This is a genomic window from Mycolicibacterium llatzerense (assembly GCF_025331195.1).
GTDB lineage: Bacteria > Actinomycetota > Actinomycetes > Mycobacteriales > Mycobacteriaceae > Mycobacterium > Mycobacterium llatzerense.
In genome coordinates, this window is record NZ_LXOV01000016.1 from 432,466 (window position 1) to 594,911 (window position 162,446).

The following is a 162,446-nucleotide window of genomic DNA, read 5'->3' on the forward strand; positions in this document are numbered from 1 at the left end:
AACTCAGTTTCAATGCCGCGGCGCAGGGGCGCGGTCGTACCGTGGCGTCGTACATTCGGGGTGCATACGCGCGCGGCTCCGACACAGACACTCGTGAGTTGCGGTCGCGCTACCTAAGGGAAGGCGCAACCTGGAGCGCCGTTGGCCTGACGATGGCCACCGCTGATCCCGACGGGGACACCGTCACGACATTGGTCGCACTGTTCCACCTCAAGCGCGGCAGCAACGACCTCGGTGAATCGGGCCGCGCGTTCTTGTTGTTCGACCACCACCTGGACATCACCGAACTCCGACACGTGGTGGCTGACGGCATTGACGTCCGTGGATTGAAGAAACGCTGGCCCGAGGTGCTCTACAACAAGAGCTACCCCCAATTCGGTCAGCGGCTCCGTGCCCGGTTGGGTATCGCCGACGAGAATGCACAGCTGTTGCTACACCGCGCGATGTCCGCCAAGGGCCTCGACAGCCTCGACCGGCTGTTCCGCGACTACATGCTCGACGAACCGGACACATTCGCCGAAGCGCGTCGAGCAGTCGAATTCTTCGCCGACCTCGACGAGGCGCATCGTCGGGTCGTACAGACGCGCGAGCAGATTGCTGCACTGACACCGCTGGAGGACTGGACCGAAACCCGGGACCGAGAGGCGCAACGGACGCAGGAACTCGGGGAGGAGCAGACAGCGCTCGATGGTCTCGCTGCACGTTTCGAGCTGCATCTGGCGCAGGGTTGGCACACCGACGCAGAGGCCGCGCTCGCTGACGCCGTCGCGCGCGACGAACACGCGAGCGCTTCCCGGCGTCGTGCTGCCACCGCGCTGAAGGATGCCGAACGTGCTCGCGACGGAAATCAGTCCCTGCGTGAGCTCACCGATGCCCTGGACAGCGCCGACGAACAGGTCCGTCGGGTGGTTACGCAGCGCGCCCGATTGGACGTGGCTTTGCGGCCCTGGGACACGACTGTTCCGGATACCGCCGAAGGCTTCGCCACCATGTGCTCTCAGATCGCAAGGGAGGCAGCTGAACTAGAGGCTGGAACCGGTGCACACGATGCCGCCCACAGCGCCGTGATCCTCGCTGCCGCCCGCGCCGACGAACAGGTGACCGACCTCAAACAGCAGATATATTCGCTCGCCGGGCAGAAGTCGAACCTGGACCACAAGCTGCTGGCGGCTCGTCAGCTGGTCATGCGCGCGACCGGGCTGCCTGCACGATCGTTGCCGTTCGCCGGCGAGCTGATCGACGTCATCGATGCGGATTGGGCGGGTGCCGCCGAGCGTGTGCTCGGCGGGCTGGGCCGAACGATGCTGGTCGCTGACGAGCACGCCGACGATGTAGCCGCTGCCGTCGATGCCGCTCACCTGGGCACGCGGCTGGTGTGGCGGCGCGTGGATGTGCATCGCACACACCGGATCTCGGCCGTGGATGCACAGTCGATCGTGAACGTGCTCCAGATCGCTGACACTCCGTGGCAGCATTGGCTGCATTTCGAACTCGTCTCCAGCTTCGACTACCGCCGTGTCGCCGATGCGCGGGAACTGGGCCGGCACCACCGTGCCGTGACCCGCGCCGGACAGACCCGCAACGGCGACCGGCACATCAAGGATGATCGGTCTGCGATCGGCGACCGACGGCACTATGTGCTCGGCACCAACAATGACAGCAAGCTCCAGGTCCTGCGCGATGCGCTGCGCCAGGCTGAATCCGATGCTGGCTCCGCACACCGTCGCGCGCGTGCCGCCCGCACCGAATCCGACAAGTTCCGGGACCGGGTCCAGTCAGCTCCAGGGATCGTCGCTGTCGAATGGGAGGAACTCGACTTGTTGGCCGCGGAAGCTCACCGTCTCGATGTGGGTGAACGTCTTGCGGCGCTGCGGGGCGACGCTGAGATAGACCGCCTGGAAGCTGCCGTGGTGGCGGCACGAGGCGAGGCGACTCGAGCTGAAAAGGCATACGACGACGCGCACGAGGCGCTGTACTCAGCGCGTCAGCACGCACAAAATGTCGCATCCCGCATCGACGACCTGAAACGCACAGCGACGGCGAGCGACGAGCCGTCTCTCGAATTAACCGAACGTTACCGAGTCCGATTCGATGACGGCAAGCGTGCGGCGCTGCGTCTCAATGGCTTTCCCGCCGCCGAAAGGGCGGTGGCGACCCAGATTCGGGCCGAGCATGCGGCGGCCGAGAAAAAACTGATGCAGGCGCAGCACGCGATCGAAACGGTGCTGCAGCAATATCTCAACCGATGGCCGCATCCCGAACTCGCCGCCGAGTCCGGCTACGCCGATGATGCCGTGGCATTCCTGCGCCGGCTGCGCGCCGATGACCTACCCAGCGTCGAAAACCGGTTCTTCGATCTCAACGACCGGCAGTCGAACCAGAACCTCGGCACGCTCGCACTGCGCATCCGGCGTGCCCCCGGCGAGATCCGTCGCCGGATCGATGAGGTCAATTCGTCTTTGGCGCATTCGGAATTCGACCGCGGCCGGTTCTTGAAGATCGACGTCCGCGACTCCATGCATCCAGACGTAACCGAATTTCTGGCGGCTATCGCACGCGTGCAGGAGGGGTCGCTGCTCGCTGATGATCGCCAGGCCCAGGAGCAACGATTCGAGCGGATGCGGGAACTGCTGGGGCGGCTCGGTTCATCCGATCCGGGCGATGTGGCGTGGCGCAATCGCTGTTTGGACACGCGCAGGCACGTGACGTTCGTCGGCATCGAGATGGACGCTGACGGCACTGCGGTCAACCACCATGATTCCTCGGATGCGCTGTCCGGTGGTCAGGCACAGAAGTTGGTGTTCTTCTGTCTGGCCGCGGCTCTTCGGTACCAACTCGTCGGGTCTGATGCCGACGTGCCCAAGTACGGCACGGTGATCCTGGATGAGGCATTCGACCGATCCGATCCCGAGTACACCCGCCGTGCCGCAGATGTGTTCGACCAGTTCGGTTTTCATCTCGTTCTCGCCACTCCGCTGAAGATGATCAAGACATTGCAGGACTACGTCGGTGGGGTGGCCACCGTGTCGATCCGCGATTCGAAGGCGTCCCGGTTGGGGGTCGCATCCATCAGCGAGGAAGCTGATGGCTGAACCACCAAAACTCGTGCTACCCAAGGTCGTAGCGGCAAAGGCGCGACGGACGGTGGATCGTAATCTGAAGGTGTGGCTCTTCGGCGCGACCGTTGATGCGCTGACCATGAGACTCGGCAGCCCCAGTGAAGCTGCCGTCGCCGCCCATCGCGCGGTTGTGGAGAACTGGGTCCACGCCTGGCAAGTCTCACGCCTCGATGTCCGTTGGGAGGAACGGCGGTGGCCCAGCCTGGGCAGGCAGCTGCTACCGGTCGCGGTCACCATCGAGGGGGCCGACGCTATTGTCGCCGCTGCGGGTGAGACTCGGCGCTGGCTTGCGCTCCAACAGCGCCGCGCTCAGTTGCAGGCGCTCGATGACGGGCCGCAGTGGCCGGCGGTCCTGTCCGATACGTTCCGGTATTGGAATGCCTTGACCGACAATGACTTCGACCGGCTGGTGGCCGTGGTTTGTTGGCTGCACCAGAATCCAGATTCCGGCCTGCTGATCCGGCAGCTCCCGATTCCCGGTGTCGATACCAAATGGCTTGGCGCCCACCGCGCCGCGGTGACCGCGCTGGTGGTGCCGCTCGGCGTGCCTGAGCATCTGGGGCTGCGGGAGCGTGAACTGCTGCGGGCCGTCGTCATCGCTGATCCTGCACTGCGGCAAGGCCTTCCGCGCATTTTCGCCGCACCGGACCGCGAGTCAGCGGGCCTTGATCTTGCGGCATCGCAGGTCTTGGTTGTCGAGAACTTACAGACCCTGGAAGCGCTGCCTGACGTACCAGGCACAGTTGCCGTATTCGGGTGGGGTGACCATTCAATCGCGGTGGCCAAATTTCCGTGGGTTCAAAATGCACCGCGCGTCATCTACTGGGGCGATCTGGATCCGGACGGGTTCGACATCCTGGCTCGTTTCCGTGCGGAATGCCCTTGCGAGAGCTTGCTGATGGATCACGCCGCGTTGGAGCGGTGGCGTGATCTCGCCGTGCCACACGCTGCGAATGGGTCAGTTGATGTCGCCTGGTTGACCGCAGGGGAGCGCGCAGCGCTGGACGTGTTGCGTCGCGATGGCTTACGCCTGGAGCAGGAGCGGATCCCGATTGGCGCCGCGGTGGAGTTGTTGATGGCGGACGGACCAAGGCCTGACAATCCTGGGCTGCCCGATGTTGCAGGCGGGTAGCGCGTCACTGCCGTCGTGAACGCCGCGGTCCCATGGGTTATCCCTCTCCTTTGGCATCGGACGTGTTGCTCATCGGCGCTACATGGGTTCAACGGCGCGCGTGCGCCAACGTCCATCGGACGTTCCCGCCGACCACGTGCCCGCAACGCCGAGCAGGCCAGCCAATCGGCGCACCGCGTCGAATGCATCAGGCGTTTCCAGCGTTTCGACCGTTACTTTGATCGCGTCTGGCGGGTATTTTTCCGGATGTATTCCGTGCGCCGTGCGATGAGCGTGAATATCGAATGGAATATCCGTTGTCTCAGCGAAGGGATGAACCAGCTGCCGAGTCCGCAGCAGCGTCAGGTGCGAGACGACGAATTCGGTTGTTGCCGTGTCAACGTCAGCTGGGATCGCTTCGATTCGTTGAGAGCCGAACGTTGCGTCGGCTTGGGTGAGGTAGCCTGCCCGCGCAAGGATCAGATCGACAATCAGCAGACCGACGAATACCCGCAGTGGCTCACTCAGGTCCTTCTCCAGTGCACCCCCAACGATGGCGTCGTGTGCGACGGCCCACTCCAGACGATCGTCCCCGATCCGAGACAGGACATCCTGGATCACCGGCAAATGGTCGTGGAACAAAACATTGTTGGCGCCGAGGGGCTCAGCCGTCACCTCCGGTTCGGCGCGCACAACCCATCCGGTAAACGCGCCTACTCCAGATCGGGGCTCCCACCCCGGATTGAGGTCCGCCGGTTCATAGTCGATGTAGAACGACAGCCTCGACTCCCGCAATAGGCGATTGTCGGCATTGAGCACGAAGTCGGCTTCCCACTCATCGATAGTCCATCCGATGAGGTCGTCCAGACTGATTGGCGTGTACCGGTTGAGATGTGGTGGCATGCAGTCCAGCCCGGTCACATGCCACACGACATCGTGGGCATCAGTCGCCACCCAGCCGTCGTCGTTGATCGCGCTGATCAGAGTTCCAGCGGGCTGCGGGTTTGATCGGTGCAGCCAGAGTGCCGAAATATCGTCGTAGTGCAGGTAGTCACTCGCCCAGGTGAGATTTCGGACGTAGTCCGCGGGCAGGTTCGGTTGCAACGTCGTGTCGCTGAACCACCCGATATCTGCTCGCTGGTAGCGAACTCCCATTCGCGGCCCCACGAACACCGGCACTCCCGACTCGGCGTCGGCAATCAGACGGGGATCTGCCCGAGTGGCACCTGCGAGCAGTAGCCGCTGGCTGTTGGAGATGTCAGTACGCAGCTGCGATTCGTCGTACTGCACTGGCGGGAGGTTACGGACTTTCGCTTCACGAGCAACGCTCGCCGCAATGTACTCGCGATATCGATCGAATTCCTCCTCGGTCTTTGCCGCTACATCGGCGGCGTGTCGTAGCCGGTCGGTGAGGGCAGCAGTCCACTGGTGGGTATCGAGCCCGCTGGCGAGCCCGTGAACGGTGAGCCTCGCGTCCCAGTGTCCGGTGCCGGCTGTCGGATCAACAGCGACCAACGGTTCCGATACCCCCGATTCGGTCAGCCAGCGACGCGTCTCCGTCTCGGCTGCAAGGAGATCGCGGGCGGCGACATAGATGCTGAGCTGTGTCATCGCCAGCCGACGCACGAATTGAAGTCCATGAGCAAAGGGTAAAGGGGTGGTCTGACACTCCCGTTCGAGAGCTGAGGCGTCCTCGATCCGATCGGCCGGAGTTGTCGGAGGCATCTGCTAACCATTGAACATGGGACTCGGTGTTTATTACCGGCACGCATACGACGACGTTGTGTTCATTGCATCGAAGGACGTTGACGCACATTTGTGGCGGCTAGAAGTGGAACCCGTTGAATCAGAAGAAGTATGGCACCCGGTTGATGCCGTGATCAGGGATTCGCGTCTGAACTGGAGCACGCCCGACTTGGCGCAGTGGGGTCGGTTGCGGATCGGGGATCCAGCAGTGATTGCTGAGACATTCCCTGATGCGAGCCAGGTAATTCCCGCGGGTGTGCCGTTCGCTGTGATGTGGGACCTGTCCAGTTGGTACGACTGTGCGAATCCAGAGACCGGGAAACCGTACCGATTTCGATTCATTGATCCGGCCAACGATCGCGCATTCGAATTTACGTACTGGGGTCTATACGACGCTGATCCAAAGGATAAGGATGGGCCCTATCTCGAGGCGCTGCAGTGATAGAGGCTGAACAGCGGCGACCGTACAATGACTCACGGCTCGCTGGCAACTGAGATCGCCGACGATGTCGACCAATCGTCAGCTTTCCTCAAACCCCAACTGGTCGAACTTCAGCGTTTTGGCGTTCTCGGCGACCGTGCGAATCTTGTTCTCGTCGAACCCGTTTGAGTCGACAGCTTCGATCTCGATTCGCACCACGAGTTCGATCCCTTGGTCGCGCAGATTGGCAATGACCTCATCCGCGATGTTCTTGAAATCGAGCGCGATCTTGTCCGAGCTGAGGGTCTTTACGCCGTAGAAGCGGGTCTTGGCCGGCGGGAATCCAACATCAACGCCGGGACCCTTGGGTGGCTGAGGTTTCGTTGGCGACGGACTGGGGTCAGCTGGAGCGGGAGCAGGCTCCTCTTCGGCGCGCTGCTTGGTGGCCACATCGGGACGCACCAGTAACAGCGAGTCTGTCGCGGCCGGTGCGGAATTGGCATCGCCAGGAATCCACAGGCCTACGTACCGGCCGTCTTCGTAGTCGGTTGCCAGCGCGAACGCATCGGTCTCCCAGATCAGGGGTAGGTCAAGGACACCTTGCTGCAGCACCTTTCGATCACGCAGGCGCGGCATGTACGGGTACTGGCAGTACAACTCCCACAGCCCGCCGAGCCCGACGTGCCCGTCCTTCCAGATCTGCGGAACCTTGTTGATGGCGAGCCGAACAGTCACAGCAGCCTGCTGGACTGACAGATCGCCGTCGCTGCCAAGCCGCCGGGACACCCGTTCAGCCAGTGATTCCGACTGTCCTTCCACCTTGGTCTCGCGGATAATGAACGGTGCGCCGGCATCGGGCTGTGACGGAATGAGTGCCCACGTAAATGTCTGCAGCAGACGCGATTTGACCGTCTGGTCGGCTGTCGCCTGCCGCTGAGTGGCCTGGTCCTTCTGATTCTTGGTGAGATCCAGGTCGGCCTCGTTGGCGAGGACGTGGGTCCAGCCGAGGTAGTCGCGCACGGCGTTGTCGAGCTCCTCAAGCCGTGCTTCGTCGGCAGCCAGATACACCAGCATGTTGCGGTTTGAGCGGTTGGCGGTACCGCGCTGCTCGGTTGCCTTGTGCGCAAAGGTCTTTGCCGCCGACTCGGTGCCACGCTTGTGGGCGACCTTGGGATGCAGGATCACCAGGCGGGCTTCGTCGGTATCGGGGATGTCGGCATTTGATTCAGGGCACACGTGTACACCGGCGAAGTCACCGCGGGTGCGTGCTTGGGCTTGAAGCCGCAGTGCGATTTCCGCCCACACGTCTTCCTTGTGCAGGCGCTCGGCCTGATCCTTCGCGGTGCGGGTGATGTTGGCCTGCAAGTCGTACCAATACTTGCCGGAACCCGAGTAGAAGTAGGTTGCCCGATCCCCGAGCTGGGTCAGGGCGGCATGGAAGTTTCCGGGGACATCGCCGGGCACCGCTGTTCCCAAGAACACACGTTGAGCTTCGAGTCCCTTGTGCGCTGAGCCGATGGTCGGCACGGCACCGAAGAACACAGTTCGCGCCAGACGCTTGGTCAGCGACCGTTGCCCGAACAGCGGCTTCGCCACGTCGATGCGAGCCGGCTCGGAGTTTGGGCCGTCGACGTCGGCGTCGATCACTGCCTTCCACGAATCTTGAAGGTAGCTGGTCAATTCCGAGTTCACCCGACCGACCGAGAGTGGAATGGAGCCCGGCATGATCAGTGGCGAGGAGTCGTCACCAGTCCACAGCGCGTGGATCACGGTGCTCATCAGTCGCAGAACTCCGCGGGTGCGCTGGAACCGCTCGAGCGATGACCATTCCTCATAGAGGCGATCGAAGAGTTCGGGGTGAATGGGATAGGTCCGTTTGATGCGGTCCTCGTAGGCAGTCTCGCGGGATTCTCGGGGGAAGTCGTCGCTGTACTTGCGGTAGAGGTCGACATAGGCGCGTGCGGTGGCCCCGATCGATGCCAGGGCAGCGGCATCGGGCTGTTGGAACAGTCGTTGCCGGACAATTTGGTAAGCCTCAAGCGACGAGGCGGGACGCCACTGGTCGGCGAGGCGGCCGACGACGCGCTGCAGTCGTTGAAGAGCTTCGAGTCCGTTCGAACCGCCGACTTCCTCGGCGCTGCCGGCGATCACCTGCTCAGAACCGTCGATGGAATTGGAAGCTGGAATTGAGATGACCAGCAGTACGCCGGACGTTCCCTTGGCGGCCTCGGTGAGCGATTGCGCGAAGGTGAACTGGTCATCAAACGTGCCGCCCGCGAGGTCATCGCGGCCGACAAGTGAGCGCGCGTAGGCGACCCATTCGTCGATGAGGATGACGGCGGGGGAGTACTTGGCCAGCAGTTCGTGGAGTGCAGTGCCTGGCGGGGTGCGATTGGCGTCAGACTCCGCGACAAGCGCGTAGCCTTCGGCGCCGCCCAGTTGCCAGGCCAACTCGCCCCAGAGTGTGTTGACGTGCGGGCCGTCCGCCTTGGGTTCCCCGGCGGGGCTGAAGTGGTTGCCGACGATCGCGACGCGGTTCACCGTGCCGGCCTGGTAACCGTTGGCGGTCAGCAAGTCGGCGGTTTCCTGCGGGAAATCACCCACAGGCAGCGCGGCCGCGACATGCCACAGGGCGAGCATCGAGTGCGTCTTGCCGCCACCAAAGTTGGTCTGCAGGTTGATCACTGGCGGTGCATTGTCATCACCGGCCAAACGTCTGACGGCGCGGCTGACGAGGTCCGTGAGACCTTCGGTCAGATAGGTACGTCGGAAGAACGTCACGGGATCGGCGTAGTCCGAATCCTGTTCTCCACCAAAGGCAACTTTGTGTAGGTCGGCCGCGAACTCAGAGGACGCAAAGTTGCCCGTCGCGACATCGTCGTGGGGTGGCAGTACTTCGCGCCATGGCTTGAGTCCGGTGGCCTCGGGGTTGTCGACGGCGGCCTTGAGTACCTTTTTGTCGTCCTTGTCGGCAGTGACTCGACGCAGGTTGCGCTTGATGGTTTGTACTTCGTCGGCTTCGGTACTACTGCCGATCAACCGCAGCAGACGCTCTGCGGTATCCAGCGTGCGATAGGCATCGTCGTCGCTGAATGAACCATTGTGTGCCCAAGCATTTCGCGCCTCACGAAGCTCGATGGCGAAGGACTCACCGGCCTTCCCGAGCGATTCGTTGAACGGATACCAGCCCTTTCTGAACCCGCCGGTGATGTTGCTTTCGGTGAGCATCCGCAACTGCACCTGCGGGTCGAGCGGTTCATATGACTTGGTCGACGGGACACCGTTTTTCGCGTCCTTGCTATGGACGAGTTTGGGCCAGGCCGCGCCAACCGCAGGGTCACCCTGCCCGATCACCGAGGAGATGAAGTCGTCCAAGGCCGGTGCGATGACCTCGAACATGCGGTTGATGCGGTCGCGATTGCTCAGCGCCATGTCAGTCACTCTCCGTGTTGTCGTCGCGCAGTTCGTCAGCTTCGAATTGGGCGGAATCCTCTTCGGCATTGCCCTGGTCGATGTCGCGCTGGACCGTCTTGCCGATGGCGTTCTCGACCAGCCTGCACAGTGCTTCTCGGCGGGCGGCGAAATAGGCGGCGAAATCATCGGCACGCAGATGCGCCGAGGGAATGAGGTGCGTTGTTACTAGCTCGTTGAGCTGGTCCGAAGTGATCTGTGCCCTGGATTCAATAACGGCAAGGTATGACGACGGCGCCGCGCCGCCGATGACACGATTGGTCCGCGCGCTGATTGTTGTCTTGTTGACGATGCTCTCGCGATGCTCGTCGTCAATACCGTTGTCGTTGCACCACTTCTGCGGGAACGCATGGTGTATGTCGACGGCTAGGTCAACGTACTGAACCTTATCGAGGGCTTTGTCCTCCATCCAGTCGCGTGCACCACCAGCGAGGATGAGTGCGGCGATTCCCTTGTATGCGGCCGCATTGCGGGTGCGCAACGAATGAAGGCGGGACTCAACGAAACTGGCGTCCTGGACGGTCCTGGGAATGGCGTTCGACTCGTCCTTTGCCCATGTCGGCACCATCTCGATATCGCGGGCAAACCGCGACTCGATCGCCGAGCCGTAGAGCTCGCCGAGCACACCACTCCAGAACCACCGGGCGAGGCGTTCACTGACACCAATCAAGTCAGCGTCCTTACCGAGCACGACTTTGATTGCTGCGAGCGGAACCAGCTGCTTGGGGTAGGGGACATCGCGCTGCGTGAAGATGTGCCGGTCGGCGAGGAAGGTCGCAGCCCAAATGAACGCCTCTCGCAGCGGGTCGCGCCACTTCAAGTAGTCGGCCAACGTCAGCTTCAGCACGTCCTCACGCTTGGCCGAAATTGCCGGTGGTCGCTCGGATGTGTCCGCACGGTGTCGCTGCAGCGTGGTGAGCATCGTGACGGACTGCAGGAAGTCTGTGTTTTCGACGGCCGCCAGCACCGGGTAGTGCGACCATTTGAGCTGAGTCTCTTTCCAGTCGTCGTTCAGGCGGAAATCTTCGCCGGCCTTTTCGTAGTAGCCTGCATCGCCTGCAAAGACCGCTGTGAGCAACTCGAAGACGTTGAGTGGCAATCCACCGATATTGACTTTCTCGAACACTGTCGCAACCGCGGCCTTGTCGGTGTTCTCGTCGAGGACGATCGCCGGAATGTCATAGTGGCGTGTTCCCGCTGAATGAGTCCAACCCGTTTTAGAGTCCTGTGGCCCGATGTCGGGCCAGAAGGGACGATGAACACATGGCTGGTCGGAAGCGGAATTCCGCGGAGGACATCGTGCGCAAACTGCGCCGGGCAGATGAGCTGGCTGCCGAGGGCAAGACTGGCGAGGAGATCGCCGCCGAGCTGCAGGTCTCGCCGGCCACGCTGTACAACTGGCGGCGCACCTACGGCGGCATGGACACCGATGCCGCCAAAGAGCTCAAAGAGCTGCGCGAGCAGAACGGGCGCCTCAAGCGGCTGCTGGCCGAAGCCGAATTGGAGAAGGACGCGTTGCGGGAGGTCGCGAAGGGAAAATTCTGAGCCCAGCTGCCAAGCGCCGCGCCGTGGACATGCTCAAGGAGACGTTGAGTATGTCGGAGCGGCTGGCGTGCAAGGCCGTTGGGCTGGCCCGCTCCACCTACCGCCGCCTGCCGTTGGCGCAGACCCCGACCGATCCGGACGCCGAGATGAGGGCCTGGCTGCGCGCCTACGCCACCAAACATCCCTGCCACGGGTTCCGGCGCGCCTGGGCGACACTGCGCTACGACGAGCGCCGTGAGGTCAACAAGAAGAAGATCCACCGGCTGTGGCGCGAAGAAGGCCTGCAGGTCCGTGTGCACAGTCCGCGGAAGCGGGCGGGCATCTCCTCGGTGCCGCCGATCATCGCCGATGCGCCGAAGGTGGTGTGGGCGATCGACTTCCAGTTCGACTCCACCATCGACGGTAAGGCCATCAAGATCGCCTCGATGATCGACGAGCACACCCGCGAGTCGCTGCTGAACCTGGTGGAGCGTTCGATCACCGGCGAGCGCCTGGTCGAGGAATTGAAGAAGGTGTTTGCCGCTAATGGTGGCCCGCCGAAGGTGCTGCGCCTGGATAACGGACCGGAGATGGTTTCTCAAGCGCTGCAACGGTTCTGCGAGAACAGGACCGGAATGGTGTACATACCGCCGGGCTGCCCGTGGGACAACGGCTACATCGAATCGTTCAACAACCGGCTACGCAAGGAGTGCCTCAACCGTAATTACTGGAACACCCTGTTCGAGGCCCGCGTGGTCATCGGCGACTTCAAGCACGAGCACAATCACCGACACCGCCACTCGGCACTGGGCTACCGCACGCCAGCCGAGTACGCTGCTGCCTGCCGGTGCACCCACACCCCGGTGGCCTGCAGCATCACCTGAGAACGGATAAAACCAACCCGACTCTATGACCGGGTGGACTCAGTAACGGGGACTCGCCAATAGGTCGCAGCGGGTTTGATGAATCGTTCATATAGCTGCCTACCGAGTCCGCGGTCCTCCAGTTCCAGAATCCAGCTCATGTGGTCGCCGTACAGCAAGTTCAGTGGGAAGTAGCCTTGATTTCGCTGCTTGTCGTGGTCGCTTAGGTCGCGGTCGATATCCTTGCCGAAGTTGGACCGAATGACCCCGTCGGCGGGGATCGAGATGACTGCTTCATCCACCCTGTTCGGATCGCTCAGTGCGGTGTCCATGTGGACCAGATATCTCCGGTTCAGCAGCTTTCCGCGGCTGTCCTTGGTCGCAACGACTCCGTCGCCGCTGAGTGCTTGCGTCAGCGAGGTGAGTCGTTGCTGGCCGTCGAGGAGCAGAAACTTTGCTTCCGTGCTCGGCGAGAGGTCGACTCCCTCGATTGCCCTTGGCTTGAACCGCACTTGGGAGTTTCCGGTCTTGAGCAGCATGACTGCGCCGAGTGGGTGCCCGCGCAAGACCGTCACCAAGAGCTGACGGATTCGCTCGTCTTCCCACTTGTAGCCGCGCTGAAAGTCGGGCAACTGGAGCTCGCCGGAGCGGGTCCACGACAAGTACTCGCCCAGCTCGTGCATCGGTGTCAGAAAACCCATGTCAGCTATCCGCTTCCTCGTCGAAGTCGAATGAACTTTGCAGAGCGGAGTCATCGGGTGCACTGCTTGCCACATCAAGGATTTCGGGCCAGCTGGTGACCAGACTGTTAAAGCTCAGCGCGTCCTTGGTCCAGCCGTTGCCTTCGGCGATCCGGAAGAGCAGGTGCGCCAGCTCTTTCACCAGATCGGCGTCGATTGCACCATCGGGACGGTTCAACGCGGCCCGCAGGAACTCGCCGGCCGGGGTGATCCCTTCGGCTTCGAGGGTCTTGATGAGATGGTGCAGTACTTCCCAGTTGCTGATGTGGAGATCGGTGGCGACGTCGTATTCCGCGCTCAAGTCAGACGGTTTGGTCAGCTGGACATTCCCTGCTCTTGAGGTCAGGATCCCGTCGCGGTCCATTACGTCAACACTGGTGTTGCGAGCACGGGCAATATTGTCGGCGTCTCCGAATGATCCTAGGTCGTAGCCGTATTGGCGGTACCAAGCAATGGCGAATCGGCTTGTTGAGTCGAAATCTCCTTCCTGCTCGTTGAGTACCTGATCCAGGATTTCGTTGATACGCGCCAACGCTGCGCGGACGGTCATACCGGTGCCGTCTGGGTCGAGCACAGTGTGGTATCTACTAAACACCGCCATCCCAGGGCCTATTGCGGCTTGCGGCAAGTCAACCGGGGCTATCTGACCCTGCTGGAGCTTTCGAAGCGCATCGGGAAGTTCAGCCTCCAATGCTGTGATGAAGCCCCGACGATCTGTTGTTGGGGCCCCTGCGGCCCGAGGTCGGAGGCTAAGCACGATCGAGGAAGCCAATGCGTTCGTGCCCACGCTCACCATCCGCCCGCCTCGTTCGCTTCGCATCGGCCAAGTCGATGTAATTTCCCAGCCCGACTGAATCATCGCATCAAGCAACGTCTCCCAACCGGACGACGCGTTACCGTCGGAATCAGTCTCGGACTGTTTATATGCGTAATACACCGTGATTGGATAGTCGCTCAAAGCGTCTTTGCGAAACTTGGAGAACACCTGCCGAAAGCTGCTCTCGAAGAACTGCTTCGCTCCATCCTTGCCATCGTGCCGGTATTGATTGGCAACTAGCTCTTCTGCCTTCGGCACCAGTACGGTCGATAGCAGCTCGGGATAGACGTCGCGCAACGCCCGACGCAGCCACACATAGAAGAAATCGGACAGGTCGCTGTATCCGATGTTGTTGTAGTAAGGCGGGTCAGTTGATATCAGCAGATTGGTCGCTGATGTACATGCCGCATCAGCTTGTTCCGCAATTGCGATACCAGATGCAGGCACACCCTCCAGTGATTCGCTAACAATCTTGACAGAGCGCGACCAACCTCCACCAATATTCGACAACGGATTCAGCTCGGCGTAGTCCCACATCATCGGAATCGCCTGGCTAGTAAAGAGGTGGGTTGGACGATCCTCCTGTGGATACCAAGCAGACTGGGGTTCCCCTGAAAAAGTGGACACGGTTAGCTTGATTGCTGATTGATCCGTGCGGTGATCTCGAAGTCGATAGGTGAGATCATTCCCAGTGAACTATGCCGCCTGTCATGGTTGTAGTAGCGAAGGTAATTGTCAAGTCCCGCAGCAAGATTCGCATACGTTGTGAAGGCATGCCGCTTGTAGTACTCGTGCTTGACCGTCGACCACAGTGATTCGGACCCGGCGTTGTCCCAACATATGCCGGTGGCCCCCATAGAGCGGCGCAGGCCGTGATCGGAGCAGACTGTGGCCAAGTCGTGACTGGTGTATTGACTGCCCCGGTCCGAGTGCAAGATGGTGCCGGCCACCGACCCGCCGCGGGTGAACACCGCCGCGTCCACCGCCTGCTCGACGAGCTCAGTGCGCATGTGGTCAGCCACCGACCAGCCCAGCACCCGTCGCGAGTGCTCGTCGCGGATCGCGCACAGGTAGGCATCGCCTTCACCGCAGGTCAGATAGGTGATGTCGGAGGTCCATACCGCATCGAGGCGGCCTTGATCGAAGACCCGGCCCACCCGGTCGGGTGGGAAAGACGCCGCCGGGTCGACGACTGTGGTTTTGACCTTGAAGGTGCGCGGGCTGATGCCTTCGATGCCCATCTCGGCCATGATCGCCGCGACGGTGTTGACCGACACCGAGACCCCAGCGGCGTGCAGGTCGGCGGTGATCCGTGGTGAACCGTAAGTGCGTCGGGATTCTTGCCAGTGGGCCAGGATCTTGACCTCGAGATCGCGGCGCCACTGCTGCCGCGGCGTGGGTTCGGTGCGTCGCTGCCGTGCTTCCCAGGCGTAATAGCCCGAGCGTGAGACGTCGAGGAGCTCGGTCAGTGTGGCGATGTCGTGGTCGGCGCACTCCGCGGCGATGAGCTCAAACCGACTCACCGATGTTGCTGTGCCGCAAAGTACGCCGATACTTTTTTCAAGAAGGCGATATCTCGGTCCTTCTCGGCCAGTTCCGCACGCAGCCGCACCAATTCGGCGCGTTCACGGGCCGTCAGATCGCCTTCTGGCGGCCCATGGCGGGCATCGCTGGCCACCCCGTCGCGGACCCTCTCCTGACGCACCCACTTGCCCAGCAGACTCTCGTGCAGGTTCAGTTCGCGGGCCACCTCCGAGACCGGCCGGCCCCTGTCAATCACCCGACGAGCAGCCTCCACCTTGAACTCCGGTGTGAACGACCGACGCGTCCGCGACATATCGACATCCTTCCAGCAGGACACCGTCCCGCTATCTCAGGTGTCCACTGAAACTGGGGAACCTCCGACAACGAATTGACATAGTCTGTGATCTTGCTGACTGCGAACGCCAAGTATGTTGCGATGGCGTCTGCGTACTCGCGCGTGCCGCCATCGTCTAGGACTCGGAGGCGCGCCTCACCGACTAGGTCGCTGAAAGTTGTTAGCGCGATCAGCTGGCGGTTTGTGAAAAGATCTGACCACGCGGTCATACCGTACGCTTGCACGCGAAATCCCAACGCTTGCAATGGTAATTCCTGACCAGGCCCTTCATCCGTGCGAGGAACAGCTGCGGCTGCGAGCTGCGCGGGATCGGGTTTCACATACTCCCGCAAGCGGGCGCCGGGCACGACGACTGCTACCTGTTGGTGACTCATTCGACCCTGGGTGCCCTCGCCTCGAACGTAATTGAGGTCCACGACTGCTTGACACGCGACACATCGCGCACCAGTTCTTCCGACCGTGCCTTGGTCACCCTTTGTCGGGGCTGCGGCTTCATTTGCATTGTGAATCTCGTAGTCAACCCGGCGACCCGACGGATGAGAGGGATCGCTGACAATCCGTGGCGTCACGAAAGTTTGCCGACCCTTCCTTCGGCTGAGCCACCACTTTGTCGTCAGTGGCATTTCGATCCCGCAAGCAGGGTTTGGACACACAATCGTACGCATCCATATCCATGCGATTGGTTCGACGCCCCTTGAGGTCGGATAAAGGTGTCCGATGCGATTCGCGGCTTCCTCGCGAATCCACTCGCCGTAGGCTCGGACATCCGCAGCTAGGCCTTCAGCGCCGTGCCAGTCGCGGATCTGAGCTTCCGCTACGCCAGGGAATAATGGTGGCTTGTCGCTGAACTTGGGGGGAAGTTCAACGAGCGCCTTACTGATCAATACGGCTACCGGGTTCAGGTCACTCGCATGGGCCTCGAGCCCGAGTCTCTGCGCTTCCAGCGGGATGGTTCCTCCGCCAGCGAATGGATCAAGAAGGGCGGGGGGATCGCCAACAGCAGATTTCATGATCTCCGCGCGGGCTGCCGCAAGCAGGCGTTCATCGCCGATGTTCTCCCAGACTACGAGCTCCTCGATTAGGTGATGTAAGCGCTCACGTTCCTTACGCTGCTCAGCTTCAGTTGGAAACTCCTCGGGATGTGAGGAAGGATCGTCAACGAGTTGCGCGAAGAGGACGGCTCGCGCTGTGGCGAACGGCTTTTGGGACCACCACTTGTGAATCGCAGACGGGTTTCCACGGTAGATGTAGTTTTCTCTCGTTGACTGTCGGTTAATCGCCTCCAGTGGCAGCGCCACCTCGATCAGCTTGCGCTTCGGCGTGTTGGTATCAGTCATCAAAGTGGCTCGGTTCCCTTGTCCCACATCTTTTTCCAATCGCCTCGCACCCCGGTCGCATCGAATCCGCCAAGATCCGTTGAGGCGAAGGGGTTGTCGAGGTAGCGCACTTCGTCGTACTCGGCGCCGCGCGGATCAACCCGTACCAGCGCCAGGCGGTATCGCGGCGCGGCATTCTTGCCGAGGATCACCTCGTTGTGGGTGACGAAGAAGTCGGTGGCACCGTCGATGCGGGCTTTCACCTCGATGCGATAGGTGTCGCCGTCGGAGTCCGAGGACAAGATGTCAAAGCCCTTGTTGTTGAAGGCTTGTTCGACAGGATCACGTCCCAGCGCTCGCTCGATGGCAAGCACCAGATCGACGCCGCGACGCTCGACTTCTTTCGTCTCCTTGGCATGCATCGGCACCGTGGGCGGTAGTTCGCCGTCGACCATGCTCACAGGAAGCACCAGGGCCGCGGTGGCGATGCGCGGCGGCTTGATCGACATCAAGGCTTGCCGGTCCAGCAACTCCAGTCGTTTACGCAGCCGGGCATCGAGTTCGACCGCCTTGCGGTTGAGGCTCTCCGCGGATTCCTTTGGCTTGGCCCCGGTCTGCTCTTTCTCCGATGCGACGGCGGCATCGAGAATCAGCCGGTCACGCTCTCCCTCAAGGCGTTTGGTGACCAGCTCACGGGTCTTGGCGAGTTCGGCAGCGCGGCGAGGCTGGATTTCCGCCAGGTACTCAGGCAGTCGGGTGGTGATGATCCAACTGGTGGCGCGGTCTTCTGCGTCGGCGAGCCAGGCCAGCTGGCGTGCTGTGGCGACCGTCGGGGTCTCAGGCGCAGCCACACAATCCAGATAGGGAGCCGGGCCCGCCGGGCTGACGGTGCCCTGGCTGTCCACGTACGCATAGCCGAACCGCCTGGATACTGAAGCGCCGGTAGCGTCGGTCACCTCCTCGGTAACGCCGACAAGAAGCTGTGGCTCGTCCAGCGTCGCGGACACCAACACCGTTCCGTTGGTGAGAGTCTCATTGAAACGACGGATGGCTTCGTGCATCACCGCGTCGTGGAGTGGGTGGCCTGGGGCGAGCAGATCGGCGCGGGCCAGTTCGTCGGAATGTACGTGTTCCAGGTCGAAGTCCACGCGGTCGTACTTGGTGGGGATAGGCCCGAACTTGCTGTCGCGCAATGGTGCTGGGACGTTGGTTATTTCGTATCGGCCGCGCTCACGTTTGGCTATGCGCCCACCCAGGCGGGTGAACGCCGCCTTGAAGGCCATCTCGATGTAATGGGGCTGCAGGCGGCGCGCCCTTGCTTCGTCCATGGCTGCGCGCAGCTTTTCCAACTCGGCCTCGGCGAGATGGTCTGAGGCCAGGGCTCGTTCTTCGAGTAGCTCCTTGAGTCCGTCGGCGACGTTGTGATCGATGACCTGCTGCATCTTGGCCCGCGTCTCGGGCAGCTCGCCGTAGCGGATTGCCTCCAGCAGCAGGTCACGCAGCGGGGTCTCGTTGAACGCCTCGCCGAGAACGTCGAAAACCTTGCCGCCGTAGGCCTCTCGCTGTTCTTCAATCTTTTCGAGCAGCCGGACAAAGACGTCGCCCTCGCGGGTATTGCTTGCCACGATGTTCCACAGTCGGCAGACTTCTTCCTGCCCGATTCGGTGGATGCGACCGAAACGTTGCTCAATCCTGTTGGGATTCCAGGGCAAATCGTAATTGACCATCAGGTGCGCGGCCTGCAGATTGAGCCCCTCGCCGGCGGCATCGGTGGCCAGCAGAATCTGGCAGTCGCGATTCTTGGTGAACTCCTCCGTGATCTGGCGTCGCTCCCGGCGTCGCACCCCACCGTGAATGGCTTGCACAGCACTGGGTTTCCCGAGCAACGAACGAATCCTGCCGGCCAGGTAATCGAGGGTGTCGCGATGTTCGGTGAAGATGATGAGCTTTCGCGGCCATCCATTGGGATCTGTTGTCAGTGCCTCGTCGTGAAGGATGTTGCTCAGCTCGGTCCACTTGCGATCGGTGCCCGAATCGCGCACTTCTTTGGCGGCACGGGTGAGTTCTGCCAACTCCAGCAACTCGGCGTCGAGTTCCTCCACGGTCTGCGCAGCGGTGGCGGCGTCGAGCAGTTCTTCTTCGAGCGCTTCGATTTCTTCGGAGTTGTAGTCGTCGGCGTCGAGGGCGTCCACGTCAACAGTGGGTTCGCTTTCGACATAGGTACCGTTGACGATTTCCTGCTTCTTCCGCTCGAGTCGCTCGGTTCGGCGGACCAGGCTCTTGTAGATCGCCTCGGGGCTGGACGCGAGCCGCCGCTGAAGCACGGTGAGTGCAAATCCGACGGTGTTCTTGCGCTTGCCGCCCACCCGGTCGGCGCGGTTCATGCCCTCGCGGACATAAGCGGTGACCTGCTCGTAGAGCGAATGTTCAAGGGCGGTCAGCTCATAGGGCACCGTTTCGGCCCGGCGCTCCGGGAAGAGCTTCTTGCCATCGAAGGTAAGGAGGTCCTCCTTGACCATGCGGCGCATGATGTCGGCTGTGTCTGCGGTCTTGGTGTTCTTGCCTTCGAACCGGTCGCGGTCCAGCAGAGTCAGGAAGAGATTGAAGTCCTCGTTCTTGCCCGAGTGTGGCGTAGCCGTCATCAGGAGGAGATGGCGTGTGATCCGCCCGAGAAGCTCGCCGAGCTGAAAACGCTTGGTCTTCTCCAGCTTTCCGCCGAAGTAGTGGGCACCCATGCGATGCGCTTCGTCGACGATCACCAGATCCCACTCGGTCTCCTTGAGCTGGGCCTGCAGTTCCTCGTTGCGGGACAGCTGGTCCATCCGGGCGATGAGCAGAGGATTGGTCTCGAAGACGTTGAGGTTGACGTTGGCATCGATGAGTTGGTTGGTCAGCAGGTTGAATCTGAGCCCGAACTTGAAGAACAGTTCGTCCTGCCACTGCTCCACCAGACCACCGGGGGCGACGATCAGGCATTGGCGGACGTCGTCGCGCAGTAGGAGTTCCTTGATATAGAGGCCGGCCATGATCGTCTTGCCGGCGCCGGGGTCGTCAGCAAGAAGGAACCGCAGCGGCGTGCGGGGGAGGAGCTGCCCGTAGACGGCGCGAATCTGATGCGGTAGTGGACGAACATCGCTCGTGGCCACTGCCAGCATAGGGTCGAAAAGTCCAGCAAGACTGATTCTTTGGGCCTCTGCGACCAGCTTGTAGTCGGATGCGGTGGAGTTGAACGGCCGGCTGCCGGCCGCGGCAGCGCGCAGCTGGTCTTCGTCCTGTCGGAAGACCACCTGCTGGCCGAGCGCACCACTATTGGTTCGGTACGTCAGCTCGATGGCCTCAGTGCCGTGCTGTTGGGCGGCGAGCACGGTGACGACTTCGGCGGGGATCAGCCCTTCGATTCGAAGACCTGTCTTTAGTTCTTCTAGTAGCACCAGGCCTCCCTGCTTGATAGCTGGGAGACCTTCTTCTGAGGATTGGTGGCGGAAGCGAGCGCGTACAAGGCAGGCGCATGCCAACCGTCAGACATGTCGACTGGCCACCCCGGCGCTCCCTCCGCTCGTCGGGCAAGCCATGTATAGATGGTGCAGCCGACAGATCGGCATATTACGCCATCTATAGATGGTCGACGCCGGAATGGCGCGTCGGCAGATTGCAGGGGTGCCGCAGTCCGAGATCGAGCGAGAACTCGCTAACGCTCTCGGTCGGCGCTTAGCCGGACTCCGCGAGGAGCGTGGACTCACCCAGGAAGCCCTGGCGGATGCCACCGGGATCAGCAGGAATCACTATCAACTGCTGGAGAACGGCATCAGCAATCGCCGAACAAAGAAGCCTGCCAATCCACGCCTGTCCACGTTGGTGGCGCTCAGTGCGGCCTTCGGCATGTCGCCGGCGGAGTTGGTCGGCGAAGTTCTGGCAGAACGCGACTGATTTCATCAATGGTCGTATGGTGCGCGAATCGGGCGGCTGACTCTTGGGGTGACAGGCCCCGCTGACGGGGCTCATCTGTTGCGATTATCGCAAAACTGCAGGTAGTCTGGTCGTATGAGCCACGGCGACATTGGCCGCCGCGTTGCTGAGAGCATCCCGGCAGGCATCACACAGGGGCAGTTAGCGAGCCAGATTGGCCTGTCTGGTGAGAAGTTGTCCAAATCGTTGAGTGGTAAGCGTGCCTTTTCGTCGGTGGAGCTGGCGTTGCTGGCGGACGTTCTAGATGCCGATTTGCATTGGCTCATCACGGGAAAGGCCGATCCGCACCGCATCACTGTGGTAGCTCGCCACGATTTCGACCGTGAGACTGGCGCCCGTGATGTTCCCGGCCGCGGCCGTGACCAGTCAGCGATCGACGGGGTCGAACTTGCCTATCGGCAGGCGATGGCCGCCTGGGCGCCAGCTGATTCAGCGCTGCCCACTACGGTGGCACTGGTTTGCGATGCACTCGGACCGGATTTTATCCGGCCGTTGGCCTCTCGGATTGAGTCGGCATTGGATGTCGACGTAGTCCGACTGCCTGGGCTTTCGACGGCCTATTCCTTCAGAATCGGCTCACAGAATGTCATCGTGGTGCCGGCGACTGGCAACTGGTTCCGCGAAAACTGGGACCTGGCACATGAACTCGGCCATTTGGTGTCGCGGCATCACGCCGAGGGCAACACTCTGATGCATTGGGGCCACTGCGAGGCTGCAGCGAATTCCTTCGCTGCCGATCTGCTATTGCCGGAATCGCGCATGCGCGAGATCGACTGGGATGCCCTTACAGAAGCTCAACTGGCTGAATTGATTTGGGACTGGGGTGTTTCCACTGCAGCGCTCGGGACTCGTCTCACGAGCTTGAACATCACCGTTCCGGAGAAGCTCCGTGCGGTGCTCGTCATGTCCACTCAGAAGCTGCTGCGGTGGCATTGGGCCGGGTTGCAGGAAGACGGCCGCGACGCGATCACAGAGCGGATGGACGAAGCGGCAATGCGGCGCTTTCCGCTCAGACTTCAGGAAGCGCATACCGATCTGATCGCTGAAGGCTCACTGGGCAAGGGCACACTGGCGTGGATGCTGGGCATCGATGCTGAGACGCTGGAGGTCGACGAACCGCCTCTGCCCGAACCGGTGGACGCTGACCAGCTCGCAGCCGAACTGGGGTTGTAGGTGCCGAAGGTTCTGGTCCCAGACAACACCGTTCTAGTCAATTTCGCAATCATTCAGCGGATGGACCTGCTCGCAGACCTTGTCAACGGGCACGGGCAGTGGTGTCTGACCATTGCGCGCGAATGCACGAGGTCGCAGGTCCATTACTCAGACTTGGTCCACGCGAACGGCATCTTCGGCTCGCCACTAACGCCGAGCCCTGCTGAACTCATTCAGACTCAGATATTGAGGACGGGTATGGCGAGCCCGGGCGAACCCAGCACGCAACACCTCGGCGAGGCTGAGTCGATCGCGATCATCCTCTATCGGACGATTGATGCAATATTTCTCACCGATGACCTTGGGGCGAAGACGCTCGCCGCGCGGCACGACATCAAGGTAGTCACCACCTGGGATCTGCTCCGGATGGCCTGCCGTGTAGGCAAACTCGCCGCAGATGTGCTCGCCGGTTATTTGCGCACGCTTGCAGCCAACAACCGGGGACATCCTCCTGGCGTGGTTCCGGCCGATCCCGCCAGCATCACCGCCTGGTTGCAGTAATCCATTTTCGACTGGTCGCTGACGCGTCCACGACGAGTATTGCCGTGCAGCACTGAGCGACGTCGAGGAGATCGACATGGCCCGCCGTCTCGGCATCGCCATCGGGCGTGTTCTGCTGGCTGCGACCGGATGTGGTCGCTCGATCGACGGTGCGCCGCATCCGTCGTTGGAAACTGATCTCCGCAACAACGGGGCGCAATGGCAAGCACGGATTTGTCCTACGACCTTCCGACAGCTGGACGTTCTGACCAGCGGCTGCCGGCCTACGCCGAGCGTGGGGGCTGCTAAGGTCGCCATCGGCGTGGCGTCTCGTCAGGCCCCACCCTCGGCGTGACGGCTGAGTGATATCACTCGCGATACCGAACTCCGGATGTGTCTGCGGGCAGACCGGCCGGGGCTGGGGTGATTGCTGGGACTAGCGCTGGCCGTGGCGCAGCAATGGGCCGTCGGCGACAATCTACGCTGATCGTCATGGCCAAGTCTGCCCGCGGCAAGCAACCCAGGCGTCAACTTCGGTCTGTGCCGCCGCTACCCTCGGTCAGGCCTGACGACCAGCCGCTGTTCCAGGCGTTGCGGGACGCGTTGCGCTCTGACCATCCGCTGGCACTGCTCGAACTCGTGAGCGGGCTGATCGCAGTCGCCGACCCGGCGTATAGCAACCCCATGGCTGGCAAAGGGGATGGTCCCGGCCTCGACGAGCTGGTCGAGTCGCTAATCGGTACTTCATTCGCGCAGACGACGGCCGCGTTGGCCGTCATCCGCGCGTTGGTCTCCGATCAGGTGATGGCCTCTCGTATCGACCGTGAATTGGCCACCCGTCGCCAACCGTTGCCGGATTGGCTTGGCGCCCTGGGGAACACCCGCGCCGACCCGGATGTGTGGTTCCTGACGCATGTGCTCGGGGACGGTGACGACTACTTCTTCGGCGCGACGCTGCCCGGCGGGTACCAGCTGACGGCGCTGGTTTATGTGGACCACAACATGGGCACGGTGGCCAAAGACGGGTTCGTCATTCCGGCGCCGATCACGACGGTGGTGGAGCGGATACAACAGTCGACAAAAAGCGGGCAGACCCTCACGCCGTTCGACCCAGCCGATGCGCGGGCAATGGTCGACAAGGCGATAGATCACGGATCCCGAATATTCCCGCCGTTGGAATCGGACTCCTGGCCCATGTGCCGGCCACTGGTCGAGTGGCTGGTGCGGATGCAACCGGCCGGTGGTGTGGTGCCGGAGCGCAAAGAATGGACCGAGAAGCAGACCGCGGCCATCGCGGCCGACTTCTTCGCCTCACGCTTCGGCGTCGGAGTGGACACCGTCGATACCCGTGACCTGCTGGACTCGGTCCTGTGGTTCGCGACCAGCTGGGGACCCGGTGATCCCTACCGCTGGAGCCCCGTCAACGTCGAAATCCTCCTCGTCGACTGGGCTCCGCGAAAGATTATGGCGGACAAGGGGTTTCTCGCACAGCTACCCAACCTATTGCGCGCATTCATCGCCTACTGCCATAACCGTCAAGGCATCAGTGCCCCCCTTACTGCTGAAACTTTGACATCCGTCGACAGGTGGCAAGGCGAGTTTCAGCGGATGATCCGGACCGATCGACCGCAGGGTGCGGCCGCGCTCGCAGCCCAATTGCTGGGCGCGAGCTTGGAGATCGACGATGACGACCTCAGTCTCGAAGAGGCGATGCTGGACCACTTGGACGCGACGGTCGGCGGCCGCTTTCAGCTGCAGAATCTGACTGACGAGCCATTGGGGGATGAACCGTTTGACTGGGCGGGCATTGCCGACGACATCCGACCCACCGTCGAGAAGATGGTGGCCCTGTGCGATGGCTGCGCGGACGAACTCTTCGATGTCGAGCACCGGACCGCGATGCGCCGCTTCCTTGGGCGCGCTGCGATCGCCGACCCAGCGATCTTCCGTCGTAAGGCATCGCTGGAACGCGGAGCGGCAGCAGTGGCTTGGGTGATCTGCCGAGCCAACCACTCCATCGGTCAGTACGGCATGCCGCAGGTGACTGAACTGCTCGGATGGTTTGGGATCAAAGGCGGCGTATCGCAACGCGCGGAACCACTGCTACGCGCCAACGGGGTTGATCCACATCGCCTTTACGGTGAGGTCGCGCTTGGCGCCGCAGACTTGCTGACGGCGGCGCGGCGCCATTCGATCATCCAGGTGAGAGACCGCTACCAGGCGACGGCATACTGATATCACCCGTGATACCGCATCGCAGATGCGTATCCAGGTCGACAGACCGGGGCTGAAGTGACGGCTGTGACCAGCGGTAAACCGCGCAGCGATTGACTGTGCGTCAGCGCTGAAGACTTGCGAGTGTCGTACAACGCAGGCGCACGATCAACGCGGTACGGGGTCGGGAACAGTGTTGGCACGCAACGGATCTGCGGCCACCGGAACCAGGGGCACGGCCAGCAGCGGGAACAGCGCGCACACCGCGAAGGCGGCCGGAAAACCGAAGACTCCGATCAGCGCCCCGAACGCCGGCGGCACGATGCCGGTGGTCAACAACTGCGAAGTGTTCTGCACACCCAGTGCGCGTCCGCTCCAGAACGGCCCAGCGATTTCGGCAATCGCGGTGAAGGACAACCCGTTATCGGTCACTGTGACCACCGACGCCACCACCATCACGAAAACCGCCACCGGCCAGTGCAAGTAGTCGGTCAAGGCCAGTAGGCCCATCGAAACTCCGGCAAAGACGGCAATGATCCGCACCGGACCCAGCCGTGATCCGGCCACGTCCGACCAACGGCCCGCAGCGATTCGCCCTGCGGCCCCGCATAATTGGGCCACGGTCACCATAACGCCGGCGGCACCAGCTGACCAGCCGTGCGCTGTCATCAACCACACCAGTGAGAAGGTCCAGACCAGACACTGGGGAACAACCAGCAGGACCGACACCGCGTGGATGCGGGCCAGCGCCGACGATCCGCGGTACGGGTTGGCCAGATCGGTTGCGGGGGCCGAGGATCGGGGCGGCCGCGGCGGATCGATGACGCCCACGGCCGTCACCACGGCCGCGACCAGACACGCGATGGCCGGGAACAACAGCGCGGCGGACACGCCTGACGACTCGGCCAGTCGAGGAATCACCAAGGCGCCCAACCCAACTCCCAGTGGTTGCGCAGTCTGTCGGATGCCCATCACCAGGCCGCGCTGCTCCGGTGGGAACCAACCGACGACCAATCGACCGCTGGCGGAGTTGGAGCTGGCGGCCGCCATGCCACCCAGTAACAGGAACGCGCCGACCGCCACCAACGAGTCGGCCCAGGCCGCCGCGAACGCGGCCAACGAGGTCAACAGCGCGCCGACCGTGAGCACGAACCGCTCGCCGACCCGGTCGACGACCCAGCCCCACGCGATCAACGTCAGCACCATGCCGAAGCTCGGCATGGCAGACACCAGTCCGGCGCCTGACAGGTCCAGTCCGCGTTCGCCGTGCAGCGTCGGGATCAGGAACGCGGCGCCGTTGATGAAGACGTTGGCGCACATCGTCGAGCCGAGCGCGATCACCAGCATCGACCAGCGGCGGGCGGCTGAGACGTTGGTGGCCATGGCTTCATGGTGCCACCGCGCTTCTCAAAATATGAATCATTATCTCAAAATATGAGACCGACTAGGGTCTGGACATGGCTCTGCGAGCGAACCTTTCACGATTGATGGCGGTCATGGCGGCCGCGGTGGTACTCATCGCGGCACCGATGCCCACCGCGTCGGCGGCCCCGCCACGTTGGTCAGGTTTGGACGCCCGAGCGTTCGCGGCTCCGGTGCCGCCGCCGGGCGCGCTCATCCAGAGCGTGCCGCTCGATCCCGAGCTGTCGGTCGCCGGTGCGGCACGCGCCTACCGAATCCTGTATTCGACCACCGATCAACACAATTCGCCGGCAGTCAGTACCGGAGCGGTATTTGTCCCGAAAGGCCAAGCGCCGCAGGGCGGGTGGCCCGTCATCGCCTGGGCGCATGGCACCGTCGGCCTCGGCGACGACTGCACGCCCTCGGCGCAACCCCGGAGTGCACGCGACAACGAGTACCTGTCCCATTGGCTGGACCAGGGGTACGTCGTCGTCGGTTCCGACTACACGGGCCTCGGCACCCCGGGCCTGATGAGCTACCTCAACAGTGTGGCCACGGCGCACGCCATCATCGACTCCGTGATCGCGGCGCATCACCTGAACCTCCCGCTGTCCCCGAAGTGGGCGCTGGTCGGCCAGTCGCAGGGCGGCGCGGCGGCGGTGGCGAGCGCGCGGTGGGCCACCGAGTTCAGCAAGGGGACGGGCCTGGACTACCGGGGCGTCGTGGCCACGGGCACGCCGGCGAACATCGATGACGTCGTCATCACGGCCGGTCCCGACATGGTGCTGCCGCCCGGGCTGGGGCCCATCGCGTCGGCCTACACCGCGTACATCCTGGCGGCATTCCGCGAGCTCCGCCCGGACGTCAACAGCGTGCTCACCCCGGCTGGTCTGACCGCCGCCGACCAGGCCGAAACACTGTGCACCGCACCATTGAGTGCGGCCCTGACCGGCTCCACTCCGCCACAGTTCTTCTCCGCGCCGCTGGCCTCGCTACCTGGCATGCGCGGGGCACTGGCCGACTTCATGGGCACGCCGGTCGCCGGCTACGACCGGCCGATCTTCCTCGGGGTGGGCCTCAAGGACCGTGACGTGCCGCCGTCGTCGACGCTGAAGTTCGCTGATCAGCTCAAGGCCAACGGCCAGGACGTGACGCTCGAGATCTACCCGGAGGACGACCACTCCAGCACCGTGCTGACCTCGATGGCGGACTCCACGCCGTTCCTGCAAGCCCAGTTCGCGGGCTGACCAGCGGGCCTCATTAGGCTGGGCGGATGCGCCTAGGTCGAATTGCCAGTCCAGACGGCGTCGCTTTTGTGGTGATCGAGGGCGACCCGAACTCCGATGCGGTCTGCAAAGAAATCGCTGAGCAGTACCTGTCCCGCAACCCCACCTTCACCGGGCGGTCGTGGCCGTTGGCCGACGTCCGGCTGCTGGCGCCGATCCTGGCCAGCAAGGTGGTCTGCATGGGCAAGAACTACGCGGCACACGCCCGCGAGATGGGCAGCGAGCCGCCCGAGGATCCGGTGATCTTCCTCAAGCCCAACACCGCGATCATCGGGCCGAACATCCCGATCCAGCTGCCCGCCGACGCCAACCCGGTGCACCACGAGGGTGAGCTGGCGGTCGTCATCGAGCGCCCCTGCAAGGACGTCCCGGCCGCCAAGGCGAAGGACTTCATCCTCGGCTACACCATCGCCAACGACGTCTCGGCGCGCGACCAGCAGCAGAAGGACGGCCAGTGGATGCGGGCCAAGGGGCACGACACGTTCTGCCCGATCGGCCCGTGGATCGAGACGGCCGTCGACCCGGCGGATCTCGACATCCGGACCGAGGTGAACGGGCAGAAGCGTCAGGACAGCAACACCGCGCTGCTGCTGCACGACGTCGGCGCCATCATCGAATGGGTCTCGGCCGTCATGACGCTGCTGCCCGGCGACATCATCCTGACCGGAACCCCCGAGGGCGTCGGCCCGATCGAGGACGGCGACACCGTCAGCATCACCGTCGACGGCATCGGCACGCTCTCCAATCCTGTTGTACGTAAAGGGAAATAACGTGACTACACCTGTTAGGGTCCGCTTCTGCCCGTCGCCGACCGGCACCCCGCACGTCGGCCTGGTCCGCACCGCGCTCTTCAACTGGGCGTACGCGCGACACACCGGCGGCGACTTCGTGTTCCGGATCGAGGACACCGACGCCGCGCGCGACAGCGAGGAGAGCTACAACGCGATCCTCGACGCGCTGCGCTGGCTCGGGCTGAACTGGGATGAGGGTCCCGAGGTCGGCGGCCCGTACGAGCCGTACCGGCAGTCGCAGCGCAGCGACCTCTACCGGGATGTGATCGCGAAACTGCTTGCCGCAGGTGAGGTTTACGAGGCCTACTCGACGCCCGAGGAGGTCGAGGCCCGGCACCTCGCGGCCGGCCGCAACCCCAAGCTGGGCTACGACAACTACGACCGCGACCTGACCGCCGAGCAGAAGGCCGCTTTCGAGGCGGACGGCCGAAAGCCGGTGCTGCGCCTCAAGATGCCCGACGAGGACATCACCTGGACCGACCTGGTGCGTGGTGAGACGACCTTCGCCGCCGGTGTGGTCCCGGACTTCGCGATCACCCGCGCGAGCGGAGATCCGTTGTACACCTTGGTCAATCCGGTCGACGACGCGCTGATGAAGATCACCCACGTGCTGCGCGGCGAGGATTTGCTGCCGTCGACGCCGCGGCAGATCGCGCTGTACCAGGCGCTGATCCGGATCGGCGTCGCTGATGCGGTGCCCCAATTCGCCCATCTGCCAAGCGTTCTCGGTGACGGCAATAAGAAGCTGTCCAAGCGCGACCCGCAGTCCAACCTGTTCCTGCACCGCGATCGTGGCTTCATTCCCGAGGGCCTACTGAACTACCTGGCGCTGTTGGGCTGGGGCATCGCCGACGACAACGACATCTTCAGCCTCGACGAGATGGTGGCCGCCTTCGATGTGGCCAACGTCAACTCGAACCCGGCGCGATTCGACCAGAAGAAGGCCGACGCCATCAATGCCGAGCACATCCGCCGGCTGGCCCCGGAGGACTTCGGCGCGCGGCTCAAGGCGTACCTCGACGCGCATGGTCACGACACCACGTTGGACGACAAGGGTTTCGCCGCGGCGGCCGAGTTGATCCAGACCCGCATCGTCGTGCTCGGCGACGCATGGGACCTCGTGAAGTTCTTCAACGACGACGCCTACGCGATCGACGAGAAGTCGGCGGCCAAGGAACTCAAGCCCGAGGCTGCGGAGGTCCTGGACGCCACGCTGAGCGCCTTGGACGCCGTCACCGAATGGAACACCGCCAACATCGAAGCCGCGCTCAAGACCGCGCTGCTCGACGGCCTGGAACTCAAGCCGCGCAAGGCGTTCGGTCCCATCCGCGTGGCGGTCACCGGCGCGGCCATCAGCCCACCACTGTTCGAGTCGATGGAACTGCTGGGCCGTGACCGCAGTCTGGCGCGGCTGCAAGCGGCCCGGAACGGGCTGTGAGCGGGCGATTTAATTCAGCGCCAACTATTTGGTAGTCTGCTCGTCGGCCCGGAAAGCAAAAGCGGCGAACATCCGCTCGGCGATTCGGTCCGAAGATGCCTGTGACCTGCGGTGATAGGCATCAAATGGGGTATGGTGTAATTGGCAACACTAGGGATTCTGATTCCCTCATTCTAGGTTCGAGTCCTGGTACCCCAGCTGCCGGAGCGATTAGGTCAGCAAGCTCACTTAGGCTAAGCTGACGCTCCGGAAGTTCTAGCCCCCGTCGTCTAGCGGCCTAGGACGCCGCCCTCTCACGGCGGTAGCGTGGGTTCGAATCCCATCGGGGGTACGTACGAACGCCGGACCTGACAACAGGTCCGGCGTTTTGTCTTGTCCGGGGTATTACCTACCGCCGGTCAGGAATCCGACGTCCCGCCGTCCGCGGCCGACCGACGGCTCCGGGTCCGCGCCGAGGGTGCGGGACAGCAGTTCGTGATAAACGTCACGGAAGTCGACGGTCGTCTTGAGGTCGCCGTCGGTCAGGTCGGTCAGGCTCGGCTCGTCGCCGTAGAACCCGCCCGTGACGGGAGTGCCCGCGATGAACACCGGCCCCGAAGTGCCGTGGTCGGTGCCCTGTGAGGCATTGGCGGCGACCCGCCGCCCGAATTCTGAGTACATCAACACCACGACGTTGCGGCCGTAGGGCGTGCCCTGGAGCTTGTGGAAGAAGGGCGTCAGGGCGTCGTCGAGAGTCTTGAGCAACGCCTGCTGAGGGGCGCGTTCGTCGGCATGCGTATCGAAACCCAGCAGCTGCGTCATGTACACCTGCGTGGGCACGCCGGCCCGGATGCAGCGGGCCACCAGTTCGAGGTCGTTGGCCAACTGGTTGTCGGCCTGGCCGATGGTCTGCAGGCGGCCGTTGATCACGGGTGCGAAGCGGGTGTTGGTGGAGTGGTTGGCCCGATAGGACTCGCACACCTGGCTCATGGCGGTGGTGTCGTTCGGGTCGTCGGTGCTCAGCGCGGCCAAGGTCCGCGCGACGTCGGGCGGGATGGCCGGGACGAAGTCGGAAAGCGATGCCGCGACGTGCTTTTGGCCGACGGCCAGCGGCGGTAGGACGGTGCCGATGTTGACGGCCCGGATCGGATCGTCACCGCTGGTGTCCAGCCAGCGGCCGATCCAGCCGCTGGTGACCGCGTCGACGGGATTGGCGGTCTGCCAGATGTCCATGGAGCGGAAATGGCTGCGGTCCGGCTTCGGGTAGCCGACACCGCGCACGATCGCGAGCTTGTTGGACTGCCACAGCTTCGACATCCCGGTGAGCGCGGGGTTGAGCCCGAACGCCGGGTCGAGCCGGAGCACTTCCTCCGGCTTGTAGGCGAGCTCGGGGCGGGCATCGTGATAGGCGTTGTCCGCGTATGGGATAACCGTGTTGAGGCCGTCATTGCCGCCGTACAGCGTGACGATCACCAGGATGCCCTGGTTGGCCTGCAGCGGGCGGTCTTGGGCTTCGTGGAGCAGATCGGGCAGGGTCACCGCGGCGACTCCGCCGAGCAGACCGGCCGCGCCGACCCCGGCGCTGGCGATCAAGAATTTGCGGCGATTGAACTCGGGCATCGGATCTCTTTAGGACGTCACGTATTCGGGGGTGATGACGGCCGCTGCCACCAGCCGGTGTGGATCGGAGACCAATGGTTTGAGGGCGGCCGCCGAGCGATCCGACCAGGCGCCGATGCCGAACAGGTACCCCACGCCGTCGATCCGTTCACTGGATGCCATCTTCTCGACCGCGCTGATGTCGCTGAGGGCCAGGAGCCGGTTCGCGGCCCAGACCCGTGCTGCCGCACTGTTCGTCGACAACCAGAGCTGTCCGCGCGGCCAGCCGCCGACGTCCGGCGGATAGAAGGGGCGCTGACCCATCACCCGGAGCACCTGGTCGAGGTCGGCGAGGACGTGGTCGTCGTCGAGCGGAACCGCCAGCGACCGCACGATGCCCATCAACCATTCCACTGGAGTGCTGACGACAGTGCCCGCGGCCTTGGTGAATTCGGGATCGAGCACCACGGCCTTGGTGAGTGCCTTGAGATCTCGGTTCGGGCCGTAGGCGGCGACCAGGCGGGTCACGGTGTCGGGGGAGGCCGGCTGGTCCGAAGCCAGTAGGCGCCACAGGGTTCCGGCGACGAAAGCGGCGGAGGCGGGCTGACGCAGCACGATGTTGCAGAAGTCGGTATCGGTGAGGTCGCCGGTGACACCGAGCACGGTCTTGACCGACTCGTCGTGATGTTCGGCGTAAACGGCGGTGCTGCCGTCGGGCCGCAGGTGCCGTCCGGTGAGGGCCTTGGCGCCCTCTTTCACGTCGATCTCGGTGTAGCCGTTGGCATGTCCCATGGTGAAGAGCTCCATGAACTCCCGGGACAGGTTCTCGTTGGGGGCCGCCGCGGTGTTGACGTCACCGTCCAGCCAGTGCAGCATCGCACCGTCCGTCAGCATGGCCCAGGCGAGGCTGCCGAAGTCGCCGAGTTTGAGGGTCCGCAGCTTCTCGTTCTGCTCGCCCATCAGCTGCGCGGCGTTGACCTTCTCTGCAGAGGTGGCAAAGTGGTTGTGCCACAACAGCGTCAGCTTCTCGTGGATGGGCTGCTGCACCGCGGCCATGCGGCGCAGCCACCAGCCGGACAGCACCTGCATGCGCGCCACGAGCTCTTGGCCGAAGGCGGCGATCTCGGTGGCCGATGCGCCTGACGGCGGGTACTGCGGGATGGGCGATTTCGGCATCGGGGTCGCCACGGCGCCCGGGTCGGCGTTCGGATCGAGGCTCAGCACCCAGTCGAGGTAGCCCGACCAGTCCTGTTTGACCACAGCGTCGACCTGGGCTCCGGTGGTTCCGAAGCCCGTGCGGCGCAGCATCCGTGCGGTTGCCAGCCACTGTGGTGGCTGCGACACGATGAAACCTACTTTCCAACAGCGGTACGTCCCAGCCCTGCCGGGTCCATTAAGGAACTTAGGTGATCAGGACCGTAGTCGTCGCCGTATGCAGCGGATTCAAAGGTTTGCTGGTTTGCGTCAGAGCCGGCGGGTGAGCGCTTCGGCCGCGGCCAGCAGATCGCTGGCCCAGCGGACGCCGGGGCGGCGGCCCATCCGGTCGATCGGCCCGGACACCGACACTGCCGCGATCACCGCACCGCGGCTGTCCCGTACGGGTGCCGAGACGCTGGCCACGCCGGGTTCGCGTTCGGCGGCGCTCTGTGCCCAGCCGCGCCGGCGGACTTCGGCCAGCACCCGATCGGTGAATTTCGCGGTCGGCAGCACCGCCTGCTGGGTTGCGGGATCGCTGTATGCCAGCAGCACTTTGGCGCCGGAGCCGGCGGTCATCGGTAGCCGACTGCCGACGGGCACGGTGTCGCGCAGGCCGGACGGCGGTTCGAGGGCCATGACGCACACCCGGGCCAGGCCTTCCCGGCGATAGAGCTGCACGCTCTCGCCGGTGATCTCGCGCAGCCGGGGGAGCACCGCGCCCGCCGCGCTGAGCAGCGGGTCGTTGACCTGCCCTGCCAGCTCGGTCAGTGCCGGGCCGAGCCGCCACCGTCCTTCGTTGTCGCGGGCCAGAAGTCGGTGGACCTCGAGGCCCGCGGCCAGCCGGTGGGCCGTCGCCCGGGGCAGCCCGGTGCGGGTGCACAGTTCGGCCAGTCCACACGGTGACTCAGCCACTGAATGCAGCACACCCACCGCTTTGTCGAGGACGCCGATGCCGCTATCCTGTCTCACAGGGAGATACTAGCGTCCCGCATCGTGAGACGGTAGGTCAGCCTCCCCGGGTATCGCGGAAGGAACTGCACAGTCATGACGAACAAGCCACGCACCATGGCGGAGAAGGTCTGGGCGGACCATGTGGTGGTCGAGGGTAAAGGTGTTGACGCCGCCCGCGAGCCCGATCTCATCTATATAGATCTGCATCTTGTGCATGAGGTCACCAGCCCGCAGGCGTTCGACGGTCTGCGCCTCGCCGGCCGGCCTGTGCATCGTCCGGATCTCACGATCGCGACCGAGGATCACAATGTCCCGACCATCGACATCGACAAGCCGATCGCGGATCCCGTGTCACGCACTCAGGTTGAGACGCTGCGGCGCAACTGCGCGGAATTCGGCATCCGCCTGCACTCGATGGGTGACGCGCAGCAGGGCATCGTGCACATCATCGGCCCGCAGCTGGGTCTGACCCAGCCCGGCATGACGGTGGTGTGTGGTGACAGCCATACTTCGACGCACGGCGCCTTCGGTGCCATCGCGATGGGCATCGGCACGTCCGAGGTCGAGCATGTGCTGGCCACGCAGACGCTGGCGCTCAAGCCGTTCAAGACCATGGCGGTCAACGTCGACGGCGAGTTGCCGCCGGGTGTCAGCGCCAAGGACATCATTCTCGCGGTGATCGCCAAGATCGGCACCGGTGGTGGTCAGGGCCACGTCATCGAATACCGCGGCAGCGCCATCGAATCGCTGTCGATGGAAGGCCGGATGACGATCTGCAACATGAGCATCGAAGCCGGCGCCCGCGCCGGCATGGTGGCTCCCGACGAGACGACGTTCGAGTTCCTCAAAGGCCGTCCGCACGCGCCGACGGGTGCGGACTGGGACGCGGCTGTTGCGGCGTGGACAGCGTTACGTACTGACGAGGGTGCCGAATTCGACACCGAGGTGCACCTCGACGCGGCCGCCTTGAGCCCGTTCGTCACATGGGGCACCAACCCCGGACAGGGCGTGCCGCTGTCGGCGAATGTTCCTGACCCAGAACAAATGTTCGATGAAGGCGAGCGGCAGGCCGCGGAAAAAGCGTTGGCCTACATGGACCTTCAGGCCAACATGCCGATGCGGGACATCGCCGTGGACACCGTGTTCGTCGGTTCCTGCACCAACGGCCGGATCGAAGATCTGCGCGTGGTGGCCGACGTACTGCGTGGCCGCAAGGTCGCCGACGGGGTGCGGATGCTGGTGGTGCCCGGGTCGATGGCAGTGCGTGCGCAGGCCGAAACCGAGGGTTTGGGAGAGGTTTTCACCGCCGCTGGTGCCGAATGGCGGCAGGCGGGCTGCTCGATGTGTCTGGGCATGAACCCCGATCAGCTGGCTCCGGGTGAGCGCAGCGCGTCGACTTCCAACCGGAATTTCGAAGGCCGCCAAGGCAAGGGCGGCCGCACCCACCTGGTGTCACCCGCCGTCGCCGCCGCCACCGCGGTGCGCGGAACCCTGTCCTCACCCGCCGATCTGAGCTAGGAGCGCACTGTAATGGAGGCTTTCCACACCCACACCGGAATCGGCGTTCCGCTGCGCCGGTCGAATGTCGACACCGACCAGATCATCCCCGCGGTGTACCTGAAGCGGGTCACCCGAACGGGTTTCGAGGATGGACTGTTCGCCGGGTGGCGTACCGATCCGTCGTTCATCCTCAACCTGCCGCCGTTCGACCGAGGCTCAGTTCTGGTCGCCGGCCCCGACTTCGGCACCGGCTCGTCGCGCGAACATGCGGTGTGGGCGTTGATGGATTACGGATTCCGGGTCGTCATCTCGTCGCGCTTCGCAGATATTTTTCGCGGCAATTCCGGCAAGGCCGGATTGCTCGCCGCGGAGGTCGCGCAGGACGATGTCGAACTGCTCTGGAAGCTCATCGAGCAGAATCCGGGGCTGGAAATCACTGTGAATCTTCAAGATCGGAATTTGACCGCGGGAACGGTCGTGCTGCCCTTCAAGATTGACGATTACACCGCGTGGCGGCTGCTCGAAGGTCTCGACGATATAGGCCTTACGCTGCGGAAACTCTCGGAGATTGAAGCATTCGAGGCGAGCCGGCCGAGCTACAAACCCCGGACTCTGCCGGCCTGACCGAGTCGCTCCGCGGGTCCTGTCCGAGGGCCTGCGGAGCCATTTCGGCACTCGGGCGCAGCTCGAATCCCTGCCCCCGCAACCAGGTTCAAAAAACCCGCCAACACCTCCCAAGTGGGCCAACCAGATTGCCGAATTCCGCCACAGCTACGCCCGAAATTGGGCGTGGCTCTTGGAAATCGGCGGGTACTGGGTTTACCGTGTCCAGTAGTCGGTCCAGCCAGGGCCACTGAATCGGAGGTTTTGGATGAACAAAGCAGAACTCATCGATGCCCTGACAGAAAAGTTGGGCACCGATCGTCGTCAGGCCACCGCGGCCGTCGAGCACATCGTGGACACCATCGTGCGCGCCGTGCACAAGGGTGAGAGCGTCACCATCACCGGCTTCGGCGTCTTCGAGCAGCGTCGCCGCGCCGCACGCGTCGCGCGCAACCCGCGCACCGGCGAAACCGTCAAGGTGAAGCCGACGTCGGTTCCGGCATTCCGCCCGGGCGCGCAGTTCAAGGCCGTTGTCGCTGGCGCACAGCGTCTTTCGGCTGACGGCCCCGCCGTGAAGCGCGGTGCCACCGCCGCTCCGGCCAAGCGTGGCGCCGCCAAGAAGGCTGCCCCCGCGAAGAAGGCCGCTCCGGCCAAGAAGGCTGCCGCCACCAAGGCTCCGGCCAAGAAGGCTGCTCCCGCCAAGAAGGGCCGCCGCTAAGCCCTATCCGATAGGTCCGACTCGGACACGCCGTGGATCAACTGATCCACGGCGTGTCTGTGTGTGGACTGAACGGACGGAACGGGCCGCGCTAGCGCTTGGTCGGCAGCGGACTGCCGATGTGGTCCGCGGCGACCAGCGCGTCGCCGTGCAGAGTCAACACCCACATGCTGCCCTTGCGATTACGCGATTTGTCGGGCCGGATTCCGCTGCGCTCGCACCACCACGAAATCAGGTCCGGGATCACCTTGCCCTGTGTGCAGATGACGGGCACCGTCTCGCCATCGCTTTTCGCGGCGATCTTCAGCACCCGCTTGCGCGCCGCGTCGGCGTCGGCCGCGTATGCCTCTTCGGTGAGCGTCGGCTCGTCCCGCACCCGGACACCGAGCTCCTGCGCCAGCGGTTCGACGGTCTGGTGGCACCGGGTCCGTGACGCCGCAAAGACGTCGCTGGCACCGAAAGCGAGCAGTTGGCCGACAAGCGATTCCGCTTGTCCCCGGCCTTTCTTGTCGAGCGGCCGGAGTCGATCGTCGCCCTTGTACCGGGCCTTGCGCCCCGCGGTGGCGTGCCGGACGATCAGCACGGTGCGGGTGTCGGCCGGGCGACGGGTGAACCGTCGCAGCACCTTTCGATCATGGGGGTACTGCAGCCGGAGCATGGCGTCGGCCACTGGCAGCCAGTCGAGCTTGTCCACCTCCGAGTTGGGGCTGAACCCGCCGCCGGTGCTGCGGGCCGCCCAGTAGCGGACCTGCTTGGTGCCGCGATCCAGGGGATAGCTGACGGAGGCCAGCCGCCGGCCCAGCACCGACTCGTACCCGGTCTCTTCCAGGATTTCGCGCACGGCGGTAACTGGTTCGGTCTCACCGGGATCCACCTTGCCCTTGGGCAGTGACCAGTCGTCGTAGCGCGGTCGGTGGACGACGGCGATCAACGGCTCTCCGGACTCGCCGGGGCGCCACAACACCGCCCCGGCGGCCAACACCGGCGTCGCCGGGGTGTCGTGCGCCGTCTTGTTCGGCACCTGTGCTCCTGGATGTGGTTGTCGGGGTCAGGTTTTCGCGCTACGTGAGGTGCCGACCGAAAACTACGGTGTGCGGTGCCGCTCCATGATCGACACCTGGTGATCCCGAACCTTCTCGCCTTCCCGGGGCAACGCCGTCCAGTGCCCGTCCGGGCCCAGCTCCCAGCAACGGGTGGCCGGGTCCATGCTCGAGTCGAACATCCCGCCCAGTTCCTCCGTCAGTCTTGGGTCCTTCACCTGTGCCATCACCTCGACGCGACGGTCGAGATTACGATGCATCATGTCGGCGCTGCCGATCCAGAATTCATTGATGGCGTTGAAGTGAATAATCCGTGAATGTTCAAGGAAGCGGCCGAGAATCGAGCGCACCACGATGTTCTCGGAGAATCCCGCGACACCCGGGCGCAACGCGCAGATACCGCGAACCACCACCTCGACGCGGACCCCGGCCTGCGACGCCCGGTACAGCGCGTCGATGACCTGCTCGTCGACCAACGCGTTCATCTTCAACCGGATGCGGCCGTCGCCGCCGGCCTGCTTGGCCTCGATCTCGCGCTCGATGCGCTCGATGATGCCGCGCCGCACACTGTGCGGGGCCACCAGCAAGTTGCGGTAGGACACCTTGCGCGAGTACCCGGTGAGCGAGTTGAAGAGGTCGGTCAGGTCGGCGCCGATGTCGGGTGACGCGGTCAGCAGGCCCACATCTTCGTACAGGCGTGCGGTTTTCGGGTTGTAGTTGCCGGTACCGATGTGGCAGTACCGACGGATGGTCGACCCTTCGCGCCGCACCACCAGGCACGTCTTGCAGTGGGTCTTGAGCCCGATCAGTCCGTACACCACATGCACGCCCGCCTGCTCCAGCTTGCGGGCCCACTTGATGTTGGCCTGCTCGTCGAAGCGGGCCTTGATCTCGACCAGCGCCACCACCTGCTTGCCGGCTTCGGCGGCGTCGATCAGCGCGTTGACGATCGGCGAGTCACCCGAGGTCCGGTACAGGGTCTGCTTGATGGCCAACACATTCGGATCGGCGGCGGCCTGCTCGATGAAACGCTGGACGGTGGTGGAGAAGGAGTCGTAGGGATGGTGCACCAGGACGTCGCCGTCCCGCAGCGTCGAGAAGATGCTCTTCGGGGTTTCCCGTTCGCCGAAAGCCGGGGGAGTGGCCGGCACGAACGGGCGGTCCTTGAGGTCGGGCCGGTCCACGCCGTAGACCTGCCACAGTGACGAAAGGTCCAGCAGCCCAGGCACTTCGATGACATCGCCGGGATGCACGTCCAACTCACGAAGGAGTAGGTCGAGCATGTTCTCGGTCATGTCGGTCGCGACCTCGAGCCGCACCGGCGAGCCGAACCGGCGGCGCGCCAGCTCACGTTCCAGCGCCTGCAGCAGATCCTCGTCGCGGTCCTCTTCGACTTCGAAGTCCGCATTGCGGGTGATCCGGAACGCGTGATGTTCGACGATCTCCAGCCCGGGGAACAGCACCGGCAGGAACGCCGAGATCAGTGCCTCCATCGGCAGGAACCGCACCCGGGGTTTGGCGCCCTCAGCCGTGTCACCCGACTCATGCAGCTCCACGAACCTGTCGACGTTGTCCGGCACCTTGATTCGGGCGAAGTGCTGCGTGCCGTCGTCGGGATTGCGCACCGTGATGGCCAGGTTGATGCTCAGGCCGCTGACGAACGGGAACGGGTGCGCCGGGTCGACCGCCAGCGGCGTCAACACCGGGAACACCTGCTCGTGGAAATAGGTGGACAGCTTGGACTGCTCGTGCTCGTCGAGCTCGCTCCAGTTGACGATGGTGATGCCCTGCTCGGCCAGCGCGGGCCGCACCACATCACCGAACACGGCGGCCTGCCGGCTGGAAATCTGCTGGGTGCGTTCACCGATGCGGCGCAGCTGTTCGCGCGGCGACAGGCCGTCCGCCGACCGCACCGACAGGCCGGTCTCGTCGCGGCGCTTCAGCCCGGCCACCCGAACCATGTAGAACTCGTCGAGATTCGATGCGAAGATCGCCAGGAACTTGGCCTGCTCCAACAGCGGCAGTGACGTATCGGCGGCCAGAGCCAACACCCTGGCATTGAAGTCCAGCCAGCTCAGCTCCCGGTTGAGGTACCGGTCATCGGGGAGCGCGCTGTCCGTCGGATCCGCGGTGGCCGCAGGCAGCGGTTCCGGGTCGGAGTCGGCAGCCGCCCGCGCAGGCGGGCCGCCGACTGAGGCCCGCTCGGTCTGTATTGATCTGGTGTCGGCTTCGGTCACCCCGACGATCATTCCCTATCGACAGGGCGCAGGCCACACGGTTGGTGAACCCGGATCGCCAGACACCGGCGCCGGGACCTCACCGCTACGCGCCGACGATCAGGGTCGTCGCGGGGCCGACGCCAAGTCTGCGCGCCGCCGCCAGATCATCCGGCGTATCGATGTCGCAGCGCAGTCCCGGCCACTCGCCCGACAGCTCCACCGCGCCCGAATCGGCATGGCGCCGTGCGGAATCGACACCGAACTCGGGGCCGAGCGGCGCGGCGAAGGCGAACAGTGCCGCAGTGCCGGTGCGGTGCCGGTCTGCGATGAAACTGCGGGCATGCTGACGCGCACCGGCGATGGCCTCGGCCAGTTCCGCGGTGCGGAGCGCGGGCAGGTCGCCTTGCAACACCGCGATGTTCGTCACCCGGCCCCGCAGGGCCTGCTCCGTGGCGGCGAGTGCGTGATTCAACGGATCGGGGTGTCCGGCCGGAGTGGGGTCCAGCAGTACGTCGGCACCGAGCTCGCGCACCGCGGCGGCGGCGTCCGCGTCCGGGGTGACGACAGTCACGGAGCCGACGGCCGGCACTGCCAGGGCGGCATTGATGGTGTCGAGGAGCATCGCCAACACCACCTGCTCGCGCAGGTCGCCGGCGAAAACCGGGGCCAGTCGGGTCTTGGCCGCGGCCAGCCGTTTCACCGCGATGATCAACCCGACACCGGCGGCATCGCCGACCGTCTCCACACTCGGGTCGCTGCTCATGACCGCCATACTGCCAAAGCCTGGGCGGGACTAGTCTTGACGCCGTGGTGGAGGCAGCGGTGATGGGTGCCGGCGCGTGGGGGACGGCACTGGCGAAAGTCCTGGCGGACGCGGGCAGCAACGTGACGTTGTGGGCGCGCAGTGCGGAGGTGGCGCGCGAGATCAACGAGACCCACCGGAACTCGAAATATCTCGGTGACCGGGCGCTTCCGGCGGCCATCAAGGCAACCGCGGACCCCGCCGAGGCGCTGACCGGCGCCTGCACCGTGTTGTTGGCGGTGCCGTCCCAGACGCTGCGCACCAACCTGACCGACTGGACCGGACATCTCGGTGCCGACGCCACGTTGGTCAGCGTGGCCAAGGGCATCGAACTCGACAGCCTGTTGCGCATGAGCCAGGTCATCGTCCAGGTGACGGGTGCCGATCCGAGCCGGGTTGCCGTGCTCAGTGGGCCCAACCTGGCCAGCGAAGTGGTCGACGAGCAGCCGGCCGCCACCCTGATCGCGTGCACCGATTCCGGACGTGCGGTCGCGCTGCAGCGCGCATTCGCGACCGGCTACTTCCGGCCGTACACCAACGCCGACGTGATCGGCGCCGAGGTCGGCGGGGCGTGCAAGAACGTCATCGCCTTGGCCTGCGGGATGGCGGCGGGTGCCGGGTTCGGCGAGAACACCGCCGCCGCGATCATCACCCGCGGCCTGGCAGAGATCATGCGATTGGGAATCGCGCTCGGCGCCAAGGGCGTAACGCTGGCCGGGCTGGCCGGCGTCGGCGATCTGGTTGCCACCTGCACCTCGCCGCAGTCCCGCAATCGCAGTTTCGGCGAGCGCCTGGCGCGCGGCGGCACCATGGAATCGGCGCTGGCCGCGGCCAGCGGCAAGGTCGCCGAGGGCGTCACGTCCTGCCAGTCGGTGCTGGCGCTGGCCGAGAGCTACGACGTCGAGATGCCGCTGACCGACGCGGTGAACCGGGTGTGCCACAAGGGTTTATCGGTGGACCAGGCATTCGCGCTGTTGCTCGGCCGCAGCACCAAGCCGGAGTGAGCCATGGACGGCCAGCTCGGCGATTCCACTCGTAGCGTCAAAGCGACTGCATCACAACGGGTTCCGGGGCAGCCGGTGGCGCCGCCCCCGGTCCCGGTGGCCGCCTATCACCTGTCCGACGACGAATCGGACGGTCTGGACTTCTACGGCCGCAACTCCAATCCGGCCTGGCGCCAACTGGAATCGGCTCTGGCGGAACTGGAAGGTGCCATCTCGGCGCTGACGTTCTCGTCGGGTATGGCCGCAATTTCCTCGGCACTGCGGGTGCTGGCGACTCCGGGTACCACCCTGGTGGTCCCGGCCGACGGCTACTACCAGGTACGCCGGTACGCGGCCGAGCATCTCGCGGCCCGCGGTGTCACCGTCATCGAGGCGAGCGCCGCGGAAATCTGCGGCGCGGCCGAGCATCTCTCCCATGCCGACGTGGTGGTCGCCGAATCGCCGGTCAACCCGACGCTGGACGTCGTCGACCTGCACCGGTTGTCCACGATCTGCCGGTCCCGCGGCGCGACCCTGGTGGTGGACAACACCGCTGCCACCCCGCTCGGCCAGCAGCCGCTGTCGCTCGGCGCCGACCTGGTGGTGGCCAGCGCGACCAAGGGGCTGTCCGGGCACAGCGATCTGCTGGCCGGCTACGTCGCCGGGTGTCACCGGGAACTGATGGCCGCCATCGAGCGCGAGCGGGTGCTGGCCGGCGCGATCCTCGGGCACTTCGAGGCCTGGCTGGCGCTGCGCAGCCTGGGCACCGCCGGTCTGCGGTTCGAACGGCAGTGCGGCAACGCCCTCGCGCTCGCCATGACGCTCGACGCCCATCCGGCCGTGCGGGCCGTGCGCTATCCCGGGCTGCCGACCGACCGCGCGCATCCCGTGGCGCGGGACCAGATGCGGCGTTTCGGTGGCCTCGTCGCGATCGAACTGGCGGACGCCGCCGCCGTGCACGACCTGGTCAACCGCAGTCAGCTGTTGGTCGCGGCGACCAGTTTCGGTGGCATCCACACCTCGGTCGACCGACGTGCACGCTGGGGCGATGCGGTGTCGCCGGGCTTCGCGCGGATTTCACTCGGCATCGAGGACGCCGACGACCTACTGGCCGACATCACGGGTGCGCTCGGGTAGCCGGGTAGCCTCTCTAGGTTGTGACTGCCCCTCAATCCTCAGCAGCCGCCGGTCGTACCCGGGTCGCCGTCGTTTACGGCGGACGCAGCTCCGAGCACGCCATCTCCTGTGTTTCGGCCGGGAGCATCCTGCGCAACCTGGACCCGGCCCGCTACGAGGTCGTCGCCGTCGGTATCACCCCGGAGGGTTCCTGGGTGCTCGGTGACGGCCGTCCGGAGACCCTGGCCATCACCGACGGGCAACTGCCCGGCGTCACCGCCGCATCCGGCACCGCGCTGACGCTGGCCGCCGACCCGAACCGCCGCGGTGAACTGCTGTCGTTGCAGGACGATGTCGCACAGGTGCTGACGGCCGTCGACGTCGTCTTCCCGGTGCTGCACGGCCCGTACGGCGAGGACGGCACCATCCAGGGCCTGCTGGAACTCGCCGGCGTGCCGTATGTCGGTGCGGGTGTGCTGGCCAGCGCGGCGGGGATGGACAAGGAATTCACCAAGAAGCTGCTGGCCGCCGACGGGCTGCCGATCGGCGATCAGGTGGTACTGCGGCCGCGCGACGTGACGCTGAGCCTCGATGACCGCGAGCGCCTGGGCCTGCCGGTGTTCGTCAAGCCGGCCCGCGGTGGCTCGTCCATCGGCGTGAGCCGGGTCGCTTCGTGGGACGAGCTGGATCAGGCCATCGCCTATGCGCGCCAACATGATCCGAAGGTGATCGTCGAAGCCGCGATGCCCGGCCGCGAAGTGGAATGCGGTGTGCTGGAGTACCCGGACGGCCGCATCGCGGCCAGCGAGCTGGGCGAGATTCGCGTCGGTGGCGGGTTCTACGACTTCGCCACCAAGTATCTCGAGGACGCGGCCGAGCTCGACGTGCCGGCCAAGGTCGATGACGAAATCGCCGATGAGATCAGGCAATTGGCCATCCGCGCGTTCAAGGCGCTGGACTGCCAGGGCCTGGCCCGCGTCGACTTCTTCCTGACCGAGAACGGGCCGGTGATCAATGAGATCAACACCATGCCCGGCTTCACGACCATCTCGATGTACCCGCAGATGTGGGCTGCCAGCGGAGTCGACTACGCCACCCTGCTGAGCGTCATGGTGGACACCGCGCTCGGCAGAGGCACTGGTTTGCGCTGACGCGCAGGGGAAGACCGGCCTGCGCTAGCGGGCCGGCGCCGGGTCCAGCGGACGGGCCGGCATCACCTTTTCGATGAGCTCGGAGATGGTCTGGATCGGTGTGGGGCCGGAACCCTGCGGCAGCGTCAGCGCCACGTAGGTGGTCCCTTTGCCGTCGCCGACCACACCGTGATCGACGGCGTACCAGGTGCTGGCGCTCGGGCCGCTGGCCTCGAACCACGACACCGCGTTGACCATCTGCAGCGGTGCTCCGACGACGAAACCGTCGGGTCGCTCGACGCCGCAGCGCAGCACCACCGCGTCGATACCGGTCGGTCCCAGCCAGGCAGCGGCACCCGCAGGGGCGGGGTCGGCGAGCGTCGCCCGACGGAAGTCGCCCATGGTGTCGGGCAGTGCGGCGAGCAGCGCGCGGCACTGCTCACTGTCGGCCTGTGGCGCCGGGGCGCTCGCCAGCGGGATTGCGACCGGTTTGTCCTCAGGCGCTTGGCGCAGCGCCGCATATGCGAGCAGGCCGACGATCGCCGCGACCGCCACCACGATGGCCGCGATGATGGCGCCGCGGGGTGGGCCATCTGGATCACCCGTCAGATCGCGATGGTCACCGGGTTCGGTCATGACGGCAACTCTAGAGCGCCGCTCGCCCCGGGAGGCCGAGAGCGGTCACCCTGCATCATCGACTTGCCGCATTCCTCAACGCGGCTCGTGCCTCGCCGCTTGATCGTCGTGCGCCCTAGACTCCACCACCATGACCAGCGCTGAATCCGGGGAGACCCTGGCGGGGCTCGGCGAGTTCGCGGTGATCGGGCGGTTGACCGCCCGCCGCCGGCAGCCCGCCGAGGTCGTCGTCGGCCCGGGTGACGATGCCGCACTCCTGACGGCCGCCGATGGCCGGGTCGTGGTGTCCACCGACATGCTGGTCGAGGGGCGTCATTTCCGGCTGGACTGGTCCACGCCGCATGACGTGGGGCGCAAGGCAATTGCGCAGAACGCCGCGGACATCGAGGCGATGGGGGCGCGGGCGTATGCGTTCGTCGTCGGCTTCGGCGCGCCGTCCGACACCGCGGCCGCGGATGCACAGCGACTGTCCGACGGAATGTGGTCGGAGGCAACGAAATTCGGAGCCGGAATTGTCGGCGGCGACCTGGTGGCCGCGCCGCAGTGGGTGATCTCGGTGACCGTACTGGGCGACCTCGGTGGCCGTCCACCCGTGCTGTTGTCCGGTGCGCAACCGGGGGACACCGTCGCGGTGGTTGGTGACCTGGGCTGGTCCGCTGCTGGATATTCCTTGTGGCGCGGCGGTATCCACGAGTTCGACGAGCTGCGGAGGCGGCACCTGGTGCCGCGGGTCCACTACGGGCAGGGGGCGGCTGCCGCGGCAGCCGGTGCGACGGCCATGACCGACGTGTCCGACGGATTGGTGGCCGACCTCGGCCACATTGCGGAGGCCTCCGGCGTGGCCGTCGACCTGTCGACGATGGCGCTCGAGGCCGACGTGGCCACGCTGACACCGGCGGCCGCGATGATCGGCGGCGACGCCCGCGACTGGGTGCTCGGTGGCGGCGAGGACCACGTGCTGGTCGGCACCTTCGGCGGCGCGCTGCCGGCCGGCTGGCGGGCCATCGGGACCGTGCTGTCCGGAGCGCCGCGCGTCACCGTCGACGGCGCGTCGTGGCATGGAGCCGGCGGCTGGGAATCGTTCGGTCAGTAAGGTACTGGCGTGACTGCCCGACCCCTGCAAGACCTGATCGACCCCGGCTGGGCCCTGGCCCTGGAACCGGTCGCCTCCGAGATCGCTGCGATGGGCGAATTCCTGCGCGCCGAGAACGCGGCCGGCCATGGCTATCTGCCGGCCGGGGAGAATGTGTTGCGCGCCTTCACCTTCCCCTTCGACGAGGTGCGGGTGCTGATCGTCGGCCAGGACCCGTATCCGACCCCGGGGCATGCCGTCGGCCTGAGTTTCTCGGTGGCGCCCGACGTGCGACCGCTGCCGCGCAGCCTCTCCAACATCTTCACCGAGTACACCGCAGACCTGGGGTACGAGCAGCCGGGCTGCGGCGATCTGGGCCCGTGGTCGAAGCAGGGCGTCATGATGCTGAACAGGGTGCTGACGGTCCGGCCGGGCAATCCCGCCTCGCATCGCGGGAAGGGCTGGGAGGCCGTCACCGAATGCGCCATCAAGGCGCTCATCGCCCGGCCACAGCCCTTGGTGGCGGTGCTGTGGGGCCGAGACGCGCAGACCCTCAAGCCCATGCTCACCGGCGAGCGGTGCGTGAGCATCGAATCGGTGCATCCGTCACCACTGTCGGCGTCCCGCGGATTCTTCGGGTCCCGGCCGTTCAGCCGGGCCAACGAGCTGCTGACCCGCCTCGGTGCGGACCCCATCGACTGGCGCCTGCCTTAATCCCGCGAGGGGGCCGTGTCCGTACGGCGGCACGCCCGTTTTGGTGTGCCTTGTGCGGCCGCTCGCCGCTGGTGAGCGGCCGCAGCCACTACCTGAAGACACACGAAAGCGCTGCGCGGGTTTCGCGCAGCGCTTTCGAGTAAGACTTCAGTTGTAGGCGGAATCAATCCGCCCGAGAGCCGGAACTAACGGCTGACTTTGCCGGCCTTGATGCAGGAGGTGCAGGCGTTGATCCGCTTGCGGTTGCCACCCGGACGGTCGACCGCACGCACGGTCTGAATGTTCGGATCCCAGCGGCGGTTGGTCCGACGGTGGGAGTGCGAGACGGACATACCGAAGCCCGGTCCCTTTCCGCAGATGTCGCACACGGCGGCCATGAAGAACTCCTCGAAATCAGTACTTGGGGTCTGAGTCCGACGGCCACAGCCTTGTGCGGCGCGAACAGACAACCTGACCAGGATACCGGGCGGCCCGACGATCACCAAAATGGGTCTGGTGGCTGGTGTTCCATGGGAGTTGGTCAGGAGATTTGTCGGGGCCACTGGCTAGGCTGGCGGGGCACCGAGGGGTTACCGGGCGGGCGACTGGAGAATCGGGGAGAACCCGGGCGAACGCGATGGAGGTCACATGTCAGCTGGCGTGGGTCGCATCCCCCGTCCGCTGGATGGGATCGCCTTACGTGACTGGGCTCACACCGCGGTCCTGCATCTGATCGCCCATACCGACGAGATCAATCGGCTGAACGTCTATCCCGTCGCCGACTCCGACACCGGCACCAACATGCTGTTCACCATGCGTGCTGCCGCGGCACAGGCCGACGAGGCCGTGAAGGCGGCGGGCAACGACGTGGTGGCGGTGTCGGCCGCATTGTCGGCCGGGGCGTTGCACGGCGCCCGGGGCAACTCGGGCGTCATCCTGTCGCAGATCCTGCGGGGTGTGGCCGACGTCGTCGCCGAGGCCGCGTCGCAACGCGGTGAGGACAGAGAGTGCGGTGAGATCACCGCGCCGGAGTTCACCGCGGCCCTGCATCACGCCCAGGTGCTCGCGGTCGCGTCCGTCGGGCAGACCGTGCCCGGAACCATCGTGTCGGTGCTGCAGGCAGCAGCGCTGGAAGCCGAGAATCAGAACGGGTTGACCGATCTCGCGATCATGGCGGCCGCTGTCTCGGACGCCGCTGCAGTGGCGCTCGAGCGCACCCCCGATCAGCTCGACGTGCTCGCAGAGGCGGGCGTCGTCGACGCCGGCGGGCGCGGTCTGCTGGTCCTGCTCGACGCACTGACCGCGACGCTGTCCGGCGGTTCGGCCCCCCGGCCCCTGTACCAGCCCGGCACCGGGCACCCCCGGGCCGACCATGACCACGACCACGACCACAACAACCACGAAATTGGCGGTACGCCGCCACAATTCGAGGTGATGTACCTGCTCGGCGATTGCCACGCCGACAACGTCGAGGTGTTGCGCGCCCGGCTGCTGCGGCTCGGTGAATCGGTGGCGATCGCCGCGGCGATCGCCGGCGGTCAGTACAGCGTGCACGTGCACGCCGACGATGCCGGCGCCGCGATCGAGGCGGCCCTCGATCTCGGCACGGTCAGCAGGATTCAGGTCACCGCGCTGATCGGGGCTGCCGGCGCCCGGCCGTCCGGCGGCTGGAGCCGGGACCGCGCCGTGCTGGCGATCGTCGACGGTGACGGTGCGGGGGAGTTGTTCGGCAGCGAAGGCGCGCACGTGCTGCGGCCTGACGACGGACCGATCAGCGCGCAGCAGTTCCTGGCCGGGCTCGTCGGCACCGGTGCCGCGCAGATCATGGTGCTGCCCAACGGTTTTCTGGCCGCGGAGGAATTGGTGGCCGGCTGCGCCACGGCAATCAGCTGGGGCATGGACGTGGTGCCGGTACCGGCCGGATCCATGGTGCAGGGGTTGGCGGCGCTGGCCGTGCATGATGCCACCCGCCAGGCCGTCGACGACGGCTACACCATGGCCCGCGCCGCGGCAGGCGCCCGGCACGGATCGGTGCGGATCGCCACCGAGGCGGCGTTGACCTGGGCCGGTAGGTGCCGTCCGGGCGACGGTTTGGGCATCGCCGGTGACGAGGTGCTGATCGTCGGCCACGATCTGGTCAGTGCCGCCAGCGGGTTGATCGACCTGCTGCTGTCGTCGGGCGGTGAACTGGTGACGGTGTTGACCGGCGCGGGCGTCGACGCCGAGGTGGGTGTCGCGCTGGCCGAACATGTGCGCCAGGAGCATCTGGCGGCCGAGTTGGTGACCTATCACACCGGCCACCGTGGGGACGCACTACTGATCGGGGTGGAGTAGCGGTGGTCGCGCTGACCGACTCGCTGGTGCACGTACTGGGCGCGAAATCCGCTGCACCACTGGAAGAGTTCTTTGGCATCCGCACCGTCAACGATCTGTTGCGGCACTATCCCCGCAAGTACAGCCAGGGTATGACGGTGCTGGGGGAAGACACCGAGCTGCCGGAAGAAGGCGACCACGTGACGTTCGTGGACGTCATCACCAAGGCGGAGACGCGGTGGACCAATCGGGCGCCCAAACGCGAATACCTGGTGGTCACGCTCGGCAACCGCAATCCGAAGGTCACCGCAACCTTCTTCAACGCCAAGTTCCTCAAGAAGTCCCTCGTCGAGGGGACTCGCGTGATGCTGTCGGGCGTTGTCGGATTCTATGGGCGCACAATGCAATTGACGCATCCCGCGCACCTGGTCCTCGATTCCGGTGCGGGCCGCACGTTCGGGTCCCCGGCGCTGAAGAAGATCGCCGACGCCTCCGAGAAGATGCACGGCGAACTGCAGATGTCGGCGTTCGAGCGGGAGTTCTTCCCGATCTACTCGGCGTGCGCCAAGGTGCAGAGCTGGGACATCTACGCGTGCATCCTGCAGGTGCTCGCCGTGCTGGACCCGATATCCGACCTGCTGCCGGAATCGATTCTGGCGCAGCGTGGTCTGATCTCCGAGGATCAGGCGCTGCGTGACATCCACCTCGGTGAGCGTGAAGCGGATCGCGAACAGGCCAGGGAGCGCCTGACTTTCGATGAGGCCGCGGGGCTGCAATGGGCGCTGGCCGCCCGTCGGCACGGCGCGCAGTCGCAATCCGGTCCGCCGGCGCCGCCGATCGACGACGGTCTGGCCGCCGCGCTGCGGGACCGGTTGCCGTTCGAATTGACTGCGGGCCAACGTGATGTGCTCGAGGTGCTGTCGGCTGAGCTGTCCGAGCCTCGGCCGATGAACCGGATGCTGCAGGGCGAGGTCGGCTCGGGCAAGACCATCGTCTCGGTGCTGGCCATGCTGCAGATGGTCGACGCCGGCTATCAGTGCGCGCTGCTTGCACCGACGGAAGTGCTTGCCGTGCAACATGCGCGGTCCGTTCGCGACGTGCTGGGGCCGCTGGCCATGGCGGGCCAGCTCGGTGCGCCCGACGATGCGACCGCGGTTGCGTTGCTGACGGGATCCATGACCGCGCAACAGAAACGGCAGGTGCGCGAGGAAGTGTCGAGCGGGCGGGCCGGCATCGTCATCGGCACCCATGCCCTGCTGCAGGACGCCGTGGAGTTCGATCGGCTCGGCATGGTGGTGGTCGACGAACAGCAGCGGTTCGGGGTGGAGCAGCGAGACCGGTTGCGCGCCAAGGCCCCTGACGGACTGACGCCGCATCTGCTGGTGATGACGGCCACGCCGATCCCGCGCACCGTCGCGCTGACCGTGTACGGCGATCTGGAGACCTCGACCATGCGGGAGCTGCCGCGCGGCCGGCAGCCCATCGACACCAAGACCATCTTCGTCAGCCAGAAACCGGCCTGGCTCGACCGCGCCTGGGCCCGTATCCGCGAAGAGGTCCAAGCCGGACGGCAGGCCTATGTGGTGGCCTCCCGGATCGACGAGAACGACAAGCAGATCGAGAACAAAGAGGCCGGTCCGCCGCCGGTGACGGTCGTCGAGCTGTACGACAAGCTGCGCGCCGGGCCGCTGACGAACCTGCGCCTCGGGCTCATGCACGGCCGGCTGCCCGGCGATGAGAAGGACGCCATCATGTCGGCCTTCCGGGCTGGGCAGATCGATGTGCTGGTGTGCACCACCGTCATCGAGGTCGGTGTCGACGTGCCCAACTCGACGGTCATGGTGGTGATGGATGCGGACCGCTTCGGGATCAGCCAGCTGCACCAGCTGCGGGGCCGCATCGGCCGTGGCTCGCACGCCAGCCTCTGCCTGCTCGCGACCAAGCTGCCGGAAGGGTCGAAGGCCGGTGCCCGGCTGCAGGCCGTGGCCGGCACCCTCGACGGTTTCGAACTGGCCGATCTGGATCTGCAGGAGCGCCGCGAGGGCGATGTGCTGGGGCTCAACCAGTCTGGGCGGGCCGGGTATCTGCGGTTCCTGTCGCTGGCCGACCATCAGGAAGTCATCGAGTCGGCCCGCGCGTTCTGTCAGGCGGCCTACGCGCAGAATCCGGACGATCCGGGGATGTCCGCGCTGGCCGCCCAGTTCGTCGACACCGATCGCGTCGAGTACCTGGACAAGGCGTGAAGCGCCTGCTGTGGCTCGTCGCAGCTGTGGTGCTGGCGGTGGTGGTCGCCATCCAGGTCGGGACGGCCGATGAACCCGCAGCGGTCGCCGATGGCGCCGACGGCGCTGTCGTACCGACGGTCGCGCCCGGTACCGACATCCTCGCCGGGGTCGCCGTCATTCCGCGGCGGGTGCGTGACCCCAACTACCGGCGCGCGGCGTACGGCGAATCCTGGACCGACGACAACTCCGCGCCCGACGGCCACAACGGCTGCGACACCCGCAACGACATCCTGAACCGAGACCTGACCGACAAGACCATCGTGTCGCTCAAACGCTGCCCGCAGGCGGTGAAGACCGGGGTGCTGCGCGACCCGTACTCGGGCGACACCATCGCGTTCACCCGCGGCAACCAGATCGGTGCGGCGGTGCAGATCGACCACATCGTGCCATTGGCGCTGGCCTGGGACCTCGGGGCGAAGGATTGGAATGACGAGCTGCGGCTCCGGTTCGCCAACGATCCGGCGAATCTGCTTGCGGTGTCCGGGAAGGCCAACCAGGACAAGGGGGACAAGCAGCCCTCGGACTGGATGCCGCCAAACCATGGCTTCTGGTGCCAGTACGCGGTGCAGTACATCGCGGTGCTGCGGGGTTATGGGCTTCCCGTCGACGAGCCGTCGGTGCCGGTACTCCGCGATGCGGCGGCCACCTGTCAGAGGGGCTAGGAGCCGGACGGGGCGAGCTCCGCGACGCAGTCGACGGCGACCTTGATCCTCAGTACAGAACCGAATCTCGGCGGTTTTGTTGCCCTTATCGATAATGCCGCATGACAACTGGTGCTGGATTGTTTGCTGGGATGCCTCGCATTGGTGACACCGCTAATTTTGGGCGCGATGTGCGCAAATTGCGCAAATATTGGTTGCCGAGCTATCGCAACTCGGCAACCAATATCTGTTCATCCCATTCGGCGACCACGGCGAAATAACCGATAGCGGGGCGACTGAATTAGATGCCGGAATGCCGTCGATTCAGTGAACTGTCGATATTTCGCCGCAGCCTGATGCCAAATTCGCTCCTGCCCGTCGTGGGGTCCGTTCAGCGGCGTCCGAAAATGCCGCCGATGGTCTTCAAGGTGCCGTGGAGGTCGGCGGCGAGCGTCTTGGTGGTGCCGTTGAGCGCGCCGGCGGCCGTCTTGGTGGTGTTGTGCAGTCCGCCGGCGACGGTCTTGGTGGTGCCGTCGAGGTCGGCGGCGACGGTCTTGGTGGTGCCGTTGAGCGCACCGGCCACGGTCTTGGTGGTGTTGTGGAGGCCGCCGGCCACCGTTTTCACCGTGCCGTCGAGCGCGCCCGCGATGCCGCCCACCGGGCTGCTCGAGGTGGGCGCGTTGGCGTGGCTGGTGACCCCGGAAGTGGACGTGTCGGCCTGCGCGGTGCCCGCTCCGAATGTGAATAGCAATGCACCCAGTCCAATTGTTGCCGCGCCCAATAGCAAGCGCTGGGAGAGGCGACCAATTGTCGGCATCGTTAATTGTGAACTGCTTCCGAATGGATGAACCATTTCTCGAACCCCCTGCTCGATGATGTCTGGTTGCGTCGGAATAAAAGGACGCAATACCAAATTAACGCACCAGAGGTAATAGTGGGATAGTTAACACGAATCAATTGCTGCGAGTTGGTCGACAATCGGCACACGTGACCCACTGGACACATCTGTGGCAAGGGGGGTCGCCGCCTACCCGAAATCGTTCGCGCCAAACACAAATGGCCGTCCTCCCTGACGGGAGAACGGCCATTTGGGCCTGTATCAGTTGAAGCGCAGCCGGCCTCAGATGCCCGTGTAGGTGGCGGGGTCCGGGCGGTAGCGGGTTCCGTCGTCGAGGCCGCCGAGGGCGTCCATGTGCTCAGCGGCCAACTCGAAGCCGAACACGTCGAGGTTCTCGGCGATGCGCTCGGGCGAGGATGAGCGGGGGATGACCGAGTTGCCGAGCTGCAGGCTCCACCGGATCAGCACCTGCGCCGGGGTCTTGCCGTACTCGGCGGCGATCGACGCCACGGTCGGGTTGCTCAGCAGGGCGCCGATACCGAGCGGGCTGTAGGCCTGCGTGACGATGCCGCGCTCGGCGTGCACCGCCCGCAGCGCCGACTGGTTGAGCAGCGGATGGAGCTCGACCTGGTTGACCACGGGGCTGACATAGCTCAGGTCGATGATGGTCGACAGGTCTTCGTCGGAGAAGTTGCAGACGCCGATCGACTTGGCGGTGCCGTCGTTGTGCACCTTGATCAGGGCACCCCAGCTGTCCACGTACTTGCTGATGTCGCCGGCCGGCCAGTGGATCAGGTAGAGGTCGACGTACTCCATGCCGAGTTTGTCCAGGCTCACCTTGAGGGCGTCCTGGCCGCCCTGGAAGCCCTGGTCGGCATTGGCCAGCTTGGTGGTGACGAAGATCTCGGCGCGCGGGATGCCCGAGGCGGCGATGGCCCGGCCGACTGCTTCCTCGTTGCCATAGACGGCTGCGGTGTCGATCAGCCGGATGCCCATCTCGAGCGCGGCCGAGACGGCCCGCTCGGTGTCGGCGTCCGACAGTTCCCCGACACCGAGGCCGAGCGCCGGAATCGTGTTGTCGTCGTGGAGCGCCAGATTGGGAATCTCTGCGGAGGCCATGTCACCTACCCTGTGAAGTTGAACGTTCGTGGATCGGGGCCCAGGCGGGTGCCGTTGTCGAGGGTCGCGATGGACGCGATGTCCGCTTCGCTCAGCTCGAAATCAAACACGTGGAAATTGCTCGCAATCCGGTCTGGGTTCACCGATTTCGGGATGACGATATTACCCAGCTGGATATGCCACCTAATCAGCACCTGCGCTGGCGTTTTTCCGTGTCGCTCCGCGATCGCGGTGATGATCGGGTCCTGCAGCATGGAACCCTGTCCCAGCGGACTCCACGCCTCGGTGGCGATGCCGTACCTGGCATGGGTCTCGCGCAGCTCAGCCTGCGGCAGGCGCGGATGGAGCTCGATCTGGTTCACCGCGGGCACGATCCCGGTGGCGTCGATGAGCAATTTGAGATGCACGGGCTCGAAGTTGCTGACCCCGATAGCGCGGATGCGGCCCTGATCGCGCAGGTGGGCGAACGCCTTGAAGGTGTCGACGAACAGGTTCTGCGCAGGTGTCGGCCAATGGATCAGATACAGATCCAGATAGTCGAGCCCCAGCTGCGCGATGCTCGCGTCGAACGCGGCGAGGGTCTTCTCATAGCCCTGTTCGGAGTTCCACAACTTCGTGACGACGTAGATGTCTTCACGCGGGATGCCGGAGGCGGCCACAGCCCGCCCGACACCGGCTTCGTTGCCGTAAGCCGCGGCAGTGTCGATATGGCGATATCCGGCGTGCAATGCTGCAGTGACGGCGCGTTCGGTGTCCTCGGCCGGTGTCTGCCACACCCCGAGCCCGACCACGGGGATGGACGTACCGTCGTTGAGCGTCAGTGTTGGATTCGGAGCACCTGAAGGATCAGCCATGACCATGAGCATGCCAGGCGATGCTGTCCAGTCCGCGGCGACGAGTGACACCGAGCTGGTCGTCCGACCGGAGCATCCGGTTGCGGGACGGCCCAGCCGGCTGCGCTTGACGGTCCTGACCAAGATCGGCGGCGTCGCCCTCCGAGTGCTGCCCAAGATTCCCGACCGGGTGAAGCGGGTGCTGCTCGGCGGACGCCGAGTGACCATCGACGGCAACACCTTGGACACCACCCTTCAGCTGATGCTGAAGGCGCAGAACGCCAGTGGCGCCGGCGGCCTGATCGTCAGCAGTGACATCGACGTCGCGCGGGCTCAACTCAACGCGCTGTCGCAGTACCTCGACCCGGCAATCGCTGTGGCGACGACAGACTTCACCGTCCCCGGTCCGGCCGAACCGCTGCGTGCCCGGCACTATCAGCCGGACGTCACAGGCCCGACCCCGATGCTGGTCTTCTTCCACGGCGGCGGATTCGTCGTCGGCGGTATCGAGTCGCATGACGGGTTGTGCCGATTGATCTGCCGCGACGCCGGAGTGCAGGTGGTGTCCGTCGAGTACCGCCTGGCTCCCGAACATCCGGCTCCGGCTGCTGCGGACGACTGCTACGCCACCTACCTCTGGTGTGTGGACAACGCCGGCCGCCTGGGCGCGGACCCGACGAAGATCGCGGTCGGCGGCGACAGCGCCGGCGGCAACCTGGCGGCTGTCGTGTCGCAGCGGGCCCGCGACAACCACGCGCCACTGCCGGCCCTGCAGCTGCTGCTCTATCCCGTGACCAACTTCGCCGGGGACACGCGGTCGAAGGTGCTGTTCGCCGAGGGCTACTTCCTGAGCAAGATCGACATGGACTGGTTCCGGGCGAACTACCTGGCCGAATCGGCACTCGACCCGTCGGACCCGCGGGTGTCGCCACTGTTGGCCGACGATCTGTCGGGGCTGCCGCCTGCGCTCGTGCTCACCGGTGGTTTCGATCCGCTGCGCGACGAGGGGCAGGCCTACGCCGTCGCACTGGCCGCCGCCGGGGTCCCGGTCGATCACCGCCGATATGGGTCTCTGGTTCACGCCTTCGCGAATTTCTTCCCGCTCGGCGGCGACAGCGCCACGGCCACGGCGGACTTCGTATCGGCATTTCGGGCCCACCTCACACGCTGAGGCACGGGTCCGGCCGATTGCGCCGTCGGCGTCGGTACCCTTGACGCCGTGCCGTCGAAATCGTCGAAGTCATCGAAGAACGCCAGCTATGACCTGAAGGCTGCGGACCGCAAGCGCGACTGGGTGGTCAAGGGCGGGCTGACCGCGCTTGTCATCGTTTTCGCGGTGGTGCTGGTGGCGTACATCGTCATGAACGGCAAGCCGAAGGCCGACCCGCACAAGGTGCAGGCGGTGCAGATCGCGGCGAGCAACGTCGTCACCAATCCCGGCACCAAGGATCCGAAGGTCACCCTGACGATCTACGAGGACTTTCTCTGCCCGGTCTGCGGCGTCTTCGAGAAGACCTACGGCCCGACCATCGCCAAGCTGATCGACAACGGCGACATCGCCGTCGACTACAACATCGTCTCGATCATCGGCCGGGGCGACCCGAAGTCGTACTCGACGCGCGCCGGCGCCATCGCGTACTGCGTCGCCGACGAGGACAAGGCCGCGTTCCGGCGCTTCCACGAGGCGCTGTACAAGAACCAGCCCGAGGAAACCGCGGCCAGCTTCCCGGACAACGCCAAGCTGCTCGAGTACGCGCGCCAGTCCGGCGTTGCCGTCGGTCCGAACGACCCGCTCAGCAAGTGCGTCGAGAACGGCGTCTACACCGAGATGGTCAACAACATGGCCCGCAACTCGGAGATCCAGGGCACCCCGACCATCAAGATCAACGGCACCGAGACCAGCCTGGTCCCGAACGGCGATCCGAACAGCCTGATCGAGAAGATCAAGGCCATCGCGCCCGATCTGCCGAACCTGCCCGCGGCCCCGGCGGCCCCCGCCGCTCCCGCTCCGGGCGCCCCGGCACCGCAGCCCGCTCCGGCGCCGCACCAGTGACCGACGTCGAGACATCCGAGCGGCCGGCAGGGGTGGCGGTCAGCCGCCCCGCCGCCGTCTGGATTCTGCTCGCCGGCGTCATCGGCGAGGTCGCCGCGTTCGTGTTGGCCGTCGAGAAGATCCGGCAGTTGCAGAACCCGTCGTACGTCCCGTCGTGCAGCATCAACCCGGTGCTGTCGTGCGGGTCGGTGATGCTGACCAAACAGGCCTCACTGTTCGGATTTCCGAACCCGCTCGTGGGCATCGCCGCCTTCAGCGTGGTGATCGTGACGGGTGTGCTGGCAGTGGCCGGAGTTCGGCTGCCGCGGTGGTACTGGGCCGGCCTGGCGGGTGGCACGCTGCTGGGCGCGGTGTTCGTGCACTGGCTGATCTACGAGAGCCTGTACGAGATCGGCGCGCTGTGCCCGTACTGCATGGTGGTCTGGGTCGTCACCATGGCGCTGCTGATCGTGGTGTCGTCAATTGCCTTGCAGCCCTTGGCCGGCGGCAGCAAAGTGGTGTACGCCCTGTACCAGTGGCGATGGCCGTTGTACGCCGTCTGGATCACTGCGATCGCACTGCTGATCCTTGATCGATTCTGGAGTTATTGGTCCACGCTGATCTAGCGCGACATCTAGCCGCACCCGCTAGGGTCACTGGGTGATTTCCAAACTCCTGGTGGCCAATCGCGGCGAGATCGCGATCCGGGCCTTTCGAGCGGCCAACGAACTCGGTATCGCCACCGTGGCGGTGTACCCGTTCGAGGATCGCAATTCGCTGCATCGGCTCAAGGCTGACGAGTCGTATCAGATCGGCGAGAAGGGCCATCCGGTCCGGGCGTACCTGAACATCGACGACATCGTCGCCACTGCCGTGGCGTGCGGCGCCGACGCGATCTACCCCGGCTATGGCTTCCTGTCGGAGAACCCCGAACTGGCGGCGGCGTGTGCCGCCGCGGGCATCACATTCGTCGGACCCAGCTCCGACATTCTCGAACTGACCGGCAACAAGGCGCGGGCCATCGAGTCGGCACGCGCCGCGGGGCTGCCCGTGTTGGCCTCGTCGGAACCGTCGTCGTCGGTCCCGGATCTGCTGGCGGCAGCTGAGCAGATGCACTTCCCGATTTTCGTCAAGGCTGTCGCCGGTGGTGGTGGTCGCGGTATGCGCCGCGTCGCCGACCCGGCCGACCTGCGTGAGGCCATCGAAGCCGCGTCCCGCGAAGCCGATTCGGCCTTCGGTGACCCGACGGTGTTCCTGGAGCAGGCCGTCGTCAATCCGCGGCACATCGAGGTGCAGATCCTCGCCGATACCCACGGCAACGTCATGCACCTGTTCGAGCGCGACTGCAGCGTCCAGCGCCGGCACCAGAAGGTCATCGAGCTGGCCCCCGCGCCGAACTTGGATCCCGCACTGCGCGAGCGGATGTGCGCCGACGCCGTGGCCTTCGCCCGGCAGATCGGCTACACGTGCGCCGGCACCGTCGAGTTCCTCGTCGATGAGCGCGGCCAGCACGTGTTCATCGAGATGAACCCGCGCATCCAGGTGGAGCACACGGTGACCGAGGAGATCACCGCCGTCGACCTGGTCGCCTCACAGTTGTGTATCGCCTCCGGCTGGTCGCTCGAGCAGCTGGGACTGAGTCAGGAGACCATGCAGGCGCGCGGCGCGGCGCTGCAGTGCCGCATCACCACCGAGGACCCGGCCAACGGTTTCCGTCCGGACACCGGCCGGATCACCGCGTACCGCACCCCGGGTGGCGCCGGCATCCGCCTGGACGGCGGCACCAACCTGGGTGCCGAGGTATCGGCGCACTTCGACTCCATGCTGGTCAAATTGACCTGTCGCGGAAGGGATTTGACCACTGCGGTGGCTCGCGCCAAGCGGGCCCTGGCCGAGTTCCGAATCCGCGGCGTCTCGACGAACATCCCGTTCCTGCAGGCGGTGCTGGACGACCCCGACTTCGTCGCCGGCAAGGTGACCACGTCGTTCATCGACGAGCGTCCGCAGCTGCTGACCGCGCGCAGCAGTGCCGACCGCGGCACCAAGATCCTCAACTACCTGGCCGACGTGACGGTCAACCAGCCGCACGGGCCGCGTCCGTCGGCGGTGTACCCGCGCGACAAGCTGCCCGCCGTCGACCTCAAGGCGGCGCCGCCGGCCGGGTCGAAGCAGCGGCTGGTCGAGTTGGGACCGGAAGGCTTCGCGCGCTGGCTGCGCGACACCCCGGCCGTCGGGGTCACCGACACCACCTTCCGCGATGCACACCAGTCGCTGCTGGCCACCCGCGTGCGGTCCACCGGCCTGCTGGAGATCGCCCCGTACATCGCCCGGTCGACCCCGCAGCTGCTCTCGGTCGAGTGCTGGGGCGGCGCCACTTACGATGTGGGCCTTCGCTTTTTGAAGGAAGACCCGTGGGAGCGCCTGGCCGCACTGCGCGAGGCGCTGCCCAACATCTGTCTGCAGATGCTGCTGCGCGGCCGCAACACCGTCGGCTACACGCCGTACCCGGAACTGGTGACGACGGCGTTCGTCGAAGAGGCCACGGCGACCGGTATCGACATCTTCCGCATCTTCGACGCGCTGAACAATGTGTCCTCGATGCGCCCCGCGATCCAGGCGGTGCGTGAAACCGGTTCTGCGGTAGCTGAAGTCGCGATGTCCTACACCGGCGACCTGACCAACCCGGGCGAGAAGATCTACACGCTGGACTACTGGCTCAAGCTCGCCGACGAGATCGTCGACGCCGGCGCGCATGTGCTGGCCATCAAGGACATGGCCGGCCTGCTCCGGCCGCCCGCGGCGGCAAAACTGGTGTCGGCGTTGAAGTCTCGCTTCGATCTGCCGGTGCACGTGCACACCCACGACACCCCGGGTGGGCAGCTGGCGACCTACATGGCCGCCTGGTACGCCGGCGCGGACGCGGTCGACGGCGCCTCGGCGCCGATGGCCGGCACCACCAGCCAGCCCGCGCTCTCGTCCATCGTCGCGGCGGCGGCACACACCCAGTACGACACCGGGCTCTCGCTCGAGGCGGTCTGCGACCTGGAGCCGTACTGGGAGGCGCTGCGCCGGGTGTACGCGCCGTTCGAGTCCGGCCTGCCGTCGCCGACCGGCCGCGTCTACACCCACGAAATCCCGGGTGGTCAGCTCAGCAACCTGCGCACCCAGGCGATCGCGCTGGGCCTGGGCGACCGGTTCGAGGAGATCGAGGACGCCTACGCCGGTGCCGACCGCATCCTGGGGCGCCTGGTGAAGGTGACGCCGTCCAGCAAGGTGGTCGGCGACCTGGCCCTGTCGCTCGTCGGCGCCCACGTCACCGCCGACGACTTCGCGGCCGACCCGGCCCGCTACGACATCCCGGACAGCGTCATCGGATTCTTCCGCGGCGAACTGGGTGACCCGCCCGGCGGCTGGCCGGAGCCGTTGCGCACCAAGGCATTGGAGGGCCGTGGCCCGGCCCGGCCGGAGCAGCAGTTGACCGAGGAGGACGAGGCCCAGCTGGCGCAGCCCGGTGTAGTGCGCCAGGGTGCGCTGAACCGGCTGCTGTTCCCCGGCCCGACGAAGGAGTTCCTGGCCCACCGCGAGGAGTACGGAGACACGTCGCGGCTCAGCGCGAACCAGTTCTTCTACGGCCTGCGGCGTGGGGAAGAGCACCGCGTGCACCTGGAGAAGGGCGTCGAGCTACTCATCGGACTCGAAGCGATCTCCGAGCCCGACGAGCGCGGTATGCGTACCGTGCTGTGCCTGATCAACGGGCAGCTGCGCCCAGTGCTGGTGCGCGACCGCGCCATCGCCGCGGACGTGCCGGCCGCCGAGAAGGCTGATCGCAACAACCCGGACCATGTTGCCGCCCCGTTCGCGGGCGTGGTCACCGTCGGCGTCGCGGTCGGTGACGAGGTCGACGCGGGCCAGACCATCGCGACCATCGAGGCCATGAAGATGGAGGCGGCCATCACCGCACCCAAGGCCGGTACCGTCGCGCGGATCGCCGTCACGCCCACCGCGGGTGTGGAAGGTGGCGATCTGCTCGTGGTGATCAGCTGACCCGGATCATTGGCGGCCGCCACGGCGGCCGCCGGATCTCGGTGCCCGCCAAAGGGACTCGGCCGACCACCGATCGGGTGCGCGAATCGCTGTTCAACGTGCTGGAAGCGCGGCTGGACTTCGACGGGGCGCGGGTGCTCGACCTGTACGCCGGATCGGGTGCGCTCGGGCTGGAGGCGCTGTCCCGGGGTGCGGCGTCGGCCCTGTTCGTCGAGGCCGATCGGCGCGCCGCGGCGGTGATCTCACGGAACATCGCCGAGCTCGGGGTCGACGGTGCCACGGTGCGGTGCGGCACGGCGTCCAGCGTGGCGGGGACGCCGGCGCCCCGGCCGGTGGACCTGGTGTTCGCGGACCCGCCCTACGACGTGCCGGCCACTGACGTGGAAGCCATTGTCGGGCAGCTCGTTTCGGGCGGCTGGTTGGCCGACGGCGCGATCGCGGTGATCGAGCGTCCGACGTCCGGCCCCGCACTGGTCTGGCCCGACGGCTGGACCGTGCTGCGGGAGCGGCGGTACGGCGACACTCGGCTGGAGATGGCGGAGTGGACAGGTTGAACGGGCTCCGCTGACCTGTCGGGTCCGAATCGGCCGCGCCTTGTACCGTCTTTGGCTATGAGTGGTGCGGTCTGCCCGGGATCCTTCGATCCGATAACCCTTGGTCACCTCGACGTCTTCGAGCGGGCGGCGGCCCAGTTCGACGAGGTCGTGGTGGCGGTCCTGGTGAACCCCAACAAGAAGGGGATGTTCACCGCCGAGGAGCGCATCGCGATGATCACCGAGGCGACGTCGCACCTGCCGAACCTACGGGTCGAGGCCGGGTCCGGTCTCGTCGTCGACTTCGCCCGGTCCCGTGGGCTGACGGCCATCGTCAAGGGCCTGCGCACCGGCACCGACTTCGAGTACGAGCTGCAGATGGCGCAGATGAACCGGCACGTCGCCGGCGTCGACACCTTCTTCGTGGCGACCAAGCCGCAGTTCTCGTTCGTGTCGTCGTCGTTGGCCAAGGAGGTGGCGGCCCTCGGTGGCGACGTCACCGACCTACTCCCGGCGGTGGTGAACAAGAGGCTGCAGGCAAAGCTCGCCGGATAGTTCTGCGCGACACACCGACCGGCAAAGCGGAGTCACACGAGTAACAACAGGCACACTGGTAACAACAACTACGCCTGGAGGGTGTTGCCGTGTACCGAGTATTTGAGGCGCTGGACGAGCTCGGCGCGATCGTGGAAGAGGCACGCGGAGTGCCGATGACCGCAGGCTGCATGGTGCCGCGGGGCGATGTCCTGGAACTTCTCGACGACATCAAGGACGCGATTCCAGGCGAACTGGACGATGCCCAGGACGTCTTGGACGCCCGCGACGGGATGCTGCGCGAGGCCAAGCAGCACGCCGACTCGATGGTGTCGTCGGCCACGGCCGAGGCGGATTCGCTGGTCAACCACGCCCGTTCCGAGGCGGACCGGCTGCTGGCCGATGCCAAGGCGCAGGCCGATCGCATGGTCGCCGAGGCGCGTGCGCACAGCGAGCGCATGGTCGGTGAGGCACGCGAAGAGGCCAACCGGATCGCCAGCACCGCCAAGCGTGAGTACGAGGCCAGCACCAACCGGGCAAAAGCCGAGGTCGACCGGCTCCTGGAAAGCGGCAACATCTCCTACGAGAAGGCCGTGCAGGAGGGCATCAAGGAGCAGCAGCGCCTGGTGTCGGAGACCGAGGTGGTCCAGACCGCCCACGCCGAGGCCACCCGCATGGTCGATTCCGCGCACGCCGAGGCCGACCGCCTGCGGGGCGAATGCGACATCTACGTCGACAACAAGCTCGCCGAGTTCGAGGAGCACCTCCAGGGCACCCTGCGTTCGGTCAGCCGGGGCCGGCACCAGCTGCGTACCGCGGCCGGCACCCACGACTACGCCCAGCGCTGAATCGGCTTGCCGGAAGGGCGTCCGGTCGGTGACCGGCGCCGACGTAGGATTGACGAATGTCTCGTCCCGGTCCGCTGATCATTGACATTGCGCGATTGGGCCGTCGGCCCGGGTCGATGATCACGCATGTCGAAACTGTGCCCAGCCCCGCGCGCATCGGCCTGGATCTGATGGCGATCGCGCCCGGCGCGCCGATCGACCTCGACCTGCTACTGCAGTCGGTGTCCGAAGGTGTGCTGGTGACGGGGTCGGTGTCCGCGCCGACCACCGGCGAGTGCTCGCGGTGCCTCAACCCGTTGACCGGGGACGTCACCGTCGACCTCACCGAGCTGTTCGCCTATCCCGACAGCACGACCGAGGCCACCACCGAGGATGACGAGGTCGGCCACGTCATCGACGACACCGTCGACATCGAGCAGTCGATCATCGACGAGGTCGGGCTGACGTTGCCGTTCGCGCCGCTGTGCACCCCGGACTGTCCGGGGCTGTGCCCGGACTGTGGGGTGCGCCTGCTCGATGCCGAGCCGGATCATCATCACGACAAGATCGATCCGCGGTGGGCGAAGTTGTCGGCGATGCTGTCCGACAACCCGGGGGCCGACGGCATCGCGCCGGAGGAACATACGTGACGGTAGATCGTGCGCCGCTCCTGGCAGCGCTGGGCGTGCCATTGCCCGACGATCTGCTGACTGTGGCGTTGACCCATCGCAGCTACGCGTACGAAGCCGGTGGTTTGCCGACCAACGAACGGTTGGAGTTCCTGGGCGACGCCGTGCTCGGCTTGGTGATCACCGCCGAGATCTTCCGTCGCTACCCGGACCGTAGCGAAGGCGAGTTGGCCAAGCTCAAATCGGCGGTCGTCAACACTCAGGCGTTGGCGGAGATCGCGCGCAGTCTGCCGCCCGACGGGCTGGGCAGCTACCTGCTGCTGGGCCGCGGCGAGATGGCCAGTGGCGGCGCGCAGAAGGCCAACCTGCTGGCCGACGGGCTCGAATCACTGCTCGGCGCAACGTATGTCGAGCACGGGCACGAGGTGGCCCAAACCGTGGTGATGGGACTGTTCAGCGCCGCTCTCGATACCGCGGCCAGCCTGGGCGCGGGTCTGGACTGGAAAACCAGTCTGCAGGAACTGTCTGCGGCCCGCCGAATCGGTGTCCCGTCGTACCTGGTGACGTCCACCGGCCCGGAGCACGACAAAGAGTTCACCGCGCGCGCGGTGGTCAACGGCGTCGACTACGGCGAAGGCGTTGGGCGCACCAAGAAGGAAGCCGAACAGCATGCTGCTGCGGCGGCGTACCAGGCGCTGGAGGCCAGTCCCGCAGTCGACCCTGACGCTGACGCCGTCAGCAATGCCTGAGCTCCCCGAAGTCGAGGTCGTCCGCCGCGGCCTCGAATCGCATGTGGTGACAAAGGGTTTCACCACCGTACGGGTGCTGCATCCGCGGGCGGTGCGGCGACACGACAACGGTCCCGCGGACCTGGCCGGCCGGTTGGCCGGTCGCCGGATCACCGGCACGGGCCGCCGCGGAAAGTACCTGTGGCTGACCCTCGACGGTGACGAGGCACTGGTGGTGCACCTGGGCATGAGCGGCCAGATGCTGATCGGGCCACCCGCTCGGCCGTCGCACCTGCGCATCGCGGCAGTGCTCGATGACGGCACCGAACTGAGTTTCGTCGACCAACGGACTTTCGGCGGTTGGCAGGTCTGCGACCTGGTCGAGGTGGACGGCAGCGTCGTACCTGTGCCGGTGGCGCATATCGCCCGCGATCCGCTCGATCCCGAATTCGATCCGGAGTCCGTGGTGAAGATATTGCGGCGCAAGGATTCTGAGATCAAGCGCCAGCTGCTGGATCAAACGGTGGTGTCCGGCGTCGGCAATATCTACGCCGACGAATCGCTGTGGCGGGCGCAGGTCAACGGCTTCCGGCTGGCATCGGCGTTGCCCAGGCGTCAGCTCGGGGAACTCCTTGCGCACGCCGCCGACGTGATGAATTCCGCTCTGGCGCAAGGCGGCACGTCATTCGACTCGCTGTACGTCAATGTCAACGGCGAGTCCGGATACTTCGACCGTTCACTGGACGCCTACGGCCAGGAGGGGGAGCCGTGCGGCCGGTGCGGCACGGCGATCCGGCGGGAGAAGTTCATGAACCGCTCGTCGTACTACTGCCCGAAATGCCAACCGCGGCCACGCATTCCGCGTCGGGTCTGACCACCCGGGGCTACTTCAGCCCGGGTATGCCCTTGAACTTCGGCGAATCGGTCATGCAGAACCTCCACTCGCCGCCTTCTTTGCGGAGCGGAACGCTCGTGACCCCGGAGGCCGAGTTGACGCTCACCGTCGCCCGATCTCCGTTGACGCTGATATCGGTGATCTCGGCGCGTTTGGTCGAACCGGGGCCGGCGTCGGTGCTGCTGCCCTTGCCGAACTTGCCCGCGATCGAGGGCACCTTGTCGTACAGCTTCACGTCATTGGCGCAGGAGTGCGCTTTGAAATCGTCGAAGGTCTCGATCTGCGCCGTCATGAGGTCGCGAATCTGTTCCTCGTCCGACGCCGGTCCGGCGATCGTCACCCCGCCACCGCTGGACGCCGAGTCGGAGCCGGAGCCCGAGCGCGACGTCACCATGGCGAAGACGACCCCGATCACGAGGACGATGGCGAATATCCCCGCACCGATGAGCGCGAACTTGCGGGTGTTGTTGGGCGGAGTCGGCGGCGGGAATCCGGGCTGGCCCGCGAAACCGGGCCCCATCGGGTAACCCGGTGCCTGCCCGTAGGCGGGCTGCCCGTAGGTCGGCTGCCCATAAACCGGCTGCCCGTACTCAGGCTGGCCGTAAGCCGGCTGGCCGTACGCCGGCTGGCCGTACGTGGGCTGCCCGTACTCAGGCTGGCCGTAGGTGGGTTGGCCGTAAGCCGGCTGCCCGTAAGCGGGTTGGCCGTAGGCGGGCTGACCGTACGCAGGCTGGCCATATCCCTCGGGCGGCTGCTGCTGCGGCTGCCAGGGCTGAGCGCCCGGATCAGAGCCGGACGGGGGATAGGTCATGTCTGCGCGCTCCCTGTGAACTGTGCTTGGTGTCCAACGTAACACCGGCGCGACTGCCCGAAATGCCAACCGCGGGCGGGCAAGTCACAGGTCGATCACTTCATGCCGGGCAGGTTCTGTAGCTGCTTCAGTTGCGGTGAGTCGGTGAAGCAGATCTTCCAGTCGCCGCTTTCTTTACGGAAGTACAGCGTGCCGGAACGCTCCAGGCCGGTGCTCGACGTCGCGGTGACTTCTGCGGTGGCGGTATCGCCGGTCACATTGACACTGTCGACAGTGGCTTTGCCCTTGGCTCCCGTCGGATTGGTGCCCGTGCTGTCGGCGATGCCGGGGAACTTGCTGAAGAACTTCTGGTCGTTGGCGCAGGCCCGTTCTTTGATCGACGACGGTCCCGAGCTCATCAGGCTGCGAATCTGGTCCTCGTCGGAGTTGCCGCCCAGGGCGCTGAGTCCACCGCCGGAGTTCGAGACCAGCACCACGGCCACCACGATGCCGACGACGATGATGGCCGCCAGGCCACCGATCAGCGCCCATTTCGGGCCGTTGGATTTGGGTTGCGGCGCGCCGGGGAAACCGGGTCCCGTCGGATATCCCGGCGGCTGGCCGTACCCGGGCTGGCCGTACCCGGGCTGCCCGTAGGCCGGTTGGCCGTACGTGGGTTGTCCGTAGGCGGGCTGGCCGTACGTGGGTTGTCCGTAGGCGGGCTGGGGTTGGCCGTATCCCGGTTGGCCGTAGCCGCTCGGCGGGAACCCGGGTGCAGGCTGCTGCGGCTGCTGCCACGGCTGACCGCCTGGCTGCGGCCCGAGCGGGGGATAGGTCATGTCTGGTCGCTCCCTGTGAACTGTGCTTGCAATCCAAGTTAACACCGTTGGGCCGCCTACCACCGGAAACGCCGGTCAGCCTCGGGCGTTACTTCATCCCGGGCAGATTCTTGAACACCGGGTTGTCGGTGGAGCAGAACTTCCACTCGCCGCCTTCTTTGCGCAGCCAGATCGCAACCTGCGACGACGACGGGGGTTTCACCGTGGCCCGGTCGCCGGTGACGGTGATGTCGAGACCGTTGAGGCTCTGCGGGTCGCCTGCGACCTTCGGTACCGGCATGGTGCCGAATGCGTTGCCGCCCGCCTGCCCGAAGAACTTGCGGTCGTTGGCGCACGAGATCGAGGCCATGTCGCCCCCACCGAAAGTGGCCAGAAACTGGCGAATCTCATCCTCGTCGGAACCGGCGTCACTCGATGCCCCAGGCTTTTCGACCTCGTCGGTCGAACCCGTGCTACCCGCTCCGCCCTTGCGCTTACTTCCGGGCTCACTGCTCGCGGAGGTCGATTTGTCTTCATCCGAGGAAGTGCCCAACGCGTAGAGCCCCACGACGCCGAGGACCAGTACCAGCACCACCGCGCCGACGATGAGAATCCACTTGCCCGGGCCGCCGGAGCTCGGCGGTGTGGCACCGGGATACCCGTAAGGCATCGGCTGACCGGGTACCGGACCGTATCCAGGCGGGCCGTATCCGGGATAGCCAGGAACAACCGGTTGGCCGGCGCCGTACGGACCCTGCTGTGGGTACCCGGGCGGGCCTGGGTATGGACCTTGAGGTGGGTACGTCATCTGAGCTCTCCCCCCGAGAGTCGTGCGTGAATGCCGAGTTTACCTGGGGCCCAGCAGGGTTCCCGCAGAACATTGCGCGTCGGCGCGGTACAAATGAGCCATGACGGAACTGTGGGTCGAACGGACCGGGGTGCGCCGCTACAGCGGACACAGCTCGCGAGGAGCAGAGGTCCTCGTCGGATCCGAGGATGTCGACGGCGTCTTCACTCCCGGTGAACTGCTCAAGATCGCGTTGGCGGCCTGCAGTGGGATGAGCAGCGATGCGCCGTTGCGGACCCGACTCGGCGACGACTACCAGACCACCATCCGGGTGTCGGGACCGCCGGACCGGGAGAACGAGGTCTACCCGCTGCTGCAGGAGTCCATGGAACTAGATCTCTCCAGCCTGTCCGAGGACGAGATCAAGCGACTCAAGATCGTCGTCGAACGGGCCATCGACAAGGTCTGCACCGTGGGCCGCACGCTCAAGGCGGGGACCGAGGTCACGTTCGAGTTCGCCGACAAGTGACCGAAGCAGTCCGGCTGTCGGCCTGGGTGCACGGCCAGGTGCAGGGCGTCGGGTTCCGGTGGTGGACCCGGGCCCGGGCTCTGGAGCTGGGTCTCACCGGCTACGCCAGTAACAAGCCGGACGGCCGCGTGCACGTCGTGGCGCAGGGTTCACGCGCCGACTGCGAACAGCTGCTGGCCCTCCTGCGCGGTGGCACCACCCCGGGCACGGTGACGACCGTCGTCGACGATTGGGCCGCGGTTGGTGACCCGATCGATGGTTTTTCCGAGAGATAGAAGCCCAGGGGTCCCCCGCATTTAACCGGCTCGACGGTAGGGTTTCACCCCATGCATCTGAAGAGTCTGACGCTGAAGGGCTTCAAGTCCTTCGCGTCGCCGACGACTCTTCGCTTCGAACCCGGCATCACCTGTGTGGTGGGGCCGAACGGTTCGGGCAAGTCGAACGTCGTCGACGCCCTGACCTGGGTGATGGGCGAGCAGGGGGCCAAAACCCTGCGCGGCGGCAAGATGGAAGACGTCATCTTTGCCGGCACCTCGACGCGGGCCCCGCTGGGCCGGGCCGAAGTGACCCTGACCATCGACAACTCGGACAACGCGCTGCCGATCGAATACGCCGAGGTGTCGATCACCCGCCGCGTGTTCCGCGACGGTGCCAGTGAGTACGAGATCAACGGCAGCAGTTGCCGGCTCATGGACGTGCAGGAACTGCTGTCCGACTCCGGCATCGGCCGCGAAATGCACGTCATCGTCGGCCAGGGCAAGCTCTCGGAGATTCTGGAATCGCGTCCCGAGGATCGTCGCGCATTCATCGAGGAAGCCGCCGGCGTGCTCAAGCACCGCCGCCGCAAGGAAAAAGCGGTCCGCAAGCTCGACGCCATGCAGGCCAACCTGGCCCGCCTCACCGACCTGACCACCGAACTGCGTCGTCAGCTCAAACCGTTGGGCCGGCAAGCCGAGATGGCCCGCCGTGCGCAGACCATCCAGGCCGATCTGCGTGACGCCCGGCTGCGGCTGGCCGCCGACGACCTGGTGACCCGGCAGGCCGAGTTCGACGACACCAACCAGACCGAGACCGCGCTACGTCGCGAGCACGGCGAGGTGACCGAGCGTCTGGAAGCGGCCGCCGCGGAACTGGCCGGACACGAAGCCGCGGTGTCGGGTTTGTCCGGTCGGGCCGAGGCTGCCCAGCAGACCTGGTTCCGGTTGTCCGCGCTGGCCGAACGGGTCAGCGCCACAGTGCGTATCGCCACCGAGCGGACCAATCTGCTGGACTCGGATCTGGAGGTGTCGACCGGGCCGGACCCGGACGCGCTGGACGCCGAGGCCGAAGCCGTCGCCGAGCACGAAGAACAACTGCTCGCCGAACTTGCCGAATCGCGGACCCGGCTGGAGGCCGCGCGTGGCGCGCTGGCCGAATGTGAACGCGCCGCGGCCGATGCGGAGCGGGCCCAGATGGCCGCGGCCCGCGCCGAGGCGGACCGTCGTGAAGGACTGGCCCGGCTTTCCGGTCAGGTCGACAACATGCGCACCCGGATCGAATCGATCGACGAGGGCGCGGCCCGGCTGACCGGCAGCATCGAGGAGGCGGCCGCCCGCGCGCAACAGACGTGGGCCGAGTTCGAAACCGTGCAGGGGCAGGTCGGTGAGCTGGACGCCGGGGAAGTCGGTCTGGACGAGCATCACCACCGCACCACGACCGCGCTGCGTCAGGCCGACGAACGGGTCGACGAACTGCAGGCCGCCGAGCGGGCCGCAGAACGGCAAGTGGCCTCGCTGCGGGCCCGGATAGAGGCGCTGTCTGTCACGCTGGATCTCAAAGACGGATCGGCATGGCTGCAGGAAAACCATGATGGCGCAGGGCTTTTCGGTTCGATTGCGGAACTGCTGCGGGTGCGGTCGGGGCATGAGACGGCAATCGCCGCGGTGTTGGGCGCCGCCGCCGACGCGCTGGCGGCCGAGAGTTTCGACGCGGCCCGGTCCGCGGTCGACGCGCTGAAGAAGGGCGACGGCGGCCGGGCGGCCATCGTGCTGGGCGACTGGCCCGGCGAAACCGCTTCGCCGCGTGGAGAATTGCCGTCCGGCGCGCAGTGGGCGCTGGATTTGGTCGAGGTACCGAAGCGGCTGACGGGCGCGATGACCGCCATGCTGGCCCGGGTCGTTGTGGTCGGTGAATTGCAGGCCGCACTCGACCTGGTGGCGGCTCGTCCGGAGTTACAGGCGGTCACCGCCGACGGCGACCTCGTGGGTGCCGGCTGGATCAGCGGCGGATCCGATCGCAAACCCAGCGCGCTGGAGATCACCGCGGAGATCGACAAGGCCCAGACCGCGTTGATCGACGCGGAGCGCCAGACCGTCGAATACGCTGCCGCGCTGTCGGGCGCCCTCGCCGAACAGTCGTCCCGGCGGGATTCGGTCGAACACGCGCTGGCGGCGTTGCACGAATCCGACGCCGCCATCTCGGCGATCTACGAACAGCTGGGTCGGCTCGGGCATGTGGCTCGGACCGCTGACACTGAATGGCAGCAGCTGACGCGGCAGCGCGACGACCTGGAGGCCGGGCGCAGCCGCACGCTGGCCGAGCTGGCCGAGCTGGAAGACCGCTTCCACAATGCCCAGCAGGAGCCGATGTTCGACGTCGAGCACGTCGACCGGAGCGAGACGACGGCGGCCGCCGAAGAGGCGCGAGCAGTCGAGGTCGAGGCCCGCCTGACGGTGCGTACCGCCGAGGAACGGGCGAACGCCGTTCGCGGACGGGCGGATTCGTTGCGCCGGGCCGCGGCCGCCGAGCGGGAGGCCCGGGTGCGGGCGGCTCGAGCCCGCGAAGCTCGGGAGAATGCGGCGAAGGTCGCGGCCGCGGTCGCCGAATCCGGCCGGCTGGTGGCCGAAAAGCTAGCTGCCACAGTGACTCTCGCGGCCCGTAAGCGCGACGAACTGGCCACTGAACGGGCTCAGCGCTCGGAAGGACTGACGCGGGTCCGGGCAGAAGTGTCCGAACTCAGCGCCCGGGCCGGTGCCCTGACTGAGTCGCTGCATCGCGACGAGGTCGCGAAAGCGCAAGCGGCCCTTCGTATCGAGCAACTCGAGCAACAGGCGCTGGAACAGTTCGGTATGGCGGTGGCCGATCTGGTCGCCGAGTACGGACCGGACGTGCCGCTGCCGCCGACCGAACTCGAGATGGCCGAATACGAGCAGGCCAAGGAACGCGGCGAGCAGGTCACCGCGCCCGCCCCGATGGCGTTCGACCGGCCCACCCAGGAGCGGCGCGCGAAGAAGGCCGAGAAGGAACTTGCCGAGCTGGGCCGGGTGAATCCCTTGGCGCTGGAGGAGTTCGCGGCGCTCGAGGAGCGCTACAACTTCCTGTCCACCCAGCTGGAGGACGTCAAGGGCGCCCGCAAGGACCTGATGGACGTCATCGCCGACGTCGACGAGCGCATCCTGCGGGTGTTCACGGAGGCCTACGCCGATGTGGAGGCGGAGTTCTCCCAGGTGTTCTCCACGCTCTTCCCCGGCGGCGAGGGCCGGCTACTGCTGACCAACCCCGGTGACATGCTCACCACGGGCATCGAGGTCGAGGCCCGGCCGCCGGGCAAGAAGGTCAAGCGGTTGTCACTGCTGTCCGGTGGCGAGAAGTCGCTGACCGCGGTGGCGATGCTGGTGGCGATCTTCCGCGCTCGTCCGTCGCCCTTCTATGTCATGGACGAGGTCGAGGCCGCGCTGGACGACGTGAACCTGCGCCGGCTGATCAGCCTGTTCGAACAGCTGCGGGAGAAGTCGCAGCTGATCGTCATCACGCACCAGAAGCCGACCATGGAGGTCGCCGACGCGCTGTACGGCGTCACCATGCAGGGCGACGGCATCACGCAGGTGATCTCGCAGCGCATGCGCGGCCAGGAGCTGGTCTCAAGCACCTGACACAATGTTCGCGTGTCGGAAGGTCTCTGGATCGCGATAGCGGTCGTCGCAGTTCTCGTTGTCACCGCCCTCGTCGTCGGATTCGTCCGCTACCGGCGCAGCCGCATCTCGCTGTCCGCGCCGGAGGAGACCCCCAAGCTGGATCGCTCCGGCGGCTACACGGCGTCGTCGGGCATCACGTTCAGCAGTTCAGACACCGCGGAGAAGCTACCGACCGTCGGCGACGACGCTGAGATCCCGCGTGACTCGCGCAAACGCACCATCGCCGATGTCCAGCTGCCCGAGCCCGAAGTCGTGGCCGAGCCGGAACCCGACGTCGTGGTGGCACCTGAGCCGACCGCGGCGCCGGAACCTGAGGTAGCGCCGGAGCCGGCGCCCGAGGCAGCGCCCGAGCCGGAGCCGGCACCCGAGGCCGCCCCGCGCGACGAGATCGCCCCCACCGCAGGCCGGTTGGAGCGGCTGCGCGGCCGCCTGGCCAAGTCGCAGACCACCTTGGGCCGCAGCATGCTGGGCCTGCTGGGCGGCGGTGACCTGGATGAGGACGCCTGGGAGTCCATCGAAGACACCCTGCTGATCGCCGATCTGGGTCCGGTCACCACCGCGTCGGTCGTCACCGCGCTGCGCAGCCGGATGGCCGAGGCCAACGTGCGCACCGAGGCCGATGTCCGAGCGGTACTGCGTGAGGTGTTGATCAACGAACTGCGGACCGACCTGGACCGGTCGATCAAGGCGCTGCCGCACGCCGACAAGCCGTCGGTGCTGCTGGTGGTCGGGGTCAACGGAGCGGGCAAGACCACGACCGTCGGCAAGCTGGCCCGCGTGCTGGTCGCCGACGGCCGCCGCGTCGTGCTGGGCGCGGCCGACACCTTCCGCGCCGCGGCCGCCGATCAGTTGCAGAGCTGGGGCTCCCGCGTCGGTGCCGACACCGTGCGCGGACCCGAAGGCGCGGACCCGGCCTCCGTGGCGTTCGACGCCGTCGACAAGGGCGTCGCAGCGGGTGCTGACGTCGTCGTGGTCGACACGGCGGGCCGGCTGCACACCAAGACCGGCCTGATGGACGAGCTGGGCAAGGTCAAGCGCGTCGTCGAGAAGCGCGCCAAGGTCGACGAGGTGCTGCTGGTGCTCGACGCCACCATCGGCCAGAACAGCCTGCCGCAGGCCCGCGTCTTCGCCGAGGTGGTCGACATCACCGGCGTGGTGCTCACCAAGCTCGATGGCACCGCCAAGGGTGGCATCGTGTTCCGGGTGCAGCAGGAGCTCGGGGTGCCGGTCAAACTCGTCGGGCTCGGCGAGGGGCCGGACGACTTGGCGCCCTTCGAGCCGGCCGCCTTCGTCGACGCCCTCCTGGGGTAACCGACCTTCCGCGAGAGGACGCAAATGTCCCCGACACCTCGGCGTGTCGGGGACATTTTCATCTCCTCACAAGGTAGGCGAGGCCTGACGAAGAGGGCATTAACCGCACCGAAACGTAACTGGTCGATCCGTTCACACATGCGAAACGCCCGCGCGCCGTCGGCGAAACAACCGATGCGCAAAGTTCTGGCCTAGGTCATTGGCATCTGCCCGTGACATGGGTTAAGGAGGAAGCGGCCAGTGGATGGATTCCCGATCTTGGGCACGCCGGACACCGGTGACACAGCATGGATGCTGGTGAGCTCAGCGCTAGTGCTGCTGATGACACCGGGTCTGGCGTTCTTCTACGGCGGCATGGTGCGCCGTAAGGGCGTGCTCAACATGATCATGATGAGCGTCAGTGCCATGGGTGTCGTCACCGTGTTGTGGGTGCTGTTCGGCTACTCGATGGCATTCGGCAATGACAAATGGAGCATCGTCGGTGATCCCTCGCAGTACTGGGGACTCAAGGGCCTGATCGGCGGCAACTCGCTGGTTTCGCACCTGCCCGCGGGAACCACTGCGGCAGTGCAGATTCCGCTCGCCGGGACCATCCCGCAGCTGGTGTTCGTGGCGTTCCAGTTGATGTTCGCCATCATCACCGTCGCACTGATCTCGGGTGCCGTCGCTGACCGCCTCAAGTTCGGCGGCTGGCTGCTGTTCGCGGGGCTGTGGGCGACGTTCGTCTACTTCCCGGTCGCGCACTGGGTGTTCGCCTTCGACGGCATCACCGCCACGCACGGTGGCTGGATCGCCAACCACCTCAAGGCAATCGACTTCGCCGGTGGTACCGCGGTGCACATCAACTCCGGTACCGCGGGCCTGGTTCTGGCCATCATCCTCGGCAAGCGCGCCGGGTGGCCCACCGCTCCGATGCGGCCGCACAACCTGCCGTTCGTCATGCTCGGCGCCGGCCTGCTGTGGTTCGGCTGGTACGGCTTCAACGCCGGTTCGGCACTGACCTCTGACGGCGTCGCCGCGTCGACGTTCATCACCACCACCGTGGCGACCGCAGCCGCGATGCTGTTCTGGCTGCTGACGGAAAAGATTCGCGACGGTCACGCCACCTCCCTGGGTGCGGCGTCGGGCATCGTGGCCGGCCTGGTGGCCATCACCCCGTCCTGCTCGTCGGTCAACGTCGTCGGTGCGCTGGCGATCGGTGCGGGCGCCGGTGTGGTTTGTGCGCTGGCGGTCGGCCTGAAGTTCAAGTTCGGCTTCGACGACGCGCTCGACGTTGTGGGCGTGCACCTCGTCGGTGGTCTGTTCGGCACCCTGATGGTCGGCCTGGTGGCCACCAAGGAGGCTCCGGCGGCTGTTGCGGGTCTGTTCTACGGCGGCGGGTTCGACCAGCTTTGGCGCCAGGCTGTCGGTGCGTTCGCGGTGCTTGGCTACTCGGCGATCGTTACCGCTATCTTGGCCTTGATCGTCAAGTACACCATCGGCCTGCGCCTCGACCGCGAGGACGAGGCCACGGGTATCGACGAGGCCGAACACGCGGAAACCGCTTATGAATTCGCGTGATCGGGAAGGATTTACGGTGACATCCACGGGTTTCGCGGTTATTTGGAAGGAATTGATCAAATGAAGTTGATCACGGCGATCGTCAAGCCGTTCACGCTCGAAGACGTCAAGACCGGCTTGGAGCAGATGGGCATCCTCGGGATGACCGTCAGCGAGGTGCAGGGCTACGGGCGGCAGAAGGGCCACACCGAGGTCTACCGCGGCGCTGAGTACTCAGTGGACTTCGTGCCCAAGGTGCGGGTCGAGGTCATCGTCGACGACTCATCGGTGGACAAGGTCGTGGATGTCATCGTGCAGGCCGCGCGGACCGGCAAGATCGGTGACGGCAAGGTGTGGGTCACCTCCGTCGAAACCGTCGTGCGAGTCCGTACGGGTGAACGGGGCAGCGACGCCATCTGACGGCGGCTGACCACCAGATGACCATGCAGACACCAGATTCCGCTGCCGGGGCCGACGATACTTCGGTTTCGCAGGCTTCGGCAGCGGGATCACCCCGTCCGGCGAGCGACCTGAGCGCTGCCGTCGAGCAATTGCTGGCCGGCGGCGCGCGCCGTCTCGATTCGGCAGCGCTGCGCGAGGCACTGGTTGATCTGTACGAATTCTGGCTTGCCGCAAAGGCAACCGAGATCGGCATCACCGAGACCAGTGGATTCGCCATCGTGGCGACCGGTGGTCTCGGCCGGCGGGAAATGCTGCCGTACTCAGACCTGGATTTGATGCTCTTGCACGACGATCTACCGCAGGCCCTCGTGACCGAGGTCGCCGAGGCGCTGTGGTACCCGCTGTGGGACGCCAACATTCACCTCGACCACAGCGTCCGGACCGTGCCGCAGGCACTCAAGACCGCGGCCGGTGACGTCTCTGCGGGACTGGCCATGCTTGATGCGCGGCACATCGCCGGTGATTCCGATCTGGCGTCCCTGTTGGTCGGCGGTGCCCGGCGGCAGTGGCGGACCGGGATCGCATCCCGTTTCACCGAATTGATCGAGCATGCGGCGGCGCGGTGGGAACGTTCCGGTCAGATCGCACACCGCGCCGAACCGGATCTGAAGAACGGCCGTGGCGGCCTGCGTGATGTGCAGCTGCTCAACGCGCTGGCCATGGCGCAATTGGCCGATGTCTACCCGAGTCCTTCGGTGGCCTCACCGATCGGCACCTTGGGTGACGCCCACCTCGCACTGCTCAACGTCCGCACCGAGCTCCATCGCGTCTCTCACAAGGGCCGCGAGATGGTGCTCGCCCAGTACGCCGACGAGGTCGGCGCCGCGCTGGGCATCGGTGACCGCTTCGATCTGGCGCGGATGATCAGCGACGCCGCACGCACCATCAGCTTCTACGTGGACGCCGGCGTGCGTACCGCGGGGAATGCCCTGCCGCGCAGGGGCTTTGCCGCACTCAAGCGACCGGTACGGCGACCGCTGGACGAAGGCGTGCTGGAGTTCGGCGGCGAGGTCATCCTGGCCCGGGACGCCAAGCCGCAGCGTGACCCGGGCCTGATTCTGCGAGTGGCCGCGGCTGCCGCCACCAACGGACTGCCCATCGCGGCGTCGACGCTGGCGCGGCTGGTCGAATCGGCACCCGAGCTGCGGGCACCGTGGCCGAAAGAAGCGCTCAACGACCTGCTCGTGATGCTGGCGGCCGGGCCGGGTGCGGTGGCCACCGTGGAGGCACTCGACCGGACCGGGTTGTGGGGCCGGCTGTTCCCCGAGTGGGGCGCGATCCGTGACCTCCCGCCGCGTGACGTCGTGCACATCTGGACCGTCGATCGCCACTTGATCGAAACCGTCTCCCGGGCAAGTGCTTTCACCACCCGGGTGGACAGGCCCGATCTGCTGGTGCTGGGTGCGCTGCTGCACGACATCGGCAAGGGGCGGGGCGGCGATCACAGTGTGATCGGCGCTGAACTGGCCAACCAGATCGGCATCCGGCTGGGCCTGTGGCCCGGCGATATCGAGGTGCTGGTCAAGATGGTGCGCTATCACCTGCTGCTGCCGGAGACCGCAACGCGTCGAGACCTGCAGGACCCCAACACCATTGCCGCGGTGGTCGACGCGCTCGGCGGCGATCCGCTGCTACTGGAACTGCTGCACGCGCTGGCCGAGGCGGATTCACTGGCCACCGGCCCCGGCGTGTGGGGCGACTGGAAGGCTTCCTTGATCGGCGATCTGGTCCGGCGGTGCCGGTTGGTGCTGGCGGGGGAGGACCTGCCGCATCCCGATCCCATTGATCCGCAACTGCTTTCGCGTGCCGACCCGAGCGGTGTCCACGTGGAGCTCACGGCGGCGGACAGTGCGCACCTGTTCAACGTCACGATGCTCGCTCCGGACCGGCGCGGCCTGCTGTCCAAGGCGGCCGGAGTGCTGGCCCTGCATTCACTGCGGGTCCATTCGGCGTCGGTCAACAGCCACGAGGGGCTGGCGATCAACACCTTCGTGGTGTCGCCGCATTTCGGCTCGCCGCCGGCTGCCGAACTACTGCGTCAGCAGTTCATCCTGGCGCTCGACGGTGAACTGGACGTGATCGCCGCGCTGGAGCAGCGCGACGCGGAAACACCGGCGCCGACCCGGCGGGCCGGTGAGATTCCGGCAGCCGTGCCGGGTTATCACACGATCGCGCCACCCCGCGTGCGGTGGTTCGCCGGATCATCGGCCGGCGAACTGGTCGTACAGATTCGCAGCGCCGACCGGCCCGGCCTGCTCGCCCGCCTGGCCGCTGTGGTCGAGCGCAAGGGCGTGGACGTCTCCTGGGCCAAGGTGACGACGCTGGGCGCGACCGTCGTCGACGCCTTCGGGCTGCTGGTTCCCGAGGCCTTCACGGCCGCCGAGGCCAGGACTGCGTTCGAACAGGATCTGTACGCAGTGCTGCCTGCCCCGCCACCGGTCAAGCCCGCAACAGCCGCCAGCTGACACCAGGTCAGCCCGCGCTGACCGTCACCCAGGTGTTGTTGACGGCCGCCGTCCCGGTGAATGGGTCCACCAACGCCGGATCGTGCAGGTCGTTCACGTTGGCACCGGGCAGGGTATTGGCATGGTGCCAGCCGGTGTCGGTGTGTCCCCAGCCGTGCGGCACCGCCACGGTGCCCGGCCGGATATCGTCGCTGATGTCGAGCGGCACTTCGATCTGTCCTGTCTCCGAGGTGACCCGGACGAGGTCACCTTGAGCGAGCCGGCGCGCATCAGCGTCGGAGGGATGCATCAGCACCGTGCACTTGTTGGAGCCACCGGTCATCGACGGCAGATTGTGCAGCCAGGAGTTGTTGCTGCGCAGTTGGCGCCGTCCGATGAGCTGCAGATCGTGGCCGGAGTTCTCGGTATTGTCCGGCGCCTTGTCGAGTAGTTGGACGGCGGCGGCGACGAACTCCGCGGGCGCCAGGGCGACCTTGCGGTCGCGGGTGGCGATCACCGTGCGGAGCCGCGGTTGCAGTGGGCCGAGGTCCAGGCCGCCGGCGCTGGAGCGTAGATCGCCGATGGTTTTTCCCTTGCGGCCCTTGCGGATTCGGCCGTAAGGGCCGGTTGCCAGCGCTACCGCGGCCATTCGCATGGGGTTGGCGAACTCGATCAGCGGGGTGCGCAGCGGCGCGGTGAGCTGCCGCAGTGGAGCCGGGAGCAGTTCCATGGTCAGGCGACTGAGGATTTCCCAGTCCTCCAGGGCGCCGGCGGGCGGGTCGAAGGTCCGGTGTTGATAGCGAATGTTGTTGCGCACGCTGAAGATCGTGGTCAGCAACCCGACGTCTTCGCGCTCGAGCGGTGACACCGGCGGCAGGATGAAGTCCGCGTGCCGGGTGGTCTCGGTGACGTACATGTCCACTGCCACATACAGATCCAGCGATGCCAGGGCCTCGCCTAGCCGGCCCTTCTGCGGGACGGAGGACGCCGGGTTGCCGGCATAGGTGATCATCGCGCGAATCTGGCCGTCGCCAGGGGTGAGGATTTCGTCGGCCATCACGACGGCGGGCAACTCGGCGCGGAAGGACTGGTAGCGGCCGGACCGGTCGGTCCACGCCCCGTGTCCCACCGGGACGTACTTGGCCAGCCGTGGCAGGTCCGCGATCGGCGTGGAGAACATGGTGCCGCCCGCGCGGTCCAGGTTGCCGGTGATCGTGTTGAGCACCATTACCAGCCAGCTCACCAGGGTTCCGGTCTGCTGCTGGCAGATCCCGATCCGGGCGTAGATGGCTGCCGATTCCGCGGCCGCATGCTCGCGGGCCAGGGTGCGGATCACCTCCGCGTCCACCCCGGCACGCTGTGCGACGGCCTCCGGGCCGGCATCGGCGACCAATGCCTTCAGCTCGTGCCATCCCGTCGCAATCTCATCGAGAGCCGCTGTATCGCAGAGGTTTTCATTGATCAGTACGTGCAGCATGCCCAGCAGCAGGTACGCGTCGCCGCCGGGGCGTACCGACACATGCTGGTCGGCCATCTGGGCGGTCTCGGTCCGGCGGGGGTCGATGACGACGACCTTGCCTCCGCGCTCGCGGATCGCTTTGATGCGGCGTTTGGCGCCCGGCATGATCGACAGCGAACCGTTCGACACCGCGGGGTTGGCGCCGAGGATCACCAGGCGCTGGGTTCGGTCGATATCGGTGATCGGGACCAGGACGTTGGAGCCGAAGACCCGCCACGCGGCATATTCGTGGGGCATCTGGTCGAGGGTGGACGCCGAGAAGAAGTTCGGGGTCAGCAGGGCCGCCCGCAACATCAGCCCGTAGAACGCGCCCGAACTGTGCGCTGCCGGGTTGCCCAGGTACATCCCCACCGATCGGGCCCCGTGTTCCTTGCGGATGCGGCGCAGTCGGTCCCCGATCTCGGTGAACGCCTCGTCCCAACTGACCGGCTCGAAGCTGTCGCCGACCCGCCGCATCGGGGTGCGCAGCCGGTCGGGGTCGTGATGCAGGGCGCCCATGGCGGTGGCCTTGGGGCAGATGTAGCCCTTCGAGAAGACGTCGTCGGGGTTGCCCTCGATGCGGCTGACCTTGCCATCGGTCACCGTGACGTGGATTCCGCAGTGCGCCTCACACAGCGTGCACTGGCTGATGTGCTTCGTACCGGCCATGCCGTCCGTAGAGCTGCGCACTTCGGGCAGGGGAACGTCGATCGCAGTCATGCGGCCTCCAGGCGATATCTGGCTACGTGCGTGACCAGATTAGCGCCGACGGTCACTCCAGGCCAGAGCTGGCCGACCGCTAGGCTTAGCCACGTGTTTGAATCCCTGTCCGACCGGTTGACCGGTGCGCTGTCGGGTCTGCGCGGCAAGGGCCGGCTGACCGACGCCGATATCGACGCCACCGCCCGCGAAATCCGTCTGGCCCTGCTCGAGGCCGACGTGTCGCTGGCGGTCACGCGCGAATTCATCGGCCGGATCAAGGAACGCGCCAAGGGCGCTGAAGTCTCCGGTGCGCTGAACCCGGCTCAGCAGGTCGTCAAGATCGTCAACGAGGAGCTCGTCGGCATCCTCGGTGGTGAGACGCGTCAGCTGGCATTCGCCAAGACCCCGCCGACCGTCATCATGCTGGCCGGTCTGCAGGGTTCCGGTAAGACCACCCTCGCCGGCAAGCTGTCGAAATGGCTTGCCGAGCAAGGGCATACCCCGCTGCTGGTGGCCTGCGACCTGCAACGCCCCGGCGCGGTCAACCAGCTGCAGATCGTCGGTGAGCGGGCGGGCGTCAGCGTCTTCGCCCCGCACCCGGGCGTCTCGCCCGACGGGGTGAGCATCGACCAGATGACCACCGGCGACCCGGTGTCGGTTGCCGCCGCGGGTCTGGCCGAGGCCAAGGCCAAGCACTTCGACGTCGTGATCGTCGACACCGCCGGCCGCCTCGGTATCGACGAGGAACTGATGGCCCAGGCCGCCGCGATCCGCGACGCCGTCAAGCCTGACGAGACCCTGTTCGTCCTCGACGCGATGATCGGTCAGGACGCCGTCACCACCGCCAACGCCTTCCGCGAAGGCGTCGGCTTCACCGGTGTCGTGCTGACCAAGCTGGACGGCGACGCCCGTGGTGGTGCCGCGCTGTCGGTGCGTGAGGTCACCGGCGCGCCGATCCTGTTCGCCTCCGCCGGCGAGAAACTCGAAGACTTCGACGTCTTCCACCCCGACCGCATGGCGTCGCGCATCCTCGGCATGGGTGACGTGCTCACCCTCATCGAGCAGGCCGAGCAGGTCTTCGACCAGAAGAAGGCCGAAGAAGCCGCCGCCAAGATCGGTTCGGGCGAGCTCACGCTGGAGGACTTCCTCGAGCAGATGCTGATGATCCGCAAGATGGGTCCCATCGGAAACCTGCTGGGCATGCTGCCCGGTGCCGGCCAGATGAAGGAAGCCCTGGCAGCTGTCGACGACAGCCACCTGGACCGGATTCAGGCCATCATCCGCGGTATGACCCCCGGCGAGCGGTCCGACCCGAAGATCATCAACGCCTCACGGCGACTGCGCATCGCGAACGGCTCCGGCGTCACCGTGGCCGAGGTCAACCAGCTGGTCGACCGCTTCTTCGAGGCCCGCAAGATGATGTCGCAGATGGCCGGCCAGATGGGAATGCCGTTCGGCCGCAAGAACACTCGTAAGGTCGCCAAGGGCAAGAACAAGCAGGCGGGCAAGGGCAAGAAGGGCGGTCGCGGGCCGACGGCGCCGAAGGCGGCGGCCAACCCGTTCGGCCTGGACCCGAGCGCACTGCCCGGTGGTTTCCCGGATCTGTCGAACATGCCGCAGGGGCTGAACGAGTTGCCGCCGGGGCTTGCCGATTTCGATCTGTCGCAGCTGAAGTTCCCGAAGAAGTAGTCCGGTGAACCTGCACATTCGCGGTCGGGGCCTGCCCGGCGGCGAAGAGGTGCAGTGGTGGATACACGACGGAGTGCTGTCGGCTGAACCGGTAGCCGGTGCCGAGACGATCTTCGACGGTGGCTGGATCATCCCCGGTCTGGTCGACGCGCACTGCCACGTCGGCCTCGGGCCGGGTGGCGCCGTCGAACTCGACGAGGCCGAGCGCCAGGCCCAGACCGAGCGCCAGGCCGGTGCGCTGCTCCTGCGCGACGCCGGCTCGCCGGTGGACACCCGAGGCTTCGACGATCGCGACGACCTGCCCCGGATCATCCGGGCGGGCCGGCACCTGGCCCGGCCCAAGCGTTATATGCCGGGGCTCCCGATCGACATCGAGGACGAGTCGCAGCTGCCGCAGTACGTCGCCGAGCAAGCCCGCCGCGGGGACGGCTGGGTCAAGCTCGTCGGGGACTGGATCGACCGGGGAGTGGGCGACCTGGCGCCGCTGTGGTCCGACGACGTCCTCAAAGACGCCATCGACGCCGCCCACGCCAACGGCGCCCGGGTCACAGCGCACGTGTTCGGGGAGGAGGCGCTGCCGGGGCTCATCAACGCCGGCATCGACTGCATCGAGCACGGCACCGGCATCACCGACGACATCATCGAGCTGATGCTGGCCCACGGCACAGCGCTGGTGCCGACCCTGATCAACATCGAGAACTTCCCCGGCATCGCGGAGAAGGCAACCAAGTTTCCGGCGTACGCCAAGCACATGCGCGATCTGTATGCGACGTGCCCGCAGCGGGTCGGTGCCGCGCACGAGGCCGGGGTGCCCATCTATGCGGGCACCGACGCCGGCGGCATGATCGCCCACGGCCGGATCGCCGACGAGGTCGCGGCCCTGCGCCGCGTGGGTCTGAGCCCGACGGAAGCCCTGGGGGCGGCCAGCTGGGATGCCCGAAAATGGTTGGGGCGTCCGGCACTGGAGCACGGCGCCTCGGCCGATCTGGTCTGCTACGCCGACGATCCGCGGTTGCCGGGCGTGCTCGACCACCCCGCGCTGGTGATCCTGCGCGGCCGGGTCTACTGACTCAGGTGTATTGGCTGAATCCCCAGTCCAGCAGCTGCCGTGCCTGGGGGTAGAGATCGCCGGTGCCGAACATCTGCACCACGACCAGCCGGTGGTTCCCCCGTTGCGCAGCGCCGACGTACGTCTTGCGGGCCCGGTCCGTGTAGCCCGTCTTGCCGGCGAAATCGCCGGGGTATCCGGTCAACAGCTCGTTCTGGCTGGTGAGAGTCCGGCCAGGGAACTGCGCCGACGGCTGCCGGAAGATCTCGGCGATCACCGGATAGGTCAGCGCCGCCCGGTAGATCACCCCGAGGTCGCGCGGTGTGGTGATCGATTCCCAGCCGGGTCCGTCGAGACCGGACGGCGAGCCCGCACGGGTGCTGCGGGCACCGAGTGCGGCGGCCTTGCGGTTCATGGCCGCCACCGTGACGCGTTGCCCGCCCAGCATGTCCGCCAGCATGTTCGCGGCGTCATTGCCCGACACCATGAGCAGGGCGTCCAGCAGCTGCCGCGCGGAGTACACCTGGCCGGGCTTGAGCCCGACGCACGAGCACTCCACCTTGGTGTGTGACTCGTTGGCCCGTCCCAGCGCATCGGGTCGCAGGTTGTCCAGTACGACCATGGCCAGCAGTGGCTTGATGGTGCTGGCCGGTGCGTACGAGCCGCCCGGGTCCTGCGAGGCCAGCACCTGACCGGTATCGAGGTCGGCGACCAACCAGGCCTTGGCCGGACCGTTCGCCAATGCCTGTGCGCCCGTGGGCTGCCCGGTGGGTTCGGCCCGCGCGATGGGAGTTGCGATCGGCGCCGCTAGTAACGCGCTGAGGGCCAGCGCGGTCGCCGTGAACAGTCTGCGCACGAGCGCCGACGCTACGGACGCCAGGCTGCGATCAGCTCGCGCCGAGATTCCGGTCGGGTATCGGTTACCCGTGTATTTCCCGTCGCTCCGCTCGCCTACAGCGAACCGACGCTGACCGAGCGGTCCTGCGCGAAGCCCCAGTCCAGTAGTGCGGAGGCTTGATCCCAATAGGTCGGTCCGCCTTCGTGGACCATGCCGTACATCATCGCGATGACCAGTCGGTGGCCACCGCGGTCGGCGGCGGCGACGTAGGTCTTCTTGGCGGCGTCGGTGAATCCGGTCTTGCCGCCGATGGTGCCCGGGTAGCGCTGCAGCAGCTGGTTTTCGTTGACGATCTGCTCGTTGCCGTTCTTGCCCGGGAATGTCGCGGCGGGCTGCGCGGTGATCTGCGCGAAGTAGGGGTTGGCCATGGCGGCGCGGAAGATGATGGCCAGGTCGCGCGGTGTGGTCCAGCCCGACCCACCGGCACCGTCCAGACCGGACGGAGTGGCGGCATGGGTGTCGACGGCACCGATGGAGGCGGCCTTCGCGTTCATCTTGGCGACCGCGGCGTCGTAGCCGCCGATCATGTCCGCCAGGGCGTTGGCGGCGTCGTTGCCCGAGGCCAGCAGCACCGCGTCCAGCAGTTGGCGGGCGGTGTAGACGTGCCCGGGGACGATGCCGACGCAGTTGCACTCGACCTGCGTGTCGGCGACGGTGCCGACGACGGTCGCGTCGAGGCTCGGCAACTCACCGAGCGCGGTCAGCGCCAGCAGCGTCTTGATGGTGCTGGCGGGCGGATGCCGCAGGTCCATGTCGCGGCCGGCGAGAATCTGGCCCGAATCCATGTCGGCGACGATCCAGGCCGGGGCCGGTCCCGCCGGAATCGGCATGGTGCCGGCCGACTGGATGTCGGGGTCAGCGGCCGCGATCGGCGGCGCGACGAGGAACACGAGCGTCAGGGCCGCCATGACGGCGGTTACGAACCTTCCCATGGGGCCAGCAGCCTACTGGCCGAACCTGGACGGTGCCGCCCGGACAGTTGTCCGGTGGTGTTCAATCGGAGCATGCTGAGCCTCGAGGAGATCTCGGACCGTCTGGAAATCCAACAACTGCTGGTCGCGTACTCGACGGCCATCGACACCCGCCGATTCGATGATCTGGCCCAGGTTTTCACGCCCGACGCCTACATCGACTACCGCGCGATGGGCGGCATCGACGGGCATTTCCCCGAGGTCAAGGACTGGTTGTCCCAGGTGCTGCCGAATTTCCCGGCATATGCGCACATGCTCGGCAACTTCGACGTCACCATCACCGGCGACACCGCCAAATCGCGCACCATCTGTTTCAACCCGATGGTGCTGCCTGCTGCGAATGCGGACACGCAGAGCCAGGTGCTGTTCTGCGGCCTCTGGTACGAAGACGAGTTCCTCCGCACGGCCGAGGGCTGGCGCATGACGCGCCGCGTCGAGACCAAGTGCTTCGACCGCGTCGTCTGACGCCGAGCGGCCAGTTGTGACACAGAATCCTCGCGAAACCGTGTGATGAGTGGCCAGCCGGCGGGGGTGGGGCAGGATTTGGGCCGGTCGCGGCTGCTCTGGCAGAATGATCGGCTGTCTGTCCGCGACTCGTTCAATGCGCCGCGCGGCAGTCACACACGTGAGGCAAGACCGGACCGGGCAATCCGCCTGCGTCGCTGAATTGCAGCGTGGCAATCATCAGGAGAAGTGCAGAACATGGCTGTCAAGATCAAGCTCACCCGGCTTGGCAAGATCCGCAACCCCCAGTACCGCATCATCGTCGCCGACGCGCGCACCCGCCGCGACGGCCGCGCCATCGAGGTCATCGGCCGGTACCACCCGAAGGAAGAGCCGAGCCTGATCGAGATCGATTCGGAGCGCGCGCAGTACTGGCTGGGCGTCGGCGCACAGCCGACCGAGCCGGTCGCCGCCCTGCTGAAGATCACGGGTGACTGGCAGAAGTTCAAGGGCCTGCCGGGCGCCGAGGGCACCCTGAAGGTCAAGGAGCCCAAGCCCTCCAAGCTGGACCTGTTCAACGCCGCGCTGGCCAACGCCGACGCCGCCCACGGTGGCGAGGCCGTGACGCTGAAGAAGCGCAAGGACAAGAAGGAAGAGGCAGCTGAGGCTGCCGCCGAGACCGAGGCTGCTGAGGCCACCGAGGCCGAGGCCGAAGCGCCCGCCGAATGAGCAGCGTCGTCGTCGACGCCGTAGAGCACCTCGTCCGCGGAATCGTCGACAACCCTGACGATGTCCGGGTCGACATGGTGACCAGCCGCCGTGGTCGCACCGTCGAGGTGCACGTGCACCCCGACGACCTGGGCAAGGTCATCGGGCGCGGCGGCCGTACGGCCACTGCGCTGCGGACTCTGGTCGCCGGTATCGGTGGCCGGGGTATCCGCGTCGACGTGGTGGACACCGACCAATAAATATGGACCTCGTGGTCGGCCGCGTCGTCAAGGCGCACGGCATCAGCGGCGAGGTAGTCGTCGAAGTACGTACCGATGATCCCGGCGAGCGTTTCTCGCCGGGATCATCGCTGCGTGGCAAGCCGGGAGCCCGGAATCCCGGTCCCGAACGCACCTTCGTCGTCGAAACGGCGCGCGAGCACGGTGGCCGAATGTTGGTGCGCCTGCAAGGCGTGGCCGACCGCAACGCGGCAGATGCGTTGCGCGGCACCCTGTTTCTGGTGGACTCCGCCAGCCTGCCGCCCATCGACGAGCCCGACGAGTTCTACGATCACCAACTCGAGGGCCTCAAGGTCCGTACCGTCGACGGCGTCGATATCGGTGTGGTGACCGAGGTGCTGCATACCCCGGGTGGCGAATTGCTTTCCATCCGAACGGAATCCGGTGCCGAGGTGCTGGTGCCGTTCGTCACCCACATGGTGCCGACGGTGTCGCTGGCCGACGGTCTGGTGGAGATCGATCCGCCCGACGGTCTGCTCGAGTTGGACTGACACTCATGCGGATTGACGTCGTCACCATTTTCCCGGCGTATCTCGATGCGTTGCAGCAGTCGTTGCCGGGCAAGGCGATCGCCAATGGCACAGTGCAACTCGGTGTCCACGACCTGCGGAACTGGACGCACGACGTGCACAAGTCGGTGGATGATTCCCCGTACGGCGGCGGGCCCGGCATGGTGATGAAAGCGCCGATCTGGGGCGCCGCCCTCGATGAAATCTGTACGCCGGAAACGGTTTTGGTGGTCCCGACGCCGGCAGGCCGGTTGTTCACCCAGGAGCACGCGCACCGCTGGACGGGCGAGCAGCATTTGGTGTTCGCCTGCGGCCGCTACGAGGGCATCGACCAGCGGGTCGCCGACGATGCGGCCAAACGGATGCGGGTCGAAGAGGTGTCGATCGGTGATTACGTGCTGCCCGGTGGTGAATCCGCTGCGCTCGTGATGATCGAAGCTGTGGTGCGGTTACTGCCCGACGTGCTGGGCAATCCGGTGTCGCACCAAGATGATTCGCATTCCGCGCACGTCGGGGGAGTGCTGGAGGGGCCGAGCTACACCCGGCCGCCGGTCTGGCGTGACCTCGAGGTGCCTCCGGTGCTGCTGTCGGGGGACCATGCCAGGGTGGCTGCCTGGCGCCGCGAGCAGGGGCTGCAGCGGACGCGGGAGCGCCGCCCGGACCTGCTGTCCGACTAACTGATCTAGCTGATCCGCCCGCTCGGGAACATCGTCTTGACGGCATTGGTGATCGTGGTGCGTGCCGTGGCGTCATCGGTGGGTTGCAACGAGCCGATTGCCATGACGTAGCGGCGGTCGGCGCCGACCACGCCGGTGGACATGTGCATCCAGTTGTTGCCGTTCCACTCCGGCATCCAGCCCTGCTTCACCGCAACCGGTTCGCCGTACAGGCCGTCGGGAATGCCGAAGCGCTGCGGGTAGCCGTCGGCGCCCGACGGCGTGGACGCGGCCAGGTTCGCCAGGATGATGCTGGCCCGCTCCGGGGGCAATCCGCCGGTGCCGTTCAGCAACTGGTCGTAGTAGTGCACCAGGTCGGTGGTGGTGCTCATGGTGTTCCACCACTTGCCGTCGTAGGGCACCGACGTCCCGGTCAGCCCGTAGCGGGCCGCGACGCGGCTGACGACGCTGTTGCCGCCGCTGCGGTTCCAGAAGACCTCGGCCGCGGAATCGTCGGACGACCGCAGCATGGTGTCGAGCGACTGGCGGTCGGCGGCGGTGAGCTCGATCTGGCCCTTGGCCTCCTGCAGTAGCAGGTCGTCGGCGATGAACAGCTTGGCGACCGACGCGATGGGCATGGCGGACTTGTTGCCGGTGGCGATCAGCTGGCCGGTGTCTCGATCGAGCACCGCGGCGCTGATGGACGCGCCGGCTGCCGCGGCATCGGTGGTGGCACTACGTTCGCGGGCGTCGAGTCCCGCCAGGGCCGCGGCGGGTTCGACGGCCGGGGCCTCCGGCATCTCCAGCGCGGTGACGACCGGCACGACGGTCAGCGCGATCCGGTTCGGCGGCGCAGCCCCGTAGACCTTCGCCTCGCAACCGGCTGTGAGCATCACCGTTGCCGTGGCAGCGGTGATGGTCAGCAGCTTCAACTGCTGCGGGCGCATGGGTCTCCTAGCATCACGATGGATAAAATTCTGGTTGTTCAGCCTAACGGGTAAAGCTGTGTTGGGTGTGACGTCTGTGACCGTGCCGCCTGTGATGTCTGCTGCATCGGCCCCGATGGGGTCACGATTTCGTCACCCGGCGGCCGTCTGGCACAATTGAGCAGTTGTCCGCGCTGGGCGCGGGGTCGGCGTCTGTTTCGGATGTGTCCCCGCCCGCTGCGGCATACGCCCAAGTACGTCCGTAAAGAGAATGGCTTTTCCGCCGCGCCGCATGGCGTCCGGCGGATGTGGCCCGCGAGTTAGCAAGGAAGTGTCACCGATGAAAACGCTGGACTTCGTCGACCAGGCGTCGCTGCGCGACGACATCCCGGCCTTCAACGCCGGCGACACCCTCAACGTCCACGTCAAGGTCATCGAGGGCAACAAGCACCGCATCCAGGTGTTCAAGGGTGTCGTGCTCCGTCGTCAGGGTGGCGGCATCGGCGAGACCTTCACCGTCCGCAAGGAGAGCTACGGCGTCGGCGTCGAGCGGACCTTCCCGGTGCACTCGCCCAACATCGACCACATCGACGTCGTCACCCGCGGTGACGTCCGTCGCGCCAAGCTGTACTACCTGCGCGAACTCCGTGGCAAGAAGGCCAAGATCAAGGAAAAGCGCTGAGTCTGTCCGGCGATTCTTCCGCCGAACTGACTAGCCTGGTGCCGTGACCGGCCCAAGCGAAGACAGCAGCACCCCGGACAGTCCGACGACGGACGACGCCGACACGACAGCGACCGCCGACGCGGCTGGCACGGCCGATGAGGCCGACGAAAAGCCGAAGTCGAAGCTGGCCGCGCTGCGCGAAGGCGTCGTCCTCGTCGTCACCGCGGTGCTGCTGTACTACCTCGTGCTGACGTTCGTCGCGCGGCCGTACCTGATTCCGTCGGAGTCCATGGAGCCCACGCTGCATGGCTGCAGCGGCTGCGTGGGTGACCGGATCATGGTCGACAAGCTGACCTACCGGTTCGGCACGCCCGAGCCCGGCGACGTCGTGGTCTTCAAGGGCCCGCCGAACTGGAACATCAGCTACAAGTCGATCCGTTCGGACAACCCGACCATGCGCTGGATCCAGAACGCGCTCTCGGTGGTCGGCTTCGTGCCGCCCGATGAGAACGATCTGGTGAAGCGCGTCATCGCGGTCGGTGGTCAAACGGTGCAGTGCCGGAACTCGACCGGTTTGACGGTCGACGGCAAGAAGCTCACCGAGCCGTACCTGGACCCGGCGACCATGATGGTCGACCCGGCGACCGACCCCTGCCTCGGCAACGAGTTCGGCCCGGTGAAGGTGCCGGACGGACGGCTCTGGGTGATGGGGGACAATCGCACTCACTCGGCCGATTCGCGCGCCCACTGCACGAACACGCCGGCCGACGCCATCAACGCGCTGATGTGCACCGGAGACCCGACCGCGGGCACGGTGCCGGTTGCCAATGTCATCGGGAAGGCCCGGTTCATCGCGTGGCCGCCGTCGCGCTGGGGCGGTGTGATCACGGTCAATCCGCAGACCGGTCAATAGGTTCTTCGGTGCCTGTTTGGCCACCTCGCACGGTGATCCGCAAGTCCGCGGGCCTGCGCACCCTGGAGTCCGCGCTGTACCGCGGCGGGCTGGGGCCGGTGGCCGGGGTCGACGAGGTCGGCCGCGGGGCCTGTGCCGGTCCGCTCGTCGTCGCGGCCTGTGTGTTGGGGCCGAATAGGCTGGAAAGCCTGGCGGCCCTTGATGATTCGAAGAAGCTGAACGAAGCCGAACGGGAACGTCTGTTCCCGTTGATCCGGCGCTACGCGCTGGCGTACCACGTGGTGTTCATCCCGTCGGTCGAGGTGGACCGGCGTGGGGTGCACATCGCGAACATCGAAGGCATGCGCCGCGCCGTCGCGGGCCTGCCCACGCGGCCGGGCTATGTGCTCTCCGACGGGTTCCGGGTGCCGGGCCTGCCGGTGCCGTCGCTGCCGGTGGTCAGCGGGGACGCCGCAGCCGCGTGCATCGCCGCGGCCAGCGTGCTGGCCAAGGTCAGCCGCGACCGCCTGATGGTGGAGATGGACGCCGTACATCCCGGCTACGGGTTCGCGGTCCACAAGGGGTACAGCACTGCCGCGCACACCGCGGCGCTGGCCGAGCTGGGCCCGTGCCCCGAGCACCGGTTCTCGTTCGCCAATGTGCGCAAGCTGGCTGCCAACCCGGCGATAGGGCAGCGCTGCCGATCCGGGTAGGGAAAAATGGGAACTAGTCGCCAATCCGAACAAGACATGGCTCTGCAAAACCAAGTAAACAGAAGGACCGCTGACCTGATGAGTCTGTGCCGATGAGTGCCGAGGATCTCGAGAAGTATGAAACCGAGATGGAGCTCTCGCTGTACCGCGAGTACAAGGACATCGTCGGGCAGTTCAGCTACGTCGTGGAGACCGAACGCCGCTTCTACCTGGCCAACAGCGTCGAGCTGATCCCGCGCAACGCCGACGGCGAGGTCTACTTCGAGCTGCGCCTGGCGGACGCCTGGGTCTGGGACATGTACCGGCCGGCGCGGTTCGTCAAGCAGGTCCGGGTCATCACCTTCAAAGATGTCAACATCGAAGAGGTCGAGAAGCCCGAACTGCGCCTGCCCGAATAACCCGTGTCGACCATCGGCGAGCTGTTCGCCGTCATCGACCTGGCCGGCGTCCTGACCAACGCGATCCTGGGCGGCATCGTCGCCCGCGACGAGCGCATGGACCCGATCGGCTTCCTGACCCTGGCACTGCTGTCCGGGCTCGGCGGCGGCATCATCCGCGACACCCTGCTGCAACACGGACCGCCGGTGGCGCTCACCGACTTTCGCTATGCGCTGTGCGCGGTGATCGGTGCGGTGATCGCCTTCCTGATGCCGATCGGCGGCCGCGGCTGGCAAGCGGTGTTTCCGTACGTGGACGCGTTGGCGCTCGGTTGTTGGGCGACCGCCGGCGCACAGAAGACACTGGCGCTGGGCCTCGGCTGGGTGCCTGCGCTGCTGCTTGGCACCATCACCGCGGTCGGTGGTGGCGCGCTGCGCGACATCACGACGCATCGGGTGCCGCAGATTTTCGGCGGCACCACGCTCTATGCGACGAGCGCGCTGGCGGCCAGCGCGGTGGTCACCGGGTTCTGGTACGTCGGGCTTGCGGAGCCCGGCGTCCTCGTGGGCACCGCGGTCGGCGCGGGGTTGTGCCTCATCTCCCGTCGCCGTGGCTGGCAGCTCTGGGGTGGGCTGTCCTGGGAATACCGCTTCGCCCGTAAACCGGGGCAGCGGGTGCCGCACATCTCGGTGCGGATGTTGCGCGACGATGCCGGCGGCACCGTCGATGAGGGTCAGCGGTAGCGCAGCTCCAGGCGCCGGTGCCGGCGCACCATGAGGCTGGGCACCCATTCGGCGTCGGCCAGCTCGAACCAGTTGGTGGCCTCGAGCAGTGTGGTGATCCCGATGCGGGCTTCCGTGCGGGCCAGTGCCGCACCGACGCAGAAGTGCAGGCCTTTCCCGAACGCCAGGTGATTGCGTAGGTTCGGCCGGTCCAGCTGCAGCTGGTCGGGGTCGTCGAACGCGGCCGGGTCGCGGTTGGCCGAGCCCCAGAGCAGCAGCAGGTGACCGTCTTTGGGCAACGGCACACCGGCCAGCGTGGTGTCGGTCCGGATGTGCCGGTGATGGTTGCGGAACGGCGACTCCAGCCGCAGTGTCTCCTCCAGCAGAGCGGGCACCAGTTGCGGGTCGTTTCGCACCTGTTCCTGGACGTCGGGCTGGGTCGCGAGCAGTCGGGCTGCGTTGCCCATCAACCCGGCCGTGGATTCGCCGCCGGCACCGACCAGCTGAATGAGCATCAGCACTGCCACCTCGGTTGCGATGGCGCCGTCGGCGACCGCGCGGGCGAGGTCGCCGAGCAGGTCGTCGCCGGGGTCCGCCTGGGCTTCGGCGAACTTGGTGTACAGATAGCCGGCGAGTTGCGTCGACGTCTCGACCGCGGTGCCGATGTGCTCGAGATCGAAGACGCCGCTGAGCAGTTCGGTGCTGCCGTAGCCCCACTGCACCAGCTGCGGCACGTCGTCGTCGGGCAGGCCGATGAGCCTGGCCACCAACGTCATCGGCAGTCGGTCGCCGATTGCGGACATCCACTCGATGCGGCCGTCCACTGCCGCGTCGAGCCAGAGTTGACGGGCGATGTCGGCGATCGCCGGCTCGAGGGCCCGGATCCGTTTGGCCACCAGGGCCGGCAGCACCAGTTTGCGTTCGTGCGCGTGGCGCGGGTCGTCGCCGGTGGCGAGGACATGTCCCGCGGTGTCGACGCCGCCCATGTCGAAGGTCGACGCTTGGGTCCCCTGAGTCACCAGTGTGGCGGTCAGGTTTGAGGAGAAGTCCTCCGGGCGGCTGACGGCCTCCTGCACGGCATCCCACGTGGTGGCCAGGTAGAAATCTGTGCCGGCCACCCGGTGCACCGGACCGGCGACCCGCAGTTGCGCATAACAGGCATACGGATCGTCCAGCGTGGACAGGCTGAGCAGATCTGAAACTAGTTGCACGCCTTGAGTTTTGGTTGCCGGAAACCGCATGTCAAGGGCGATTTCGCGCTGTCTCACGCACGGCCTCGGAGCTGCGGCGATGCGGACGGTTTTGGAAAAAACGTCTCGCTGTGAGACACATTTCCGGTTTAGTATCACAGGTATGGACTGGTTGATCGGCGCCGATCGCCGCGACGCGGGAGTCGAACGCATCTATGCCGCCGCGGCGGCCAGCGCTGCCGCCCACGGCCTGGACCGGTTGAACATCGAGGAGGTCGCCGCGAGCGTGGGCTGTTCGCGCGCCACGGTGTACCGGCACGTCGGCGGCAAGCAGGCGCTGCGCGACGGGGTGTTGGCCCGCGCGATCATGCGGGTCGGGCAGGAGATCGCCCAGGCGGTGTCCGGGCAAACCGGGCCGGAGCGGGTCGCGGCCGCCGTGCTGTCGGCTGTCCGGGTGGTCCGGGCGGACCCACTGGCCTCTGGTTTGGTGCGTGCGGGAGCCCTGGTCGACTTCGATTCGCCGCGCCTGGCGCAGGCGGCGGGCGAGCTGTCCGGGGTCGCGGATCCGCTTCTCGCGGACTGGATTGTGCGGGTTGTGCTGTCGTTGCTGTGCTGGCCTTTGGCCGACGAAAAGGCCGAAGAGCTGGTGGTACGTCGGTATGTGGCCGCGGTAGCCGGGCCGGTGGGCCGCAAGTGACTATCCCGACAGGCGGTCATGACTAGGGCCTTTGCGGCAATAGATTGTTAGGCTAAGCAGATGGCAAGCAAGCCGCCGAGCAAACCGTCGCTGGCAGCGACGAGTTGGACGCTGCTCGGCATGTTGTCGTACGAAGAGGAAATCACCGGCTACGACATCAAGAAGTGGATCGACTGGAGCGTCGGTTTCTACTACTGGAGCCCGTCCTACAGCCAGATCTACACCGAGCTGAAAAAGCTTGAGGGACTTGGCTATCTCGAGTCCCGCGTCGAACAGGACGAGGGCCTGCGCACGCGTCGCCTGTACAGGATCACCGAGGCCGGCATGGCCGCCGTGACCGACTGGACCAACAACGCACCCGTCGACCCTCCGGTACTCAAACACAGTGTGCTGCTGCGGGTTACGTTCGGCCACCTGAGCAACCCGACCAGGCTGCGCGAGCTGCTGGAGCAGCATGTCGCCTATTGCGAGGCCATGGAGCGGCAGGCCGCCGAGGACTCCGACGGTGCCAAGGCCCAGCCGGTGTGGGCCTATTCGGTGATCGCACTGCGCTGGGCGGCCAAGTACTACGCCGCCGAGCGGGAGCTGGCACTCGAGCTGATGAAGGACATCGACGAGGCCGACGCGGTGCTGCAGACCGCGGCGAAAGGCGTTGCGGGCATGCCGCGTTCGATGCCGGGCCTATGGCGCGAGGTCGAACGCGAGGTTCAGGGGCGGCACGGCAGCTAGCCGGGCGTTCCCGTGCGGTGGCCGGGTACGACTGCCGCTCTAGAGGATTTCGACGATGTCGTTCTTCATGGCCTCGGCGTCGGTGCCGAAAACCGCTTGGACACTGTTGCCGACCTCGATGACACCCGCGGCACCCAGCCTTTTCAGGCGGTCTTGATCCACCTTGCCCTTGTCGGCGACTTCGATGCGCAGGCGGGTGATGCATGCGTCGACGTTGACGAGGTTCTCCCGGCCGCCGAACGCCGCGATCACTTGCTCTGCCCTGCTCGCGGTCACCGTGGCCGCCGGCGCGGTCAGTGTCGCGGTCGCGGCGCCGCCGACGACCACCGCGGTGGCGGAGTCCGTACCCTCGCCGAGGTTCGCCTGCTCCTGCGCCTCGAAGTCGGTTTCCGGTTCCCGTCCCGGCGTCCGCAAGTCCCACTTGGTGATGGCGAACCGGAACAGCACGTAGTAGACGACGAAGAAGACAACGCCCATGCCGAGCAGCAGCGGGATGTTCTTCGCGGCCGGGGCCGTGCCGTAGAGGAGAAGGTCGGCCAGTCCGGCGGAGAACGAGAAGCCCAGGTGGATGTCGAGCAGATACGCGATCGCCAGTGACAGCCCCGTAAGCACCGCATGGATGACGTAGAGCGGGAACGCCACGAACATGAACGCGAATTCGAGTGGCTCGGTGACGCCGGTCAGCAGCGCCGTCAGCGCCGCCGCCGACAGGATGCCGACGGCGACCTTCCGCTGCTTCTTGTTCGCCACATGGATCATCGCCAGGGCTGCGGCAGGCAGCCCGAACATCAGAACCGGGTAGAAGCCCGACGTGAAGATGCCTGCTGTCGGGTCGCCCGCGGCGAAGCGTGTGAGTTCGCCGGTGACGACGTGGCCGTCGGGAGTCTGATAGTCGCCGTAGAGGAACCACACGTACGAATTCGGGATGTGATGGAGTCCGAGCGGAATCAGCATGCGGTTGGCGAACCCGTACACGAAGGCGCCAAGGGCGCCCGAGCCCCCGATGAACTTGCCGAGGCCGGTCAGGCCCGCGTCGAAGAACGGGTAGAGGTAGCTCATCGCGAACGCGAGGAACAGACAGGTGACTGACACCACGATCGGGACGAACCGCCTGCCCCCGAAAAATCCTAGGTAGGAGGGCAATTGGATGGTGTGATAGCGGTCGAAGAGCCACGCGGTGAGCAAGCCGACCACGATTCCCGCGAACACGCTGTAGTTGATCTGGGCCTGGGCGCCGGCCTTGTCGACCTCGCCGGCGAGCACGACGGGCGACATGGTCTTGAACACCGCCTGCACCACGAGGTATCCGACGACGGCGGCCAGTGCTGTCGAACCGTCTGCCTTCCTGGCGAATCCGATGGCGACACCGACGGCGAACAACAGCGGGAGGTTGCTGAATATCGCGTCACCGGCAGCGCTCATCGCGTGGAAGAACGGCCCGATGACGGGAGCCTTGATCTTGCCCAATAGATCGTCTTGACCCAGCCGGAGCAGGATTCCTGCCGCGGGCAGCACCGCGATCGGCAGCATGAGGCTCTTGCCGAGCCGCTGCAACTGTGCGAAGCCGGGAACGCGCACGCCCGACTTCTCCTGCGCACCTGTAATTTTCGGTGTGCTGCTCATGTGCGGGACCCTCTTCTGCCGCAGAAACGCCGCCGGGCGCGGAAGTTGTGCGGAAGCTTAGACGAGAACGTGTGGCCGTGAGATCGCGTTCGCCGGCGCTCGTATTGTTGGAGCCCACGAGCAGAGGAGATACGGCAGTGAGTCAGACGTCAGTTCTCGCCCCGGTCGCTGGGCGTGCGGTTCTGCTCGAGGACGTCCCGGACCCCGTCTTCTCGGCGGGCATGGTCGGCTACGGCGCCGCGATCGACCCGCCGCGCAGGGTGATCGACGCGGTCGCCCCGGTCAGCGGCAAGCTCTTGAAGTTGATGCCACACGCCTACGTGGTCCTGACCCCGGACAACGTGGGCGTTCTTGTGCACCTCGGCTTGGACACCGTCGCGCTCAAGGGCGCAGGTTTCACGGCTCATGTCAGTCAGGGTGACGATGTCGCGGCGGGTCAGGTCGTCATCAGTTACGACGTCCCCGCGGTCGAGTCGGGCGGGCTCAATCCGATTGTCGCCGTGGTCGTCATGGACGAACGCGTGCCGGAGAACGTGGTGCTGTCCGACGCGGTTACCTTGGGTGCGGACATCGATTCCGGGGCACACTTTTTCACGGCGAACAAGACTTCGCGATGACCGGTGCGCCGTGCCGGGGATCGTGGGACATTGTGCCCGGGGGCACGGAAGGATTGACCGATGGCTGATCGCAATGTGCTCGGTGCTCCGCTGGAGCCGTGCGGCACCGAGCCGCTGACCGGCTTCTACCGCGACGGCTGCTGCTCGACCGGGCCTGAGGACGCCGGCCTGCACACGATCTGTGCGGTCGTCTCCGCCGAGTTCCTGACGCACCAGCGCTCGATCGGTAACGACCTCTCCACGCCGATGCCGGAATATCGGTTTCCGGGGCTGTCGCCGGGGGACCGCTGGTGCGTGACCGCGGTGAACTGGCTTCGGGCGCACCGCGACGGGTGCGCGGCACCGGTGGTGCTGGCCTCCACCCACGAGCGGACGCTGGAGGTCGTGCCGCTCGAGGTGCTCAGGGAGTACGCCGTCGATGTGCCCGACGATCTCGGCAGCCTCTGAGGTCTACAGCTTTCCGGCCGCATCCCGTCCGGCGATGTAGCCGTACACCAGGCCCTGTGCGATGGTCGCGCCCGCACCCGGGTACACCGCGCCGAAGGCGTTGGCCGCGGTGTTCCCCAGCGCGTACAACCCTTCGATGACGCCGCCGTCCTCGCGGTGCACGCGTCCGCGTTCGTCGGCCACCACGCCACCGCAGGTGCCGAGGTCGCTCAGCGTCATCTTCACCGCGTAGAACGGACCCTTGACCAGCGGGCGCAGGTTCGGGTTGGGCGTCACCGTCGGGTCGCCGTAGTAGCGGTCGTACGCGCTGAGGCCGCGGTCGAAATCAGGATCGATGCCGGCGGCCGCGCTTTCGTTGAACCGCGTCATGCTCTGCTCGAAATCGGCGACCGGGACGCCCATCTGCGCCGCCAGGTCGGCGAAGTTTGTGGCCTTGGCGGCGATACCGGCCTGGTACCAGGACTTGGGCAGCGGCATCCGCGGGAACGAGCCGGCGGCGAAGACGTAGCTGTTGCGGTACTTCTGGTCGAAGACGATCCACATCGACTCGACAGGGGTGCCGGCCCGCTCGAGTTCGAGCACTCGCTGGCCGAACGACATGTAGTCGGTCGACTCGTTGGCGAAGCGCTTGCCGTCCTGATCGACGATGAGCGAGCCGGGCAGTGAGCGCTCGGCCAGCAGCACGGCCGGCGGGCGGCCGTTCGCCGACGCCACCGCCGGGAACCACCAGGCCTGGTCCATCAGCGCCGTGGCGGCACCCAGATCGGTGGCGGCCCGGATGGCCTCACCGGTGTTGGAATCGGCGCCGAGGCTCTCGTGGTCGCCGAGCGAATCGGACTGGTATTTGTGGCGCATCGCCATGTCATGGTCGAAGCCGCCGGCCGCCAGCACGACACCGCGCGTGGCGGTGACGGTGACCTCGCGGCCCGCGTGCGACAGCACGGCGCCGGTGACCCGCCGGCCGTCGCCGGTCAGCCGGACCAGCGAGGTGTCGGTCCAGATCGGAATGCCGGCCTGCAGCACACCGGCGAACAGCCCGGCCGCGAGCGCCTGGCCACCGGCGATGTACTCGCGGCCCAGCAGCTTGCCGCCGACGCCCTGCGCGAGCCGTTTTGCGATGAGCGGCAGGCCTTTTCGCGGCACCCGCGTCATCAGGTTCATCCACTTGTAGTCCGCGCCGGTGGTCGGCATCGGAACCTTGACCTCCATGACGCCGCCGCGCAGCCGGTCCCGGTACTTGCCGAGCACGCGGGCGTTGAGCGGGCGGCATTCGCAGGTGCGCCCGGTGGCCCGGCCGCCGGGCCGCTCAGGGTGGTAGTCCGAGTACTCGCGGGCCCAGAACAACCGCATCGGGGTGGTCCGCCCCAGCATGTCGACGGTCGCGTTGACGTGCTTCAGGAAGCTGGTGGAGCGGGCGGCCGGTGCGGTCCCGTTCACCACGGCGTCGAGGTAGGTCGCGGCGCGATCAGCGGTGTCGGCGGTGCCCTTGTCGGTCAACAGGGGAGTGGTGGGCAGCCAGAGCGCGCCACCCGAGCGTGCCGTGGAGCCGCCGACGTCCGAAGACTTCTCGACGACGAGGACGTTCAGCCCGGATTCCTGACCGCTCAGTGCGGCGGCCAGGCCGGTGCCGGAACCGATCACCAGCAGATCGACGGTGGTGTCAGCGATGTCGAGGCCGGCCGGAATCGTGGCCGCGGCAGATGTCGTCACGGCCGCTAAGCGTATTGCGGCAGACGGTTTTCCGGCCTCGGGCATCCCTGCCAGCGGGATAACACGTGCATTCGCCACCCCGTTGCTGTTAGACCTGAATCATCAAACTGCAGCCCAGTTTTCAATGTAAGGATGGTCCATCAGATGTCGCTGGATGATGTCGATGTTCGCCAGATCGAAGCCGGTGAAGCGCCGACCCGGTTCGCCCGTGGTTGGCACTGCCTTGGCCTGACCAAGGATCTCGGTGACGGCAAGCCGCACTCGGTCCACGCCTTCGGGCACAAGCTCGTCGTGTTCCGTGGGGAAGACGGCCAGCTCAACGTGCTGGACAGCTACTGCCGGCACATGGGCGGCGACCTGAGCCAGGGCACCGTCAAGGGCAACGCGATCGCCTGCCCGTTCCACGATTGGCGCTGGGGCGGCGACGGCAAGTGCAAGTTGGTGCCCTACGCCAAGCGCACGCCGCGGCTCGCGCGCACCGCCAAGTGGGCGACCCTCGAGCAGGACGGGATGTTGTTCATCTGGAACGACCCCGAGGGCAGTGCACCGCCGGAGGACGTCTACATCCCGCGCATCGAGCAGGCGGGCAGCGACGAGTGGACCGATTGGCATTGGTACACAACGGTTGTCAACGTCAACTGCCGCGAGATCATCGACAACGTGGTCGACATGGCGCACTTCTTCTACATCCACGGTGCGGTGCCGTCGCACTTCAAGAACATCTTCGAAGGCCAGGTCGCGACGCAGTACATGAACGGTGGCGGCCGGGAGGACATGCAGGGCACCGAGGGCGCGAAGATGCTCGGGTCGACATCGGTGGCGTCGTACTACGGGCCGTCTTTCATGATCGACGACCTGACGTACCACTACCCGGACGCCGATCACAAGACGATCCTGATCAACTGCCACTACCCGATCGACTCGAATTCCTTTGTGCTGCAGTACGGAATCATCGTCAAGAAGGTCGAGGGTCTGCCCGAGGAGGTGGCCGTCGCAACGGCGCACGCGCTCGGCGACTGGGTGAAGCAGGGCTTCGAGCAGGACGTGCAGATCTGGAAGAACAAGGCCCGCATCGACAACCCGCTGTTGGTCGAAGAGGACGGTCCCGTCTACCAGCTGCGCCGGTGGTACGAGCAGTTCTACGTCGACGCCGCCGAGGTGGTGCCGGAGATGACCGACCGCTTCGAATACGAGTTGGACACCACCGTCCCGCGCGAGGCGTGGACGAGGGAGATGGAAGCCAACATCGCAGCGCGGGCCGCGGAGTCGGTCTGATGACCGCGCGGCCCGACATCCGGCTGGCCGACATGCCGATGGTGCCGGTGGCCTGCCGTGCCTGTGGCGCCGAGGTTTTGGCGCGCAAGGGCAGCTGGCAGCAGACCAGCGTGCAGTGGACCTCCGAGTCGGCCGCGAAGTGCGAGGAACGCCAGCGGGCAGAGTGCCTGCCGGGCCGGATCTTCCTGGCCTGTGGCCAGCTGAAGGAGTCCATCGCCGCGGCGGTGGCGGCCGGTGTCGTGCACGTCGTCCAGGACGAACTGGGCGTGGCACCATAGCCGCATGAGCTCAGACAAGCGGGTCGCGGTCGTCACCGGCGCCAGCAGGGGCGCCGGCAAGGGCATTGCCGCGGCGTTGGTGGCCGATGGCTGGACGGTTTATCTCACCGGCCGCACCGTCACCGACCCTGGCGACGGCGGCATCGCCGTTGCGGTGGACCATCGCGACGACGATGCGGTGGCCGCGTTGTTCGCCCGCGTGGCGGACGAGGCCGGGCGGCTCGATCTGCTGGTCAACAACGCCGCCGTGGTGCACGACAACCTCGTCGACCCGAAGCCGTTCTGGGAGAAGCCGATCGGCCTGGGTGACGTGCTCGACGTCGGCCTGCGGTCGGCCTATGTCGCGTCGTGGCACGCCGCGCCGCTGCTGCTGGCGCAAGAGCGGGGCCTGATCGCATTCACGTCATCGCCGGGGGCGGTGTGTTACATGCACGGCCCGGCCTACGGTGCGCAGAAGGCCGGTGTGGACAAGATGGCGGCCGACATGGCCGTCGACTTCCATGGCACCGGGGTATCGACGTTGTCGGTCTGGATGGGCATTCTGCTCACCGACAAGTTCAAGCAGGCGTTCGACGCCGACACGCTGGCCAAGGCCGCGGGCAACTTCGAAACGCCGGAATTCGTCGGGCATGTGATCAATGCGCTGTACCAGGACCCGGACCTGGATGGCATCAGCGGGCAGACCGTGATCGCCGCCGAAGAGGCCCAGCGCTACGGCATCACCGACGTGGACGGCCGGACGCCGCCTTCGCATCGGGCGATGCTTGGTGATCCGCGGGTGCCCAGCGACGTCATCGTCCGCTGAGCGGACAAATCAGACTCGGTCCGCTGAGCGGACAAATCAGACTCGGTCAGCTGAGCACCCGCGGAAGTTCTGGCCCCGCAGGGATCTAGCAGTGCGCGCCGCCGTCGATCCGGATCTCGGTGCCGGTGAGGAACGCGCCGTCATCGGAAGCCGCCATGGCGACCACCGCGGCAACCGCGCTGGGGTCACCCAGGTTCGATTCGTTGCCGGTGTTGAGCATGGGTACCTGCTTGGTCCACAGGCCGTAATCGGTGCCCTCGGGCATCTTGGAGAACGTGCCGTTGGCCAGCGGGGTGGAGACACCACCGGGCTGGATGTTCACCGCGCGCAGTCCCTGCTTGGCGTATTCGAGGGCCAGCGAGTGGGTGAAGCTCAGGATGCCGCCCTTGCTGGCGGAGTAGGCCGCCATGTACGGGTGGGCGTAGCTCGCCGAGGTCGAGGTGAAGTTGATGATCACGCCGCGCCCCGAGGCCAGCAGGGCCGGCAGGGCCTGGCGGGTCATCAGGAAGGTGCCGGTCAGGTTGACCGAGATGATGCGGTTCCAGTCGGCCAGCGTGGTTTCGTGGGTGTGCGAGCAGGTCTCGATCGCGGCCACGTTGACCAGTACGTCCAGGCCGCCCATGTCGGCGATCGCGGCGTCGACGCCCTTGGTGACGGCTTCTTCGGACGAGATGTCGAGCACCGTGGTGGTGAGACGCGCTGCGGTACCGGCCTTTTCGGCGGCTTCCTTGGTGCGGGCCAGTCCGTCGGCGGAGATGTCGCACGCGACGACGGTGCCGCCCTCATCGAGCAGGCGGGCCACGGTGGCCTGGCCGATGCCCGAGCCGGCACCGGTCACGATGACCCGGCGGTCGCTGAATCTATCCATGCTGCAAGTCCTTTCGTTGCCGAAGGATTCTTGCGGTACTGGTGTTCCCGTGAACAGCCGTTGCCCGGTCACCGGGATGCCTTCTCAACCGGCAGTTGGCGTGAGTTTGTGGATGGTGCCGCCGAGATCGGTGCTGTACAAGGCGTGGGGGTCCCAACCGGGGCCCGCGCCGAAGCGCACCGAAGTGCTGCCGAACATTCCCGAGGCCAGAATGCATGCGGCGTGCTGGTCGGGATCGATGCGGACGATGTCGCCGCCGTCCATGGCCAGGTAGATCAGGCCGTCCGGGCCGACCGTGAGGTCGTCGGGGAATCCGAATAGCCCGAACAGTCCCAGATTGACGGTGCGGATGTGGACCGGGTTGTCCAGATCCACGACGGCCAGGGTGCTGACGGGATGCAGATCCATCGATGCGATCACGGCGTTGTGGGCAGGGTCGTAGGTCAGGCCGTTGGCCATGGTCACCGATGGGGCGAAGCGTGTTTCGTGGGCACCGTCCGCGGTGATCCTGGTGAGTCCGGTGGTCCAACCCAGGTTGCGCGAAACGATGAACGAACCGTCGGGCAACCGGGCCATGCCGTTGGGCATGGTGAGTTTGGCGGCGATCGTCGTCAGTGCTCCGGTGCCGAGATCCACTCGGTCGATGGTGCCGTCTTTGCTGCCGAATATTCCGGACAGGAAACTGTTGCCAGTGGTGAAATAGGCAGCGCCGCCGGCGACGGTAATGCTGCCTGGCGCAGCGACATTCGGTACGAATGTGCTGCCCCTGCCATCGGGCGTGAGGCGGTAGAGCTGCCCGGAATTGCCGACCGTGCGCGACACCAGCATGGTGCCCGAACCGTCGAACCCGAGGTTCTCCAATGAACCCAGGCCGCTCGCGACGGTGGAGGCGCGCCACGGGCATCGGGAGATCGCCACAGCAGAGGCCGGAGTCGCCGGACCGCCGAGAACGGCCAGCAGCGCCAGTAGTGCGCTCAGCGCCGGCCAAGCGACGGGGCCACGCTGCCGGTGTCGCACATCTCGCATCGTCATGTCCCTTCCGCAGGCCTGAGTACGTTGTCGTACTCGCACGTCAGGGCACAGTACGATAACGTACTGGCATGCGCAACAAGGAGGTCGGCAGCGACGTCGAAGGTGGTGAATCGCCGGACGTGGCCCGGCAGCGATTCATCGACGCACTCGCTGCCCTGATTGCCGAGCGCGGCTATGCCGCGACGTCCGTGGTCGACATCGTGCGGGTGGCACAGGCCTCCAAGACGACTTTCTACCTGCACTTCGCGAACAAGCAGGAGTGCTACCTGGCGTTGCTGGCTTCGGTGACCGACGACCTGGTTGCCGACATTCGGCAGGCTGTCGATTCAGATGCGCACTGGCACAAGCAAATTCGTCAGATGTTCACCGCATATATCGCGCATCTCACTGCGCGCCCGGCGATTTCGCTGAGCTGGATACGCGATCTCCCGGCGTTGGGGGCGGCCGCCCGTCCGATTCAGCGGCGCAATTTCGCGGAACTCGCGGCGCTGCTCGAAGAACTCGCCACCAACCCGGGGTTTCAGCGCGCGCAACTTCCTGCCATCACCAGGCCCAAGGCCGTGATGCTGCTGGCCGGCGTGCGCGAGCTGGCCGCCCAAACCGCCGAAGACGACCGGGAGATCGAAAGCGTCATCGGCCCGGCCACCGACATCGCGATCAGCATCCTCGCGGCGGGGCAGTGACTTCGGTTCAGGTGTCGAGCGCGTCGACGGGCACCCGGCCTTCGTCAGTGACCGAGGCTGGGGCGGCGGGCTCCGTCGCATCTGGGCGGCGCCGCCGGACCACCTCGAAGGAGCTCAGGATGACCAGCAGGGTCACGCCGCTCATCAGGAACTGTGATCGCGTGCCGGGTAGGAACGCCATCGCCAGGATGACGGCCGCCATGAGTGCGATGGTGGCGTAGCTCAGCCAGGGGAACAGCCACATCTTCAGTTTCAAGCTGCCCGGTGCGCTCCGTTCGACGCGGCGGCGCAGCACGACCTGGGAGATGGCGATGATCAGGTAGACGAACAGCGCGACGGCACCGTACGAGTTGATCAGGAAGTTGAACACCACGTCGCCCCACACGTAGGTCGCCGCGACCGACGCGTAGCCGACGGCGGTGCCCAGCAGAATCGCCCGGCGCGGGACCCCGCTGGCGGACAGCTTGGTGAAGAACCGCGGGGCGTCGCCAGAGGTGGTGAGCGCGAACAGCATTCGCGAGGTGGTGTACAGCGCCGAGTTGAGGCAGGACAGCACCGCGGTCAGCACGATGAAGTTCATGATCGTCGCGACGCCGGGGATGCCCAGAACCGTGAGCACCGACGCGTAGGGGCTGATGCCCACGCTCTTGGTGTTCCACGGCTGGATGGCCACCACGACGAGGATCGATCCGACGTAGAACCCGATGATGCGGAAGACGATCGACTTCATCGCCCGCGACACGGCGCGCTCGGGCTCGTCGGATTCGGCGGCGGCGATGGTGACGATCTCGGCGCCGGTGTAGAACGCGACGCAGGGGACCACGGCGGCCAGCACCGCGCCCCAGCCGAGCGGCGCGAAGCCGCCGTGATCGATCAGGTTGGCCAGACCGGGTGTGGAGTGCGGCCATAGGCCGGTGATCCACAGTGCGCCCATGGCCAGGAACACCACAATGGCAATGACTTTCACCGACGAGAACCAGTACTCGAATTCCCCGAACGAGCGCGCCGAGACCAGGTTGCTCGCGGTGAGGGCGAGCATGAGGCCGAGGCTCAACAGCCACAGCGGCACCGCGGGGAGCCATAGATGCAGGATGCGTCCGCCGGCGACGGCTTCGACCGCGACGACGATGACGAAGAAGTACCAGTACATCCAGCCGGTGACGAAGCCACCGCGGCGCCCGAGGGCCTGCCGGGCGTACACGTAGAACGAGCCGACCACGGGTTGCGCCACCGCCATCTCGGCGAGCATCCGCATGATCAGCAGCGTGATGATGCCGGCGACCAGGAACGACACGATGGCCGCGGGTCCGGCGCTGCCGATCACGACGCCGCTACCGACGAACAGCCCGGCGCCGATCACCCCACCGAGTGCGATCAGGTTCAAATGCCTGCGCCGCAGCCCTTTCGCCAGCTGCGCGTCGCTGGCTTTGATCTCTGAACTCACCACCGACGCGACGATGCCGCAATTGTGCGCACCGCTCCATGGTTGTGTTCACCATGCGTTAATCGGACCTAGCTGCGCGCCGCTAATACCAGGGCCCAGGCCAGTACGCCGGCGGCTGCGGTGTTGGCCAGGCCGCGGATCACGTTCCAGTGCACCCAGGTCGACTCGAACTGCGCCCGGAGCGTCGCGAGGTCGGCGGGCGCGGTCGAGGTGGCCGCGGTGGCGAGCTTGTTGTTCAGCGGCACGTTGATCGTGGACGTGATGACGAGGCTGATGATGTTGAGCGCCAAGCCGATTCCGACCCAGATCAGCACCGGGCGGGCATCGGGCTTGAGGCAGAACGCCCCTGCCAGTGCGGTGAAGCCGACCGACCCCAGGAAGGTCAGCATGAACGGCGGGTTGACGATCACCACGTTGATCTTGTTCATCACGTCGATGAAGGTCCGGTCGTCGAACGCGCCGAGTGCGGGCATCACGGACACCGCGTAGGAGTAGTAGAGACCGGCCAGGAGTCCGGAGGCCAGCAGGGCAACGATGAGCGCGATCATGCCGAGGGATTGGGGCAGCTTGCTGAAGGTCATGGTCCGACCGTATTCAGCGAGTGCTGGACGATCCATCGTCAAAAGGCTCATTTACATACGCGAGCGTCTACTCTTGCGTATGTGGACGCCCTGGCGGGATTGCTGGAAGGGCCACGCGCCCGTGGCGCGTTTCTGATGCGGTCGTTGCTCGACCCGCCGTGGTCGTTGCGGGTGGAAGACCAGGCTCCGCTGACCATCGTCGTGGTGGCCCGCGGATCGGCGACCGTGTTGCCGGACGGCGCGGCGGGCCGGGACCTCGAGGCCGGCGACATCGCGATATTCCGTGGGCCCGACGGTTACACCGTTGCCGATGACGCCGCCACCGCGCCTCAGGTTGTCGTGCACCCGGGCCAGTTCACCACGACCGTGGACGGTGAACCACTGTGTGAGGCACTGAGTCTCGGAGTCCGGAGCTGGGGCACCCGCCCGGATGCCGACACGCTGCTGATCACCGGTGCCTACGAGGAGGTGGGCGCCGTGTGTCGCCGGCTGCTGAGCGCGCTGCCACCGCTGGTGGTGGTGCGGCGGGGTGAGGTCAACGGCATGCTGGTGGACCTGCTGCTCGACGAGATGTCGTGTGACGAACCGGCGCAGGGCGCCGTACTCGACCGGATGCTGGATCTGCTGACCATCGCGGCGCTGCGCAGTTGGTTGGCCCGCGAGGATGCCCCGGCCTGGTATCGCGCCTATCGAGATCCGCAGGTGGGTACGGCTCTTCGGTTGATCGAGAACAACCCGGCACACCCGTGGACGGTAGGCTCGCTGGCTGCCGAGGTCGGGCTGTCACGGGCGGCGCTGGCCCGGCGGTTCACCCAACTCGTCGGCGAACCGCCGATGGCACTGCTGACCGAGATTCGTCTGGCGCTGGCCACGGACCTGCTCCGCGGATCCGACGCCACCATCGAAACCGTGGCGCGCCGGGTCGGCTATAGCACGGCCTTCGCGCTCAGTACCGCGATCAAGCGCCGGTATGGGATGAGCCCCAAGGCAATCCGCGCCGAGTTCGCCTAGCGGGTCTTGGCGAACCGGCGGTGCCGCCACACGTACTGCGGGATGCCGCGCACGGGGACGCCCTTTGGCCAGCTGTCGGGCCGGAAGTAGGCGTCGGTGCCGCCGTCGACGAAAATGACGCTGCCGCACAGGAAGTCGGCCGAGTCCGACAGCATGAAGGTGATCCAGTTGGCGAGGTGCACGGGATCACCGAAGTTGCCGGTCGGGATGGGGAAGGCGCGTACGGCCTTGCCCTCGCGCGGCGAATCGAGCTGAGCCTGCAGCAGCGGCGTCATGATGGCCCCGGGCGCCAGCACGTTGAGTCGGATGCCGCGGCCGGCCCAGTCGGCCGTCACCGCGGTCTGCCGGACCCAGCGGGCCACGGCGATCTTGGAGGCGGCGTACATGAGCGCGGAGGCGCCGCCGCCGAAGAAGCGCACGGCCCGGGCTGCGCGGTCGGCGTCGCCGGCCAGCAGCGCGCGGATCGCGCGGCGGGGGACCGCGGGCACCGTCGTGCTGGAGTTACTGCCCAGCGCAACGACTTTCGCGTTGCCGGCGGCCGCGAGCGCCGGGCGCCACGCGGTCAGCAGGTCGACTGTGCCGAGGTAGTTGATCTGGGCGATCAGGCGGGCGCGGTCCTTGCCGTCACCGGGGCCGATCCCGGCGGCCAGCACAGCGCCGTCGAGCTTGCCCTCGGACAGTTCCAGCACGCGGGTGGCGGCGGTACGCCGGCCGTCCGCGGTGGACAGGTCGGCGATGACATCGGCGTCCTTGAGGTCGACCCCGATGACCGTATGACCCTGAGTGCGTAACTGTCCCGCTGCTTGGTATCCCATGCCGGATGCCGAACCGGTCACAGCGTAGGTGCCGATGATGAACTCCTCGATAGGTGGGGAATCGCCGTCTAGTTGGCGAGCAACTTGGTCACTGCGTCGGCCACGTCACGACGGGCACGGTGTGCGATGTCGAGCACGGGCATGGTCAGGAAGCCGTGAATGGCACCGTAATACAACTCGGTGACCGGCACGCCCGCGTCGCGCAACGCCTCGGCGTAGGCCAGGGCCTCGTCCCGCATCGGGTCGTAACCCGTAACCACGAGCACCGCCGGCGCCACTCCGGCGACGGATGCGGACAACGGTGCCGCGTAAGGGTTTTCGCGGTCGGTGGTGTTGGGTACGTACTGGTCCCAGTACCACTGCATGGCGGCGGTGGTGTTGTAGTAGCCGGTGCGGAACTCGTGGTACGAGCCGTAGGTGAAATCGGCGGTCAGCACCGGGTAGAGCAATACCTGCGCGGCCAGCGGCGCACCGCCGCGGTCCCGGGTCATCAACGCGGTGACCGCGGAGAGGTTGCCTCCGGCGCTGTCGCCACCGACCACGAGCTTCGCCGGGTCGCCGCCGAGTTCGGCGGCATGGGCGGCGGCCCATTGGGTGACGGTGTAGACGTCTTCTGCGGCAGCCGGCCACTGATGTTCGGGCGCCAGCCGGTAGTCGACCGAAACCACCACGGCAGGAATCGAATTCGCGAAGCTGCGGCACAGTCCGTCGTGCGAGTCCAGATCGCAGAAGACGAACCCGCCGCCGTGGGCGAACACGAAGATCGGCAGCGGCCCGCCCGGCTCATCGATGGTGGGTCGGTAGATCCTGACTCGGATGCCGTCGACCTCGGTATCGGTGACCGAGCCGACAGGTTCTGGTTCGGCAGGTGGGACGTACCGTCCGCGGATGGCGGCGCGCGCTTGCGCGCCGGTCATGTTGGGCAGGTCGGGGAAGCCGCCGTTGAGTGCGTCGAGCAGGCCGGCAATCTGCCGATCCAGGCTCATGCGCGATCCGCTCGCGCTACTCGCTGGTGACTCACGCGTACTGGAGCGCCGGACCCATGCGCAGCGGGCGCATCGGCTGCAGCGTCGGTGCCACGCGGGAATCCTCGGCGTTGCGCCAGATGCCCATGGCGGTCATGCGCACGGGCGCGGTCAGCTGTTCGAAGGCCATGCGGTTCATTGGACCACACACGGAGACGGCGGCGACGGCCTCACCCTGGCGGCCGATCGGCGCAGCGACACAACCGAATCCGGGCACCGACTCTTCGCGCTCGAAGGCGACGCCGTGGGCGCGGACCTTGGCCAGTTCGGTGGCGAGCTGGGCACGGTTGGCGATCGAGTACTTGGTCTTGCGGCTCATGAGGTCGACCTCGGCGTCCTGGTTGTAGGCCAGGATCGCCTTGCCGACGGCGGTACAGTGCGCCGGCTGGCGGCCACCCACCCGCGACGGCAGCACGGTCATCATGCCGTTGCCGACCTTCTCCAGGTAGACGACGTCACCGCCGTCGAGCACGGCGAGGTGGACGACCAGGCCGGTGGCGCGGTGCAGTTCGTGCAGCAGCGGGCCGGCGGCACGGTGCAGGCGATCCTGGTGCACGGCCAGCGAGCCGAGCTCCACCAGACGCATCCCCAGTTCGTAGTCGCGGCCGTTGCGGCGCAGCCAGCGCAGCTGGACCAGGCGCTCCAGCATCCGATGGGCGGAGGAACGGGGCAGACCCGTGCGACGCACGATCTGCGCCAGGGTCAGGCGGCCCGGGCCGTCGAACGCGTCGAGGACCAGCGATACCCGGTCGATGACCGCGCTGGGGGTGGTGGATTCGACTGCTGCTGTCATGTCGGCCTCCGAGCTCCGTTGCTTCGTGTACATATTCCTATTAGGAATATGACTGTTTGTATCACACGTCGGTGGGGCTTGTCACACATTTCGCAGGAACGCGGCAGAATATATGCACGACGAAGTGCCCCCAAGCCGGCTGGCAGGGGGCACTTCGTTTGTCGATCTTGCAGCTCATGGCCCAAATTTGGGACACGATCCCGTGGTTACCGTGGTGGCGACACGCGTAGTGACGACACGCCGGACCTGCGGTTTCAGCTCTGCGCCGCGGACCTCCCGGCCCGGCGCCCGTAGAAGCTGCCGTCGCCCAGGGACACGCCACTGGCATAACCCCAGGCAGACAGGCCCGCCGCGCTGCGCCCGGCGGCGAAGAGGCCGGGAATCGGCTCGCCGCTGACATGCAGCACCCGGCCGTCCAGCGTGGTCAACAGGCCACCGAGGGTGAACCCGCCGGTGCTGTTACGCAGGTCGATCGCACCGACCGGTGATCCGATGGGACGCAGCCACTGCGGCTTCTTGTGCAGCAGCGGGTCCTCGCCGCGCGCGGCGTGCTCGTTGTAGTAGGCCACGGTGTGCTGCAGGACGCCGTCCGGCAGCCCGATCTCGGCTTCGAGTTCGGCCACCGTCTCGCAGACCCAGGTGGCAGGCCGGCGCAGGAACGGTGTCGCAGACGTTGCGGCCATCGCCTCCTCCTGAGCATCGCCGTCGATGATCAGATAGGCGGCGTTGTCCTGGTAGTACAGCGTCTGCTGGCCGATGCGCCCGGGATAGGTGTCCTCGGCGATATAGCGCTGGCCGAAACCGTTCACCAGGATGCCGCGGACCAACTGCTGCGGATCGCAGAAGAACGCCACCTCGGTGGCATCCATGTGCGCCAGGTCCGCGCCCAGAACCTGGGCCATCCGGATGGCCCGGCCGTCGTGTTGCTCGATGCTCGCCGCGGGACGGCCAGCGATGCGGGGTGCGTACTGCGCGACCATCTCGTCGCTGTAGGCGAAGCTGCCCGAGGCCAGCACCACGCCGCGGCGGGCTTTGATGGCCACGGTGTCGCTGTACTGGCGCGCGACGATGCCGACCACCCGGCCGTCCGCCTCGGTGATCAACGACTGCACCTCGGTGTCGTACACCGACCGGACGCCCTGCGCGGTCGCGGTCTCCACCAGCGGCTTCATCAGCATGTAGCCGCCGCTGCGTTCGCCCGTCACCTTGCCGACCATCTGCGGCACGTGGCCGCGCGGTGCCGGTGAGGCAATGGTGTTGTACGGGAAGGCATTTTCGCCACCCGTGAACATCAGGCCCTCGTCACCTGGCGGCTCCCAGCCCGGTTCACCCCAGAACACCGGCTTGAACGGCACGCCACAGCTCACCAGCCAGTCGTAATGGGCCACACTGCCGGCGCAGTAGTCGTCGATCCGTTCGGCATCCGCGCCCGGGCCCATGGCCACCTTCAGGAAGGCGGCCATGTTCTCGACGGAATCCTCAAAGCCACAAGCCTTTTGGAGCGCCGTGCCGCCGCCGAGATAGATGAACCCACCGGCCATGGCGGCGGCGCCACCCCAGCCGCCGGTGCGCTCGACGACCAGCACGTCGGCGCCGCCGGCAGAGGCTTCCACCGCGGCGGCCGCGCCGGCGATGCCGTAGCCGACGACGACGACGTCAGCTTCGTCGTCCCATGCGGTGATGGACGACGCCGGGACCGGGAACAGGTCAGTGCTCATGGCAGCATGGCCCGCGGCGGAACGCCCATCCACTCATGGCCCCAGTAGCTGTCGGCGGTGATTTCCTCTGCGGTGTAATGCCGTTCGTCGACCGACATGCCCTCGGTGCCGAACTCGATGTCCCAGTCGCCGGGCGAACGCACGTAGAACGAGACCATCTTGTCGTTGGTGTGCCGGCCCAGCGTGGAGGACAACTGGAAGCCGTCCCGGTTCACGCGGTCGAGCGCCTGCCCGACGGCATCGAGGGTGTCCACCTCGACCATGAGGTGGATCAGCTTCGGGTCGCGCAGCGTCGCGGCCGGGCAGATCGCCAGGCTATGGTGCCGCTCGTTGATGCCCAGGAACTGCACCCGCAGCGGGCCGAACTCCGGGGGAGCGGGCACGCGGAAGGCGCCGCGGGGCAGGAAGCCCAGCACGTCGGTGTAGAAGTCGAACAGTCCCTTGGCGTCCTGGGCCGGCAACACCACGTGGCCGAGGCCGAGGCCATCGGTGACGAAGCGGGCACCGAACGGCGTGACGACGGGGCTGTGGTCCAGCACCGCACCGTGGAACACCTCGACGTCGTTGCCGGCCGGGTCGACGAAGGCGATGACCTCGTCGACGCGGCGGGCGTCGGCCTCTTCCAGGGACAGCTGCTTCCACGGCACGCCGGCGCCGTCCAGGGCGGTCTGCACCCGGCGCAGCGCGGCGCCGTCGCGGACCTCCCAGCCCACGGTGACGATGCGGTCGGCATCGCCCGGCACCACGATGATGCGCGCCGTGCGCTCGTCCATCCGCAGGTACAGCGCGTCGGGGTCGGGACCGCTACCGGTCGCGAAACCCAGTACCTCGAAAGCGAATTGGCGCCAGCGCTCGATATCGGCGGTCTGGACCTTCACATAGCCCAAGCTCTTCAGATCGGTCACGTCAGATCATGCCTCGCAGCGGGCCCTGGGGATCGACGCCCAAGCTGCTCAGCGCCGACGCGTGGAACGTGGTGCCCGGGACGTGGATGGCATGCGCCTGGCCAACGTGTGCGTCACGCCAGTAGCGCTGCAGCGGCTTGTCCATGCGGGTGGCGTTGCCGCCGCAGCGGGCGAAGATTTCGTCGACCGCGGACACCGCGCGCCACACCGACCGGATCTGGGTGCGCCGGCCGGCGGCGCGGTCCTCGAAGGACACCTCCTTGCCGGCGTCGACCATGTCGTAGATGCGGTCGGCGTTGGCCAGCAGTTCCTGGCGGGCGGCGTTGATGTCGGCGGCGGCCTCACCGATGGCGTACATGACGTAGGGGTCGTCCTTGATGGCCACACCACTGGAGTTGACTCGTTCGCGCTGGTAGTCGAGTGCGGCGCCCAGGGCGCCCTCGGCGATACCGATGACGGCGGACGAGATGCCCAGCGGGAACATCGTCGACCACGGCATCAGGTACAGCGTCGAGGTCATGCCGGCCTCGCGCTGGGCGCGGCCGTCCATCACCTTGGTGGCGTCCATGGTGCGGTAGGTGGGGACGAAGGCGTCCTTGACGATGACGTCCTTGGAGCCGGTGCCGCGCAGGCCCACGACGTTCCAGGAGTCCTCGACGATTTCGTAGTCGCTGCGGGGCAGGATCATGTGCAGCATCTGCGGCGGCATGAGGGGCTTGCCCTCGGCGTCACCGAGCATGGCGCCCAGGAAGATCCACTCACAGTGGTCGGTGCCCGAGCTGAACTGCCAGCGGCCGTTGAAGATGTAGCCGCCGTCGACCGGCCGGGCCACGCCCTGCGGGGCGTACGGGGAAGCCACCCAGGTGTCGGTGTCGGATGCCCAGATCTCGGCGGCGACCTTCGGGTCGGCGTAGGCCAACTGGTAGGGGTGGACGCCGACCACACCGTTGATCCAGCCCGCGGCGGGATCCAGGGCTGCGGTCGCCATCACGGTCTCCGCGAACTCGCGCGGGTGCACCTCCAGGCCGTCGTATTCCTTGGGCTGCAGCAGCTTGATATTGCCGGCGGCCTTCATCATCTTGACGGTCTCGTCGGGCAGCTGGCCCAACTTCTCTGCTTCCCAGGCTTGTTCGCGAAGCTGGTCGGCGATGTCACCGATCTTGTCGATAACCCGCTGGGTCATGGTCGTTTTCCTAACTCCTGTGATGGGCTAACTAATGGTTTACCGCACCCGCTGCGCACCGGGAGGCTGTTCCCGGTCAGCGGGCGAAATTCCGTTACCCGAAGTCGATTCGGGCGTTGTCGGTGACCGGACCTGCCTGGCACGCCAGGATCAACCCGTCGAGGTCCACCTCGACGGTGGCACTCACATTGCTTTCCGTCATACCGCCCGAGTGTTGACGGCGGTGACGCATCCTGGTTACCGGCAAGTCCGATGGCCGGGACGCGTTCTGGTGGGTCGTCCGTTCACTGGGACGCCTCGTACTGGGTTATTCGGAGGAGGGCTAACTTCGCACTATGAGCAGCGCAACACAGGTTGACATCGTCGTTGTCGGTGCCGGGTTCGCCGGTCTTTACGCACTGCACAAGCTGCGGTCGGAGGGCCATTCGGTCGTGGTGTTCGAGGCGGCCTCCGATGTGGGCGGCACCTGGTTCTACAACCGGTATCCGGGCGCCCGTTGCGACGTGGAGAGCATCGACTACTGCTACTCGTTCGACAAGGACCTGCAGCAGGAGTGGACCTGGACCGAGAAGTACGCCACCCAGGCCGAAATCCTCACGTACATCAACCATGTCGCCGACCGGTTCGACCTGCGCCGCGACATTCGCCTCAGCACCCGCGTCACGTCGGCGACCCTCGACGAGGAGACGCTGCGCTGGACGGTGACCACCGATACCGGCGAAACCGTGGACGCACAGTTCTGCATCATGGCCACCGGTGCGCTGTCGGATCCGCTGCTGCCGAACATTCCGGGGGTCGAGACCTTCGCCGGCGAGACCTACCACACGGCGAACTGGCCGCACGAGGGCGTCGACTTCACCGGCAAGCGCGTCGGCCTCATCGGCACCGGGTCGTCGGGCATCCAGACCACCCCGATCGTGGCGGCCCAGGCCGCCGAACTCGTTGTCTTCCAACGCACCCCGAACTTCTCCGTGCCGGCCGGCAACGAGCCGCTGACGGCCGAGCGCGAAGCCGACGTCAAGGCCAACTACGACGAGCGGCGTGAGCTGTCGTGGCGCAGTGGTGGCGGCTCGCCCCACCTGGCGCACCCGAAGCTCACCATGGAACTGTCCGACGAGGAGCGCCGCGCCGAGTTCGAAAAGCGTTGGCAGCTGGGCGGTGTGCTGTTCAGCAAGACCTTCCTGGACCAGATGGTGGACCCGGTGGCCAACGCCGAGGCCAAGAAGTTCTACGACGAGAAGGTGCGCGCGGTCATCGACGATCCCGCGGTCGCCGACATGCTGATCCCGAACGATCACCCGATCGGCGCCAAGCGAATCTGCACCGACACCAACTACTTCCAGACGTTCAACCAGCCGCACGTGAAGCTGGTCAGCGTGAAGCAGACCCCGATCGAGCAGGTCGACGCCACCGGCATCACCACCACCGAGGCCCGGTTCGACCTGGACGCCATCATCTTCGCCACCGGGTTCGACGCTCTGACCGGTGCGCTGGGGCGCATCGACATCACCGGCCGCGGTGGCCAGAAGCTCAAGGAGAACTGGGTCGACGGGCCGCGCAGCTACCTGGGTCTCGGCGTCGACGGCTTCCCGAACATGTTCCTGGTCAACGGGCCCGGTGCGCCGGCAGTGCTGGCCAACATGGTGCTGCACGCCGAAGCTCACGTGAACTGGATCGCCGACGCGATCGAGTACGTCGGGCAGCACGGCTATGCGGCCATCGAGGCCACCACCGATTCGGTCGACGGCTGGAACGCCGAACTGGTCCGCCGCGCCGATCAGACACTGTTCCCGAAGGCGAACTCCTGGTACATGGGCGCGAATGTGCCCGGCAAGCCACGGGTTTTCATGTTGTTCATCGGTGGCTTCGCCGCCTACAACGACATCTGCGCCGAGGTTGCGGCCGCCGGGTACAAGGGATTTGAACTGACCAAGGCCGGTTGATGTCAGGGCTGTTGAACAAGGTTGTCCTCGTCACCGGTGCCGCCCGCGGCACCGGCCGGGCGCACTGCGAGCGGTTCGCCGACGAGGGCGCCGACATCATCGCGCTCGACGTCGAGAGTGCCGCAGCCGATTTGGCCGATCTTGCCGACGCGGTGAAGCTGCGCGGCCAGCGCTGCTACACCGGCGTGGCCGACGTGTCGTCGTTCGACGAGGTGCAGGCCGCGGTCGACGAAGGGGTCTGGGAATTCGGCCGGCTGGACGTGGTCGTCGCCAACGCCGGCATCCATTCGGCGGCGGCGCCCGCCTGGGAGGTGAGCGCCGAAGACTGGCAGCGCGTCATCGGGGTCAACCTCACCGGCGTGTGGCACACGGTCAAGGCCGGCGTCCCGCACTTCGGGCCGGCCGGCGGGTCTGTGGTGATCATCAGCTCCACCAACGGACTTCGCGGCACCGCGAACACCGCGGCATACACGTCCACCAAGCACGCGGTGGTCGGTCTCGCCCGCACCCTGGCGAATGAGCTGGGGCCCAAGCGGATTCGGGTCAACACCGTGCATCCCGGCGCCGTCGGCACCCCGATGGTGCTGAATCCGGAAACGTTCAAACGCATCCGGCCCGACCTGGAGAACCCGACCGCCGACGACGTCGCCGAAGCCCTTTCCGCCCGCAACCTCTTGCCGGTGCCGTGGGTCGAGCCCGAGGACATCAGCAACGCGGTGGTGTTCCTGGCGTCCGACGAAGCCCGGTACATCACCGGCACCCAGCTGGTCGTCGACGCCGGGCTGACGCAGAAGGCGTAAGAGGAATCAGCGGCTCGCGGCCGGCCGTCCTGCTGCTTGGAAGTACTTTTCGGTGTCGGTGAACAGGGACTGTGCCACCCGTTTGACGATCGGGTGAAGCAGGCGGGCGCCGGGCTGGGCCTGCGCGACGATCGTCCACGTGAGATCGCATCCGGTCGGGGTAGGCCGTACCTCGTAGCGCTCGCCGAAGCGGCGCAGACCCGGCAGGCTGGAGTGCGAGACCCGGAAGGCGTGGGTGCGATTCGCGTCGTCCCAGCTGATGAACTGCTCTTGCAACCGTAGGGCGCCGCCGATGGTGCCCATCCGGCGGATGGTTCCGACACCGTGGGGCACCGGGGTCAGGTATCTGCCGCCGCGCAGTAGCCGGCACCAGTGCAACGGACGGTCGCCGGTGAGTTCATTCCAGACGGTGTCGGCGTCGGCGGGCAGCGCCATCGTGCGCGTGGCGACGACCGGCGCTTCATCGAAGAAGCGCGTGCCGAAGGTTTCCAGGGTATGCCAGGCCATGGGGCGGAGGCCCTTTCGTTCGAATCGGGTGGTCGTGGTCAGTGCGAGGTCTGCGGGGCGGGCATGCCGGCCCGGACGGCGTAGTGGGTGACGTCGAATGCGTTTGTGCGCCGCCGATATTCGGCGATGGTGCCGGGCCAGTTGGAGACCACCCGGCCCGACTCGGCGCGATACCAACTGTCGCAGCCGGCCCACACGCTGCGGCCGAGCCGCAGTTGTAGCTCGCGGTCGTAGGTGGCCTCGACCCCGGGATAGACGTCGAAGGCCGCGCCGGACTGCAGATGTTGGACCGCCTCGGTCAGGTAATGCGCCTGACATTCGAGCATCGCGACGATCGAGCCCGACCCGAGGTTGGTGTTCGGTCCGTAGACGATGAACATGTTGGGGAAACCGGGAACGGTCATCCCCAGGTAGGCTCGGGCGCCGTCGCGCCAGGCCTCGGTGAGATCGGTGCCGTCGACTCCGGTGATGGTCAGCGGCGCAAGGAATTCGGTGGCAGCGAAGCCGGTGCCGTAGACGATGACGTCGACCTTGTGGTGGCGGCCTGTGGCGGTGACGATGCCGTCGGCGACGATCTCGGTGATCGGGTCGGTCTCCAATGTGGTGTTGGCGGCCTTCAGTGCGGGAATGTAGTTGTTCGAGAACAGGATTCGCTTGCACCCGATGGGGTGGTCCGGCCACAGCTTGTCGAACAATGCGCGGTCGGCTCCGGCTTGCACGCGCATGTAGGCGAACAGCATCGCTTGTAGCGCTCTGGTCGCTGCCGGTGAGTAGTGCAGTGCGGCGGTCAGCGCCTCGGTGGCGATCTTCCAGAAGCCGCGCCGTGGCCGATCGGTCAGCGGTATCCGGTGCAGCCATTGGTGCACCGCACCGAAACCCCGGTCGGGGCGGGGTGCGATGTGGGTGGGGGAGCGCTGAAAGACGGTCAGTGCGGCCACGGTCGGCTGAATCTGTGGGACGACCTGGATGGCGCTGGCGCCGGTCCCCACCACTGCGACGTTCTTCCCGGCGAGATCGACGGTGGGGTCCCAGTGTGCGGTGTGGAATGCCGGACCGCGGAACGTCTCGATACCGGGGATGGTCGGCAGGGTCGGTTGCGAAAGTTGCCCGACGGCCGGTACCAGAACGTCGAATCGCCTTGTGCCTTTGTCGGTTTCGAGCACCCACTCGTTGCTTTCGGAGTCGAAGGTCGCTGCGGTGACGGCGGTGTTGAACTCGATACGGTCGCGGACGCCGTAGAGATCGGCGACGCGGCGCAGGTAATCCAGAATCGATGACTGCGGTGCGTAGCGGCGCGGCCAGTACGGATTGGGTGCGAACGAGAAGCTGTAGTACGGCGACGGCACGTCGCAGGCGGCGCCCGGATAGGCGTTCTCCCGCCAGACTCCGCCGACGTCAGTGCTGCGTTCGAAGACGGTGATGTCGGTGATCCCATTGTGCAGCAAGGTGATTGCTGCGGCCAGGCCACCGAAACCGGACCCGATGATTGCGATAGAGGGCATAGGAACTCCCATTGATTGGACGCGGCCCGAACCCCCGGCCGCTATATAACCAGGCGGTAACTTACCACGCGTTCATATGGACGGGGAAGGCCTCCGTAGTCAGATGTTTCAGTGGTTTTGGTAAATTACCCATTCATCGAAATTGGTCAATTTTCGGAGCGTGCGGGTGCGATGAGTGCGGGGACGAAGGGTGTTCCGCGATCTGTGCGCGAGGTTCAGCTTCTCGACGTAGCGAGTGAGCAGATCGCTCTTGCCGGCTACGCCGGCTTGTCGCCGGCGCGGGTTGCGGCTGCTGCCGGAGTGTCAAAACCCATGGTGTATCTGTACTTTGGCAGCAAAGATGGTCTCTACGCGGCGTGCGTCGAGCGGGCCGCGGCGACGGTGTGCGACGCGATCGACTCGGTGGTGTACGAACCGGCACGGCTGGAGATCATGGGGGAGACGCTGCAGGCGATCTTCGGGGCACTGGGCGAGCGGCGCTTCGACTGGAACGTGCTGTTCGACACCACACACCCCGCCGCGGGGCCGGTCGCCGAGATCGCTGTACAGGCCCGAACCCGCCTCGCTGCCCAGGCCGCGCGAGGTACCGAGGCGGTGTTGGGTGTGCGGGGTGTCGTCGATCCCGTTGATCTGTCTGCGTTCACCGAGGTATGGATGGCAACTGTTGCGGCCCTGGTCAATTGGTGGTTTCGGCATCCCGACGAGAGTGCTGAGGCCATGACCGCACGCGCCCGCCGGCTCATCGGCGAACTGCTCGGGGTGGGCAGCCAGTGACCGCGCAGGGCCGGCGGGGCGGTTCCAAGGGGGTGCCCCGACATGATCGCGAGGCGCAGATCCTCGACGCGGCGGCCATCGAGTTCGGTGAGCGGGGATATGCGGCAGCCACGACAGCCGCCGTCGCCGAACGTGCCGGCGTGTCGAAATCCCTTGTGCACGGCTACTTCCAGTCGAAGGAAGGGCTCTACTGTGCCTGTGTTCGACGGGCCGGCGAGGAGGTGACCGGTCGCGTCGGTGAGGCGATGCTGCTGCCGGGCCGCAGTGGCCTCGAACGCGCAACCGATGTGCTGGCGGCGATATTCACCGCGCTCGAAGCGCGGCCGCACGACTGGCGGGTGCTGCACGACCCTGGTTTGGCGCCAGGCAGCGAGGCTGACCAGACCGCGCGCCGCTACCGTCAGATCCTTCTCGAGCAATCGGCCAGTGGCGTCACCGGCTCGTATGCCGCCACGCTGCGGGATCCAGGTGACCTTTCGGTGTTGATCCAGGTGTGGAGAAATACCGTGACGGCGTTGGTGTCCTGGTGGCTGCGGCATCCCGAACAATCGGCCACCGACATGATCGCCCGGGCCGGACGCCTGCTGGTGGCCTTGGAAGGCCCTCGCTGAGCCGAATCCCTCAGAGTGAGCCTGTCCAGTAGATGCCGGCCACGGTGGCGAAGACCAACGTGACCCACGTGCCGCACAGTGCTTGCAGCCACCGCGGGGCGCGGCTGATCTCCATGTACGAACCGATGATCACCACAACCTTGACGGCCGTGAGCGCCAGGACCGCCAGCGTCAACCACCGCGACGGGTGCCCTTCCTCGCTGCCGGTCCACGACACCAGGGTGCAGCCGACCAGAACCAGCCAGGCGATCCTCACCTGCCGATCCGCAGGCGTCCGAATCGATGAAATGTCCACGGGTATCTCGCAATCGGGCTAGATCAGGTAGATGAGCGCAAAGAGCACGACCCACAGCACGTCCACCATGTGCCAGTAGACGCCGATGCCTTCGAGCGTCGCGACACTCAGTCGCTTGGGGGAGCGCATCGACCGGGCGGCGATGCTCAAACCGAGTAGCCCGACCAGCACGTGCAGCAGGTGGATGCCGGTGAACACGAAGTAGTACATGTAGAACCCGCCGCCGGCCGGGCTGTCCCCGGCCGCGAGATGGGCACTGTATTCGACCGCCTTGAGCACCACGAATACGGCGCCGCAGGCGATCGCCATGAGATACCCGCGGGCGGCCGCCGGCCAGCGGGCGGCTCGGGCGTGGTTCAGGGCGAGCGCGACGGCCGCGGAACTCGTTATGAGAGCGAGTGTTTCGCCGAGGCCGATCGATTGGATCATGGACGCCCGCCCGAGTTCGAACGCCTGCGGGCTGTGGGTGTGACCCCACGCCCAGACGCCGAAGAACACCCCGAACACGGTGAGGTCGCCCATGATGAACAACCAGAACTCGGGTTCGCCCGGCACGTGTCGACCGGGTGGCGCCCCGTGGGTCGGGGCTCGCGGTGTCGCCTCGACGCTCATGCGGTGGCCCCGACCGGCACGGTGTCCGTGTGTCCGGATTCGGGAAAGAGCTTGCGCACCAACGGAACCATGATCACCGGAGTGGCGGCGAAGTAGACGATGAACAGGATCGCTGGAATCCAGAAGCCGACGATGCCGTTCCAGGCGAACGGACCCGAGTGGAAGAAGAACACCAGCAGCTCGGGCAGGTACAGGATCGCGATCCACAGATTGAGGTAACCGAACCACCGCGGGACGATCGGGTTCTCGCGGGGGTTGAGCACCAGGATGGCGTAGGCGCTCAGAACCCAGACCATCAGGAACATCGGGATGCCGCCCATGAACTGAAGGAAGCCGTAATCGCTTGCATACTGGACGATTTCGGCATCGCGGTCAGGCCGGAACGCGGCCATCGCGAACGAGAACGGGGTGTAGAAATTGAACACGAGATACGTGGCGACGGTGAGCGCCATCATCACCGTGACCATGCCGATCTGGCGTTCGACGGCCCGCGCGATCAGTATCAGCAGTGCCGAAACCGGAAACAGCACGAACGTCGAGCACATCATGAGCACCGCGGCGAGCATCAGCATGCCGTGGTGCTGCTGGAACTGCGCCGCGACCTGCCCGGGATTGGCGGACGGCGGGATCGGTGGAAAGAACCGTGCGACGAACACCCAACCGGTCCCGAAAACCAGTAGATAGACCAGGCCACACCATGCGCTCGCGCGCTCCAACCAGCGGCTTTGCATACTCCGACTCCCTCCGACTGCGCCCGTGATGGGCAATTCGTGGACTGCCGTCACCCGCCTCACCTGGGCGCGGCACCTCAATCCAGGTATCTGTAACTGTCGATAACAGTCAGAATTGACCTACGGGTAATATAGGACGGGCGAGCGAGAGCCGTCAATACCCCTCGGACACTTTGGTATTGACGGCAAGGGATTGCCGGCGGCGGTGTCGACCACTAAAAACGTCAACGCCACCGGTGTGGCCGGTGGCGTTGACGGAGTGGGGCCGAGATGGTTCCCGGTGCTAGCTGCGTCCCTTCGGGGCCTGCTTGCGGGCAGGTGCGGCCGGGGGCTCGACGAGGCCGGCTGCGATCTCGAGTTCCACGAGCGCGGGTTCGATGGCGTCGGCCATGGCGTCGATGTCGTTGGCCATCTCGGGAGTGGTGACGAAGCCGAAATCGATCCGGTCGCGGTAGCTGAAGCAGGTGATGTTCAGCCCCACGTCCATCACCAGGGGGCCCATCGGCATCATCTGCTCCAGGACTGCGCCGTCCATGTACAGCGGCACGGGCGGTCCCGGCACGTTGGAGACGACGAGGTTCATCGGCTTCAGCGTCCCGCCGAGCTTGCTCGCGGTGTAGGCCCGAGCGGCCAGGGCAACCAGACCGGGCGGCGTGGTGTCGGTCAACCCCATGATCTGGTGTGCCGTCAGCGCTTTCGCCATTTCTTTCGCGCTCTGCGAACTGGTGTAGATGGCTTTGATCCGCTCGGCAGGGTCGACGATGTCGGACGCCAGCGAGACCGACATCGCGCTGACCTGATTGCCCACCTGATCGCTGGAGCTCTCGGTGCGGGTCGACACCGGAACCTGGGCGATGAGTGACTTGTCGGGGAGCTCGCCGCGGTCCTCCAGATACTTGCGCATGGCGCTCGAGACCAGCGCCAGCACGACGTCGTTCAACTTCACTCCGAACGCTTCCTTGACCGCTTTCACGCGCTCCAGGGACACGCCGGAATTGCTGACCCGGCGGTGCGGTGAGATGGGGCCGTTGAACCGCGTGGGTGGCGCGTCGAAGTAGCCGGGCGGCTTGTTGGCGACGCTGAGCGCCGCGATCTGCTGGCGCACGGTCTGCTCCAGGAAGCGCACGACCCGGTAGGGCGTCTTGATGCCGATGTTGATCAGCCCGCCCAGCGCCTGCAACTCGATCCCGGGCGCTTTGACGCCGACCAGCGACCCGCTCGGCTCAGCGGCCGGCGGCCGCGGGGTGGGAGTGAAATCCAGCAGAATCTCTCCGAGTCCCGCCCCGGATACGCCGTCGATGATGGCGTGGTGCATCTTCATCAGCACTGCGACCCGGCCGCCTTCGACGCCTTCGATGAACCAGAGTTCCCACAGCGGCCTGGAGCGGTCCAGCTTGTAGGACATCAGCCGTCCCACCAACTGGTCCAGCTCGCGGCGTCCGCCGGGCGCCGGGACCGCGATGTGGCGCACGTGGAAGTCGAGATCGAGTTCCTCGTCCTCGACGAACCACGGCCGATCGAGGCCGAGCGGGGCGCCGGTGACCCGCCAGCGCAACTGCGGCATTTCCGGCAGTCGCGCCGCGACAAGTGCTTTCACCGACTCGAAGGTGAAATCCGGTGCGTCGGTAGGGTCGTAGATCGACGACGCGGCGACATGCATGTGCCAGCTGTTGGTTTCCGCGAACCAGAAGGTGGCGTCGGCACCGGACAAGCGATTCATGGGGCTGATCCTAAGGCGCTGGTGGAGGTGCTGGCTCGAAATCGGCCGTTTGGTACGAACTTCGGGGTGTGATCGTTGTCTCCGCGAGTCGGGAACCTGCAATCGTGTTGGCGCACAACGCAGCCCGGCATCTCCATCACCGGGATGCATGTTCCGCCCTGGTCAATTGGTAAGCCCGACAATATATTCCGCAGATTCGCAGTCGCCGCGATCGTGATGAGGTAGGGCGCAGCGGATCCGCACTACCAACGCAAGCGGCCGCGTACCGCACACCATCGCATCGGTGTGCGGACGCGGCCGCTCGCGGCAGAAGGTCAGCGCTGCAGGAAGCCCAGCACCGTGCTCTCAAATGCCTCCTTGGCCTCGATCATGGCCCAGTGCCCACAGTTCGGGAACACGTGCAGCTCGGCGTTGGAGATGGTGCGCATCGGGATCAGCGCCATGTCCAACGGGCTGACGCGATCGTCGCGGCCCCAGGTGAGCAGCGTCGGCGCCTTCACCTTGTGCATCTGCGCCCACGGCTGCGGCGGCGCGTCGGCCGACCGCATGAACTTCATCATCATCTTGAAGGCGGCCTTGCCGTACATCCGGCGAGCCGATTCCAGCGTCTCGGGATCGGAGGCCAGCTTCATGCGCTCTTCGATCAGCTCCTCGGTGACGATCTTCTCGTCGTAGACCATCGAGTTGAGCCAGTCGACCAGACGCTGCCGGGTGGGGTCCTCGGTGAACTCCTGCAGCAGCCGGATGCCCTCCGACGGACCGGGGCTGAAGATGTTGGTGCCGATACCGCCGATGGTGACCAGCTTGCCGATCCGGTCGGGGTTGTTGATGGCGAAGTTGATGCCGACGCCGCCGCCCATCGAGTTGCCGACGATGTCCACCTTCTCGACGCCGAGCGCGTCGAGGAAGGGCACCACCGCGGACTGCGCATCGATCATCGGGTGGCCGCCGAAGTCGTCGCTGACGCCGAAGCCGGGGAACTCCAGGATCAGGCAGCGGAAGTGCGCCGCGAAGGTCGGCAGGATGCCGCGGAAGTTCCGCCAGCCCGTGACGCCCGGTCCGGACCCATGCAGAAACAGCACTACAGGGCCGGTGCCCTCGTCGTAATAACGCAGCGTGCCGCGCTCGGTCTGGACTTCCTTCAGCTCAGTCATACGTTCCAAATTACGGTGCGGATGTCACGCGGCGACGACCACCTCCCGTCCGGCGGAACGCGAGCCGCCCGGGGCCGCCGGATTGTGCTGCGTAGGGCCTCTATGGTGTCCAAATGACCGTGCCGGAGTCTGCGCGTCCGCTGGCGGGTGTGCGCATCGTCGAGATTTCCAGTTTCGTCGCAGTGCCCCTGGCGGGGATGACGCTGACGCAGCTCGGCGCCGAGGTCATCAGGGTCGATCCGGTCGGCGGCGCCGCGGACTATCACCGCTGGCCGGTCACCGACGACGGCGACAGCATCTACTGGGCCGGCTTGAACAAGGGCAAGCGGTCGGTCGCGGTGGACCTGCGCTCGCCGGAAGGCCAGGACCTGGTTACCCGGCTGATCGTCGACGCCGGCGTCTTCATCACCAATGTGGCGGGCCGGCAATGGCATTCGTACGAGACGCTCTCCGCGCTGCGGCCCGACCTGATCCACGCCGAAGTGTCGGGGCGGGCCGACGGCGGCACGGCGGTGGACTACACCGTCAACGCGGGGCTGGGCTTCCCGTTGGTCACCGGCCCGTCCGAACTCCAGACGCCGGTGAACCACGTCCTGGCGGCCTGGGATGTGTCCTGCGGCCTCTACCTGGCACTGGCGGTGACGGCGGCGCTCCGGCACCGCGACACCACCGGCGAGGGCCAGCGGGTCAGCATCCCCTTGGAGAACGTGGCCCTGGCGACCGCAGGCAATCTCAGCTTCCTGACCGAGGTGATGGTCAACGGGGTGAGCCGTGAACGCATCGGCAACTCGATCTTCGGCCAGTACGGGCAGCAGTTCGTCAGCGCCGACGGCGCCGCGTTCATGATCGTCGCGCTGACCGGGCGCCATTTCCGGGACCTGGTCGAGATTACCGGTACCGCGAAAGCTGTTGCTGCACTGTCGGAATCGCTCGGCGCGGACTTCGGCGACGAAGGTGAGCGCTACCGCCATCGGGATGCCCTCACCGGTCTGTTCACCGTCTGGTTCTGTGCGCACACCGCTGAGGAGATCGCCGCGGCGCTGGGTGCCACGTCGATCCTGTGGGAGCGTTACCGCGACTTCTCCGAGGTGGCCGTGAGCCCGAAGGTGACCGACAATCCGCTGTTCACCGAACTCGACCAGCCCCGCATCGGCCGGTATCTGGCACCGGGACTGCCGCTGCGGATCGACGGTGAGTACCCGCCTGCCCGCCCGGCACCGGCGCTCGGCGACGACACCACCGCGGTGCTGACGGGCCGGCTCGGGTTGAGCGCCGACGACGTCGTGCGGCTCACGGAAGCGGGGACCGTGGCGTGACCGTGCTGCCTGGATTGCTGGTGGTGTCGCCCGGTGACGGGGCCGATGCCTGGGTGGGCGAGGCCGGGGGACCGGAGGGCAAGCGGGCCTTCGGCGGTCTGCTGATGGCGCAGAGCCTGTCCGCCGCGTGCCAGACCGCCAACCCGGACATGCGCCCCACCGCCATGCACCTGCAGTACCTGCGTGGTGGCGAGGCCGGCGCGGCCACCGACTACACGGTGGCCCGGGTGTACGACGGGCGGACCGCGGCGTCGCGGCGGATCGAGGCCTCCCAAGCCGGGCGGCTGCTGACCGTTGCGACCGTATCCTTCTCCGTGGATTTGGCGGGCCCCGAGCACGATGAATCAGGCACGCTCCCAGACGATCCCGAGCTGCTGCCGGTGACCGGCCCGCCGGGACCGGCGCCCGCGGTGCCGCTGGACGAACTCGACATCCGGATCGTCGACGACCGGTCGTCGGGTGAGTTCGTGCGCCGCATGTGGTGGCGGGCGACGGTGCCCATGCCACCGGAACAGTTGTCGCACATGATGATTGCCTGCTACGTCACGGACCTGTACGGGATCGACCCGGCGCTGCAGGTGCACGGCCACTCCATGCAGGCACGCACCCACCGCAGTGGCACCACCGATTTCTCGATCTGGTTCCACCACCCGATCCGGGCCGACCGCTGGAATCTGTTCGAATCGCGCTCGCCTGCCACCGGCCGGGGCCGGGGAGTCATCACCGGGACCCTGGTCGGCGCGGACGGCACCCGCGTGGCGACATTGGTGCAGGAAGGCCTGATCGCGGACCGGTAGTACCGTCGTCCGCAGGCTGCTGCGGGAACACCTGAAGGAGAACGATGAACGGCGCACAGGCACTGATCCGCACACTGGTCGACGCCGGTGTCGACGTCTGCTTCGGCAACCCCGGCACCAGCGAGATGCATTTCGTCGCGGCGCTGGACTCGGTGCCCGAGATGCGTGGCGTGCTCTGCCTTTTCGAGGGCGTGGTCACCGGGGCCGCCGACGGCTACGCGCGCATGGCCGACAAGCCGGCGGCCACCCTGCTGCACCTGGGGCCGGGCCTGGGCAACGGCATCGCCAACCTGCACAACGCCCGACGGGCCTATTCGCCGATGGTCAACGTCGTCGGCGACCACGCGCTGGGGCACAAGAAGTACGACGCCCCACTGGAATCCGATATCGACGCCATGGCCGGCACGGTGTCTGGCTGGGTGCGCCGGTGCGAAAAGCCGGCGGACATCGCCACCGACGCGCTGGCTGCCATCGAGGCCGCACAACTGGGACAGGTGGCCACGCTGATCCTGCCCGCCGACGTCTCGTGGACGGAAGGCGCCGAGCCGTCGGCGGGCGAGCCGGCCACGGGCCCGGCGTCGTTCGACTACCGCGCCGGCGTCGACCCGGATGAGCATGAGCTGCTCGACGCCGGTGCCGAGGTCTTCGGAACCGGCACCGTCATGCTGCTGGGCAGCTCGGCGTGCCGCGAACGCGGCCTGCGTGCGGCCAGCCGGATCGCGCAGGCGACGGGGACCAAGGTGCTGATCGAGACCTTCCCGGCCAGGCTGGAACGCGGCGCTGGACGGCCCAACTTCGAACGGCTGGCGTATCTCGCCGAAGCCGCCCAATTCCAGCTGACCGGTGCCGAGAACCTGGTGCTGGCCGGCGCCCGGTCCCCGGTGTCGTTCTTCGCCTACCCCGGCAAGGCGAGCGACCTGGTGCCCGTCGGTTGCCGGGTACACACCGTCGGAGGCGATGTCGTCGAGCGGCTGGAGGCATTAGCCGATGCGGTGGCACCGGGTGGCGAGCCGGTGTTGACGGAACTGAAAATGACTGAGCTGCCGGAAGATTCGGCACTGACGACGCAGAACTGGGTCGACGTGGTGGCGGCGACGCTGCCTGACGACGCGATCGTCGTGGACGAGTCCAACACCAGCGGATTCCTGTTGCCCCAGGCGACGATGAGTGCGCCGCGGCACGACCTGTTGACCCTGACCGGCGGTGCCATCGGCTTCGGGCTGCCGAATGCCGTCGGTGCCGCGGTGGCCCGCCCGGACCGTCCCGTGTTGTGTCTGCAGGCCGATGGCAGTGCGATGTACACCATTTCGGCGTTGTGGACCATGGCGCACGAGCAGCTCAACGTGGTGACGGTGCTCCTCAACAACGCCGCCTACGCGATCCTGCGGATGGAGCTGCAGCGGGTCGGCGCCGAGGCCGGCGGGCCGAAAGCCGCTGCCATGCTTGACCTCTCGGGCCCGACGACGGATTTTGCGGCCTTGGCCGCGTCCATGGGTGTGCCCTCGGCCAAGGCCACGACCACCGCGGAGCTGGCCGACCTGCTACGCGTCGGCTATGCCACTCCGGGGCCGTACCTCATCGACGCGGCGGTGCCGCCGCTGCTGTAATCAGCGCTCGGACTCGGGTTCGCCGGCCTGGCCGGCAAGGGCGGCCACCGCCCGCAGCTGCCGCAGAGCGAACGTACGGGGGCGGCCTCCCTCGGGAATGTGTACGCCGGCAACGATGCCAGAGATTCCCGGGATGCTGATGGCCTCGGCGGCACAGCGTCTGCGACGCGGGCAGCCACGGCACAACGCCTTGGGCTCGGCGTCGTCGCCGGCGGTAGCCCACCGGTCCGGGTCGGACAGGCACGGCGGTAGCTGCACCGGAACGGCCGGTTTCTGCAGCATCGCAGTCACTTTCGCGCCTCGTCCTGCGCAGATACCCCGATGACGGCGCCATCGCCGGGCGCAGCGCCGATAGCGATGACGCGGCAATGATCTGGACTCAATTGGTTCCCCCAAACCTGAGCAGTGGCGAGTCGGTCGGTGGACACCCAGGTGGGTTGGTCTCAGGCGAACGCGAAGCGCAATCGAATGTACCAATATGCTCATATCGTTCACAATTTGAAGGTATTAACCGTCGAGCATGGTGTATCGGTGGAGCATGTTTTGCGCATTTGTTCACCAAACAAGCGGGGCCATAAAGCTGTGCGCCGCGGGAGGGTGCTCGCCTAATTGCGGGCGTCGCGCAGGTCGGCGGATGTGCGGGGGCACCGTGCCGAGTAGATGGGTGGAGTTGCCCGTTCTCGGCGCCATTTCCATCGGCTAACCTTGGGGTGTAAACGGCATGTTCACAAGACGATTCGGTCAGCCGAGGATAGGTAGCGTGGCCACGCGTGACCTATTTCCGCGGGGCAGTGTCGGCGAATTCGGAGTTGTGTCGGCGCGCATCATTCTCGGGGAGGGGCGTTATGGCGGTGTCGTCGGAGATTCGGGATGTCGCGTCGTTGCCGCTACCGCCGGTGAACCCGCTGCCGTATAAGGAGCGTCTGGCGGCATGCCGCAGTTTTCACACCGGGACCGATGTGTTGCGTGACGCAGGTGGTCCCGTAACTCGCTTCACGTTGGCACCCAGATGGTTGATGGCGCCGCTGGTCGTCGTCACGTCGCCACAAGGTATTCGCGATGTTGTCGCATGCCGTGACGGTTCGATCGACAAAACCGCCGGCGTGACCGTGGAAATGCAGCGTCTCATCGGCCCCAACTTGTTCGTTACTCCTTTCGAGCAGTGGAAGTCTCGTCGCCGCACTCTGCAGCCGGTGTTCACGAAGCAGTCGGTCAACGCCTTTGGTGGCCACATGTCCAAGGCGACCGAATCGGTGTGCGGTGCCTGGCGCGACGGTGGTGAGATCGACCTGGATGTTGAGGCGCGCAAGCTGACCATGCGCGCGCTCGGACACTCCGTATTGGGCCTGGAGCTCACCAGCCAGAACGATTCGCTCGCCGCACCGATGCGGGAGGCCGTCAGCTATGCGGTCTCGCGGGCTATCAGTCCGATACGGGCGCCTCGCTGGCTACCCACGCCCGCGCGGCAGCGGGCGCGCCGGGCGGCAGCCACCTTGCGTGAGGCGGCGCTGGGCATCGTGGCGGCGTGCAAGAACGATCCGACTCGCAGCGCGCCCCTGGTGCAGCAACTTATCGCGGCGAAGGATCCGGCCACAGGAAAGCCCTTGACGGACAACGAGATTGCTGATGAGTTGATCATCTTCATTTTCGCGGGACATGACACCACCGCGACGTCGATCTCGTATGCGCTGTGGCAGCTCGGGCGAAACCCTGATATTCAGGATCGGGTTGCCGCTGAAGTCTGCGCACTGGGTACTGCTCGGCTCACGCCAGACGATGTTCCTCGGCTCGGATATACCGTGCAGGTCCTCAAAGAGGCGATGAGGTTGTGCCCCCCTGGTGCCACCGGCTCGCGCATGACGACTCGTGATGTCGAGGTGGCGGGCTACCGGATTCCGGCGGGGACGATGCTGGTTGTCGGTCGCATGTCTGTTCAGCGGGACCCGAGCTTGTGGACTGATCCGCTGCGGTTCGATCCCGACCGTTTCACCGAGGAAGCCTCGAAGGCTCGTAACCGCTGGCAGTATGTGCCGTTCGGTGGTGGGCCACGGGCATGCATCGGCGACCACTTTGCGATGCTGGAAGCCACTCTCGCGTTGGCGACCATCGTGCGTCTGGCCGAAATAGATTCTCTTGACGCCGAATTCCCGATGGCTGCACCGTTCACCGTTGTTGCCGGTGGTCCGGTCCCCGCGAGGATCACCCTGCGTTAGTTCGTCTGGATTTGGCGACCGGCTAGGTGTCGGGAGCGGTACGGCAGCGCCGGTCGACGACCCCTCGACATTGACCGGCGCCGCCACTGGTGTCAGTGAGCGGGCGCGTTGGGTGCTGTCGCGCTCATTCCACGGTCCGCCTTTGCCCGTTGCGGCCGTGGCGGCGACGACGTCGTGGCCTCATTCCTGGTGAGCCAACAATACCCACGTCACGTGCTGCGATACAACACTACCAGCTACCAATATGCGGCAATTGTTGCACGTTATCGGGTCATTTGTGCAGAGTGTCGGCGTCGAAGGCCGTGACGCTACGCTCTGGGCCATGGGCGAAGTGATGGACTGGGACAAGGCGTATCGTGGTGAACTTTTCTTGGGGCCACCGCCGTGGAATATCGGCGCTCCACAACCTGAAATCTTGACCCTCGTTGACCAGGGGGACGTGCACGGCCCGATCCTGGACGCGGGTTGCGGCATCGGTGACCTTGCGTTGGCACTCGCTGAACGCGGCTACGACGTCACCGGGGTGGACATCTCGACTGTTGCCATCGCCGAGGCTGAAGCCGCCGCCGCAGCGCGCGGGCTTTCGACCGTTCAGTTCCTGCAAGGAGACGTGCGCCGTCTCGATGACCTTGGCTTGCCCCACCGTTTCAATACGGTGTTCGACTGCACGCTGTTTCATTCCTTGCCCGTCGACGGGCGCGACGACTACATGCGCGGCATCTACGCCGCCGCGGAACCCGGCGCGGCGCTGTACCTGTTGGTGTTCACCACCGAAGCCTTGCCACCGGACTCCCCATTTCCGATTCCGAATTTGGTGACCGAAGCTGAAGTCACCGAGGCGGTCGCCAAATACTGGTCCGATGTCAGGCTGCAGCCCGCTTCGGTCGCGGTCAAGCCGCCGGAGTTTCCGGGGCACCCTGAACGCAATTTCCCTACCGATGAACTCGGGCTGACGAACCTTCCGGCATTGTTGCTCGCGGCCCGAAAGTCATAGAGCGCTGGAGTTTCCGCGCCACAGTGCGACTCGGTTCGCCCGTCGAACCTGTTGTGTTGGTGACCACGTTTGCGGGCGCGCGCCGTGCTGGTGGCGCCGCGTCAGATCAGGGTTGGCCCTGGATGGGGGCCTTGGGCTGGAATGCGCCATGCCGCAATAAGCCGGTGATGGTGTTATCCCAGCGTTCCAATTGCTCGCCATCGTAGAAAGACTCGCCCAGGTACCGCTCGATATGCCGACGCAAGATCATGGGGCCAACGCGGAGGATCAGCGGGTTCAGAATCAACCATTTGTAGTCCAGGTCATTGAGGACTTCGCCCCGTTCGACAAATTGCTTGCCCTGCGCCTCGCTGATGGCGGTCAGTCCATCGAATATCACTTCGCCGATTGTTGAACCTGAATCGATCTCTACGAGCGCGCGTCCCAGATAGTCCATGACGCGGGGATGATCAGCGATCAGGCGGGTCATGCGCCTGCCGGCCTCTTCGAGGGCGCCATTGTCCGGCATCGCCTCCGGCTCGAGGCCTTCGGCGAGTACCTGCAGGACGTAATTGTCGACTGTTGCAGTCAGATCCGCTTTGGTGTGGAAGTGGTGCTGCACGGCGCCCACCGAGACCCCGGCTTGTTCGGCGATCATGCGGAACGACGCGGCGGTGATTCCGTGCTGCGCGTACACCGTCAGTGCCGCGTCGAGGATCTTCTCCTCGGTGGATGGTTCTGGGGGTGCGGGCGGCTTGTACGGAAATAGCCGGGTCTCTGCCACACATCGACCATACAGCTATCTTGTGGAAGAATATAGCCGTATCGGTGAGCAGCATATGCATACTGCTCCTGTCGAATTTTGAATATACCCAAAAATGGAAGGGCTGCGAGTGATGGCGGCATGGCAAACAGCGTGTAACCAAGCCTCCGCCGCCGACCAATCCCGGTAGCGAACCATGCCCGACATCGTTTACGAGGATGGCACCGGTGGCCCGGTACCCGCTTACCTCGCAGTACCGGGCAACGCCGGTCCTTGGCCGGGCGTGGTGGTCGTGCAGGACGTCCTGGGGATGACCGCCGACCTGCGTCGAACGGCCGACCGCCTCGCCGAGAACGGCTATCTGGCCCTGGTCCCCGGCCTCTACGGCCGCGGTCCAAAGATCAAGTGCATGATCAGCACCATCTACGCCGCGGTGGTAGGCCGGGGCAGCGCCCAGCAAGCCCTCATCGCTGCTCGCGACCACCTTCTTGCCGACGGGCGCTGCACGGGAAAGGTTGGGCTGGTTGGTTTCTGCATGGGTGCCCAATTCGTCGTCCACCTTTCGCCAGGCGGACTCTTCGATGTCAGTGCACCGAATTACGGTGTCCTCCCGCGTGACCTTGAACCGCTGAAGGAATCGTGCCCGGTGGTCGCCAGTTTCGGCGCCAACGACCGCATCGTGGCCCGCGGCAGCGCGGCCAAGCTTGACGCCGCGCTGGCCCGTGGTGACGTACCGAGGGACATCAAGGAGTATCCGAACGTCGGACACAGCTTCATGAACGATTGGCGGTTGCCTCCGGCGATGCGCAAGATCGAAAGCGCGGTCGGGTTGTCCTACTTCGCCGACGAATCCGAAGATGCCTGGAAACGTATGACAGACTTTCTCGAAAGGCACCTGGCATAGCTCCCGTCTCCGGCTGAAGGGCACTTGCACGGCAATGGCCGATCTCAACGACGCTCTGCCCGATCCTGGCCAGCTGCCCCTGGTTCCCATGAACCCTCTGCCGGTGGGCGAACGCATGAAATGGGCCCGCCAAAACCACCACGGGCAGGTCGTACTGCGTGAGGCCGGTGGCAGCATCACGCGAGTAGGGCTTGGACCACGCTGGCTCGGCCCCAGCATCGTGTTCGTCATGACGCCTGAAGGTGCGCGTGATGCGCTGGCGCGCAACAACGACGCATGCGATCGAACGCTCGTCCATCACGAGATGCGGCGGCTGCTCGGGGACAATCTCGCCGATCTGCCCAACGCGCCCTGGCTGTCCCGCAAGAGGACGCTGCAACCCGTATTCACGCGACACAGTGTTGCCGCATTCGGGGCGCATATGTCCGGGGCGGCCGCGACGATCAGCGGCAGTTGGCCCGACGGAGCCCAAATCGACCTGGACGCCGAAGCGCGTCGGCTCACCATGCGAGTCCTGGGACGTTCGGTGCTCGGACTGGACTTGGATGATCGCGCCGAAGCTCTGGCCGATCCCCTCAACATCGCTCTGGCATACGTCGCCGATCGGGGCATGCGGCCCGTCCGCGCCCCCTGGTGGCTGCCCACCCCGGCGCGACGTCGCGCCCGAGCCGCCACGGAAACGCTCCGCCGGCTTGCCATGGATGTCCTCGAATCCTGCCGCGCCGACCCGACCCGCGATGCGCCCCTCGTACAAGCACTGATTGCCGCCACCGATCCCGAGACCGGCAACGCGCTCTCTGACCTGGACATCTGCAACGATCTCGTTGCGTTCATGGTCGCCGGCCACGACACCACGGCCACCACCATCGCGTACGCCCTGTGGGCGCTGGGGCGACACCCTGAAATTCAGGACAAGGTGGCCCAGGAAGTCACCGCCATCGGAGATCATGACCTAACTCACGAGGATGCGCCCCGACTCGAATACACCACGCAGGTCCTGCGCGAGGCTCTGCGCCTATGCCCGCCCGTGGTGGTCGCGGGACGGACCGCCCTGCGGGATATCGCCGTCGACGGCTACAAGATCGAAGCGGGCAGCATGGTTTTGGTCGGCATCTTCGGCATGCAGCGCGATCCGAAACTGTGGGCAGACCCACTGCAATTCGACCCCGGCCGGTTCAGCCCGGAGAACATCAACGATCGCGACCGTTGGCAGTACATCCCATTCGGTGCGGGGCCACGAAACTGCATCGGAGATCACTTCGCCGTACTGGAAGCCACCCTCGCGCTCGCCACGATCGTGCGCGCCGTTGAAATCAATTCTCTGACAACGGACTTCCCGCTTGCCGTGCCGTTCACGATGGTCGCGGGCGCGCCGATCCCGGCGCTGACGCGTCGGCGGCGATGAGCCCGGTGATATCTATTCGGATAGCCGGACTCGGGTGACGCTGCGCCGGCTGGTGACGGCCGGCGGTGGGGCGGTGCTCAGCCGCAGGATCAACGCGATCCTTTCGTCTATGCAAACGCCGGCCAGGTCGATGAATTCACGTTGCAGCCTGCCGAGTTCGTCGGCGAACCTGCCGGACAGTTTCTCGAGGTCGGCAGGGTCATGCGCAAACAGCCAGACCGGCGAGATCGGTTGTACGGCCAGGCCGCGCTGCTGCGCGTGTACCCAGACCGACTCGGCGGCCGATCCACCGACGGCATAGTCCCGCAGCGAGCCGCCGGGGACGGTGACGACGGCCAGTGCCGAGCTGCCGGTGACCCGGCTGCGCATCTCATCGCCGAGCGCGTCGCCGGCATTCCAGTCGGCCAGCTGGGCCATCACTTCGGGCCGGCGCAGCAGTTCGAGCATGACCAGACCGCCATCGTCGAAGCCGAGGCTGTGCACATCGATCCCGGCGTCCGGATCGGGATCGCCAGGCCAGCGCAGCTCGGCGATCATCTCCTGATGCAGGTGCGGGGTGAGGAAGCGGATGCGGTCGGAGGCACCCAGAATCTCTGCGGCCGAGGCCAAATCGGCGGAGTCAGTGATGAGCCGCAGGTGCCCACCTTCGCGGTCAGCGGCGCCAGTCAAAGCCCCAGCGACGTCGTCGGTGATCGGCGTGGGCATGCCCTTGTCCCGATTGGTCTCACGGACCAGCACCGCTCCGTACAGGTCCGCGAGGTCCTGCGAGCCGCCGGCGCCGTACCAGAGGGTGGCCTGCAGCGGTGACCACGACCCGCTGGGATGCTCGTCGACGGTGACGGGCCCGAGGACGCCGTGGTGGGCGGCGGCCACCCGCGCGTTGAAAACCGCCGCGCCCACGGCGACAGCACTGCCCCGGAAGCCGACATCGATTGTCGGGCTGTACTGCGGGGCAAGGCAAATGGCGATCTCGTCCTCGCCGGCTTCGATCAACCATGGCTGAACGTTGCCGCCCGACGGGGCGCGCATCGCGGCGACCGCGACCAGACCTGTGACGCTGGAGGCGACGAGTGGTTGTTCCGTCGGCGAGACGGGTCGGGGTGCGGCCATGGCCGGTTCTGTCAACTGGTCGAGGCACGATCCGATGTCGATGCGGCACCGCCCCGAGCGCAGCTCCTCACCAAGCCCGATGCGGCGCACGGCTTCACTGACCGCTGACGCGCCGATGATCACCTCGGAGGCCACCTGCGGCCAGGTGGCCAGGGTGCGTTCGAGCTCGATCAGCGACGCCGCCGTGCGCGGCGAGAGCTTTTCGGCTTCCAGGTGACGCAGGATGTGCGGAATCTTGTCCTTGCTGCTCATGCCCGGCAGTAGGCCGATATCGAGCGGGCCGAGCAGCCCGTGCAGGATCGGGCGGTTGGGCTCGTCGTCGAACCTCTCGACGTCGACGATGCCGCGGTCACTGGTGGCCATCAGTACCGGGATACGTCGGTGCTTGGCGGCGACGCGCACGATCGCCTTGATATCGAGCGAATCACACTCTTCGACAAGGACATTCAGTCCGTCGAGGAAGTCATCGACGGTGTCGGTGGTCAGACCTCCGAGGAATACCTCGACCGGTAGATAGGGGTCGAGTTCGGAGATACGGCGGGCTGCGGCGACTGCCTTGTTGAGGCCGATGTCGAACACGGTGGCCGGTATCCGGTTGAGGTTGGACAGTTCGATGCGATCGAAATCTGCCAGTCGCAGGCGCCCGCAGAGACCTTGGGCGGCCAGGGTGTGAGCGATCACGTGTCCGACGCTCAGGCCGGCGACGCCGACGGTGAGTTCGGCCAGGCGAGTCTGTTCTTCGACGGTGATGCTGTTTCGGTTGCGGTCCAAGCGCAGTGCCTTGAAGCCGACCGGACCCAGGATCGAGACGAGGCTTCGCCGCCACGGGTACCAGGCCCAGCGGCCGGGTTCGTCCAGGAGCGCCGCAGCGGGGCTGGGGCGTAGCCGGCGCAGGTTCTCCAACTCGGTGCCGTGGTGGTCGAGGACCTGGATGTACGGGTCGGATCGAAGTCGACCCAGAGTGGCCGCGTCCGCCGCGTTGGTCGGATCGAGCAATTGCGGGCGGTATTCGTCCGCGTCAGATGGTTGCATTGTCGACTCTCAATTCAGCGCAACGCCCGTCAGCATTGTTTGGGTCGGCTATCCGGTGCGGAGCGGGCCGGACGGGCATTTCATCGGTGTCACCGACCAGCCAGAGGAGAAACGCGTTGATGTGCGCGTTCAAGCACGAATCGACTTGTCCTGCAGCCTCGATCGCCCGCTTGCGCAGTGTTTCGTCGGCGCGATAGATACCGGCAGGCACTCGATGCTGGCTCGGCATTTCCTCACTATTGCATAGGTGGATATCCACCGTCGAGACCGAGAAACGCCAACGCTGCACCACCACTCGGCAGGCTCGACTGCCTGAGGTCTCCGCAGGCTTTACGGGTGTGCACCGGCGCGCATCGGCTGCCGCAGTGTCGGCTTCTTCAAGAGTGCTTCCGTGGCGTCCGCGTCCAGCGGGCCTGACACCAGAGGGCCTTGCGCGTGGCGGTAACCCATGGCGACCAGTCGTTGCGCCGCGGACTCGGTTTCCAGTCCATCAGCGGTCAATTCGAGGCCGAATGCATCGGCCAGGGCGGCGATCGACCGCACGAACAGTTCATTCTCGCCACCACGATCGAGCGTGCGCACAAATTCTCGACCGACCTTCAACGAGTCGATGGGCAGCTCTTTCAAGCTCGGCAGGAAGCTGTATCCGGTCCCGAAATTGTCCAAAGCCAACCGAACCCCAATGCTCTTGAGCGCCAGCAGAATTTGGCCACAGCGCTGTGCCTCGGCGACCAGCAGGTCTTCGGGCAGTTCCAAGCACAGCGCGGCCGCGGGAATGTCGAATTCCGTAAGCGTCGCGGTGAGGTGTTCGGTGAAGCCGTCGGTCACCACCTGGGCAGGGGACAGCTTCACCCGCAGCATCGTCTCGTGCGCCAGTCCCGCGCGGCGCCAGCGCTGGAACTGCGCGCAAGCCAGCCGTAAGACCTCGCGCCCCACGGCGCCACCGAAGTTGGTGGCTTCAGCGATCGGCATGAACTCCTCGCGCAGCAGTGGTCCGCGGGTGGGGTGGTTCCACCGCACCACGGCCTCCACCGCGGCAAGTTCTCCACTCTGCAGATCGACCTCGGGCAGATAACGCAGGAACAGCGCGCCGCTCTCTACGCAGTCATGCAGGTGCACTTCGATGTCGGTTTGGAGCGAATATCGTGCCGCCAGCTCGTCGCTGAACGCGATCACGGTGTTGCCGCCGGCGGTCTTGGCAGCAGTCAACGCATGTTCGGCATACCTGAGCAGGTCGGACACCGAGTCGGTTCCCGGAATCCCAACGGCCACGCCGATGCTCACTCGGTGTCGGATGTAGGTCGAGCCCAGCAGCAGCCGTGCTGCCAGCATCTGGCGCAGCTGTTCGGCGTACTTGTAGGCGTCGGCGAGCGTGGTGGGTACGTTGAGCACCGCGATGATCTCGTCGCCGCCGAGGCGAGCCAGGAATGCCACGTCCGCGGTGTGCTCGCGCAACCGCTGCGTGAGTTCGACAAGAACCCGGTCCCCGGTCTCGTGACCGAGCAGATCGTTGACCGCTTTGAGTTGATCGGGATCGATGTAGAGCGCCGCGACAGGGGCGGGCTGGCCTGCCGCAAGCCGATGCTCGAGGTGGTCGAGCAGACTCCGGCGATTGCGCAGGCCCGTCAGATCATCGTGCTCGGCCAGGTGCCTGGTGGATTCTTGTGCTTCGACCCGCGCCTTGACGTGAGCGAACATGGTGGCGATGACTTTCAGCGCCGTGATCTCGTCGTCTGTCCACGCAAGGTCGCCGTACTTGATGAAGCCCAGTGTGCCCGTTGTGATGAAGCCGTCGGACCCCTCGGTCGTATCCGCAACGTTCATCGGCACGGCGGCTATCGAGACGACGGGGACGGTGGTGCCTTCTTCGATGCGCTGCTGGAATTCATCCGGCTCGGCGCCCGGTCGCAGGATCACGGGCTCTTCGACATGCTCGGCCATCGCGAAGACCGGATCGGCGTCCTTGAAGTACACCGTTCCGATCGGATCAGGGTCCGGGACGTAGGTCCTGATCGGCCACTGAGCGATCAGGATTGTCGCTCGAATGGTGTGATCGTTGTGCCGCAGGAACGCGACGTCCAGCCCGAAATGCGCCGCCACGTCGGTCAGAACCTGCTCGCTGGCAGCGACGTAGTTGTCCGCGTCGGCGGCCATCAGGGTATGGGCCACCCCCTCGACAAGGTGGTTGAGGGCGGTCAGCACTTGATCACGGTAACCAACGAATCGGGTTTACACCCGTCAATTTCGTTCGGCCTCACTGCTTCCGCTGGTAAACCTGCTCAACCCGGGGTCGGGGGCGCCGGACACAAAAAACGGGGCGCCCCGAGTGGGGCGCCCCGAATCTTGTTGCCAGTCAGCGGCTCTGGTGCACGCTGCTGTCGACCTGCGGCGCCTCGGCCCGCGGGTGGATGTCGTTGACCCAGTCGTGGTGCGAGTAGTCCGCCGACGCGGGCGCGGCCAGTCCGAGCACCGCGGCCACCATTCCGTTTGCCACCACTGCGGCCAGTCCGAGCTTCTTCATTGTCCCCAACTCCTTGTATCTGAAGCTTTGATGCCTGGTTCAACGGGACGGGGGATGGGGGTATTTCTGCAGATGGGGTGTTGGCAGCAATTGATCGTTTCTCGGCAGTAATCAGTCGGTAACACGCCCTGTGGATGAATCACGCACTGTGGATAACTGGCTACCGGGCGCCGGATCCGGGGTCTAGGGTGCCTCGTTCTGTCGGTGCCAGTGGTCACGGTAGCGGCATGAACACACCACCACGCATGACCCGGGCCGAGATCGGCGCGCTCGGCGAACAACTCGCGGTCGACCACCTGATCTCGCTCGGGATGACGGTCCTGGCCCGCAACTGGCGCTGCCGGTGGGGTGAACTCGACATCATTGCCACCGAAAAGGGCCACGGTGCAGTCGTTTTCGTCGAGGTGAAGACCCGCACCACCACGGAGTTCGGCGGTATCGAGGAAGCGGTGACTCCCGGGAAGGCCCGTCGCCTGCGCCGGCTGGCCAGTGTGTGGCTCGCCGAGCAGAACGCCCACTGGCCCGACATCCGGATCGATGTGGTCGGCGTGCGCCTCGGCGGCCGGGAGCCGGAGCTGGTGCACCTGAAGGGCATCGGCTGATGGCGCTCGGACGGGCCTACTCGGTGGCCATCCGCGGGCTCGACGGCGTCATGGTCGAAATCGAAGCGGACATCACCTCGGGGCTGCCGGGGGTACATCTGGTCGGCTTGCCCGATGCGGCGTTGCAGGAGTCGCGGGATCGGGTCCGGGCGGCGATCACCAACTGCGGCAACAGCTGGCCGATGTCACGGCTCACTCTCGGGCTGTCGCCGGCCACCTTGCCGAAAGGCGGGTCGATGTACGACCTGGCCATTGCGGCCTCGGTGCTGTCGGCGCATTTGAAGATGCACTGGGCACGGCTCGAAAAGACGGTCCTGCTGGGCGAATTGGCGCTCGACGGTCGGGTGCGCCCGGTCAAAGGGGTACTACCGGCCGTCATGGCTGCCAAGCGTGAGGGGTGGCCATCAGTGGTGGTGCCCGCCGAGAATCTGGCCGAAGCCAGTCTGGTCGACGGCATCGAGGTGTGGGGTGTCCGCACGCTCGGGCAGATGCAGGCGTGGCTCAACGGGAAGGCGGGGCTGGACGAGCGGGTCGACACAACGGCGCCGGCCGCCGACGACAGCGTCGACCTCGCGGACGTGGTGGGGCAGACCCAGGCCCGGTGGGCGGTCGAGATCGCCGCCGCGGGCGCCCACCACCTGATGCTCACCGGGCCGCCCGGGATCGGGAAGACGATGCTGGCTCAACGGCTTCCGGGGTTGCTGCCCGACCTGACCGACGACGAGGCGTTGGAGGTCACCGCCATCCATTCGGTGGTGGGCCTGCTCACCGGAGATACGCCGCTGATCACCCGTCCGCCGTTCGTCGCGCCGCACCACACGTCCAGTGTCTCGGCGTTGGTCGGCGGCGGTTCGGGGATGGCGCGGCCCGGCGCGATCAGCCGGTCACACCGCGGCGTCCTGTTCCTGGACTTAACCGACCTACCTTATTGCCGTTCGTGTCGTTCGTCGAAATGTGTGGTCGGGAAGGTACCGTCTGCTTAACCAAATTCGCATTCAATGTTCGTAACGTCTGCGGTAGGTGGTGGATTGTGGCGGGTCGTCTGGTGGTTGGGCTCCGTGTGCAGGAGATTACGCGAGGTGATGGACGCCGCGCCTATACGATTCTCGATGGCGTCGGCGCGGTTTATGGTGTCGCGGATGGCTACCTGCGCAGGTGCGCCGGTGGCACGGACCGCACATACGCGTATCTGTTGGTTGATCATCTGCGGTGGCTGGAATTCGAGTCTCTGACAACGGAAACGGTGCAGCTGCGGGATTTGCAGCGTTACATGGGTGCCGTCGGCGCGGAGTACCACGGCCCGTTCGGCTGTCCGTGGCGCACCGACAAACGTCCCTATAGCCAGGGCACATTGGAGACGGCCGCGGCCTGCCTAAAAGGTATGTATCTGTACCAGGGCTCGCGAGGCGTACGTTCCGACCTTGCCAAGGAGCTCGAACACACACGACTGCCGACGACAGCAGACCGGCGGCGAATCTTCCTAGGCCACACGGTCAATGAGATGTCATCTAACCCATTGACACCGGCGAAGACGGTGCGACGGCGTCATCCGAAGCTGCCACCGGAGGATGCACGTGGTCATCTTGTAGATGCTGTGTCGAGCGCGCGCGATCGGATGGTGGTGACCTGGTTGGCCGACGGCGGTTTCCGCATCGGCGAATTGTGCGGTCTGCACTTGATAGATCTCCATCTGCGTGAAGGCGCTGGCTGCGGGCAATGCCGGTCGCGGCATGTCCATATCTGTCACCGGGAGACCAACCCGAACGGGGCGCGAGCGAAAACCAAGCACCCGTGGCGAATTGACGGAGGCACCGTGCACGGTGGATTGATCCGGCGTGCCAGTCCGGCCATGGTGCACGCCTATTTCGAGTACCTGACGACCGAATACCCCTCGGATGTGGAGCACGGAATGTTGTTGGTGCAGTTGCACGGAGCCAATCGGGGCGAGCCATTAGCGGCGGCTGCGGTGCGGGGGATGCTGGCACGTGCCAGCAAGCGGGCTGATGTGGGAAAGGTTCGGCCGCATGCGTTTCGGCACCAGTTCGCCACCGATGTGCTCGAGGCGTCGGGCGGCAACAGCATTATTGCGCGTGATGCCGGCGGTTGGGCATCGGCGACGACGGTCGAGCAGGTGTACGGCCACGCCGACATCGACGACCCGACCTTTTCGGCGGCTCTGGACCATGTGTGGGGCCGGACAAAATGATCCCGTTGACCCTGGTACCCGACGAGAGCGAAAGCCGGGCCGCGCGTGACCGTTTGGAGCTACTGACTGCCCTGATCTCGGCGCCGGGGTTCGATCCGCTCTATCGGGACGACGTGATTGTCATCCCGCGCGATCATCTGGTCTATGGGTGGGGGTGTGCGGTCGCCAATTGTGAGCGGCCCCGCCGCAGCCACAGTGCGCGGGTATGTGAACGCCACCATCAGGAGTGGCTGCAGGCTCAGGCTTCGGGTGTCACGTTGGGTGTGTTCGTTGCCGCCGCGCAGCCGTTGACGGCGCGCTTGGGTGCCGGCCTGGAGATGTGTCGAATCTGCAATGATCGGGCTGTTTTTCACCGCGACACGCGGTTGTGCAAGCGCCACTATCAGTCCTGGTGGCGCCGCTTCACCGCGGACGGGGACGCGGATTTCGATCACTGGCTGCAGGCCCAACATTCCTACCCGAGCTACGGGGTTTGTCGGTGCATGGTGTGCTCGGACCCGGCAGCCAGTCCGTTGGGGTTGTGCCAGCAACACGGCGACCGCTACAAACAGGCCGGTAAACCCGGCGGTGCGCGGTTGCCCGACAGTTGGGCGTTGAGTCTGGAGCCCAAAGGTTTGCCGGTACCGGTGTCCTACGACGACCCCATCCTCTTTGGCCAATGGTGTGCGCAGGCTAACCCGGTCTACCGGTCCGGGGTGATCAACCTGATCGGGTTGGCTCCGATGCTCAAGGCCGAATTCCAATGGGGCTTGCACGCGCACTGCCAGGACCGCGATCCCACGGCGTGGGAGGTCTTCGAAATTCAGCGGCTGGTGAACGTCTGCCGGCGGCTAGGTTGTGTGTCGTTGGCCGATCACGACGGGCAGCGATGGACCGACGTCGATGGGAAATCGGTTCTGGACGCCCGTATTTCGCAGATCGGCCGCGAAATCATCGACTCGTTGCGGATGGTGTATTACAGTCCGGCCGATACCCGGGAGGCCGGATTCATCGAGACCCATCATTTCGGCCGACGCTTCCCGGTGTTGCGCAGCAAGTTCGATTTGACCACTGTTCCGCAACGCTGGCTGCGCGATCTGCTGTGGGACCATTTGGCCGAACTGCTGCGATCGGAACGGCCGCCCCGCAGCCGCGGCCCGCTCGACGCGTTGCGCCGCGGGGCCGTGGAACTCGGCGCCTACCTGGAACTCAACGCTGCACAGGGAGGTCACGTCCCGGCGCTGCTGACAGCGCAGGATGCGCAGGGCTTCGTCGCCGATCAGCGTCATCGCGAGCAGCATGGCCTGGTATCGCTGGGCATGGTGCGCCAAGACGGCAAACCCTCGATCGTCACCAACGTGACCCGCCGGCTGGTCTTCAACGCCATCCGCAAATTGCTGTACCGCGCACTGGAATCCGGCCGCGCCGCCGAGATTGAACTCAAGCGCGATTTTATCGTCGAATTCCCGGCCGGTGGCCCTGACCCGAAGACATCCCGCAGTCCGTTCAGCGACGACGTCGCGCAGGCCCTCGCCGATGACACGAATCTCGCGGCGTTCGCGGCTACCTACGATCCTCACGATCGGGGTCTGCGCGATGTGTGGGAAGCCATTGTGGTCACGGGCCGGCGCTGCGGGGAGGTTCTCACGCTGCGGTTGGACTGCATCGGGCGGTATGGGCAGCTGCCGATGCTCTGGCACGACCAGACCAAGGTCGGCAACTACAACGAAGGGATCCGCATCCCCGAACCACTCTTCGTGCGAATCGAAGAACGCCGCACCAAAACGATTGCCAGGTTCGAACGCCGCCACGGCCGCCTGCCCACCCCGGCGGAGCGATCGGTGATGGCGCTGTTTCCCTCCAACGTGCGCAATCGCGCCGAAACCCGCTCGATCTCCTACGGATTCTTCAGCCGTAGCTTCAAGGAATGGGTGGCTGAGTTGGCCCTGCCTCGGACCGTTGCGCACCAGGCTCGCCATACGCTGGCCACCAACCTGCTGCGGGCCGGGGCGAGCCTGGCGCACATCCGCCGGTATCTGGGCCAGGTCAGTGACCGCATGGCTGAGCATTACGTCACTGTGGCCCACTCCGATTTGGAGGACATCCTGGCGTGCGTGTGGGTCACCGGACCGGCCACTGCCAACCCCGGTGAAATGCTGTCCGACGAGCGACCGTTGACCCGCGAGCACGCGATGGCGATTGCCGTCGACCTGTCCCGACGCAGCACACCGGCCGAAGGTGGGTTCTGCACCTTCCAGCCGGTGGTCAATGGTGCGGCCTGCCCCTGGAACCTGGACTGCCACAATTGCGACAAATTTGTTCTGTCGGGCGCGGATCTGCTGTATTGGCGTAGAAAGCAACAGCAATGGCGCTCGATCGCTGAGCGTGCACCCGACGAAGCGACCGCCAACTATCTGCACGACGTCTTCGAACCGACCGCCCGGGCCATCGCCGGACTGGAACGCGCACTAGCTGGCCTTGGCCTGCTTGACGAGGCCCTCAGCCTCGATCTGCGCCGCCCGCAGGACTACTTCCACCGGGTGTGGAGTACGAACTTTCCGGTCGCTGACCTCACCACCCTTGATGGCGCTGACGATCCTGACGGGCAGGAGATCGCCTAACTATGGCAGGCCCCACATCGAGTCGCACCGCGGCCGCGCTACAGTCCCGCCGCACCGCGGCCGCCGCCATGGTCGAGCGTGTGCACGATGCGCTGCGACACATGAAACGCGAACAAATGGACATCACCGCCGCGGCCGTGGCGCGACGCGCAAACGTATCGCGCACATTCCTCTACCAAAATGCGGCAGCACGCCAAGCCGTCGCTGAGGCCATCGCCGAGACGACCGATCGCCATGCACGAGCACAATCCGAGAGAGACAAGCAAACGGCGGCGACATGGCGTGAACGCGCACTCAACGCCGAAGAACAACTCACGTGTCTGAACCGTGAAATCATTAAACAGCGCAACACCATTGGTGACCTCCTCGGCAAAATCCGTGACCTCGAAGCTGACCTACCCGAAGACGGCGTGCAACGGCTGATCACCGAGCGCACCACCCTCAAGCGCCAAATCCAAGACCTCACCCACGAAAAGAACCGACTCAACGAGCGACTCCACGCAGCGCGCGACAACAATCGATTCCTGGATAACCGAATCGCTGACCTCGAGGCTCAACTCATCGACCGATCCGTTGTGCGGGACAACGCTTGACCACCCGTCGATGCGACCAACTCCGGAAATTGGTCTATCGAGGAAGTCGCTGTTCTAATTGGGCCCTAGCCGTGGTCCTCAATGATCAGGGCGACCACTTCGCTGAGATGGGATGAATCGGAGTTCCGTTCTGGCTACGTTGCCAAACGCGTTGTGCTCGATGGAAAGCCCCCCACCGGCCCGGTTCAACGCAAATCGCCGCTACAGCGATGGCTGCATCGCAGGCTCTCGACGTCAGGCATGCATTGCCCGAGGGCATCGTTAATTGATTGAGACAGTCTGTGAGCTTCGCAGCCATATCTGGGTGCGTGCCGGTTTCATCGGTAATTTGGTTCGGTGGTGCTCACGCGAGGAATTGTTCAACTGCCTGTAGTGCGTGATCCTGGTAGCCCAGATTGCCCAATGCGGGATAGATGTACTCCTGGTTGGTGACCGGACCGGTCAGCGTCTTGGCGTGGCTCGCGTAGAACAGCCCAGTTTTGAGTTCGGGATTGGTCAGGGCTTTGACCATCCGTTCGCCGCCCGCAGGCAAAGGATGTGCGAGACCGAATAACGGTGCGACGTACGGAAACACGAACCGCGCGCCGAGCGTGCGTGCGAGCAATCCGCTGTGGTCGAGTGCGCCGGTACCGCTGGTATTGCCGGGGCTCATCGTTAGGAGGCGCAGATTCGGATGGCGGCGTGCTGATGCGGCCATCCAGGCGGCTCCGAGGAACTTTACGTATGCATAGGCGTGCAATGGGTTTCGCGTGCGCCCTTCGAAGAAGGACCCGTCGATTACGGCCGCGTATTCATCAACGGAGTGCTGCTGGAATGCAGGCCGCGGGATTCGTAGCGCGGGTACGCCGCGGGCGGCTTCGCTGCCGGCCAGCACCCCGGTATTGAGGAGTGCTCCCGAGTCAATCAGCGCTGCCAAGAGCGCGGCGTGGCCGCCGATATTATCGGCGAAGATTCTGGTCATGCCTGTATCGGTCCGTTGAAACGGCATGTTGCCTCCGGTGCCTCCGGCGTTGAGCAGGACACCATGGAGAGGATTATCGAGGGCCTGGACCAGGCGCTGTGCAGATTCCGGGTTCGCAGCGTCGAAATCGACGGTGATGAATCGTGTGTAGCCGGTCAGAGCTTGCAGCTCCGATCGTGCTCGCTGCGCCTTGACGCGGTTGCGGCAGGCCAGGTAAATTGGGGTTCCCCTGAAAAAGTGGACACGGTTAGCTTGATTGCTGATTGATCCGTGCGGTGATCTCGAAGTCGATAGGTGAGATCATTCCCAGTGAACTATGCCGCCTGTCATGGTTGTAGTAGCGAAGGTAATTGTCAAGTCCCGCAGCAAGATTCGCATACGTTGTGAAGGCATGCCGCTTGTAGTACTCGTGCTTGACCGTCGACCACAGTGATTCGGACCCGGCGTTGTCCCAACATATGCCGGTGGCCCCCATAGAGCGGCGCAGGCCGTGATCGGAGCAGACTGTGGCCAAGTCGTGACTGGTGTATTGACTGCCCCGGTCCGAGTGCAAGATGGTGCCGGCCACCGACCCGCCGCGGGTGAACACCGCCGCGTCCACCGCCTGCTCGACGAGCTCAGTGCGCATGTGGTCAGCCACCGACCAGCCCAGCACCCGTCGCGAGTGCTCGTCGCGGATCGCGCACAGGTAGGCATCGCCTTCACCGCAGGTCAGATAGGTGATGTCGGAGGTCCATACCGCATCGAGGCGGCCTTGATCGAAGACCCGGCCCACCCGGTCGGGTGGGAAAGACGCCGCCGGGTCGACGACTGTGGTTTTGACCTTGAAGGTGCGCGGGCTGATGCCTTCGATGCCCATCTCGGCCATGATCGCCGCGACGGTGTTGACCGACACCGAGACCCCAGCGGCGTGCAGGTCGGCGGTGATCCGTGGTGAACCGTAAGTGCGTCGGGATTCTTGCCAGTGGGCCAGGATCTTGACCTCGAGATCGCGGCGCCACTGCTGCCGCGGCGTGGGTTCGGTGCGTCGCTGCCGTGCTTCCCAGGCGTAATAGCCCGAGCGTGAGACGTCGAGGAGCTCGGTCAGTGTGGCGATGTCGTGGTCGGCGCACTCCGCGGCGATGAGCTCAAACCGACTCACCGATGTTGCTGTGCCGCAAAGTACGCCGATACTTTTTTCAAGAAGGCGATATCTCGGTCCTTCTCGGCCAGTTCCGCACGCAGCCGCACCAATTCGGCGCGTTCACGGGCCGTCAGATCGCCTTCTGGCGGCCCATGGCGGGCATCGCTGGCCACCCCGTCGCGGACCCTCTCCTGACGCACCCACTTGCCCAGCAGACTCTCGTGCAGGTTCAGTTCGCGGGCCACCTCCGAGACCGGCCGGCCCCTGTCAATCACCCGACGAGCAGCCTCCACCTTGAACTCCGGTGTGAACGACCGACGCGTCCGCGACATATCGACATCCTTCCAGCAGGACACCGTCCCGCTATCTCAGGTGTCCACTGAAACTGGGGAACCTCCAATCGCCGAATAGTTGCCGTGCACCGCCAGTTGGCGGGCTGATTCACGGCCGATTCCAGAGTTGGCGCCTGTGATAAGTACTGCGTTTTGCATACTGGTTCCTTAACGGCTGATGGATGGCGAGACCAGACTACGCACCAACTGTACTTATTAGTACATAGTCCTGCGATGGTCCGCGCACCGAATCGAGACTGCTCCAAAGGCAAGCTCCCATCAGGCGCTCGCGGGGCAGCCGGAGCGTGACAGTCGCCGATGGAAGGTGCGGCTTGCTGTTTGCGATGCTGCCGCGTCGACGAATGCCCACGATGCCATCGAGCTGGACTCTCAATCGAAACGTCCTATCGGACGGGATTTTCCCGGCACTACGTCCACGGACGGGATCGGCATCTCGAGCACTGACTTCTGAATCTGTGACGTCGAGGTCACCGAAATCAACTGCACCGCTTTAACTTCCACAAAAACTCGGTTACCGCATCACTGATCGTTATATACCGAAGTCAAGCTGTGTCATAGTTGAGCTAGTTCAGCTGGATTCCAACCCACGCATCGACGATGCCGGGGTGTATGGCTTACTGCTGTGCGTCTATGAACGCGGCTAGTTGGGTGAGGTTGGGGCCGGTGGCTTCGGGGGTTGTGGGTAGGCGTTCGGTTGGGGCGTTGGTTCGATTTACCCAGAATGTGCGGTAGCCGAATGTGCTGGCGCCGGCTGAGTCCCAGCCGCCGTGTGCGCTGAAGGCGATTTGTGTGCGCGGAAGCCCGAATGCATCAACTCCCATCTGGTATGCGCGGGGGTCGGGTTTGAATGCTTGGACGCGGTCGGTGCTTAGGTGTGGGTCGAACACCCCTTCGAGTTCGGCGTTCGTGACCCAGGAGTCGAGCATGGTGGTGGTGGCGTCGGACAGGAACGCGAGGTGTAGTCCGCTCTCTTTGAGCGCGTGCAGCGCGGCCGGGGCTTCTGGCCAGGGTGTCAGTTGGAGCCATGAGTTCATCAGCTGTTCGCGACCGGCGGGGCTGAGTTGCAGACCGGACTGCTGTACGGCGAATTCGAGTGCGTCTTGGGTGATCGTCCAGAAGTTGGTGTACGTGCCTGTCAAGGTGCGTAGCCAGGTGTATTCGAATTGCCGGGTACGCCAGGTGTCGATCAATGTGGTTCCCGTGCCGGGAAATACGTCCTCGGCGGCGGCATCGACCGCGCGGCGGTCGAACACGGTGAAAGCGTCGAATGCAACAGCCCGAATGGGACCGGGTGGGCTGGGAGCAGCCGTGGCGAACGACGCTTGGCTTACGCCCAGGCCTGCTGCGGCCGCGAGCCCGAGGAGGCCCCGGCGTGATACGGGGGCCTTCATGCGCCGTCGGCAAGTGGTAGCCGCACCTCGAAGCGCGCTCCGTTGTCGAGGTTGTGCGCCGAGAGGGTGCCGCGGTGGGCCTGTACAAGGCCCGCGGCGATGGCCAGTCCCAGACCTGAGCCGCTTGGCAGCGATGAATCTGCCCGCGGCACACGGCCGTTCGAGCCGCGGTAGGCGACGTCGAACACTCTGGCTAGATCCGCCTCATCAATGCCGACACCGGTGTCGTCGACGCGGGCCCAGGCGCCGTCGGCGTCGCGGCCCAGCGTCAGTTCGACGCGTCCGCCTTCGGGGGTGTGGGCGATGGCGTTGGCCACCAGGTTGGAAAGCACCCGCACCAGCGCCCGGTCGCTGCCGATCACCCGGACAGGTTCAGCCGGCAGCTGGGCCGCCAACTGCACCCCGGCGCGCTCTGCGGCGATCCGGTGCGCAGCCAATACATCATCGACGACTTCGTCGAGTGCGACGGCGTCGTGCGCCGGTTGCACTGCGCCGGCATTGATCTTCGACATCTCGAAAAGGTCATCGACCATCTCGGACAACCGAATCGATTCCTGTTCAATGTGTTTGGCGTGGGCACGCACCTCTGCGGTATCCACAACACCGTCGGAGATCGCTTCGGATACCGCGCGGATGCCCGCCAGCGGGGTGCGCAGGTCGTGGCTGACGAACGCCACCAGCCGGCGCCGGGACTGTTCAGCGGCGCGTTCGGATGCGCGAATCTCCTGCTCCCACACGGTGCGGCGGGCTTGGTAGCGGGCCAACATGACCGCAGCTGGAATGGTCACCACCGCGACGATCACCAATACCACCGCAATCCGTTCGAAGGTCTCGGTGATCATGAAACCGCTGGCTCCCAAGACCCCGGTGAAGGTGGCCAGGGTGGGAATCAGCACGAGCGCCACCATGCTGACCGCCAGTGACCAGGATCGGGCGAGCCGGATGAGCACGGCGCCGGTGATCACCACCGGCACCGAGCAGGCCAATGCCCAGCCGATGATTTCCCACAGATCAGTCGCCTGCATGATCTCCTCCCCACATGTAGCCGCGACCCCACACCGTCTGAATCCGGTGTGCGTCACCGAGTTTGGCGCGCAGGCGTTTGATGTGCACCGTCACTGTCGACAGATCGCCGAAGTCCCACTGCCACACCAGTTTCAGCAGCTGCTCACGCGAGTAGACGGTGTCTGGATGGGTGAGCAGGAAGACAATCAGATCGAATTCGCGGTTGGTCAGGCTCACCGCGGCACCGTTGACGGTCACCGCGTGCGCGGCGGTCGATATCTGCAGCGCGCCGGTGGTGATCTCCAGCGGTTCAACGACCGCGCGCGCCGGCGTGCGGCGCAGCACGGAACGAACACGGAGCGCGAGTTCACGCGGACTGAACGGTTTGGTGAGATAGTCATCGGCACCGGCCTCCAGACCGGCGATCCGGTCGTCCTCCTCGCCGAGCGCGGTCAACAGGATCACCGGCAGTCCGTACCCGTCGCCGCGGCGCATGCTGCGGCACAGCGTCAGCCCGTCCGGTCCGGGCATCATCACGTCCAGCACCGCCATGTCGATGTGCTGCGAATCCAGCAGCGTCAATGCCTCGTGGCCGTCGCGTGCAGTACTGACGTCGTGGCCGTCGCGCTCCAGATACCGGCGCACGACATCCCGCACGATCGGATCGTCGTCGGCGATCAAAACCCTCGTCACACCAGACAGCGTAGTCGGCCGATAGCCCGTTACCTGGCCCCTACCAGCACCTATGTCACGAATTCGTCATCATTGCACCCTGGCGAGGGCGCCCGCTGCGCCTTACGGTCGGGTTATGTCCAGCACTGCGATCACAGTGATCCTGCCCTGTTTAAACGAGGCGGAGTCACTGCCCGCGATCCTGGCCGCCCTACCCGACGGGTACCGCGCGCTGGTGGTCGACAACAACAGCACCGACGGCACCGCAGCGGTGGCGCGGGCGCACGGCGCCGAGGTAGTCACCGAATGTCAACCCGGCTACGGCGCCGCGGTCCACGCCGGGGTGCTGGCGGCGCGGACACCCACCATCGCGGTGCTCGACGCCGACGGGTCCTTGGACCCGCGGTCGTTGCCATACCTGGTTGAGGCTGTGGATCGCGGTGCCGATCTGGCCGTCGGGCGGCGCCGCGCGGTGCCCGGACTGCGGTGGCCGTGGCACGCCCGGCTGGGCACCGCAGTGATCTGCTGGCGGCTACGGAGGAAGTATCGCCTTGCGGTGCACGATATCGCGCCGATGCGGGTGGCGCGCCGCGACGCGCTTGTGGAACTTGACGTGCGCGACCGGCGGTGCGGGTATCCGCTGGAACTGTTGGTGCGCGCCGCGCAGGTCGGTTGGCAGGTGGCCGAAAGCGATGTTAGCTACGGCCCGCGCACCGGCGGCCGATCGAAGGTGAGCGGCTCATTGCGCGGCAGTTTCCATGCTGCACTGGATTTTTGGCGAGTCCTCTCATGACGATTCCGGTGACCGTCCTGGTAATGGCCAAGGCGCCGGTACCCGGGCTGGCCAAGACGAGATTGGCGCCCGATCTGGGGGTTGGCGGTGCAGCCGACGTCGCGGCCGCGGCACTGCTGGACACGCTGGATGCGGTCGCGGCCGCACCCGTGGCCTCGCGCGTGGTGGCCATGACGGGAGACGTGGGCGCGGCGCGGGCGGCCGCAGAAATTCGGGAACGGCTCGCCACGTTCACCGTGATACCGCAGCGCGGACAAGATTTCGGTGACCGGTTGGCCAACGCCCACCACGACGCAGCCGCCGCCGGCTACCCCGTGGTGCAGATCGGCATGGACACCCCGCAGATCAGCGCGACACTGCTCGCCGACTGCGCCCGCCGTCTGCTGCGCACGGACGCGGTGCTAGGGCCGGCCAGCGATGGTGGTTGGTGGTTGCTCGGGCTGCGCAACATACTTGGCGCCGATTGCTTGCGCACCGTACCGATGTCGCAACCTGATACGGGTGCGCTGACGTTGCACGCGCTGGCGTCAGCCGGACTGTCCGTGGGCCTGGTGACCAAGCTGACTGACGTGGACGTCGTCGATGACATCGCCGCCGTGCAGCGTGTGTGCTCGGCCGATAGCCGATTCCGGCGGCTGACCGCCGCGATCGAGGCGTGACATGTTCGGGAACCTCTATGAGCGTGCCCTGGTAGGTGAGCGGTGCTGGATCCGGCATGACGACGGCACTCGCCAGCGGTTGCCGGTACACAACTGGCTGGGCGGTCGCCGTGCGGACCGGCAGTTCGACCGGGCGGTGCTGGCCCTGTGCCACGGGCCGACCATCGACTTGGGCTGCGGCCCGGGCCGATTGGTAGCCGATCTCATCCGGCGCGGTGTGCCAGCCCTGGGCGTGGACCAGTCCGCCACCGCCGTGGAACTCGCGCGGCGCAGCGGCGCCCCGGCATTGCGCCGCGATGTGTTCGACCCGCTCCCCGGCACCGGCCGGTGGCAGACGGTACTGCTGGCCGACGGCAACGTCGGGCTCGGTGGTGACCCGATCCGGGTGCTGCGCCGCGCCGCCGACCTGCTCCGGCGCGGCGGATCGTGCATCGCCGAATTCGACTCGGCCCCATGCGGAGTCAAGACGCAGTGGGTGCGGCTGGAATCGTCGCGGACGGTCGGACCGTGGTTCCGGTGGGCCACGGTGGGGGTGGACAGCGCGGAACGCGTCGCCGGTGACGCCGGCCTGACGGTACTGGACATGCATCCGGTCGGCGACCGGATGCTCGCCAGTCTGGCCCAGCGATGAATGCGTCGGGACTGCGTAGCACCGCGGTGACCGCGCGGGTCGGCATGATGCTCGGCATCGCCGTCGGCGTGTGCTTCCTGACCGGTCTGGTCAGTCACCTCATCCAGCATCCGCAACCCTGGTTCTACTGGCCCGCGCACCCGGCGTGGCTGTACCGGGTGACCCAGGGACTCCATGTCGCTTCGGGTATCGCCGCTATCCCGCTGACGGTCGTAAAGCTGTGGTCGGTGTGGCCCAAGCTGTTTGAACGCCCGATTATCGGTGGCCTCACGCGGCAGCTGGAGCGCCTGTCGATCCTGGTGCTCGTCGGGGCGATCTTGTTCGAGCTGTCCACCGGGTTGTTGAACATTGCGCAGTGGTACGTGTTCCGATTCTTCTTCACCACAACGCATTACGCAGTGGCCTACCTCGCGGCGGGCGCGGTACTAGTGCACCTCGCGGTCAAGCTGCCGGTGATCCGATGCGCTCTCGGCGAACCGCTCGACGAACTGTCCACCGCCGCGGTCGGCCCGACCCGGCGCACGGTACTGCGCGGCACCGGATTGGCGGTCGCGGCAGCGACCGTGGCCACGGCCGGCCAGACCGTACCGTGGCTGCGCCGGATGTCGGTTCTCGCGCCGCGCTCCGGCCAAGGGCCACAAGGTATTCCGGTGAACCGAACCGCGGTTGCAGCTGGCGTGCTGCAGACCGCGGCCTCACCGCAGTACCGCTTGACGGTGACCAACGGTGCGCTCAGCCGCGCCTTTTCGGTGTCCGAGCTGAACGCCCTGCCGCAGCAGACCTTCCATCTGCCGATCGCCTGCGTCGAGGGTTGGAGCGCCGACGCCGCATGGACCGGTGTGGTGCTGGCGGACCTGATCGCCATGGTCGGAGGGTCCCGCGACGCCGATGTGCGGATGGTGTCATTGGAGCCACCCGGGCCGTATTCGCGCACCGTGCTCCCGGCCGGGCATGCTCACGACGGCCAGACCCTGATCGCGCTGAAACTCAACGGCGACACGCTACATCCCGATCACGGCTATCCGTGCCGGCTCATTGCACCGTCGCGGCCCGGAGTGCTGCAGACCAAATGGCTGTCCCGGATCGAGGTGCTGCCATGAGGGTGCTGCTGTTCATGTCCGGTCTGGCCCTTGCCGGTTACGGCGCGGTCCTGGTGTCGGAGAACCCACCGGTGATCATCATGCGCATCGTGGTCTGGGCGTTGGTGGCGGTGGCGCTCCATGATGTGGTGTTCGCGCCACTGTGCGCGGCGATGGGTCTTTCGTCTCGCCGGGTGCTGCCGACGGTGTGGCAGGCACCCGGCGCGGTGGCCGCGTTGTGCACGGTGGTGCTGGTGCTGCTCGCCATCCCGGTGTTCGACAAACCCGGGGCGTCTCTGGACAACGCCACCGTTCTCGATCGGGATTACCATGCTGGACTGTGGATTTCGATCGCGGTGGTGTGGGCGTGTGTGCCCGGTTATCTGGTGGGTCGGCGGTTTCTACCAGTTCGTCATAATCAGGTGGTTGAGAGCAAGAGCGCCGACGACGTTGGCGACCAGCCACCAGCGTCGTGATCGCGCCGGCAGCAGGGCGCCCGCGGCGGTCAGCCAGACGGTGAACGGCAGCCAGATCCGTTCGGTCTCAGCCTTGCTCAGCATGCTCAGGTCCGCGCACATGATGGCTACCAACGAAGCCAGCACCAGCAGGTGCAGGCCGCTGCGCCGCCGCAGCGCGGCTCGGTTGAAGGCGAGGCTCAGCCCGGCGACGCTGCCGAGCCCGATGGCGCACACCACTGATGCCAGGTTGGCCCACGACCAGTACTGGAACGGCCGGTTCGTGGCGATACCCTGCCAATACCGTTGCTGCACCAAGATGTAACCGTCGATCCACCAGAATCCCGTGGCAGCGAACGCGCCGACCACCGCCAGCGTGGCGCCGACCGCGGGCAGCAGCACTCGGGTCACCACGCGCCGGCTAGGTGCGGTGCAGAGCACCGCGACCGCCGGTATCGCCATCAAGCCGAGGCCGTAGTTGAGGAAGATGCCCCAACCCAGCAGGAGCCCCGCGCCGGCGCCGGTGAGCGCGGGGCGCCGGTTGCGGGTGGCCAGTGCGAGCAGGGTGATACCCCACGCGGCGACGCCCGCGTAGTAGGCATCGGCTGAGACGGCGATCCAGATGGCGGTCGGTGCGACCGCGACGAACGGGGCGGCCGCACGGGCGGTGGTCTCATCGCACAGCGTGCGCAGCGTCACGACGATGGCCGCGGCGGCACTGGACCCGATCACCAGGCACCACAGCCCCGCCCACGCGCCCCCGCCCAGCCCCACACGATCCAGCCACACAAACGTCAACAGCGCTGCCGGTGGATGGCCGGAGACGTGGGTGATCCACGAGTGTGGCTGGAAGTCAAGGATTCTGGAGGAGAAGGTACGCAGCGCCTCGGGAATGTCGGTGACACTGGGAACCTGGCGCAGATATTCGTTAGGGGCGGTCAGGCGTCCGGCGAAACCGACCTGCCAGCCGTCGACCATCGACAGTGCGAACGCCCAGCCGCACGACACAGCCCACGCCGTCAGGGGCACCGCTCGCCACGGCAGCCGCGCGGCCACGGCCTGTCCCCACAGAACTGCCGCCAGCGCGATCAGCACCGCCGGCACTGTGCCCCAGCCGATGTGCGCGTTCCACCAACCGAAGATCGGAGCGGCCTGCGCGAAAGCGCGGATCTGCGCAGGTGTGCTGTTGATCAACGGGATAACACCGTCGAGGTGCATGCGCGGCACCATGAATGCCGCGACGACAAGCACCAGGCCGGCGATGGCTGCCGTCACTGTCCTACGACCGATATTCACGAGTCCCAGCCTAAAAGCACACGCAGAGATCAAGTGGTGACGATTTCATGAACCCGCGACCGCGGCGCCATCGCACACGCGTGATTCGAGGATCCAGCACACATCGACGTCGGTGTCGGGCGCATCGTTGCGAGCCCTCCCCAGCAGGGTTTGGAGAGTCAACTGCAACGTGATCAGTTCGCTGATCTGTTCCTGCACGGCGGCCAGTCGTTGCGCCAGGAGCTCGTTGACTCGAGCGCATGGTGCGAGACCTCGATCATGCAGGTCGAGGACGTCACGCACGTGGGTCAGCGTCAACCCTGCGCCCTGTGCCGACCGGATGAAACGCAACCTGCCGACGACGTCCGGCGTGTAGTCGCGATAGCCGTTGGCCAGGCGCTGAGGCGGCGCAAGCAGCCGCTGCGTTTCGTAGAACCGCAGCGTTCTTGCCGGGACCCCGCTGAGGTGGGCGACTTCACTGATGCGCATGGGTGTGCGTGTCCTCCTTGACCTTCCACCGCAGGAGAATGTTCATGATGGGTTGGGGGACCGGAGCACGTCCAGTCCCGGAACGTCGAAAGGGCTGATTCCTCAATGGATCCCATCGAGATGATGAAGTGTTGCGAGATGATTGTTGGCGCGATGATGGACGACCCATGCTACCCGCCGCCTCCTCCACCGCCGGGGATGTGAGCGCATTCATGCGTACCGCTGTCTGGAAGACGAATTCGAAAGGCAGGCAGTACTTTTCATGACATACACAGATGCCAGACCGGCGCCGCAGGTAGAACTGCTGGTCATTGCCGGTTGCCCGCATCGGACTCTCACGGAGGCCCTCGTGCGGGTAATGCTCGACCAGCTCGGCCTGGGCCACATTGCCGTGCGCACCTCGGTGATCGACACCCCCGCCGAAGCCCTCCGGCTGGGGTTCAGCGGATCGCCGACCATCCTGATCGACGGCATCGACCCGTGGCTCCCGAGGCGGCCACAACCTGCCATAGCGTGCCGGCTCTACCCGACAACCGACGGGCTGCCCGATCGCCAGGAATTGGCCGCTGCCCTGCACGCTGCCGCTGTGACAACACCGCGTCGTCAATCACCGCAGACCGCGTGAAGGCGGGGGCATATGTCCACGGGAGCGCCGTTAACCGTGGGACTGGATATAGGCCAAAAGTCCGAGCACGTCGTCGGGCATCAGCCGACCGATCGCGCCACTGGAGTAGACAGCGGTGAGCACTGTGCCATCAGGAGCGAGCACGAATCCGGTTGACTCGAGATAGACCGGGTCCGAGTTGGTGTAAGCCCCGACGGCGGCGGACACGGCTGCGGCGTCCGCGCTGTGCCCGATCGGGAAACCCAACCGCCGCTTCTCGATCAGCGCAGCGGTGGTGGCCTCATCATCGACCGATAGCGCGACTACCCGCGCATCGACTTCCTCGAGCGCGCCCTGCGCCCGACTGAACGCGGCGAGCTGGGCGTTGCAATACGGGCACCAGGACCCTCGATAGATCAAGACGATCCCGTAGGAACCAGCGAGATCGCCCGGCAGCGACAGCGTTCCGCCGCCGACGGCCGATAACTTCAGCTCCGGAAACAGCTGTCCATTTTGCAAAGTGGGCACGTTGGGCTCCGATCGTTATTTGTACTGACTAGTACACTATGGAGTATCCAAACTGTACCGTCAAGTACATTACGAATACAGTAATCCTCAACTCACCACGTACCCACATCTCCCTAGGCGACGCGTCGGCGATCCTGCCGACTGGGCGACCACCCCCTTCAAGCGCGTGTCGTCGAGTGCGCGTTGTCGCGCCGATGTCGATCGCCGGCTGTGTAATCGAGTGGCGGGTAATCGATCTCGATGTGGAGCGTCGGAATCGGATTAGCTTCCGATGCTGCGGGTCTCGGCGACCGGCAATTCCATCGGCAGCGCCGGAGTCTGGATGGGCCGCGTCGGCACGGGCACCGCGGTCCGGCGCGTAGGCGACTCACGCAGCCAGTAGGCTGACGAGATTAGTGCGTGGCGTCCGGTTGGGTGCGCGCAGTTGTCCTCGACGGTCTTTGTCGTGGCGCCGGCTGTAGGGTCGCTGCCAGTGCCGTGTCCAGCGCATGCCGCAGGGGTGCGACGTCATTGTGGACGTCTGCCAGGAGCATTCCGCCTTGATAGGCGGCGAGCAGGCCTGCGGCCGAACGGGTGGGGTCGGCCTCGGGACGCAGTCCACCACGGTCGGCAATGCGTCCCAGTGCGTTGGCGATGGCTTGCTCCCAGCGGGCAAACCCGGCCTTGAGCGCTGCGCGTGCCAGGCCGTGGTCAGTGCTATCGAGCTCGTAGATCAGGGAGCCGATCGGGCAGCGGATGGGGTCAATGGAGGACGCGTGCTCCCGGACGGCGTTCGCGCACCATGTGCGCAGATCGTCGGCCGTGCTGACGGTGTCGAACGAGGGCTCGACAGAAGCCAGGACACGTTCGACCTGAAAACCGACGACGTCTGCCACCAGGTCCGCCTTGTCGGCGAAGAAATGGTAGAGCTGGCTGCGGCCGGCGCCAGCGGCGCTGCCGATCTGATCAAGAGTCGTCGCGCGCACCCCTTGACGGGCGAACAGCACGCATGCCGCCTCGAGGATGCGGGTCACCGTCGCACGGCCACGGTCCGTCGACGGTGCGGTGATCATCGAGCAACCGTACCAAGCGATCCGATAAATGTACTGTACAGTACAGAGTGTTGCCGCTTTAGTGCGGTGTGGGCCGCGTCCGAAGGAGAACACCGTGGGTATTGATGTGGGGGACAGGTTCCCTGTCGACATCGCCATCGAAGGCCGCGAAGGGCCTATCTCGATCGCGCAACTGATCGGCACCGGTCCTGCTGTCCTGGCGTTTCACCGGCTGTGGTGTCCGTTCTGTCAGCAAGCCGCCCGCGACCTTGAAAGCGTGAAAGCCGAATTCGACGCCATCGGCGCGCGTGTTGCCATCGTTTACCGCGACGACGTCGAGACGGTATGTGATTCATGCGCACAGCGCGGCATCACCCTCGACTGTCTCAGCGATCCCGAGCGTGAACTCGAACGCGCCGCTGAAGTTGAGCGCTTCTCCGTCGGTCGATACGCAGCGTTCGCCCCGAAACGGCTTGTTCGGGTGTTGCGTTCCGGAAGTCGTATCAGTCGGCCCTCGTTGGAAATTCTGCAGGGGCGAGGCACTTTCGTCATCGACAGCGATGCGCGCATTGTGTACGTCCACCGCAGTACCACAGCGGCGGACATCGCTCCTGTCGACCAGATCCTGACCGCCGCGCGGCAGGCGGCACAACATGCGGGTCGCCGCGGGAAATCAGACTGAAGGCACGGTGCGAACCCCGTCCGCGAAGGTAGTCATAGTTCCGTCACAATTTGACGAATGATTGTGCACTACCGTGCTTTTGGAGGCATCAACGCGAAAATCGGCGACACGGTGCAGTGACCGGTTCGCGTGCCGTCGACGTCGACGTCGACGGCCGATGTTAGACGTTCATTGGTTCACAACGGACAAGGAGTTGCGATGAAGACGGTACTTGCTGGTTTGGGAATGGCGGCGTTCACGGTGCTCATGCTCGCACAGGCGCCTGCGGCTTCCGCGGCCGCCGCCGATGGCGTCATCAATGATCTGCGCGCCGAGGGATATCTCGTGCAACTCAACCAGACGCCGACGGCCTCGTTGACGGCATGTTCGGTTAACGGTGTGCGCAAACTCGACGGCGGCACGCCCACCGCGCTGGTCGACGTCGTCTGCCCGGACGGCTGCTGAACGGTCACCGTCAACCTGAAAATCGCTCGCTTGATCTCGGCGGCAGAAGCAGACGGAGGCATCCTATGAAGGCTATCGAATTGACCGCTTTGGACGGTTTCGACAGCCTGCGATTATCGGAGGTTGACAAGCCCAGCCCGGCACCCGGCGAAGTATTGATCAAGGTCCGCGCGGCGGGGATCAACTACGCCGAACTGGAACAGACCACCGGGCGCTACCCGTTGCAGCGACCGCTGCCGGCAGTGCTGGGGTTCGAGGCCGCCGGCGAAGTCGTGGAACTCGGCTCGGGCGTCGAGGATTTGACCATCGGTGACACGATCGCCGCCCCGGTGCTCAGCGGTGGATACGCTGAATTCGCCACAGCAAGAGCAGATTCGGCGCTTCGAATTCCCGAAGGAATCGACTTCGCCCAGGCCACCAGCATTGTTGTGCAAGGGCTGTCGGCGTGGGCACTGCTCAAACTTGCCGCCAAACCAACACCCTCTGACACTGTGCTGATCCAGGCCGCCGCGGGCGGTGTCGGGCTGTATCTGGTCCAGCTCGCCAAGGCTTTGGGGGTGGGACAAGTCATCGCGTTGGCCAGTACGGCAGAAAAACGTGACCTCGTCACCGAACTCGGTGCCGACGTGGCCATCGACTACACCCAGCAAGGCTGGGGCAAGAAGGTCCTGGAGCGCACCGACGGTCGGGGCGTTGACGTCGTAATGGAGATGGCTTCCGGCGAGACCGGCAAGGCGAGCTTTGCCCTGCTCGCCCCATTTGGTCGCGTCGTAATGTTCGGCGCCAAGAATGCGCACGACTCATTGCAGCCTGAACAGGTTCGCCAGCTCATTCACAACAATCAGACTGTGGTTGGTTTCAATTTCCCGTCGCTCAGGCCGGACGATCTGCGCCCGCTCGTGCCCGAATTGCTCAACCTGATCAGCCAAGGACGGGTGAGGATCATCGCCGACACGTCGTACCCGCTGGCGGAGGCCAAGGAAGCGTTCCATGCCATCGCTTCGCGCCAGACCATCGGGAAAGTGGTCCTGGTGCCCTGACGGCTGCCGATCGCATGCGGGACACGACAGCCGGCAGGCTAGCTGTGGTGATGACGTCGATAATGGCGCGCCGCCCGCATGCGGTTGGCGCAGATGTTCTGGGTGCAAAACTTCCGTCGCGCGTCTGCAGCGACGAAAAGCATACTGCACGTGGGGTTTTGGCAACACCGCAGGCGTGTCTGCGAGGGGCTGGAGAGTAGGTCGATCAGGCTGTCCGCAGCGGCGGCGAGCGCCAGTTGGTGCCGCTGGTCGCCGATGGGGTGATACGTCGTTGTCGTTGCCCATCCGGTCTTCGTGTGCACGAGTTGGCGGGTGCACGTCACGCTGGCGGCAATCCCGTTCACCAGGTCCAGGGCCGCGATGTCCGGTGATGTGCCGGCCAGGTGTCCATCGAGGATCGTGCGGACGGCGTGGCGTAGTTCGACAGTGGGCGCGAGTGGGGGCGCTGGTGCGCCGTCCGGCACGCGATCGTGCTGCAGGTCCCACCAGAGTCGGCATCTGGTTTCGTCGGAAAGCAGGTCCGTCGCAGGGCTCGTGGAGGTGATGATCGTGTCGGCCAAGTCGACCGCGAGCGGCTCGTCTGCCAGCGGAAAACCGAGAGTTTGAGCGCTGTCGAGTCTTGACCAGCCGCCCATCGCTATAACGGTAGCACGGTATTGACACCGTTACGTCCGATGGGGTAGAAACTAACGGCAACTGATTTTAGTAACCGTTAGTAACTGAGAGGAAGTGCGATGGAATCGTTAGAACTGTTGCGACGGGCCGACGGCCGTTTGGCGGGGTTGGTAGCGACGCTGGCAGTGTCGGATCTGGACCGTCCCAGCCCGTGCAGCGGATGGTCGGTGCGGTCGATGCTGAGCCACACGATCGCCTCGATTGATGCATTCGCCGCGGCCGTTGACGGTTTGGGCGGCCCGACCGAGGCGGAGCTCTTCAGCGGATCGGACATTCTCGGTTCGGACTGGGTCGCCGTTGTCGAGCGGTCGATCAAACGTTCTCAGCAGGCGTGGGCGACGGTGACCGATTGGGACATGCCCGTCGCCACCGTGCTCGGGTCGATGCCGGCCGCTCAAGCCATCGGCATCATCACGTATTCGACACTAATTCATAGCTGGGATCTCGCGGTGGCCATCGACCAACCGGTCGAATTCGACGTCTCCGAGGCGGCTCTGGCCGAGGCCGTCGGATCTCAGCTGGTTCCGGCGCTACAACCTCAAGGCATGTTCGGCCCGGAGGTTGAAGTGGGGACCGATGCCAGCCCCACTGAGCGCGTGGTGGCCTTTTCGGGTCGTAACCCGCTCTGAGGTGCCGGCATGATTACGTGTCAGCACTTCGTAAGATCTGACGCGGGATTTCGGCGGTAGTGTGACATCGTGTCACTGAACAACGGTTTGCTGCGGCCGCTGACCGGGATAGCCTGTGCCGCAACAGGACTCGGTATCAGTGAAATCCTGGCCGTACTATTCGGGCCGGCGGCTGACCCTGTGACTGCGGTGGGTGCCGAAATTATCGAATTGACACCCGGGTCGGTCAAAGAATGGGCGATCCAGACATTCGGTACGGCGGACAAACTGTTTCTAGTGGTGGCGGTCATTCTGACTGTCGCTGCTATCGCGGCGTTCGCGGGAATATCTGAAGCTCGACGCCGACCGGTCGGAAGCGCCGTGATCACGGCCGGTGGTGTACTCGGGGCGCAGCGATATTACTGCGCCCCGAGGCCACACCGGTCGACTTCATTCCCACCGCGATCGGGGTCGCCGTCGCGGTCATCGCGCTACGGATGTTGACCACCCGGCAGACGACCCGGGGCTCCACGTCAACAGTCGACAACACCGACACGAGTCGCCGGATGTGGCTGACCGCGCTCGGGCTTCTGGGGCTCGGCGCCGCCGGCGCGAGTTCGGGAATCCTGCTATCGCGGCGGGCACACTCGGTGGCCGGCGAAAGAGCCGTCACCGCCACGCCGAGCGCCGCGGTACGGGCTCCGCTGGTGCCGACCGAGGTGCAGCCGCCCGGCGTAGCACTACCGACATTCATCACCCCCACCACTGATTTCTATCGGATCGACACCGCCCTGGTGGTACCACAGCTCAGTCGTGCTGATTGGCGACTGCGCGTCCATGGCATGGTGAATCGCGAAATCATCTACATGTTCGACGATTTGCGCGCATTCCCACTTGTGGAGAAGGCGGTCACGCTTACCTGCGTGTCCAACCCGGTGGGCGGGGATCTCATCTCAACGGCCATGTGGACCGGCTACCGCGTGCGTGATCTGCTGGCGGCAGCCGGAATTCACCCCGATGCGGACATGGTGCTATCGACCTCCATCGACGGGTTCACCGCGGGCACGCCGGTTGAGGCACTCACCGATGGTCGAGACTCACTTCTGGCGGTCGGGATGAACGGCGAACCCTTGCCGATCAACCATGGTTACCCCGCACGGCTCGTGGTTCCGGGGCTGTACGGCTACGTCTCGGCCACCAAGTGGGTCGTCGAACTGGAATTGACCCGCTTCGACAAGGCTCAGGCGTTCTGGACTGGACTCGGCTGGTCGGCACATGGCCCGATCAAAACCCAGTCACGCATTGATATTCCGCGAAACGGCCAGCGGATCCGTTCGGGCCCCACCACTTTCGGTGGGGTCGCGTGGGCGCAGGGCAGAGGAATCCGGGCGGTCGAGGTCCGTATCGACGACGGCGACTGGCGCCCAGCACGTCTCGGGGCCAGCTATTCGAACGATACCTGGCGGCTATGGAGCTACCAGTGGGACGCAGCCTCCGAAGGCACCCACACCATCACCGCGCGCGCCACCGATAACACCGGCGCGGTTCAAACATCAGAGGAAGCTCCGCCGTCGCCCGACGGCGCCACTGGCCTACCTACCATAACGTTCGAGGTGTCATGAGAGTGTTGCTCACCGGCGCAGCCGGATTCATCGGTTCTCGTGTTTGGACGGCGCTAGCCGCCGCCGGCCACGATGTCGTGGCGATCGACTCGATGCTCTACGCTGCGCACGGCTCGGGTGCGCACCCGCCCGACGGATGCCGGATCAACGATGTGCGTGATCCCGACGCGCTGTCGGTTCTGCTCAAAGGCATTGATGTCGTGTGTCACCAGGCCGCCGTTGTCGGGGCTGGCATCAACGCGGCGGACGCGCCGGCGTACGGCAGCAACAATGACTACGGCACCGCGGTACTGCTCGCGCAGATGTACGACGCGGGCTGCCGGCGGCTGGTCCTGGCGTCATCGATGGTGGTCTACGGGCAGGGCCGCTACGAATGTCGCCGGCATGGGCCGGTCGACCCGTTGCCGCGCCGCCGCGCCGACCTGGATGCCGGAGTATTCGAGCACCGGTGCCCGATCGGCGGCGAAGAGCTCCAATGGTGCACGGTTGGGGAAGACTCGCCGTTACGACCGCGCAGTCTGTACGCAGCGAGCAAGACCGCGCAGGAACACTACGCGCTGGCTTGGGCCGACGCGGTCTGCGGCTCCGTCATCGCGCTGCGCTACCACAACGTGTACGGCCCACACATGCCGCGTGACACGCCCTACTCCGGCGTGGCGGCGATCTTCCGGTCGGCGCTGGAAAACGGCACCATCCCAAACATTTACGAGGACGGCGGACAGATGCGCGACTTCGTCCACGTCGACGATGTCGCAGCGGCCAACGTCGCCGCGGTGGAGTCCGACATCGGTGGTTTCGGTGCGTTCAATGTTTGCTCCGGGCACCCGATCGACATCGGCGATGTGGCCGGACTGCTGTGCGCGGCGCGCGGCGCGCAGCCACCCGTAGTCACCGGGCAGCACCGCAATGGCGACGTGCGGCACATCGTCGCCGATCCGGCACGTGCGGCCCGAGAACTCGGATTCACCGCAT

150 protein-coding genes, 2 tRNA genes and 5 pseudogenes (1 of these 157 running past the window's edge) are annotated in these 162,446 nt (G+C 65.8%); 92 read left to right on the plus strand and 65 right to left on the minus strand.

The window, feature by feature from the left end:
- Both A7G45_RS26835 and A7G45_RS26840 read left to right on the plus strand, forming a co-directional pair.
- Positions 1–3,092, plus strand: partial view of an ATP-binding protein gene (locus A7G45_RS26835; protein ID WP_260941403.1) — the 3' portion only. Its footprint begins 187 nt before the window's first position; 3,092 of the gene's 3,279 nt are visible here — the last part of the coding sequence; its start codon lies beyond the left edge, outside the window; the stop codon is at positions 3,090–3,092.
- Complete coding sequence (locus A7G45_RS26840) at positions 3,085–4,251, plus strand: DUF3322 domain-containing protein (RefSeq protein WP_260941404.1); 1,167 nt, start codon at positions 3,085–3,087, stop codon at positions 4,249–4,251. Before A7G45_RS26835 ends, A7G45_RS26840 begins: the two co-directional genes overlap by 8 nt.
- A 78-nt stretch (positions 4,252–4,329) precedes the next feature.
- On the opposite strand, the gene A7G45_RS26845 is transcribed toward A7G45_RS26840, so the two are convergent.
- Positions 4,330–5,841, minus strand: a complete 1,512-nt coding sequence (locus tag A7G45_RS26845) for a hypothetical protein (protein ID WP_260941405.1) — start codon at positions 5,839–5,841, stop codon at positions 4,330–4,332.
- Positions 5,842–5,971: 130 nt separating this feature from the next.
- Here A7G45_RS26845 and A7G45_RS26850 point away from each other — a divergent pair, with 130 nt between their 5' ends.
- Positions 5,972–6,418, plus strand: coding sequence for a hypothetical protein (locus A7G45_RS26850; RefSeq protein WP_260941406.1), 447 nt, complete (start codon positions 5,972–5,974; stop codon positions 6,416–6,418).
- 78 nt (positions 6,419–6,496) lie between these two features.
- Here A7G45_RS26850 and A7G45_RS26855 read toward each other — a convergent pair whose 3' ends face one another.
- Both A7G45_RS26855 and A7G45_RS26860 read right to left on the minus strand, forming a co-directional pair.
- Positions 6,497–9,829 carry a Swt1 family HEPN domain-containing protein gene (locus A7G45_RS26855; protein ID WP_260941407.1) on the minus strand — a complete coding sequence of 1,111 codons (3,333 nt, stop codon included), beginning with the start codon at positions 9,827–9,829 and terminating at the stop codon, positions 6,497–6,499.
- Position 9,830: 1 nt separating this feature from the next.
- Positions 9,831–10,994, minus strand: coding sequence for a hypothetical protein (locus A7G45_RS26860; protein ID WP_260941408.1), 1,164 nt, complete (start codon positions 10,992–10,994; stop codon positions 9,831–9,833).
- Positions 10,995–11,131: 137 nt separating this feature from the next.
- Here A7G45_RS26860 and A7G45_RS26865 point away from each other — a divergent pair.
- A protein-coding gene (locus A7G45_RS26865) for an IS3 family transposase (protein ID WP_407667536.1) occupies positions 11,132–12,276 on the plus strand; the annotation gives its coding sequence in 2 pieces (ribosomal slippage) (positions 11,132–11,396 and positions 11,396–12,276; 1,146 coding nt in all).
- 23 nt (positions 12,277–12,299) lie between these two features.
- Here A7G45_RS26865 and A7G45_RS26870 read toward each other — a convergent pair.
- The 4 genes and pseudogenes from A7G45_RS26870 to A7G45_RS26885 form a co-directional block, all read right to left on the minus strand.
- The gene (locus A7G45_RS26870; protein ID WP_260941409.1) at positions 12,300–12,956 is read right to left on the minus strand and encodes a DUF262 domain-containing protein; all 657 of its coding nucleotides are present in this window, start codon (positions 12,954–12,956) and stop codon (positions 12,300–12,302) included.
- Between the two features lies 1 nt (position 12,957).
- Positions 12,958–14,373 (minus strand): annotated as a pseudogene (locus A7G45_RS26875) (DUF1156 domain-containing protein); the annotation flags it as partial.
- A gap of 68 nt (positions 14,374–14,441) precedes the next feature.
- Positions 14,442–15,335 (minus strand): IS3 family transposase, encoded by an 894-nt coding sequence (locus A7G45_RS26880; RefSeq protein ID WP_260932168.1) that lies wholly within the window; start codon positions 15,333–15,335, stop codon positions 14,442–14,444.
- Positions 15,332–15,649 carry a transposase gene (locus A7G45_RS26885; protein ID WP_260932170.1) on the minus strand — a complete coding sequence of 106 codons (318 nt, stop codon included), beginning with the start codon at positions 15,647–15,649 and terminating at the stop codon, positions 15,332–15,334. The genes A7G45_RS26880 and A7G45_RS26885 overlap by 4 nt, the downstream gene beginning before the upstream one ends.
- Before the next feature lie 953 nt (positions 15,650–16,602).
- On the opposite strand from A7G45_RS26885, the gene A7G45_RS26890 reads away from it, so the two are divergent.
- On the plus strand, positions 16,603–16,773 hold the full coding sequence (locus A7G45_RS26890; RefSeq protein WP_260941581.1) for a hypothetical protein: 171 nt from the start codon (positions 16,603–16,605) through the stop codon (positions 16,771–16,773).
- 12 nt (positions 16,774–16,785) lie between these two features.
- Here the strand turns inward: A7G45_RS26890 and A7G45_RS26895 are convergent.
- Positions 16,786–17,028, minus strand: a pseudogene (locus A7G45_RS26895) (DUF1156 domain-containing protein); the annotation flags it as partial.
- Entirely contained in the window at positions 17,028–20,438 is a 3,411-nt protein-coding gene (locus A7G45_RS26900; protein ID WP_260941561.1) for a helicase-related protein, read from the minus strand. The pseudogene A7G45_RS26895 and the gene A7G45_RS26900, both read right to left, overlap by 1 nt.
- A 187-nt stretch (positions 20,439–20,625) precedes the next feature.
- Here A7G45_RS26900 and A7G45_RS26905 point away from each other — a divergent pair, with 187 nt between their 5' ends.
- From A7G45_RS26905 to A7G45_RS26920, 4 genes are all read left to right on the plus strand, one after another.
- The gene (locus A7G45_RS26905; protein ID WP_260941410.1) at positions 20,626–20,934 is read left to right on the plus strand and encodes a helix-turn-helix domain-containing protein; all 309 of its coding nucleotides are present in this window, start codon (positions 20,626–20,628) and stop codon (positions 20,932–20,934) included.
- 114 nt (positions 20,935–21,048) lie between these two features.
- Entirely contained in the window at positions 21,049–22,146 is a 1,098-nt protein-coding gene (locus A7G45_RS26910) for a helix-turn-helix domain-containing protein (RefSeq protein ID WP_260941411.1), read from the plus strand.
- 60 nt (positions 22,147–22,206) lie between these two features.
- Positions 22,207–22,686 carry a hypothetical protein gene (locus tag A7G45_RS26915; RefSeq protein ID WP_260941412.1) on the plus strand — a complete coding sequence of 160 codons (480 nt, stop codon included), beginning with the start codon at positions 22,207–22,209 and terminating at the stop codon, positions 22,684–22,686.
- Positions 22,687–23,157: 471 nt separating this feature from the next.
- Positions 23,158–24,900: a hypothetical protein gene (locus tag A7G45_RS26920; protein ID WP_260941413.1), complete on the plus strand. Its 1,743-nt coding sequence runs from the start codon at positions 23,158–23,160 to the stop codon at positions 24,898–24,900.
- A gap of 147 nt (positions 24,901–25,047) precedes the next feature.
- Here the strand turns inward: A7G45_RS26920 and A7G45_RS26925 are convergent, their stop codons facing one another.
- Entirely contained in the window at positions 25,048–26,262 is a 1,215-nt protein-coding gene (locus tag A7G45_RS26925) for an MFS transporter (protein ID WP_260941414.1), read from the minus strand.
- 113 nt (positions 26,263–26,375) lie between these two features.
- Here A7G45_RS26925 and A7G45_RS26930 point away from each other — a divergent pair, with 113 nt between their 5' ends.
- The 5 genes from A7G45_RS26930 (at position 26,376) to A7G45_RS26950 (ending at position 30,126) form a co-directional block, all read left to right on the plus strand.
- Complete coding sequence (locus A7G45_RS26930) at positions 26,376–27,527, plus strand: alpha/beta hydrolase family protein (RefSeq protein WP_377042061.1); 1,152 nt, start codon at positions 26,376–26,378, stop codon at positions 27,525–27,527.
- 26 nt (positions 27,528–27,553) lie between these two features.
- On the plus strand, positions 27,554–28,336 hold the full coding sequence (locus A7G45_RS26935; RefSeq protein ID WP_043393311.1) for a fumarylacetoacetate hydrolase family protein: 783 nt from the start codon (positions 27,554–27,556) through the stop codon (positions 28,334–28,336).
- Between the two features lies 1 nt (position 28,337).
- Positions 28,338–29,795 carry a glutamate--tRNA ligase gene (gltX, locus tag A7G45_RS26940; RefSeq protein ID WP_260941415.1) on the plus strand — a complete coding sequence of 486 codons (1,458 nt, stop codon included), beginning with the start codon at positions 28,338–28,340 and terminating at the stop codon, positions 29,793–29,795.
- A 126-nt stretch (positions 29,796–29,921) separates the two neighbouring features.
- A tRNA-Gln gene (locus A7G45_RS26945) sits at positions 29,922–29,993 on the plus strand.
- Positions 29,994–30,053: 60 nt separating this feature from the next.
- A tRNA-Glu gene (locus tag A7G45_RS26950) sits at positions 30,054–30,126 on the plus strand.
- Between the two features lie 53 nt (positions 30,127–30,179).
- Here A7G45_RS26950 and A7G45_RS26955 read toward each other — a convergent pair.
- The 3 genes from A7G45_RS26955 to A7G45_RS26965 form a co-directional block, all read right to left on the minus strand.
- Positions 30,180–31,394 carry a DUF1501 domain-containing protein gene (locus A7G45_RS26955; RefSeq protein ID WP_260941416.1) on the minus strand — a complete coding sequence of 405 codons (1,215 nt, stop codon included), beginning with the start codon at positions 31,392–31,394 and terminating at the stop codon, positions 30,180–30,182.
- Between the two features lie 9 nt (positions 31,395–31,403).
- Positions 31,404–32,717 carry a DUF1800 domain-containing protein gene (locus tag A7G45_RS26960; RefSeq protein ID WP_308204169.1) on the minus strand — a complete coding sequence of 438 codons (1,314 nt, stop codon included), beginning with the start codon at positions 32,715–32,717 and terminating at the stop codon, positions 31,404–31,406.
- A gap of 120 nt (positions 32,718–32,837) precedes the next feature.
- Positions 32,838–33,539, minus strand: coding sequence for an IclR family transcriptional regulator (locus A7G45_RS26965; RefSeq protein ID WP_043393323.1), 702 nt, complete (start codon positions 33,537–33,539; stop codon positions 32,838–32,840).
- Between the two features lie 75 nt (positions 33,540–33,614).
- On the opposite strand from A7G45_RS26965, the gene leuC reads away from it, so the two are divergent.
- The 3 genes and pseudogenes from leuC to A7G45_RS26980 form a co-directional block, all read left to right on the plus strand.
- Positions 33,615–35,039 (plus strand): 3-isopropylmalate dehydratase large subunit, encoded by a 1,425-nt coding sequence (gene leuC, locus A7G45_RS26970; protein ID WP_260941417.1) that lies wholly within the window; start codon positions 33,615–33,617, stop codon positions 35,037–35,039.
- Between the two features lie 12 nt (positions 35,040–35,051).
- Positions 35,052–35,645: a 3-isopropylmalate dehydratase small subunit gene (leuD, locus tag A7G45_RS26975; protein WP_043393330.1), complete on the plus strand. Its 594-nt coding sequence runs from the start codon at positions 35,052–35,054 to the stop codon at positions 35,643–35,645.
- 247 nt (positions 35,646–35,892) lie between these two features.
- Positions 35,893–36,330 (plus strand): annotated as a pseudogene (locus A7G45_RS26980) (HU family DNA-binding protein); the annotation flags it as partial.
- Positions 36,331–36,433: 103 nt separating this feature from the next.
- On the opposite strand, the gene mutT1 reads toward A7G45_RS26980, so the two are convergent.
- The 3 genes from mutT1 to cofC form a co-directional block, all read right to left on the minus strand.
- Positions 36,434–37,363 carry an 8-oxo-(d)GTP phosphatase MutT1 gene (gene mutT1, locus A7G45_RS26985; RefSeq protein WP_260941419.1) on the minus strand — a complete coding sequence of 310 codons (930 nt, stop codon included), beginning with the start codon at positions 37,361–37,363 and terminating at the stop codon, positions 36,434–36,436.
- Positions 37,364–37,426: 63 nt separating this feature from the next.
- On the minus strand, positions 37,427–39,619 hold the full coding sequence (locus A7G45_RS26990; RefSeq protein WP_260941420.1) for an RNA degradosome polyphosphate kinase: 2,193 nt from the start codon (positions 39,617–39,619) through the stop codon (positions 37,427–37,429).
- Positions 39,620–39,704: 85 nt separating this feature from the next.
- Positions 39,705–40,373 carry a 2-phospho-L-lactate guanylyltransferase gene (cofC, locus tag A7G45_RS26995; RefSeq protein WP_377042059.1) on the minus strand — a complete coding sequence of 223 codons (669 nt, stop codon included), beginning with the start codon at positions 40,371–40,373 and terminating at the stop codon, positions 39,705–39,707.
- A 53-nt stretch (positions 40,374–40,426) separates the two neighbouring features.
- Here cofC and A7G45_RS27000 point away from each other — a divergent pair, with 53 nt between their 5' ends.
- Genes A7G45_RS27000 through A7G45_RS27010 form a run of 3 tightly spaced genes read left to right on the plus strand, consistent with a single transcriptional unit; the run spans position 40,427 to position 43,653 of the window.
- Positions 40,427–41,407 (plus strand): NAD(P)H-dependent glycerol-3-phosphate dehydrogenase, encoded by a 981-nt coding sequence (locus tag A7G45_RS27000; RefSeq protein ID WP_043393927.1) that lies wholly within the window; start codon positions 40,427–40,429, stop codon positions 41,405–41,407.
- Positions 41,408–41,410: 3 nt separating this feature from the next.
- Positions 41,411–42,523 (plus strand): cystathionine gamma-lyase, encoded by a 1,113-nt coding sequence (locus A7G45_RS27005; RefSeq protein WP_260941422.1) that lies wholly within the window; start codon positions 41,411–41,413, stop codon positions 42,521–42,523.
- Between the two features lie 20 nt (positions 42,524–42,543).
- A complete protein-coding gene (locus tag A7G45_RS27010; protein ID WP_043393341.1) occupies positions 42,544–43,653 on the plus strand; it encodes a D-alanine--D-alanine ligase family protein in 1,110 nt (369 codons plus the stop codon).
- A gap of 24 nt (positions 43,654–43,677) precedes the next feature.
- On the opposite strand, the gene A7G45_RS27015 is transcribed toward A7G45_RS27010, so the two are convergent.
- Entirely contained in the window at positions 43,678–44,268 is a 591-nt protein-coding gene (locus tag A7G45_RS27015; RefSeq protein WP_260941423.1) for a DUF3515 domain-containing protein, read from the minus strand.
- Between the two features lie 130 nt (positions 44,269–44,398).
- Between A7G45_RS27015 and A7G45_RS27020 the strand changes: the two genes are divergently transcribed.
- Together A7G45_RS27020 and A7G45_RS27025 are read left to right on the plus strand one after the other, a co-directional pair.
- A complete protein-coding gene (locus A7G45_RS27020; RefSeq protein WP_260941424.1) occupies positions 44,399–45,361 on the plus strand; it encodes a thiamine-phosphate kinase in 963 nt (320 codons plus the stop codon).
- Between the two features lie 9 nt (positions 45,362–45,370).
- Complete coding sequence (locus A7G45_RS27025) at positions 45,371–46,054, plus strand: uracil-DNA glycosylase (RefSeq protein ID WP_260941425.1); 684 nt, start codon at positions 45,371–45,373, stop codon at positions 46,052–46,054.
- Between the two features lie 185 nt (positions 46,055–46,239).
- On the opposite strand, the gene rpmB is transcribed toward A7G45_RS27025, so the two are convergent.
- Positions 46,240–46,431: a 50S ribosomal protein L28 gene (rpmB, locus tag A7G45_RS27030; protein WP_043393352.1), complete on the minus strand. Its 192-nt coding sequence runs from the start codon at positions 46,429–46,431 to the stop codon at positions 46,240–46,242.
- Positions 46,432–46,681: 250 nt separating this feature from the next.
- Here rpmB and A7G45_RS27035 point away from each other — a divergent pair, with 250 nt between their 5' ends.
- Genes A7G45_RS27035 through A7G45_RS27045 form a run of 3 tightly spaced genes read left to right on the plus strand, consistent with a single transcriptional unit; the run spans position 46,682 to position 51,293 of the window.
- Positions 46,682–48,367, plus strand: coding sequence for a fatty acid kinase ATP-binding subunit FakA (locus A7G45_RS27035; RefSeq protein ID WP_260941426.1), 1,686 nt, complete (start codon positions 46,682–46,684; stop codon positions 48,365–48,367).
- Between the two features lie 2 nt (positions 48,368–48,369).
- A complete protein-coding gene (gene recG, locus A7G45_RS27040; protein WP_260941427.1) occupies positions 48,370–50,589 on the plus strand; it encodes an ATP-dependent DNA helicase RecG in 2,220 nt (739 codons plus the stop codon).
- The gene (locus A7G45_RS27045; RefSeq protein ID WP_260941428.1) at positions 50,586–51,293 is read left to right on the plus strand and encodes an HNH endonuclease family protein; all 708 of its coding nucleotides are present in this window, start codon (positions 50,586–50,588) and stop codon (positions 51,291–51,293) included. Before recG ends, A7G45_RS27045 begins: the two co-directional genes overlap by 4 nt.
- 370 nt (positions 51,294–51,663) lie before the next feature.
- On the opposite strand, the gene A7G45_RS27050 is transcribed toward A7G45_RS27045, so the two are convergent.
- The 3 genes from A7G45_RS27050 to A7G45_RS27060 all read right to left on the minus strand — a co-directional run bounded on the left by A7G45_RS27050 (position 51,664) and on the right by A7G45_RS27060 (position 54,089).
- On the minus strand, positions 51,664–52,023 hold the full coding sequence (locus A7G45_RS27050) for a hypothetical protein (protein ID WP_043393362.1): 360 nt from the start codon (positions 52,021–52,023) through the stop codon (positions 51,664–51,666).
- 369 nt (positions 52,024–52,392) lie between these two features.
- A complete protein-coding gene (locus A7G45_RS27055) occupies positions 52,393–53,229 on the minus strand; it encodes an aldo/keto reductase (RefSeq protein WP_260941429.1) in 837 nt (278 codons plus the stop codon).
- 5 nt (positions 53,230–53,234) lie between these two features.
- A complete protein-coding gene (locus tag A7G45_RS27060) occupies positions 53,235–54,089 on the minus strand; it encodes an aldo/keto reductase (RefSeq protein WP_377042062.1) in 855 nt (284 codons plus the stop codon).
- On the opposite strand from A7G45_RS27060, the gene A7G45_RS27065 reads away from it, so the two are divergent.
- The 10 genes from A7G45_RS27065 to mutM all read left to right on the plus strand — a co-directional run bounded on the left by A7G45_RS27065 (position 54,082) and on the right by mutM (position 64,263).
- A complete protein-coding gene (locus A7G45_RS27065) occupies positions 54,082–55,233 on the plus strand; it encodes an alpha/beta hydrolase (protein WP_260941431.1) in 1,152 nt (383 codons plus the stop codon). The genes A7G45_RS27060 and A7G45_RS27065 overlap by 8 nt on opposite strands.
- A gap of 48 nt (positions 55,234–55,281) precedes the next feature.
- Entirely contained in the window at positions 55,282–56,115 is an 834-nt protein-coding gene (locus A7G45_RS27070) for a DsbA family protein (RefSeq protein ID WP_043393368.1), read from the plus strand.
- Positions 56,112–56,720 (plus strand): vitamin K epoxide reductase family protein, encoded by a 609-nt coding sequence (locus A7G45_RS27075; protein WP_260941432.1) that lies wholly within the window; start codon positions 56,112–56,114, stop codon positions 56,718–56,720. The genes A7G45_RS27070 and A7G45_RS27075 overlap by 4 nt, the downstream gene beginning before the upstream one ends.
- A 34-nt stretch (positions 56,721–56,754) precedes the next feature.
- Positions 56,755–60,138 (plus strand): pyruvate carboxylase, encoded by a 3,384-nt coding sequence (locus A7G45_RS27080; RefSeq protein ID WP_260941433.1) that lies wholly within the window; start codon positions 56,755–56,757, stop codon positions 60,136–60,138.
- On the plus strand, positions 60,135–60,692 hold the full coding sequence (gene rsmD, locus A7G45_RS27085) for a 16S rRNA (guanine(966)-N(2))-methyltransferase RsmD (RefSeq protein ID WP_260941567.1): 558 nt from the start codon (positions 60,135–60,137) through the stop codon (positions 60,690–60,692). The genes A7G45_RS27080 and rsmD overlap by 4 nt, the downstream gene beginning before the upstream one ends.
- 57 nt (positions 60,693–60,749) lie before the next feature.
- Positions 60,750–61,226, plus strand: a complete 477-nt coding sequence (gene coaD / locus A7G45_RS27090; RefSeq protein ID WP_133762532.1) for a pantetheine-phosphate adenylyltransferase — start codon at positions 60,750–60,752, stop codon at positions 61,224–61,226.
- Between the two features lie 89 nt (positions 61,227–61,315).
- Positions 61,316–62,053, plus strand: a complete 738-nt coding sequence (gene sepIVA / locus A7G45_RS27095; protein WP_043393386.1) for a cell division protein SepIVA — start codon at positions 61,316–61,318, stop codon at positions 62,051–62,053.
- Between the two features lie 56 nt (positions 62,054–62,109).
- Positions 62,110–62,682: a YceD family protein gene (locus A7G45_RS27100; RefSeq protein WP_260941434.1), complete on the plus strand. Its 573-nt coding sequence runs from the start codon at positions 62,110–62,112 to the stop codon at positions 62,680–62,682.
- Positions 62,679–63,410 (plus strand): ribonuclease III, encoded by a 732-nt coding sequence (gene rnc / locus A7G45_RS27105; protein ID WP_260941435.1) that lies wholly within the window; start codon positions 62,679–62,681, stop codon positions 63,408–63,410. The genes A7G45_RS27100 and rnc overlap by 4 nt, the downstream gene beginning before the upstream one ends.
- The gene (gene mutM / locus A7G45_RS27110) at positions 63,403–64,263 is read left to right on the plus strand and encodes a bifunctional DNA-formamidopyrimidine glycosylase/DNA-(apurinic or apyrimidinic site) lyase (protein ID WP_260941436.1); all 861 of its coding nucleotides are present in this window, start codon (positions 63,403–63,405) and stop codon (positions 64,261–64,263) included. Before rnc ends, mutM begins: the two co-directional genes overlap by 8 nt.
- Before the next feature lie 10 nt (positions 64,264–64,273).
- Here mutM and A7G45_RS27115 read toward each other — a convergent pair whose 3' ends face one another.
- The 3 genes from A7G45_RS27115 to A7G45_RS27125 form a co-directional block, all read right to left on the minus strand.
- Positions 64,274–65,095 carry an Rv0361 family membrane protein gene (locus A7G45_RS27115; RefSeq protein ID WP_260941437.1) on the minus strand — a complete coding sequence of 274 codons (822 nt, stop codon included), beginning with the start codon at positions 65,093–65,095 and terminating at the stop codon, positions 64,274–64,276.
- A gap of 95 nt (positions 65,096–65,190) precedes the next feature.
- A complete protein-coding gene (locus tag A7G45_RS27120; protein WP_260941438.1) occupies positions 65,191–65,913 on the minus strand; it encodes an Rv0361 family membrane protein in 723 nt (240 codons plus the stop codon).
- Positions 65,914–66,001: 88 nt separating this feature from the next.
- Positions 66,002–66,700, minus strand: coding sequence for a hypothetical protein (locus A7G45_RS27125; RefSeq protein ID WP_260941439.1), 699 nt, complete (start codon positions 66,698–66,700; stop codon positions 66,002–66,004).
- A gap of 100 nt (positions 66,701–66,800) precedes the next feature.
- Here A7G45_RS27125 and A7G45_RS27130 point away from each other — a divergent pair, with 100 nt between their 5' ends.
- From A7G45_RS27130 to A7G45_RS27160, 7 genes are all read left to right on the plus strand, one after another.
- Positions 66,801–67,208 carry an OsmC family protein gene (locus tag A7G45_RS27130; RefSeq protein ID WP_260941440.1) on the plus strand — a complete coding sequence of 136 codons (408 nt, stop codon included), beginning with the start codon at positions 66,801–66,803 and terminating at the stop codon, positions 67,206–67,208.
- A complete protein-coding gene (locus A7G45_RS27135) occupies positions 67,205–67,483 on the plus strand; it encodes an acylphosphatase (RefSeq protein ID WP_043393408.1) in 279 nt (92 codons plus the stop codon). Before A7G45_RS27130 ends, A7G45_RS27135 begins: the two co-directional genes overlap by 4 nt.
- A gap of 51 nt (positions 67,484–67,534) precedes the next feature.
- Positions 67,535–71,119: a chromosome segregation protein SMC gene (smc, locus tag A7G45_RS27140; protein ID WP_260941441.1), complete on the plus strand. Its 3,585-nt coding sequence runs from the start codon at positions 67,535–67,537 to the stop codon at positions 71,117–71,119.
- Between the two features lie 12 nt (positions 71,120–71,131).
- On the plus strand, positions 71,132–72,472 hold the full coding sequence (ftsY, locus tag A7G45_RS27145; protein ID WP_260941442.1) for a signal recognition particle-docking protein FtsY: 1,341 nt from the start codon (positions 71,132–71,134) through the stop codon (positions 72,470–72,472).
- A gap of 240 nt (positions 72,473–72,712) precedes the next feature.
- Positions 72,713–74,032, plus strand: a complete 1,320-nt coding sequence (locus A7G45_RS27150; protein ID WP_260941443.1) for an ammonium transporter — start codon at positions 72,713–72,715, stop codon at positions 74,030–74,032.
- A gap of 60 nt (positions 74,033–74,092) precedes the next feature.
- Positions 74,093–74,431, plus strand: coding sequence for a P-II family nitrogen regulator (locus A7G45_RS27155; protein WP_043393419.1), 339 nt, complete (start codon positions 74,093–74,095; stop codon positions 74,429–74,431).
- Positions 74,432–74,448: 17 nt separating this feature from the next.
- A complete protein-coding gene (locus A7G45_RS27160) occupies positions 74,449–76,938 on the plus strand; it encodes a [protein-PII] uridylyltransferase (RefSeq protein WP_260941444.1) in 2,490 nt (829 codons plus the stop codon).
- Positions 76,939–76,945: 7 nt separating this feature from the next.
- On the opposite strand, the gene A7G45_RS27165 is transcribed toward A7G45_RS27160, so the two are convergent.
- The gene (locus A7G45_RS27165; RefSeq protein ID WP_260941569.1) at positions 76,946–79,084 is read right to left on the minus strand and encodes a molybdopterin-dependent oxidoreductase; all 2,139 of its coding nucleotides are present in this window, start codon (positions 79,082–79,084) and stop codon (positions 76,946–76,948) included.
- Positions 79,085–79,228: 144 nt separating this feature from the next.
- Between A7G45_RS27165 and ffh the strand changes: the two genes are divergently transcribed.
- Positions 79,229–80,806 carry a signal recognition particle protein gene (gene ffh / locus A7G45_RS27170; RefSeq protein ID WP_043393425.1) on the plus strand — a complete coding sequence of 526 codons (1,578 nt, stop codon included), beginning with the start codon at positions 79,229–79,231 and terminating at the stop codon, positions 80,804–80,806.
- Between the two features lie 4 nt (positions 80,807–80,810).
- On the plus strand, positions 80,811–81,875 hold the full coding sequence (locus A7G45_RS27175; RefSeq protein WP_260941445.1) for a metal-dependent hydrolase family protein: 1,065 nt from the start codon (positions 80,811–80,813) through the stop codon (positions 81,873–81,875).
- Position 81,876: 1 nt separating this feature from the next.
- On the opposite strand, the gene A7G45_RS27180 is transcribed toward A7G45_RS27175, so the two are convergent.
- Together A7G45_RS27180 and A7G45_RS27185 are read right to left on the minus strand one after the other, a co-directional pair.
- The gene (locus A7G45_RS27180; RefSeq protein WP_260941446.1) at positions 81,877–82,710 is read right to left on the minus strand and encodes a D-alanyl-D-alanine carboxypeptidase family protein; all 834 of its coding nucleotides are present in this window, start codon (positions 82,708–82,710) and stop codon (positions 81,877–81,879) included.
- A 95-nt stretch (positions 82,711–82,805) separates the two neighbouring features.
- Positions 82,806–83,684: a D-alanyl-D-alanine carboxypeptidase family protein gene (locus A7G45_RS27185; protein ID WP_276555663.1), complete on the minus strand. Its 879-nt coding sequence runs from the start codon at positions 83,682–83,684 to the stop codon at positions 82,806–82,808.
- A gap of 72 nt (positions 83,685–83,756) precedes the next feature.
- Here A7G45_RS27185 and A7G45_RS27190 point away from each other — a divergent pair, with 72 nt between their 5' ends.
- From A7G45_RS27190 to trmD, 5 genes are all read left to right on the plus strand, one after another.
- The gene (locus A7G45_RS27190; RefSeq protein ID WP_043393937.1) at positions 83,757–84,188 is read left to right on the plus strand and encodes a nuclear transport factor 2 family protein; all 432 of its coding nucleotides are present in this window, start codon (positions 83,757–83,759) and stop codon (positions 84,186–84,188) included.
- Positions 84,189–84,425: 237 nt separating this feature from the next.
- Positions 84,426–84,896, plus strand: a complete 471-nt coding sequence (rpsP, locus tag A7G45_RS27195; protein ID WP_260941447.1) for a 30S ribosomal protein S16 — start codon at positions 84,426–84,428, stop codon at positions 84,894–84,896.
- Entirely contained in the window at positions 84,893–85,135 is a 243-nt protein-coding gene (locus A7G45_RS27200; protein ID WP_003881089.1) for an RNA-binding protein, read from the plus strand. Before rpsP ends, A7G45_RS27200 begins: the two co-directional genes overlap by 4 nt.
- Positions 85,136–85,137: 2 nt before the next feature.
- Entirely contained in the window at positions 85,138–85,665 is a 528-nt protein-coding gene (gene rimM / locus A7G45_RS27205; RefSeq protein ID WP_260941448.1) for a ribosome maturation factor RimM, read from the plus strand.
- A 5-nt stretch (positions 85,666–85,670) separates the two neighbouring features.
- Positions 85,671–86,360 (plus strand): tRNA (guanosine(37)-N1)-methyltransferase TrmD, encoded by a 690-nt coding sequence (gene trmD / locus A7G45_RS27210; RefSeq protein ID WP_260941449.1) that lies wholly within the window; start codon positions 85,671–85,673, stop codon positions 86,358–86,360.
- Between the two features lie 5 nt (positions 86,361–86,365).
- On the opposite strand, the gene A7G45_RS27215 is transcribed toward trmD, so the two are convergent.
- Positions 86,366–87,286, minus strand: a complete 921-nt coding sequence (locus A7G45_RS27215; protein ID WP_260941450.1) for a serine hydrolase — start codon at positions 87,284–87,286, stop codon at positions 86,366–86,368.
- A 319-nt stretch (positions 87,287–87,605) separates the two neighbouring features.
- On the opposite strand from A7G45_RS27215, the gene rplS reads away from it, so the two are divergent.
- The 5 genes from rplS (at position 87,606) to A7G45_RS27240 (ending at position 90,655) form a co-directional block, all read left to right on the plus strand.
- The gene (gene rplS / locus A7G45_RS27220; protein ID WP_043393441.1) at positions 87,606–87,947 is read left to right on the plus strand and encodes a 50S ribosomal protein L19; all 342 of its coding nucleotides are present in this window, start codon (positions 87,606–87,608) and stop codon (positions 87,945–87,947) included.
- A gap of 43 nt (positions 87,948–87,990) precedes the next feature.
- Positions 87,991–88,842, plus strand: a complete 852-nt coding sequence (lepB, locus tag A7G45_RS27225) for a signal peptidase I (RefSeq protein WP_043393442.1) — start codon at positions 87,991–87,993, stop codon at positions 88,840–88,842.
- Between the two features lie 8 nt (positions 88,843–88,850).
- Positions 88,851–89,534 carry a ribonuclease HII gene (locus tag A7G45_RS27230; protein WP_260941451.1) on the plus strand — a complete coding sequence of 228 codons (684 nt, stop codon included), beginning with the start codon at positions 88,851–88,853 and terminating at the stop codon, positions 89,532–89,534.
- A gap of 92 nt (positions 89,535–89,626) precedes the next feature.
- Positions 89,627–89,932 carry a DUF2469 domain-containing protein gene (locus A7G45_RS27235; protein WP_003893809.1) on the plus strand — a complete coding sequence of 102 codons (306 nt, stop codon included), beginning with the start codon at positions 89,627–89,629 and terminating at the stop codon, positions 89,930–89,932.
- Positions 89,933–89,935: 3 nt separating this feature from the next.
- Positions 89,936–90,655, plus strand: coding sequence for a trimeric intracellular cation channel family protein (locus A7G45_RS27240; RefSeq protein ID WP_260941452.1), 720 nt, complete (start codon positions 89,936–89,938; stop codon positions 90,653–90,655).
- Here A7G45_RS27240 and A7G45_RS27245 read toward each other — a convergent pair.
- Entirely contained in the window at positions 90,646–91,845 is a 1,200-nt protein-coding gene (locus A7G45_RS27245) for a cytochrome P450 (protein ID WP_260941453.1), read from the minus strand. The genes A7G45_RS27240 and A7G45_RS27245 overlap by 10 nt on opposite strands.
- A gap of 142 nt (positions 91,846–91,987) precedes the next feature.
- Between A7G45_RS27245 and A7G45_RS27250 the strand changes: the two genes are divergently transcribed.
- The gene (locus A7G45_RS27250; RefSeq protein WP_260941454.1) at positions 91,988–92,521 is read left to right on the plus strand and encodes a TetR/AcrR family transcriptional regulator; all 534 of its coding nucleotides are present in this window, start codon (positions 91,988–91,990) and stop codon (positions 92,519–92,521) included.
- A gap of 60 nt (positions 92,522–92,581) precedes the next feature.
- Complete coding sequence (locus A7G45_RS32805; protein WP_260972490.1) at positions 92,582–93,250, plus strand: PadR family transcriptional regulator; 669 nt, start codon at positions 92,582–92,584, stop codon at positions 93,248–93,250.
- 39 nt (positions 93,251–93,289) lie between these two features.
- Here A7G45_RS32805 and A7G45_RS27265 read toward each other — a convergent pair whose 3' ends face one another.
- A complete protein-coding gene (locus tag A7G45_RS27265; RefSeq protein WP_344257970.1) occupies positions 93,290–94,873 on the minus strand; it encodes a PTS transporter subunit EIIC in 1,584 nt (527 codons plus the stop codon).
- A 137-nt stretch (positions 94,874–95,010) separates the two neighbouring features.
- Here A7G45_RS27265 and A7G45_RS27270 point away from each other — a divergent pair, with 137 nt between their 5' ends.
- Together A7G45_RS27270 and A7G45_RS27275 are read left to right on the plus strand one after the other, a co-directional pair.
- Complete coding sequence (locus A7G45_RS27270) at positions 95,011–95,490, plus strand: PTS sugar transporter subunit IIA (protein WP_260941455.1); 480 nt, start codon at positions 95,011–95,013, stop codon at positions 95,488–95,490.
- A gap of 60 nt (positions 95,491–95,550) precedes the next feature.
- Positions 95,551–95,937: a DUF2237 family protein gene (locus A7G45_RS27275; protein WP_260941456.1), complete on the plus strand. Its 387-nt coding sequence runs from the start codon at positions 95,551–95,553 to the stop codon at positions 95,935–95,937.
- 3 nt (positions 95,938–95,940) lie between these two features.
- Here the strand turns inward: A7G45_RS27275 and A7G45_RS27280 are convergent, their stop codons facing one another.
- Positions 95,941–97,692 (minus strand): 3-ketosteroid-delta-1-dehydrogenase, encoded by a 1,752-nt coding sequence (locus A7G45_RS27280; protein ID WP_344258015.1) that lies wholly within the window; start codon positions 97,690–97,692, stop codon positions 95,941–95,943.
- 99 nt (positions 97,693–97,791) lie between these two features.
- On the opposite strand from A7G45_RS27280, the gene A7G45_RS27285 reads away from it, so the two are divergent.
- From A7G45_RS27285 to A7G45_RS27295, 3 genes are read left to right on the plus strand one after another with little or no spacing between them, the layout of a single operon-like run.
- Positions 97,792–98,922, plus strand: coding sequence for a 3-ketosteroid-9-alpha-monooxygenase, oxygenase component (locus tag A7G45_RS27285; protein ID WP_260941458.1), 1,131 nt, complete (start codon positions 97,792–97,794; stop codon positions 98,920–98,922).
- Complete coding sequence (locus A7G45_RS27290; RefSeq protein WP_260941459.1) at positions 98,922–99,200, plus strand: ferredoxin; 279 nt, start codon at positions 98,922–98,924, stop codon at positions 99,198–99,200. Before A7G45_RS27285 ends, A7G45_RS27290 begins: the two co-directional genes overlap by 1 nt.
- Positions 99,201–99,204: 4 nt before the next feature.
- Positions 99,205–100,005: an SDR family NAD(P)-dependent oxidoreductase gene (locus A7G45_RS27295; RefSeq protein ID WP_043986772.1), complete on the plus strand. Its 801-nt coding sequence runs from the start codon at positions 99,205–99,207 to the stop codon at positions 100,003–100,005.
- Positions 100,006–100,090: 85 nt separating this feature from the next.
- Here the strand turns inward: A7G45_RS27295 and A7G45_RS27300 are convergent, their stop codons facing one another.
- Positions 100,091–100,873: an SDR family NAD(P)-dependent oxidoreductase gene (locus A7G45_RS27300; RefSeq protein ID WP_260941460.1), complete on the minus strand. Its 783-nt coding sequence runs from the start codon at positions 100,871–100,873 to the stop codon at positions 100,091–100,093.
- A gap of 84 nt (positions 100,874–100,957) precedes the next feature.
- Positions 100,958–101,905, minus strand: a complete 948-nt coding sequence (locus A7G45_RS27305) for a hypothetical protein (protein WP_260941461.1) — start codon at positions 101,903–101,905, stop codon at positions 100,958–100,960.
- A gap of 68 nt (positions 101,906–101,973) precedes the next feature.
- On the opposite strand from A7G45_RS27305, the gene A7G45_RS27310 reads away from it, so the two are divergent.
- Positions 101,974–102,588 carry a TetR/AcrR family transcriptional regulator gene (locus A7G45_RS27310; RefSeq protein WP_043986770.1) on the plus strand — a complete coding sequence of 205 codons (615 nt, stop codon included), beginning with the start codon at positions 101,974–101,976 and terminating at the stop codon, positions 102,586–102,588.
- A gap of 7 nt (positions 102,589–102,595) precedes the next feature.
- Here the strand turns inward: A7G45_RS27310 and A7G45_RS27315 are convergent, their stop codons facing one another.
- Both A7G45_RS27315 and A7G45_RS27320 read right to left on the minus strand, forming a co-directional pair.
- Positions 102,596–104,032, minus strand: coding sequence for an amino acid permease (locus tag A7G45_RS27315; protein WP_260941573.1), 1,437 nt, complete (start codon positions 104,030–104,032; stop codon positions 102,596–102,598).
- A 68-nt stretch (positions 104,033–104,100) separates the two neighbouring features.
- The gene (locus tag A7G45_RS27320; RefSeq protein ID WP_260941462.1) at positions 104,101–104,613 is read right to left on the minus strand and encodes an anthrone oxygenase family protein; all 513 of its coding nucleotides are present in this window, start codon (positions 104,611–104,613) and stop codon (positions 104,101–104,103) included.
- Positions 104,614–104,694: 81 nt separating this feature from the next.
- Here A7G45_RS27320 and A7G45_RS27325 point away from each other — a divergent pair, with 81 nt between their 5' ends.
- Positions 104,695–105,624: an AraC family transcriptional regulator gene (locus A7G45_RS27325; RefSeq protein WP_260941463.1), complete on the plus strand. Its 930-nt coding sequence runs from the start codon at positions 104,695–104,697 to the stop codon at positions 105,622–105,624.
- On the opposite strand, the gene A7G45_RS27330 is transcribed toward A7G45_RS27325, so the two are convergent.
- From A7G45_RS27330 to A7G45_RS27355, 6 genes are all read right to left on the minus strand, one after another.
- Positions 105,621–106,475, minus strand: a complete 855-nt coding sequence (locus A7G45_RS27330) for an SDR family oxidoreductase (RefSeq protein ID WP_260941575.1) — start codon at positions 106,473–106,475, stop codon at positions 105,621–105,623. The genes A7G45_RS27325 and A7G45_RS27330 overlap by 4 nt on opposite strands.
- A 32-nt stretch (positions 106,476–106,507) precedes the next feature.
- The gene (locus tag A7G45_RS27335; protein WP_260941464.1) at positions 106,508–107,425 is read right to left on the minus strand and encodes a LipP1 family hormone-sensitive lipase; all 918 of its coding nucleotides are present in this window, start codon (positions 107,423–107,425) and stop codon (positions 106,508–106,510) included.
- Between the two features lie 31 nt (positions 107,426–107,456).
- Positions 107,457–108,257: an IclR family transcriptional regulator gene (locus A7G45_RS27340; RefSeq protein WP_043393948.1), complete on the minus strand. Its 801-nt coding sequence runs from the start codon at positions 108,255–108,257 to the stop codon at positions 107,457–107,459.
- A gap of 254 nt (positions 108,258–108,511) precedes the next feature.
- Positions 108,512–109,975, minus strand: coding sequence for an FAD-dependent oxidoreductase (locus tag A7G45_RS27345; RefSeq protein ID WP_260941465.1), 1,464 nt, complete (start codon positions 109,973–109,975; stop codon positions 108,512–108,514).
- Positions 109,972–110,880, minus strand: a complete 909-nt coding sequence (gene bphC / locus A7G45_RS27350) for a biphenyl-2,3-diol 1,2-dioxygenase (RefSeq protein ID WP_260941466.1) — start codon at positions 110,878–110,880, stop codon at positions 109,972–109,974. Before bphC ends, A7G45_RS27345 begins: the two co-directional genes overlap by 4 nt.
- A 1-nt stretch (position 110,881) precedes the next feature.
- On the minus strand, positions 110,882–112,063 hold the full coding sequence (locus A7G45_RS27355; RefSeq protein ID WP_043393489.1) for an acyl-CoA dehydrogenase family protein: 1,182 nt from the start codon (positions 112,061–112,063) through the stop codon (positions 110,882–110,884).
- A gap of 335 nt (positions 112,064–112,398) precedes the next feature.
- Here A7G45_RS27355 and A7G45_RS27360 point away from each other — a divergent pair, with 335 nt between their 5' ends.
- Both A7G45_RS27360 and A7G45_RS27365 read left to right on the plus strand, forming a co-directional pair.
- Positions 112,399–114,006, plus strand: a complete 1,608-nt coding sequence (locus tag A7G45_RS27360) for a flavin-containing monooxygenase (RefSeq protein ID WP_260941468.1) — start codon at positions 112,399–112,401, stop codon at positions 114,004–114,006.
- Positions 114,006–114,806 carry a mycofactocin-coupled SDR family oxidoreductase gene (locus A7G45_RS27365; protein WP_260941470.1) on the plus strand — a complete coding sequence of 267 codons (801 nt, stop codon included), beginning with the start codon at positions 114,006–114,008 and terminating at the stop codon, positions 114,804–114,806. Before A7G45_RS27360 ends, A7G45_RS27365 begins: the two co-directional genes overlap by 1 nt.
- A gap of 6 nt (positions 114,807–114,812) precedes the next feature.
- On the opposite strand, the gene A7G45_RS27370 is transcribed toward A7G45_RS27365, so the two are convergent.
- Positions 114,813–115,313: an SRPBCC family protein gene (locus A7G45_RS27370; RefSeq protein ID WP_260941472.1), complete on the minus strand. Its 501-nt coding sequence runs from the start codon at positions 115,311–115,313 to the stop codon at positions 114,813–114,815.
- 38 nt (positions 115,314–115,351) lie between these two features.
- Positions 115,352–116,815 carry a flavin-containing monooxygenase gene (locus tag A7G45_RS27375; RefSeq protein ID WP_260941474.1) on the minus strand — a complete coding sequence of 488 codons (1,464 nt, stop codon included), beginning with the start codon at positions 116,813–116,815 and terminating at the stop codon, positions 115,352–115,354.
- 204 nt (positions 116,816–117,019) lie between these two features.
- Here A7G45_RS27375 and A7G45_RS27380 point away from each other — a divergent pair, with 204 nt between their 5' ends.
- Positions 117,020–117,589 carry a TetR/AcrR family transcriptional regulator gene (locus tag A7G45_RS27380; RefSeq protein ID WP_260941476.1) on the plus strand — a complete coding sequence of 190 codons (570 nt, stop codon included), beginning with the start codon at positions 117,020–117,022 and terminating at the stop codon, positions 117,587–117,589.
- Positions 117,586–118,200: a TetR/AcrR family transcriptional regulator gene (locus A7G45_RS27385; RefSeq protein WP_260941477.1), complete on the plus strand. Its 615-nt coding sequence runs from the start codon at positions 117,586–117,588 to the stop codon at positions 118,198–118,200. The genes A7G45_RS27380 and A7G45_RS27385 overlap by 4 nt, the downstream gene beginning before the upstream one ends.
- A 10-nt stretch (positions 118,201–118,210) precedes the next feature.
- Here A7G45_RS27385 and A7G45_RS27390 read toward each other — a convergent pair whose 3' ends face one another.
- From A7G45_RS27390 to A7G45_RS27410, 5 genes are all read right to left on the minus strand, one after another.
- Entirely contained in the window at positions 118,211–118,456 is a 246-nt protein-coding gene (locus tag A7G45_RS27390; RefSeq protein ID WP_260941479.1) for a cytochrome C oxidase subunit IV family protein, read from the minus strand.
- A 57-nt stretch (positions 118,457–118,513) separates the two neighbouring features.
- Positions 118,514–119,050 carry a cytochrome c oxidase subunit 3 gene (locus A7G45_RS27395; RefSeq protein WP_260941480.1) on the minus strand — a complete coding sequence of 179 codons (537 nt, stop codon included), beginning with the start codon at positions 119,048–119,050 and terminating at the stop codon, positions 118,514–118,516.
- 53 nt (positions 119,051–119,103) lie between these two features.
- Positions 119,104–119,673, minus strand: coding sequence for a hypothetical protein (locus tag A7G45_RS27400; protein ID WP_260941576.1), 570 nt, complete (start codon positions 119,671–119,673; stop codon positions 119,104–119,106).
- A gap of 448 nt (positions 119,674–120,121) precedes the next feature.
- Positions 120,122–121,558: a WS/DGAT/MGAT family O-acyltransferase gene (locus tag A7G45_RS27405; protein WP_043986761.1), complete on the minus strand. Its 1,437-nt coding sequence runs from the start codon at positions 121,556–121,558 to the stop codon at positions 120,122–120,124.
- Between the two features lie 314 nt (positions 121,559–121,872).
- The gene (locus A7G45_RS27410) at positions 121,873–122,712 is read right to left on the minus strand and encodes an alpha/beta fold hydrolase (protein ID WP_043986760.1); all 840 of its coding nucleotides are present in this window, start codon (positions 122,710–122,712) and stop codon (positions 121,873–121,875) included.
- 113 nt (positions 122,713–122,825) lie between these two features.
- Between A7G45_RS27410 and A7G45_RS27415 the strand changes: the two genes are divergently transcribed.
- The 3 genes from A7G45_RS27415 to A7G45_RS27425 are packed head-to-tail and all read left to right on the plus strand — an operon-like array spanning position 122,826 to position 126,432.
- The gene (locus tag A7G45_RS27415) at positions 122,826–124,028 is read left to right on the plus strand and encodes a CoA transferase (RefSeq protein WP_260941482.1); all 1,203 of its coding nucleotides are present in this window, start codon (positions 122,826–122,828) and stop codon (positions 124,026–124,028) included.
- Positions 124,025–124,825, plus strand: coding sequence for an acyl-CoA thioesterase (locus tag A7G45_RS27420; RefSeq protein ID WP_260941483.1), 801 nt, complete (start codon positions 124,025–124,027; stop codon positions 124,823–124,825). The genes A7G45_RS27415 and A7G45_RS27420 overlap by 4 nt, the downstream gene beginning before the upstream one ends.
- 44 nt (positions 124,826–124,869) lie before the next feature.
- Positions 124,870–126,432 carry an acetolactate synthase large subunit gene (locus A7G45_RS27425; RefSeq protein ID WP_260941484.1) on the plus strand — a complete coding sequence of 521 codons (1,563 nt, stop codon included), beginning with the start codon at positions 124,870–124,872 and terminating at the stop codon, positions 126,430–126,432.
- Here the strand turns inward: A7G45_RS27425 and A7G45_RS27430 are convergent, their stop codons facing one another.
- Complete coding sequence (locus A7G45_RS27430; RefSeq protein ID WP_051954734.1) at positions 126,433–126,714, minus strand: WhiB family transcriptional regulator; 282 nt, start codon at positions 126,712–126,714, stop codon at positions 126,433–126,435.
- Positions 126,715–127,277: 563 nt separating this feature from the next.
- Here A7G45_RS27430 and A7G45_RS27435 point away from each other — a divergent pair.
- Together A7G45_RS27435 and A7G45_RS27440 are read left to right on the plus strand one after the other, a co-directional pair.
- Positions 127,278–128,645, plus strand: coding sequence for a cytochrome P450 (locus A7G45_RS27435; protein WP_043393513.1), 1,368 nt, complete (start codon positions 127,278–127,280; stop codon positions 128,643–128,645).
- A 322-nt stretch (positions 128,646–128,967) separates the two neighbouring features.
- Complete coding sequence (locus A7G45_RS27440) at positions 128,968–129,639, plus strand: class I SAM-dependent methyltransferase (RefSeq protein ID WP_260941488.1); 672 nt, start codon at positions 128,968–128,970, stop codon at positions 129,637–129,639.
- Positions 129,640–129,745: 106 nt separating this feature from the next.
- On the opposite strand, the gene A7G45_RS27445 is transcribed toward A7G45_RS27440, so the two are convergent.
- The gene (locus A7G45_RS27445; protein WP_260941489.1) at positions 129,746–130,402 is read right to left on the minus strand and encodes a TetR/AcrR family transcriptional regulator; all 657 of its coding nucleotides are present in this window, start codon (positions 130,400–130,402) and stop codon (positions 129,746–129,748) included.
- Between the two features lie 175 nt (positions 130,403–130,577).
- On the opposite strand from A7G45_RS27445, the gene A7G45_RS27450 reads away from it, so the two are divergent.
- Entirely contained in the window at positions 130,578–131,285 is a 708-nt protein-coding gene (locus tag A7G45_RS27450) for a dienelactone hydrolase family protein (protein ID WP_260941491.1), read from the plus strand.
- Between the two features lie 34 nt (positions 131,286–131,319).
- Positions 131,320–132,690 (plus strand): cytochrome P450, encoded by a 1,371-nt coding sequence (locus A7G45_RS27455; protein ID WP_260941492.1) that lies wholly within the window; start codon positions 131,320–131,322, stop codon positions 132,688–132,690.
- Between the two features lie 12 nt (positions 132,691–132,702).
- Here A7G45_RS27455 and A7G45_RS27460 read toward each other — a convergent pair whose 3' ends face one another.
- The 4 genes from A7G45_RS27460 to A7G45_RS27475 all read right to left on the minus strand — a co-directional run bounded on the left by A7G45_RS27460 (position 132,703) and on the right by A7G45_RS27475 (position 137,353).
- A complete protein-coding gene (locus A7G45_RS27460; RefSeq protein WP_260941494.1) occupies positions 132,703–134,832 on the minus strand; it encodes an Rv1355c family protein in 2,130 nt (709 codons plus the stop codon).
- Positions 134,819–135,061 carry a hypothetical protein gene (locus A7G45_RS27465; protein WP_260941495.1) on the minus strand — a complete coding sequence of 81 codons (243 nt, stop codon included), beginning with the start codon at positions 135,059–135,061 and terminating at the stop codon, positions 134,819–134,821. Before A7G45_RS27465 ends, A7G45_RS27460 begins: the two co-directional genes overlap by 14 nt.
- Before the next feature lie 101 nt (positions 135,062–135,162).
- Positions 135,163–137,034 carry a putative bifunctional diguanylate cyclase/phosphodiesterase gene (locus A7G45_RS27470; protein WP_260941497.1) on the minus strand — a complete coding sequence of 624 codons (1,872 nt, stop codon included), beginning with the start codon at positions 137,032–137,034 and terminating at the stop codon, positions 135,163–135,165.
- Positions 137,035–137,185: 151 nt separating this feature from the next.
- Positions 137,186–137,353, minus strand: a complete 168-nt coding sequence (locus tag A7G45_RS27475) for a hypothetical protein (RefSeq protein ID WP_260941500.1) — start codon at positions 137,351–137,353, stop codon at positions 137,186–137,188.
- Between the two features lie 245 nt (positions 137,354–137,598).
- On the opposite strand from A7G45_RS27475, the gene A7G45_RS27480 reads away from it, so the two are divergent.
- The 5 genes and pseudogenes from A7G45_RS27480 (at position 137,599) to A7G45_RS27500 (ending at position 143,354) form a co-directional block, all read left to right on the plus strand.
- The gene (locus tag A7G45_RS27480) at positions 137,599–137,955 is read left to right on the plus strand and encodes a YraN family protein (RefSeq protein WP_260941578.1); all 357 of its coding nucleotides are present in this window, start codon (positions 137,599–137,601) and stop codon (positions 137,953–137,955) included.
- Positions 137,955–138,866 (plus strand): annotated as a pseudogene (locus A7G45_RS27485) (YifB family Mg chelatase-like AAA ATPase); the annotation flags it as partial. The gene A7G45_RS27480 and the pseudogene A7G45_RS27485, both read left to right, overlap by 1 nt.
- A gap of 119 nt (positions 138,867–138,985) precedes the next feature.
- Positions 138,986–140,161 carry a tyrosine-type recombinase/integrase gene (locus A7G45_RS27490; protein WP_016343846.1) on the plus strand — a complete coding sequence of 392 codons (1,176 nt, stop codon included), beginning with the start codon at positions 138,986–138,988 and terminating at the stop codon, positions 140,159–140,161.
- Positions 140,162–140,166: 5 nt separating this feature from the next.
- The gene (locus A7G45_RS27495; RefSeq protein WP_205267362.1) at positions 140,167–142,761 is read left to right on the plus strand and encodes a tyrosine-type recombinase/integrase; all 2,595 of its coding nucleotides are present in this window, start codon (positions 140,167–140,169) and stop codon (positions 142,759–142,761) included.
- Between the two features lie 2 nt (positions 142,762–142,763).
- A complete protein-coding gene (locus tag A7G45_RS27500) occupies positions 142,764–143,354 on the plus strand; it encodes a DUF6262 family protein (RefSeq protein WP_029374208.1) in 591 nt (196 codons plus the stop codon).
- A 343-nt stretch (positions 143,355–143,697) separates the two neighbouring features.
- On the opposite strand, the gene A7G45_RS27505 is transcribed toward A7G45_RS27500, so the two are convergent.
- Positions 143,698–144,315: a hypothetical protein gene (locus A7G45_RS27505; protein WP_260941504.1), complete on the minus strand. Its 618-nt coding sequence runs from the start codon at positions 144,313–144,315 to the stop codon at positions 143,698–143,700.
- Here A7G45_RS27505 and A7G45_RS27510 point away from each other — a divergent pair.
- Positions 144,280–144,582 carry a hypothetical protein gene (locus A7G45_RS27510; RefSeq protein ID WP_260941506.1) on the plus strand — a complete coding sequence of 101 codons (303 nt, stop codon included), beginning with the start codon at positions 144,280–144,282 and terminating at the stop codon, positions 144,580–144,582. The two genes, A7G45_RS27505 and A7G45_RS27510, sit on opposite strands and share 36 nt — an antisense overlap.
- Here A7G45_RS27510 and A7G45_RS27515 read toward each other — a convergent pair.
- From A7G45_RS27515 to A7G45_RS27535, 5 genes are all read right to left on the minus strand, one after another.
- Positions 144,563–145,456 (minus strand): IS3 family transposase, encoded by an 894-nt coding sequence (locus A7G45_RS27515; protein WP_260932168.1) that lies wholly within the window; start codon positions 145,454–145,456, stop codon positions 144,563–144,565. The two genes, A7G45_RS27510 and A7G45_RS27515, sit on opposite strands and share 20 nt — an antisense overlap.
- On the minus strand, positions 145,453–145,770 hold the full coding sequence (locus tag A7G45_RS27520; RefSeq protein WP_260932170.1) for a transposase: 318 nt from the start codon (positions 145,768–145,770) through the stop codon (positions 145,453–145,455). The genes A7G45_RS27515 and A7G45_RS27520 overlap by 4 nt, the downstream gene beginning before the upstream one ends.
- A gap of 635 nt (positions 145,771–146,405) precedes the next feature.
- On the minus strand, positions 146,406–147,182 hold the full coding sequence (locus A7G45_RS27525; protein WP_016343850.1) for a haloacid dehalogenase type II: 777 nt from the start codon (positions 147,180–147,182) through the stop codon (positions 146,406–146,408).
- Positions 147,179–148,207 (minus strand): sensor histidine kinase, encoded by a 1,029-nt coding sequence (locus A7G45_RS27530; protein ID WP_033712436.1) that lies wholly within the window; start codon positions 148,205–148,207, stop codon positions 147,179–147,181. The genes A7G45_RS27525 and A7G45_RS27530 overlap by 4 nt, the downstream gene beginning before the upstream one ends.
- Positions 148,194–148,880: a response regulator transcription factor gene (locus tag A7G45_RS27535; protein ID WP_016343852.1), complete on the minus strand. Its 687-nt coding sequence runs from the start codon at positions 148,878–148,880 to the stop codon at positions 148,194–148,196. Before A7G45_RS27535 ends, A7G45_RS27530 begins: the two co-directional genes overlap by 14 nt.
- Positions 148,881–148,995: 115 nt before the next feature.
- Between A7G45_RS27535 and A7G45_RS27540 the strand changes: the two genes are divergently transcribed.
- The 5 genes from A7G45_RS27540 to A7G45_RS27560 are packed head-to-tail and all read left to right on the plus strand — an operon-like array spanning position 148,996 to position 152,497.
- Positions 148,996–149,652 (plus strand): glycosyltransferase family 2 protein, encoded by a 657-nt coding sequence (locus A7G45_RS27540; RefSeq protein ID WP_095786048.1) that lies wholly within the window; start codon positions 148,996–148,998, stop codon positions 149,650–149,652.
- Positions 149,649–150,311: a TIGR04282 family arsenosugar biosynthesis glycosyltransferase gene (locus A7G45_RS27545; RefSeq protein ID WP_016343854.1), complete on the plus strand. Its 663-nt coding sequence runs from the start codon at positions 149,649–149,651 to the stop codon at positions 150,309–150,311. Before A7G45_RS27540 ends, A7G45_RS27545 begins: the two co-directional genes overlap by 4 nt.
- Position 150,312: 1 nt before the next feature.
- A complete protein-coding gene (locus tag A7G45_RS27550) occupies positions 150,313–150,942 on the plus strand; it encodes a methyltransferase domain-containing protein (RefSeq protein WP_016343855.1) in 630 nt (209 codons plus the stop codon).
- Positions 150,939–152,042, plus strand: a complete 1,104-nt coding sequence (locus A7G45_RS27555) for a molybdopterin-dependent oxidoreductase (RefSeq protein ID WP_033712437.1) — start codon at positions 150,939–150,941, stop codon at positions 152,040–152,042. The genes A7G45_RS27550 and A7G45_RS27555 overlap by 4 nt, the downstream gene beginning before the upstream one ends.
- The gene (locus A7G45_RS27560; RefSeq protein WP_016343857.1) at positions 152,039–152,497 is read left to right on the plus strand and encodes a hypothetical protein; all 459 of its coding nucleotides are present in this window, start codon (positions 152,039–152,041) and stop codon (positions 152,495–152,497) included. Before A7G45_RS27555 ends, A7G45_RS27560 begins: the two co-directional genes overlap by 4 nt.
- Here the strand turns inward: A7G45_RS27560 and A7G45_RS27565 are convergent.
- Positions 152,423–153,772: a hypothetical protein gene (locus A7G45_RS27565; protein ID WP_016343858.1), complete on the minus strand. Its 1,350-nt coding sequence runs from the start codon at positions 153,770–153,772 to the stop codon at positions 152,423–152,425. The two genes, A7G45_RS27560 and A7G45_RS27565, sit on opposite strands and share 75 nt — an antisense overlap.
- 45 nt (positions 153,773–153,817) lie before the next feature.
- Complete coding sequence (locus A7G45_RS27570; protein WP_016343859.1) at positions 153,818–154,240, minus strand: heavy metal-responsive transcriptional regulator; 423 nt, start codon at positions 154,238–154,240, stop codon at positions 153,818–153,820.
- A gap of 349 nt (positions 154,241–154,589) precedes the next feature.
- On the opposite strand from A7G45_RS27570, the gene A7G45_RS27575 reads away from it, so the two are divergent.
- Positions 154,590–154,865, plus strand: a complete 276-nt coding sequence (locus A7G45_RS27575) for a hypothetical protein (protein WP_260941513.1) — start codon at positions 154,590–154,592, stop codon at positions 154,863–154,865.
- 30 nt (positions 154,866–154,895) lie between these two features.
- Here A7G45_RS27575 and A7G45_RS27580 read toward each other — a convergent pair whose 3' ends face one another.
- Both A7G45_RS27580 and A7G45_RS27585 read right to left on the minus strand, forming a co-directional pair.
- Positions 154,896–155,372 (minus strand): redoxin domain-containing protein, encoded by a 477-nt coding sequence (locus tag A7G45_RS27580; protein WP_016343861.1) that lies wholly within the window; start codon positions 155,370–155,372, stop codon positions 154,896–154,898.
- 392 nt (positions 155,373–155,764) lie between these two features.
- Positions 155,765–156,424: a TetR/AcrR family transcriptional regulator gene (locus A7G45_RS27585; protein WP_016343862.1), complete on the minus strand. Its 660-nt coding sequence runs from the start codon at positions 156,422–156,424 to the stop codon at positions 155,765–155,767.
- Between the two features lie 94 nt (positions 156,425–156,518).
- On the opposite strand from A7G45_RS27585, the gene A7G45_RS27590 reads away from it, so the two are divergent.
- The 3 genes from A7G45_RS27590 to A7G45_RS27600 all read left to right on the plus strand — a co-directional run bounded on the left by A7G45_RS27590 (position 156,519) and on the right by A7G45_RS27600 (position 158,569).
- Positions 156,519–157,085, plus strand: a complete 567-nt coding sequence (locus A7G45_RS27590; RefSeq protein ID WP_016343863.1) for a redoxin domain-containing protein — start codon at positions 156,519–156,521, stop codon at positions 157,083–157,085.
- Between the two features lie 198 nt (positions 157,086–157,283).
- Positions 157,284–157,529, plus strand: a complete 246-nt coding sequence (locus tag A7G45_RS27595; RefSeq protein ID WP_016343864.1) for a hypothetical protein — start codon at positions 157,284–157,286, stop codon at positions 157,527–157,529.
- Positions 157,530–157,594: 65 nt separating this feature from the next.
- The gene (locus tag A7G45_RS27600) at positions 157,595–158,569 is read left to right on the plus strand and encodes a quinone oxidoreductase family protein (RefSeq protein ID WP_016343865.1); all 975 of its coding nucleotides are present in this window, start codon (positions 157,595–157,597) and stop codon (positions 158,567–158,569) included.
- Positions 158,570–158,607: 38 nt separating this feature from the next.
- On the opposite strand, the gene A7G45_RS27605 is transcribed toward A7G45_RS27600, so the two are convergent.
- Complete coding sequence (locus A7G45_RS27605) at positions 158,608–159,204, minus strand: CGNR zinc finger domain-containing protein (protein ID WP_050593722.1); 597 nt, start codon at positions 159,202–159,204, stop codon at positions 158,608–158,610.
- A gap of 99 nt (positions 159,205–159,303) precedes the next feature.
- On the opposite strand from A7G45_RS27605, the gene A7G45_RS27610 reads away from it, so the two are divergent.
- From A7G45_RS27610 to A7G45_RS27620, 3 genes and pseudogenes are all read left to right on the plus strand, one after another.
- Positions 159,304–159,873, plus strand: a complete 570-nt coding sequence (locus A7G45_RS27610) for a TIGR03086 family metal-binding protein (RefSeq protein WP_016343867.1) — start codon at positions 159,304–159,306, stop codon at positions 159,871–159,873.
- Between the two features lie 69 nt (positions 159,874–159,942).
- Positions 159,943–161,474 (plus strand): annotated as a pseudogene (locus A7G45_RS27615) (molybdopterin-dependent oxidoreductase).
- The coding region (locus tag A7G45_RS27620; protein WP_260941522.1) for an NAD-dependent epimerase/dehydratase family protein at positions 161,471–162,446 on the plus strand (976 nt) is incomplete at its 3' end. The pseudogene A7G45_RS27615 and the gene A7G45_RS27620, both read left to right, overlap by 4 nt.

Coding starts and splice junctions, on each gene's coding strand:
- A7G45_RS27285 (WP_260941458.1), top strand. CDS start 97,792: ATGTCGCTGGATGATGTCGATGTTCGCCAGATCGAAGCCGGTGAAGCG.
- A7G45_RS27460 (WP_260941494.1), bottom strand. CDS start 134,832: ATGCAACCATCTGACGCGGACGAATACCGCCCGCAATTGCTCGATCCG.
- A7G45_RS32805 (WP_260972490.1), top strand. CDS start 92,582: ATGGCAAGCAAGCCGCCGAGCAAACCGTCGCTGGCAGCGACGAGTTGG.
- A7G45_RS27000 (WP_043393927.1), top strand. CDS start 40,427: ATGGGTGCCGGCGCGTGGGGGACGGCACTGGCGAAAGTCCTGGCGGAC.
- A7G45_RS27130 (WP_260941440.1), top strand. CDS start 66,801: ATGACGGAACTGTGGGTCGAACGGACCGGGGTGCGCCGCTACAGCGGA.
- A7G45_RS27020 (WP_260941424.1), top strand. CDS start 44,399: ATGACCAGCGCTGAATCCGGGGAGACCCTGGCGGGGCTCGGCGAGTTC.
- A7G45_RS27305 (WP_260941461.1), bottom strand. CDS start 101,905: ATGACGATGCGAGATGTGCGACACCGGCAGCGTGGCCCCGTCGCTTGG.
- smc (WP_260941441.1), top strand. CDS start 67,535: ATGCATCTGAAGAGTCTGACGCTGAAGGGCTTCAAGTCCTTCGCGTCG.
- A7G45_RS27435 (WP_043393513.1), top strand. CDS start 127,278: ATGGCGGTGTCGTCGGAGATTCGGGATGTCGCGTCGTTGCCGCTACCG.
- coaD (WP_133762532.1), top strand. CDS start 60,750: ATGAGTGGTGCGGTCTGCCCGGGATCCTTCGATCCGATAACCCTTGGT.
- A7G45_RS26845 (WP_260941405.1), bottom strand. CDS start 5,841: ATGACACAGCTCAGCATCTATGTCGCCGCCCGCGATCTCCTTGCAGCC.
- rimM (WP_260941448.1), top strand. CDS start 85,138: ATGGACCTCGTGGTCGGCCGCGTCGTCAAGGCGCACGGCATCAGCGGC.
- A7G45_RS27125 (WP_260941439.1), bottom strand. CDS start 66,700: ATGACGTACCCACCTCAAGGTCCATACCCAGGCCCGCCCGGGTACCCA.
- A7G45_RS27525 (WP_016343850.1), bottom strand. CDS start 147,182: ATGAAGGCCCCCGTATCACGCCGGGGCCTCCTCGGGCTCGCGGCCGCA.
- A7G45_RS27585 (WP_016343862.1), bottom strand. CDS start 156,424: ATGATCACCGCACCGTCGACGGACCGTGGCCGTGCGACGGTGACCCGC.
- A7G45_RS27015 (WP_260941423.1), bottom strand. CDS start 44,268: ATGACCGAACCCGGTGACCATCGCGATCTGACGGGTGATCCAGATGGC.
- A7G45_RS27310 (WP_043986770.1), top strand. CDS start 101,974: ATGCGCAACAAGGAGGTCGGCAGCGACGTCGAAGGTGGTGAATCGCCG.
- A7G45_RS27550 (WP_016343855.1), top strand. CDS start 150,313: ATGTTCGGGAACCTCTATGAGCGTGCCCTGGTAGGTGAGCGGTGCTGG.
- A7G45_RS27595 (WP_016343864.1), top strand. CDS start 157,284: ATGAAGACGGTACTTGCTGGTTTGGGAATGGCGGCGTTCACGGTGCTC.
- A7G45_RS27340 (WP_043393948.1), bottom strand. CDS start 108,257: ATGACAGCAGCAGTCGAATCCACCACCCCCAGCGCGGTCATCGACCGG.
- A7G45_RS27250 (WP_260941454.1), top strand. CDS start 91,988: ATGGACTGGTTGATCGGCGCCGATCGCCGCGACGCGGGAGTCGAACGC.
- A7G45_RS27120 (WP_260941438.1), bottom strand. CDS start 65,913: ATGACCTATCCCCCGCTCGGGCCGCAGCCAGGCGGTCAGCCGTGGCAG.
- A7G45_RS27405 (WP_043986761.1), bottom strand. CDS start 121,558: ATGAATCGCTTGTCCGGTGCCGACGCCACCTTCTGGTTCGCGGAAACC.
- A7G45_RS27605 (WP_050593722.1), bottom strand. CDS start 159,204: ATGGGCGGCTGGTCAAGACTCGACAGCGCTCAAACTCTCGGTTTTCCG.
- A7G45_RS27280 (WP_344258015.1), bottom strand. CDS start 97,692: ATGCCCGAGGCCGGAAAACCGTCTGCCGCAATACGCTTAGCGGCCGTG.
- A7G45_RS27115 (WP_260941437.1), bottom strand. CDS start 65,095: ATGACCTATCCCCCGTCCGGCTCTGATCCGGGCGCTCAGCCCTGGCAG.
- A7G45_RS27600 (WP_016343865.1), top strand. CDS start 157,595: ATGAAGGCTATCGAATTGACCGCTTTGGACGGTTTCGACAGCCTGCGA.
- A7G45_RS27355 (WP_043393489.1), bottom strand. CDS start 112,063: ATGACCCAGCGGGTTATCGACAAGATCGGTGACATCGCCGACCAGCTT.
- A7G45_RS27295 (WP_043986772.1), top strand. CDS start 99,205: ATGAGCTCAGACAAGCGGGTCGCGGTCGTCACCGGCGCCAGCAGGGGC.
- A7G45_RS27300 (WP_260941460.1), bottom strand. CDS start 100,873: ATGGATAGATTCAGCGACCGCCGGGTCATCGTGACCGGTGCCGGCTCG.
- A7G45_RS27560 (WP_016343857.1), top strand. CDS start 152,039: ATGAGGGTGCTGCTGTTCATGTCCGGTCTGGCCCTTGCCGGTTACGGC.
- A7G45_RS27520 (WP_260932170.1), bottom strand. CDS start 145,770: ATGTCGCGGACGCGTCGGTCGTTCACACCGGAGTTCAAGGTGGAGGCT.
- A7G45_RS27410 (WP_043986760.1), bottom strand. CDS start 122,712: ATGACTGAGCTGAAGGAAGTCCAGACCGAGCGCGGCACGCTGCGTTAT.
- leuC (WP_260941417.1), top strand. CDS start 33,615: ATGACGAACAAGCCACGCACCATGGCGGAGAAGGTCTGGGCGGACCAT.
- A7G45_RS26930 (WP_377042061.1), top strand. CDS start 26,376: ATGGCGGCCGCGGTGGTACTCATCGCGGCACCGATGCCCACCGCGTCG.
- A7G45_RS27480 (WP_260941578.1), top strand. CDS start 137,599: ATGACCCGGGCCGAGATCGGCGCGCTCGGCGAACAACTCGCGGTCGAC.
- leuD (WP_043393330.1), top strand. CDS start 35,052: ATGGAGGCTTTCCACACCCACACCGGAATCGGCGTTCCGCTGCGCCGG.
- A7G45_RS27345 (WP_260941465.1), bottom strand. CDS start 109,975: ATGAGCACTGACCTGTTCCCGGTCCCGGCGTCGTCCATCACCGCATGG.
- A7G45_RS26905 (WP_260941410.1), top strand. CDS start 20,626: ATGGTCGACGCCGGAATGGCGCGTCGGCAGATTGCAGGGGTGCCGCAG.
- A7G45_RS27570 (WP_016343859.1), bottom strand. CDS start 154,240: ATGCGCATCAGTGAAGTCGCCCACCTCAGCGGGGTCCCGGCAAGAACG.
- rpsP (WP_260941447.1), top strand. CDS start 84,426: ATGGCTGTCAAGATCAAGCTCACCCGGCTTGGCAAGATCCGCAACCCC.
- A7G45_RS27215 (WP_260941450.1), bottom strand. CDS start 87,286: ATGCGCCCGCAGCAGTTGAAGCTGCTGACCATCACCGCTGCCACGGCA.
- A7G45_RS26955 (WP_260941416.1), bottom strand. CDS start 31,394: ATGCCCGAGTTCAATCGCCGCAAATTCTTGATCGCCAGCGCCGGGGTC.
- A7G45_RS26890 (WP_260941581.1), top strand. CDS start 16,603: ATGGGCCTCGAGCCCGAGTCTCTGCGCTTCCAGCGGGATGGTTCCTCC.
- A7G45_RS27440 (WP_260941488.1), top strand. CDS start 128,968: ATGGGCGAAGTGATGGACTGGGACAAGGCGTATCGTGGTGAACTTTTC.
- A7G45_RS27545 (WP_016343854.1), top strand. CDS start 149,649: ATGACGATTCCGGTGACCGTCCTGGTAATGGCCAAGGCGCCGGTACCC.
- A7G45_RS27155 (WP_043393419.1), top strand. CDS start 74,093: ATGAAGTTGATCACGGCGATCGTCAAGCCGTTCACGCTCGAAGACGTC.
- A7G45_RS27185 (WP_276555663.1), bottom strand. CDS start 83,684: ATGGGAAGGTTCGTAACCGCCGTCATGGCGGCCCTGACGCTCGTGTTC.
- A7G45_RS26910 (WP_260941411.1), top strand. CDS start 21,049: ATGAGCCACGGCGACATTGGCCGCCGCGTTGCTGAGAGCATCCCGGCA.
- A7G45_RS27100 (WP_260941434.1), top strand. CDS start 62,110: ATGTCTCGTCCCGGTCCGCTGATCATTGACATTGCGCGATTGGGCCGT.
- A7G45_RS27005 (WP_260941422.1), top strand. CDS start 41,411: ATGGACGGCCAGCTCGGCGATTCCACTCGTAGCGTCAAAGCGACTGCA.
- A7G45_RS26925 (WP_260941414.1), bottom strand. CDS start 26,262: ATGGCCACCAACGTCTCAGCCGCCCGCCGCTGGTCGATGCTGGTGATC.
- A7G45_RS27555 (WP_033712437.1), top strand. CDS start 150,939: ATGAATGCGTCGGGACTGCGTAGCACCGCGGTGACCGCGCGGGTCGGC.
- trmD (WP_260941449.1), top strand. CDS start 85,671: ATGCGGATTGACGTCGTCACCATTTTCCCGGCGTATCTCGATGCGTTG.
- A7G45_RS26915 (WP_260941412.1), top strand. CDS start 22,207: ATGGACCTGCTCGCAGACCTTGTCAACGGGCACGGGCAGTGGTGTCTG.
- A7G45_RS27160 (WP_260941444.1), top strand. CDS start 74,449: ATGACCATGCAGACACCAGATTCCGCTGCCGGGGCCGACGATACTTCG.
- A7G45_RS27370 (WP_260941472.1), bottom strand. CDS start 115,313: ATGGCCTGGCATACCCTGGAAACCTTCGGCACGCGCTTCTTCGATGAA.
- A7G45_RS27475 (WP_260941500.1), bottom strand. CDS start 137,353: ATGAAGAAGCTCGGACTGGCCGCAGTGGTGGCAAACGGAATGGTGGCC.
- A7G45_RS27365 (WP_260941470.1), top strand. CDS start 114,006: ATGTCAGGGCTGTTGAACAAGGTTGTCCTCGTCACCGGTGCCGCCCGC.
- A7G45_RS27065 (WP_260941431.1), top strand. CDS start 54,082: ATGACCATGAGCATGCCAGGCGATGCTGTCCAGTCCGCGGCGACGAGT.
- A7G45_RS26870 (WP_260941409.1), bottom strand. CDS start 12,956: ATGGGTTTTCTGACACCGATGCACGAGCTGGGCGAGTACTTGTCGTGG.
- A7G45_RS27455 (WP_260941492.1), top strand. CDS start 131,320: ATGGCCGATCTCAACGACGCTCTGCCCGATCCTGGCCAGCTGCCCCTG.
- A7G45_RS27500 (WP_029374208.1), top strand. CDS start 142,764: ATGGCAGGCCCCACATCGAGTCGCACCGCGGCCGCGCTACAGTCCCGC.
- A7G45_RS27290 (WP_260941459.1), top strand. CDS start 98,922: ATGACCGCGCGGCCCGACATCCGGCTGGCCGACATGCCGATGGTGCCG.
- A7G45_RS27265 (WP_344257970.1), bottom strand. CDS start 94,873: ATGAGCAGCACACCGAAAATTACAGGTGCGCAGGAGAAGTCGGGCGTG.
- A7G45_RS27505 (WP_260941504.1), bottom strand. CDS start 144,315: ATGACCAGAATCTTCGCCGATAATATCGGCGGCCACGCCGCGCTCTTG.
- A7G45_RS26840 (WP_260941404.1), top strand. CDS start 3,085: ATGGCTGAACCACCAAAACTCGTGCTACCCAAGGTCGTAGCGGCAAAG.
- mutM (WP_260941436.1), top strand. CDS start 63,403: ATGCCTGAGCTCCCCGAAGTCGAGGTCGTCCGCCGCGGCCTCGAATCG.
- A7G45_RS27235 (WP_003893809.1), top strand. CDS start 89,627: ATGAGTGCCGAGGATCTCGAGAAGTATGAAACCGAGATGGAGCTCTCG.
- A7G45_RS27465 (WP_260941495.1), bottom strand. CDS start 135,061: ATGCCGAGCCAGCATCGAGTGCCTGCCGGTATCTATCGCGCCGACGAA.
- A7G45_RS27450 (WP_260941491.1), top strand. CDS start 130,578: ATGCCCGACATCGTTTACGAGGATGGCACCGGTGGCCCGGTACCCGCT.
- rpmB (WP_043393352.1), bottom strand. CDS start 46,431: ATGGCCGCCGTGTGCGACATCTGCGGAAAGGGACCGGGCTTCGGTATG.
- A7G45_RS27610 (WP_016343867.1), top strand. CDS start 159,304: ATGGAATCGTTAGAACTGTTGCGACGGGCCGACGGCCGTTTGGCGGGG.
- A7G45_RS27055 (WP_260941429.1), bottom strand. CDS start 53,229: ATGGCCTCCGCAGAGATTCCCAATCTGGCGCTCCACGACGACAACACG.
- cofC (WP_377042059.1), bottom strand. CDS start 40,373: ATGGCGGTCATGAGCAGCGACCCGAGTGTGGAGACGGTCGGCGATGCC.
- A7G45_RS27035 (WP_260941426.1), top strand. CDS start 46,682: ATGTCAGCTGGCGTGGGTCGCATCCCCCGTCCGCTGGATGGGATCGCC.
- A7G45_RS27375 (WP_260941474.1), bottom strand. CDS start 116,815: ATGCCCTCTATCGCAATCATCGGGTCCGGTTTCGGTGGCCTGGCCGCA.
- A7G45_RS27540 (WP_095786048.1), top strand. CDS start 148,996: ATGTCCAGCACTGCGATCACAGTGATCCTGCCCTGTTTAAACGAGGCG.
- A7G45_RS27415 (WP_260941482.1), top strand. CDS start 122,826: ATGACCGTGCCGGAGTCTGCGCGTCCGCTGGCGGGTGTGCGCATCGTC.
- A7G45_RS26850 (WP_260941406.1), top strand. CDS start 5,972: ATGGGACTCGGTGTTTATTACCGGCACGCATACGACGACGTTGTGTTC.
- A7G45_RS27320 (WP_260941462.1), bottom strand. CDS start 104,613: ATGACCTTCAGCAAGCTGCCCCAATCCCTCGGCATGATCGCGCTCATC.
- A7G45_RS26885 (WP_260932170.1), bottom strand. CDS start 15,649: ATGTCGCGGACGCGTCGGTCGTTCACACCGGAGTTCAAGGTGGAGGCT.
- A7G45_RS27165 (WP_260941569.1), bottom strand. CDS start 79,084: ATGGCCGGTACGAAGCACATCAGCCAGTGCACGCTGTGTGAGGCGCAC.
- A7G45_RS27530 (WP_033712436.1), bottom strand. CDS start 148,207: ATGCAGGCGACTGATCTGTGGGAAATCATCGGCTGGGCATTGGCCTGC.
- A7G45_RS27200 (WP_003881089.1), top strand. CDS start 84,893: ATGAGCAGCGTCGTCGTCGACGCCGTAGAGCACCTCGTCCGCGGAATC.
- A7G45_RS27060 (WP_377042062.1), bottom strand. CDS start 54,089: ATGGTCATGGCTGATCCTTCAGGTGCTCCGAATCCAACACTGACGCTC.
- A7G45_RS26855 (WP_260941407.1), bottom strand. CDS start 9,829: ATGGCGCTGAGCAATCGCGACCGCATCAACCGCATGTTCGAGGTCATC.
- A7G45_RS27360 (WP_260941468.1), top strand. CDS start 112,399: ATGAGCAGCGCAACACAGGTTGACATCGTCGTTGTCGGTGCCGGGTTC.
- A7G45_RS26920 (WP_260941413.1), top strand. CDS start 23,158: ATGGCCAAGTCTGCCCGCGGCAAGCAACCCAGGCGTCAACTTCGGTCT.
- A7G45_RS26935 (WP_043393311.1), top strand. CDS start 27,554: ATGCGCCTAGGTCGAATTGCCAGTCCAGACGGCGTCGCTTTTGTGGTG.
- A7G45_RS27430 (WP_051954734.1), bottom strand. CDS start 126,714: ATGCTGCAGAAACCGGCCGTTCCGGTGCAGCTACCGCCGTGCCTGTCC.
- A7G45_RS27400 (WP_260941576.1), bottom strand. CDS start 119,673: ATGCTCGCCGCGGTGCTCATGATGTGCTCGACGTTCGTGCTGTTTCCG.
- A7G45_RS27190 (WP_043393937.1), top strand. CDS start 83,757: ATGCTGAGCCTCGAGGAGATCTCGGACCGTCTGGAAATCCAACAACTG.
- A7G45_RS27335 (WP_260941464.1), bottom strand. CDS start 107,425: ATGAGCCTGGATCGGCAGATTGCCGGCCTGCTCGACGCACTCAACGGC.
- rplS (WP_043393441.1), top strand. CDS start 87,606: ATGAAAACGCTGGACTTCGTCGACCAGGCGTCGCTGCGCGACGACATC.
- A7G45_RS27275 (WP_260941456.1), top strand. CDS start 95,551: ATGGCTGATCGCAATGTGCTCGGTGCTCCGCTGGAGCCGTGCGGCACC.
- A7G45_RS27425 (WP_260941484.1), top strand. CDS start 124,870: ATGAACGGCGCACAGGCACTGATCCGCACACTGGTCGACGCCGGTGTC.